This is a genomic window from Pseudomonas sp. I3-I5, assembly GCF_022699445.1.
GTDB lineage: Bacteria > Pseudomonadota > Gammaproteobacteria > Pseudomonadales > Pseudomonadaceae > Aquipseudomonas > Aquipseudomonas fulva.
The window spans coordinates 3,156,182-3,383,847 of record NZ_CP093940.1 but is presented as its reverse complement, the minus strand read 5'-3'; the positions used below and the strand labels follow the sequence as shown (position 1 = coordinate 3,383,847).

202 protein-coding genes, 5 tRNA genes, 2 pseudogenes and 1 riboswitch (2 of these 210 running past the window's edge) are annotated in these 227,666 nt (G+C 60.6%); of the genes and pseudogenes, 131 read left to right on the top strand and 78 right to left on the bottom strand.

Annotated elements, in window-relative coordinates; translation table 11 throughout:
- Positions 1-944, top strand: partial view of a GNAT family N-acetyltransferase gene (locus MOP87_RS15035; RefSeq protein WP_128611094.1) — the 3' portion only. The gene continues 193 nt to the left of window position 1, outside the view; only the last 944 of its 1,137 coding nucleotides appear in the window; the start codon falls outside the window, past its left edge; its stop codon occupies positions 942-944.
- Here MOP87_RS15035 and MOP87_RS15030 read toward each other — a convergent pair.
- The 5 genes and pseudogenes from MOP87_RS15030 to MOP87_RS15010 form a co-directional block, all read right to left on the bottom strand.
- Positions 943-1,395 (bottom strand): annotated as a pseudogene (locus MOP87_RS15030) (transposase); the annotation flags it as partial. The gene MOP87_RS15035 and the pseudogene MOP87_RS15030 overlap by 2 nt on opposite strands.
- Before the next feature lie 361 nt (positions 1,396-1,756).
- On the bottom strand, positions 1,757-2,704 hold the full coding sequence (locus MOP87_RS15025; RefSeq protein ID WP_242809756.1) for an IS110 family transposase: 948 nt from the start codon (positions 2,702-2,704) through the stop codon (positions 1,757-1,759).
- An 825-nt stretch (positions 2,705-3,529) separates the two neighbouring features.
- Positions 3,530-5,362: an ABC transporter ATP-binding protein gene (locus MOP87_RS15020; RefSeq protein WP_132579047.1), complete on the bottom strand. Its 1,833-nt coding sequence runs from the start codon at positions 5,360-5,362 to the stop codon at positions 3,530-3,532.
- A gap of 61 nt (positions 5,363-5,423) precedes the next feature.
- Positions 5,424-5,981: a peptidylprolyl isomerase gene (locus MOP87_RS15015; RefSeq protein WP_128610270.1), complete on the bottom strand. Its 558-nt coding sequence runs from the start codon at positions 5,979-5,981 to the stop codon at positions 5,424-5,426.
- A gap of 237 nt (positions 5,982-6,218) precedes the next feature.
- Positions 6,219-7,142: a LysR family transcriptional regulator gene (locus MOP87_RS15010; protein WP_027915807.1), complete on the bottom strand. Its 924-nt coding sequence runs from the start codon at positions 7,140-7,142 to the stop codon at positions 6,219-6,221.
- Positions 7,143-7,190: 48 nt separating this feature from the next.
- Between MOP87_RS15010 and MOP87_RS15005 the strand changes: the two genes are divergently transcribed.
- Complete coding sequence (locus tag MOP87_RS15005; RefSeq protein WP_027915808.1) at positions 7,191-7,505, top strand: hypothetical protein; 315 nt, start codon at positions 7,191-7,193, stop codon at positions 7,503-7,505.
- Between the two features lie 103 nt (positions 7,506-7,608).
- On the top strand, positions 7,609-8,208 hold the full coding sequence (locus MOP87_RS15000; RefSeq protein WP_027915809.1) for an FMN-dependent NADH-azoreductase: 600 nt from the start codon (positions 7,609-7,611) through the stop codon (positions 8,206-8,208).
- 74 nt (positions 8,209-8,282) lie between these two features.
- Here the strand turns inward: MOP87_RS15000 and MOP87_RS14995 are convergent, their stop codons facing one another.
- Both MOP87_RS14995 and moaA read right to left on the bottom strand, forming a co-directional pair.
- The gene (locus MOP87_RS14995) at positions 8,283-9,182 is read right to left on the bottom strand and encodes a bestrophin family protein (protein ID WP_027915810.1); all 900 of its coding nucleotides are present in this window, start codon (positions 9,180-9,182) and stop codon (positions 8,283-8,285) included.
- A 20-nt stretch (positions 9,183-9,202) separates the two neighbouring features.
- On the bottom strand, positions 9,203-10,207 hold the full coding sequence (gene moaA, locus MOP87_RS14990) for a GTP 3',8-cyclase MoaA (RefSeq protein ID WP_027915811.1): 1,005 nt from the start codon (positions 10,205-10,207) through the stop codon (positions 9,203-9,205).
- A gap of 227 nt (positions 10,208-10,434) precedes the next feature.
- Between moaA and MOP87_RS14985 the strand changes: the two genes are divergently transcribed.
- Positions 10,435-12,765, top strand: a complete 2,331-nt coding sequence (locus MOP87_RS14985) for an FdhF/YdeP family oxidoreductase (protein ID WP_110607556.1) — start codon at positions 10,435-10,437, stop codon at positions 12,763-12,765.
- Positions 12,766-12,803: 38 nt separating this feature from the next.
- Here MOP87_RS14985 and MOP87_RS14980 read toward each other — a convergent pair whose 3' ends face one another.
- The gene (locus MOP87_RS14980) at positions 12,804-13,265 is read right to left on the bottom strand and encodes an Lrp/AsnC family transcriptional regulator (protein ID WP_027915813.1); all 462 of its coding nucleotides are present in this window, start codon (positions 13,263-13,265) and stop codon (positions 12,804-12,806) included.
- 104 nt (positions 13,266-13,369) lie between these two features.
- On the opposite strand from MOP87_RS14980, the gene MOP87_RS14975 reads away from it, so the two are divergent.
- Positions 13,370-14,536 carry a PLP-dependent aspartate aminotransferase family protein gene (locus MOP87_RS14975; RefSeq protein WP_242809754.1) on the top strand — a complete coding sequence of 389 codons (1,167 nt, stop codon included), beginning with the start codon at positions 13,370-13,372 and terminating at the stop codon, positions 14,534-14,536.
- 86 nt (positions 14,537-14,622) lie between these two features.
- Here MOP87_RS14975 and MOP87_RS14970 read toward each other — a convergent pair whose 3' ends face one another.
- Positions 14,623-14,856, bottom strand: coding sequence for a YdcH family protein (locus tag MOP87_RS14970; RefSeq protein ID WP_027915815.1), 234 nt, complete (start codon positions 14,854-14,856; stop codon positions 14,623-14,625).
- Positions 14,857-15,106: 250 nt separating this feature from the next.
- Between MOP87_RS14970 and MOP87_RS14965 the strand changes: the two genes are divergently transcribed.
- The 6 genes from MOP87_RS14965 (at position 15,107) to MOP87_RS14940 (ending at position 21,189) form a co-directional block, all read left to right on the top strand.
- Positions 15,107-16,744, top strand: a complete 1,638-nt coding sequence (locus MOP87_RS14965) for a phosphoethanolamine--lipid A transferase (RefSeq protein WP_242809752.1) — start codon at positions 15,107-15,109, stop codon at positions 16,742-16,744.
- A 126-nt stretch (positions 16,745-16,870) separates the two neighbouring features.
- Positions 16,871-18,004, top strand: coding sequence for a ribonuclease D (gene rnd, locus MOP87_RS14960; protein WP_028686835.1), 1,134 nt, complete (start codon positions 16,871-16,873; stop codon positions 18,002-18,004).
- The gene (locus MOP87_RS14955; protein ID WP_023534892.1) at positions 18,001-18,294 is read left to right on the top strand and encodes a YcgL domain-containing protein; all 294 of its coding nucleotides are present in this window, start codon (positions 18,001-18,003) and stop codon (positions 18,292-18,294) included. Before rnd ends, MOP87_RS14955 begins: the two co-directional genes overlap by 4 nt.
- A gap of 2 nt (positions 18,295-18,296) precedes the next feature.
- Positions 18,297-19,229 (top strand): D-2-hydroxyacid dehydrogenase, encoded by a 933-nt coding sequence (locus MOP87_RS14950; RefSeq protein ID WP_128610271.1) that lies wholly within the window; start codon positions 18,297-18,299, stop codon positions 19,227-19,229.
- Between the two features lie 254 nt (positions 19,230-19,483).
- On the top strand, positions 19,484-19,933 hold the full coding sequence (locus MOP87_RS14945; RefSeq protein WP_023534903.1) for a YcgN family cysteine cluster protein: 450 nt from the start codon (positions 19,484-19,486) through the stop codon (positions 19,931-19,933).
- 38 nt (positions 19,934-19,971) lie between these two features.
- Positions 19,972-21,189, top strand: coding sequence for a hypothetical protein (locus MOP87_RS14940; protein ID WP_104926462.1), 1,218 nt, complete (start codon positions 19,972-19,974; stop codon positions 21,187-21,189).
- Positions 21,190-21,434: 245 nt separating this feature from the next.
- Here MOP87_RS14940 and MOP87_RS14935 read toward each other — a convergent pair whose 3' ends face one another.
- From MOP87_RS14935 to MOP87_RS14925, 3 genes are all read right to left on the bottom strand, one after another.
- On the bottom strand, positions 21,435-21,776 hold the full coding sequence (locus MOP87_RS14935) for a DUF2892 domain-containing protein (protein ID WP_111475265.1): 342 nt from the start codon (positions 21,774-21,776) through the stop codon (positions 21,435-21,437).
- A gap of 104 nt (positions 21,777-21,880) precedes the next feature.
- A complete protein-coding gene (locus MOP87_RS14930) occupies positions 21,881-22,351 on the bottom strand; it encodes an RNA methyltransferase (protein WP_028686833.1) in 471 nt (156 codons plus the stop codon).
- 66 nt (positions 22,352-22,417) lie between these two features.
- Positions 22,418-22,786, bottom strand: coding sequence for a YajD family HNH nuclease (locus MOP87_RS14925; protein ID WP_023534919.1), 369 nt, complete (start codon positions 22,784-22,786; stop codon positions 22,418-22,420).
- A gap of 132 nt (positions 22,787-22,918) precedes the next feature.
- Here MOP87_RS14925 and MOP87_RS14920 point away from each other — a divergent pair, with 132 nt between their 5' ends.
- Entirely contained in the window at positions 22,919-23,197 is a 279-nt protein-coding gene (locus MOP87_RS14920; RefSeq protein WP_082693192.1) for a hypothetical protein, read from the top strand.
- Positions 23,198-23,294: 97 nt separating this feature from the next.
- Here MOP87_RS14920 and MOP87_RS14915 read toward each other — a convergent pair whose 3' ends face one another.
- The gene (locus MOP87_RS14915) at positions 23,295-25,337 is read right to left on the bottom strand and encodes a S9 family peptidase (RefSeq protein WP_242809750.1); all 2,043 of its coding nucleotides are present in this window, start codon (positions 25,335-25,337) and stop codon (positions 23,295-23,297) included.
- A gap of 127 nt (positions 25,338-25,464) precedes the next feature.
- Between MOP87_RS14915 and MOP87_RS14910 the strand changes: the two genes are divergently transcribed.
- Genes MOP87_RS14910 through MOP87_RS14900 form a run of 3 tightly spaced genes read left to right on the top strand, consistent with a single transcriptional unit; the run spans position 25,465 to position 27,278 of the window.
- Complete coding sequence (locus MOP87_RS14910; protein WP_242809748.1) at positions 25,465-25,959, top strand: MFS transporter; 495 nt, start codon at positions 25,465-25,467, stop codon at positions 25,957-25,959.
- Between the two features lie 14 nt (positions 25,960-25,973).
- Positions 25,974-26,747 carry a class II glutamine amidotransferase gene (locus MOP87_RS14905; protein ID WP_242809746.1) on the top strand — a complete coding sequence of 258 codons (774 nt, stop codon included), beginning with the start codon at positions 25,974-25,976 and terminating at the stop codon, positions 26,745-26,747.
- Between the two features lie 9 nt (positions 26,748-26,756).
- On the top strand, positions 26,757-27,278 hold the full coding sequence (locus MOP87_RS14900) for a DUF2937 family protein (protein WP_027915825.1): 522 nt from the start codon (positions 26,757-26,759) through the stop codon (positions 27,276-27,278).
- A 64-nt stretch (positions 27,279-27,342) separates the two neighbouring features.
- Here the strand turns inward: MOP87_RS14900 and MOP87_RS14895 are convergent, their stop codons facing one another.
- A complete protein-coding gene (locus MOP87_RS14895) occupies positions 27,343-28,266 on the bottom strand; it encodes a LysR family transcriptional regulator (RefSeq protein ID WP_059183715.1) in 924 nt (307 codons plus the stop codon).
- Positions 28,267-28,396: 130 nt separating this feature from the next.
- On the opposite strand from MOP87_RS14895, the gene MOP87_RS14890 reads away from it, so the two are divergent.
- Genes MOP87_RS14890 through MOP87_RS14875 form a run of 4 tightly spaced genes read left to right on the top strand, consistent with a single transcriptional unit; the run spans position 28,397 to position 32,072 of the window.
- Positions 28,397-29,683, top strand: coding sequence for an MFS transporter (locus tag MOP87_RS14890; RefSeq protein ID WP_027915826.1), 1,287 nt, complete (start codon positions 28,397-28,399; stop codon positions 29,681-29,683).
- 9 nt (positions 29,684-29,692) lie between these two features.
- Positions 29,693-30,472 (top strand): 5-oxoprolinase subunit PxpA, encoded by a 780-nt coding sequence (locus MOP87_RS14885; RefSeq protein WP_059183716.1) that lies wholly within the window; start codon positions 29,693-29,695, stop codon positions 30,470-30,472.
- Positions 30,469-31,155: a 5-oxoprolinase subunit PxpB gene (gene pxpB / locus MOP87_RS14880; protein WP_088523807.1), complete on the top strand. Its 687-nt coding sequence runs from the start codon at positions 30,469-30,471 to the stop codon at positions 31,153-31,155. The genes MOP87_RS14885 and pxpB overlap by 4 nt, the downstream gene beginning before the upstream one ends.
- Complete coding sequence (locus MOP87_RS14875; RefSeq protein ID WP_028686828.1) at positions 31,152-32,072, top strand: biotin-dependent carboxyltransferase family protein; 921 nt, start codon at positions 31,152-31,154, stop codon at positions 32,070-32,072. The genes pxpB and MOP87_RS14875 overlap by 4 nt, the downstream gene beginning before the upstream one ends.
- A 22-nt stretch (positions 32,073-32,094) precedes the next feature.
- Here the strand turns inward: MOP87_RS14875 and MOP87_RS14870 are convergent, their stop codons facing one another.
- The 3 genes from MOP87_RS14870 to MOP87_RS14860 form a co-directional block, all read right to left on the bottom strand.
- Positions 32,095-33,273 carry a VWA domain-containing protein gene (locus MOP87_RS14870; protein ID WP_023534905.1) on the bottom strand — a complete coding sequence of 393 codons (1,179 nt, stop codon included), beginning with the start codon at positions 33,271-33,273 and terminating at the stop codon, positions 32,095-32,097.
- 13 nt (positions 33,274-33,286) lie between these two features.
- Positions 33,287-34,132, bottom strand: a complete 846-nt coding sequence (locus MOP87_RS14865; RefSeq protein ID WP_023534935.1) for a MoxR family ATPase — start codon at positions 34,130-34,132, stop codon at positions 33,287-33,289.
- A gap of 195 nt (positions 34,133-34,327) precedes the next feature.
- Entirely contained in the window at positions 34,328-35,401 is a 1,074-nt protein-coding gene (locus MOP87_RS14860; protein ID WP_242809744.1) for a DUF748 domain-containing protein, read from the bottom strand.
- Positions 35,402-35,533: 132 nt separating this feature from the next.
- Here MOP87_RS14860 and cysK point away from each other — a divergent pair, with 132 nt between their 5' ends.
- Both cysK and MOP87_RS14850 read left to right on the top strand, forming a co-directional pair.
- Positions 35,534-36,508 (top strand): cysteine synthase A, encoded by a 975-nt coding sequence (cysK, locus tag MOP87_RS14855; protein WP_242809742.1) that lies wholly within the window; start codon positions 35,534-35,536, stop codon positions 36,506-36,508.
- 172 nt (positions 36,509-36,680) lie between these two features.
- On the top strand, positions 36,681-37,616 hold the full coding sequence (locus tag MOP87_RS14850; protein ID WP_088523804.1) for an aspartyl/asparaginyl beta-hydroxylase domain-containing protein: 936 nt from the start codon (positions 36,681-36,683) through the stop codon (positions 37,614-37,616).
- A gap of 42 nt (positions 37,617-37,658) precedes the next feature.
- Here the strand turns inward: MOP87_RS14850 and MOP87_RS14845 are convergent, their stop codons facing one another.
- The 3 genes from MOP87_RS14845 to MOP87_RS14835 form a co-directional block, all read right to left on the bottom strand.
- Positions 37,659-38,123 carry a DUF4265 domain-containing protein gene (locus MOP87_RS14845; RefSeq protein WP_027915833.1) on the bottom strand — a complete coding sequence of 155 codons (465 nt, stop codon included), beginning with the start codon at positions 38,121-38,123 and terminating at the stop codon, positions 37,659-37,661.
- A complete protein-coding gene (locus tag MOP87_RS14840; protein ID WP_027915834.1) occupies positions 38,120-39,007 on the bottom strand; it encodes a DMT family transporter in 888 nt (295 codons plus the stop codon). The genes MOP87_RS14845 and MOP87_RS14840 overlap by 4 nt, the downstream gene beginning before the upstream one ends.
- A gap of 107 nt (positions 39,008-39,114) precedes the next feature.
- A complete protein-coding gene (locus MOP87_RS14835) occupies positions 39,115-39,978 on the bottom strand; it encodes a DUF6279 family lipoprotein (RefSeq protein WP_028686825.1) in 864 nt (287 codons plus the stop codon).
- A gap of 163 nt (positions 39,979-40,141) precedes the next feature.
- Between MOP87_RS14835 and MOP87_RS14830 the strand changes: the two genes are divergently transcribed.
- Positions 40,142-40,978 (top strand): S1-like domain-containing RNA-binding protein, encoded by an 837-nt coding sequence (locus tag MOP87_RS14830; protein WP_028686824.1) that lies wholly within the window; start codon positions 40,142-40,144, stop codon positions 40,976-40,978.
- Here MOP87_RS14830 and MOP87_RS14825 read toward each other — a convergent pair whose 3' ends face one another.
- The gene (locus tag MOP87_RS14825) at positions 40,979-41,359 is read right to left on the bottom strand and encodes a hypothetical protein (protein WP_023534906.1); all 381 of its coding nucleotides are present in this window, start codon (positions 41,357-41,359) and stop codon (positions 40,979-40,981) included. It lies immediately after the preceding gene.
- A 208-nt stretch (positions 41,360-41,567) separates the two neighbouring features.
- Here MOP87_RS14825 and MOP87_RS14820 point away from each other — a divergent pair, with 208 nt between their 5' ends.
- Entirely contained in the window at positions 41,568-41,753 is a 186-nt protein-coding gene (locus tag MOP87_RS14820) for a CsbD family protein (RefSeq protein ID WP_088523803.1), read from the top strand.
- 157 nt (positions 41,754-41,910) lie between these two features.
- On the top strand, positions 41,911-42,870 hold the full coding sequence (locus tag MOP87_RS14815; RefSeq protein WP_027915838.1) for a YihY/virulence factor BrkB family protein: 960 nt from the start codon (positions 41,911-41,913) through the stop codon (positions 42,868-42,870).
- On the opposite strand, the gene MOP87_RS14810 is transcribed toward MOP87_RS14815, so the two are convergent.
- Together MOP87_RS14810 and MOP87_RS14805 are read right to left on the bottom strand one after the other, a co-directional pair.
- Positions 42,857-43,246, bottom strand: coding sequence for a GNAT family N-acetyltransferase (locus MOP87_RS14810; protein WP_232097794.1), 390 nt, complete (start codon positions 43,244-43,246; stop codon positions 42,857-42,859). The two genes, MOP87_RS14815 and MOP87_RS14810, sit on opposite strands and share 14 nt — an antisense overlap.
- Before the next feature lie 62 nt (positions 43,247-43,308).
- Positions 43,309-43,779, bottom strand: coding sequence for a MaoC family dehydratase (locus MOP87_RS14805; protein ID WP_028686823.1), 471 nt, complete (start codon positions 43,777-43,779; stop codon positions 43,309-43,311).
- Positions 43,780-44,076: 297 nt separating this feature from the next.
- On the opposite strand from MOP87_RS14805, the gene fadD2 reads away from it, so the two are divergent.
- Both fadD2 and fadD1 read left to right on the top strand, forming a co-directional pair.
- Complete coding sequence (fadD2, locus tag MOP87_RS14800) at positions 44,077-45,765, top strand: long-chain-fatty-acid--CoA ligase FadD2 (RefSeq protein WP_027915841.1); 1,689 nt, start codon at positions 44,077-44,079, stop codon at positions 45,763-45,765.
- A gap of 292 nt (positions 45,766-46,057) precedes the next feature.
- A complete protein-coding gene (gene fadD1 / locus MOP87_RS14795) occupies positions 46,058-47,755 on the top strand; it encodes a long-chain-fatty-acid--CoA ligase FadD1 (RefSeq protein ID WP_027915842.1) in 1,698 nt (565 codons plus the stop codon).
- A 75-nt stretch (positions 47,756-47,830) separates the two neighbouring features.
- Here the strand turns inward: fadD1 and MOP87_RS14790 are convergent, their stop codons facing one another.
- Complete coding sequence (locus MOP87_RS14790; protein WP_027915843.1) at positions 47,831-49,138, bottom strand: FAD-binding oxidoreductase; 1,308 nt, start codon at positions 49,136-49,138, stop codon at positions 47,831-47,833.
- Between the two features lie 25 nt (positions 49,139-49,163).
- Positions 49,164-50,528 (bottom strand): glutamine synthetase family protein, encoded by a 1,365-nt coding sequence (locus MOP87_RS14785; protein ID WP_059183721.1) that lies wholly within the window; start codon positions 50,526-50,528, stop codon positions 49,164-49,166.
- A gap of 1,032 nt (positions 50,529-51,560) precedes the next feature.
- Between MOP87_RS14785 and MOP87_RS14780 the strand changes: the two genes are divergently transcribed.
- The 3 genes from MOP87_RS14780 (at position 51,561) to MOP87_RS14770 (ending at position 54,179) form a co-directional block, all read left to right on the top strand.
- A complete protein-coding gene (locus MOP87_RS14780) occupies positions 51,561-51,857 on the top strand; it encodes a hypothetical protein (protein WP_242809740.1) in 297 nt (98 codons plus the stop codon).
- 349 nt (positions 51,858-52,206) lie between these two features.
- Complete coding sequence (locus MOP87_RS14775; protein WP_023533810.1) at positions 52,207-52,518, top strand: DUF485 domain-containing protein; 312 nt, start codon at positions 52,207-52,209, stop codon at positions 52,516-52,518.
- A complete protein-coding gene (locus tag MOP87_RS14770; RefSeq protein WP_027915845.1) occupies positions 52,515-54,179 on the top strand; it encodes a cation acetate symporter in 1,665 nt (554 codons plus the stop codon). The genes MOP87_RS14775 and MOP87_RS14770 overlap by 4 nt, the downstream gene beginning before the upstream one ends.
- A gap of 48 nt (positions 54,180-54,227) precedes the next feature.
- On the opposite strand, the gene MOP87_RS14765 is transcribed toward MOP87_RS14770, so the two are convergent.
- Positions 54,228-54,380, bottom strand: a complete 153-nt coding sequence (locus MOP87_RS14765) for a DUF3309 family protein (RefSeq protein ID WP_012271016.1) — start codon at positions 54,378-54,380, stop codon at positions 54,228-54,230.
- A 223-nt stretch (positions 54,381-54,603) separates the two neighbouring features.
- On the opposite strand from MOP87_RS14765, the gene MOP87_RS14760 reads away from it, so the two are divergent.
- The gene (locus tag MOP87_RS14760; protein WP_104926452.1) at positions 54,604-55,413 is read left to right on the top strand and encodes an SDR family oxidoreductase; all 810 of its coding nucleotides are present in this window, start codon (positions 54,604-54,606) and stop codon (positions 55,411-55,413) included.
- 129 nt (positions 55,414-55,542) lie between these two features.
- Positions 55,543-55,743 carry a carbon storage regulator CsrA gene (csrA, locus tag MOP87_RS14755; RefSeq protein WP_059183723.1) on the top strand — a complete coding sequence of 67 codons (201 nt, stop codon included), beginning with the start codon at positions 55,543-55,545 and terminating at the stop codon, positions 55,741-55,743.
- 28 nt (positions 55,744-55,771) lie between these two features.
- Here the strand turns inward: csrA (MOP87_RS14755) and MOP87_RS14750 are convergent, their stop codons facing one another.
- From MOP87_RS14750 to MOP87_RS14730, 5 genes are all read right to left on the bottom strand, one after another.
- Entirely contained in the window at positions 55,772-55,999 is a 228-nt protein-coding gene (locus tag MOP87_RS14750; protein ID WP_027915848.1) for a YheU family protein, read from the bottom strand.
- An 85-nt stretch (positions 56,000-56,084) separates the two neighbouring features.
- Positions 56,085-57,269: an osmoprotectant NAGGN system M42 family peptidase gene (locus tag MOP87_RS14745; RefSeq protein WP_023533809.1), complete on the bottom strand. Its 1,185-nt coding sequence runs from the start codon at positions 57,267-57,269 to the stop codon at positions 56,085-56,087.
- A gap of 105 nt (positions 57,270-57,374) precedes the next feature.
- A complete protein-coding gene (ngg, locus tag MOP87_RS14740; RefSeq protein ID WP_027915849.1) occupies positions 57,375-59,120 on the bottom strand; it encodes an N-acetylglutaminylglutamine synthetase in 1,746 nt (581 codons plus the stop codon).
- A 4-nt stretch (positions 59,121-59,124) separates the two neighbouring features.
- Positions 59,125-60,912, bottom strand: coding sequence for an N-acetylglutaminylglutamine amidotransferase (locus MOP87_RS14735; protein ID WP_027915850.1), 1,788 nt, complete (start codon positions 60,910-60,912; stop codon positions 59,125-59,127).
- Positions 60,913-60,959: 47 nt separating this feature from the next.
- The gene (locus MOP87_RS14730; RefSeq protein ID WP_230395987.1) at positions 60,960-61,316 is read right to left on the bottom strand and encodes an integrase; all 357 of its coding nucleotides are present in this window, start codon (positions 61,314-61,316) and stop codon (positions 60,960-60,962) included.
- A gap of 270 nt (positions 61,317-61,586) precedes the next feature.
- A riboswitch (cobalamin riboswitch) is annotated at positions 61,587-61,795 on the top strand.
- Positions 61,796-61,975: 180 nt separating this feature from the next.
- On the opposite strand from MOP87_RS14730, the gene MOP87_RS14725 reads away from it, so the two are divergent.
- The 4 genes from MOP87_RS14725 to MOP87_RS14710 are packed head-to-tail and all read left to right on the top strand — an operon-like array spanning position 61,976 to position 66,854.
- Positions 61,976-64,042, top strand: coding sequence for a TonB-dependent receptor (locus MOP87_RS14725; protein WP_242810550.1), 2,067 nt, complete (start codon positions 61,976-61,978; stop codon positions 64,040-64,042).
- Between the two features lie 45 nt (positions 64,043-64,087).
- A complete protein-coding gene (locus MOP87_RS14720; protein WP_027915852.1) occupies positions 64,088-64,873 on the top strand; it encodes an ABC transporter ATP-binding protein in 786 nt (261 codons plus the stop codon).
- Positions 64,870-65,838, top strand: a complete 969-nt coding sequence (locus tag MOP87_RS14715) for an ABC transporter substrate-binding protein (protein ID WP_242809738.1) — start codon at positions 64,870-64,872, stop codon at positions 65,836-65,838. The genes MOP87_RS14720 and MOP87_RS14715 overlap by 4 nt, the downstream gene beginning before the upstream one ends.
- Positions 65,835-66,854 carry an iron ABC transporter permease gene (locus tag MOP87_RS14710; protein WP_242809736.1) on the top strand — a complete coding sequence of 340 codons (1,020 nt, stop codon included), beginning with the start codon at positions 65,835-65,837 and terminating at the stop codon, positions 66,852-66,854. The genes MOP87_RS14715 and MOP87_RS14710 overlap by 4 nt, the downstream gene beginning before the upstream one ends.
- A 41-nt stretch (positions 66,855-66,895) precedes the next feature.
- Here MOP87_RS14710 and MOP87_RS14705 read toward each other — a convergent pair whose 3' ends face one another.
- The 3 genes from MOP87_RS14705 to mnmC form a co-directional block, all read right to left on the bottom strand.
- The gene (locus MOP87_RS14705; RefSeq protein WP_242809734.1) at positions 66,896-68,947 is read right to left on the bottom strand and encodes a TonB-dependent receptor; all 2,052 of its coding nucleotides are present in this window, start codon (positions 68,945-68,947) and stop codon (positions 66,896-66,898) included.
- A 76-nt stretch (positions 68,948-69,023) separates the two neighbouring features.
- Entirely contained in the window at positions 69,024-69,431 is a 408-nt protein-coding gene (locus MOP87_RS14700; protein ID WP_023533821.1) for a DUF2946 family protein, read from the bottom strand.
- A gap of 108 nt (positions 69,432-69,539) precedes the next feature.
- Positions 69,540-71,510 (bottom strand): bifunctional tRNA (5-methylaminomethyl-2-thiouridine)(34)-methyltransferase MnmD/FAD-dependent 5-carboxymethylaminomethyl-2-thiouridine(34) oxidoreductase MnmC, encoded by a 1,971-nt coding sequence (mnmC, locus tag MOP87_RS14695; RefSeq protein ID WP_242809732.1) that lies wholly within the window; start codon positions 71,508-71,510, stop codon positions 69,540-69,542.
- Positions 71,511-71,640: 130 nt separating this feature from the next.
- Between mnmC and pap the strand changes: the two genes are divergently transcribed.
- The gene (gene pap / locus MOP87_RS14690) at positions 71,641-73,134 is read left to right on the top strand and encodes a polyphosphate:AMP phosphotransferase (protein ID WP_110607596.1); all 1,494 of its coding nucleotides are present in this window, start codon (positions 71,641-71,643) and stop codon (positions 73,132-73,134) included.
- 182 nt (positions 73,135-73,316) lie between these two features.
- A complete protein-coding gene (locus tag MOP87_RS14685) occupies positions 73,317-74,279 on the top strand; it encodes a DMT family transporter (protein WP_104926448.1) in 963 nt (320 codons plus the stop codon).
- 211 nt (positions 74,280-74,490) lie between these two features.
- Here the strand turns inward: MOP87_RS14685 and MOP87_RS14680 are convergent, their stop codons facing one another.
- Entirely contained in the window at positions 74,491-75,885 is a 1,395-nt protein-coding gene (locus tag MOP87_RS14680; RefSeq protein WP_027915860.1) for a class II fumarate hydratase, read from the bottom strand.
- A gap of 152 nt (positions 75,886-76,037) precedes the next feature.
- On the opposite strand from MOP87_RS14680, the gene MOP87_RS14675 reads away from it, so the two are divergent.
- The 5 genes from MOP87_RS14675 to MOP87_RS14655 all read left to right on the top strand — a co-directional run bounded on the left by MOP87_RS14675 (position 76,038) and on the right by MOP87_RS14655 (position 80,478).
- Complete coding sequence (locus tag MOP87_RS14675) at positions 76,038-76,562, top strand: DUF2059 domain-containing protein (protein ID WP_027915861.1); 525 nt, start codon at positions 76,038-76,040, stop codon at positions 76,560-76,562.
- Between the two features lie 8 nt (positions 76,563-76,570).
- Positions 76,571-76,867: a BolA family protein gene (locus MOP87_RS14670; RefSeq protein WP_027915862.1), complete on the top strand. Its 297-nt coding sequence runs from the start codon at positions 76,571-76,573 to the stop codon at positions 76,865-76,867.
- 217 nt (positions 76,868-77,084) lie between these two features.
- The gene (locus MOP87_RS14665) at positions 77,085-78,017 is read left to right on the top strand and encodes a rhodanese-related sulfurtransferase (protein ID WP_027915863.1); all 933 of its coding nucleotides are present in this window, start codon (positions 77,085-77,087) and stop codon (positions 78,015-78,017) included.
- A gap of 3 nt (positions 78,018-78,020) precedes the next feature.
- Positions 78,021-78,653 (top strand): DsbA family protein, encoded by a 633-nt coding sequence (locus tag MOP87_RS14660; RefSeq protein ID WP_027915864.1) that lies wholly within the window; start codon positions 78,021-78,023, stop codon positions 78,651-78,653.
- Entirely contained in the window at positions 78,646-80,478 is a 1,833-nt protein-coding gene (locus MOP87_RS14655) for an ABC transporter ATP-binding protein (RefSeq protein WP_027915865.1), read from the top strand. The genes MOP87_RS14660 and MOP87_RS14655 overlap by 8 nt, the downstream gene beginning before the upstream one ends.
- An 87-nt stretch (positions 80,479-80,565) precedes the next feature.
- On the opposite strand, the gene MOP87_RS14650 is transcribed toward MOP87_RS14655, so the two are convergent.
- The gene (locus tag MOP87_RS14650; protein ID WP_027915866.1) at positions 80,566-81,438 is read right to left on the bottom strand and encodes a LysR family transcriptional regulator; all 873 of its coding nucleotides are present in this window, start codon (positions 81,436-81,438) and stop codon (positions 80,566-80,568) included.
- Between the two features lie 129 nt (positions 81,439-81,567).
- Here MOP87_RS14650 and MOP87_RS14645 point away from each other — a divergent pair, with 129 nt between their 5' ends.
- The 5 genes from MOP87_RS14645 to MOP87_RS14625 all read left to right on the top strand — a co-directional run bounded on the left by MOP87_RS14645 (position 81,568) and on the right by MOP87_RS14625 (position 88,087).
- Positions 81,568-82,827 carry a citrate:proton symporter gene (locus tag MOP87_RS14645; RefSeq protein WP_242809730.1) on the top strand — a complete coding sequence of 420 codons (1,260 nt, stop codon included), beginning with the start codon at positions 81,568-81,570 and terminating at the stop codon, positions 82,825-82,827.
- Positions 82,828-84,192: an acyclic terpene utilization AtuA family protein gene (locus MOP87_RS14640; RefSeq protein WP_242809728.1), complete on the top strand. Its 1,365-nt coding sequence runs from the start codon at positions 82,828-82,830 to the stop codon at positions 84,190-84,192.
- On the top strand, positions 84,189-84,509 hold the full coding sequence (locus MOP87_RS14635) for a hypothetical protein (RefSeq protein WP_145280173.1): 321 nt from the start codon (positions 84,189-84,191) through the stop codon (positions 84,507-84,509). Before MOP87_RS14640 ends, MOP87_RS14635 begins: the two co-directional genes overlap by 4 nt.
- 305 nt (positions 84,510-84,814) lie before the next feature.
- A complete protein-coding gene (locus tag MOP87_RS14630; RefSeq protein WP_088523382.1) occupies positions 84,815-87,271 on the top strand; it encodes an EAL domain-containing protein in 2,457 nt (818 codons plus the stop codon).
- A 30-nt stretch (positions 87,272-87,301) separates the two neighbouring features.
- Positions 87,302-88,087 (top strand): iron-containing redox enzyme family protein, encoded by a 786-nt coding sequence (locus MOP87_RS14625; RefSeq protein ID WP_028688044.1) that lies wholly within the window; start codon positions 87,302-87,304, stop codon positions 88,085-88,087.
- A 103-nt stretch (positions 88,088-88,190) separates the two neighbouring features.
- On the opposite strand, the gene MOP87_RS14620 is transcribed toward MOP87_RS14625, so the two are convergent.
- The 3 genes from MOP87_RS14620 to ubiG are packed head-to-tail and all read right to left on the bottom strand — an operon-like array spanning position 88,191 to position 90,330.
- Positions 88,191-88,931, bottom strand: a complete 741-nt coding sequence (locus MOP87_RS14620) for a YciK family oxidoreductase (RefSeq protein ID WP_242809726.1) — start codon at positions 88,929-88,931, stop codon at positions 88,191-88,193.
- A gap of 26 nt (positions 88,932-88,957) precedes the next feature.
- Entirely contained in the window at positions 88,958-89,629 is a 672-nt protein-coding gene (mupP, locus tag MOP87_RS14615) for an N-acetylmuramic acid 6-phosphate phosphatase MupP (RefSeq protein ID WP_027915873.1), read from the bottom strand.
- 2 nt (positions 89,630-89,631) lie between these two features.
- On the bottom strand, positions 89,632-90,330 hold the full coding sequence (gene ubiG / locus MOP87_RS14610) for a bifunctional 2-polyprenyl-6-hydroxyphenol methylase/3-demethylubiquinol 3-O-methyltransferase UbiG (RefSeq protein WP_023533768.1): 699 nt from the start codon (positions 90,328-90,330) through the stop codon (positions 89,632-89,634).
- A gap of 360 nt (positions 90,331-90,690) precedes the next feature.
- Between ubiG and mtnA the strand changes: the two genes are divergently transcribed.
- From mtnA to MOP87_RS14565, 9 genes are all read left to right on the top strand, one after another.
- Complete coding sequence (gene mtnA / locus MOP87_RS14605; protein WP_028688041.1) at positions 90,691-91,767, top strand: S-methyl-5-thioribose-1-phosphate isomerase; 1,077 nt, start codon at positions 90,691-90,693, stop codon at positions 91,765-91,767.
- A gap of 387 nt (positions 91,768-92,154) precedes the next feature.
- Positions 92,155-94,920, top strand: a complete 2,766-nt coding sequence (gene gyrA, locus MOP87_RS14600) for a DNA gyrase subunit A (RefSeq protein ID WP_027915875.1) — start codon at positions 92,155-92,157, stop codon at positions 94,918-94,920.
- Between the two features lie 136 nt (positions 94,921-95,056).
- On the top strand, positions 95,057-96,142 hold the full coding sequence (gene serC, locus MOP87_RS14595; RefSeq protein WP_023533733.1) for a 3-phosphoserine/phosphohydroxythreonine transaminase: 1,086 nt from the start codon (positions 95,057-95,059) through the stop codon (positions 96,140-96,142).
- A complete protein-coding gene (gene pheA / locus MOP87_RS14590; RefSeq protein ID WP_023533762.1) occupies positions 96,142-97,236 on the top strand; it encodes a prephenate dehydratase in 1,095 nt (364 codons plus the stop codon). The genes serC and pheA overlap by 1 nt, the downstream gene beginning before the upstream one ends.
- A 110-nt stretch (positions 97,237-97,346) precedes the next feature.
- Complete coding sequence (locus MOP87_RS14585; RefSeq protein WP_242810549.1) at positions 97,347-99,554, top strand: bifunctional prephenate dehydrogenase/3-phosphoshikimate 1-carboxyvinyltransferase; 2,208 nt, start codon at positions 97,347-97,349, stop codon at positions 99,552-99,554.
- Positions 99,551-100,237, top strand: coding sequence for a (d)CMP kinase (gene cmk / locus MOP87_RS14580; protein WP_023533778.1), 687 nt, complete (start codon positions 99,551-99,553; stop codon positions 100,235-100,237). Before MOP87_RS14585 ends, cmk begins: the two co-directional genes overlap by 4 nt.
- A 124-nt stretch (positions 100,238-100,361) precedes the next feature.
- Complete coding sequence (rpsA, locus tag MOP87_RS14575) at positions 100,362-102,038, top strand: 30S ribosomal protein S1 (RefSeq protein WP_003252673.1); 1,677 nt, start codon at positions 100,362-100,364, stop codon at positions 102,036-102,038.
- A 154-nt stretch (positions 102,039-102,192) separates the two neighbouring features.
- Positions 102,193-103,068 (top strand): carboxylate/amino acid/amine transporter, encoded by an 876-nt coding sequence (locus tag MOP87_RS14570; protein WP_104926443.1) that lies wholly within the window; start codon positions 102,193-102,195, stop codon positions 103,066-103,068.
- Between the two features lies 1 nt (position 103,069).
- Complete coding sequence (locus MOP87_RS14565) at positions 103,070-104,005, top strand: AEC family transporter (RefSeq protein ID WP_027915878.1); 936 nt, start codon at positions 103,070-103,072, stop codon at positions 104,003-104,005.
- A gap of 123 nt (positions 104,006-104,128) precedes the next feature.
- On the opposite strand, the gene MOP87_RS14560 is transcribed toward MOP87_RS14565, so the two are convergent.
- Both MOP87_RS14560 and MOP87_RS14555 read right to left on the bottom strand, forming a co-directional pair.
- Positions 104,129-105,127, bottom strand: a complete 999-nt coding sequence (locus tag MOP87_RS14560; RefSeq protein WP_104926442.1) for a DUF2314 domain-containing protein — start codon at positions 105,125-105,127, stop codon at positions 104,129-104,131.
- Positions 105,128-105,238: 111 nt separating this feature from the next.
- Positions 105,239-106,546: a mechanosensitive ion channel family protein gene (locus MOP87_RS14555; protein ID WP_242809725.1), complete on the bottom strand. Its 1,308-nt coding sequence runs from the start codon at positions 106,544-106,546 to the stop codon at positions 105,239-105,241.
- A gap of 140 nt (positions 106,547-106,686) precedes the next feature.
- On the opposite strand from MOP87_RS14555, the gene MOP87_RS14550 reads away from it, so the two are divergent.
- Complete coding sequence (locus MOP87_RS14550; RefSeq protein WP_033695144.1) at positions 106,687-108,009, top strand: DEAD/DEAH box helicase; 1,323 nt, start codon at positions 106,687-106,689, stop codon at positions 108,007-108,009.
- Positions 108,010-108,066: 57 nt separating this feature from the next.
- On the opposite strand, the gene MOP87_RS14545 is transcribed toward MOP87_RS14550, so the two are convergent.
- Positions 108,067-108,339, bottom strand: coding sequence for a hypothetical protein (locus tag MOP87_RS14545; protein ID WP_023533746.1), 273 nt, complete (start codon positions 108,337-108,339; stop codon positions 108,067-108,069).
- A gap of 200 nt (positions 108,340-108,539) precedes the next feature.
- On the opposite strand from MOP87_RS14545, the gene MOP87_RS14540 reads away from it, so the two are divergent.
- The 5 genes from MOP87_RS14540 to MOP87_RS14525 all read left to right on the top strand — a co-directional run bounded on the left by MOP87_RS14540 (position 108,540) and on the right by MOP87_RS14525 (position 112,898).
- Positions 108,540-108,947, top strand: a complete 408-nt coding sequence (locus tag MOP87_RS14540) for a transcriptional regulator (protein ID WP_242809723.1) — start codon at positions 108,540-108,542, stop codon at positions 108,945-108,947.
- Between the two features lie 95 nt (positions 108,948-109,042).
- Complete coding sequence (locus MOP87_RS14535) at positions 109,043-109,969, top strand: DMT family transporter (RefSeq protein WP_027915885.1); 927 nt, start codon at positions 109,043-109,045, stop codon at positions 109,967-109,969.
- A gap of 186 nt (positions 109,970-110,155) precedes the next feature.
- The gene (locus tag MOP87_RS21795) at positions 110,156-110,284 is read left to right on the top strand and encodes a PA1414 family protein (RefSeq protein ID WP_023533827.1); all 129 of its coding nucleotides are present in this window, start codon (positions 110,156-110,158) and stop codon (positions 110,282-110,284) included.
- A gap of 346 nt (positions 110,285-110,630) precedes the next feature.
- Positions 110,631-112,196: a PAS domain-containing methyl-accepting chemotaxis protein gene (locus tag MOP87_RS14530; protein WP_028688036.1), complete on the top strand. Its 1,566-nt coding sequence runs from the start codon at positions 110,631-110,633 to the stop codon at positions 112,194-112,196.
- Positions 112,197-112,286: 90 nt separating this feature from the next.
- Positions 112,287-112,898 carry a DTW domain-containing protein gene (locus MOP87_RS14525; RefSeq protein WP_027915887.1) on the top strand — a complete coding sequence of 204 codons (612 nt, stop codon included), beginning with the start codon at positions 112,287-112,289 and terminating at the stop codon, positions 112,896-112,898.
- A 17-nt stretch (positions 112,899-112,915) separates the two neighbouring features.
- Here MOP87_RS14525 and MOP87_RS14520 read toward each other — a convergent pair whose 3' ends face one another.
- From MOP87_RS14520 to MOP87_RS14510, 3 genes are all read right to left on the bottom strand, one after another.
- Positions 112,916-114,274 (bottom strand): TolC family outer membrane protein, encoded by a 1,359-nt coding sequence (locus MOP87_RS14520; protein WP_023533803.1) that lies wholly within the window; start codon positions 114,272-114,274, stop codon positions 112,916-112,918.
- A gap of 310 nt (positions 114,275-114,584) precedes the next feature.
- Complete coding sequence (locus MOP87_RS14515; RefSeq protein WP_028688035.1) at positions 114,585-114,950, bottom strand: YbaN family protein; 366 nt, start codon at positions 114,948-114,950, stop codon at positions 114,585-114,587.
- Positions 114,951-114,956: 6 nt separating this feature from the next.
- Positions 114,957-115,544: a UPF0149 family protein gene (locus MOP87_RS14510; RefSeq protein ID WP_059183734.1), complete on the bottom strand. Its 588-nt coding sequence runs from the start codon at positions 115,542-115,544 to the stop codon at positions 114,957-114,959.
- 241 nt (positions 115,545-115,785) lie between these two features.
- Here MOP87_RS14510 and recQ point away from each other — a divergent pair, with 241 nt between their 5' ends.
- From recQ to MOP87_RS14495, 3 genes are all read left to right on the top strand, one after another.
- The gene (gene recQ / locus MOP87_RS14505; protein WP_027915891.1) at positions 115,786-117,933 is read left to right on the top strand and encodes a DNA helicase RecQ; all 2,148 of its coding nucleotides are present in this window, start codon (positions 115,786-115,788) and stop codon (positions 117,931-117,933) included.
- Positions 117,934-118,081: 148 nt separating this feature from the next.
- On the top strand, positions 118,082-118,519 hold the full coding sequence (locus MOP87_RS14500) for a MarR family transcriptional regulator (protein WP_023533772.1): 438 nt from the start codon (positions 118,082-118,084) through the stop codon (positions 118,517-118,519).
- 24 nt (positions 118,520-118,543) lie between these two features.
- A complete protein-coding gene (locus MOP87_RS14495; RefSeq protein ID WP_128610291.1) occupies positions 118,544-118,825 on the top strand; it encodes a SelT/SelW/SelH family protein in 282 nt (93 codons plus the stop codon).
- Positions 118,826-118,870: 45 nt separating this feature from the next.
- On the opposite strand, the gene MOP87_RS14490 is transcribed toward MOP87_RS14495, so the two are convergent.
- A complete protein-coding gene (locus MOP87_RS14490) occupies positions 118,871-119,182 on the bottom strand; it encodes a DUF962 domain-containing protein (RefSeq protein WP_028688034.1) in 312 nt (103 codons plus the stop codon).
- A gap of 153 nt (positions 119,183-119,335) precedes the next feature.
- On the opposite strand from MOP87_RS14490, the gene MOP87_RS14485 reads away from it, so the two are divergent.
- Entirely contained in the window at positions 119,336-120,397 is a 1,062-nt protein-coding gene (locus tag MOP87_RS14485) for an AraC family transcriptional regulator (protein ID WP_104926434.1), read from the top strand.
- Here MOP87_RS14485 and MOP87_RS14480 read toward each other — a convergent pair.
- A complete protein-coding gene (locus tag MOP87_RS14480; RefSeq protein WP_027915895.1) occupies positions 120,354-121,808 on the bottom strand; it encodes a TrkH family potassium uptake protein in 1,455 nt (484 codons plus the stop codon). The two genes, MOP87_RS14485 and MOP87_RS14480, sit on opposite strands and share 44 nt — an antisense overlap.
- Before the next feature lie 167 nt (positions 121,809-121,975).
- Between MOP87_RS14480 and MOP87_RS14475 the strand changes: the two genes are divergently transcribed.
- Entirely contained in the window at positions 121,976-122,536 is a 561-nt protein-coding gene (locus MOP87_RS14475; RefSeq protein ID WP_242809721.1) for a nitroreductase family protein, read from the top strand.
- A 61-nt stretch (positions 122,537-122,597) separates the two neighbouring features.
- Here MOP87_RS14475 and MOP87_RS14470 read toward each other — a convergent pair whose 3' ends face one another.
- From MOP87_RS14470 to MOP87_RS14450, 5 genes are all read right to left on the bottom strand, one after another.
- Positions 122,598-123,932 (bottom strand): sensor histidine kinase, encoded by a 1,335-nt coding sequence (locus MOP87_RS14470; protein WP_088523390.1) that lies wholly within the window; start codon positions 123,930-123,932, stop codon positions 122,598-122,600.
- 75 nt (positions 123,933-124,007) lie between these two features.
- Positions 124,008-124,424 (bottom strand): Spy/CpxP family protein refolding chaperone, encoded by a 417-nt coding sequence (locus MOP87_RS14465; protein ID WP_027915898.1) that lies wholly within the window; start codon positions 124,422-124,424, stop codon positions 124,008-124,010.
- 134 nt (positions 124,425-124,558) lie between these two features.
- Complete coding sequence (locus MOP87_RS14460; protein ID WP_027915899.1) at positions 124,559-125,236, bottom strand: response regulator transcription factor; 678 nt, start codon at positions 125,234-125,236, stop codon at positions 124,559-124,561.
- Between the two features lie 117 nt (positions 125,237-125,353).
- Positions 125,354-125,653 (bottom strand): YciI family protein, encoded by a 300-nt coding sequence (locus MOP87_RS14455; RefSeq protein ID WP_242809719.1) that lies wholly within the window; start codon positions 125,651-125,653, stop codon positions 125,354-125,356.
- A gap of 1 nt (position 125,654) precedes the next feature.
- Positions 125,655-126,248, bottom strand: a complete 594-nt coding sequence (locus MOP87_RS14450) for a septation protein A (protein WP_027915901.1) — start codon at positions 126,246-126,248, stop codon at positions 125,655-125,657.
- A gap of 67 nt (positions 126,249-126,315) precedes the next feature.
- Between MOP87_RS14450 and MOP87_RS14445 the strand changes: the two genes are divergently transcribed.
- From MOP87_RS14445 to MOP87_RS14420, 6 genes are all read left to right on the top strand, one after another.
- Positions 126,316-127,176 (top strand): PHP domain-containing protein, encoded by an 861-nt coding sequence (locus tag MOP87_RS14445; RefSeq protein ID WP_027915902.1) that lies wholly within the window; start codon positions 126,316-126,318, stop codon positions 127,174-127,176.
- Positions 127,177-127,189: 13 nt separating this feature from the next.
- Complete coding sequence (locus tag MOP87_RS14440; protein ID WP_023533818.1) at positions 127,190-127,819, top strand: L-threonylcarbamoyladenylate synthase; 630 nt, start codon at positions 127,190-127,192, stop codon at positions 127,817-127,819.
- Between the two features lie 125 nt (positions 127,820-127,944).
- A complete protein-coding gene (locus tag MOP87_RS14435; RefSeq protein ID WP_161780421.1) occupies positions 127,945-128,670 on the top strand; it encodes a ScpA family protein in 726 nt (241 codons plus the stop codon).
- On the top strand, positions 128,657-129,433 hold the full coding sequence (gene scpB, locus MOP87_RS14430; protein WP_027915905.1) for an SMC-Scp complex subunit ScpB: 777 nt from the start codon (positions 128,657-128,659) through the stop codon (positions 129,431-129,433). The genes MOP87_RS14435 and scpB overlap by 14 nt, the downstream gene beginning before the upstream one ends.
- Positions 129,434-129,626: 193 nt before the next feature.
- On the top strand, positions 129,627-130,694 hold the full coding sequence (rluB, locus tag MOP87_RS14425) for a 23S rRNA pseudouridine(2605) synthase RluB (RefSeq protein ID WP_196129510.1): 1,068 nt from the start codon (positions 129,627-129,629) through the stop codon (positions 130,692-130,694).
- 806 nt (positions 130,695-131,500) lie between these two features.
- Entirely contained in the window at positions 131,501-132,919 is a 1,419-nt protein-coding gene (locus tag MOP87_RS14420) for an amino acid permease (protein WP_027915907.1), read from the top strand.
- 62 nt (positions 132,920-132,981) lie between these two features.
- Here the strand turns inward: MOP87_RS14420 and MOP87_RS14415 are convergent, their stop codons facing one another.
- On the bottom strand, positions 132,982-133,866 hold the full coding sequence (locus MOP87_RS14415) for a LysR substrate-binding domain-containing protein (RefSeq protein WP_027915908.1): 885 nt from the start codon (positions 133,864-133,866) through the stop codon (positions 132,982-132,984).
- 150 nt (positions 133,867-134,016) lie between these two features.
- Between MOP87_RS14415 and MOP87_RS14410 the strand changes: the two genes are divergently transcribed.
- Complete coding sequence (locus MOP87_RS14410; RefSeq protein ID WP_242809717.1) at positions 134,017-137,037, top strand: FAD-binding and (Fe-S)-binding domain-containing protein; 3,021 nt, start codon at positions 134,017-134,019, stop codon at positions 137,035-137,037.
- An 87-nt stretch (positions 137,038-137,124) separates the two neighbouring features.
- On the opposite strand, the gene MOP87_RS21760 is transcribed toward MOP87_RS14410, so the two are convergent.
- The 3 genes from MOP87_RS21760 to phhA all read right to left on the bottom strand — a co-directional run bounded on the left by MOP87_RS21760 (position 137,125) and on the right by phhA (position 138,676).
- The gene (locus MOP87_RS21760) at positions 137,125-137,253 is read right to left on the bottom strand and encodes a hypothetical protein (protein WP_255212317.1); all 129 of its coding nucleotides are present in this window, start codon (positions 137,251-137,253) and stop codon (positions 137,125-137,127) included.
- Between the two features lie 237 nt (positions 137,254-137,490).
- Positions 137,491-137,847 (bottom strand): 4a-hydroxytetrahydrobiopterin dehydratase, encoded by a 357-nt coding sequence (locus tag MOP87_RS14405; protein ID WP_023533765.1) that lies wholly within the window; start codon positions 137,845-137,847, stop codon positions 137,491-137,493.
- Positions 137,848-137,887: 40 nt separating this feature from the next.
- Positions 137,888-138,676 carry a phenylalanine 4-monooxygenase gene (gene phhA / locus MOP87_RS14400; protein ID WP_027915910.1) on the bottom strand — a complete coding sequence of 263 codons (789 nt, stop codon included), beginning with the start codon at positions 138,674-138,676 and terminating at the stop codon, positions 137,888-137,890.
- Between the two features lie 250 nt (positions 138,677-138,926).
- Between phhA and MOP87_RS14395 the strand changes: the two genes are divergently transcribed.
- Positions 138,927-140,489 carry a sigma-54-dependent transcriptional regulator gene (locus MOP87_RS14395; protein ID WP_242809716.1) on the top strand — a complete coding sequence of 521 codons (1,563 nt, stop codon included), beginning with the start codon at positions 138,927-138,929 and terminating at the stop codon, positions 140,487-140,489.
- A 106-nt stretch (positions 140,490-140,595) separates the two neighbouring features.
- On the opposite strand, the gene MOP87_RS14390 is transcribed toward MOP87_RS14395, so the two are convergent.
- The gene (locus MOP87_RS14390) at positions 140,596-140,850 is read right to left on the bottom strand and encodes a DUF2790 domain-containing protein (protein WP_027915912.1); all 255 of its coding nucleotides are present in this window, start codon (positions 140,848-140,850) and stop codon (positions 140,596-140,598) included.
- Between the two features lie 385 nt (positions 140,851-141,235).
- On the opposite strand from MOP87_RS14390, the gene acs reads away from it, so the two are divergent.
- The 13 genes from acs to astE all read left to right on the top strand — a co-directional run bounded on the left by acs (position 141,236) and on the right by astE (position 155,742).
- Positions 141,236-143,197, top strand: a complete 1,962-nt coding sequence (gene acs / locus MOP87_RS14385; protein WP_023533744.1) for an acetate--CoA ligase — start codon at positions 141,236-141,238, stop codon at positions 143,195-143,197.
- A 557-nt stretch (positions 143,198-143,754) separates the two neighbouring features.
- A complete protein-coding gene (locus tag MOP87_RS14380; protein WP_027915913.1) occupies positions 143,755-144,540 on the top strand; it encodes an ABC transporter substrate-binding protein in 786 nt (261 codons plus the stop codon).
- An 88-nt stretch (positions 144,541-144,628) separates the two neighbouring features.
- A complete protein-coding gene (locus tag MOP87_RS14375) occupies positions 144,629-145,318 on the top strand; it encodes an ABC transporter permease (protein WP_023533806.1) in 690 nt (229 codons plus the stop codon).
- A complete protein-coding gene (locus MOP87_RS14370; RefSeq protein WP_023533799.1) occupies positions 145,315-146,013 on the top strand; it encodes an ABC transporter permease in 699 nt (232 codons plus the stop codon). Before MOP87_RS14375 ends, MOP87_RS14370 begins: the two co-directional genes overlap by 4 nt.
- A gap of 22 nt (positions 146,014-146,035) precedes the next feature.
- Positions 146,036-146,800: an ATP-binding cassette domain-containing protein gene (locus MOP87_RS14365; protein WP_197874272.1), complete on the top strand. Its 765-nt coding sequence runs from the start codon at positions 146,036-146,038 to the stop codon at positions 146,798-146,800.
- Between the two features lie 98 nt (positions 146,801-146,898).
- The gene (gene argR / locus MOP87_RS14360) at positions 146,899-147,879 is read left to right on the top strand and encodes a transcriptional regulator ArgR (protein ID WP_023533814.1); all 981 of its coding nucleotides are present in this window, start codon (positions 146,899-146,901) and stop codon (positions 147,877-147,879) included.
- A 238-nt stretch (positions 147,880-148,117) separates the two neighbouring features.
- Positions 148,118-149,338, top strand: coding sequence for an aspartate aminotransferase family protein (locus MOP87_RS14355; RefSeq protein WP_028688027.1), 1,221 nt, complete (start codon positions 148,118-148,120; stop codon positions 149,336-149,338).
- Positions 149,339-149,467: 129 nt separating this feature from the next.
- On the top strand, positions 149,468-150,487 hold the full coding sequence (gene aruF / locus MOP87_RS14350; RefSeq protein WP_027915916.1) for an arginine/ornithine succinyltransferase subunit alpha: 1,020 nt from the start codon (positions 149,468-149,470) through the stop codon (positions 150,485-150,487).
- 69 nt (positions 150,488-150,556) lie between these two features.
- Entirely contained in the window at positions 150,557-151,585 is a 1,029-nt protein-coding gene (astA, locus tag MOP87_RS14345; protein ID WP_023533743.1) for an arginine N-succinyltransferase, read from the top strand.
- Complete coding sequence (astD, locus tag MOP87_RS14340; RefSeq protein WP_027915917.1) at positions 151,586-153,049, top strand: succinylglutamate-semialdehyde dehydrogenase; 1,464 nt, start codon at positions 151,586-151,588, stop codon at positions 153,047-153,049.
- 20 nt (positions 153,050-153,069) lie between these two features.
- Entirely contained in the window at positions 153,070-154,419 is a 1,350-nt protein-coding gene (gene astB, locus MOP87_RS14335; protein WP_242809714.1) for an N-succinylarginine dihydrolase, read from the top strand.
- Positions 154,420-154,432: 13 nt separating this feature from the next.
- Positions 154,433-154,723 (top strand): type IIA topoisomerase (DNA gyrase/topo II, topoisomerase IV), A subunit, encoded by a 291-nt coding sequence (locus MOP87_RS14330; RefSeq protein ID WP_023533754.1) that lies wholly within the window; start codon positions 154,433-154,435, stop codon positions 154,721-154,723.
- 11 nt (positions 154,724-154,734) lie between these two features.
- Entirely contained in the window at positions 154,735-155,742 is a 1,008-nt protein-coding gene (gene astE / locus MOP87_RS14325) for a succinylglutamate desuccinylase (RefSeq protein ID WP_027915919.1), read from the top strand.
- A gap of 3 nt (positions 155,743-155,745) precedes the next feature.
- Here astE and MOP87_RS14320 read toward each other — a convergent pair whose 3' ends face one another.
- On the bottom strand, positions 155,746-156,579 hold the full coding sequence (locus MOP87_RS14320) for a hypothetical protein (protein ID WP_110607039.1): 834 nt from the start codon (positions 156,577-156,579) through the stop codon (positions 155,746-155,748).
- 395 nt (positions 156,580-156,974) lie between these two features.
- On the opposite strand from MOP87_RS14320, the gene alaS reads away from it, so the two are divergent.
- The 8 genes from alaS (at position 156,975) to mgtE (ending at position 163,792) form a co-directional block, all read left to right on the top strand.
- Positions 156,975-159,599: an alanine--tRNA ligase gene (gene alaS, locus MOP87_RS14315; RefSeq protein WP_028688023.1), complete on the top strand. Its 2,625-nt coding sequence runs from the start codon at positions 156,975-156,977 to the stop codon at positions 159,597-159,599.
- Positions 159,600-159,717: 118 nt separating this feature from the next.
- The gene (locus tag MOP87_RS14310) at positions 159,718-160,953 is read left to right on the top strand and encodes an aspartate kinase (RefSeq protein ID WP_023533761.1); all 1,236 of its coding nucleotides are present in this window, start codon (positions 159,718-159,720) and stop codon (positions 160,951-160,953) included.
- Positions 160,954-161,120: 167 nt separating this feature from the next.
- Entirely contained in the window at positions 161,121-161,309 is a 189-nt protein-coding gene (gene csrA, locus MOP87_RS14305; protein WP_023533771.1) for a carbon storage regulator CsrA, read from the top strand.
- 72 nt (positions 161,310-161,381) lie between these two features.
- Positions 161,382-161,472, top strand: a tRNA-Ser gene (locus tag MOP87_RS14300).
- Positions 161,473-161,578: 106 nt separating this feature from the next.
- A tRNA-Arg gene (locus MOP87_RS14295) sits at positions 161,579-161,655 on the top strand.
- Positions 161,656-161,725: 70 nt separating this feature from the next.
- Positions 161,726-161,802 (top strand) — tRNA-Arg (locus MOP87_RS14290).
- 69 nt (positions 161,803-161,871) lie between these two features.
- Positions 161,872-161,948, top strand: a tRNA-Arg gene (locus MOP87_RS14285).
- A gap of 401 nt (positions 161,949-162,349) precedes the next feature.
- Positions 162,350-163,792, top strand: a complete 1,443-nt coding sequence (gene mgtE / locus MOP87_RS14280; protein ID WP_023533822.1) for a magnesium transporter — start codon at positions 162,350-162,352, stop codon at positions 163,790-163,792.
- Between the two features lie 130 nt (positions 163,793-163,922).
- Here the strand turns inward: mgtE and MOP87_RS14275 are convergent, their stop codons facing one another.
- Positions 163,923-164,249, bottom strand: coding sequence for an Arc family DNA-binding protein (locus tag MOP87_RS14275; RefSeq protein ID WP_027915923.1), 327 nt, complete (start codon positions 164,247-164,249; stop codon positions 163,923-163,925).
- Between the two features lie 343 nt (positions 164,250-164,592).
- Here MOP87_RS14275 and phnN point away from each other — a divergent pair, with 343 nt between their 5' ends.
- From phnN to MOP87_RS14255, 4 genes are all read left to right on the top strand, one after another.
- Positions 164,593-165,186 (top strand): phosphonate metabolism protein/1,5-bisphosphokinase (PRPP-forming) PhnN, encoded by a 594-nt coding sequence (gene phnN / locus MOP87_RS14270; protein ID WP_110607041.1) that lies wholly within the window; start codon positions 164,593-164,595, stop codon positions 165,184-165,186.
- 258 nt (positions 165,187-165,444) lie between these two features.
- Positions 165,445-165,519 (top strand) — tRNA-Arg (locus tag MOP87_RS14265).
- A gap of 13 nt (positions 165,520-165,532) precedes the next feature.
- Positions 165,533-166,759 carry a hypothetical protein gene (locus MOP87_RS14260; protein ID WP_242809712.1) on the top strand — a complete coding sequence of 409 codons (1,227 nt, stop codon included), beginning with the start codon at positions 165,533-165,535 and terminating at the stop codon, positions 166,757-166,759.
- Between the two features lie 47 nt (positions 166,760-166,806).
- Positions 166,807-167,613, top strand: coding sequence for a DUF5677 domain-containing protein (locus MOP87_RS14255; protein ID WP_242809710.1), 807 nt, complete (start codon positions 166,807-166,809; stop codon positions 167,611-167,613).
- 42 nt (positions 167,614-167,655) lie between these two features.
- On the opposite strand, the gene MOP87_RS14250 is transcribed toward MOP87_RS14255, so the two are convergent.
- From MOP87_RS14250 to MOP87_RS14240, 3 genes are read right to left on the bottom strand one after another with little or no spacing between them, the layout of a single operon-like run.
- The gene (locus MOP87_RS14250; protein WP_242809708.1) at positions 167,656-168,234 is read right to left on the bottom strand and encodes a hypothetical protein; all 579 of its coding nucleotides are present in this window, start codon (positions 168,232-168,234) and stop codon (positions 167,656-167,658) included.
- 15 nt (positions 168,235-168,249) lie between these two features.
- The gene (locus tag MOP87_RS14245) at positions 168,250-168,609 is read right to left on the bottom strand and encodes a histone-like nucleoid-structuring protein, MvaT/MvaU family (protein WP_242809707.1); all 360 of its coding nucleotides are present in this window, start codon (positions 168,607-168,609) and stop codon (positions 168,250-168,252) included.
- 60 nt (positions 168,610-168,669) lie between these two features.
- Positions 168,670-169,605 (bottom strand): hypothetical protein, encoded by a 936-nt coding sequence (locus MOP87_RS14240; RefSeq protein ID WP_242809705.1) that lies wholly within the window; start codon positions 169,603-169,605, stop codon positions 168,670-168,672.
- A gap of 554 nt (positions 169,606-170,159) precedes the next feature.
- On the opposite strand from MOP87_RS14240, the gene MOP87_RS14235 reads away from it, so the two are divergent.
- The 4 genes from MOP87_RS14235 to MOP87_RS14220 all read left to right on the top strand — a co-directional run bounded on the left by MOP87_RS14235 (position 170,160) and on the right by MOP87_RS14220 (position 173,856).
- Positions 170,160-170,519, top strand: a complete 360-nt coding sequence (locus MOP87_RS14235) for a hypothetical protein (protein ID WP_242809703.1) — start codon at positions 170,160-170,162, stop codon at positions 170,517-170,519.
- Between the two features lie 14 nt (positions 170,520-170,533).
- Positions 170,534-171,958 carry a relaxase/mobilization nuclease domain-containing protein gene (locus MOP87_RS14230; RefSeq protein ID WP_242809701.1) on the top strand — a complete coding sequence of 475 codons (1,425 nt, stop codon included), beginning with the start codon at positions 170,534-170,536 and terminating at the stop codon, positions 171,956-171,958.
- 174 nt (positions 171,959-172,132) lie between these two features.
- Entirely contained in the window at positions 172,133-172,762 is a 630-nt protein-coding gene (locus MOP87_RS14225) for an HNH endonuclease signature motif containing protein (protein ID WP_242809699.1), read from the top strand.
- Positions 172,763-173,139: 377 nt separating this feature from the next.
- A complete protein-coding gene (locus MOP87_RS14220; RefSeq protein ID WP_242809698.1) occupies positions 173,140-173,856 on the top strand; it encodes a hypothetical protein in 717 nt (238 codons plus the stop codon).
- 653 nt (positions 173,857-174,509) lie between these two features.
- On the opposite strand, the gene MOP87_RS14215 is transcribed toward MOP87_RS14220, so the two are convergent.
- Positions 174,510-174,824: a helix-turn-helix transcriptional regulator gene (locus tag MOP87_RS14215; RefSeq protein ID WP_242809696.1), complete on the bottom strand. Its 315-nt coding sequence runs from the start codon at positions 174,822-174,824 to the stop codon at positions 174,510-174,512.
- Between the two features lie 93 nt (positions 174,825-174,917).
- On the opposite strand from MOP87_RS14215, the gene MOP87_RS14210 reads away from it, so the two are divergent.
- The 4 genes from MOP87_RS14210 (at position 174,918) to MOP87_RS14195 (ending at position 179,264) form a co-directional block, all read left to right on the top strand.
- Positions 174,918-175,334, top strand: coding sequence for a hypothetical protein (locus tag MOP87_RS14210; RefSeq protein WP_242809695.1), 417 nt, complete (start codon positions 174,918-174,920; stop codon positions 175,332-175,334).
- Entirely contained in the window at positions 175,327-175,917 is a 591-nt protein-coding gene (locus MOP87_RS14205) for an MbcA/ParS/Xre antitoxin family protein (RefSeq protein WP_242809693.1), read from the top strand. The genes MOP87_RS14210 and MOP87_RS14205 overlap by 8 nt, the downstream gene beginning before the upstream one ends.
- Positions 175,918-175,947: 30 nt before the next feature.
- Positions 175,948-176,415 (top strand): hypothetical protein, encoded by a 468-nt coding sequence (locus MOP87_RS14200; protein ID WP_242809692.1) that lies wholly within the window; start codon positions 175,948-175,950, stop codon positions 176,413-176,415.
- A 356-nt stretch (positions 176,416-176,771) separates the two neighbouring features.
- On the top strand, positions 176,772-179,264 hold the full coding sequence (locus MOP87_RS14195; protein WP_242809690.1) for an NERD domain-containing protein/DEAD/DEAH box helicase: 2,493 nt from the start codon (positions 176,772-176,774) through the stop codon (positions 179,262-179,264).
- Positions 179,265-179,348: 84 nt separating this feature from the next.
- Here the strand turns inward: MOP87_RS14195 and MOP87_RS14190 are convergent, their stop codons facing one another.
- Positions 179,349-180,224, bottom strand: a complete 876-nt coding sequence (locus MOP87_RS14190) for a hypothetical protein (protein WP_242809688.1) — start codon at positions 180,222-180,224, stop codon at positions 179,349-179,351.
- Between the two features lie 217 nt (positions 180,225-180,441).
- Here MOP87_RS14190 and MOP87_RS14185 point away from each other — a divergent pair, with 217 nt between their 5' ends.
- Positions 180,442-181,242, top strand: a complete 801-nt coding sequence (locus MOP87_RS14185) for a hypothetical protein (protein ID WP_242809687.1) — start codon at positions 180,442-180,444, stop codon at positions 181,240-181,242.
- 688 nt (positions 181,243-181,930) lie between these two features.
- The gene (locus MOP87_RS14180; protein ID WP_242809685.1) at positions 181,931-187,075 is read left to right on the top strand and encodes a hypothetical protein; all 5,145 of its coding nucleotides are present in this window, start codon (positions 181,931-181,933) and stop codon (positions 187,073-187,075) included.
- A gap of 230 nt (positions 187,076-187,305) precedes the next feature.
- On the opposite strand, the pseudogene MOP87_RS14175 reads toward MOP87_RS14180, so the two are convergent.
- The 3 genes and pseudogenes from MOP87_RS14175 to MOP87_RS14165 all read right to left on the bottom strand — a co-directional run.
- Positions 187,306-187,659 (bottom strand): annotated as a pseudogene (locus MOP87_RS14175) (class II aldolase/adducin family protein); the annotation flags it as partial.
- Positions 187,660-187,751: 92 nt separating this feature from the next.
- Positions 187,752-187,991, bottom strand: a complete 240-nt coding sequence (locus MOP87_RS14170; protein WP_242809683.1) for a DUF2188 domain-containing protein — start codon at positions 187,989-187,991, stop codon at positions 187,752-187,754.
- 101 nt (positions 187,992-188,092) lie between these two features.
- Positions 188,093-188,818 (bottom strand): DUF5677 domain-containing protein, encoded by a 726-nt coding sequence (locus MOP87_RS14165; protein ID WP_242809682.1) that lies wholly within the window; start codon positions 188,816-188,818, stop codon positions 188,093-188,095.
- A gap of 367 nt (positions 188,819-189,185) precedes the next feature.
- Here MOP87_RS14165 and MOP87_RS14160 point away from each other — a divergent pair, with 367 nt between their 5' ends.
- The gene (locus MOP87_RS14160; protein ID WP_242809680.1) at positions 189,186-190,049 is read left to right on the top strand and encodes a restriction endonuclease; all 864 of its coding nucleotides are present in this window, start codon (positions 189,186-189,188) and stop codon (positions 190,047-190,049) included.
- A 1,238-nt stretch (positions 190,050-191,287) separates the two neighbouring features.
- On the opposite strand, the gene MOP87_RS14155 is transcribed toward MOP87_RS14160, so the two are convergent.
- Positions 191,288-192,193 carry a hypothetical protein gene (locus MOP87_RS14155; RefSeq protein ID WP_242809679.1) on the bottom strand — a complete coding sequence of 302 codons (906 nt, stop codon included), beginning with the start codon at positions 192,191-192,193 and terminating at the stop codon, positions 191,288-191,290.
- A gap of 785 nt (positions 192,194-192,978) precedes the next feature.
- Between MOP87_RS14155 and MOP87_RS14150 the strand changes: the two genes are divergently transcribed.
- Positions 192,979-195,135, top strand: coding sequence for a hypothetical protein (locus MOP87_RS14150; RefSeq protein WP_242809677.1), 2,157 nt, complete (start codon positions 192,979-192,981; stop codon positions 195,133-195,135).
- Between the two features lie 695 nt (positions 195,136-195,830).
- Here MOP87_RS14150 and MOP87_RS14145 read toward each other — a convergent pair.
- Complete coding sequence (locus MOP87_RS14145) at positions 195,831-197,261, bottom strand: hypothetical protein (RefSeq protein ID WP_242809675.1); 1,431 nt, start codon at positions 197,259-197,261, stop codon at positions 195,831-195,833.
- Positions 197,262-197,693: 432 nt separating this feature from the next.
- Here MOP87_RS14145 and MOP87_RS14140 point away from each other — a divergent pair, with 432 nt between their 5' ends.
- Positions 197,694-198,692, top strand: a complete 999-nt coding sequence (locus MOP87_RS14140) for a diguanylate cyclase (protein WP_028688021.1) — start codon at positions 197,694-197,696, stop codon at positions 198,690-198,692.
- A gap of 27 nt (positions 198,693-198,719) precedes the next feature.
- Here the strand turns inward: MOP87_RS14140 and lpdA are convergent, their stop codons facing one another.
- The 4 genes from lpdA to MOP87_RS14120 are packed head-to-tail and all read right to left on the bottom strand — an operon-like array spanning position 198,720 to position 203,666.
- Positions 198,720-200,099 (bottom strand): dihydrolipoyl dehydrogenase, encoded by a 1,380-nt coding sequence (gene lpdA / locus MOP87_RS14135; protein WP_145280148.1) that lies wholly within the window; start codon positions 200,097-200,099, stop codon positions 198,720-198,722.
- A gap of 2 nt (positions 200,100-200,101) precedes the next feature.
- Positions 200,102-201,373, bottom strand: a complete 1,272-nt coding sequence (locus MOP87_RS14130; protein ID WP_145280146.1) for a dihydrolipoamide acetyltransferase family protein — start codon at positions 201,371-201,373, stop codon at positions 200,102-200,104.
- On the bottom strand, positions 201,374-202,432 hold the full coding sequence (locus MOP87_RS14125) for an alpha-ketoacid dehydrogenase subunit beta (protein ID WP_027915928.1): 1,059 nt from the start codon (positions 202,430-202,432) through the stop codon (positions 201,374-201,376).
- A gap of 1 nt (position 202,433) precedes the next feature.
- Positions 202,434-203,666, bottom strand: a complete 1,233-nt coding sequence (locus MOP87_RS14120) for a 3-methyl-2-oxobutanoate dehydrogenase (2-methylpropanoyl-transferring) subunit alpha (protein WP_027915929.1) — start codon at positions 203,664-203,666, stop codon at positions 202,434-202,436.
- Positions 203,667-203,864: 198 nt separating this feature from the next.
- On the opposite strand from MOP87_RS14120, the gene bkdR reads away from it, so the two are divergent.
- Both bkdR and MOP87_RS14110 read left to right on the top strand, forming a co-directional pair.
- On the top strand, positions 203,865-204,350 hold the full coding sequence (gene bkdR / locus MOP87_RS14115) for a Bkd operon transcriptional regulator BkdR (protein ID WP_023533792.1): 486 nt from the start codon (positions 203,865-203,867) through the stop codon (positions 204,348-204,350).
- A 165-nt stretch (positions 204,351-204,515) separates the two neighbouring features.
- Positions 204,516-205,853, top strand: a complete 1,338-nt coding sequence (locus MOP87_RS14110; protein WP_145280144.1) for an MFS transporter — start codon at positions 204,516-204,518, stop codon at positions 205,851-205,853.
- A 444-nt stretch (positions 205,854-206,297) separates the two neighbouring features.
- Here MOP87_RS14110 and MOP87_RS14105 read toward each other — a convergent pair whose 3' ends face one another.
- The 4 genes from MOP87_RS14105 to flgA all read right to left on the bottom strand — a co-directional run bounded on the left by MOP87_RS14105 (position 206,298) and on the right by flgA (position 208,867).
- Entirely contained in the window at positions 206,298-207,041 is a 744-nt protein-coding gene (locus tag MOP87_RS14105; RefSeq protein WP_145280142.1) for a flagellar brake protein, read from the bottom strand.
- A gap of 79 nt (positions 207,042-207,120) precedes the next feature.
- Positions 207,121-207,588, bottom strand: a complete 468-nt coding sequence (locus MOP87_RS14100; protein ID WP_027915932.1) for a flagellar protein FlgN — start codon at positions 207,586-207,588, stop codon at positions 207,121-207,123.
- A gap of 49 nt (positions 207,589-207,637) precedes the next feature.
- Positions 207,638-207,952, bottom strand: a complete 315-nt coding sequence (gene flgM, locus MOP87_RS14095; protein ID WP_023533930.1) for a flagellar biosynthesis anti-sigma factor FlgM — start codon at positions 207,950-207,952, stop codon at positions 207,638-207,640.
- 165 nt (positions 207,953-208,117) lie between these two features.
- Complete coding sequence (gene flgA / locus MOP87_RS14090; RefSeq protein ID WP_110607044.1) at positions 208,118-208,867, bottom strand: flagellar basal body P-ring formation chaperone FlgA; 750 nt, start codon at positions 208,865-208,867, stop codon at positions 208,118-208,120.
- A gap of 76 nt (positions 208,868-208,943) precedes the next feature.
- On the opposite strand from flgA, the gene MOP87_RS14085 reads away from it, so the two are divergent.
- The 14 genes from MOP87_RS14085 (at position 208,944) to MOP87_RS14020 (ending at position 223,928) form a co-directional block, all read left to right on the top strand.
- Positions 208,944-209,873, top strand: coding sequence for a chemotaxis protein CheV (locus tag MOP87_RS14085; protein WP_023533940.1), 930 nt, complete (start codon positions 208,944-208,946; stop codon positions 209,871-209,873).
- 50 nt (positions 209,874-209,923) lie between these two features.
- Positions 209,924-210,751: a protein-glutamate O-methyltransferase CheR gene (gene cheR, locus MOP87_RS14080; RefSeq protein ID WP_023533991.1), complete on the top strand. Its 828-nt coding sequence runs from the start codon at positions 209,924-209,926 to the stop codon at positions 210,749-210,751.
- Positions 210,752-211,025: 274 nt separating this feature from the next.
- On the top strand, positions 211,026-211,436 hold the full coding sequence (gene flgB, locus MOP87_RS14075; RefSeq protein ID WP_023533958.1) for a flagellar basal body rod protein FlgB: 411 nt from the start codon (positions 211,026-211,028) through the stop codon (positions 211,434-211,436).
- 2 nt (positions 211,437-211,438) lie between these two features.
- The gene (gene flgC, locus MOP87_RS14070) at positions 211,439-211,882 is read left to right on the top strand and encodes a flagellar basal body rod protein FlgC (protein ID WP_023533977.1); all 444 of its coding nucleotides are present in this window, start codon (positions 211,439-211,441) and stop codon (positions 211,880-211,882) included.
- Positions 211,883-211,894: 12 nt separating this feature from the next.
- A complete protein-coding gene (flgD, locus tag MOP87_RS14065; protein ID WP_242809673.1) occupies positions 211,895-212,596 on the top strand; it encodes a flagellar hook assembly protein FlgD in 702 nt (233 codons plus the stop codon).
- Positions 212,597-212,626: 30 nt separating this feature from the next.
- Positions 212,627-213,949 (top strand): flagellar hook protein FlgE, encoded by a 1,323-nt coding sequence (gene flgE / locus MOP87_RS14060; protein ID WP_049695617.1) that lies wholly within the window; start codon positions 212,627-212,629, stop codon positions 213,947-213,949.
- Positions 213,950-214,339: 390 nt separating this feature from the next.
- A complete protein-coding gene (locus tag MOP87_RS14055; RefSeq protein ID WP_023533964.1) occupies positions 214,340-215,080 on the top strand; it encodes a flagellar basal body rod protein FlgF in 741 nt (246 codons plus the stop codon).
- 47 nt (positions 215,081-215,127) lie between these two features.
- Positions 215,128-215,913, top strand: a complete 786-nt coding sequence (gene flgG / locus MOP87_RS14050) for a flagellar basal-body rod protein FlgG (protein WP_023533986.1) — start codon at positions 215,128-215,130, stop codon at positions 215,911-215,913.
- Between the two features lie 37 nt (positions 215,914-215,950).
- Positions 215,951-216,646 (top strand): flagellar basal body L-ring protein FlgH, encoded by a 696-nt coding sequence (gene flgH / locus MOP87_RS14045; protein ID WP_023533931.1) that lies wholly within the window; start codon positions 215,951-215,953, stop codon positions 216,644-216,646.
- Between the two features lie 11 nt (positions 216,647-216,657).
- Entirely contained in the window at positions 216,658-217,767 is a 1,110-nt protein-coding gene (locus MOP87_RS14040; RefSeq protein ID WP_197874287.1) for a flagellar basal body P-ring protein FlgI, read from the top strand.
- Between the two features lie 11 nt (positions 217,768-217,778).
- Complete coding sequence (flgJ, locus tag MOP87_RS14035; RefSeq protein ID WP_197874268.1) at positions 217,779-218,939, top strand: flagellar assembly peptidoglycan hydrolase FlgJ; 1,161 nt, start codon at positions 217,779-217,781, stop codon at positions 218,937-218,939.
- Positions 218,940-218,951: 12 nt separating this feature from the next.
- The gene (flgK, locus tag MOP87_RS14030; protein ID WP_242809672.1) at positions 218,952-220,994 is read left to right on the top strand and encodes a flagellar hook-associated protein FlgK; all 2,043 of its coding nucleotides are present in this window, start codon (positions 218,952-218,954) and stop codon (positions 220,992-220,994) included.
- An 11-nt stretch (positions 220,995-221,005) separates the two neighbouring features.
- Entirely contained in the window at positions 221,006-222,571 is a 1,566-nt protein-coding gene (locus MOP87_RS14025; RefSeq protein ID WP_059183749.1) for a flagellar hook-associated protein 3, read from the top strand.
- Between the two features lie 427 nt (positions 222,572-222,998).
- A complete protein-coding gene (locus MOP87_RS14020) occupies positions 222,999-223,928 on the top strand; it encodes a ketoacyl-ACP synthase III (RefSeq protein ID WP_023533948.1) in 930 nt (309 codons plus the stop codon).
- 386 nt (positions 223,929-224,314) lie between these two features.
- Here the strand turns inward: MOP87_RS14020 and MOP87_RS14015 are convergent, their stop codons facing one another.
- The gene (locus MOP87_RS14015; protein WP_059183221.1) at positions 224,315-225,262 is read right to left on the bottom strand and encodes an IS110 family transposase; all 948 of its coding nucleotides are present in this window, start codon (positions 225,260-225,262) and stop codon (positions 224,315-224,317) included.
- 578 nt (positions 225,263-225,840) lie between these two features.
- On the opposite strand from MOP87_RS14015, the gene MOP87_RS14010 reads away from it, so the two are divergent.
- Positions 225,841-227,550, top strand: coding sequence for a flagellin (locus MOP87_RS14010; RefSeq protein ID WP_027915941.1), 1,710 nt, complete (start codon positions 225,841-225,843; stop codon positions 227,548-227,550).
- Positions 227,551-227,627: 77 nt separating this feature from the next.
- Positions 227,628-227,666: the beginning of a flagellar protein FlaG gene (locus MOP87_RS14005; RefSeq protein WP_027915942.1), read on the top strand. Its footprint extends 312 nt past the window's final position; 39 of the gene's 351 nt are visible here — the first part of the coding sequence; its start codon is at positions 227,628-227,630; the stop codon falls past the right edge of the window.

The following is a 227,666-nucleotide window of genomic DNA, read 5'->3' as shown; positions in this document are numbered from 1 at the left end:
TGCTGCCGGGTTACCGCAAGTGGCATTCGTACGGTGAGTACGTGTTCGACCATGGTTGGGCGGACGCCTGCGAACGGGCGGGCATCGCGTACTATCCCAAATGGCTGGGGGCCGTGCCGTTCAGCCCGGTCAGTGGCCCGCGCTTGCTGACGGCCGATCCGGCAGCCGGGCACTTGTTACTGCAAGCCTTGCCCGAGTACCTGAGCAAAGCCGCCCTGTCCGGCGCCCACATCAACTTCACCGAGCCTGCGTTGGATGTACAGATGGCGCGTCTGCCGGGCTGGATGGAGCGCCTGGGTTGCCAGTTTCACTGGCAGAACCGCGGCTATCGCGATTTCCAGGATTTTCTCGACACCCTCAGTTCGCGCAAGCGCAAGCAGATGCGCAAGGAGCGTGAGCAGGTGGCGGGGCAGGGCATCGATTTTCGCTGGTATCAGGGTGACGAACTGGACGAAGCCCAATGGGATTTCGTCTACCTGTGCTACGCCAACACCTACGCCGTGCGCGGCCGGGCGCCTTACCTGACCCGCGAGTTCTTTAGCCTGCTGGCCGAGCGCATGCCCCACGCCCTGCGCGTGGTAATGGCCCGCCAGGCCGGGCGAGACGTGGCAATGGCACTGAGCCTGGTAGGTGGCGACAGCTTCTTTGGCCGTTACTGGGGCTGCCTGGCCGAATTCGATCGCCTGCATTTCGAGACGTGCTTCTACCAAGGTATGGACTTCGCCATTGCCCATGGGCTGCAACGTTTCGATGCTGGCGCCCAGGGTGAGCACAAGCTGATCCGCGGGTTCGAGCCGGTGATCACCCGGTCGTGGCATTACCTGCTGCATCCCGGGTTGCGCACGGCGGTGGCCGATTTTCTGCTCCAGGAGCGTGAAGGGGTGATGGCGTATGCTGCGCAGGCACGGGAGATGTTGCCTTATCGCCGGAATGAGGGGCATTGAGCCAGACACAGTCCCAGTGTGGGTAATCGCTCACTCGCGTTACCAGGCCGGCGCGGATCGGGTTGGCAATGATGTAGCGAGCGAGGCTGCGCATTTGTTCGTCACGGCGCAGGGCGCGGTCATGGAAGCCAGGCTGCCAGATCCGCTGGTGCTCGGCGCCTTGCCTGTAAAGCGCGCAACTGCTGCGTGATTTGAACTCACGCATCAGTTCGCCGAGGCTGCAGTGGCCGAGCGTGATTAGCCAGTGCAGGTGATCGGGCATCAGTACCCAGGCGAGGCTTTGACACTGACGGTGCGTAGCGGTGAGTCGCAATTGCTGGATCACGGCCCTGGCGTAGTACAAGTGTTTGAAGAGTGGGGTACGGTTTCGGGTGACGGTGGTCAGCAGGTATAAACGCCCAGGTTCGGAGAACCTGCCCAGACGTAAGCGATGAGAACCTCGGCCTATCATGGCTACCCCCTTGCGTAGTCATTTCAAGGGTAGCTGGCCATTGAAGTGGGCAGAGTGAGACAGTTTTACAGCTTATGACTTGGGGCCGCTTTGCGGCCCATCGCGGCGCAAGGCCGCTCCTACCCGGAAGTTCGCTAGCTTCTAAGTCGGCGCAGGCTGAAGAGTTGCTCAGCTATATGACACCCGAAGGCCAGCGCTATGAGGGGTGGGAGCAACTGTCTTGCCCGATTTATTCAAAATCTAGCCCGCCCCCCCAGGGGGCGCGCTTGTCGCGCGGCCACGGGCGAAGCCCGTGCCATCCAGCGCGGTATTGGATTGATGGGCAAGCCCGCTCCTGTATGAGTTACGTCGGCTTCCTGCTCTAGGTCCGCATAGGCTGTGGCAAGACCAGATCAAGCCAAGGCTTGCCCGTCCTTAGCATGGCATTGAGCCGTACGATCAATACCCGCATACAGGCTACGAGGGCGACCTTGGCAACTTTTCCGCGTCCGCGCAGCGCCTCATAACGAGCCTTGAGTGCTGGGTTGTACTTTATCGCCACAAGGCATGACATATACAACGATCGCCTGGCCTCAAACCGCCCGCCCGAGATAGAGCGTTTGCCCACGGATTTTCCGCTGTCGTGGTTAAAAGGCGCCACCCCGACCAACGAGGCTATTTCTTTGGACTCTACACGCCCCAGTTCTGGCAGAAGTGTTATCAGCTTGCCCGCCGTTACCAGCCCAATGCCTTTGACCTGGACCAGCTGAGTAACCCGTTCATCTTTCAGGGCTTCCGTTTGCTGGCTGATCGCTTGCTCAATCAGCTTGATCTGCGACTTGAAGTGCTGAAGGTTGGCTTTCAGAAAGTCGGACACCGCGCTGAACTGCGCCTGTTTCAGGCGCCTGCGGTCGTCATCACGCTGCTGAACCAGCCGATCACGTTGCTGCAGCAATTCTCGCAACAGCGCACGCTCCGGGCTGATCCGCAGGGTGGGCTGGTCTGGAATGACCTCAGCGTAGTGGGCCAGTACTTCGGCATCGATGGCGTCGGTCTTGGCTTTGACTCCGATGGATTCTGCGAACGCTCGGGCTCGCCTGGGATTGACGCGTATGACCTTGTAGCCCGCGTCCTGCAAGAACCTCAGGATATTACGCTCATAGTCACCTGTGGCCTCCAGCAGAACACGCTTTATGCTGAGACCGCAAAGGCCATCGAGCAACGCTTCGAATCCCGCCGGATCATTGCTTACATGAAGTCTGGTGCCCTGAGGCCGTACCGCAGCATCAAGCGAAAGACTAGAAACATCGATACCCAGGTAGGAAACCATCGCCTAAATCTCCTAAACTCAACACTGTGAGAGGACTTTGGCTTGGCCCACGCTTGTGATTCGAGATCAGAGCCGCGTCCAACTGTTCGGGCTCTCGCCAAAGTGGAACGGTGAATGGCAGCTTGTGCTCCCACTCGTGCTCAAGGCACCTGCGGCCTTCAGCTTGCCATTCACCGCTCTCACTCCAGATTCTAATCTCTAATCAAGACACAAGCGGCCTCGTGTCGCGATGGGCCGCGCAGCGGCCCCGGCTTTTGAGAGAGACAGTTTTACAGCCTTTGACTTGGGACGCTCCCACCCGGAAGTTCGCTAGCTTCTAAGTCGGCGCAGGCAGTTGCTCTTTGAAGAGTTGCTCAGCTACATGACACCTGAAGGCCAGCGCTATGAGGGGTGGGAGCGGCCTCGTGCCGCGATGGGCCGCGCAGCGGCCCCGGCTTTTGAGAGAGACAGTTTTACAGCCTTTGACTTGGGACGCTCCCACCCGGAAGTTCGCTAGCTTCTAAGTCGGCGCAGGCAGTTGCTCTTTGAAGAGTTGCTCAGCTACATGACACCTGAAGGCCAGCACTATCAGAGTGGGGCCGCTTTGCGGCCTATCGCGGCCGGTCCGGCGCCCCGGCAAGGCCGCTCCTACCCGGAAGTTTGCTAGCCTCCAAGTCGGCGCAAGCAGTTGCTCTTTGAAGAATTGCTCACCTTCATGACACCCGAAGGCCAGCGCTATCAGGGGTGGGACCGGCCGCGATGGGCCGCGCAGCGGCCCCGGGTTTTGAGCAGGCGCGAGGTTTCATCTCTCTCCTCAAGCCTGAAACCTCAAAGCCGAGGCCTCACCTAATCAACCCCCACAAACCCACCTGTCTGATGCTGCCAAAGCCGCGCATACAACCCCCGCTGCTCCAGCAACTGCGCATGGCTGCCCACTTCCACGATGCGACCTTTGTCCAGCACTACCAGCCGGTCCATGCGGGCAATGGTGGAAAGCCGGTGGGCGATGGCGATCACGGTCTTGCCCTGCATCAGCGTTTCCAGGCTCTCCTGAATCGCCGCTTCCACCTCCGAATCCAGCGCCGATGTGGCCTCATCCATGATCAGAATCGGCGCGTTCTTCAGCAGCACCCGGGCAATCGCGATGCGCTGGCGCTGGCCGCCGGACAATTTCACCCCACGCTCACCCACATGCGCATCTAGGCCGGTACGGCCCTGGGCGTCCGACAAGTGAGGGATGAACTCATCGGCGCGGGCGCGGCGCACCGCTTCCTGCAACTGGGCGTCAGTCGCATCCGGACGGCCGTACAGCAGGTTCTCGCGGATCGAACGGTGCAGCAACGATGTGTCCTGGGTAATCATGCCGATCTGCGCACGCAGGCTTGCCTGGCTCACCTGCGCAATGTCCTGGTCATCGATCAGAATCTGCCCACCCTGCACGTCGTACAGACGCAACAGCAAATTCACCAGGGTCGATTTCCCGGCCCCCGACGGCCCAATCAGCCCGATCTTTTCCCCGGGCCTGATCGCCAAGTTCAGCCCCTCGATCACATTCCTCGCCTCCCCATAATGAAAGCGCACGTTCTCGAACCGCACGGCGCCCTGGGTGACCTTCAAGGCCGGGGCAGCAGGGCGGTCGGTGACGGTGACGGGCTGGGCGATGGTCTGCAGGCCATCCTGCACCATGCCAATGTTCTCGAAAATGCCGTTGACCACCCACATGATCCACCCCGACATGTTCACGATGCGGATGACCAAACCCGTCGCCAAGGCAATGGCCCCCACGGTGATCAGCGACTGGCTCCACAGCCACAGGGCGAGCCCGGTAGTGCCGACGACCAGCAAGCCGTTCAACGTTGTGATGACCACGTCCATGCTGGTGATCACCCGCGAAGCCAACTGGGTTTTCTCGGTCTGCTCGCTGATGGCCTCGCGGGCGTACTGCTGTTCGTGATCGGTATGGGCGAAGAGCTTGAGCGTGGCAATGTTGGTATAGCCATCGACGATGCGGCCCATCAACTTGGAGCGGGCCTCGGACGACACCACCGAGCGCGCTTTGACGCGTGGCACGAAATACGCCAAGGCAGCAATGAAACACACGATCCAGATCACCAAGGGCAACATCAACCGCCAATCAGCCTCGGCAAACAACACCAGCGACGTGATGGCATAGATCAGCACATGCCATAACGCATCCACCGCCTGCACCGCGGAGTCGCGCAGCGAGTTGCCGGTCTGCATGATGCGCTGGGCGATGCGCCCGGCGAAGTCGCTCTGGAAGAAGTTCAGGCTCTGTTTGAGCACGTAGCTGTGGTTCTGCCAGCGGATCATGCTGGTCATGCCCGGGTTGATGGCCTGGTGTACCAGCAGGTCATGCAACCCGAAGAACAACGGACGCAGCAACAGCACCACCACCAGCATCCAGATCAACTCGCCGCTGTGCTCGCTGAAAATACGGGCGTTGGGCGCGCCCTGGGCCAGGTCGATGATGCGGCTCAGGAAGCTGAACATGGCCACTTCGATCAACGAAGCGATCAGCCCAACCACCAGCAAGGCCAGAAAGCTCGGCCATACCTGGCGCAGATAATAGATATAGAACGCCCATACGCCGCTGGGCGGCGCTTCACTGGGGGCCTCGCGGAAGATGTCGATCAGTTGCTCGAAACGACGGTACAGCATCAGCGTTGAAACTCCTGTTCAACCGACCGGTAATCGGGTCACGTCCCTGTGAGACCCGTGATCAATCGATGCGTTTAGCCGACTTGATGAACACCGGGTCGGCAGGCACGTCACGCATACCTTTCTTGACGGTGGTGGGCGAATTGACGATCTGGTCGACCACTTCCATGCCCTTGGTTACCTTGCCGAACACGGCATAACCTGCGTCCCGGCCTGGGTTGAGGAAATCGTTGTCGGCCACGTTGATGAAGAACTGGCTGGTGGCCGAGTTCGGGTTCGAGGTGCGGGCCATGGCCAGGGTGCCGCGGGTGTTTTGCAGGCCATTGCTGGCTTCGTTGGGGATCGGGTCCTTGGTGTCCTTTTGCACCATCTGTTCGGTGAAACCGCCGCCTTGCACCATGAAGCCCGGAATTACCCGGTGGAAGAGGGTGTTGTTGTAGAAGTCGCTGTCCACGTACTGCAGGAAGTTCTTGGTGCTGACAGGTGCCTTCTCGGCATTGAGCTCGATTTCCACCTGGCCGAAGCTGGTGTCCAGCACAACGTGCGGTGTCTTGTCGGAAGCCATGACGCTGGTGGCGAACGCGACGGAACAGGCGGTAAGCAGCAGTTTTTTCAGCATGGGCGCAAAGGTCCTTCAAAGTGGAGGCGGCGGCTTTCGAGGGCCGCCGGTACGGTGGATACATCGCAATGAACAAGGGCAATAGCGTGCCGTGAATCTTCGACGTCTGCCAGTGCTGGTTGCGGGCCGAGCACAGGCGCAGCGTTTGAACGTGTGTCAGGGCTGATCGCGAGGTGTTGCACCCCGCTCAGACAGCCAGCCGGTGCCGGCGTTCGCAGCCGGCCCTGGCCATCACCCTCACGCCTGGGCCGGGGCTGCGAAGGGCACATCCAACGGCGCCGTGTCAAAGTTGCGCAGCAGGTCGATCAGGATCTGCGTGGCCGGGCCCAAGGACTTCTCCTTGCTCGCGTAAAGATAGAACAGCGGATGGCGGCTACCGCCCTGGTCCAGCGGCAGGGGTTTGAGCACACCGTCACGCAGCTCGCGCTCGATCATATGCCGCGGCAACCACGCAAAGCCCAGCCCGCTGCTGACGAAGGTGGCAGCCGTACCCAGGCTGCCGACCGTCCAGCGTTGTTCGGCGCCAAGCCAGCCCACATCGCGTGGCTGAGCGCGGCCCGAATCTCGAATCACCACCTGCAACTGGCTTTCAAGGTCCTGGAACGTCAACTCGCGTCCCAGCCGGTGCAGGCTGTGGTCTGGATGAGCCACGGCCACGAACTCCACCGCGCTCAACTCCGCGCCCAGGTAGCCGCCAATGCTGTAGCTGCTGATGGCAAGGTCGGCGATGCCTTCGAGCATCACCTCCTCGACCCCGGACAGCACCTCCTCGCGCAGGCGCACGCGACAGCCGCGGCTTTGCGGCATGAAGGCGGCCAGGGCACGTACCAGGCGCGCGCTGGGGTAGGCCGCATCGACTACAAGGCGCACCTCGGCTTCCCAACCCTGTTCCATGTGGTGCGCCAGGTCTTCCAATTGGCTGGCCTGCTTGACCAGATGCCGCGAGCGGCGCAGCAGCACACTGCCTGCCTCGGTCAGCACCGCCTTGCGGCCGTCGATGCGCAGCAACGGCACACCCAGCTGTTCCTGCATGCGCGCCACGGTATAACTGACCGATGACTGCGATCGGTGCAGCACCTCGGCAGCTTGGGCAAAGCCGCCGTGATCGACTACAGCTTGCAAGGTCCGCCATTGATCCAGCGTCACGCGCGGCGCTTTCATGTCCTGCTCCTGTTGGCCTAAGCTGCGCTCTACACAAGGAGAACGCCCATGAAGAACTATTGTGCGGCATTGTTGCTATGCCTGCCGGTGACCGCTTTTGCCTATCCCATCGACATGGAAAAACACATGGACGGGGTAAAGGTCGACGCCACTGCCTACGACACGGCCTATGACCTGGGCGCCATTACCTTGGAGAACTACGGCCAGGTGCCCGCTGCCTGCAAGGTGACCTTTCGCAACGGTCCTGAAGCCCCACGGGTGCGCCGGATAAATGTGCCGGCCGGCAAACGCGCCGACGTCACCGCCAAGTTCACCCGTCAGATCATCAAGCTGCGCGTCACCGTGAACTGCGCGGCTGAATAAACTAATTAATCGATAAATCGTACCGACTATTTACGCTTTTTCATCGATAGGTCAAGCGCTAACCTTCCTCCATCGCATTTATCCCAGCCCAATGGAGGCCGTCATGTCCCACGTTCTGATCGTCGAAAGCAGTGCACGCCAGCAGGATTCGATTTCCCGCCAATTGACCCGGGACTTCACCGCCCAGTGGCGTGCCGCTCACCCGACCGACCAGATTACCGTGCGTGACGTGGCGGCCAACCCGGTGCCGCACCTGGACGCCGACCTGCTCGGCGGCTGGATGAACCCGCAAGACCAGCGCAGTGCAACACAGCTCCAAGCCCTGGAGCGCTCCAACCAGCTGACCGACGAATTGCTGGCAGCCGATGTGCTGGTGCTGGCGGCGCCCATGTATAACTTCACCATACCCAGCACCCTCAAGGCCTGGCTGGACCATGTGCTGCGCGCCGGGATCACCTTCAAGTACACGCCCACCGGCCCTCAGGGCCTGTTGAATGGCAAGCGCGCCATCGTACTGACAGCGCGCGGCGGCATCCATGCAGGGGCTGGCAGCGACCACCAGGAGCCTTACCTGCGGCAGGTGCTGGGCTTCATTGGCATTCACGACGTGACATTCATTCATGCCGAGGGCCTGAACATGAGCGGGGATTTCCATGAAAAGGGCCTGAACCAGGCCAGGGCAAGCCTGGCTTCGGTAGCCTGACTGCAGCGAATCTCACCCCGGGCACCTGTATCAGCGCTTGTGGGTGACCGCTTCATTCGAGCTTCGCAGCGCGTTCAACTCAATACGTACCCCACCGGCAACAGCGCTGGCGGCAGCGGCGTCTGCCCCAGTGCGGCCAATACATCACGCTCCACCGTTCGCACCATGGCATCGGTAGGCAGGTCGTTCTCGTCGCGGCCGAACGGGTCTTCCAACTCGTTGCCAATGGCATCGAGCCCAAAGAAGGTGTACCCCACGATGGTCGTGAACAGCGGTGCCAGCCAGCCTAGCGGTTCGGCCAGGGCGAACGGCAGCAACAGGCAGAAGATGTAGATGGTGCGGTGCAGCAGCAAGGTATAGGGGAAGGGCAACGGCGTGCCCTTGATCCGCTCGCAGGTGGCCTGAACCTCCCCAAGGCCCGCCAACCGCTGCGCCAGGAGGTTGTAGCGCCACTCGGACAAGCCCTGCTGCTCGGTCAGCCGCGAACACTGCTCGCCCAGTTGCAGGAGGATGCCGTTACACACGTTGTGAGGGCTGACCGCCTCGGCATTCCCCAGCCAGGGCCGCGCGGCAGCCAGGTCGTCTTCGTCTCGCAGCCTGGCATTGAGCGCCTGTGCGAACCCGCACAGGCTGCGCAGCATCTCGGCGCGTAGCGCGGCATCGGCGATCACCACGCTTTCGCGAGTGAACGACCGAATCTCGACGATCAACTTGCCCCAGGCCTTGCGGCCCTCCCACCAACGGTCGTAACACGCGTTGTTGCGAAAGCTCATGAAAATCGACAGCGACAAGCCGAGCAAGGTGAACGGCGTAGCGCTGACCGGATAGAAGAACGCTGGGTAATGCCGTTCGACCAGGACGATGACCGCCGCCAGCAGTGTGACCATCAGGCAGCGCAGGGCGATCTGTTTGATGATCGACCCTTTGAGGGTGAACAGCACTCGCAGCACACCCTGGGTGGGATGAACGATCATGGCAATCCAGAGACGGCGGGTCAGCCGCCGGTCATGTTCATGAAGCGCAGGATTTGAACGTCGCCGCCCACCTCGAAGTGATGGCGATACGGCTTGAGGTGCAACGAGTCACGAATGGCTTTTTCCAGCCGTTCAGCGTTGCCGGGGTGGGCACGCAGCACGTGCTTGAGGTCGACCGAGTGCTCATTGCCCAGGCACAACAACAAGCGCCCCTCTACGGTGAGACGTACGCGGTTGCAGGTGGCGCAGAAATTGTGGCTGTGGGGCGAAATGAACCCCACCCGGGTTTGCGGGGCATCGGCCAGGCGCCAGTACCGCGCGGGGCCCTGCGAAGATTCGGTCGACTCCACCAGGCTGAACTGCTCGGCCAGCGTCGCGCGTACCTCATCGCTTGAGAAAAACGACTCTTCACGGGCGTGCTCGCTGATCTGTCCCAGCGGCATCTCCTCGATGAAGGTGATGTCCAGTTCGCGATCGATCGCAAAGCGCACCAGGTCGACGAGTTCGTCGTCATTGCGCCCTTTGAGTACCACGCAGTTGAGTTTGGTCCGGCGAAAGCCGGCTTTACGTGCAGCATCGATGCCGGCGATCACCTGGTGCAGGTCGCCGGTGCGGGTCAGTTGCTTGAACCGGTCGGCATCCAGGCTGTCGAGGCTGATGTTCAGCCGCGTCACCCCCGCATCGAAGAGCGGTTGCGCCAGGCGCCCCAGCTGCGAGCCGTTGCTGGTCAGGCACAGCTCGCGCAGCCCCGGCAGGGCAGCGATGCGCCCGCACAGGTCGACGATGCCTTGGCGTACCAGCGGCTCGCCCCCGGTCAGACGAATCTTGCGGGTGCCCAGCGCCACGAAACGCTCGGCTACCTGGAACAGTTCTTCAAGGCTCAGGATCTGCTGGCGGGGCAGAAACTGCATGTCCTCGGCCATGCAGTACACGCAACGGAAGTCGCAGCGGTCTGTGACCGACATCCGCAGGTAGTCGATTTTCCGGTTGAAGCCGTCGATCAGTGCCCGGCTGCTCTGTTCCACGTACGCGCTCGAATCAGGGAGGTTGGCCTCCAAGCTAGCGCCTGGTGGGGCGGGCCGTCAAATGGCTTTGGCCGACCGACCGATAAATGCTCTCTATCACAGTTCAGCCCCCGCGTTTACGGGGGTCATCGAAGGCGCTTATCACCTCGTAGGATCTTTCGATTGGACGGCTCTACGCCAGGCTTCATAGGCTGGACAAAAGCCATAGCAGGGCGAGGACTTCACCCATGAGCCAGGATCCACACATCCGCGACTACAAAGGCGCCGCTGCCGGCTGGGGCGCGCTCAAGAGCGTGACCAAAAGCTGGCTGGGCAGTGACAACGCCTTCAAGAATTTGCGAGCCATGCTCAAGACCAACCAGAATGGCGGCTTCGACTGCCCTGGTTGCGCCTGGGGCGAGTCGCCGGAAAACGACACGGTAAAGTTTTGCGAGAACGGTGCCAAGGCCGTGAACTGGGAGGCCACTGGGCGCTCGGTCGATCCGGCCTTCTTTGCCCGCTACAGCGTCAGCGCCCTGGCCGATCAGACCGATTACTGGCTGGAGTACCAGGGTCGCCTGACCCATCCCATGCGCTACGATGCAGCCACCGACCACTATGTCGAAACGAGCTGGGCAGAGGCCTTCGCGCTGATCGCCAAGCACCTGCACGCCCTGGAATCACCCGATCAGGCCGAGTTCTATACCTCGGGCCGGGCCAGCAACGAAGCAGCCTTTCTTTATCAGTTGTTCGTGCGCGCCTACGGGACCAACAACTTCCCGGATTGCTCGAACATGTGCCACGAGGCCAGCGGCGTCGGCATGGCGCAGACCTTGGGCGTGGGCAAGGGCACCGTGGTCTTTCACGACCTGGAACTGGCAGACGCCATCTTCGTCATTGGCCAGAACCCTGGCACCAACCACCCGCGCATGCTCGAACCGCTGCGCGAAGCCGTGAAGCGCGGTGCCCAGGTGGTGTGCTTCAACCCGCTCAAGGAGCGGGGTCTGGAGCGCTTCCAGCACCCGCAGCACCCGCTGGAAATGCTCAGCAATGGCTCCGAGCCTACCAATACCGCCTACTTCCGCCCGGCACTGGGCGGAGACATGGCGGTGATGCGCGGCATTGCCAAGTACCTGCTGCAATGGGAGCGCGAAGCCAAGGCCAAGGGTGAACCGGCGGTGTTCGACCATGCTTTCATTGCCGAGCACACCAGCGGCATCGAGGCCTACCTGCAGACCTTGGATGCTACACCCTGGCCTGCCCTCGTGGCGCAGTCCGGGCTGACCCAGGCCGAGATCGAGCAGGCCGCGCGCATGTACCGCAAGGCCGAACGCGTGATCATGTGCTGGGCCATGGGCGTTACCCAGCATCGTCATTCGGTGGCCATCGTGCAGGAAATCGTCAACCTGCAATTGCTGCGTGGCAATGTCGGCAAACCCGGCGCAGGGCTTTCGCCAGTGCGCGGCCACAGCAACGTGCAGGGTGATCGGACCATGGGCATCGACGAGAAGCCCAAGGCCGCCTTGCTCGATGCCTTGCAAGCTCGTTTTGAGTTTCAGGTGCCGCGCACCCACGGGCACAATGCCGTACTGGCGATCAAGGCCATGGAAGAAGGCCGGGCGAAGGTGTTCATCGGCCTTGGGGGTAATTTTGCCCAGGCCACCCCTGACACCGCGCGCACCCATGCCGCCCTGCGCAACTGCGCGCTGACCGTGCAGATTTCCACCAAGCTCAACCGCTCGCATCTGGTGACCGGTGGCGATGCGTTGATCCTGCCCTGCCTGGGCCGCACCGAAATCGACCTGCAGGCCAGCGGCCCGCAAGGCGTGACGGTCGAAGACACCTTCAGCATGGTGCACATCTCCCACGGCCAGTTGCGGCCACGTTCGCCCCACATGCGCTCCGAGCCCTGGATCATTGCCGGCATGGCCCAGGCCACCTTGGGCAAGCACCCCATCGACTGGGAACACGCAGTCGCCGATTACGCCCATATCCGTAGCCTGATTGCCGATGTGATTCCAGGCTTCGAAAACTTCAACGAACGCCTGCAGCAACCTGGGGGCTTTCACCTGGGCAACCACGCCGCCGACCGTATCTGGCGCACCGCCACCGGCAAGGCACAATTCAGCCCCAATGCGCTCCCCGCAGAACTGGTCAACGCCCAGGTGCTGGCGCGTGGCGACAAGCCAGACTTGATCTTGCAGACCTTGCGCTCCCACGACCAGTACAACACCACCCTCTACGGTCTGGATGACCGTTACCGTGGTGTGTTCGGGCTGCGCGAAGTGGTGTTCGTCAACGAGGCCGACATTCGGCGCATGGGGTTCGAGCCGGGTGAGCGCGTCGATCTGGTGTCGTTGTGGGACGACGGCGTCGAGCGTCGGGTGTCGGGTTTTCGTCTGGTGGCCTATGACGTACCGCCGGGGCAGGCTGCCGCCTATTACCCGGAAACCAACCCCCTGGTGCCGCTGGAGAGTTATGGTGAAGGGACCTATACCCCGACCTCCAAGTTCGTGGCGATCAAGGTCGAGAAGGCCAAGGCGGATAATCGCATTGCAGCGGCACTGGCGACCGACTGAGTCTGATCAGGCGACAGGGTCACCTCTGCAACCCCGCGTCAACCGCGATTCACTGGAAAAGCCGTGGTGTATTTCATCTGCTCCATGGCAAAGCTCGAGGTAATGTTCGACAACCCATCAGTGCTAGTGATCAGCTTCTTGTAGAACCGGTCATACGCTGCGATATCACCCACTACCACCCGTAGCATGTAGTCCCAGTCGCCGGACATGCGGTAGCACTCCATCACCTCCTCGAACGCCGTGACCGTGGCGGCGAATTGCTCCAGCCATGCACTGTCATGACGCTGGGTCTTGACCTGCACGAACACGGTCAGGCCCAGCCCCAGCAGGTCAGGATCCAGCAGGGCCACACGACCGACGATGTAGCCTTCGTCTTCCAGGCGCTTGACCCGCTTCCAGCACGGGGTGGTGGACAGGTTGACGGCCTCGGCCAAGGCCTTGAGCGAGAGCGCGGCATCGCGCTGCAACAGGGTCAGGATGTGTCGGTCGAAGCTGTCCATAGGGGGCATGGGCCGTGGCGAAGAAGTTTTCACAGGGTACTCCAAGGTCAGGGCTTTTGCGTTGTGCGATAGTGGCAACCTTACCTCTGCCAACGAGCCCGACCATGTCCGACAAGCCGCGCCATTTCGCCACCCGAACCATTCATGCCGGCGAGCAGTTCGAAGTCGCCGACAATGCCATTTTCCCGGCCATCGTCACGGCCAGTTCGTTCATCAAGCGCGGCCTGGACGACACGCCGGACTACTCCTACAGCCGCGTAGGCAACCCCACCCGCCACGCCTACGAGACCTGTGTTGCAGCCCTGGAAGAAGGCGTCGGGGCGGTGGCCTGTGCGTCAGGCGTGAATGCCACCGCCACCGTGCTGGAACTGCTGCCCAAGGATGCCCACGTGGTGGTGATGAACGGCGTATACGGCGGCACCTTCCGTATCATGGAGGACTACCGCAGCCGTACTTCCGGCCTGACCACCACGTACGTCGATCTCAATGACCTGGAAGCCGTGGCTGCTGCGATCAAGCCCGAAACCCGGCTGATCTGGATTGAGTCACCGACCAACCCATTGTTGCACCTGGTCGATATCAAGGCCGTGTGCGACCTTGCCCGTACCCGGGGCATCCTGACCTGCATCGACAACACCTTCTGCTCACCGTGGAACCAGCGCCCGATCACCCTGGGCGTGGACCTGGTCATGCACTCGGCCAGCAAGTACATCGGTGGCCATTCCGACCTCACCGGTGGCGTGGTGGTGGCGGCCAGCGAAGACCTGCACCGGCAACTGCGCCGCATCAGCATGGCCATCGGCGCGGTGCAAGGGCCGTTCGATTGCTACCTGGCGTTGCGCGGCCTCAAGACCCTGGACGTGCGCATGGAACGCCAGTGTGCCAACGCGCTGGAAGTGGCCCGCAGGCTCGAAGGCCACCCGCAGGTCGAGCAGGTGTACTACCCAGGGCTGCAAAGCCACCCGCAGCATGACCTGTGCAAGCGCCAGATGCGCAGCGGCGGGGCCGTGGTCGCCATCAAGGTCAAGAGCGATCGGGCAGCGCTAAACCGTCTGGTCGAAGCGCTGCAGATTTTCGTACTGGCCGATTCGCTGGGCGGGGTCGAAAGCATGATCAACCATTCCTGGACCATGTCCCACTGCTCCATGAGCCCCGAGCAGAAAGGGGCGATGGGCATCAGCGAAAACCTGTTGCGCCTGTCAGTGGGCATCGAGGCGGTTGCCGACCTGATCGATGACCTGGAAACGGCGCTGGGCGCTTTGGCCGGATAACAAGGGCAAGGCTGTGCTGGCGAGGGGTTCAGCGCCAACCCGTCATGCGACCGATGATGGGCTGGCGCCAGCAAAGAGGCCGGTGATTACTTGGGCGGGTGGATGATGCGCTCGATCTTGTCCTTGATCAGCAGCCGCTCGCGGCGCAAGCGCGTGACGGCGTCGTCGTTGGTGCCGTTTTTCTCGGCGGCGACCACTTCCTTGTCCTTGGCGTTGTACTCCTTGTGCAAGCCATGCAGCGTCTGGTCCTTGTCAATGAGCGCCTGGAATGCGTCAGCGGTAACGTGCAAGTCAGCGAGCAGATCGTGCGGAACAGGCATTTCTTCACCTCTGTCAGGGGGATTGGTTAAGGTCCTGACCTCTGAGGATAGCCGCGTTTGCCTCGACGGGGGAGGCCGCGAATCCTGAACCCCTGCTGAACGACTGACAGGTCCTCATCGAAATCAGCGCTTTCACTAAATTGTTACGTTATTTTTCACAGAAAATTGATGGCCCGGTTTCTAGAGTTCGCCCTGCTTGCTCCCAGTGCCATCCGGCGCTGGTGGTCACTTCTCTTGGTTGCGAACCTGAATGCTCAACATCAAACCCCTGCGCACCGAATGGGTCACGCTGCTGGCCAGCCTGTACCTGTTGATAGGCATGAATGTTTTCCTGTGGCAGCACCTGGAGCAAGTCGTGCCCCCCGGCTTGCCCGGCCTGTGGCTGACCCTCGCGTTTGCGGTGCTGATGTTGTTCGCCTTCAACCTCATTCTTACCCTCATTGCCTTCCGCTATGTGCTCAAGCCCTTGCTTGTGCTGCTGTTCGTCAGTGGCGCGGCGGTGGCGTACTTCATGAATCGCTACGGCGTGCTGATCGACGCGGGCATGTTCGCCAACATCGCCGAAACCAACGTGGCAGAAGTGCGCGACCTGCTGTCGCTGAAGTTCGCCTTGTACATCCTTGTCCTTGGGGTGTTGCCCTCGGTGCTGCTGTGGCGAGCACCGGTGGTGTACCGGCCGTGGCAGCGCGAGCTGTTCGGCAAGCTGGTGGTCACGGCGGCCTGCGTGGTAGGCCTGGGCTCGGTGGGGTTGGCCAATTATCAGGGCCTGTCGTCGCTGTTTCGCAATCATCATGAACTGCGCCTGATGCTGACCCCCAGCAATATCGTCGGTGCCTCCATGGCGTACGTGAGCGAGCGCGTGGTCACCAGTGCACGCCCCTTTGCGCACTATGGCGAAGATGCCGCCCGCACCCCGGACTGGCAGCGTCACCAGCGCAAATCCCTGACGGTGCTGGTCGTGGGTGAAAGCGCGCGCGCCGATCACTTCGGCGTGCTGGGCTACAACCGCGATACCACCCCCAGGCTTGCCGCCGAGCAGGGGTTGCTGGCGTTCTCGGACGTTCATTCCTGCGGCACTGAAACGGCTGTGTCGGTACCCTGCATGTTCTCCGGCATGCCCCGCAAAGCCTACGATGCCCGCGTTGCCAAGAACCGTGAAGGGTTGCTCGATATCCTCGAACGGGCAGGCCTGGACGTGCAGTGGCGCGACAACCAGTCCGGGTGCAAGGGCACCTGCGACCGCGTGCAGTTCATCAACATGAGCAAGCTCAAGGACCCGCAGTTCTGCGCCGAAGGCGAGTGCCACGACGAAATCCTGCTGCAGGGCCTGGGCGAGCTGATCGACCATTTGGACAAGGACACCGTGCTGGTGCTGCACCAGATGGGCAGCCACGGGCCCGACTACTTCAAACGCTACCCCAAGGCCGAGCAGCGCTTTGCCCCGGTGTGCCAGAGCAACGCCTTGGACCAGTGCAGCCAAGCGCAGATCATCAATGGCTACGACAACACCCTGGCCTACACCGACCGGGTCCTGGCCAGCCTGATCGACACCCTGCGCAGCCGGCAGGACAAGGTCGATACGGCCATGATCTACCTGTCAGACCATGGCGAATCGCTGGGCGAGTACAACCTGTTCCTGCACGGGACACCGTACGCCATCGCTCCGGAACAGCAAAAGCATGTACCGCTGCTGGCCTGGTTCTCCGACAGCTATCAACAGGACTTCGGTGTCGATACCGATTGCCTGGCCAAGTTGAACGACGCGCCCTTGTCCCAGGACAACCTGTTCCACTCGATGCTGGGGTTGCTGCAAGTTCACACCCAGGTGTACGAGCGTTCCCTGGACCTGTTCGCCAGCTGCCGGCCCTGGCTCACCGCCAAGCGTTGAGCAGGCCGCCGGCCGGGTTGCACAGTCCATGAAATTGCACCATTGATCGACATCAAGGATGGCCCGGGTTTCACCAGCAGTGCCCGCGCCGTATATACTGCGCGCCAATGTTAGTGGGAGAGCCTTGTGGCCATCGAAATTCACTGGATCCGTGACGACCTGAGCCTGGCCGAACACTGCCGCGACTGGCGCCAATTGCCCTTTGTCGCGGTCGATACCGAATTCATGCGCGTCGACACCTTCTACCCCAAGGCAGGGCTGATCCAGATTGGCGATGGCAAGTGCGCGTTCCTGATCGACCCGCTGTTGATCGGCAACTGGCAGCCGCTGGCCGAGCTGATCGAAGACCGTAACGTGGTCAAGGTGCTGCATGCCTGCAGCGAGGACCTGGAGGTGTTGCTGCGCCTGACCGGCAAGCTGCCCCAGCCGCTGTTCGACACCCAGCTGGCCGCCGGCTACCTCAACCTGGGCTTCTCCATGGGCTATTCGCGGTTGGTGCAGGAGGTGCTGGGCATCGACCTGCCCAAAGGCGAGACCCGCTCCGACTGGCTGCAACGCCCGCTGTCCGAGACCCAGGTCAGCTATGCCGCCGAGGACGCCGTGCACCTGGCCGAGCTGTTCAGCGCCTTGCGTGCGCGCCTGTCCGACGACAAGTATGCCTGGGTGTTGGAAGACGGTGCTGAACTGGTGGCCCAGTTGCGCCGCGAGGTACAGCCCGACAGCCTGTACCGCGAGGTCAAGCTGGCGTGGAAACTGTCGCCCCAGCAATTGGCGGTGCTGCGCGCCCTGTGCGCCTGGCGCGAGCGCGAGGCCCGCCTGCGTGATGTTCCGCGCAACCGCATCCTCAAGGAGCATGCGCTGTGGCCCATTGCCAAGAGCCAGCCGACCAACCTGGCGGCCTTGGCCCGCATCGACGACATGCACCCGCGCACCTTGCGCCAGGATGGCGAAACCTTGCTGCAACTGATCAAGCACGCCGCCAGCCTGCCGGCCGAACAATGGCCCGAGCCACTGCCTGAGCCGCTGCCGATCGAAGCCTCGGGCATTCTCAAGCAACTGCGCGCCGTCGGCCAGGCCGAAGGGCAGCGGCTGGGCATCGCGCCCGAGCTGATGCTGCGCAAGAAAACCCTCGAGGCCCTGCTTAAAAGCGGTTACCCCGACGGCCCTTACACCTTGCCCGATTCGCTGCGCGGCTGGCGCCGTGAGCGGATGGGCCAGGCACTGCTGGACAGCCTGGCCGGTGCCGGAGACCCTCAATGAAACGCATCTGCTCGATCTACAAGAGCCCCCGCAAGAACGAAATGTACCTGTACGTGCTCAAGGCCGATGGCCTGCAACGCGTACCCGAAGGCTTGCTGCCGTTCTTCGGCACGCCCCAGCACGCCTTCGACCTGGTGCTCAGCCCCGAACGCAAGCTGGCCCGCGAAGACATCACCAAGGTGCTGGAAAACCTCGACAACCAGGGGTATCACCTGCAGATGCCGCCGCCGGATGACGAGTACATCGAGCACCTGCCCGACGAGTTGCTGCACCGTAACGATCCCGCCTGATCATGCGCGTACTGATTGCCGAGCATGACCACGTCCGCTACGCCGACCTGTTGCACCAGGCGGCACCGCACCTTGACGTCCTGACCAGCGACGACTCCGCGCAACTGGCCCGGCTGGCGCCGCAGTGCCCGGTGTGGCTCGGTCAGCCCGACCTGCTGGCGAGCCTGTTGCGCCAGGGGCATCGGCCTCACTGGATGCAGTCGACCTGGGCCGGCGTGACGCCGCTGCTGGCGGCGGGACTGCCCCGCGAGTATCGCCTGACCCGCGCCGTGGGCATTTTCGGCCAGGTCATGGCCGAATACATGCTCACCTACATGCTGGGCCATGAACGGCACGTCCTGTCGCGCCTGGTCAGCCAGGTGGAGCGGCGCTGGGACGACCGCCCCGGTTGGTCGCTGCAGGGCCGCAAGGTGTTGATCGTTGGCACCGGCGACATCGGTCAGGCGGTGGCCGAGTTCCTGCGTCCGTTCGGGGTGGTGCTGTACGGTGTGGCCAGTGAGGCCCGTGAACAGCCGCCATTCGTCGAGGTAGCCGCCCTGGACGATCTCGCGCGCCTGGTGGGCCAGGTCGATTATGTGCTGAACCTGCTGCCCGACACGCCGGCCACGCACGATATCTTTGACGCGGCGATGTTCCGGCGTTTTCAGCCGACTGCTTTGTTCATCAATGCCGGACGCGGTGTGGCAGTCGTCGACGCGGACCTGGTGGATGCGCTGAAGGAGGGTCACCTGGCCGGGGCGGTGATCGATGTATGCCGCCAGGAACCGCTGCCCAGGCAGCATCCGTTCTGGACCGCCTGGGGCCTGTTGCTCACCGGACACAGCGCCGCGCCCACCACGCCTGCGGCCATGGTGCGGTTGTTTCTCGACAACCTGCAGGCGTTCGAAGCCGACCAGGCGCTGCGCGGCGAAGTGGACTTCGACCGCGGGTATTGATCGTTCGGCCTGGGCCAGAGCGCGTTGCCTGCGGGTAGCGCCTCATGGCGGCCCTTCACGCGTACCGATCTACCACGCGCCTGTGCGCGAGCATGGCTGACAAGCGGTCTGGTATTGCTGCATGCCAGGCCCTAGACTGGCGCCGCCACGGCCAGCAGCTCCATGCTGCACGCCTTAACGAACCGTTTCAAGCGCGGTCTGCTTCGGGCCCGATGCCGGACACGCGCTGCTGATCCCTTGCAGGAATTCGCGTCATGATCGCTGACAACGCCCCCTTCTGGCGGCGCAAAACCCTCGAGCAACTCAACCCGCAGGAATGGGAATCGCTGTGCGACGGTTGCGGGCTGTGCTGCCTGCAAAAGCTCGAGGACGAGGACGACAACAGTGTTTATTACACCCGCATCGCCTGCACGTTGCTCGACCTCGACACCTGCCAGTGCAGCGACTACCCCAATCGCTTTGCCCAAGTGCCCGACTGCATTCAGCTCACCCCGGGCAAGGCTGACCAGTTTCGGTGGTTGCCAGCGACCTGCGGTTACCGTCTGGTCAGCGAAGGCAAGGACCTGCCGGCCTGGCACCACCTGGTATGCGGTGACCGCCAGCAAGTGCATGAACAGCGCATATCCCAGGCCGGGCGCATGCTCAGCGAGCGTGACGTGCACGAGGACGACTGGGAAGACCACCTGATCTTTCGCGCCAGCTAACCAGGCGCTTTACCCACTGGTGAACAAGGAGTGTCGGTATGCGTTGCCGTTTGAGTGTGCTGGTGGCCATGTTGGGATTGCTGGCGGTGGCACCGGCCTGGGCGAAAAAAGTCGATCTTGACTATCAGGTCCGGTTGTTGCCCGCGACCGGGCAAGCCGAAGTGCGCCTCACGCTTGCCGATGGCAGCGCCGTGCGCAGCCTGGACTTCGACCTGGGCAAGGCGGGTGCCTACAGCGGCTTCCAGGCAGATGGCCACTGGCAGCTTCGCGGCCAGCGCGGGGTATGGCAGCCAGCGGCTGGCAAGACCAGCCTGAGCTATCGCGTGCAGTTGAACCAGCTCCACGGTCCTGGGGTGTACAACACCCGTATGACGGCGCACTGGGCACTGTTCCTAGGCGACCAACTGGTCCCACCCGGTCGGCTGGACCAGCAGGACGGCACGGAGTTGGTCGCCCGCCTGGCATTCGATTTGCCCGAAGGCTGGAAAAGCGTCGAGACCGCCTGGCCACGTATTGGCAAGGACAAGTTCCGCATCGACAACGTCTCGCGGCTGTTTGATCGACCCACCGGCTGGATCCTGGCTGGCAACCTGGGTAGCCGCCGTGCGCGCCTGGGCGAAACCGACGTGACGGTGGCAGCGCCGGTCGGGGAAGGGATGCGCCGCCTGGACAACCTGACCTTGCTGACCTACATCTGGCCGCAACTGCAGGCCACCTTCCCAAGAAACCCGCCCAAACTGCTGGTGGTGGGCGCACGCGATCACATGTGGCGCGGGGCGATGGCAGCTCACGGCTCGCTCTACCTGCACAGTGGCCAGGCCATGGTCAGCGAGAGCGGTAGCAGCCCACTGCTGCGCGAAGTGGTCCAGTTGTTCACGCAGCTGCGTGGGCGTGAGGGCAATGACTGGTTGATCGAGAGCTTGACCGACTATTACGCCACCGAGCTCCTGCGCCGATCAGGCGGCCTGAGTGATGACCGTTACCAGGCCTGGCAGGCGCGCCTGAGCAAGCAGGGCGCAAGTGTCAAGCACCTCAAGGGGCAGCAGGCAACGCCTGCCCAAGTGGCGCGAGGGGTGATGCTGTTGCAGGCGCTGGACAAGGAGATCCGTATTCACACCCAGGCCCGGCAATCGCTCGACGACGTGGCGCGAGGGCTGATGCGGCTACCGAGCGTCAGCCTCGAGGACTTCGTTCAGATCAGTGAAAACGTACTTGGGCGTCGGTCGGAGGCGTTGCAGAGCAAAGTGCTGCGTTGACGCGCTACGCAATGCCCGATGGGAGCCACGCGTTGCACAACCTTTGAAGGCCATCGGGTCCGTAAAGCGGTTCCAGCAGTACGGAATCTGAGATTCCGGAGCTGCTGCGCAGCCCGTCGCGGCCGGTCCGGCGCCCCGGCCGCCCTCAAGTCGAACGTGTGACGACTACCAATCAAACCGCAAGACGTCATGGTTAAGCCTTGCCGCAGCGCCGCCACGGCAAGGCCAAAACACTGGCCAGGGCATCACACTCCAGCGACAGGGTCCTTGCCAGTCACCGTCACGCCTTCGGTGGCCGCTTTAGCACTGTCCTTCAGTGCAGTGAGCTCGTCCCCAGTACGCTTGAGGTCCGATTTCAGCTGATCGTACTGATCGCGGTGGTGCTGCAACCACGCCTTGGTAGCGCAATGCCCGGTAAAGCCGCGCACCAGCGCCAGGCCACCGATGGCCACTTTGAACAGCCCTACGATACCGCCCTGGCTAAGCCCTTTGCCCACCAGCAAAGCACCACCGGCCAACGACGTGGCGCGTTCGATGCCATGGACGTTCTTTTCCTGCAACGGTGCATCAGCGTGATTATCAAGCATTGGTAAGCCCTCTTCGTGATGTGTAAGCAGCTGACCTGCCGGCGGCGGGCGGCGTTCACTCCATGTGCCAGGCGAGCCTCCTGGCGGTCATGACAGCGCACGCATCACTTGAATTTCGGGCCTGAGCGGGTGTTCAGGCCCTTGGCCAGGCGGTCGTACAGCACCACGTTCACCGTCGCTGCCAGGTTCATGCAACCGGTAGTGGGGATGTAGATGGTTTCCTCGCACCAGGCCCTGACGTCGGGGCTAAGGCTGCCGTCTTCGGGGCCGAAGATGTAGATGGCCCGGTCCGGGTGGGTATAGTCGGGCAGGGGGCGGGCGCCTTCGACCAGCTCCACCGCCACCGGGGTGCAGCCCAGCGGGATGATGCGTTGCAGGTCATCGATGCCGATCAGCGGAATGTCGTAGTGCACGCGCTTGGTGTCGGTCACGAAGTCCCGCGCGCGTTCGTACCGCTTGCCGGTATAGAACACCGAGTTTACCCCGTAGCAGCCGGCCGCACGCATCACCGAGCCTACGTTTTCGGCCGACTTGGGGTTGAACAGGCCGATGCAACTGTATCGTTTGTTAGCCACGAACCGGGGCCCTTCGCAAAAAAGACGCGATTATACGGGTTGCCCGGTCATAGCGGGGGCTACCGGTCAGTCCTTCTTCAGCATGCCTGCCAGCGCCGCGAACGGATTGTGGGTGGCCTTGGCAATGCTAGGGGTGCTGGTAGAGCCTTCGCTGAAGTATTGCTGATCGGTGTAGCGCGAGTGTTCGTTGTCGTGGCAGTAGAGGCACAGCAGCTCCCAGTTGGAGCCGTCCTGCGGGTTGTTGTCGTGGTTGTGGTCGCGGTGATGCACGGTCAGCTCGCTCAGGCGCTTGCCGGCGAACTCGCGTGCGCAGCGCCCGCATACATGCGGGTACATCCTCAGGGCCTTGTCGCGGTAGCCCATTTCCTTGTCGCGCTTGGCATCGGCGAGAATGCGGTCCAGGCGCGCAGTGGCGGCGGAAGTAGAGGAGGTCATGGTGTTTCCTTCGTTCTGATCAGGCAAATGACGGTTATGCCGTCGAGTCTAGCGCGGCTGCATGATCGGCGCCCAGGCGAAAAATGTCATATGGGCGTAGCCTGTAGGAAGGTTCTGAACAGGAGGTTGCCGATGCTTGCTGCGATTCTCGCCGTTGTCCTGGCGGCAGGCGTGCCTGCGGCTCACGCTGCCAGCACGCCACCCCGGTTGACCACACCTGTACCCGGCGCGCCGGGCACGCCTACACCCACGCCGTATCCGCAGATCACCCCAAGCAGCCCGCCCAAGGCCACCGGCACCTCCCAAGGGGCACCTTTGCTACCGCCAATGCCAGTGCCTGGCCCGCCAAAGGACCAGCCTTTACCAGGGTTGCGGCAGGATGCAGAGAAACCGGTGCGGGACACGGAGTGAGCGAAGGCGGCTGTCCTAGCGTTGCCGATAGCGCCACAACCGAACACGAACGCCAAGGCCGCTGGGGCCGCCTCACACACACAAACAGCTCGAAACCTCAGGCAACCCCCAGCTCACCCAGCACAAACCCGTACTCCAGGGCTACATCCTTCAACCCCTGGTAACGCCCGCTCATACCCCCGTGTCCGGCACCCATTTCGGTCTTGAGCAGCAGCAAGTTGTCATCGGTCTTGCGCGTACGCAGGCGGGCGACCCACTTGGCCGCTTCCCAGTACTGCACCCGGCTGTCGTTGTAGCCGGCCACCACCAACATCGCCGGGTAAGGCTGGGCTTTCACGTTCTCATACGGCGCATAGGCCTTGATGCGCTCATACACCTCAGGTACCTCGGGATTGCCCCATTCGTCATACTCGGTCACCGTCAACGGCAGCTCAGGGTCGAGCATGGTGTTGAGGACATCCACGAACGGCACCTCGGCGATGGCACAGCGAAACAGCTCGGGACGCAGGTTCAACACGGCGCCGATCAGCAGCCCGCCAGCGCTGCCCCCGCTGATGGCCAGGGTAGCGGGGGACGTCACGCCCTCGTTGATCAGGTGTTCGGCGCATGCGATGAAGTCGCTGAAGGTATTGCACTTGTGCTCCTGCTTGCCGGCACGGTACCAGGCCTCGCCCAGCTCGCCGCCGCCGCGCACATGGGCAATGGCAAACGCCACGCCACGTTCCAGCAGGCTCAGCCGCGCATGGGAGAACCACGGATCCAGGCTCTCGCCATAAGCGCCGTATCCGTACAGGTAGAGCGGTGTCGTGCGGCCCCCATCCTGACGCCGTCGCACCAGGCTGATCGGTACCTGGGTGCCATCTGCGGCGGTGGCCCACAGGCGTTCGCTGACATAGGCGTCGGCATCGAAGGGCCCCAGCACCGGCGTCTGCTTGAGCACTTCCTGCGCGCCAGTGGCCAGCGCCAGCTGCCGCACCTGGGCCGGCCGGTTCAGCGCCTCGTAGCGCAAGCGTATCCGAGGACTGTCGAATTCCAGGCTGTCCTGCACGTGCAGGCTATAGGCGGCGTCGGGTAAAGCCACCCGGTAGGGCGCCAGCCCCTGTGGGCGCACTTCGATGATCGGCAGCCCGCCGTCACGCAGACTCAGGGTCAACGCGCTGGCATTGAGGCTCAGCCCTTCGAGCATGATGTCATCGCGATGGCCTACCAACAGCTGCCACTGGGCGCGGCTAGGCACGGGGTCGACTGGGGCGTGATACAAGGCGAAGTTGATGCCGTCCTGGTTGGTGCGGATGAACCATCGCCACTGCCCATCGAGCAGGCCATGATCGGGGAAGTATTCATGGCTTTCCACGCGCGGTGCCAGGCAGGTGAACGGCGCTTGCGGCGTGGCCGCGTCCAGCACCCAGGCTTCGCTAGTGGTCTTGCTGTTGAGCAGCAGCACCAATTGGCGTTCGGAACTGGTGCGGTAACAGTGCAGGAAGAACCGGCCATCGGGCTCCTCGAACACCCGCTGGGCACCGTCCTGACCCAACGTATGCCGGTACAGCCGCCAAGGGCGATGGGTATCGTCGAGTTCGGCGAAGAACAGCGTGCGGCTGTCATTGGCCCAGGTCAGGCTGCCATCGCAGCCGTCGAAGGGCAGGGTGGTTACATCGCCTGTGGCCAGATCCTTGACGTACAAGGTGTAGATTTCGTCCCCGCTGGTGTCCAGGCTATAGGCCAACAGGCGATGGTCGGGACTAACGTTGAACGCCCCCAGCGAAAGAAAGCCGCCGCCTGCCAGGGCGTTGGGGTCCAGCAACAGTTGCTCCTGGCCTTCATCGACCGTGTTGGAATCATCGCCAGGGCGTGGGCAGCGGTAATGGCGGGGGTATTCATCGCCAGCGGTGGTACGGGTGTAGTACACGTAGGGCCCCCATGGCGAAGGCAGGGACAGATCGGTTTCCTGGATGCGGCCCTTGATCTCCTCGAACAACTGCTCGCGCAACGGGGCCTGATGAGCCAGACAGGCTTGCTGGTAGGCGTTTTCCGCTTCGAGGTAGGCCAGTACCTGGGGCTCGTCACGCTGTTGCAGCCACGCATAGGGGTCGGTCGCGTCGTCGGCTCTGGCCAGGGGCGGCAAGTGGGTGCTTGGCATCGAATTTCTCTCGGTTCTTGAAGGGCGCTGCCGGCAGCTTCGTTGGCGTGCCGGTACAGGCAAACACTGTTTGCGCCAGGAAATGTGTTTATCATAGGCACCTCTTTGCCTGGCTTGCACGATTACCATGATCGAGAACGACTACACCCTGGCCTGGGGCCTCTACGCCGTGGCCGCCCTAGGCTGCCTTCTGGTGGGCTTCAAGTTCACCGGCTGGATGTGGCGCTGGCTGCGCGAACCACTGCGCGTCGTGCTGGCGGTGCTGCTGCTTACGCCGACCGTGGTCGACCCAGTCAAGGACAGCTTCGCTCCGGCCATTGCCATCACGGTGCTGGACGTCGCCTTCAAAGTGGGCAACAACGCCTGGCGCGCAGTATCGGACTTTGCCATGTACGGCATGATCGCCTTCGTGCTGTATTTCCTGTTCGTGCTGGTGCGCTGGCCGCTGGAGAAACGCGCCCGCGAGCGCCGCCTGCGTGCCCAAGCCGCCGCCCAGCGCGAGGCCGCCGAAGCGCAGGCGCTTGCGCCTGGGGAGGCCTTGGCCGCGGAACGCAGCGATCGTTACCGTGACGACCCGCCTGCGCTGCCTGCCGGCGCTGGCCGGGTCGAGCCCCGCCTGTAAACGGAGACACCGCCATGTGCGAACTGCTGGGCATGAGTGCTAACGTCCCCACCGACATCGTCTTCAGCTTCACCGGCCTGATCCAACGCGGCGGGCGCACCGGCCCGCACCGTGACGGCTGGGGCATCGGCTTTTACGAAGGGCGCGGCCTGCGCCTGTTCCAGGACCCTGCCGCCAGCAGCGAGTCCGAAGTGGCCAACCTGGTAAGACGCTACCCGATCAAGAGCGAAGTGGTGATCGGGCACATCCGCCAGGCCAATGTCGGCAAGGTCTGCCTGGCCAACACCCACCCCTTCATGCGCGAGATGTGGGGGCGCAACTGGTGCTTTGCCCACAACGGCCAACTGGGTGATTTCACCGGTTCCACAAGCTTTTACCAGCCCATTGGCGATACCGACAGCGAGGCGGCGTTTTGTGACCTGCTCAATCGCATCCGCGGCGCTTTCCCGGAGCCGGTGCCGGTGGAACAGCTACTGCCGGTGCTGGTCGAAGCCTGTGCCGGTTATCGCGCCCGCGGCGTGTTCAACTGCATGCTCAGCGATGGCGGCTGGCTGTTCTGCTTCTGTTCGACGAAACTGGTCCACATTACCCGCCGCGCGCCGTTTGGCGCGGCACGGCTGAAGGATGTAGACCTGATCGTCGATTTCCATACCCAAACCACCCCCAACGACGTGGTCACGGTGATCGCCACCGAGGCCTTGACCGAGAACGAAACCTGGAACCGCTACGCGCCAGGTCAGTGGGCCCTGTGGCGGCACGGCGAGTGCACCGCGCACGGACAAAGCTAAGGATGCTGCATGTTCAGAAGTTACCTGCGGTTGCTGCTGTTCACCCTCGGGCTGTTGGCCGGCATCCAGGTCCCGGGGCTGGTCAAGGACTATAGCCAGCGCGTGGAGGCCCACCTATTCGAATCTCGCGAGGCGCTGGACGGTTTTCGCCAGACGGCTGAGCGTTTTTTCAACGGCGACCTGCAAGCCTTGTTGCGACACTACCGCAGCAGTGACGACCCCGTTTTTCTCAGTGATGCCAACAGCATCGAAAGCCTGATGATTCGCAACCAGATGCTCGAAGACGAGTGGCAGGCGCTGCAAGGTTCATGGGCGCAGCGTACCTGGCATGTCCTGACGCAAGCCGACCCGCGGCTGCGAGAAGAAACGCTCAACGGCTACAGCTACCAGGTCTTGCTGGTTCCGCAGGCCATCGGCTGGGGCGTCGGCGCCGGGTTCGTGCTGGCATTCGTGGTAGAAAGCCTGTTGCTGGGGATAGGTCGGTTGATACTGGGTGGGCGACGTGGTGCGGTTAAGGAGAGTTGGCGTTAGGCTGGGCGCTGACACGTTGGCCTAGCCATTTGCGCGGTTGCCCCAAATCGAGCCAAAACCCTTACTACATCCCCCCCGGCACCAGCACGATCCGTTGCCCGCCCACGTCCTGCGCATAGCGCTCCAGCACCTGCCGACAGACACCAACCACTTCATCCACCAACGCCACCCCGGTCTGCCAGGCCACCACCAGCTCCAGGCTTGGCGGAGGCTGAAGCCCAGCCAGCAGCACCAGGTCACCCTGGTTCAGTTCGGCCTCCACTAGGGCAGGTGGCAAGGCCCCGATGCCGAAACCGTCGCGCAACAAGCGGGTAATGGCCGCTACCGAATTGACGCAGTTCAGCCGCGGCGTTTGCACCCCGGCCCCTTGCAGCAACGCCAGTACTTCCTGGTGGGGCCGGGAATTCTTCGAGAAAGTAATGATGCGCTCGCGCCCCAGCTCGGCCAGTGACGCGTAGTCCCTGTGCAGGTGCGACCCGGCAGCGACCACCCAGCCCATCGGATAGCGCGCCAGATCCAGGCTGCGGATCGAAGGCTCGCGCAGCAAGTCTGTTTGCACGATCACGTCCAGAAAGCCTTTGTGCAGTTGCTCGCGCAAATTCAGCGCCGTGTCGGCGACCAGTTCGATCTCTACCTGCCGATAACGCTCGGTCAATTCGGCCACCAGCGCGCTCATCCAGGTATGAATGACCGTGTCCATTACCCCGAGACGAATACGCCCGACCTTGGCCCGGTCGCTGTCCAGCGACTGTTTGAGCGCCTTGGCGGTTTCCAGCATGCGCTCGGCATGTTCCAGCACCTTGCTGCCTTCCGGGGTCAGGCTGACCCCGCGCGAGTCGCGCAACAGCAGCTTAACGCCCAGGTCGGCTTCGAGCGCCGCGATACGGCTGGACACCGACGCCTGGGTAGTGAACAGCTTCTGCGCGGTCAGGCGGAAGCTCTTGAGGCGAGCGACCCAGACGAACGTTTCGAGAAAGCGAAGGTTCATGATCAGTTTTTCTTGTTCCAGACCCGGGGTTTTTCTCGTTGGACGCCAGCGCCGCGTGCTCTGAACATGAAGCCCAGGCCGCGACCTTTGCTGTCGCCCCATAAAACAATACCAACAAGCCGAGGCATCCATGAACCCCACCGGCACGCAGCAGCAGATCAGTTCCCCATCCTCCTCCGGGCCTTTTGCCTGGTACCGCGACATCGATCAACAACAGCGACGTACCTTCTGGAGTTGCAAGATCGGCTATGGCCTGGACGGCATGGACACGCAGATGCTCAGCTTCGTCATCCCCACGTTGATCATGTTGTGGGGCATCACCACCACCGAGGCTGGGCTGATCCACACCAGTACCCTGGTCGCTTCGGCCATCGGTGGCTGGGTGGCCGGCATTCTCTCAGACCGCATCGGCCGGGTCCGCACCCTGCAACTGACAGTGCTGTGGTTCGCCTTCTTCACCTTCCTCTGCGGCTTTGCCCAGAACTACGAGCAACTGCTGGTCGCCAGGACCCTGATGGGTTTTGGCTTCGGTGGTGAGTGGACGGCAGGCGCGGTGCTCATCGGCGAGGTCATTCGTGCCCAGGACCGCGGCAAGGCGGTGGGCATGGTGCAGTCGGGCTGGGCCATCGGCTGGGGGCTGACGGCCATCCTGTACGCGCTGCTGTTCACCTGGTTGCCGCCGGAGCAGGCCTGGCGGGCGCTGTTCTTGCTCGGGCTGGTGCCGGCCGTGTTCGTGATCTTCGTTCGGCGGCTGGTCAAGGATCCGGAGGTCTACCGCCAGGCCAAGGCAACCGAAGCCACTGCGGCGCCCTCGCATTTCTATGAAATTTTTGCCCCCGGCATGCTCTGGACCACCGTGCGTGCCTCGCTGCTGACCACCGGCGCCCTGGGCGGCTACTACGCAATCACCGCCTGGCTGCCCACGTTTCTGAAGAACGAGCGTGGGCTGAGCGTGCTGGGTACCGGCGGCTACCTGGCAATGGTGATCGTAGGCTCCTATGTGGGCTATGTGATCAGCGCCTACCTGTCCGACCTGCTTGGGCGCAAGAAAAATTTCATCCTGTTCGCCGTAGGCTCGTTCGTCATCGTGCTGCTGTACACGCAAATGCCCGTCAGTGATGGGGTGATGCTGTGGTTGGGTTTCCCGCTGGGTTTTTTCGCCTCGGGCATCTTCAGCGGCATGGGGGCCTTTCTGACCGAGCTGTTTCCCACGCGCGTTCGCGGCTCGGGGCAAGGTTTTTGCTACAACGTCGGCAAGATCGTCGCGGCGCTGTTCCCGCTGCTGATCGGCATGCTGGGGCAGCAGGTGCCGCTGGGCCTGGGCATTGGCCTGTTCTCGGCGGTGTCTTATGGCGTGGTGATCGTAGCAGCGCTGAGCCTGCCAGAAACACGCGGCAAACAATTGCAGGCGCGCTAAGGTAGGCACATGGATAACGACAAGGGGTACACCGTGGTGCAACGCCTGCTACTCAATTGCGACATGGGCGAAAGCTTCGGCAGCTGGCGCATGGGCCTGGATGCCGAGGTCATGCCTTACATCGACTGTGCCAATATCGCCTGTGGCTATCATGCCGGCGACCCCGGCATCATGCGCCGCACCGTGACGTTGGCCCTGGCTCACGACGTCACCGTGGGCGCGCACCCGGCCTACCCGGATTTGGTCGGCTTCGGCCGGCGCAGCCTGGCGTGCAGTGCCGAAGAAATCCGCGACTTGCTGCACTACCAGATCGGCGCGCTCGATGGCATCTGCAAGGCGCTGGGCACACGCGTCGCCTACGTGAAACCCCACGGTGCGTTGTACAACGACATGATGGCCGACCCGCTGATCCTGCGCACGGTGCTGGAGGCCGTGGCGGCCTATGACAGTGGCCTGCCGCTGATGCTCATGGCCACGGCCGACGATGCGGCCGCCCAGGCGCTGGGCGCTGAAATCGGCGTACCGCTCTGGTTCGAGGCGTTCGCCGATCGGGCCTACACCGCCAGCGGCCACCTGGTGTCGCGACGCCTGCCGGGCGCCGTGCACCACGACCCGGCCCAGGTGGTGGAGCAAGCCGTGAAGCTGGCCCACGGTCACGCATTGCTGGCCAGCGATGGCACTGCGTTGCTGCTCAAGGCCCATACGCTCTGCGTGCATGGGGACAACGACAGCTCGGTGGCGGCAGTTCGGCAGATTCGCCAGGCGCTTGATGGGATCGTATCAGCATGACCCCGCGCATCGAAGTGGTCGGTATCGATTGTCTGATGGTGCGCCTGTTCGAGCGCATCGAGGAAGCCAACATGCCCTGGGTGCTTGCCGCCAGCCAGCGCTTGCAAGCAGCGTTCGGTGCGCACTTGCGCGACCTGGTGCCGTCCTACACCACCCTGATGGTGCATTTCGACCTGGCGCCGGCCGATGCACGCTGCCTGATCAGGCAAGCCCTTGAAGGGCTACAGCCTGGCACTGACAGCAGCGGCTGTCGGCACGAGATACCGGTGTGGTACCACGCCAGCGTCGGTCCGGAGTTGCCCGTGCTAGCGCGTCAGGCAGGCCTGAGCGAAGCTGAGGTCGTGCGCTTGCACAGCGAACGTGACTACCCGGTGTTCGCCCTAGGGTTCGCGCCAGGTTTCGCGTTCATGGGGCTGGTGGACGAACGGCTGGCCACCCCGAGGCTAAGCACCCCGCGCAAGCAGGTGGCAGCGGGCAGTGTCGGGATTGCCGAGCGCCAGACCGCCGCCTACCCGGCCGTTTCACCCGGTGGTTGGAACCTGATCGGACGGACGCCGGTACGGTTGTTCGACCGTGAGCGCGACGGCTACAGCCTGCTGCAACCGGGTGACCGCGTCCGTTTCGTAGCGGTGACGCGGCAGGAATTTCTGGCGTTGGGCGGTGATGAAGAGGCACAGGCATGAAGCACTTGCGAGTCGAGGCCAGCACACCGCTGTGTGCATTACAGGATGCGGGTCGCTTTGGCGTGAGGCACCTTGGGGTCACCCAGGGCGGTGCTCTGGATTGGGTCGCGATGCACTGGGCCAACTGGTTGCTGGGCAATGCCCTGCAGGCTCCCGTCGTAGAGGTTGCCTTGGGTGGGTTCAGCGTGGTGGCGCAGCATGATTGCGTGCTGGCGCTGGCCGGGGCCGACTTGGACGCGCACATCGACGATCAATACCTGGCCCCTTGGCGCAGCTTCACCCTGACCAAGGGGCAGCGCCTTACTCTCCGGCAACCCCGGCGGGGCGTACGCGCTTACCTGGCTGCACCGGGCGGTTTCGATGCCGAGCCTGTGATGGGCAGTTGTGCCACGGTCGTGCGTGAGGGGCTGGGCGGAGTCGATGGCCAGGGGAGTGTGTTGCGTGAAGGTCAATGCTTGAGTTTTGCCGGTGCAGCGAAACCGATCGGCGAAGTGCCTGATCGGGCGCGCCCTGAATATGTTGCCAAGCCCACCTTGGACCTGGTGATCGGCGCGCAGATCGGCGACTTTGCCGGCCTCAGCCTGTTCGATGCCTTCAACCGCGACTGGACACTGGATACCCGTGCCGACCGCATGGGTATACGCCTGCTTGGCCCACCTCTGGTTTACCAAGGCCCGGCCATGATCTCCGAGGGCATTCCCCTTGGCGCCGTCCAGGTCCCGCCCGACGGGCAGCCGATCGTGTTGCTCAATGACCGCCAGACCATCGGCGGTTATCCCCGCCTGGGGGCGCTGACGCCGCTGGCACTGGCACAACTGGCACAGTGCATGCCAGGCGCGACGGTGCGGTTCCGACCGGTAGTGCAGGAGCAGGCATGGCGGGAGCAGCAGGGGTACTTGGAACGCTGGCGAGCATAGAAGGGCGCTTATCCTGGCTGCCTCACTTCGACAAATACCGCATCCCATCCTCCAACCCCTGCAAGGTCAGCGGATACATCCGGTCCTCGATCAGTTCACGCACCAGATGGGTTGAGGCGGTGTAGTCCCAGGCCTGGCGGGGGTATGGGTTGATCCAGATGACCTTGCGGAACTTGGCCATGATGCGCTGCATCCAGACATACCCGGCTTCCTCGTTCCAGTGCTCCACGCTGCCGCCCGGCTGGGTGATTTCGTAAGGGGCCATGGCAGCGTCCCCGACGAACACCACCTTGTAGTCGTCGCCGTACTTGTGCAGCAGGTCGAAGGTGGAATAACGCTCCGACGTGCGGCGCAAGTTGTTCTTCCACACCGTCTCATACACACAGTTGTGAAAGTAGTAGTACTCCAGGTGCTTGAATTCGGTCCTGCATGCCGAGAACAGCTCCTCGCAGACCCTGACATGGGCATCCATCGAGCCACCGATGTCGAACAGCAGCAGCAATTTCACCGTGTTGCGCCGCTCCGGGCGCATCTGGATGTTCAGCAGCCCCGCATCGCGCGCGGTATGGTCGATGGTGCCATCGATGTCCAGCTCTTCGGCAGCGCCTTGGCGAGCGAACTTGCGCAGACGCCGCAGGGCCAGCTTGATGTTGCGTGTACCCAGCTCCACCTGATCGTCCAGGTTCTTGTACTCGCGCTGGTCCCAGACCTTCACCGCCTTGCCCTGGCGCTCGCCAGCGTCGCCCACGCGGATCCCTTCGGGGTTGAACCCACCCGAGCCGAACGGGCTGGTGCCTCCGGTGCCAATCCACTTGTTGCCGCCTGCGTGGCGCTCCTTTTGCTCCTGCAGGCGCTGCTTGAACGCCTCGATCAGCTTGTCCAGCCCGCCCAGGGACTGGATCTGCGCGCGCTCCTCGGCGGTCAGAGAGCGCTCGAATTCCTTGCGCAGCCAGTCCTCGGGGATCAACGCCTCGATGTGACGATCCAGGTTCTCCAGGCCCTTGAAGTAAGCGGCGAAGGCTCGGTCGAACTTGTCGAAATGGCGTTCGTCCTTCACCAGGATGGCGCGGGCCAGGTAATAGAATTCGTCCATGTCGGCGAACACCACATGCCGTTGCAAGGCATGGTGCAAGTCGAGCAGTTCGCGCACCGACACCGGCACCTTCGCCGCGCGCATTTCGTTGAACAGGTTGAGCAACATGGCCCAGGCTCCCTCAGCGGTTGCCGCGCCGGCTCATGAAGGCCAGGCGCTCGAGCAGTTGCACATCCTGCTCATTTTTCACCAGCGCCCCGGCCAGCGGAGGGATGGCCTTGGTTGGGTCGCGCTCGCGCAGTACCGCTTCGCCAATGTTGTCGGCCATCAACAGCTTCAACCAGTCGACCAGTTCGGACGTCGAAGGCTTTTTCTTCAGGCCCGGTACCTTGCGCACGTCGAAGAACACATCCAGCGCCTCGCTGACCAGCGACTGGCTGATGTTGGGGTAGTGCACGTCCACGATGCGCTGCAGCGTGGCCCGGTCGGGGAAGGCGATGTAGTGGAAGAAGCAGCGGCGCAGGAAAGCGTCCGGCAGCTCCTTTTCGTTGTTGGACGTGATGATGATGATCGGGCGCTGCCTGGCCTTGATGGTCTCGTCGATTTCGTAGACGTAGAACTCCATCTTGTCGAGTTCCTGCAACAGGTCGTTGGGGAATTCGATATCGGCCTTGTCGATCTCGTCGATCAGCAGGATCACCCGTTCCTGGGCCTCGAAGGCTTCCCACAGCTTGCCTTTCTTGAGGTAGTTGCGTACGTCGTGCACCTTGTCCACACCCAGTTGGGAGTCGCGCAGGCGGCTCACGGCATCGTATTCGTACAAGCCCTGGTGAGCCTTGGTGGTGGACTTGATGTGCCAGGTAATCAGGCGCGCCCCGAACGAAGCTGCCAGCTGCTCGGCCAGCATGGTCTTGCCAGTACCGGGCTCACCTTTGACCAACAGCGGGCGCTCAAGGGTGATGGCCGCATTGACGGCCAGTTTCAGGTCGTCCGTGGCGACATAGTCACCCGTGCCTTCGAACTTCATTGGGTCTTTCCTCTGCTTGGGCTTGCGGGCCACGCGCAGCCGGCCTGCCAGGCCAGACCTTGGTGGGGTGGGCGACAGGCTGGTGCTCAAGTGGCCAACACAGGGTGTGTGATGGTGGCCCGACTATAACGCGGGGGTACGACGACTGAAAACGCAGACCGAGTATTCAGTCCCCGAATGCCTCGTCACCGCGCCTTAGTCGGAATCCGGCGCGCTGCGCTCGTAGCGCGCACTGAACGCCTGCACGAAACCATTGCGCAGGATCTGCAGGAATGCCTCGAATGCGCTGATGTTCTGCCTGCGCACGCTGCCACTGAGCTCAACGCGCGTGGCGAACTGGTTTTTCGGCTGGTTCTTGAGCACGGTTTCGGTGGCACCCACCAGCGCCTCCCACACCGAGCGGAACAGGCCCTTGTCCTTGTCCTCCACGTCCTGTTGCCAGTCGAACACCTCGACGTCGCGCAGCAGGGGCTTGATATAGCCGTTCAGACGGCCGTTGGTCGCCTCGGCCTCGATGACCACATCGCCATGACCCGCCTTGAAGTCGAACTTGCCATAGGCGCTGGCAAAGTCGTTGAGTCGGCGCAGCTCGATACCGGTGGCACGCAGGCGGAACTCGAAGTCGTCGAAGTCGCTGAACGGATCGAAGGTGGCACGGCTCTCGACCTTGGCATCGCCTGCGACCAGGGCACGGGCTTCGAAGCTGGCGTCGCGCCGGCCGGCTTCGTCACGGATGTTTGTGAGGTTGCGAACGCTGGCCTGCAACTGCGTCGCCTTGAGCGTGACCGGGGGCTTGGAGTTGAAGTTGTGGAAGGTCAGCACCCCGTCGTCGATTACCACTTCGTTGAGCGTGATGGGCAGCAGCTTGTCCAGTTGCTGACGCCAGTCAGTGCCCTGGCCGGTCTGGGAGTTCTGCTTGTCGCCGCCATCGACGAAGTTCAGCTCCGGGCGCATGAACGCCACTTCGGCCACCACGGCGCGGTCGTACCACAGCGAATGCCAGCTGACCGAGATGTCGATCACCGGGGCGTCGAGGAAGGGCACTGGCACCTTGCCTGTGGTCTTGACGATCTTCAGCCCGTTGACGGTATAGGCGCCGCGCCACCAGGCCAGGTCCACATCGCTGACCTGCCCACGGTAGTCGCCCATGTCGGCCAGCTTTTCATTGAGGTAGTCGCGCACCAGGTAGGGCAGGGCAAGCTGCAAGGCCACCAGCAGCACGATGAGGCTGCCCAGGGCGATCAGCGGCCAGCGATAGCGGGCTCTCATGGCAGTTCTCCAAGGCAAGGTGTGTGGTTGACCGCAGGGGCTGCGCCGGAGTTCGAACAGGCTTTACGGGCCTTGGGGCCGGGGCTTACCCTTGGGCCTTTCCGAGTTCTTCATCATGCCAAGGACCCTGCCATGAGCCGTATATACGCAGACAATGCCCACTCCATCGGCAACACGCCCCTGGTGCAGATCAACCGCCTCGCGCCGCGCGGCGTGACCATCCTGGCCAAGATCGAAGGGCGCAACCCAGGGTATTCGGTCAAATGCCGCATCGGCGCGAACATGGTCTGGGACGCCGAGAGCAGCGGCAAGCTCAAGCCCGGCATGACCATCGTCGAACCCACCTCGGGCAACACCGGCATCGGCCTTGCCTTCGTCGCTGCCGCCCGGGGTTACAAGCTCATGCTGACCATGCCGGCCTCCATGAGCCTGGAGCGGCGCAAGGTGCTCAAGGCCCTTGGCGCCGAACTGGTGCTCACCGAACCTGCCAAGGGCATGAAGGGCGCCATCGAGAAAGCCAACGAAATCGTCGCCTCCAACCCCGAGCAGTACTTCATGCCCGGGCAGTTCGAAAACCCTGCCAACCCGGCCATCCATGAAAAGACCACGGGCCCTGAGATCTGGAACGATACCGATGGCGCCGTGGATGTGATCGTTGCTGGTGTCGGCACCGGCGGCACCATCACCGGTATCTCGCGCTACATCAAGCACACCCAGGGCAAGGCGATCACCTCGGTGGCGGTCGAGCCCATCGGCTCGCCGCTGATCACCCAGACCCTGGCAGGCGAGGCGCTCACGCCCACGCCGCACAAGATCCAGGGCATCGGCGCGGGCTTCGTGCCGAAGAACCTCGACCTGTCGATCGTCGATCAGGTCATGACGGTGGGCGATGACGAAGCCAAGTCCATGGCGATCCGCCTGATGCAGGAAGAAGGCATCCTGTGTGGTATTTCCTGCGGTGCCGCCATGGCCGCTGCCGTGCGCCTTGCAGAAAAGCCGGAAATGCAGGGCAAGACCCTCGTGGTGATTCTGCCCGACTCAGGCGAGCGGTACCTGTCCAGCATGCTGTTCAGCGACCTGTTCAGCGAGCAGGAAATCCAGCAATAACCTGCCTTGGCGGTGACCCGAAGCAATACCTGGCGGCGGGGTTCATTGCACAATCTTCATCCGTCTCGTTGCGCCCAGGTGGTTTGTGCCTGGGCGCGATAGGTTTATGATGCCCGGATGATTTTCCCCGGATCAGGCAGCGCTGGCCTGTGTCCCGCCCTAGGAGTGTTGCATGACCGTTTCCTTCCTCGCCAAGGCAGGTGTGCTGCTGGTGTTCTTCGGCAGCGTGCTGTTCGTCCACCTGCGCGGCAAGGCCCGCCTGCCCGTGTTGCGCCAGTTCGTCAACCATTCGGCGCTGTTCGCCCCCTACAATGCGTTGATGTACCTGTTCTCGGGCGTGCCGTCCAAGCCGTACCTGGACCGCCAACGCTTCCCGGAGCTGGACGTGCTCAAGGACAACTGGCAGGAAATTCGCGAGGAGGCCCTGCGCCTGTTCGACGAGGGTTATATCCGGGCAGCCGAAAAGGACAACGATGCCGGTTTCGGTTCGTTCTTCAAGAAAGGCTGGAAGCGCTTCTACCTGAAGTGGTACGACAAACCCCTGCCGTCTGCCGAAGCGCTGTGCCCGCGAACCGTCGAGCTGGTCAGCAGCATCCCCAACGTCAAGGGCGCGATGTTCGCCCTGTTGCCCGGCGGCAGCCACCTGAACCCGCACCGTGATCCGTTTGCAGGTTCCCTGCGTTATCACCTGGGCCTCTCGACCCCCAACTCCGATGCCTGCCGCATTTATGTGGACGGCCAGCCCTATGCCTGGCGCGATGGCCAGGACGTGATGTTCGACGAAACCTACGTGCACTGGGTCAAGAATGAGACCGAGGTCACCCGTGTGATCCTGTTCTGCGACGTGGAGCGTCCTTTGAACAGCCCAATCATGACCCGCCTCAACCGCAAGGTCAGCGCATTTCTGGGCCGCGCCACCGCGCCACAGAATACCGACGATGAACGCGTGGGCGGGATCAACCAGGCTTATGCCTGGAGCAAGCGGTTCAGCAACAAGCTGAGCACGCGCGTCAAGCAGTTCAAGCGTGCCAACCCCAAGGCATACCGCGTGTTGCGACCGATTCTGGCCGTCGTCGTAGCCTATCTGCTGTACCGCTGGTTGTTCTGACGACGCCCTCGACCGGGAGGGGCGCCTGCAAGGCAGTCGCCTTTATCCCTGGCGAAACTCGTGGGCAACGCAGTGGCGCAGTACGCCTTCCTCGAAGTCCAGAAAACCCGCTTCACGCTGGGTGATCAGGTAATACAGCAGGGTGTCGAGCGTTCGTGCCGGTGGGATGGCGATCGCCAGCATCTTCACCGCAGGTTCGCTTTCACAGGTGCACCCGAATTCCACCAAGGCTTCGCTGACCTGCTCCAGTGTCTCGGGCGGCTTGACCCGAACCCGGAACACCGAGCTGCCACTGCTGCGCAGCAAACGGGCGAACCAGTGCTGGCCAGCCTCTTCATGGGTGCAGATCACGTCACCTGGGGCGATGCCGTAGACATGAAACGGGATGTTGTCGATCACGTAACCGTCTTCGACGGCCTTGGCCCATAGCCCTTCCACCGATGCCGGCGGATAGCCATTGGCGTCCTGCTGCAGCGGGAACAGCACTTTTTTGTAGACGCTGTTCATGCAGCGCCCCGGCGCCGTGCCGGGCGCAGGACCAGCCACAAAGCCACGCCGATCAGCAGGCCGCCGTACAGGTGGGCCATCGACAACGGCTCATTCAGCAGCCAGGCTCCCCACAGCACGCCGAACACGGGGATCATGAAGGTCACGGTACTGGCTTTGACCGGGCCGATTTCGGCCAGTAGGCGGAAGTACAGGATGTAGGCGAACGCCGTGCACAACAGGCCAAGCCCCACCAGCGAGCCCCAGACCGGCCAGCCGCCCCAGCTGGCCGGTGGCTGGGTAAGCACGCTCCAGGCGAACAACGGGGTAAGCAGCAGGGTCGCACCGAGCATGCTGCCCAGGGCCGACAGGCGGCTGTCCAGGCCGCTGACCCAGCGGCGGGCCAGGTAGCCGGCAAACCCATAGCAGGTCGTGGCCGCCAGGCACGCCAGGGCGCCTTGCAAGAGGGCTGCATCCAGGGCAACAGGCCCCGCGCCGCTCAGGATACCCACGCCGAACAGGCCCAGGAAAATGCCGCTCAACTTGGCCAACGTCATGGGTTCCTTGAAGAACAACACGCCGATCAGCACGCCCATCAAAGGGGTCGTGGCATTGAAGATGGCCGAATAACCGGCCGGCAGCACCTGGGCTGCCACCGAGTAGAAGGTGGCCGGAATGCCCGAGTTGATCATGCCCAGCACCAGGCAGGCGCCTAACTTACCCTGGAAATCCCAGCGTACGCGCGCTGCGCCCAGCAGCGCGATCAAGCCCAGGCAGGCGATGGAGACACGGAAGAAGGCCGTTGGCACGGTGCCCAGTACAGGGGCGATGATGCGCATGAACAGAAAGCTCGCGCCCCATACGGCAGCAAGGGTCAGCAGGCGGGCTAGGGCGGTGGGGCTCACGACGGTCTCCGGGGGCTTGGCAGGGGCGCGAGTGTACGTCAGCAGGCCGGCGGATTCTTGCGCTTTCTTGCCCAGCGAAGTTCAGTCAGTGTCCTGCCATAGCCTGTTCAAGCCCCGCGCAGGCACTTCAAGGCGCTGAAGTCGCTGCGCACCTTGGTCAGCCGATCCAGCAGCACCTGGCGCTGGGCGGGAGTGCTCTGCTGCATCAGGTCCACCACCAGGCTGCGTGCTTGCTGCTCGGTGTTCTGGAAGGCCCGGCGATAGTCGGCCGTCCATAGGCTTTCCTTGTTCTGCAGCAAGGTCGCGACCCGTGCCGGGAAGCCTGACTCGTGCCGTTGTTCCACCGCCAACAGCAGTTGCTGCTGCCAATGGGCCCGGTTGCGTATCCACTCGCTGTTCTGGTCACCCAACGCGCGGGACCAGGCGCCAACCCGTTGCCGCTGTGTCTCGGTCAGCTCGCCGAACCAAGGCTTGAGGCGTTTTTCCATGCGCTCGGCGCGCTCGCTGATCTGGCGGGGCAGGGGCGTATCGACATATTCTTTGCGCCGCTCGGCAATATCGTCACGAAACGCATCGCGCATCTCCGCCACCTGCGCATCGCTCATGCCTTGCAGCAACTCGGTGGCCGACGGCGTGATTTCGGCCGCGACCCGGCCAATCGCCTCGCGGGCCTCCTCGGTGCGCTGCTGCAGCGCCTGGTCGGTGACTTGGTTATCGGCCACCATGGTGCGCAGGCGGTCCAGCCAGTCGAGGTAGCCGGGCAGTTGCGTCTGGCAGTGCCACGCCAGGTGCTGCCTGAGGCGATCATCGAGCAGGGTTTTCTGCTCGCGGTTCATGTCCAGGTAGTCGCCCAGCGACCAGGGCACCAGGCGATCGAGGTTGCGATAGGCCAGGTCGATGCGGCTGCAGGCGCCCAGCATCAGGGCGAAACCCAGGCAGATCGACAGGACTTTGAGCAGGCGTGCAGGCATGTGCGGGTCCTTGCAGTGGCAGCCAAGGGGTAGACGCAGCACGAGACCTGCGGTTCCACCGGATGGCACGTGGAAGCGTGAGCGGCGATGAACCGACCGCAGGCTTTGACACCAGGGCGGGTCTATCCGGAAAATAGCCGCCTTGACTTGAGGATGTTCGAAAATGGCTCTGCTTGGGCGTTACAACAGTTTGCAAATTGTTAAGCACGTGGACTTCGGCCTATACCTGGACGGCGGTGCCGACGGGGAAATCCTGCTGCCGTCCCGTTACATTCCCAAGGGTGCCGAGACCGAAGTCGATGACTGGCTGAACGTGTTCATCTACCTCGATAGCGAAGACCAGCTGATTGCCACCACCGAGAAGCCCAAGGTGCAGGTGGGCGAGTTCGCCAGCCTCAAGGTCAAGGACATCAACGGTGCGGGTATCTTCCTGGACTGGGGCCTGTCCAAGGACCTGCTGATGCCCTATTCCGAAGAAGCACGGCCGCTGAAGATCGGTGACTATTGCGTGGTGCACGTGTACCTGGACAAGCGCACCCGCCGCATCACCGCCACCTCGCGCCTGGACCGTTACCTCGACACCACGCCTGCAGACTACAAACCTGGTCAGCCGGTTGAGCTGCTGGTGGCCGGCGAAACGCCGATGGGGTTCAAGGCCATCATCAACAACCGTCACTGGGGCTTGATTCACAAGAACGAGGTGTTCAAGTTCCTGCGCTCAGGCATGCACGAGCAGGGTTACATCAAGGAAGTGCGGGCCGACGGCAAGGTTTCGCTCAGCTTGCAGCCGGTGGGCGCTGCGCTGTCCGACAGCTTGCAGGAGCAGATCATGGCGCGCCTTGACGCCGAGGGTGGGGTGTTGCCTGTTTCGGACAAGAGCGACCCTGCCTTGATCAGCAAGCTGTTCAATGTCAGCAAGGGCAATTTCAAGAAGGCCATTGGCGGGCTGTTCAAGCAGGGCCGCATCGTCATCCATGACGACCGGATCGAGAAAGCCTGATCAGCCCTGCACGAAGGTGTTGAAGTCCAGCTGATCGCCACCGGGGCGCGTGTCGCGCAGCAACGAGTCGCGGTCAGCGCTCAGGGCCAGGCTGATGGTGGAGCGACGCTTGCCAGGGTTGCGCACTTCCATCTGCTCTTGGTGGGCCCGCAGGAAGTTGATCGGCACCTTCAGGTGCTGAAGTTCATCGGTCAGCGGGGTATGCAGCAGCAGGTTGACCCAGTCGGGCTGGCCTTTGCGAAGCAAGGCCACCGGGACCTCGAACCACCACAGGTTGCGCTTGGGGTCGAGAATGGCGAACAGCGTATTGGCACTGGTCAGCACCGGGCGCGCCAGTGCGCTGTTGCGTCGGGCGATGGCAGCGGGTTTGTCGAGTTTCATGCAGGTTCCTGCGGGTCGAAGCCTTCAAAGGCCGCATTGTGAGGGGTGGCACCTTGGCGGGCAAGGTTTCAGGCCCTGATCCCCGCATTTACGCCTACGCCTTTCAACCGTTTGGCTTGTTGACGCAAATTTCTTGAAACTCCTGTGCAAGCGGCTGGGTCAACCTTCTGTCGGCACGATACGCGTGCTACATCACAGGAGTTTTGCCATGAGCGGTACTGGAGACAAAATTAAAGGTATGGCCAACGAGGCAATGGGCAACATCAAGCAAGGTGTTGGCAACCTCACGGACAACGAAAAACTCAAAGGCGAAGGCAAGGCCCAGGAAATCAAGGGCGAAGGCCAGCAGGTCAAAGGCGACGTGAAAAACAAGGCCGAAGACCTGACCAAGTAATGATTCACGCCTGCCGAGCCGTCCTCTGCGCTTCGAAACAGGGGACGGTGACCGGCAGAAGTATTCAAAGCCGTTGCATGACGACCGGGAGCAGCACCCCAAGCGCAGGGTCTATTAGACTGAACGTCAGATCGATCAAGCGGCGAAAGGAGACGCTATGATTTTTTCCGCCTTGCAGGGCTTACCCTTGCACCGCGTACTGGTGCGCACCGTCAACGAATTCCTCGATGACGAGATGTCCACTTATGCTTCGGCATTGGCCTACCAGGCTCTTTTCTCGTTGTTCCCCTTCCTATTGTTTCTCATTGCCCTGATCGGTTTCCTGCACCTGCCAGACTTCTTTTCCTGGCTGCGCTTGCAGTCAGAACTGGTCTTGCCGCCCCAGGCCCTTGAGCAGGTCAACCCGGTCATCGACCAATTGCAGCAGTCCAAGGGTGGTTTGCTGTCGGTGGGTATCGTCATTGCCCTGTGGACGGCCTCGGCCGGCGTGCGCCTGATGATGAGCGCCATGAACGCGGCCTATGATGTACCAGAAGGGCGCCCGGTCTGGAAACGCATCCCGCTGTCGGTGCTGTACACCATCGGGTTGGCAGGCATGCTGCTGGCGGCCGCTGCGCTGATGGTGCTGGGACCGCAGGTCATGGAGTGGATCGCGGCGCAGATTGGCATGGAAGAGTTCATCGTCACCCTGTGGACCATTCTTCGCTGGCCGGTGATCGTGATTCTGCTGATGGTCGCGGTCGCGGTGATCTACTACGTCATGCCCGATGTGGAGCAGAAATTTCGCTTCATCACCCCGGGCTCGGTGCTGGCGGTCGTGGTGTGGATCATCGCGTCGCTAGGCTTTGCCTACTACGTGAAGACGTTCGCAGACTACAACGCCATGTACGGCAGCATCGGGGCGATCATCGTACTGCTGCTGTACTTCTACATCTCGGCTGCTGTGCTGTTGCTGGGCGCAGAGATGAACGCGGTGATCGAGCACATGTCGGCCGAGGGCAAGGACCCAGGCGAAAAAGACTTCGATGGCACCCGCGACGACGAGAAGCCCAAGGTATTGGGCAAGGAACGCCCCGGTGCTGATGAAGCGGCGGGCGTTGAACCTACCCCGCGCTGACCTGCCCCGGTTGGGCGGTGCGCTCCAGCGCTATCAAGGCCTTGCTGCGTTGATAGCGCTGGAACTTGTCATGCAGCGACCGGGGTAGCGCTCCAGCCGGCGCGAACCCCTGGCGTCCGTAATAGAGGGCGAGCGATGGATGGCAAAACAACCATGTGCTGGCGCAGGCGTTCTCCAGGGCCGCTGCGACCAATTGCTCACCCACGCCTTCCGAGCGCCGATCAGGCGCCACGAACAGCCCCGTCAGCCACTGACCACCGTCCACCTCGCTGAGGGACAACCCAGCAATGATGCCCGGCGACCTGGCCACCCAAAACGTGCCCTGCGCAGGGGCGCGCATGCGCGAGCCCTGTTGGCGATAGAAGTGGTCGAGCAGCCGCCGTTCCGGGGCTGAAAGCCGGGTGCAGTGCACTGGCGGCCATGACTGCACGACGGTGCTCAGCTGGCCACGAAGTTCGGCGGGGAAACCAGTTCGACGATTTGCTGCTTGCGCGGTGCCAGGATCTCGGCTTCACCCTCGACGACCAGTTCGTTGTGCTGGTTGTACACGTTGGTGGCGATACGCACTTTGAACTTGGGCAGTTTTTCCAGGATTTCCAGGCGCACCGTCAGGGTGTCGCCGATCTTGACCGGCTTCTGGAAGCTCATCTGCTGGCCCAGGTAGATGGTACCAGGGCCTGGTAACGTGCAGGCCACCGCCGCACTGATCAACGCGCCGCTGAACATGCCATGGGCAATGCGCTCGCGGAACATGCTCTTGGCCGCGAACTCGGCATCCAGGTGCACCGGGTTGTGATCGCCGGACATGGCGGCGAACAGCTGGATGTCGCGCTCCTCGACCAACTTCGTGTATTCGGCTTTCTGGCCGACTTCAAGGGCTTCGTAGGGCGTGTTGCTGAGCTGGGACATCAGGGCTTCCTTAAGCAGTACAGGTCGGATGCCGGTCGCACGCAGGGCGTCGGCCAGACGGGTGAGACGCTTGCCGGGGTCGCCCGGATCACATTTTGCGCCCACGTCAGTGTACCCACAGTCGAGCAAATTGCAGGAAGGGCACAAATAAGATTCACAATGTTAATGGCAGGCGCTGACGGCTGGGCCGTGCCTGGCTTACCTGCTAACGTCGAATCAACGCCTGTGCATCGCCTGCGCGCAGGCACTCGGACTAATCAGGACGCAGTGCAGGTCCCGGCAGAGGAACAACAATAAATGCAAGCCGACTTCTGGAATGACAAGCGCCCGGCGGGCGTGCCTTCCACCTTGGACATGCAAGCCTACGCGTCTGTGGTCGAGGTGTTCGAACGCTCCTGCAAGCGCTTTGCCGATCGCCCGGCCTTCAGCAACCTGGGCGTGACCTTGACCTACGCCGACCTTGATCGCCTGTCGGCTGCCTTCGCCAGCTGGCTGCAGCAACATACCGACCTCAAGCCGGGCGACCGCATCGCGGTGCAGATGCCCAACGTGCTCCAGTACCCCATCGCGGTGTTCGGCGCCATGCGCGCAGGGCTGATCGTGGTCAACACCAATCCGCTGTACACCGAGCGCGAAATGCGGCACCAGTTCAAGGACAGTGGTACCCGGGCCCTGGTGTACATGAACCTGTTCGGCAAGCGTGTGCAGACGGTCCTGCCCGATACCGGTATTGAGTACCTGATCGAAGCGAAGATGGGCGACATGCTGCCCACGCTCAAGGGCTGGCTGGTCAACACCGTGGTCGACAAGGTCAAGAAGATGGTGCCGGCCTATGCGCTGCCCCAGGCTGTGTCGTTCAAGCAGGTGCTGCGCCAGGGCCGCGGTGGCGTGCCCCAGCCTGTGCCCTTGGGCCTGGGTGACATCGCCGTGCTGCAGTACACCGGCGGCACGACGGGGCTGGCCAAGGGCGCAATGCTCACCCACGGCAACCTGGTGGCGAACATGCTGCAGGTGCTGGCGTGCTTCTCCCAACATGGGCCGGACGGGCAGAAGCTGCTCAAGGACGGCGAAGAGGTGATGATCGCGCCGTTACCGCTCTACCACATCTATGCTTTCACTGCGAACTGCATGTGCATGATGGTCACCGGCAACCACAACGTATTGATCACCAACCCGCGGGACATACCTGGCTTCATCAAGGAGCTGGGCAAGTGGCGGTTTTCTGCGTTGCTGGGCCTCAACACCCTGTTCGTCGCGCTGATGGACCACCCCGGCTTCCGCCAGCTCGATTTCTCCGCACTCAAGGTCACCAATTCCGGCGGCACCGCCCTGGTCAAGGCCACGGCAGAGCGCTGGGAACAGCTGACAGGCTGCCGCATCGTCGAAGGGTACGGCCTGACCGAAACGTCCCCCGTGGCCAGCACCAACCCCTATGGCACGCTGGCGCGGCTGGGTACGGTGGGCATCCCGGTGGTGGGCACGGCCTTCAAGGTGATCGACGCCGACGGTAACGAGCTGGCGCTGGGGGAACCCGGCGAGCTGTGCATCAAAGGCCCGCAGGTCATGAAGGGCTACTGGCAGCAACCCGAGGCCACGGCCGAGGCACTGGACGCCGAAGGCTGGTTCAAGACCGGTGACATTGCCGTGATCGACCCGGACGGCTTTACCCGCATCGTCGACCGCAAGAAGGACATGATCATCGTGTCTGGCTTCAACGTATACCCCAACGAAGTCGAAGAGGTGGTGATGGGCCATCCCAAGGTGGCCAACTGTGCCGCCATCGGCGTGCCGGACGAACGTTCCGGCGAAGCGGTGAAGCTGTTCGTGGTGCCGCGCGAGGGTGGTGTGGATGTCGAGGAGCTCAAGGCCTACTGCAAGGCCAACCTCACCGGCTACAAGGTGCCCAAGCACATCGTGCTGCGCGAGGCGCTGCCGATGACGCCCGTGGGCAAGATCCTGCGGCGCGAACTGCGCGACGCCAGCTAGATCGGTAGCCTGCGGTGAGAACGTGGTGCCGTGCGCCAGGGCCTCTGGCACGGCACATCCTGCTGGACGCCCAGGCTAATTAAGTCAAATACTCTAAACGTGACCCGAAGCATTCTTTGAGTCACTTTTGTGACTGTCAAGCCCGCTTTGGGCTCTAGTAGACCCTCGGCAAAGCTGCTACTCTCGGCCCGCTTTCAGATGATCTGGTTTGCATCAGGCCGTCATCTCATATCAATAATAAACGCCTCGACGCGTGAAACGAACTTCGCTGTTGCTGAAGGAGTGGGCTTGCATGATCGACCATTTTTGGAAGGACAAGTATCCGGCCGGTATCGCGGCGCAGATCGATCCCGACGAATTCCCCAACATCCAGGCGGTACTCAAGCAATCCTGCCAGCGCTTCGCCGACAAACCGGCCTTCAGCAACCTGGGCAAGACCCTCACTTACGGTGAGTTGTATACCCTGTCCGGTGCCTTTGCCGCCTGGTTGCAGCAGCATACCGACCTAAAGCCCGGTGACCGTATCGCGGTGCAGTTGCCTAATGTGCTGCAGTACCCAGTGGCGGTGTTCGGTGCCATGCGCGCCGGCTTGATCGTCGTGAACACCAACCCGCTGTACACCGCCCGGGAAATGGAGCACCAGTTCAAGGACTCCGGCGCCAAGGCGTTGGTGTGTCTGGCGAACATGGCGCACCTGGCCGAGAAGGTGGTGCCCAAGACCCAGGTCAAGCACATCATCGTCACCGAGGTGGCAGACCTGCTGCCCCCGCTCAAGCGGCTGCTGATCAACAGCGTGATCAAGTACGTCAAGAAGATGGTGCCGGCCTATCACCTGCCCAGCGCCGTGCGTTTCAACGATGCCCTGGCCCTGGGCAAGGGCCAGCCGGTGACCGAGGCCAACCCGCAGGCCGATGACGTGGCCGTGTTGCAATACACCGGCGGTACCACCGGTGTGGCCAAAGGCGCCATGCTGACTCACCGCAACCTGGTGGCCAACATGCTGCAGTGCCGGGCGCTGATGGGCTCGAACCTGCAGGAAGGGTGCGAGATCCTCATCACCCCGCTGCCGCTATACCACATCTACGCCTTCACCTTCCATTGCATGGCCATGATGCTGATCGGCAACCACAACGTGCTGATCAGCAACCCCCGCGACCTGTCCGCCATGGTCAAGGAGCTGGGCAAGTGGAAGTTCACGGGCTTCGTGGGCCTCAATACGCTGTTCGTGGCGCTGTGCAACAGCGATGCGTTCCGCGCCCTGGACTTCTCGGCCTTGAAGATCACCCTGTCCGGCGGCATGGCGCTGCAACTGAGCGTTGCCGAGCGTTGGCGTACGGTGACCGGTTGCGCCATCTGCGAAGGATACGGCATGACCGAAACCAGCCCGGTGGCCGCCGTGAACCCGGCGCAGGCCAACCAGGTGGGCACCATTGGCATTCCGGTGCCGTCCACGCTGTGCAAGATCGTCGACGACGCCGGCAACGAGCTGCCCTTGGGCGAAGTGGGCGAACTCTGCGTCAAGGGCCCTCAGGTGATGAAAGGCTACTGGCAGCGCGAGGAGGCCACCGCCGAGATTCTCGACAGCGACGGCTGGCTCAAGACCGGCGACATCGCTCTGATCCAGCCCGACGGCTACATGCGTATCGTCGACCGCAAGAAGGACATGATTCTGGTGTCCGGCTTCAACGTCTACCCCAATGAACTCGAAGACGTGCTGGCGGCGGTGCCCGGCGTGTCGCAGTGTGCGGCCATCGGCATTCCGGATGAGAAATCCGGCGAGCTCATCAAGGTCTTCGTCGTGGTCAAACCCGGTATGACCGTGACCAAGGAGCAGGTGATGGAGCACATGCGTGCCAACCTCACCGGTTACAAGGTGCCGCGTCAGGTCGAGTTTCGCGACACCTTGCCGACCACCAATGTCGGCAAGATCCTGCGCCGCGAACTGCGTGACGAAGAGCTCAAGAAGCTCAACCTCAAGAAAAGCGCCTGACCTGGCGTGCACCGCCCGCAATCGCCTTGCAGCCCTTTTGATGAGGCCGCGCAGGGCGATTGACGGGCCTGGGCTTCAGCGCAGTTTTTCCAGCATCTGGTAGTACCACATGCCCGCCGCCAAGAGCGGGTTGCCCAACACGTCCCCCATCGGCACACGCACATGCTTGCACTGGGCGAAGGTGTCGAATTTCTCCAGCGTGCCCGTCAGGGCTTGCGCCATGATTTCGCCCATGATGTGACTGGTGGCGATGCCGTGCCCGGAATACCCTTGGCAGTACCAGACATGGTCCGAAAGCTTGCCCACTTGGGGAATCCGGTTGACCACGATGCCCATGGCGCAGCTCCACTGGAACGCGATGGGCACGCCCTTCAAGGCTGGGAAGGTGCGCTCGATGCAGGGGCGCAGTTCAGCCTCGATATCCCGCGAGTCGCGCCCTGAGTAGTTGGCGCCGCCGCCGAACAGCAGGCGCTTGTCGGCCGTCAGGCGGTAGTAGTCCAGCACGAACCGGCAATCGTAGACGGCCAGGTCATGCGGGTTGATCTGCGCTGCCAGCTCGCCCAGTGGCGCCGTGGTGACGATGCCGCCCATGGCCGGGAATATCTTGCCCTTGAGCTGGCGCTTTTCCAGCTTGTGGTAGACATCGCCCGCCAGCATGACTTGGCGCGCGTCTACACGCCCATGGGCCGTCACCACGGCAGGGCGGGCGCCGTGGATGATTTCCAGCACTTCGGTCTGCTCGAAGATCAGCGCGCCCAGGCCGTGGGCGGCGCGGGCTTCGCCCAGGCACAGGTTCAGCGGGTGCAGGTGCAGGTTGCGACGGTTCTTGAGGGCGCCCAGATACAGGGGGCTTTGCAGGTGCTCGGCCATCGCCTGGCGGTCGAGCAGTTCGACCTGATCCCCCATGCCATAGCGCTGTGCCTGGGCCTCGAAAGCCCGTAGCTCGTCCAGGTGCGAGGGCTTCATGGCCGCGTGCAGGTGACCGTGCTTGAGGTCGCAGTCGATGCCATAGCGGGCCACCCGTTGCTCGATGATCTGGTGGCCCCGCCAGCGCAGGTGCCAGATGAAATCGTCCACGTCGCTGCCCAGCCGCTTGCGCATCTGTGCACGCATGGCCTCGTCCCCCGACAGGCTGCCGGTCACTTGCCCGCCATTGCGCCCGCTGGCGCCCCAGCCCACCCGGTTGGCCTCGACCACCGCGACCTTCAGGCCGCGTTCGGCCAGCTCCACAGCCGTTGCCAAGCCGGTGAAGCCCGCGCCGATGATTGCCACGTCCACCTGTACGGTGCCCTTGAGCTGGGGGTAGGTGGTGGGGTCGTTGAGGGTGGCGGTGTAGTAGGACGGTGCACGTTGCGCCGGGTCTTTGTTGACTGCTGCGTTCATGGGTAATCCTTGTTCTGTATGGGGCTCAGGCCTGGTGCAGGTACCAGCGCCAGTCCTGTTCGCTGACTTCGGCCATGAATTGACGGTACTCGGCGCGCTTGACCTTCAGGTACACGCCAAGAAACGCATCGCCCAATGCATCGCGGGCCCAAGTGGACTGCTCCAGGGCCTGCAGCGCGGTGAGCCAGTCAGTTGGCAGGTGTTCGGTCGCCTGGGCATAACCGTTGCCCTGAATCGGCGCGCCTGGGTCGAGCTGATCACGTATGCCGGTGTGACTGGCGGCCAAAATGGCGGCGGCAGCCAGATACGGGTTGGCGTCGGCCCCGCAGATACGGTGCTCTACATGCCGGCTGTTGGCCGGTCCGCCCGGCACCCGCAGGCTGACTGTGCGGTTGTCCACGCCCCAGGTGGGCGACAGGGGCGCGTAGCTGTTGGCCTGGAAGCGGCGGAAGGAGTTGGCGTTGGGGCAAAACAGCAGCAGCGACTCGTGCAGGTGCTGCAACATGCCGGCCACTGCCTGGCGCAGCAGCGGTGTGCCGGCCGGGTCTTTGCTGGCGAACAGGTTACGGCCGGCGCTGTCGGCCAGGCTCAGGTGCATGTGCATGCCAGTGCCGGCCAGGTGGCCGAACGGCTTGGCCATGAAGCAGGCCTGCATGCCGTGGGCGTGGGCGACGCCTTTGACCAAGCGCTTGTAGCGTACCGCCTGATCCATCGCCTGCAGCGCATCACCGTGTTCGAGGGTGATTTCCACCTGGCCTGGGGCGTATTCCGAAATGGCCGTGCGCGCGGGTATGCCTTGCGCCTTGCAGGCTGCGTACAGGTCTGCCAGGAACGGCTCGATCTGCTCCAGCTCCCGCAGCCCATACACCTGAGTGCTGCGAGGGCGTCCGCCGTCCCGGTCGAGCGCCGGCTGTGGATGGCCGTGCGCATCGCGCTGCTGGTCGAGCAGGTAGAACTCCAGTTCGCAGGCCATCACGGGGTGATAACCATCGGCCTTCAGGGCGTCGACGGTGCGCAACAGTACATGACGAGGGTCGGCCACGCTGGCAGGCAGGCCTTGGCGCGGGTGCATGCTCACTTGCAGCGCTGCGGTCGGCACCCGGCGCCAGGGCAGGCGAACCAGGCTGCCATCGAGTGGGTAGGCGCGGCAATCGATGTCGCCGACATCCCAGACCAGGCCCGAATCTTCCACGTCGTCGCCGTTTACGGTAAGGCCGAGAATGGTGCTGGGTAATGGCCGACCGGTCTGGTATACGGCCAGCAGTTCATCACGGTGCAGCAGCTTGCCGCGTGGCACGCCGTTGGCGTCGAGGATGAACAGTTCGAACAGATCGATATCGGGGTTGGCGGCCAGGAACTGGCTGGCCTGATCCACAGGTGCAAAGTGCATAATCATTCGCTCGCGAACGCTCAGGCCTCTGCCTGTGCAGGCGGCCTGGCTGGGTCAAACGGCCCTAAACAGGCCGGGTGAGGTCATGCAGGCATGAGCGAGGTGTCGGGCGGGCGGGCGTGACGGCAGTGCCACAATGCCCAGAAGGCGAGGATGACATGCACCAGCGGATTCTCGCCGCACAGCGTCTGGGGCTTCGACGGCGAAGGGCGTTTGGACGATGGTGGGCTGGGCAGGGCGGGAATCATGCATTCGATACTCACATGTCGGTTGTGGAGAATTAAAGTAGTGAATGGCAACCTTTGCATCGGGATTGGCTAAACATTTGCCTGGGGCGCAAATGGTTAGGGTCCAGTGCTCAGTGGTCGAGCTCGCTATCTGCGCACCCACGAACCTTGCCGTATCATTGCCGTTGTCGTTGCCGTTGCCGTTGTCGTTGCTTTGGTTTTTGCTTTTGCTTCTAAGCGCGCGGTAGTCCAGGCAACACAGATCGCGACTTCAGGAGGCCGAGCGCAGGGCTTGCGGAGGGAGGTGACGGGCATGGATGCCCGTCAAGCGCTGGGCCCCAGGATGGGGCCTGCAGCGCGGTCCTCCCGGGAGCAAGCCCGGAGCGAGGGAACCCCGGAGCGTAGCGTAGGGGCCGGATGATAGGAGCAGGCGGTTTTTGCTTACTTTTTGACAAGACAAAAAGTGAGCCGCCGTAAGGGCGGAAAGGTGACTGTGCGCCACCCGCGCCAATGAATACCAACTTGCTGTATGCGCCCACGCTTTGAAGTTTGAAGTTTGAAGTTTGATTGCATTGGTGTGGGTGTTGATATTGAGCATAGTCCATTTGCGATGGGGACGCTTAATCACCTTTTCGCCCTTACGGCGAGTTACTTTTTGTCAAACGCCACAAAAAGTAACCAAAAAAGGCTGCGCTCCATTCATACGGCCCCTACGCTGCGCTTCGGGGTTCCCTCACTCCGGTCTTGCTCCCGGGAGGACCGCGCTGTAGGCCCCATCCTGGGGCCCAGCGCTTGACAGGCATCCATGCCTGTCACCTCCCTCCGCAAGACCTGCGTTCGGCCTTCTGAAGTCGCGAAGATCAAGATCAAGATCAAGATCAACAGCAACAGCAACAGCAACAGCAACAGCAACAGCAACAGCAACAGCAACAGCAACAGCAACAGCAACAGCAACAGCAACAGCAACAGCAACAGCAACAGCAACAGCAACAGCAACAGCAACAGCAACAGCAACAGCAACAGCAGAGTAGGGCGGAGTGAGTGGCTTGGCAAGATCTCTGGAAGTTACCAAGGTTGCCAGGTTGCACTCATTCAATATTGAAAATGATTGATTGAAACACTGGGCGCAGTATTAAACCCTGTAGCAGATTACTGGAAATCCACCGATGCCCACACCCGTCGCACGCGTACAACCCCCGGGTATATGTAGTCTGAAGTCCGATTCACCGATTGCTCGGTACGCGATGTGCTGAGCTCTGAGGGAGGGCCACCTCTGTCTGCACACGATCAGGCAGAAACTCCCCTCGAACCCCACCTCCGTCATCCGCTTTGTTGCGCAATCGGTAAAACACCGTTGCATCTAAGACTAAGGTCGTCTGGTTGCCGTCCAACAGCCGCATAAAGTAAGGACGTGGGTTACATTCCCTCTCTGTGCTGCTAGGACAAAAACAATGAACGACAGCATTTACCTCTCGATACAAAACAGCCCCCGTTTCAAGGAGCTGGTCAGCAAGCGCGAACGGTTCGCCTGGATACTCTCGGCGATCATGCTCGGCCTGTACTGCGCTTTCATCCTTCTGATCGCCTACGGTCCCCAGATACTGGGCGCCAAGATCAGCCCTGAGTCATCGATCACCTGGGGCATTCCCCTGGGCGTCGGGCTGATCATCTCGGCATTTGTCCTGACCGCCATCTACGTGCGCCGAGCCAACGGCGAATTCGATGAGCTGAACAAGGCCATCCTGAAGGAGGCGCAACAATGATTCGTCATGCCAAGACACTGGCCGTTCTGGCCTGCGGCGTCTTCGCACCCGCCGTGTGGGCTGCCGATGCCCTGACCGGCGAGGTGCAGAAACAACCGCTGAACGTTTCTGCCATCGCCATGTTCGTGGCGTTCGTGGCTTTCACCCTGGGCATCACCTACTGGGCCTCCAAGCGCAACAAATCCGCCTCGGACTACTACGCTGCCGGTGGTCGCATCACCGGGTTCCAGAACGGCTTGGCCATCGCCGGGGACTACATGTCGGCAGCCTCGTTCCTGGGTATTTCCGCACTGGTGTTCACCTCCGGCTACGATGGCCTCATCTACTCCATCGGCTTCCTGGTAGGCTGGCCGATCATCCTCTTCCTGATCGCCGAACGCCTGCGCAACCTGGGCAAGTACACCTTCGCCGATGTGGCCTCCTATCGCCTGGGGCAAAAGCAGATCCGCACCCTGTCGGCCTCAGGCTCGCTGGTGGTGGTGGCCTTCTACCTGATTGCGCAGATGGTCGGTGCAGGCAAGTTGATCGAACTGCTGTTCGGCCTGGACTACCACGTGGCCGTGATCCTGGTCGGTATCCTGATGTGCCTGTACGTGCTGTTCGGCGGCATGCTGGCCACCACCTGGGTACAGATCATCAAGGCGGTGCTGTTGCTGTCGGGTGCAAGCTTCATGGCGCTGATGGTGATGAAGCACGTGGGCTTTGACTTCAACACCCTGTTCTCCGAAGCCATCAAGGTGCATGCCAAGGGCGAGGCCATCATGAGCCCCGGCGGTCTGGTCAAAGACCCCATCTCGGCCTTCTCGCTGGGCCTGGCCTTGATGTTCGGTACGGCTGGCCTGCCACACATCCTGATGCGCTTCTTCACCGTCAGCGATGCCAAGGAAGCCCGCAAGAGCGTGCTCTATGCCACAGGTTTCATCGGTTACTTCTACATCCTGACCTTCATCATCGGCTTCGGCGCCATCCTGTTGGTCAGCACCAACCCGGACTTCAAGGACGCCGCCGGCGCCTTGCTGGGCGGTAACAACATGGCCGCCGTGCACCTGGCCAATGCGGTTGGCGGAAGTGTGTTCCTGGGCTTCATCTCGGCCGTGGCCTTCGCCACCATCCTGGCGGTTGTGGCAGGCTTGACCCTGGCGGGTGCCTCGGCGGTGTCCCATGACCTGTACGCCAGCGTGTGGCGCAAGGGCAAGGCCAATGACAAGGACGAAATCCGCGTCTCGAAGATCACCACCGTAGCACTGGGCGTCCTGGCCATTGGCCTGGGCATCCTGTTCGAGAAACAGAACATCGCCTTCATGGTGGGCCTGGCCTTCTCCATTGCGGCCAGCTGCAACTTCCCCGTACTGCTGCTCTCGATGTACTGGAAGAAGTTGACCACCCGTGGCGCCATGATTGGCGGCTGGCTTGGCCTGATCAGCGCGGTGACGCTGATGGTGCTCGGCCCGACCATCTGGGTGCAGATCCTTGGTCACGAGAAAGCGATCTACCCTTACGAGTACCCGGCCTTGTTCTCGATGCTGATTGCCTTCGTGGGTATCTGGTTCTTCTCGATCACCGACAAGTCCACGGCTGCCGAAAACGAGCGGGCGCTGTTCTTCCCGCAGTTCGTACGCTCGCAGACTGGCCTGGGCGCTTCAGGGGCGGTATCGCACTGATTCGCAGGCATGAAAAAACCGCGCCTCGGCGCGGTTTTTTTTGCTGCACTAAATCATGCCGAGTAACAGCAACACCAACAAGATCACCAGCACCACACCGACGATGCCGGACGGGCCATAACCCCAGCTGCGCGAGTGCGGGAACACTGGCAAGCCGCCAATCAACAGGAGGATCAGGATGATGATGAGAATCGTGGTCATGGAGGAGTCCTTGCGTGGTTGAGGGTCAAGGGCCCAGGTTGCCGGCCTCTTGTAACTAATGACCGGCGCCGCTTGTGAAAGATTCCATCGGCGTGTTGGTCATCGCCCCGTCTTTGTGCGCAGCGGGCGGTTCATGGCCGCTCATTCACTTGCCTGATAAGCACCCGCTCTGGGCATAGGCTTGATTAGACTGGGGCCACAACCTCTGAAAAAGGCAGTCGCCATGCACAAGCGCATCATGATCACGGGCGCAGGCTCCGGGCTGGGCCGCGAAATTGCCCTGCGTTGGGCTCGCGAAGGCTGGCGCCTGGCGTTGGCCGACATCAGTGAGGCTGGGCTGCGTCAGACACTGGAAATGGTGCGTGCCGCAGGCAGCGACGGGTTCGTACAACGGTGCGATGTACGTGACTACAGCCAGCTCACCGCGCTGGCCCAGGCCTGCGAGGAGCACTTCGGCGGCATCGATATCATCGTCAATAACGCCGGCGTGGCATCAGGCGGGTTCTTCGCCGAGTTGTCGCTCGAAGACTGGGACTGGCAGATTTCGGTAAACCTCATGGGCGTGGTCAAAGGCTGCAAGGCTTTTCTGCCGCTGCTTGAGCGTAGCAAAGGGCGCATCGTCAACATCGCCTCCATGGCAGCGCTCATGCAGGGCCCCGGCATGAGCAACTACAACGTCGCCAAGGCGGGGGTGCTGGCGCTCTCGGAAAGCCTGCTGGTGGAGCTGCGCCAACTGGGGGTGGGTGTGCACGTGGTCTGCCCGTCATTTTTCCAGACCAATCTGCTGGACTCCTTCCGTGGGCCGGACCCGGCCATGAAAGCGCAGGTCGGCAAGCTGCTGGAAGGCTCGCCCATCAGTGCCAGCGATATCGCCGACTGCATCTACCGCCAGGTGGCTGACGGGCAGTTCCTGATCCTGCCCCACGAAGCGGGCCGTCAGGCCTGGGCGTTGAAATGCCAGGCACCTGAGCGGCTGTACGATGAAATGGCCGACATGGCAGTGAAGATGCGTGCGAAGGCCCGAGCCCGTTAAGGCGTAGGGCGGATCCGTAAGAAAGGTTACCTAGGCGTGTCGGGTCTTTCTGAATGAGGGTGGAAGTATTGAGTAGCCAAATGGCTACGCTGCACGCTCCGGTTTTCCCTTTCGCTGGAGGACCGGAACATGTTGGTAATAGGACGCGAAGTGGGCGAGGTCATCATGATCGGCGATGACATCCGAATCATGGTGGTAGAAACCCGGGACGGGGTGGTGCGCTTCGGTGTCGATGCACCCAGGGAAGTGCCGGTGCACCGCGCCGAGGTCTACAGGCGCATCAAGGAAACGCAATGTGCCAGGGCGCGCAGGGCGAACAAGGCTTCATGAGGCCGACTGGCGTCGACGCGCACGGGCATCATTCCAGCAGTTCGCGGGGCACGTCGTGCTTGGCCAGCAGCTGGCACTGCTGGCTTTCCGGATCGAACAGGATGAACGCCTGCCCCTTGGATAGCGCTTGGCGAACCCTCAGCACACGGGTTTCCAGCGGTGTGTCATCGCCATTGTCGGTGCCGTCGCGGGTGACGAAGTCCTCGATCAGGCGGGTGAGGGTGTCGGCTTGCAGGTGTTCGTAGGGTATCAGCATGGGTAACGTGTCTGAATGAGTTGTAGGCATCCTACGCGATTTCGATGGAGCAGGGACCGCCCGCCAGGCGGTCCCGCGCGTTCCGTCAGGTCTTCTGACCGACCAGGCTGTCCACCGCCGGCACGCGAGTGTCGCTCTCCATCTGCGCATCGTGCTCGAGTTGGTGACTGAAGCGCTCCAGGGACGCATTGGCCGGCTGCGAGTCGCTGGCGAACACGGGCGGGCTCAACAGGTAAGCCGACAACAGCTGGCTCAACGCGGCCAGGCTGTCGATGTGCGTGCGCTCATAGCCATGGGTGGCATCGCAGCCGAAGGCGACCAGCGCCGTGCGGATGTCGTGGCCTGCGGTCACCGCAGAGTGGGCATCGCTGAAGTAGTAGCGGAACAGGTCGCGGCGTACCGGCAATTCCTGTTCGCCTGCAAGTTTGAGCAAGTGCCGGGACAAGTGGTAGTCGTACGGCCCGGACGAATCCTGCATGGCCACGCTGACGGCGTGCTCACTGGAGGCCTGGCCGGGGGCGACCGGGGCGATATCGATCCCGACGAACTCGCTGACATCCCAGGGCAGGGCGCCGGCGGCACCCGAGCCGGTTTCTTCGGTGATGGTGAACAGCGGGTGGCAATCGATCAGCGGCTGACGGCCGCTTTCCACCACGGCTTTCAAGGCCGCCAGCAAGGCGGCGACCCCGGCCTTGTCATCCAGATGACGGGCGCTGATGTGACCGCTGTCGGTGAACTCGGGCAGCGGATCGAAAGCCACGAAGTCGCCAATCCCCACGCCCAACGCCTCGCAATCGGCACGGGTGGCGCAGTAAGCGTCCAGGCGCACTTCCACATGGTCCCAACTGATGGGCATCTGGTCGATGGCGGTATTGAAGGCATGCCCACTGGCCATCAGCGGCAGTACGCTGCCACGAAATACGCCCGTATCGGTGAACACGCTGACGCGGCTGCCTTCGGCGAAGCGGCTGGACCAGCAGCCCACCGGCGCCAGGGCCAGGCGACCGTTGTCCTGCACCTGGCGCACGCTGGCGCCAATGGTGTCCAAGTGCGCGGAGACGGCGCGGTCCGGGGAGCTTTGACGCCCTTTGAGGGTGGCGCGAATAGTGCCGCGTCGAGTCAGCTCGTAGGGAATGCCCAGCTCGTCCAGGCGCTCGGCCACGTAGCGCACGATGGTGTCGGTGAAGCCTGTAGGGCTGGGGATGGCGAGCATCTCCAGCAAGACACGCTTGAGGTACTCGAGATCGGGTTCGGGATGTCGTTCGGACATGTCCAGGCCTCCGGTCGGTTGAAAAATCGTTGGATGATCCGGTCGTAACAGTCGAGCGGGAGCGGCGCTGGCGCCGGGCTCCCGTCGAAGCGGAGCATGGGTGTATCAGGCCAGCGGCCTGCTATGGGGGAACAACAAGTCGATGAAGCGCTCTGCCGTGGGTTGTGGCTCGTGATTGGCCAGGCCTGCGCGCTCGTTGGCTTCGATGATGACGTAGTCGGGTTCGCTGGCATCCTTGACCATGAAATCAAGGCCCACCACGGGTATCTCCAGTGCCCGCGCTGCACGAATGGCCGCATCGGCGAGTGTAGGGTGAAGGCGTGCCGTGACATCCTCGAGCGTGCCGCCGGTGTGCAGGTTGGCGGTGCGCCGCACGGCCAGCTGGCGACCTGCGGGCAACACATCCTCGAACCCAAAGCCGGCCGCGGCCAGCGTGCGCTCGGTTTCATCGTCCACCGGGATCTTGCTTTCGCCCCCGGTGGCCGCTTGGCGGCGCCGGCTTTGTGCGTCGATCAGTTCGCGGATGCTGTGCGTACCATCGCCCATCACCTGCGCCGGGTGGCGAATCGCGGCCGCGACCACTTCATAGCCGATGACCACGATGCGCAAGTCATGCCCGGCATGGAAGCTTTCCAACAGCACGCGGCTGTCGAACTGACGAGCGTGTTCGACTGCACGCGTGACGTCTTCGAGGGTAGTGAGGTTGACCGCTACGCCCTGGCCCTGTTCGCCATCCACGGGTTTGACCACGACCGCGCCGTGGTCCTCGAGGAACGCCAGGTTGTCATCGGCGTTACCGGCCAATTGCTGCGCCGGCACAAGCAGACCTGCGGTGTGCAGGGCGTGCTGGGTCAGGCGCTTGTCCTGGCACAAGGTCATGGTCACGGCGCTGGTCAGGTCGCTGAGCGACTCCCGGCAGCGTACACGGCGACCGCCCAGGCTCAGGGTGAAGAGCCCGGCAGCCGCGTCGCACACTTGCACCTCGATACCCCGGCGCAGGGCCTCATCGACGATGATCCGCGCATAGGGGTTGAGGTCAGCCTGCGGCCCAGGGCCCAGGAACAGGCGTTCGTTGATGACGTTCTTGCGCTTGACGGCGAACGTGGGCAGGTTGCGAAAGCCCAGTTTTTCGTACAGGCGCTTGGCCTGGCGGTTGTCATGCAACACCGACAGGTCCAGATAGGCAAGGCCGCGGCTCATGAAGTGCTCGATCAGATGACGCACCAGTACTTCACCCACCCCGGGGCGGGTGCAGTGCGGATCGACGGCCAGGCACCACAGGCTGCTACCGTGTTCCGGGTCGTCGAAGGCCTTGGCGTGGTTCAAGCCCATGACACTGCCGATGATCGCGCCACTGTCTTCGTCCTCGGCCAGCCAGTACACCGGCCCACCCAGGTGGCGCGGGGTGAGCAGCTCCGGGTCGACGGGCAGCATGCCGCGTGCCTGGTAGAGCGTGTTGATGGCTTGCCAGTCACTGGGGTTTTGCGCACGGCGCACGCGAAACCCGCGAAATACCCGTTGCGCCGGGCGATAGTCGGTGAACCACAGGCGCAGGGTGTCCGAGGGGTCCAGGAACAGTTGCTGCGGCGCGTGTGCCAGCACCTGCTGGGGCGCTGCCACGTACAGGGCGATGTCGCGTTCGCCGCGGCATTCGCCCAACAGGTCTTCGGCTAGCTTGGCCGGGTCGGCATAGGTATGCCCGATCAGTAGTCGTCCCCAGCCACAGTGCAGGGCACGTGGCTGATCGTGAGGCTCGCTGCCATCGCCCGCAAGGCGTGCCTGCAGGCGCTCGTAAGAGGGCGCCTGGCCGCGCAGCAGGCGCTGGCCATAGGCCGTTTCGTGGGCTTTCATGGGTTCAGAGTCCTTGTTCGGTCAGCCACAGGTTCAGCGCCGCCAACTGCCACAGTTTGGAACCGCGCAGGGGGGTGAGCTGGCCGTGCGGGTTGCTTAGCAGACGGTCGATCATGGCCGGATTGAACAGGCCGCGGTCCTGGCTGGGGTCGGTCAGCAGGTCGCGGACCCAACCCAGGGTGGCGCCTTCGAGGTGCTTGAGGCCAGGCACCGGGAAGTAACCCTTCTTGCGGTCGATGACCTCGTGCGGAATCACTCGGCGCGCCGCCTCCTTGAGCACCTGCTTGCCGCCGTCGGGCAGCTTGAAGCGTGCCGGAATGCGGGCCGACAGTTCTGCCAGGCGGTAGTCCAGGAACGGCGTACGGGCTTCCAGCCCCCAGGCCATGGTCATGTTGTCCACGCGCTTGACCGGGTCGTCCACCAGCATCACCGTGCTGTCCAGGCGCAGGGCCTTGTCCACGGCGGCGTCGGCGCCAGGGCGGGCGAAGTGTTCACGGACGAAGTCGCCGGCGGCATCGTTCTCCAGCTGCCAGGCCGGCTGCACGGTGTCACGGTATTCGGCATGGCTGCGGTCGAAGAACGCTTCGCGGTACGCCGCGAATGCATCGTTGGCGCCATCGACCTGCGGGTACCAGTGGTAGCCGGCAAACAGCTCGTCGGCTCCCTGGCCGCTCTGCACGCCCTTGCAGTGCTTGGCCACTTCCCGCGACAGCAGGTAGAAGGCGATGCAGTCGTGGCTGACCATCGGCTCGCTCATGGCGCGGAACGCCGCGGGCAGCTGGTCGATGATCTCGTGCTCGGCAATGCGCAGTTGGTGGTGGCGGGTACCGTAGTGCTTGGCGATCAGGTCCGAGTACTGGAATTCGTCTCCGCGCTCGCCGCCTGCATCCTCGAAACCGATGGAGAAGGTCGACAGGTCATCCACACCCACTTCGCGCAGCAGGCCGACCAGCAGGCTGGAATCGACACCGCCGGAGAGCAGCACGCCCACGTCGACGGCGGCGCGCTGGCGGATGGCAACCGCATCGCGGGTTGCGTCCAGTACGCGTGTGGTCCAATCCTCGAGGGTCAGGTCACGCTCATCCGGGTTGGGGCCGTACTGGAGTTGCCACCAGGTGCTGCGCTCGACTTCGCCGTGGCGGTCGATGCGCATCCAGGTCCCGGGTTCGAGCTTCTGCACGTTGGCCAACAGCGTGCGCGGTGCCGGGACCACGGCATGGAAATTCAGGTAATGGTTCAGCGCCACCGGGTCGAGCATCGGGTCGATGTCGCCCCCTTTGAGCAGCGCCGGCAAGGTGGAGGCAAAGCGCAGGCGCTCGCCGTTGCGCGAGAGGTACAGGGGCTTTACGCCCAGGCGGTCGCGGGCCAGGAACAGGCGCTGACTGTCGCGCTCCCAGATAGCCAGGGCGAACATGCCGTTGAGCTTGGGCAGCAACGCCTCGCCCCAGGCGTGGTACCCCTTGAGCAGCACTTCCGTGTCACCGTCGGACCAGAAGGTATAGCCCAGGTCCAGCAGTTCCTGGCGCAGTTCAGGGAAGTTGTAGATGGCGCCGTTGAAGGCCAGTGACAGGCCTAACGTGCTGTCCTGCATGGGCTGGGCGGAGCCGTCGGACAGGTCCATGATTTTCAGGCGACGGTGGCCGAGGGCGATCGGCCCCTGGCTGTGAAAGCCCCACGCATCCGGGCCACGTGGCGCCAGGTGATGAGTGATTCGCTCAACGGCAGCCAGGTCGGCTGGGCGAGGGGCTTGACCGAGGGGGGTGAAACGCAATTCTCCAGCTAGTCCGCACATGTAACGTAAACCCTTTGAGTTTCGGCACTCATGGCGTCACTGGCTTTTCACTCGTACCCCATTTGTACCGCCTCCAAACGCCAGGGCTGATCAAGCCCCGCCCAATCGTGAGGGGGGTGATCCACCTGGCGCATGCAGAGCAGCACCTGCACGCTGTGCCCGAGTTGCGCGGCGATGAATGCCGGGTTCATGCCGGCCACCAGGCACATGGTCGCGTACGTGTGGCGCGTGTCGTACAGCCTGCGGTGCCTGATACCAAGCGTACGCAAAGCTGCCAGCCAGTAACGTTGTTGACTCGCTTCGGGGCGTATGAACAGCGCCGAACGGTCGTCTGTCCCACTGGGCGCGAACACGTCATCTGAACGCGCCTCGGTGAGCGGTCTGGGTTTTTCGAGGGCGTGCAAGGCCCGATCGTTCAATAAAACTTTACGTGGGCGCCTGGTTTTGGTGCGAATTTCGGTGATTCCTCGTGGCTGAAGTCCGCCTCTGTGGGTCGACGTCCAGCATCGATCCATCGCGTTCAAACCCAGTGCTACGCCTACCTGAGCGCGCCTTCGCACGCTCGGATGAAGCCCGCCAGGCGGGAGGCGTTAGTCTTCGCAATGCCGTTCGTCGACGCTTGGCGGCGGCTAATCCTCCACACGGGATGTTGACCCAGGACGATTTTGGTGGTCATCTGCGCGCCTGTTTCAGGTGCCCCCTGCCGCCGTGCATGGGGTGAAACGGGAAGCCGGTTCGTCGCCCCAGGGTGATCAGTCCGGCGCTGCCCCCGCAACGGTATGCGAGCGATGCTTTCGACAGACCACTGTGCCACAGGCATGGGAAGGTGACGGCATCATGACCCTCGCGAGCCCGGAGACCGGCCTGAAGCCTTGTTTGGCAAACCCGCGGTGGGCGGGCGCAGGCCGGTTTCCGTGGGCGCGTGCGCCTGCGCGTTCCCCATGCGTTGTTCCCTCCGGGATTCTTTCATTCCTGCTGCAAAAGGAAAGATATGTCCCGCTTTAGTGTTTTTCATACCCCTCAAGGGGCGTTGCTGGGTGCGAGCCTGGTGCCCTGTGTGTGCATGGCCGTACCGATTCAGGCAGCCGAAGACGGCCTTGCACTGGCATTGCCCGCCACGGCCATCACCGGCACTGCCGAGCAGAACCCTCCCATGGACTTGCACACCCCTGGCACCAGCGGTTCGCGCCTGCACCTCACGCCCTTGGAAACGCCAGCCAGCGTCACCAGCATCAGCGCCGAGCACATCAGTGGACGCAACAACGCCACGGTGCAGGAAGCAGTGACCCGCACCCCCGGCATCACCTTCATCGGCACGCCTGGCAACGGTGGCACTGCGCTTTCGGCCCGTGGCTTCACCGGGCACAGTTCGACCATGCAGCTGTATGACGGCACCCGCCTGTACGTGGGTGCTGGCACCGTCACGTTTCCCGTGGACACCTGGGCCGTGGACCGCATCGACGTACTGCGCGGCCCGGCTTCGGTGTTGTACGGGGAGGGCGCCACCGGTGCGGTGATCAACGTGGTGCCCAAGAAGCCCTTCGACGGCGAGGTTCGCAACCTTGTCCGCCTGGGCTACGGTTCCCATGATCGCCGGCAGTTGGCGTTGGACAGCGGCGGTTCGCTGACCGATACCCTGAGCTATCGCTTGAACCTCAACAAACTGGACAGCAATGGCTGGGTCGACCGTGGTGAGTCAGCCAGCGTTGCTGTCAGCGGTTCATTGCGCTGGCAGCCGAACGACGATTTCAGCATCACCCTCAGCCATGACTACGGTGACCAGGACCCGCAGCAGTATTTCGGTACGCCGCTGGTCAATGGGCATTACCGTGAGTCGCTGCGTGACCACAACTACAACGTGGCCAATGCCGAGGTGCATTACAACGATCAGTCCACTCGCCTGGTCACGGACTGGGTGATCACCGACAACCTCACCGCCAGCAATCAGCTGTATTTCCTCAAGGCCCAGCGCCGGTGGCGAAATGCCGAAAGCTACACCTGGCTGCCTGGCGACCAAGTGCAGCGCAGCAGTTTCATCAGTATCAAGCAGACCCAGGAGCAGATCGGGGATCGCCAGTCGTTCACCCTGCAGCACGCGCTGTTCGGCCTGGACAGCCAGACCGTTGTTGGCGCCGACTACAATGCGATCCGCTTCGTGCGCAAACATGATTTTGGCAATACCTTTACCGACACCGTGCCACTGTCGGGCTCGGGCGGCGGAGACTACATCAGCACCGACCCCTATCGCTCGCGCGAAGCCAACCAGGCACGGCAATTCTCGCTGTTCGCCGAAAACCGCACGCAACTCACCGAGCGCCTGTCGCTGATCACCGGTGTGCGGCGTGATCAGGTGCATCTGAACCGTGACGATCTGGACACCGATACCCGCTCGGACCGCAGCCTGAGTGGCGACAACTGGCGGGCGGGCCTGGTGTTCGCGCTGACCGAGGACCTCTCGGTCTATGGTCAGTACGCCACCAGCACCGAGGGCGTGAGCAACCTGCTGACGCTCAGTACAGCGCAACAAAGCTGGGACCTGAGTACCGCCAAACAGACCGAAGTCGGTGTCAAACAGATGCTCCCCGATGGCCGTGGCGAGTGGACGCTTGCGGCCTACCACATCGTCAAGAAAAAGCTCTTGAGCACCGACCCGCTCAACCCTGTCCTTCAGCAACAGGTCGGCCAGCAATCCTCGGACGGCATCGAGGCCACCTTGGCGTTGCGCCTGCCCTACGATGTGCAGCTTTCGGCCAACGCCGCCTGGGTGCGCGCGGAGTACGACGAGTTTGCCAGTGGCACCAGCAACTACAGCGGCAATCGGCCGGTCAATGTGCCCCGGCGATCGGCCAACCTGTGGTTGAGCAAGGACTTTGGTCGGTTGCTCAGTGCCGGGGCGGGTGCGCGGTATGTCGACAGCCGCTATGGGGACAATGCCAACACCGTGCAGGTGCCGAGCTACACCGTGGTCGACGCCAACGTTGACTGGCACGTGCAGCCGGACCTGACCTTGGGCTTGCAGCTCAACAACCTGTTCGATCGCCAGTACGCGACCACCACCGGCAACAATGGGCGCCAGTGGTACCTGGGCGAGCCAAGGTCATTTTTCGTCACGGCGGATTACCGCTTCTGACCTGTTGCACCGGCCTTCGGGCCGGTGCTTGCTGGAGTGAATCCGATGACTCGACTGAGTATCGAGGGCCTGCACTGGGCAGTGCCCGAGGCGGGGCGCAGGGTGCGCCAGATCCTGCAAGGCGTGGACCTGCATGTGGACGACGGTGAGTGCGTAGGGCTTATCGGCCCTAACGGCAGTGGCAAGACCAGCCTGCTACGTTGCGCCTACCGCGCCACGCCACCCACCGCAGGCAGCGTCAGCTTGAGCGGTGCCGATATCTGGCAACGCAGCCCGCGCTGGTGTGCGCAGCGTATCGCGGTGGTGCTTCAGGAGTTTCCTGGCGAGTTTGGATTGAGTGTTGCCGAAGTGGTGGCCATGGGGCGAACGCCGCACAAGGCCCTGTTTGACGGCGACTCGCCCGAGGACCGGCAAAGGGTTGCTCACACGCTCGTGCTGGTTGGGCTGGCAGGTTATGACGGGCGCACGTTCGCTTCGCTATCCGGGGGCGAGAAGCAGCGCGTGCTACTGGCCCGGGCACTGGTCCAGGCCCCTGAACTGCTGATTCTCGACGAGCCAACCAACCACCTCGACCCGCGTTACCAGCTTGGGCTTTTGCGGCATTTGCGCAGCCTGGGGCTGAGCACCCTGGCCAGCTTCCACGACCTCAACCTGGCGGCGGCATTCTGCGACCGCCTGTACGTCATCGACGCTGGCCGAATCCGTGTCAGTGGCACGCCCCAGCAGGTGCTGACCGGCGAACTGATCCAGGAGGTGTTTGGTGTCCAGGCGCTGGTCGATCTTCATCCGCTGCACCCTTACCCCCGCATTACCTGGATAACCCGACCATGAACGCTCGCTTTCTGATCGCCCTGATAACGCTCTTGTTTGCGCTGCCTGCCGTGGCCAGCGAGTACCCGCTGAACGTGCGCAGTTGTGAGCGCCTGGTGACGTTCAGCAAGGCTCCCCAGCGGGTGGTGGTGCACGATGTGAACATGACCGCCATGCTGCTGCACCTGGGGCTGCGAGACAGCATCATCGGCTACACAGGGTTCACCCGAAGTAAACACCGTGACCCATGGATTGACGCTGCGCTAGAGGGCATACCGCAGCTGGCCAGTCGGTATCCTTCCATTGAAACGCTGCTGGCAGTCGATACCGACCTGTTTTTCGCCGGCTGGAACTATGGCATGCACGTAGGAGGGCCGGTCACCCCCGCGACGCTGGCACCCTTTGGCGTCCCGGTCTACGAGTTGAGCGAGTCCTGCTCTTGGGTCATGTCTGGCCAACGTGCGAGTTTCGATGACGTTTACCGCGACTTGGACAACCTGGGGCGCGTATTCGATCACCCGCGTCAGGCCCAAGCGCTGATCCACCAGATGCGCCAGCGAATCGCCACGGTGCAAGCGCGGGTAGGGCAGGCGCAACACCGACCACGGGTCTTTTTGTACGACAGCGGCGAAGATCGTCCGATGACATCGGGGCGTCTGGGCATGCCGCAGGCACTGATCGACGCAGCCGGTGGCGTGAACGTGATGGACGAGGTGGCCGCCAGTTGGACCCAGGTCAATTGGGAAAGCGTGGTAGAGCGCGACCCTGATGTGATCCTGATCGTCGACTATGGCCCAAGGACCTGGCAGCAGAAACGTGATTTTCTGATGCAGCAGCCTGCGTTGAAAGAGGTACGGGCCATTCGCGAGCAGCGCTTCTTACCCCTGACCTACCTGCAGGTCACCCCCTCGGTGGAGAACGTCGAGGCGGTGGAGAACATTGCCCGCGCCCTGCACCCCGAGCTGTTCGCAGCGGGGGCACCGTGACCTTGGCGCGCAGCCCGGTGCGTTATGGTTGGCTGATCGTGATGCTGGTCATCCTGCTGGTGTCGTCATCGGTCGTGTCGCTGGCATTTGGCCCGGCATCGGTGCCCTTGACCCACGTCATCGGGATCGTCGCGCAGCAATTGGGCATCGACTGGGGGCCTGCGCTCAGCAAGAGCCAGGTGCACATCGTCTGGCTCATCCGTGCCCCGCGTGTGCTGTTGGGCGCACTGGTCGGGGCAGGGCTTGCCTTGGTGGGCACAGCCCTGCAGTCCGTCACCCGAAACCCCCTGGCAGATCCGCATTTGCTGGGCGTCAGCGCCGGCGCGGCGTTGGGCGCGGTGCTGGTAATGCTCTATGTCGGGGACTTCGTCGGTGTACTCAGCCTGCCGCTGGCTGCGTTCGCGGGGGCAATAGGGAGCATGCTGCTGGTGATCGGCGTGGCGCGTCGCAGTGGGCGCCTGGAAAGCGATCGCCTGCTGCTGGCGGGGGTCGCGGTGTCCTTCGTACTCATGGCCGTGGTCAACGTGCTGCTCTATACCGGTGACCAGCACGCTGCGGCGTCGGTGGTGTTCTGGATGCTGGGTGGGCTGGGGGCTGCCCGATGGGAGGTCATCTGGCTGCCGGCACTGTGCGTGCTGCTTGGGCTGTGTGCCCTACAGGTGATGGGGCGCGGCCTGAATGCACTGATGAGTGGGGAGCAGACCGCGATCAGCCTGGGCGTCTGCGGCCGGCGCCTGCGCCTTCAGGTGTTCATCTGCACGTCCTTGTTGACCGGGGTGCTGGTCTCGCTGTCGGGCGCCATTGGTTTCGTTGGCCTGATGGTGCCCCACGTAGCGCGCCTGCTGGTGGGGGCGGACAATCGGCGGCTAATGCCGGTCAGTGCGCTACTGGGTGGGGTGTTTCTGGTGTGGGTGGATGTGGCTGCCCGTACCCTGATCGCACCGCAGGACCTGCCGATCGGCATTGCGACCGCAGCACTGGGCGGGGTGTTCTTCATGCTGTTGCTCAAGCGGTGACGCCACGGCAAGCCACGCTGGAGGGCTTGCCGTGGCCTGCATCAGAAGTCCAGGGTGAGCCCTGCATACAGCGCACGGCCGTCGCCCGGGGAGTGCAGTGACGCATCTGCCCCATCCGGGTCGTACCAGACGTACTCGAAGTAGCGGTTGGTCAGGTTCTTCAACTGCAAGTCCACGCTCATGGTTTCGCTGAGCTTGTAGGTTGCACCGAGGTTCATCAGTACGTAGCCGCCATACGTACCTTGGGTGTTCTCCCGCTCCAGGTAGTAGTGGGTCTGCCCGTTCGCCCAGGCAGTCAGCTGCAGTGCGGGCGTGGCCTGGTAGCTGATGCCGGTGTTCCACAGATGGTGGGGCACGTGATCGATTTCCTGGCCTTTGCTGCCTGGTAACGCGCTGCTGGGCTCAAGGATCTTGGAGTACTGCCACGAGTACGACATCCATACCTCGGTGCGCTCGTCCGGGTGCAGGTTGACCTGCAGGTCGTAGCCCCAACGGCGTGTCTCACCGACATTGTCTGACTCCCCGCTGGGGTCGTTCAGGCGCCGGCTCACTTCGCCAGAGGCATCCTGACGCCAGTAGGCCACGCGGCCATCGACCCAGCTGGCCGGGGTGAACTTGATGCCGGTTTCCCAGCCTTCGTTGATCGAAGGGGCCAGGTCCTCGTTGCGCGGCGGCACCTTGTACGCTGCGGCGCCGGTCCCGACCTGGAAGGTGCGGCCCCAGTTGGCATAAACGCTGGCGAACTTCCATGGCGAATAGACAATGCTGAGCTTGGGCTGTTTGATCAGCCCGTAGTCGTTGATGTCGTAGCCCTGCCCGGTCATCTTGTTGGTGAAGTCACCACTGATCTTGTCCACCCGGTAGGCCGGCACGATCTTCAACGATTCGAACGGCTCGATCTGCGCCTGCACGTAGGCACCGACCGTGTTGAAGTCGAAGTCCTGGTCGCGTGTCTGCGCCTGGCGTACACGCTCCACGGTGCGGTAGCGCTCGCTGCGGTTCTGTTGCTTCTGCACATCGCTGCCACCTTCCAGCGCAAAGGCGTGCAGCCAGTCCACCTGGGGTCGCCAGGTCAGCGAGGTGATGGCGCCGTACTGGTCCTCGTAGGTGTCGCGCTCCTGCTGTGAACTCGTGCGCCAGTACTGGGTCCAGCGACGGTCGTCATAGGTATTGAGGTAGGTCTTGGCCGACCAGGACAGGGTCTCGGCCAGGTCGGCGTCCAGGTGCACACTGACCTGGTTCATCCGTCGCGTGCCTTTGTCCGTGGCGTTGTAGTCATTACTCATGCGCGGATGATGGCGGGCGTCATCCTCGGTCAGGTAGCCGGCCTCCTGAGCTTCTGACTCGTAGTGGCGGGCGATCAGGCCAAGGCGATAGCTGCCATCGTCAGGGGTATAGAACCACTTGCCGCCAAAACTGTAGCGTTCGGTGTCGGCATGATCGCGGTAACCGTCGACCTGCTGGCGGGCGAAGAAGTAGTTCTGCGTCCAGTTGCTGGTCTCGATGCCTTTGGCCAGTTGCACCTCGCGGGTGTTGAAACTGCCGTAGCGCAGGCGCGCCTTGTTGTAGTTGCCGCCAGTGCGGGTGTTGATGTTGACGTTTCCGGCGATGTTGTTCAGGCCATAGCGCGGGTCGCTGGTGCCGCGCACCACGTCGATGCTGTCGATGTCCATGGGGAACACCGCGTCGATGAAGGGCATGTTGCCGTCATTGGTGTTGCTGGGGATCCCATCGATCAGCAACTTGACCGCATTCACTTCGCCTTCGCCATTGAAGCCGCGAAACGACAGCTTGCCCGAGGTAGTGCCTTGGTTGAACTCGGTGAGCATCACCCCCGGTGCCCGGCGCAACAGCTCCCAGCTGTAGGCCACTGGCATTTTTTCGAGGATGTCACCGCCTAGAATATCCACCGAACTGAGCACGCTGCGGGTGGCCAGCGGGCCGCTTTCGGTACTGGTCACGCTGACCACACCGAGGGTCATTATCGAGTTCTCGGCAGAGCGTGTTTCGGCAACGGCCGATGACAAGGGGCTAAGGCTGTAAACAGCGAGCACGGGCAGGACGGCGCGTGCGGTATGACGAAACGCAGACATGAAGTGTTTCCTGGAGACAGTCGAGCAGCGCTGCGCGCCGCATGGTGCGGGGCAGCATTGGGTAAGCGGCGACGGGTCAGGCCAGGGGGGAGGCGCGGGGGTTGAGTTTGGGCCACTGCTCACGCGGCAACGGCAGCTTGTGGCTGTCGCCGATCAGCAGTGCGTCGGGCCAGTAGCGGGGGAACAGGTGGCGATAGTAATTGCTGGCCATCAAGGCATGCCCGGCATGGCCACAGCAGCAGTCACCGACCTGGTGTTTCATTTCCGGCTGATCGTCAAGCTGCGGCAGTTCGGCCTTGAGCTGGGCCAGCAGTGACTTGGGCAGGCTTTGCGCACCGTGCAGGCTGCAGAAGCTGCCCAGGATCAGCGATTGGCTGTCGATGCTGGGGGATTGCAAGGCGCGGTCGAGCGGCATCGCCAGCAGGTTGAACAGCACGGCAATGGCTGCAAGCAAACACACAAGTGAGCGTGCACGTACGGTCATCCGACCCCCAGGCGAACAAGGCCCGTATTAAGCCTTATTCGCGCTCGGGGATGAAAGGTCGCAGCTGCGCCCTATTGTCGCAGGGCGCCTGCCTGGACGAGGCACCTGCTATCTGCCCCGAACCAGCCGGCGCAGTGCAAAGCGGTTGGGGTGGCAGGCTTCGGCGACCGTTCGCGGTACCGGCAGCGGCTCGCCGCTGACCCAGGCCGCCACCAGCTCACCGCTGAGCGGCGCGGTGATCAAACCCCGTGAGCCGTGGCCGCTGTTGACGTACAGGCCCTCGAGCCAAGGGCATGCCACCTGCGGCACTTGTCGTGCGTCCCGGGCAAGGGCTGCATAGGCCTGGGCGAAGGCAGGGTCGTCGGCCAACGGCCCAACAATAGGCAGGTAGTCCGGGCTGGTGCACCGGAAAGCGGCGCGGCCTTCAAGCGCCTGCACATTGAACCCCGTTGCGCCAAGGCGGCGGGACAGGTCAGGAGAAATCTCGTCCAGCAGCGCCAGGTTGCCCTCATGCTCGGCCGCCGTGGGGGTCAGGTCAGTGCTGTGGAAATCGAAGCTGGCGCCCAGGGTGTGTTCGCCGCATCGCGCAGGCGCTACATAGCCTTGCGCGCAGACAACGGTGCCCAGCCCTTGGCTCTGGGGTGTTGCGGGTAGCCGGGTGATCTGTCCACGGATGCGCTTGAGCGGCAAGCCGGCACAAGGCTCGAGCCGTTTGACCTCGGCAGCACTGGCCAGGACCATCACTGGCGCGTCGGCCAGCAACTGATCACCGGCCCAGGCCTGCCACCGCCCAGCGACCTTGTGCAGCGACAGAACCTCTTGGTGCGGGATCAGGCGGATGTTCGGATGCTCAAGCTGTTGGCGGCACAGTGCCGGTGGATGCACCCAGCCGCCTTCGGGATAGAACAGCCCACCTGCCGGTAGGGTGATGCCGGCAACGGCCTGGGCCTGGTCCTTGGTCAATGCGTGTACTAGCCCGGGCTCGAAGGCCTGCACCAGCTTGTCCTGGCGCGCCGCCTCCTTGTCGTCGAAGGCCAGTTGCAGGACGCCACAGGCGTCCCAGTCCTCGCCGCGCTGAAGGTGCTCGAGCTGACGGCGGGTGTAGCCGAAACCGGCGAGAATCATTCGGGACAAGGCCGTGCCGTGCGCCGATAGCTTGAGGTACAGCACCCCCTGCGGGTTGCCGGACGCTTCCTGCGCCGCTGCCGCATGCCGCTCCAGTACCGTGACCTGCCAGCCTCGACGGGCCAGGCTTGCCGCCGTGCAGCTGCCGGCCAGCCCTGCACCCACCACCACGGCCTGACGCGGCCCATCACCTGAAGGCGGTCGGGCGTACCAAGGTGCTGTCGGGGCAGGGGGTGGGCCCACATACGCCCCGCTCATTACTTCCCACTTCTTGCCGATGCCAGGCACCTTCTTCATGGCAAAACCCGCCTCCACGAGGCTGCGGCGTACCCAGCCGGTGGTGGTGAACGTACCCAGCACGGTACCGGGGTGGGACAGCCGCGCCAGTTGCGCGAACAGTGCCGGGGTCCACATGTCGGGGTTCTTGGCAGGGGCAAAGCCATCGAGGAACCAGACATCGACCTGGGCGTCGAGCTCTGGCAATTGCTCGAGCACATCACCAATCAGCAGGGTGAGGGTGACGCGCCCACCTTCGAAGGTGAATTGCTGATACCCCGGGTGCACTGCCACGTATTGCGCCAGCAAAGGCTGGCTGTAAGCGGCAAGCTCTGGCCACAGGCTGATGGCACGGGCCAGGTCATCGCGGTCCAGGGGGAATTTCTCGACGCTGACGAAATGAAGCCGGGCGTCTGCGTGGGCATGTTGCGCGAACAGTTGCCAGGCGCAGTAGAAATTCATGCCGGTGCCAAAGCCCGTCTCGCCGATGACCACGCAGGCATGGGGCGCCATTGCAGTGAAACGTTCCGCCAGGCGGGTCTGTCCGAGAAACACATGGCGGGTTTCATCGATGCCTTCGTTGACGGCGAAGTACACGTCATCGTAATGCCGCGAATGAGGGCGGCCCTGTTCGTCCCAGTCGATCTGGGCGTGCTGGAGAGGGGGAGATACGGTCATGGCGGGTGCGCAGCGACAAGCGACTGAAGAAGTGGCGATAGTCGCATGGCTGGGGCTTTCTTGCAGCCCAAACCCCCGCCCCAGCTGTGCTTTTGCGCTAGTCTTGTTTATCCATTGAAGGAGCCCGTGCATGTTCGAATCTGCCGAGATTGGTCACAGCATCGACAAGCAAACCTACGACACCGAGGTTCCAGCCCTGCGTCAAGCACTGCTCGAGGCCCAGTATGAGCTCAAGCAGCAAGCGCGTTTTCCGGTCATCGTGCTGATCAATGGCGTGGAGGGGGCCGGCAAGGGCGAGACGGTCAAGCTGCTCAACGAGTGGATGGACCCGCGCATGATCGATGTGCTCACCTTCGATCAGCAGACCGACGAGGAACTGGCGCGGCCACCGGCCTGGCGTTACTGGCGCGCCTTGCCGCCCAAGGGGCGCATGGGGGTGTTTTTTGGCAACTGGTACAGCCAGATGCTGCAAGGGCGCGTGCATGGAGTGTTGAAGGATGCGGTGCTGGACCAGGCCATCAACGGCGCCGAACGCCTGGAGCAGATGCTGTGCGATGAAGGCGCGTTGATCATCAAGTTCTGGTTTCATCTTTCCAAGAAGCAGATGAAGGCGCGGCTCAAATCCCTCAAGGACGACCCCTTGCACAGCTGGAAGATCAGCCCGCTGGATTGGCAGCAGTCGCACACCTACGACCGCTTCGTGCGCTTCGGGGAACGTGTGCTGCGCCGCACCAGCCGCGATTACGCGCCCTGGCATATCGTCGAGGGGGTTGATCCCAATTACCGCAGCCTGGCCGTCGGGCGTATCCTGCTCGACAGCTTGCAGGCGGCCCTGGCCAACAATCCCAAGGGCAAGCACGTGGGCAATGTCGCGCCGCTCGGGCGCAGCATTGATCAGCGCAGCCTGCTCGGTGCCTTGGACCTGACAGTGCGTCTGGACAAGGCCGACTATCAAGAGCAACTGGTCACCGAGCAGGCGCGCCTGGCCGGTTTGCTGCGTCACAAGCACATGCGCCGTCATGCCCTGGTAGCGGCCTTCGAAGGCAATGATGCGGCGGGCAAAGGCGGTGCGATCCGGCGCGTGGCCGCTGCCCTGGACCCCCGTCAGTACCGGATCGTGCCCATTGCCGCGCCGACCGAAGAAGAACGCGCGCAGCCTTACCTGTGGCGTTTTTGGCGGCACATTCCCGCGCGTGGCAAGTTCACCATCTTCGACCGCTCCTGGTATGGCCGGGTGCTGGTGGAGCGGGTCGAGGGGTTCTGCAGCCCTGCCGACTGGATGCGCGCCTATGGCGAAATCAACGACTTCGAAGAGCAACTGGTGAACGCGGGCGTGGTAGTGGTCAAGTTCTGGCTGGCCATCGACCAGCAGACCCAGCTCGAACGCTTCGAGGAGCGTGAGCAAACCCCATTCAAGCGCTACAAGATCACCGAGGACGACTGGCGCAACCGCGACAAGTGGGACGACTACAGCCAGGCCGTAGGCGATATGGTCGACCGCACCAGCAGCGAGATCGCGCCCTGGACGTTGGTCGAAGCCAACGACAAGCGCTGGGCGCGGGTCAAGGTCCTGCGCACTATCAACGAGGCGCTGGAAGCGGCGTTCGCCAAGCACAAGAAATAGACGGGGCGCGTACCCCTGACAGGCAGGTGGGCATGTGCAACGCGGCTGCGCTCCGGTGTGTTGCCCGCATCATGCCCCCATAGAATGACGTGATGAATTCTTTTCCCGGCATGCCTGCGCTGGTTACCTGCGCAACCCCGTAGAATTCAGCCACCCCCACCACGGATCTGATCGAGGACACCATGCATACCACCTCCGGCCGTTGGGTTCACGGCCTGCTGCTTGCCCTGTTGACTGCATTGCTATGGGGCATCCTGCCGATCAAGCTCAAGCAGGTGTTGCAGGTGATGGACCCGTTGACGGTGACCTGGTATCGCCTGCTGGTGTCCGGTGGGCTGCTGTGCGCCTGGCTGACGGCCAACCGTCGCCTGCCGTCTTTGGGCAGGCTCACGCGCAAGGGCAGGGGTCTGGTGGGGGTGGCGGTGCTGGGGCTGATGGGCAATTACGTGCTGTACCTGATCGGCTTGAAGCTGCTCAGCCCTGGTACGGCGCAGCTGGTGGTGCAGCTGGGGCCGGTGCTGTTGCTGGTGGCCAGCGTATTCGTGTTTCGCGAGCGATTCAGCGTAGGGCAGGGGGTGGGGCTGTTGATCCTGCTGGCAGGTTTCGGGCTGTTCTTCAACCAGCGCCTGGAAGAACTGTTGACTTCGCTTGGCGCCTATACCACGGGTGTGCTCACCATTGTGCTGGCCACCAGTATCTGGGTGTTCTACGCCTTGAGCCAGAAGCAGTTGCTGACGGTGTGGAACTCGCAGCAGGTGATGATGGTGATCTACCTGTGCTGCGCGGCGCTGCTGACGCCTTGGGTGCAGCCGCTGGAAGTCTTGCAACTGAGCCCCGTACAGGGCTGGCTGCTGCTGGCGTGCTGCCTGAACACGCTGGTGGCCTATGGCGCCTTTGCCGAAGCCCTGGCGCATTGGGAGGCTTCCCGGGTCAGTGCGACGTTGGCATTGACCCCCTTGGTGACGTTCGTGGCGGTGGCACTGGCTGCGCTGGTGTGGCCTGAGTATGTGCAGGCGGAGCAGATCAACCTGCTCGGGTATGTAGGGGCTGTGGTCGTGGTGGCAGGCTCGGCGCTGGTTGCGCTCGGGCCTTCACTGGTGGCGGGATGGCGGGCACGTCGCGCGCGGCTTGCGCAGGTGTCCTAGGTGTTGGGGGAGTGTGGCGCCTCTGATCAGACGCCGGTTGGGCAGCAGGAGCAGCAGGAATGGTTGCGGCCGCTCGGCTGCCTATCCCTGCCGCTCACACGGGGACTCGCTGGCCCGGATGCGGTGCAAGGCAGTTGCTCCCACACCCAATGCGCGAGCCCTCTTGGCGTTGCCGAATAAAAGGGGGCAACGCAAGCCGCCCCCACAGACTTCAACCCTTGCCACCCGGCGCCAGCATGTTCTCCGGCCTTACCCACTCATCGAACTGCTCGTTGGTGAGGTAGTCCAGCTCAAGCGCTGCCTCACGCAGGGTCTTGCCCTCGCCATAGGCTTTCTTGGCAATCTCGGCAGCCTTGTCGTAACCGATATGCGGGTTGAGTGCCGTTACCAGCATCAGCCCTCGCTCCAGGTGTGCGGCCATCTGCTCGGTATCTGGCTCGATGCCCGCTACGCAATGCTGCTGAAAGTTGCGGCAACCGTCTGCCAACAGCTCGATGGACTGCAGCAGGTTGTGGATGATCACCGGCTTGAACACGTTCAACTGCAGATGCCCCTGGCTGGCGGCAAAACCGATGGTGGTATCGTTGCCAAGCACCTGGCAGGCCAGCATCGACAGCGCCTCGCACTGTGTCGGGTTGACCTTGCCCGGCATGATCGAACTGCCGGGCTCGTTGGCGGGCAAGCGCACCTCGGCCAACCCCGCACGGGGCCCTGATCCGAGCAGGCGCAGGTCGTTGGCGATCTTCATCAAGGCCACCGCCAAGGTTTTCAGCCCCCCAGCCAGGCTGGTCAGCGGCTCGTGCCCGGCCAGCGCTGCAAACTTGTTGGGTGCGGTCACGAAGGGCAGCCCGGACAGAGCGGCCAGCTCGGCAGCAATGGCTTCGGCGAACCCCTGGGGCGCATTGAGGCCCGTGCCCACCGCCGTGCCGCCCTGGGCCAGCTCATAGACCGCCGGCAGGCTGGCGCGGATGGCGCGCTGGGCATAATCGAGTTGCGCCACGAACGCCGAGACTTCCTGGCCGAAGGTAATCGGCGTGGCATCCATCATGTGGGTGCGTCCGGTTTTGACCAGGCGATGGTGCCGTGCCGACAGCTCGGCCAGGCCCGAGGACAGCTCGGCGATGGCCGGCAGCAGTTGCGCGTGCACGGCCTGGGCGGCTGCGATGTGCATGGCGGTGGGGAAGCAGTCGTTGGAGCTCTGGGAGCGGTTGACGTGATCGTTGGGGTGCACCGGCGACTTGCCGCCGCGCACCTGGCCGGCCAGTTCGTTGGCGCGACCTGCGATCACCTCGTTGACATTCATGTTGCTCTGCGTGCCACTGCCGGTCTGCCAGACCACCAGCGGGAACTGATCGTCGTGCTTGCCGTCCAGGACCTCATCGGCGGCCTGCTCAATCAGCCGGGCAATGTCGGCGGGCAGTGCACCGTTGCGGTCGTTGACGCGGGCAGCGGCCTTCTTGATCAGCGCCAGGGCATGCAGGACGGCGAGCGGCATGCGTTGCTGGCCGATGGCGAAGTTGATCAACGAGCGCTGAGTCTGCGCGCCCCAGTAGGCGTGCTCAGGAACTTCAACCGGCCCAAGGCTGTCTGTTTCGATACGGCTCATGCTGCATTCACTCCCTGTCAGTCAGAATCAGCAGTTTAGGCCCTCATGCGACCTGGCGGTTCAATCGCCTGTCGTGCCACTTGAGCAGCTCGCCCTGGCGGGCGCAGAATGCTCGCTCTGAGGTACCGCCTCCCCCTCCTGAAGGAAATGCAATGACCCGTCTTCGTGTCCTCTGTGCTGCTGTCGCCCTGGCTTGCGCCAGTGGCCAGGTCCTGGCCGCCACCCCCAGCCACAACGCCGCTGCCGAGAAATTCCTGACCTTGGCCAATGCCGACAAACTGGGCACGCCGGTGTACATGCAAGTGCAGCAGATGTTCGCCCAGCGCTTTGCCCAGACCAAGGCACCTGCCTCCAAGCAGCCTGTGCTGGAAAGCTACCAGGCCAAGGCCAACGCCGCGCTGGACAACGCCATCGGCTGGAAGAAGCTCAAGCCCAAGATGGTCGACCTCTACACCCAGACCTTTACCGAGCAAGAGCTCAAGGACCTGGTCAAGTTCTACGAGTCGCCCCTTGGCCGCAAGGTGCTGCGCGAGATGCCCAAGGTCACCCAGCAATCGGCTCAGCTGACCCAGCAGACCCTCGAACCGGCGGTGCCGGTGGTCAACAAGCTGCTTGAAGACATGACCAAGGAGCTGGACCCCAACTACGGCAAGGCAGCCGCGCCAGCCAAGAAGTGAGCACGGCCATGAACATGCAACAGCGTATCGAACAGCAACTGGCGAGCCTGGCGCCTCAGCACCTGCAGGTGCTCGATGAAAGCCACATGCACAGCCGTGGTCAGCAGACCCACTACAAGGCCGTGATCGTGAGCGAGGTGTTCGAAGGCTTGAACAGCGTCAAGCGGCACCAGAAGGTGTATGCGACCATGGGCGAGCTGATGGGCCAGATTCATGCGCTGGCGATTCACACCTATACCGGCGATGAATGGGCACAGGTCGGCAGTGCGCCGGCATCGCCTGTCTGCGCCGGCGGCGGGCACTGAAAGCTTGCTGTTGTTCTGGTAGAATCCGCTTCATCCCAAAAAGGGGCTGCTGCACAGCCCATCGCTGGTACGCCAGCTGCTTCAGGTAACCCCACTGCGTTGACGCACCGGGCACCTGAAGCGGCAGGTGTGCCTGCGATGGGCGTGCGGCGGCCCTTTGTTCATTGTGTAACCCGGTCCGCCCCTTACGAGGGCAGCCACCTGGAGAACCTGATTCATGTCACACCCCATCGTCGTCGCGGCGCTGTACAAGTTCGTCACCTTGCAAGACTACGTCGAGCTACGCGAGCCGCTGCTCAAGGCCATGCTCGACAACCATGTCAAAGGCACCTTGCTGTTGGCCCATGAGGGCATCAACGGCACCGTGTCGGCCACCCGCGAAGGCATCGACGGCCTGCTGGCCTGGCTGCGCAGCGACCCGCGCCTGGTGGACATCGACCACAAGGAGTCGTACTGCGACGAGCAGCCCTTCTACCGTACCAAGGTCAAGCTCAAGAAAGAGATCGTCACCCTGGGCGTGCCTGGGGTCGACCCCAATCAGGCGGTGGGCACCTACGTCGAGCCCAAGGATTGGAACGCGCTGATCAGCGACCCCGAGGTGCTGCTGGTCGACACGCGCAACGACTACGAAGTGGCCATCGGCACGTTCAAGGGTGCCATCGACCCCAAGACCGAAACGTTCCGCGAATTTCCCGACTACATCAAGGCCAACTTCGACCCGGCCCGCCACAAGAAGGTCGCCATGTTCTGCACTGGCGGCATCCGTTGCGAAAAAGCGTCCAGCTATATGCTCGGTGAAGGCTTCGAGGAGGTCTATCATCTGAAAGGTGGCATCCTGAAGTACTTCGAGGAAGTGCCACAGGAACAAAGCCTGTGGGAGGGCGACTGCTTCGTGTTCGATAACCGCGTCACGGTTCGCCATGACCTGAGCGAGGGCGAATATGACCAGTGCCACGCCTGCCGTCACCCGATCAATGCCCAGGAGCGTGCCTCGGAGCACTACTCGCCAGGTGTAAGCTGCCCGCACTGCTGGGATTCGCTGAGCGAAAAGACCCGCCGCAGCGCCATCGACCGGCAGAAGCAGATCGAGCTGGCCAAGGCCCGCAACCTGCCACACCCGATTGGCCACAACTACAAAGCCGAGGCCTGATTGATGTCTGCGCGCCTGATCTACGTGATGGACCCGATGTGTTCCTGGTGCTGGGGCTTCGCACCGGTGGCCAGTGCGCTGATCGATCAGGCCAGTCAGGCGGGCGTGCCTACCCATCTGGTGGTCGGCGGGCTGCGCAGCGGCAGTGCCGCGCTGGACGGCGCCACCCGCAAGTACATTCTCGAGCATTGGCAGGCCGTGGCCCAGACAACGGGGCAGCCTTTCAATTTCGAGGGCGCCATGCCCGACGGCTTTGTCTACGACACCGAACCGGCCTGCCGAGCACTGGTTGCTGCCCGCGAGTTGGATGGCGAGCGCCTCTGGCCTCTGCTGGCAGCCATACAGTCTGCGTTCTATGAAGGGGCTCATGACGTGACCACCGCCCCGCACCTGGTGGAGCTGGCCGAGCAGGCGGGTTTTGAGCGCGGGCCGTTCGCCGAGGCGTTCACCCGCGCCGAAACCCGCGCTGCCACCGCCGCGGATTTCGCCTGGGCGCAAGGCTTGGGCATCGCGGGCTTCCCGACCTTGCTCGCTGAGCGCAACGGTCAACTGGCCTTGCTGACCAACGGTTATCAGCCGCTTGAGCGTCTGCAACCGTTGCTTGGCCGCTGGCTGCAGCAGGCTGCCAATGCTTGATGTGCCCGGGTCGCCCGACCCGGCGCCGTCCAAGCCGGCGGGCTCGGCCGACCGGCTGAGCTGGTCGGAAATCCGCCGGCTTGCCCTGCACCACAAAAAGCAGCTGTGGACGGCGAACCTGATTGCCGTGCTGGCAGCCTGCTGCAGTGTCCCGATCCCATTATTGCTGCCGCTACTGGTGGATGAAGTGCTGCTCGGGCACGGCGATGCCGCGCTCAAGTGGATGAACCAGCTGCTGCCGTCTGGCTGGCAGGTCGCAGCAGGCTATATCGGCCTGATGTTGTGCCTGACCTTGTGCCTGCGCCTGGCGGCACTGGCGTTCAACGTCATCCAGGCCAGGCTGTTCGCCGGATTGGCCAAGGACATCGTCTACCGGCTACGCATTCGCCTGATCGAACGGCTCAAGCGTATTTCCCTGAAAGAGTACGAGAACCTGGGCAGCGGCACGGTCACCACGCACCTGGTCACGGACCTGGACACCCTCGACAAGTTCGTGGGCGAGACCCTCAGCCGCTTTCTGGTCGCCATGCTCACCCTCACCGGCACGGCCGCCATCCTGCTGTGGATGCACTGGCAACTGGCGCTGCTGATCCTGCTGTTCAACCCGCTGGTCATCTACTTCACGGTGCAGTTGGGCAAGCGGGTCAAGCACCTGAAAAAGCTCGAGAACGACAGCACGGCCCGCTTCACCCAAGCGTTAGCCGAAACGCTCGATGCCATCCAGGAGGTCCGCGCCAGTAACCGCCAGGGCTATTTCCTCGGTCGATTGGGCGTCAAGGCGCGCGAGGTGCGCGACTACGCCGTGGAGTCGCAGTGGAAGAGCGACGCCAGCGGCCGCGCCAGCGGGCTGTTGTTCCAGTTCGGCATCGACATTTTCCGCGCAGCGGCCATGTTGACGGTGTTGTTCTCGGACTTGTCGATCGGCCAGATGCTTGCCGTCTTCAGCTACCTCTGGTTCATGATCGGCCCGGTCGAGCAGTTGCTGAACCTGCAATATGCCTACTATGCCGCTGGTGGTGCGCTCAACCGCCTCAATGAGCTGCTGGCACGCGCCGACGAGCCCCAGTACCCGGCAGCCAGTGACCCTTTCGCCGGGCACGCCACGGTGGGCATCGAGGTACGGGACCTGTCCTTTGCCTACGCCGACGAGCCGGTGCTGGATAACCTGAACCTGGCCATCGCACCCGGTGAGAAGGTGGCCATTGTCGGCGCCAGCGGGGGTGGCAAGAGCACGCTCGTGCAGCTGCTGCTCGGGCTGTACAGCGCGGATGCAGGCACCATTCGCTTCGGCGGTGCCACCCTGCAGGAAATCGGCCTGGAAACCCTGCGTGAGCAGGTGGCCGTGGTCTTGCAGCACCCGTCGCTGTTCAACGACAGTGTGCGGGCCAACCTGACCATGGGCCGGGACTGCACCGATGATGCCTGCTGGCAGGCACTGCGGATCGCTCAGCTCGACGGCACCATCGCCGCGCTGCCTCACGGCCTGGACAGCGTGGTCGGGCGTTCGGGTGTTCGCTTGTCCGGCGGTCAGCGTCAACGGTTGGCCATTGCACGCATGGTACTGGCCGAACCCAAGGTGGTCATTCTGGACGAAGCCACCTCGGCGCTGGACGCTGCCACCGAATACAACCTGCATCAGGCGCTGGCGCGTTTTCTCAAGGGCCGCACCACGCTGATCATTGCCCACCGCTTGTCGGCGGTGAAACAGGCGGACCGGGTGCTGGTGTTCGACGGCGGTCATGTGGCCGAGGACGGCGACCATCAGCAGTTGATTGCCGAGGGCGGGTTGTACGCCAAACTGTACGGGCACCTGCAGCAGCTCTGAGCGCTGTGTGAAGTGCCTTGGGGCGACGGTCAGACGGGGCTGCTTGCAACACAGTCTCACCGAGTATTCGAGCGTTTCACACCCAGGCTAGGGCCTGAGCAATCGCAGGAATTCGACACCGGCCGGCGCCATCACCTGTTCAGCCCGCGTGATCACGCCGATCTCGCGTACCACTCCCGGATGATCCACCGCCACCTTGCTCACTTCGTGACGGCCCTCGTCGGCCGACTCGGGCAACAACGCCACGCCCTGGCCCTGACGCACCAGTGCCAGCACCGTCGACATGTAGTTAGCTTCAAGCCCTGCCGCCAGGGGCAGGCGCGCGTCGGCGAACAGCCGCTCGACCAGGTTGCGCACGCTGCTGTCCCGTCCGGTCAGCAGCATGGGGTATGCCGCCGCTTCGGCCAGCGTCACCGCCGTATGCCTGGCCAAGGGGTGGTCGTGCGGTACGTACAGGCACAGGCGATCTTCGAGCACGGCCTTGAACGCCAGCCCTTGGGTGGGCCGGGCCTGCACACCCAGGCCGAAATCCACTTCCTGCTCCAGCACTAGCGTATCGATGCGCTGGGCTACCACGTCACGCAGCCTGACCTCGATGCCGGGGAAGCGTTCGCGAAAGCGCTGCACCACGCCTGGCAGCAACCCCGAGCACAGCGAGGGCAGGGCCGCGATGGTCAGTACACCACGGCGGGAGGTGGCATGGTCACGGGCCGCCTCGACGATGTTGTCCAGATCGAGCAGCAACTTTTCCATCGGTAGCAACGCATGCTGACCGGCAGCAGTGAGGCCTACGTGACGCGGGCTGCGTTCGAGCAAGGTCACCCCAAGCCAGTCTTCGAGTTGGCGAATCTGCACGGTGAGCGCCGAGGGCGACAGGTTCAGGGTCAGGGCGGCCTTGGAAAAGTTACCGGTTCGCGCCACCGCCAGGAACGCACGGATGAGCTGGATCGCATTCTTCATTTTGTTTTTCCGAACGTGGCCTGCCGAATATTTCAATTCACAGAGCCTATCGCCGTTGTTATTACTCTTGCAAAACAACAACAGGGCCTTCTCTCGCAACCGCGGACCTGAGCCCGAAGAGGAAACCCCATGCTCGCCACCCTCGGTGTCGCTACTGTCCTGTGCATGCTCGTGAGCATCATGAGCAAACGCATCTCCCCCCTGGTCGCCCTGATCGCCCTGCCCATCATCGCGGCGTTGCTCGGTGGCTTCGGCCTGCAAACCAGCGGCTTCATCATCACCGGCATCAAGAACGTCGCCCCGGTCGTGGGCATGTTCGTTTTTGCCATCCTGTTCTTCGGCATCATGACCGACGCCGGCATGCTCGACCCGATCATCGACCGCATCGTCATGGGCACGGCCCTGCTGGCCCTGCTGGTGCACCTGGACGGTTCGGGCGCAGTGACCTTCCTGGTGACCATCCCCGCGATGCTGCCGCTGTACACCCGCCTGGGCATGGACAAGCGCATCCTGGCCTGCGTCACGGCCATGGCGGCCGGGGTCAACTTCCTGCCCTGGACCGGCCCGGTGCTGCGGTCATCGGCAGCGCTGCACGTGCCGGTGGCTGACCTGTTTCAGCCGCTGATTCCGGTGCAGATCGTCGGGCTGATCTTCGTCTTCGCCTGTGCCTACTGGCTTGGGCGACGCGAAGAACGGCGCCTGGGTCTGGGCCGGGACGCGCTCGACGTCACCCCTCACCAGCGTGTGCTCACCGACGCCGAACGCGAGCTGCGCAAGCCGCGCCTGTTCTGGCCGAATCTGCTGCTGACCCTGGTGGTGATGGGCGTAATGATCGCAGGGGTGGTGGACCCGGTGGTGATGTTCATGGTCGGTACCGTGCTCGCCTTGTGCCTGAACTACCCCAACGTGGACGCGCAGCGGGCGCGCATCGACGCCCATGCCAAGACCGCGCTGACCATGGCCAGCATTCTTCTGGCTGCGGGCGTCTTCACCGGCATCATGCAAGGCACCGGCATGCTCAAAGCGATGGCCGAGGTGGCGGTGGGGCAGATTCCTGCAGGGCATGGCCAACTGATTCCTGCGGTAGTCGGTTTTCTTTCCATGCCCCTGAGCCTGCTGTTCGACCCGGATTCGTTCTACTTCGGCATCATGCCGGTGGTCGCCGAGGTTGGCAGAGCCCTGGGCGTGGACCCGATGCAAGTAGCCCAGGCTTCGCTTCTGGGCGTGCACACCACGGGTTTTCCGGTCAGTCCACTGACCCCCGCGACCTTCCTGCTGGTTGGCCTGTGCAAGATCGAACTGGCCGATCACCAGCGTTTCACCATCCCTTTCCTGTTCGCGGCCTCGGTTCTGATGACCTTGACCGCCCTGGTCATTGGAGTTTTCTAGATGAAGACCATACGCATCGGCGCTGGCGCCGGTTATTCGGGCGACCGCATCGAGCCGGCCATCGAGTTGGCGCAACAGGGTGAACTGGACTACTTGGTGTTCGAATGCCTGGCCGAGCGCACCATCGCCCTGGCGCAGCAAGCGCGGTTGCTGGACCCGCACGGTGGTTTCGACCCCTTGCTGGGCGAGCGCATGCGCCGCGTGCTGCCTTACGTAGGTCCAGGGGCCGACGGCACGCGGCGGCGCCTGCGCATCATCACCAACATGGGTGCGGCCAACCCACTGGGCGCGGCCTCTGAAATCCGCCGCATCGCGGCTGAGCTGGGCTTGCCTGGTATCAAAGTGGCGGCGCTGACCGGCGACGATGTGCTCGCCACCTTGCAGCAATGGCCCGAGCAGACCCTCGACAACGGTGCCACCCTCTCTGAACTGGGCGATCGATTGATTTCAGCCAACGCTTATGTGGGCGCAGAGGGTATCGTGCAGGCCTTGCAGGCCGATGCAGATATCGTGGTCACCGGCCGTGTGGCCGATCCGTCGCTGTTTCTCGCACCGCAGCTGTTCGAGTTCGGCTGGCGCGTCGACGACTGGACGCTACTGGGGCGCGGCACCCTGGTCGGGCACCTGCTCGAATGCGCAGGGCAAATCAGCGGCGGCTACTTCGCCGACCCCGGGGTGAAGGAAGTGCCCGAACTCGACCGCCTCGGCTTCCCGCTGGCCGAAATCGATGCCATGGGCCATGCGGTGATCAGCAAGGTGGCCGGTACCGGCGGGCGCATCGATACCGCTACCTGCACCGAGCAACTGTTGTACGAAGTGCATGATCCGGCCGCTTACCTTACGCCCGATGTGACGGCTGATTTCAGTCAGGTGACGTTTCAGGCCCTGGATCAAGATGAGGTCCAGGTGCGAGGCGCCAGTGGGCGCGCGCGCCCGGAGGCGTTGAAGGTGTCGGTGGGTTTTCTCGACGGTTGGATCGGCGAAGGGCAGATGTCCTATGGCGGCCCTGGTGCGGTGGCCCGCGGGCGCCTGGCCGAAGCGATCGTACGCAAGCGCCTGCAACTGACCGGTGTGGCCTGCGACGATATACGCAGCGAGCTGATAGGCGTCAGCGCCTTGCACGGTGACGACCTGGCCCAGCGCGCCCAGGGCGAGCCCTGGGAGGTGCGGCTGCGTGTGGCGGCGCGCTGCGCCACCAAAAATGATGCGGTGCGCATCGGCAACGAGGTGGAAACCCTCTACACCAACGGCCCCTATGGCGGCGGTGGAGCGAGCAAGTCGGTGCGTCAGGTGGTGGCGGTGGCTTCGCTGTTGCTGCCCAGGGACGCGGTCGCCTTGCAGGTGCATCTGGAGGAGGTGGCATGAGTACCCACACGAAATTGCGCGATATAGCCCACAGCCGTACTGGCGACAAGGGCGACACGTCGAACATCTCGGTAATCGCCTTTGATTCGGCTGACTACCCGCGCCTGGCCCAGTGGCTGACGGTAGAGCGCGTCACGGCCCACTTTGCCGAGTTGCTGGACCCGGCAGGCCCCCCCGTTCTCCGGTACGAGCTGGCGCAGCTCGGGGCGTTGAACTTCGTGCTGCCCGGCATCCTGCGTGGCGGTGTGACCCGATCGCTGGCCTTGGATGCCCATGGCAAGACGCTGGGGGCGGCGCTGCTGGATCTCGAACTCTGACAAGCGGTCGGCCCGCGCCGTGCGCACGGGTCAAGCCCGGCCCCTGCGGTGCGCACTTGAGTGGGCCAAAAACCAGGCTGGCATGACGTGATTGACGGGGTCCGTGCGGTGTCTGCGACAATGGGTCCAGCGCCGCGCCACGCTCAAACCGGCGAGCCAGACGCTGCGCCCTGCAGGCAGCAGGCGCGGCGGCTATCATTGACTGAAATCGGGCCCCTAAATTTTCATCGCGTTAATGGCAGATGGCCTACGCTGTGCTTTGTCTGGGTTGATTCGCGCCTTATCTGCTCTGTGACAGGGACTCCATGAAGGGACATCGCACTCAAGAAGCGCCCAAGCTCCTCGGGCTCACCTGGCCATTCATCGCCGTGGTGGTTTTCCAGGTCGCCCTTGGCAGTCTCAGCCTCTACACGCTTTCTGCCGTGCGTGCCTACGTGGCGGGCGAAAGCTTGTGGTCAAAGGCGCAAAAAGACGCCATCTACTACCTCAATCTGTACGCCACCACGCGCGACGAAGCCACCTATGGCCGCTACCAGCAGGCCATCGTGGTGCCCCAGGGCGATCACCGCGCGCGCAAGCTCATGGATCAGTCGAATCTGGACCTGGAGGCGGTGCGCCAGGCCGTCCTGCAAGGTGGCAACCACCCCGACGACGTGGAACGCATCATCTGGTTCTACCGCCACTTTCGTACTGTCAGCTACCTGCAGACAGCCATCAATTACTGGGACATCGGCGACGATTACCTGGCCAAGCTGAACGTGCTGGCAGGCGAGATGCACCAGCGCTTCGCCAGCGGGCCGGTCGATGAGCAGGTGATTCGTGCCTGGAAAAGTCGCATTGCCACCATCAACGAGGGGGTGACGCCGGCTGCCAAGGCGTTCAGCGATGCCCTGGGCGAGGGGTCGCGCGTCCTGCTGCGGGTGCTGCTGATCACCAACCTGCTGACTGCGATGATCCTGATCACCATCGCCTGGCGGCGCTCCAGCAAACTGCTGGCCCAGCGCCAGGCGTTTGCCAACGCGCTGCAGGAAGAAAAGGAGCGTGCGCAGATCACTTTGCAGGCTATCGGTGATGCGGTAATCACCACGGATGTGGAGGGCTTGATCGGCTACATGAACCCGGCGGCCGAGCAGCTGACCCACTGGAAGGCCGCCCAGGCCCTGGGCCTGCCTTTGTCGGCCCTGTTCACCCTGGTGGATGAGCACGACGTGGACGAGGGCCGCAGCCTGGTGGAGCAGGTGCTCAGTGGCAGTTTGAAAGGGGGCGCCGAACATGCCCGGCTGATTCAGCGCCTGGACGGCAGCACGGTGTCGATCAACCTGGTGGGCTCGTCCATTGTCAATGACGGACAGGTCAATGGCATCGTGCTGGTGCTGCACGACATGACCCAGGAGCGCCAGTACATCGCCAACCTCTCCTGGCAGGCCACGCACGATGCGCTGACAGGCCTGGCCAACCGTCGCGAGTTCGAATACCGGCTGGAGCAGGCGCTCAATGCGCTGGCGCGCCAGCCTGGGCGGCATTCACTGATGTTCCTGGACCTGGATCAGTTCAAGCTGGTCAATGATACGTGCGGGCATGCCGCCGGGGATGAGCTGCTTCGGCACATTTGCGCCGTGCTGCAATCGGGCCTGCGAGAAGGTGACACGCTGGCGCGGCTGGGGGGCGATGAGTTTGGCGTGTTGCTGGAGAATTGCCCGTCCGAGCAGGCCGAGCGGATTGCCGAGCAGTTACGCCAGACCGTCCAGAGCCTGCACTTCGTGTGGAAAGGCCGGCCGTTCGTGACCACGGTCAGCATCGGGCTGGTGCATATCGCTCAGGCCCCCGGCACCCTCGAGGCATCACTGCGGGCTGCTGACATGGCCTGCTACATGGCCAAGGAAAAGGGGCGCAACCGGGTTCAGGTGTACCACGCCGATGACAGCGAGCTGTCCATTCGGTTTGGCGAGATGGCCTGGATTCAGCGCTTGCACGTGGCCTTGGAAGAGAACCGGTTCTGCCTGTACGCCCAGGAGATCGCGCCGTTGAAGGCTTTCGAGGGGCCCGGCCACATCGAAATCCTGTTGCGCCTACACGATGAAAGCGGGCGCACCATACTCCCCAACAGCTTCATCCCGGCTGCCGAACGCTACGGGCTGATTACCGCGCTCGATCGCTGGGTAGTGCGCAACGTCTTCATCATCATCCGCCAATGCCTGGATGCAGGCCACCAGGGGCCGCTGTCGACCTGCGCCATCAACCTGTCCGGTGCCAGCATCGGCGATGACAAGTTCCTCGAATACCTGCAGCGCCTGTTCGCCGAATATGCCATTCCTCCGCGCATGATCTGCTTCGAAATCACCGAAACCAGCGCCATTGCCAACCTGGGCAGCGCCATTCGCTTCATCAACGAGCTAAAAGGCCTGGGTTGTCGTTTTTCACTGGATGATTTCTGTGCAGGCATGTCATCGTTCGCCTACCTCAAGCATCTGCCCGTCGACTTCCTCAAGATCGACGGCAGCTTCGTCAAGGACATGCTGGACGATCCGGTCAATCGGGCCATGGTGGAGGTCATCAACCATATTGGCCATGTCATGGGCAAGCGCACCATTGCAGAATTCGTGGAAACACCCATGATCGAACAAGCGCTACAGGAAATTGGTGTCGATTACGCCCAGGGCTATCTGATCGAGCGGCCCCAGGTATTCACATGTGACAGTCTGCATCGCCAACGGATTGCCGCCCGGCCTCTGTTGCAGCGGGCGCCTGGCACCTTTCGTTAGCTGGAAATCACAAGGAACAAGGAGTAGACAGTGATTGATGCATTCGTTCGTATCGGGCCATTGATGGACCCGGCCAGTTACCCCAAATGGGCCCAGCAACTGCTTGCCGATTGCCATGAGAGCAAGCAGCGAGTGGTTGACCATGAGGTGTATCGACGTCTGCGTGACGGCAAATTGAAGCAAGCGACCATTCGCCAGTACCTGATCGGCGGCTGGCCGGTGGTCGAGCAGTTCTCGTTGTACATGGCCCATAACCTCACCAAGACCCGTTATGGCCGGCACCCAGGCGAGGACATGGCGCGGCGCTGGTTGATGCGCAATATCCGCGTGGAGCTTAACCATGCCGATTACTGGGTGAACTGGGCCCACGCCCACGGCATTCACCTGCACGACCTGCAGGCTCAGGATGTGCCGCCTGAGCTCAATGGCCTCAACGATTGGTGCTGGCGTGTGTGTGCCACGGAAAACCTGGCCATTGCCATGGCCGCCACCAACTATGCCATCGAAGGAGCCACCGGGGAGTGGTCGGCGGTGGTGTGTTCCACCGACACCTACGCGATGGGCTTCCCGGAAGAGCAGCGCAAGCGGGCCATGAAGTGGCTCAAGATGCACGCGCAGTATGACGACACCCACCCGTGGGAGGCGCTGGAGATCATCTGTACGCTGGTAGGCGAGAACCCGAGCACGGCCTTGCGCACCGAATTGCGCCGGGCGATCTGCAAGAGCTATGACTGCATGTACCTGTTCCTGGAGCGGTGCATGCAACTTGAAGCCACCCAGCACGAGCGGGCGAGCCCGGCGTTGGCGGCGGGGTGATTGCGCGCCTGTCGTGACGCAGGCTCAGCCCATCGCCGATACGCCGGCGATGGGCTGCGAAACGGCCGAGAACGCGCAAGGCGGCCTCAGGTAGACGAGCCGTTCACTGGGCGTTGAATGCCTGCCCGTTCACATCCTTGCTGTCAGGCCCCATCAGGTAGAGGTAGACCGGCATGATTTGCTCGGGCAGCGGGTTGTCCTGGGGGTTCTCGCTCGGGTAGGCCTGCGCGCGCATGGCCGTACGCGTCGCGCCCGGGTTGATGCTGTTGGAGCGCACCGGCGCCACCCCTTCGAGTTCGTCGGCCAGGGTCTGCATCATGCCTTCGGTGGCGAACTTGGAGATGCCGTAGGCGCCCCAATAGGCGCGGCCCTTGCGCCCGACACTGCTGCTGGTGAACACCACCGAAGCGTCTTCGGACTGCTTGAGCAGCGGCAGCAGGGTGCTGGTGAGCATGAAGGTGGCATTGACGTTGATGTGCATGACGCGCATGAAGTTGTCGCCCGACAACTGTTCCATGGGCGTGCGTGGACCGATGATCGAGGCGTTGTTGAGCAACCCGTCCAGGCGCCCGAACTGTTCCTCGATCATGACCGCCAGCTCGTCGTACTGATGGGCCAGGGCGGTTTCCAGGTTGAACGGGATCACCACAGGCTGGGGATGCCCGGCCGCTTCGATCTCGTCATAGAGCGCATTGAGGTTCGCTTCGGTCCTGCCGAGCAACAGCACCGTGGCGCCCAGGGCGGCGTAGGCTTTGGCCGCGGCAGCACCGATGCCGCGCCCGGCACCGGTGACCAAGATGACCCGGCCTTTGAGCAGGTCGGGGCGGGCAGTGTATTCGAACATGTCAGATCCTTTGGCGTTAGCGGTGATCAGCAACCACACAGGGCGCTGTCGATGACTTTACGCAGGTCCTGCGGGCTGTCCACCACCACGTCGGCACCCCAGTTGTTGGGGTTGTCCTCGGGATGGATGTAGCCGAAGCGTACCGCGGCGGTGCGGGTGCCAGCATCTCGGCCGGATTCGATATCGCGCAGGTCGTCACCGACGAACAGCACACTGGCAGGGTCCAGCGCCAGGGTCTTGCAGGCCAGGATGAGCGGCTCCGGGTCGGGTTTGCTGTTCTTTACATGATCCGGGCAGATCAGCAAGGCCGAACGCTCGGCCAGGCCCAGGCGCTGCATGATCGGCTCGGCGAAGCGCACCGGCTTGTTGGTGACCACGCCCCACAGCAGCTTGCCTCGCTCGATGTCCTCCAGCAGCTCGCTCATGCCATCGAACAGGCGGGTATGCACGGCGCAGTCGCGCTGGTAGCGCTCCAGGAACTCCAGGCGCAGGGCTTCGAAACCCTCGGCCTGCGGGTCCATGGCGAAGGTGGCGGCCACCATGGCGCGAGCACCACCGGAGATCACACCCCGGATCAGCTCGTCGTCGACGGCCGGCAGGCCTCGATCGGCGAGCATGGCCTGGCAGATGGCGATGAAATCGGGCGCCGTGTCCAGCAAGGTGCCGTCCATGTCGAAGAGTACCGCTCGCAGGCGCATGCTCATTCCTCGCGCAGGGTCTGGATCATGTAGTTGACATCCACGTCGCTGCTGAGCTTGTAGTGCTTGGTCAGCGGGTTGTAGGTCAGGCCGATGATATCCTTGACCTCAAGGCCGGCGACGCGGCTCCAGGCACCCAGCTCGGAAGGGCGGATGAACTTCTTGAAGTCATGGGTCCCGCGCGGCAGCATCTTGAGGATGTACTCGGCGCCGACGATGGCCAGCAGGTAGGCCTTGGGGTTGCGGTTGATGGTGGAGAAGAACACCTGGCCGCCTGGCTTGACCATGCGGTAGCAAGCGCGGATTACCGATGACGGGTCAGGTACGTGCTCGAGCATCTCAAGGCAGGTGACCACGTCGAAGGCACCGGGCATTTCTTCGGCCAGGGCCTCGGCCGTGACCTGACGGTATTCGACCTCCACGCCCGACTCCAGTTGATGCAGGCGGGCGACGGCCAGGGGCGCCTCGCCCATGTCGATGCCGGTCACCGAGGCGCCGCGCAGGGCCATGGCTTCGCTGAGGATGCCGCCGCCGCAACCCACGTCCAGCACTTTCTTGCCAGCCAGATGGGCGCGCTCGTCGATCCAGTTGACGCGCAGCGGGTTGATATCGTGCAGCGGCTTGAACTCGCTCTCGCGGTCCCACCAGCGGTGGGCCAGCGCTTCGAATTTGGCGATTTCAGCGCGGTCGACGTTGCTCATTGAACAGTCCTCAGAAACGTGGGAATCAGCTTCACGTGGCAAGCTGCAAGGTACATGACATACAGACGGTGGCGTTGGCCCAAGCGTTCGCACGGCGTTCAGGCCGGGCTCGTGCACACCCCGTGGGCCTTTTGCCTGTCGGGCAGTGCGGCGGCTTTCTGTGCGTGGCCGTAAAGGCCCATGCCAGAGGGCGGGCGGCGATGGCGCCTCGGCCAGCGACGCTGTGCCCAACCTTGCTTGTGCTGCCGGATGTCTGCGGCGCGCAGCTTGCGCTGGAAAAGGCCGAAGTATACCCGAGCGCTCGGGGCGCCGGGTCGCTATAATCGCCGGCTTTTGATACGCGAACGACGGGGAGAGGTGATGCGCGAGCAACTTTTGGCGGCCGAGAAGGTGACCGGAATCCGCTGGCAGGGCGGCGTTCTGCATCTGCTCGACCAGCGCCTGCTGCCGTCCCAGGAGCACTGGTTGGCCTGCGACACTGTCGCCCAGGTGGCCACCGCCATTCGCGACATGGCCGTGCGCGGCGCATCGGCCATCGGTATCGTGGCCGCGTATGGGCTGGTACTGGCCGCCGAGGAGCGTCTGGCCGAAGGTGGCGACTGGGAGATGGACCTCGAAGAGGATTTCATGCTCCTGGCCGAGGCGCGCCCTACCGCAGCCAACCTGTTCTGGGCCTTGAACCGGATGCGCGAGCGCCTGCAACGCCTGCGTCCCGACGAGAACGTGCTGGGCGCACTGGAAGCCGAGGCGCTGGCCATTCACGAAAGCGATCGCGAGGCCAACCTGACCATGGCCCAGCACGGCACCGAACTGATCCGCCGACACCAGGGCAATGCCCAGACGCTGCTGACCTACGGCAATGCCGGCGCCTTGGCCAGCGGCGGTTTCGGAACCGCGCTGGGGGTGATTCGCGCAGGCTTTCTGGAAGGCATGGTGGAGCGGGTGTACGCCGGGGAAACTCGCCCGTGGCTCCAGGGATCGCGGCTCACGGCCTGGGAGCTGGCCAACGAAGGCCTGCCGGTCACCCTGTGCGCCGATTCGGCCCTGGCGCACTTGATGAAGACCAAGGGCATCACCTGGGTCGTGGTCGGCGCTGATTGCATCGCTGCCAATGGGGATGTGGCCAGCAAGATCGGTACTTATCAACTGGCGGTCAGCGCCATGCACCATGGTGTGCGCTTCATGGTGGTGGCCCCGAGCAGCAGTATCGACCTGAACCTGGAGACGGGGGACGACATCCCGCTTGAAGAGCGCGAGCCGGATGAACTGCTCGACTATGCCGGCACGCGGGTGGCACCGGAGGTGGAGGTATTCAATCCGGTCTTCGACGTGACCCCGGCGGACCTGATTGATGTGATCGTGACCGAGCGCGGCATTATCGAACGCCCGGATACCGCCAAGCTGGCGCAGATGATGTGCCGCAAGCGCCTTCACTGAAGGGCGGCGCAGCAGACCCTTCGTGCGCCATAGCCCGCTGCCGACCTAGCAGGTGTTCACGCGCGCCCGGGCGCACCTGCCCGGCGCGCTGTCGAGCGCGGGCCTGTGGGGCTCGCGGCTACCGTTCACCCCGGCGTGCACCGCTCGGCCAGGGCATGAATTCGCGGCCCGGCTGGCCACTTGCCGCATCTCCCACTACCCCTGCCGTTGTGGTAATATCCGGCAGTTTCCAAGACCCCGCTGTGCGGCGGTCTTCATTGCGCAGATCCATGGCACAACTCATTGATTTGTCGTAAGTCGTCGCAGGCGAGTGCACTGCGGCGGCGAGCTTCGTTCGGCCCTTGATGGCGCTGCGAAGTTTCACCAGAAAAAGGAATCAGGCTTCTCATGGGCGAACTGGCCAAAGAAATCCTCCCGGTCAATATCGAAGACGAACTGAGACAGTCTTACCTCGACTACGCGATGAGCGTGATTGTCGGGCGAGCGCTGCCCGATGCGCGTGACGGCTTGAAGCCCGTGCATCGCCGCGTTCTCTTTGCGATGAGCGAACTGGGCAACGACTGGAACAAGCCGTACAAGAAATCCGCCCGTGTGGTCGGTGACGTGATCGGTAAGTACCACCCGCACGGCGACACTGCGGTCTACGACACCATCGTGCGTATGGCCCAGCCTTTCTCGCTGCGCTACCTGCTGGTCGACGGCCAGGGCAACTTCGGTTCGGTGGACGGCGACAACGCCGCGGCCATGCGATACACCGAAGTGCGCATGGCCAAGCTGGCTCATGAGCTGCTGGCCGACCTGCACAAGGAAACCGTCGACTGGGTGCCCAACTACGACGGCACCGAGCAGATCCCGGCGGTCATGCCGACGCGTATTCCCAACCTGCTGGTCAACGGTTCCAGCGGCATCGCCGTGGGCATGGCCACCAACATTCCGCCGCACAACCTGGGCGAAGTGATCGATGGCTGCCTGGCGCTGATCGACAACCCGGACGTCACCATCGATGAGCTGATGCAGCACATCCCCGGTCCCGATTTCCCTACCGCAGGCCTGATCAACGGCCGCCAGGGCATCATCGAGGCCTACCGCACCGGCCGTGGCCGCATCTACATGCGGGCCCGCTCCCAGATCGAAGACATCGACAAGGTGGGCGGTCGTCAGCAGATCGTGGTGACCGAGCTGCCGTACCAGTTGAACAAGGCGCGCCTGATCGAGAAGATCGCCGAGCTGGTCAAAGAGAAGAAGATCGAGGGCATCACCGAGCTGCGCGACGAGTCCGACAAGGACGGCATGCGCATCGTCATCGAGCTGCGTCGCGGCGAGGTGCCGGAGGTGGTGCTCAACAACCTGTACTCGCAGACCCAGCTGCAAAGCGTGTTCGGCATCAACGTCGTGGCCCTGGTCGATGGCCGTCCGCGCCTGCTCAACCTCAAGGACTTGCTCGAAGCCTTCGTGCGCCACCGCCGCGAAGTGGTCACCCGGCGCACCGTGTTCGAACTGCGCAAGGCGCGTGAGCGCGGCCACATCCTTGAAGGCCAGGCGGTTGCGCTGTCCAACATCGACCCGGTCATCGCGATGATCAAGGCCTCGCCCACCCCGTCGGAGGCCAAGGAAGCCCTGGTGTCCACCGCCTGGGAATCGAGTGCCGTGCAGGTCATGGTCGAACGTGCCGGTGCCGATTCGTGCCGCCCGGCCGACCTGCCTGAACAATACGGCCTGCGCGACGGCAAGTACTACCTGTCGCCGGAACAGGCCCAGGCGATCCTTGATCTGCGCCTGCACCGCCTGACTGGCCTGGAGCACGAGAAGCTGCTGGCCGAGTACCAGGAAATCCTGGAGCAGATCGGTGAGCTGATCCGCATTCTCAACAGCGCCGAGCGCCTGATGGAAGTGATCCGCGAAGAGCTCGAGGCGATTCGCGCCGAGTACGGCGATGCCCGCCGCACCGAGATCCTCAATGCCAGCCACGACCTCAACTACGGCGACATGATCCCCGAAGAAGAGCGCGTGGTGACCATTTCCCATGGTGGGTATGCCAAGACCCAACCATTGTCCGCCTACCAGGCCCAGCGCCGTGGCGGCAAGGGCAAGTCGGCCACCGGCGTGAAGGACGAGGACTACATCGAGCACCTGTTGGTCGCCAACAGTCACGCCACCCTGCTGCTGTTTTCCAGCAAGGGCAAGGTGTACTGGAAAAAGACCTACGAAATCCCCGAGGCATCTCGCGCTGCCCGTGGTCGCCCGCTGGTCAACCTGCTGCCGCTGGAAGAGGGTGAGCGCATCACCGCCATGCTGCAGGTCGATCTTGAGGCCTTGCAGCAGAACGCCGACCTTGAAGAAGAACTCGAAGACGCCGATGACGCCGTGCTCGAAGGCGAGCTGGTCGAAGTCGAGGAAGTGGACGAGGAAGAAGGCGACACCCCCGAGTGGGCGGCAGAGCCTACTGGCGCCTACATCTTCATGGCCACCGCTTCCGGCACTGTCAAGAAGACGCCGTTGGTCCAGTTTGCCCGTCCTCGCTCCAACGGCCTGATCGCCCTGAAGCTCAAGGAAGGTGACACCCTGATCGCTGCGGCCATCACCGATGGTGCCAAGGAAGTGATGATGTTCTCCGACGCCGGCAAAGTCATCCGCTTTGCCGAAAGCGTGGTGCGCGAAATGGGCCGTACCGCCCGCGGCGTGCGCGGCATGAAGCTGGGCAAGGGGCAGCAGATCATCTCGATGCTGATCCCGGAGTCCGGTGCGCAGATCCTCACCGCGTCCGAGCGTGGCTATGGCAAGCGTACCCCGCTGTCCAAGTTCCCTCGTCGCGGCCGTGGCGGCCAGGGCGTGATCGCCATGGGTACCAAGGGGCGCAATGGGTTGCTGATCGGCGCCATCCAGGTGCAGGAAGGTGAGGAAATCATGCTGATTTCCGATCAGGGCACACTGGTACGTACCCGGGTCGGCGAGGTGTCCAGCCTGAGCCGTAACACCCAGGGCGTGACGCTGATCAAGCTGGCCTCCGACGAGACGCTGGTGGGCCTTGAGCGCATCCAGGAGCCTTCCGAGGAAGAGCTCGATGCGCTCATCGAGCTTGACGAGGAGGGCGTGGAGGCCCAGGCCCCTGACGAGCAAGATGCAGCGGGCGCCGAAGAAGCCCCGCAAGAGTAAGTGCGCTGAACCCGAACGGGGCGACCAAGGTCGCCCCGTTTGACTGATTAAGCCAGGCATTTGGCCTGCAAGGGCCCCAGGCAGGCCTGGGCCACCGAATTACGATGTTGTTCTATTTGGCAGAGCGAGAGTGGATGTGAGCAAACGAGCCTTTAACTTCTGCGCAGGCCCTGCCGCGCTTCCTGATGCCGTGCTGCAGCGCGCCCAGGCCGAGATGCTGGACTGGCACGGCAAGGGCCTGTCGGTCATGGAGATGAGCCATCGCAGCGACGACTACGTGGCCATCGCCGAGAAGGCCGAGCAGGACCTGCGTGACCTGCTGTCCATCCCCTCCAATTACAAGGTGCTGTTCCTGCAGGGCGGCGCCAGCCAGCAATTTGCTGAAATCCCGCTCAACCTGTTGCCTGAAGACGGCACCGCCGACTACATCGAGACCGGTATCTGGTCGAAGAAAGCCATCGAGGAAGCGCGCCGCTTCGGCAACGTCAACGTGGCTGCCAGCGCCAAGCCCTACGACTACCTGGCCATCCCTGGCCAGAACGAATGGAACCTGACCGCCAACGCAGCCTACGTGCACTATGCCTCCAACGAGACCATCGGTGGCCTGCAGTTCGACTGGGTGCCACAGACCGGCGATGTGCCGCTGGTGGTCGACATGTCCTCCGACATTCTCTCGCGCCCCATCGACGTGTCGCAGTTCGGCCTGATCTACGCAGGTGCCCAGAAGAACATCGGCCCCAGCGGGCTGGTGGTGGTCATCGTGCGTGAAGACCTGCTGGGCCATGCCCGCAGCAGCTGCCCGACCATGCTCGACTACAAGGTTTCGGCAGACAATGGCTCGATGTACAACACGCCTGCGACTTATGCCTGGTACCTCTCGGGCCTGGTCTTCGAGTGGTTGAAGGAGCAGGGCGGCGTGGACGCCATGGAGCAGCGCAACCGTGCCAAGAAAGACCTGCTGTACGGGTTCATCGATGCCAGCGCCTTCTACAGCAACCCGATCAGCGTCAATGCCCGGTCGTGGATGAACGTGCCGTTCCGCCTGGCCGACGAGCGTCTGGACAAGGCCTTCCTGGCCGGTGCCGACGCCCGTGGCCTGCTCAACCTCAAGGGACACCGGTCAGTCGGAGGCATGCGTGCATCCATCTACAATGCCTTGGGTCTGGATGCGGTCGAAGCCCTGGTGGCCTACATGGCTGAATTCGAGAAGGAGCACGGTTGATGTCCGAGCATGAACTGCAGGCGCTGCGTGTGCGCATCGACAGCCTCGACGAAAAGATTCTCGAGCTGATCAGCGAGCGTGCCCGCTGCGCCCAGGAAGTGGCCAAGGTCAAGACGGCGTCGTTGGCCGAGGGCGAGGCGCCGGTGTTCTATCGTCCCGAGCGCGAGGCTGCCGTGCTCAAGCGCGTGATGGAGCGCAACAAGGGCCCGCTGGACAACGAGGAGATGGCGCGGCTGTTCCGCGAGATCATGTCCTCGTGCCTGGCATTGGAAGAGCCGCTCAAGATCGCCTACCTGGGCCCTGAAGGCACCTTTACCCAGGCCGCCGCCATGAAGCATTTCGGTCATGCGGTAGTCAGCCGCCCGATGGCGGCCATCGACGAGGTGTTCCGCGAAGTGGCGGCCGGGGCCGTGAACTTCGGCGTGGTGCCGGTGGAAAACTCCACCGAAGGCGCAGTGAGCCACACCCTGGACAGCTTCCTCGAGCACGACATGGTGATCTGTGGCGAAGTGGAGCTGCGTATTCACCACCATCTGCTGGTGGGCGAGAACACCAAGACCGACAGTATCAGCCGCATCTACTCCCATGCCCAGTCATTGGCCCAGTGCCGTAAGTGGCTCGATGCCCACTACCCCAATGTCGAGCGGGTAGCGGTGTCGAGCAACGCCGAGGCTGCCAAGCGGGTCAAGGGTGAGTGGAACTCGGCGGCCATCGCCGGCGACATGGCGGCCAACCTGTACGGGCTGACCCGCCTTGCCGAGAAAATCGAGGACCGCCCGGACAACGCCACGCGGTTCCTGATGATTGGCAGCCAGGAAGTGCCGCCCACTGGGGACGACAAGACCTCGATCATCGTCTCGATGAGCAACAAGCCCGGTGCCCTGCACGAGCTGTTGGTGCCGTTCCACCAGAACGGCATCGACCTGACCCGCATCGAGACCCGGCCTTCGCGCAGTGGCAAGTGGACGTATGTCTTCTTCATCGACTTCGTCGGTCATCACCGCGATCCGTTGATCAAGGCAGTGCTCGAACAGATCAGCCAGGAGGCGGTGGCGCTGAAAGTGCTGGGGTCTTATCCGAAGGCGGTGCTTTGAAGCGCAACCTTCCGGGCCGATGCATGGCCCCGTAAGTCCTCAAGGACTGCCTCGATTTTCGTACAGGGTTCATACCAGTGGTAAAAGCAGCAAAAACCAAACCCGCCCCGATCATCGACCGCCTGGTGGTGGTCGGTCTCGGTCTGATCGGTGGCTCGTTCGCCAAAGGCCTGCGTGAAAGTGGCCTGTGCCGCGAAGTGGTCGGCGTCGACCTCGATGCGCCTTCGCGCAAGCAGGCCGTTGCCCTGGGCGTGGTCGATCGCTGCGAAGAGGACCTGGCCACGGCCTGCCTTGGCGCCGACGTGATCCAGCTGGCCGTGCCGATCCTGGCCATGGAGAAAGTCCTGGCGCGCCTGGCCCGGCTCGATCTGGGTGAGGCCGTGATCACTGACGTCGGCAGCGCCAAGGGTAACGTCGTGCGCGAAGCGCGTTCGGTCCTTGGCGAGCGCTTGTCGCGCTTCGTGCCTGGCCACCCCATCGCCGGCTCCGAGCAGAGCGGGGTGGAGGCGTCCAACGCCAGCCTGTTCCGTCGGCATAAGGTCATCCTCACGCCGCTGGCCGAAACCGACCCTGCTGCGTTGGCCCTGGTCGATCGCCTGTGGCGTACGCTGGAGGCTGACGTTGAGCATATGCCCGTCGAGCGCCACGACGAAGTGCTGGCTGCGACCAGCCACTTGCCACACCTGCTGGCCTTCGGGCTGGTCGATTCGCTGGCCAAGCGCAATGAAAACCTGGACATCTTCCGGTACGCTGCGGGAGGCTTTCGCGATTTCACAAGAATCGCCGGTAGCGACCCGACCATGTGGCATGACATCTTTCTCGCCAACCGCGACGCTGTCCTGCGCACACTCGATACATATCGCAGTGATCTCGACGCCTTGCGCGACGCGATCGCTGAAGGGGACGGGCACCAGCTGCTGGGTGTTTTCACCCGCGCTCGGTTTGCCCGCGAGCATTTCAGTAAAATCCTGGCCCGCCGGGCCTATGTGGACGCTATGAACGCCAACGATCTGATTTTCCTGGCCCAACCCGGTGGCCGCCTGAACGGGCGAATCCGCGTACCGGGCGACAAGTCGATTTCCCATCGCTCGATCATGCTCGGCTCGCTGGCCGATGGCACCACCGAGGTCGAGGGTTTCCTCGAAGGTGAAGATGCCCTGGCGACCTTGCAGGCATTTCGCGACATGGGCGTCGTCATCGAAGGCCCCCATCAGGGCCGCGTGACCATCCATGGTGTCGGCCTGCACGGCCTGAAGCCGCCGCCGGGTCCACTGTACGTGGGTAACTCCGGCACCTCGATGCGCCTGCTGTCGGGCCTGCTGGCCGGCCAGTCGTTCGACGTCACCATGACCGGCGACGCCTCGCTTTCCAAGCGCCCGATGAACCGGGTGGCCAACCCGCTGCGCGAAATGGGCGCCGTGGTCGAGACCGGCCCCGAAGGCCGTCCGCCGCTGACCATTCGCGGCGGCAAGCCGCTCAAGGGCCTGACCTACACGCTGCCGATGGCCAGCGCCCAGGTCAAATCCTGCCTGCTGCTGGCCGGCCTGTACGCCGAGGGGCGCACCACCGTCACCGAGCCGGCGCCAACGCGCGACCACACTGAGCGCATGCTGCGCGGTTTCGGATACCACGTGCAGTCCGATGGCCCGGTCGCCTCGTTGCAGTCCGGCGGCAAACTCACCGCCACCCGCATCGAGGTGCCGGCCGATATCTCGTCTGCAGCGTTCTTCCTGGTGGCGGCATCCATTGCCGAGGGGTCGGAACTGGTGCTCGAACATGTCGGCATCAACCCGACCCGCACCGGCGTCATCGACATCCTGCGCCTGATGGGCGGCGACATCACCCTGGAGAACCAGCGTGAGGTGGGCGGTGAGCCGGTGGCGGACCTGCGTGTGCGCGGTGCCAAGCTCAAGGGTATCGAGATCCCGGAGGCGCTCGTGCCACTGGCCATCGACGAATTCCCCGTGCTGTTCGTCGCCGCTGCCTGCGCCGAAGGGCGTACCGTGCTGCGCGGTGCCGAAGAACTGCGCGTGAAAGAGTCCGACCGCATCCAGGTGATGGCCGATGGCCTGCTCACTTTGGGCATCCAGTGTGAGCCCACCCCCGATGGCATCATCATCGACGGTGGGCAACTGGGCGGCGGTGAGGTGCACGGGCACGGTGACCACCGCATCGCGATGGCCTTCAGCGTCGCATCGCTGCGCGCCAGCGCGCCGATTCGTATCCATGACTGCGCCAACGTCGCCACTTCGTTCCCCAACTTCCTGTCGCTGTGCGCTGAGGTTGGCATCCGCGTGGCCGAAGAGGGCAAGTCGTGAGCGCCTTGACGCCAGTCATTACTATCGACGGGCCCAGTGGTTCCGGCAAGGGGACCGTGGCCGGTCTGATGGCGCGCGAGCTGGGCTGGCGGCTGCTGGATTCGGGCGCGCTGTACCGTCTGCTGGCCTTCAATGCCAGCAACCATGGCGTGGACCTGACCAACGAGGAGTTGCTGACTCAGCTTGCCGCCCATCTGGATGTGCAATTCATTGCCGCCGAGCCCGGTAAACTGCAGCAGATCATTCTCGAGGGTGAGGATGTCAGCAACGTGATTCGCACCGAGACCGTCGGTGCCGGTGCTTCCATGGTTGCTTCGCTGCCTGCGGTGCGCGATGCGCTGCTGGTGCGCCAGCGCGCCTTTCGCGAGGCCCCAGGCCTGATTGCCGATGGCCGTGACATGGGCACGGTGGTGTTTCCGGACGCGCCGCTGAAGGTATTTCTGACCGCCAGTGCCGAGGAACGTGCCCGCCGCCGTTACCTTCAGTTGAAGGGCAAGGGTGAAGATGTTAGTCTGTCGAGTCTGCTGGATGAGATTCGTGCGCGTGACGAGCGCGACACCCAACGTGCAGTGGCCCCGCTCAAACCAGCGGCCGATGCCATTCAGTTGGACTCAACCGAGTTGTCCATCGAGCAGGTGTTGCAACGTATCAGGAGCGAGCTCGCCTTGCGCGATCTCCTCTGATAACCAGGAAGGCAGGCAGGGGCACCAGTCAACGTCCTGCCCGCTTTCCTTTATCTAAACGAAACCCACATTGTCTGGAATGTGGCGATGGGCGTCTGTTTCGCCCGAATCTACAGGAATTAAAATGAGCGAAAGCTTTGCAGAACTCTTTGAAGAAAGCCTGAAAACCCTCAATCTTCAGCCGGGTGCGATCATCACCGGTATCGTTGTCGACATCGACGGCGACTGGGTTACCGTACACGCTGGCCTGAAGTCCGAGGGCGTCATCCCGCTCGAGCAGTTCTACAACGAAGCTGGCGAGCTGACCATCAAGGTCGGTGACGAAGTGCACGTTGCGCTGGACGCGGTCGAAGACGGCTTTGGCGAAACCAAGCTGTCCCGTGAAAAAGCCAAGCGCGCCGAGTGCTGGATTGTTCTGGAAGCAGCTTTCGCCGCCGAAGAAGTGGTCAAGGGCGTTATCAACGGTAAGGTTAAGGGCGGCTTCACTGTCGACGTTAACGGCATCCGTGCGTTCCTGCCGGGCTCCCTGGTTGATGTCCGCCCAGTGCGCGACACCACCCACCTGGAAGGCAAAGAGCTGGAATTCAAGGTCATCAAGCTCGACCAGAAGCGCAACAACGTTGTCGTTTCCCGTCGCAGCGTGCTGGAAGCCGAGAACTCCGCCGAGCGCGAAGCCCTGCTGGAAACCCTGCAGGAAGGCCAGCAAGTCAAAGGTATCGTCAAGAACCTCACCGACTACGGCGCATTCGTGGACCTGGGCGGTATCGACGGCCTGCTGCACATCACCGACATGGCTTGGAAGCGTATCAAGCACCCATCGGAAATCGTTAACGTTGGCGACGAAGTCGACGTACGCGTTCTGAAGTTCGACCGCGAGCGCAACCGCGTTTCGCTGGGTCTGAAGCAGATGGGCGAAGATCCGTGGGTAGCTATCACTGCCCGTTACCCAGAAGGTACTCGCGTACAGGCTCGCGTAACCAACCTGACCGACTACGGCTGCTTCGCTGAGCTGGAAGAAGGCGTTGAAGGTCTGGTACACGTTTCCGAAATGGACTGGACCAACAAGAACATCCACCCGTCGAAAGTCGTTCAGGTTGGCGACGAAGTGGAAGTCATGGTTCTGGACATCGACGAAGAGCGTCGTCGTATCTCCCTGGGCATCAAGCAGTGCAAGTCCAACCCATGGGAAGACTTCTCCGGCCAGTTCAACAAGGGTGACAAGATCACCGGTACCATCAAGTCGATCACCGACTTCGGTATCTTCATTGGTCTGGACGGCGGCATCGACGGCCTGGTTCACCTGTCCGACATCTCCTGGAACGAAACCGGCGAAGAAGCCGTACGTCGTTTCAAGAAGGGCGACGAGCTGGAAACCGTCATCCTGTCGGTCGATCCAGAGCGCGAGCGCATCTCCCTGGGCATCAAGCAGCTGGAAGACGATCCGTTCTCCAACTTCGTTGCTGTCAATGACAAGGGCGCTATCGTCAAGGGCATCGTGAAAGAAGTTGACGCCAAAGGTGCCATCGTCACCCTGGCCGACGACATCGAAGCCACTCTGAAAGCTTCCGAAATCAGCCGTGACCGCGTTGAAGACGCGCGTAACGTTCTGAAGGAAGGCGAAGAGATCGAAGCCAAGATCATCAGCGTTGACCGCAAATCGCGTGTCATCAGCCTGTCGATCAAGTCCAAAGACGACGCTGAAGAGCGTGAAGCCATCCAGAGCCTGAAAAACGCTCCGGAAGCGGCTGCCGATACCACCATGGCTGCGCTGCTGCGCGAAGCAATGGCCAAGCAGAACTGAGTTCTGTTTGATCGGTAAAAAGGGCGACCCTCGGGTCGCCCTTTTTTATGGGCGTCATCTTCGCCTCGTTTAGGGCGTGTCCCTACGTTTTTCGTGGTTGAACTCGCTTGCCTCAACCCGCTAAGGTCCCGACCTTGATTTTCGAGAGACAACCATGGGCTATCTGATCATCGTTGCGCTTATCCAGGCGTTCTCTTTCAGCTTGATAGGCGAGTACCTGGCCGGTCACGTCGACAGCTATTTTGCCGTGCTTGCACGCGTGGTGCTGGCGGGCCTGGTCTTTCTGCCGTTGACCCGCTGGCGGCAGGTAGAACCGCGCTTTGTCCGCTCGATGCTGCTGATAGGTGCCTTGCAGTACGGCATCACCTACGTGTGCCTTTACTTGAGCTTTCGCGTGCTCAGCGTGCCTGAGGTATTGCTGTTCACCATTCTTACGCCGTTGCACGTGACCCTGATCGAAGATGCCATGAACCGGCGGTTCAACCCATGGGCGCTGCTGGCAGCGCTGGTGGCCGTAGCCGGCGCGGCGGTGATTCGCTTCGACAGCATCAGTGGCGAATTCTTCATGGGCTTCCTGTTGCTACAGCTGGCCAACTTCACGTATGCCGCGGGCCAAGTGTTGTATCGGCATCTGGTTGCCCGTTTTCCCAGTGACCTGCCGCACTATGCGCGGTTCGGCTATTTCTACCTGGGGGCACTGATGGTGGTCCTACCTGCGTTTGTGTTGTTCGGCAACAGCGCACACCTGCCCAGCACGTCGGTGCAGTGGGGCGTGTTGGTGTTTCTGGGGCTGTGCCCCACGGCGCTGGGCCTGTACTGGTGGAACAAGGGTGCTTGCCTGGTATCGGGTGGCACACTCGCCGTGATGAACAACCTGCACGTGCCGGTGGGGCTGCTGCTCAACCTGCTGATCTGGAACCAGCATGAACCGCTTGGGCGGCTTCTGGCAGGCGGAGCCATCATTCTGGGATCAGTATGGTTGAGTCGTTTCAGTGCACGGGCACAGGCCCCAATGCCCGGCAAAGCCTGACATGCATACCGTTTTCGTGATTGTCGCACCGATCTTTGCGTTGATCATCGTCGGCTACCTGTGCCGCCGTACCCATAAACTGGGCGACAAGGCAGCGGCCGAAATCAACAAGATGGTGGTCTGGCTGTGCCTGCCGGCCTTGCTGTTCAAGGTCACCGCCACGGCCACCTGGGCTGAAATCTGGCACCCTGGGTTCATCGCCGCATTTGGCGCCGGGGCCCTGGCGATGTTTGCGATTACCCTGCTATGGCGGCTGCGCGGCGGCCATGGATTAGTGGCGTCGAGCATCGATGGGCTGAGTGCCGGCTACGCCAACACCGGCTACATCGGCATTCCCTTGTGCTTGCTGCTGTTCGGTCAGCCTGGCTTGCAACCAGCGCTGATTTCATCGTTGATTGTGGTCTGCCTGGTATTTGCCCTGTCGCTGATGCTGATCGAAATCGGCTTGCAGGATGAGCCCGAAGTGGGCCGCGCCGTGGGTCTGGTGCTCAAGGCGTTGGCCAAAAACCCGCTGGTCGTCGCGCCGCTGGCAGGTGCAGCGTGGGCCATGACCGGGCTGGGGCTGGCCGAACCGGTGATGCACTTGCTCGACATGCTCGCATTGGCCACCACGCCCTGTGCACTGGTGTCGCTCGGAGCCTTTCTGGCAGAGAAACAGCCGCGCGCACAGGCCAGCCCCTGGCCGCTGGTGGCGTTGAAATTGATCGGCCAGCCGGCGCTGACCTGGGTGCTGGCGTACAAGGTGTTTCACCTGCCCGACATGTGGGCCGCCTCGGCCGTGCTGCTGGCTGCACTGCCCACCGGTACTGGGCCGTTCATGCTGGCGGAGTACTACAACCGGGATGCGGGCTTGATCTCCAGGACCATTCTCTGGTCAACGGTGGTCTCACTGCTGACCTTGACGGCGCTGCTTTACCTTTTGGGGTATGCGCAGTGAATGAGCGGTTCGAACGCTCAGAGATTCCGATCAGCGACATGCTGGCCGGGACCTGAACACTGAGGGTGAGGCGCTAGTCCAGAACGCCTCACCGACACGGCTGCTTGACCGCCGGGTAGGTCGCTAGCGCACCAGCAGCCAGATCAAGGCCACCACGAATACCACGCCAGCCACGATCATCCAGTGCGGCCGGCTGTTTTGCTGTGGCTGCGCCTGGGCGTGGGGCCGGGTGTGCGTCTGCTCCTCGTCAGGTTCAGCGGGTCGCGCCTGCGGGGCAGGGGCGTGCGGCGCTGCAAGCGGCACCTCCTCCCCGCGCAACAATCGCACCAGTCGCGGCCAGCCTGCCTGCTCGGCCAGTTGCAACGGCGTTTGACCCAGCGGGTTGAGCGCCGAGGTGTCGGCCCCGTGCTCAAGCAGAGCGCTCACCACCGGGTAGTTGCCCGCCAGCGTTTCGCGGTGCAGCAGCAACCAACCGCCCTCATCGGGATCGGTCACCATGGCAGGATGTTGCACCAGTGCATCGTGCACCTGCGCCACCATGTTCACGGCCATGGGATGGTCAGCCTCTTCCAGCCGCTTGAGCGCTTCGGCGTCAGCGGGAGTATCCAGGGCCCGCGAGAGCAATACCTGAGGTTGCCCTTTGGGTGCCGGTACGAGCGCCACGAACCCGGGCTCACCAAATTCCAGGCCCCACGCCGCATCGTGTTCAGCACGTTCGGTTGCGGGCATCTCGCTGCGCATTGCATCGATGGTGAAGCCTCCATAGACCTCACCGGCAGACACGTACATCCAGTCAGTGAGCGCCGAAAACGGCAGCGTCACACGCTGCGCTGCATCGAAGCCCGTAGCCCATTCCGGTTCGTTGAGCAGTACGCCGCTGATCGAGACGCCGTCGAACGCCACTTCGCTGAGCCACATGTTCTCGACGGTTGGCAGTTCCGGGTCGTCGCCCTGGACCGGGAAAGCCATCTTCACGGCGGCCATTTCCAGGCCCTTGATGATCCGGCGCGCCTCCCAGGAGAGCTCGCGCCAGAAGAACTTGAACGTGGCCTGTGCATTGGCGATGGCGGCTTGAAGGGCAGGGCTGTTGTCGTCGGCCGGGTAGATGATTTGCTCGGTCATGGGGTACATCCGTGTGAGTGCGCGTTGATGACGAGGAGTATCAAGGTCATCTGACCGAAGAGCAGGGAGCTGGTTCGAGAGGCTGGCGAGCCTTGAACACAGCCGCCTGGCTTAAGCCTCGCTCATTTCCTCCAGATGCCGCGGCATCGGCTCCTGCACGGGCGCATTGTGCCCGGCCAGGCCTACGCGCATGTCATTGCCACTGGGCTGCTGATACAAGCTCAACCCGAACTCCGGCAGCACCGCCAACAGGTAATCGAAGATGTCCCCTTGGATGCGCTCGTACTCGGCCCACACCGTGGTGGTGGTGAAGCAGTAGATTTCCAGCGGCACGCCTTCTGCCGTGGTCTGCATCTGGCGGACCATGCAGGTCATGTTCGCGTGCACGTCGGGATGGTTTCTCAGGTAGGCCAGAGCGAAGGCGCGGAAGGTGCCGATGTTGGTCAGCTTGCGGCGGTTGGCCGAGAGTTCCGCCACCGGCCCCAAGGCTTCGTTCCAGCTTTGCAGCTCCTGACGCTTGCCGGCCAGGTAGTCACCCAGCAGGCGCACCTGGCCCAGGCGCTGTTCCTCTTCTCGGGTCAGAAAACGGACCCCGGCGGCATCGATGAACAGGCTGCGCTTGATGCGCCGGCCGCCTGACTGCTGCATGCCACGGTAGTTGCGGAACGATTCGCTCATCAGGCGCCAGGTGGGGATGGAAACGATGGTCTTGTCGAAGTTCTGTACCTTGACCGTGTGCAGGGTAATGTCCACCACATCGCCATCGGCGCCGACCTGCGGCATTTCGATCCAGTCGCCGACGTGCAACATGTCGTTGCTGGTCAGCTGCACGCTGGCCACGAACGACAAGAGCGTGTCCTTGTACACCAACAGCAGCACGGCCGACATCGCGCCCAGGCCAGACAGCAGCAGCAACGGCGAACGGTCGATCAGGGTAGCGACGATGACGATGGCCGCGAAGATCCACAGCATCATCTTGGCCAGTTGCACATACCCCTTGATGGAGCGAGTGCGGGCGTGCTCGGTGCGGGCATAGATGTCGAGCAGGGCATCGAGCAGGCACGACACGGCCATGGTCATGAACAGCAACGTGAAGGCCAACGCCAGGTTGCCCAGAAAGTGCTGGGCGGTGTCGGACAGCTCCGGCACCAGCTTGAGCCCGAACTGCAGCACCAGCGACGGTGTGGTCTGCGCCAGGCGGTGGAAGACCTTGTTGTGACGCAAGTCGTCGAGCCATTTCAGGGCTGGCTGGCGTGCCAGCAGGCGGGCGCCGTGCAGCACCAGAAAGCGCCCCAGGCGCCCTAGAATCAGCGATATCACCAGCAATACGGCCAGGCCGATGGCGGCGTGCAGCATGGGGTGTTGGTCGAGTGTGCCCCACAGGTCGAGGGAGTCGCGCCAGAAGCGTTGGATGTCCATGGGCTTGCTTACAGTCTTGTTGCCAAACGAAGCGTTATTAGAACGCGGATGGGCAGGCCCATGCCAAAAGAAATTCGGCTAAATCGCCAGAAAACGTTACCCTATGCAGCTGATTTCCGTACTTGCCTGAGGTTACCTCCGTGTTCTCCCAATTCGCCTTGCACGAACGCCTGCTCAAAGCCGTGGCCGAGCTTAAATTCGTCGAGCCTACCCCGGTGCAGGCCGCCGCCATTCCCCTGGCGCTGCAAGGGCGGGACCTGCGTGTCACCGCGCAGACCGGCAGTGGCAAGACGGCAGCGTTCGTTCTGCCGCTGCTCAATCGTCTGGTCGATCTGCGCGAGCGTCGTGTGGAGATTCGCGCGCTGATCCTGCTGCCTACCCGTGAGCTGGCACAGCAGACCCTCAAGCAGGTGCAGCTGTTCTCGCAGTTCACCTACATCAAGTCGGGCCTGGTGACAGGGGGCGAAGACTTCAAGGAACAGGCCGCCATGCTGCGCAAGGTGCCGGACGTGCTGATCGGCACACCGGGCCGTTTGCTTGAGCAGCTCAACGCCGGCAACCTCGACCTGTCCCACGTCCAGGTGCTGATCCTGGACGAAGCCGACCGCATGCTCGACATGGGCTTCGCCGAGGACATGGAGCGCCTGTGCAAGGAATGCGAAAACCGCGAGCAGACCCTGCTGTTCTCGGCCACTACCGGCGGCGCGGCCTTGCGCGACATGATCGGCAAGGTCCTGAAGGACCCTGAGCACCTGATGCTCAACAGCGTGTCACAATTGGCCGAGGGCACTCGCCAACAGATCATCACCGCCGACCATGACCAGCACAAAGAGCAGATCGTGCAATGGCTGCTGGCCAACGAAACCTTCGACAAGGCGATCATCTTCTCCAATACCCGCGCCATGGCCGACCGTATCTACGGTCACCTGGTCGCCAAGGACGTCAAGGCGTTCGTGCTGCATGGCGAGAAGGACCAGAAAGACCGCAAGCTGGCCATCGAGCGCTTCAAGCAGGGCAGCTCCAAGGTGTTGGTCGCCACCGACGTGGCCGCGCGGGGCCTGGACATCGATGGGCTGGACCTGGTCATCAACTTCGACATGCCACGCAGCGGCGATGAATACGTGCACCGGGTGGGCCGTACCGGGCGCGCCGGCGGCGAAGGCCTGGCGATCTCGCTGATCACCCATAACGACTGGAACCTGATGTCCAGCATCGAGCGCTACCTCAAGCAGCAGTTCGAGCGCCGGGTCATCAAGGAAGTCAAGGGCACCTATAGCGGGCCCAAGAAGGTCAAGGCGTCTGGCAAGGCTGCCAGTACCAAAAAGAAGAAGACGGACAAGAAAGGTGGTGACAAGAAGGCCACTGCCAAGCGCAAGCCTACGGCCAAGCCCAAGGCCAACGCACCGTTGACCAGCTCCGATGGGCTCGCACCGTTGAAGAAGCGCAAGCCCTCAGCCGAGTAATACCAGGGGTCTGGGCCAGGGCAGCGCTCAGCGCTGCTCTGGCCTAACGTCCCTGTATCATCCTGCCTTTTTCTCGGCCGCTTTCAATTCCTTGATACGCGTGTCGATCAACTGACACTTGTCCGGCAAGTCCTTGCTGGCGGTTCCCAGCTGCATGCCTTGCAGTTCCTCGTTGATTTCCTTGGCCTTCGCCGGGTTCTGTTCGGTCAGTTGAGCCACCAGCCCAGCCAGTTCCTCGCGTTTTTGCGTCGCTTCTTCCGGCGTGCATGCCCAGGCGGGCACCGCGCTGCACAAGGTAACCAGGCAAGTAATACGCAGCAGTGGTTTCATCCTTTAGCCCTCCGGCGTTGTTGATGGACGGTTGAGGTGCAGCGAACCGATTGGTTCACAGCCTTGGATGAATGGGCAGAAGCTGGCGTGGTTTCTTGCAGCTAATGCACGCGACCTTCAGGCCATTTGCGTGGAACGTGCGAAGATTCGGAAGGTCCCAAGCCTGTGTACATCCTCGACGCACACCAGGAGGTAATCGCATGCGTACTGTCTATAACTGGGACCTGATCGAACGCTTGTTGCATGAAGTACAAAACGGTAGCGGGCAAAACTTCACGCCCCGCCCTTATGCCGAAGCGCATGCCGCTGACCTGGCGGCCAAGGGTGAGCCGGTCGGTGACCTGGATCGCCTCAAAACCCAGGCCTGCGACTATGAGAAGCTGCTTCTGGAGCGAGGCTATATTCAAAGCCGCCCGGAAGAGGAGGGTGGTAACGGCGAGAACTTCGTACTGACCGAGCGAGGGTCGCGCCTGATGAGCCTGATCGACAGCAGCATTCCAGGCTTTGAACACCCGCGGCAAGTGCTGGACGATCAAGAAGATGCGTTGCATGAAAGCACCTTCGAGCACGTCTCGTCCAAGGCGCAGATTGCCGGTGGTGCCATTTAAGGCTGGCCAGTGAGGCATGCGTGAATCGATAATCTCCTGTCCCTCTCTTCAGGTGAATCACTGCGCATGCCTTTGTACCGTCTCGAGGTCCGCCGATGAGCGTGGCCCGCAAAAACCCCGATGCCTTCGCGTTCCAGGTCATGGTGGTGCTCTGCCTGATCTGGGGCAGCCAGCAGGTGCTGATAAAAACGGCCGCCGTGGACATTGCCCCGGTGATGCAGGCAACCCTGCGCAATTGCATCGCTGCGGTGCTGGTCGGGTTGATGGTGCTTTGGCGCGGCGACTGGAAGCAGATGGGGGTGACCTGGCGCGCGGGTGTACTGGCGGGTGGGTTGTTCGGGCTTGAGTTTCTGTTCATTGCCGAAGGGCTCAAGCTGACCACGGCCGCGCACATGTCAGTATTCCTGTACACAGCGCCAATCTTCACTGCCCTTGGCCTGCATTTCATGCTGCCCAGCGAACGGCTGAGGTTGTTGCAGTGGCTGGGTATACTGCTGGCGTTCGTGGGCATTGCAATGGCCTTTGCGGGTGGGACGTCATGGGCCAACATGGACGGGCGCACCTTGCTGGGAGATGCCTTCGGGGTACTGGCCGGCTTGGCGTGGGGCGCGACCACGGTCGTGGTCAGGGGGTCGCGGCTTTCCGAGGCGCCGGCAACCCTTACCCTGTTCTATCAGCTAGCCGTAGGTTTCGTCGGTTTACTGCTCATTGGGCTGATCACGGGGCAGGCCGGCGATGTGGTCATGACGCCGCTGGCGGTTGGGAGCGTGTTGTTTCAGGGCGTAATCGTCTCGTTCATCAGCTACCTGACCTGGTTCTGGCTGTTGCGCAAATACCTGGCATCGAACCTGGCTGTGTTTTCATTCATCACGCCCCTGTTCGGCGTCACCTTCGGGGTGTTGATCCTGGGCGAGCCGCTGACCGTGAATTTCGTGCTTGGCGCTGTGCTGGTGCTCTTGGGGGTGGTTCTGGTAAGTGCCGAGCCCTGGGTACGGCAGCAATTGCGCAAATGGGTCGGATGAGGGGGCAAGCAGTAACATAGGGAAACGATTGGCGGTGCCAGGAAATCCCCCAAACGGCTTGATCGGCGTCACAATCACCCCCATCTGTAAGATCAGATATAGGCGTCAGCCGATACATGCGGCTATGATCTGTGTAAGGCAGCGCCGAACTGATTCGCCGTTAGGCTTACCCGTAAAGGGGGCATTATGAATAAAGCACTGTACAACTGGCTCCACGACCTTGGGGTTGCCTTGGGTTTGATTCCGCCGCCCTTGCAGCCGGTTCCCATACCGACTGACGAAAAGCAGCGCCCTCGCCAGCCACGACGCCGCTGAGCGAGCGAAGCCCGTTCTCCCGTTTTGGGTAGAGCGGCTTTTTTGTTCCGATCAGCGTTTCTGCTCCCGGCACGTCCGCTGCCAGGTTCCGTCTGTTCAGGCGGCTTAATGCCGCCTGATGCAACCCCGCTCCGCCCCCCTGTCATGCCTCCCGCTTCATGCGCTCATCCCCGTTCATTGCGACCTGTTTCAGCCAGCTGCGACATTGGGTTAAACATTGCGTTGATGTATTTCGTCAGGATGCAATAATTTCCTGCGGCTACGGCCTCCTATTTGAAAGCGCTCTGCTACATATCAACCTTGCGCCTATTTTTCTCACATTTTCATCCTGCAAGGATCGCCGAAGATGCGCACGAACCTGCCCGTCACCGAGCACGAAAGAACCTTCCCCGGCGATCAGCGCCTGATCTCGACCACCGATCTGGATAGCCGAATCACCTACTGCAACGAAGCGTTCGTGGCCATCAGTGGCTTCACCTATGACGAGTTGGTGGGTCAGCCCCACAATTTGGTACGTCACCCGGATATGCCCGCCGCGGTGTTTGGCCATATGTGGGACACCATCAAGCAGGGCAAGCCCTGGATGGGAATCGTCAAAAACCGGGCAAAGAACGGTGACTATTACTGGGTCAGTGCCTATGTCACGCCCATCTACGAACAAGGCCGCGTCAGTGGTTACGAGTCAGTGCGTTCAGTGCCCAGCCGCGCGCAGATCGCACGTGCCGAGCGCCTGTACGCACGCCTGCGCAGTGACCGCGCCGCGTTGCCTTGGGTGGCACGTGTGCGTCAGCGCCTGGGGACTGGCTGGCCGCTTGCCGCCGCCGGGGTGATATCGGCGTTCGCCTATGCCAGCCTGCCGGCCTACGCTGCGCTGGCGGTACTGATGACCAGTCTGCTGCTGGCCTGGTACGTCATCGAACGCCAGCACAGCCAAGCCATCCAGCGCACGCTGGCCGCACACCCCAAGGCTTTCACCAGCCCGCTGGTGGCGCTGACCTATAGCGCCAGCCCCGGGCTGCATGGGCAAATGGACCTGGCCATCCTGAGTGAAGAAGCACGCCTGCAAACGGCCCTGACCCGGCTTGAGGATGCAGGCGTGGGGGTCAAGGACCGGGCGTCACAATCCTCGAAATTGTCAGACACCCAGGCCGCGATGCTTGACCGTCAGCGCAGTGAGACGGATCAATCGGCCACTGCCATCGCCGAGATGGCAGCCACCATCCAGCAGGTCACGCAGAACGTTCAGAACACGGCCCATGCTGCCGGTGACGCCGATCAGCTCGCTCAGCGCGGCAGCGAGCTGGCCCAGCAGAGCCTGCACGCCATGGACAGCATGAGCGAGGCGGTCAGTGACATTGGCCAGGCCGTCAATGCGCTCGCTCAGCAGACCCAGTCCATCGGCAGCGTGGTCGATGTGATCACTGCCATTGCCGAGCAGACCAACCTGCTGGCACTCAACGCTGCTATCGAAGCAGCCCGTGCGGGAGAGCAAGGGCGGGGGTTTGCCGTGGTGGCCGACGAGGTCCGTTCGCTGGCCCAGCGTACCCGCACCTCGACCGAGGAAATTCACCAGATCATCGCCACCCTGCGCGCCGGTGCCGAGCGGGCGGTGAGTTCCGCCGGCCACGGTGAACGCATCGCGCGCGACAGCAGGCAAAGCGTCGAGGCCGTGCAGAACGCGCTGGTCGGCATCGCCCAGGCGGTCAGCAGGATCACAGGCATGAGCCAGCAGATGGCTGCCGCTTCCGAACAGCAAAGCCATGTGGCCGAGGACATCAACCAGCAGATCACGCGCATTGCCCAGTTGTGCGATCAAAGCGCCGGGCAGGCACGGCAAGGCGCGCAAATCAGCCAGGACCTCGAACGCATGGCCGACTACCTCTATGGCTTGGCCGAGCGCTTCAATCGCTGATCGCCAATGCCTGCGTTGGGCGCGCTTTGGCCTGAAGGCGTGCCAGTTGATCTGCGATTGTGTGGCACACTGCGCGGCCAAGGAGATCCCATGTCCAGACCCCGCTGCGAGCGCTGCCTGCGCCCCCTCGACCATTGCCTCTGCGCCTTGATACCTGCGATCAGCAGCAGGACCCGCGTGTTGCTGCTGCAGCACCCAAGCGAGGCGTCTCATGCGCTGAACACGGCTCGCCTGGCAGCGCTTGGCCTGGTCAATGCCCAGTTGCACGTAGGTGAGGTATTCAAGGACCTGGATCAATGGCTGGCAATGCCAGGTTATCGGCCAGTGGTGTTGTTCCCGGGCGCGGACTCACAAGCGCTCGGGCCTTACACGCAGACCGACGGCATGCCGTTGTTGCTGGTCGTGCCGGACGGCACCTGGCGCAAGGCGCGCAAGTTGATGTACCTCAACCCGCTGCTGGCGGCTCTGCCGAAAGTAACCCTAGGGAATGTGACGCCGTCACGCTACCGACTGCGCAAGGCCCCGGAGGCAGGCGCGCTATCGACCATCGAGGCGGTGGTGCAGGCCTTGAACGTGCTCGAGCAACCGGTCAGCTTCGACGCCGTGCTGGCGCCGTTCGAAGGCCTGATCGAAGGGCAGATCCAAGCCATGGGGGCAGGCACCTACCAGCGTAATCATCGCAAGGACACAGGGGCGCCCTGAGCGGCGCCCCGGTGCAATCAGCGCATCTCGGGCAGATGGGCTTCGGTGCGCACCTCGGTGGCAGCATAGGCGTCAGGCGGCAGCGAGATGCGCTGCTTGCTCAACAGCTCGCCCATGGTGGCCAGTACCCGGTAGCGGGAATAGGCCTCGGTGTAACGTACCTCGGTGTAACGACGGTCGGCGTTGTACAGCTCGTTCTCACTGTCGAGCACGTCAAGCAGGGTGCGCTGGCCAAGGCCAAACTGGTCCTGGTAGGCAGCACGTACCCGTTTGGTGGTGTCGGCGTATTCGCGCGCGGTAGGCAACTGCTTGCTGGCGTTGTTCAAGGCGTTCCAGGCCAGGCTCAGGTTTTCGGTCAGCTCGCGCAGTGCATTGTTGCGAATGTCCATAGCCTGGTTGATCTTGTGCGCATCGGAGTTCAGGCGTGCCTTGTCGCTGCCACCGCGGAACAGGTTGTAGTTCATCTCTACGCCTGCCTGCCAGTCGTTGTTGCTGTGGCCTTTTTCACCGCCGGTGTTGTTGTTGGCACCGGTGGCCAGAATGGCATCAAAGCGCGGGTAGAAGGTCGACTTGGCAACCTTGTACTGCTCTTCGGCAGCGTTCACGTCTGCCTGTGCCGACTTGATGTAGGGGTTGTTCTGGCGCATGCCTTCGCGTGCTTCTTCCAGCGTTGCAGGCATCTGCACGGCAACCGCTTGCGGGTCTTCCAGCTCATCCGGCACACGGCCTACGACGCTGAAGAAGTTGGCCTCGGCATCGGCCAGGTCGACCTCTGCGGTATCCAGGTTGTTTTCCGCCAGGGCGCGACGGGCACGGGACTGGTCTAGGTCAGCCGTGCTGCCTACGCCCCGTTCGTTGCGCAGGCCGATCTGGTCGTTCACTCGCAGGTGGGCTTGCAGGTTGTTCTTGGCAAGGCTCACCAGTTCGCGGCGCTTGAGCACTTCCAGGTAGACCTCGATGGCGCGCAAGGCAACGTCCTGAGCCACCGCCTGGGTGTAGTACGCACGGGAAGTGGAGACCGCTTGGGTGCGGCCCACCTCGCTGGAGGTGTTGAACCCATCGAAGATCATCTGCCGCAGGCGCAGGTCGGCCTGGGAGTAGTTGAGGGTTTCTTTGTTATGACGACCTTCTGCGCGCGTATTGGCGTTGTCAGAGCGCTGACGGCCGTAGCCCGCCACCAAGTCGACGGAGGGGTAGTAGCCGCCACGGGCGAACTTCACATCTTCATCAGCAGACAACTTGCTGTTGCGGTTCGAGCTGACCTGGGGGTGGTAGTCCACGGCGCTTTGGACAGCTTCGGTGATCGACATCGCCTGCACGTGGGCACTTGCCAGAGCCAACAGCAACGCGCTGGTGATGGGGTTCAAAAGACGCATGGGTACCTCTCCCTGATCCTGGTTTTTCCTGCAGATCGCCAAAAAAATGACTATATTTTGATGCCGTATAGTGTTGCAGGTTTTTAAGCCCACAGCTAAGTACATTCACTGGAATGAGTAAGAAGATTTATTCATATCAACGTGCCATGTTCGACATTAATTGTCTAACGATTAGTAGGGTTGCTGCTGAGTCAGGCGCCACTCGGCGCCGTCCAGATGGCGCTGGACATGGGCTACAGGCAGTTCCAGAACGGATTTAGATAAAAAACCAGCACGGAAGGCCAAATTGATATTTGGCGACAAATTATTGTCACTTACGCGGTGTATAGGTTTTTTGTCGAAGAATGTAGACAGTGACGCCCACCGCACTGGCCAGCATGAACAGCCGTGCCCAAGGAAACGCAACCAGGTAGCAGGAAACGGCGATACTCAACCACATCAGGCCTAGGGCGTAAGCCTTGGCTTTGAGCGGCATCCCCTCGCCCCCGAGATAGCCCCTGATCCAGGGCCCCAGGCGAGGGTGGTTGACCAACCAGTTGTGAAAGCGCGGCGAGCTGCGGGCAAAACACGCCGCTGCCAGCAGGAGAAACGGCGTGGTCGGCAGTACCGGCAGGAAGATGCCGACCACGCCCAGCGCCACGCTCAGCCAGCCGATGGCCAGCAACAGGTAGCGCATGCCGGCTTAGTGGTGACGGGGCTTGAGCAGTGCCGGTTTCTCTTCCGGAGCATGCAGCAGCAGGAACAGCGCGGTCAGGGCCTCGGGAATCTGCACGATCATGTCGTCCTGGAGGCTGGCATTACTGGCGATGTCGGCAAATTCAGGCTGCTCGTCGAACAGGCCAGAACCGACCATGATCGGTAGCAGCATCTCGCTCACTTCTTCCTCGGCGTTCTCGAACCAGGCTTCCTCACGCAGGAAAACCCCTTCCATGAAGCCGATGCACCAGCCGCGCAGGTCGGAGTCGTCTGGGTCATCGCCCAGATCCAGGTCGCACGGCAGTTCGAACTCGTCATCGCTGGCCAACTGGCGCGCGATATGGCCTTTGAGGGCAACCAGGGTGACTTCGATCTCCTCGCGCTGGGCCTCGCTGGCGTAGTGCGGTTCTTCGGCGAACAAGGCGTCGATCCATTCGCGCTCGGGCACCTCCTCGGCGTTGATCGACAAGGCAGTGAGGTAGCCGTGGGCGGCGACATAGTCCAGCGCTTCTTCGTGCAGCTCATCGGCGTCGAGGAAGGCTTGCAGGCGGGTCAGTTGCTCGGCGAAGGACATTACGGGGCTACCTTGGGAATAAACGATACCGAATTCTAGCACCTTGCAGCGTCAGCGGGGCAAAGACACGCCCATCGCAACGGTGCCAGTGCAGGGGGTGGGTGCGGTATACTTGGCGGTTTCCAGCCAAAGGCCCACCGTTGTCGGGCCCTTGGCAAAAACCGCTTACGCATTCGGCGTGTGCGGCGCGGGTTTTTCGTCCAGCCTGTAGCGGGGTGGTACGGCGTTTTTGGAGTTGCACATGCTCGAACAGGCTCAGCGCGTTCTCAAGGACATCTTCGGCTACGACAGCTTCCGAGGGCGCCAGGCAGCGATCATCGAATGCGTAGCCAATGGTGGCGATGCCCTGGTGCTGATGCCCACAGGTGGCGGCAAGTCGCTGTGTTTCCAGGTGCCGGGGTTGCTGCGCCCAGGCTTGACCGTGGTGGTGTCGCCGTTGATCGCACTGATGGACGACCAGGTCGCCACGCTCGATGAACTGGGGGTGTCGGCCGCTGCGCTGAACTCCACGCTCAACGCCGAGCAGCAACGTGAGCTGGCCGGGCGCCTGCGCCGCGGCGAGGTGAAGATGCTCTACCTGGCGCCAGAGCGCCTGGTGCAACCGCGCATGCTCGATTTTCTGCGCGACCTGGACATTTCGCTGTTCGCCATCGACGAAGCCCACTGCGTATCCCAGTGGGGCCACGATTTTCGTCCCGAATACTTGCAACTGGGCCAACTGGCCGAGCTGTTCCCCCATGTACCCCGCATCGCGCTCACCGCCACAGCGGACATGCGTACCCGGGAAGAAATCGTCCAGCGCCTGCACCTGCAGGGGGCCGAGCGCTTTCTCTCGAGCTTCGACCGGCCGAACATCTTCTACCGCATCGTCCCCAAGGAAGCGCCCCGCAAGCAGCTCATGGCGTTTCTCGGCGAACGCCGTGGAAACGCAGGTATCGTCTATTGCCTGTCGCGCAAGAAAGTCGACGAAACCGCTGCCTTTCTCTGCGACCAAGGCTTCCCGGCGCTGCCATACCACGCCGGTCTGCCGGCTGAAACGCGCTCGGCCAACCAGCATCGGTTCCTCAACGAAGAAGGGCTGATCATGGTCGCGACCATCGCCTTTGGCATGGGCATCGACAAGCCCAACGTGCGTTTCGTCGCGCACTTGGACCTGCCAAAGTCGCTGGAAGCCTACTATCAGGAAACCGGTCGCGCCGGTCGTGACGGCCTGCCTTCGGACGCCTGGATGGCGTACGGCCTGCAGGACATGGTCATGCTAAAGCAGATGCTGCAGAACTCCGAAGGTGACGAGCGCCACAAGCGCATCGAGCAGCACAAGCTCGACGCGATGCTTGCCTTGTGTGAGGAGACACGTTGCCGACGCCAGACCTTGCTGGCGTACTTCGATGAGACGCTGGAACAGCCCTGCGGGCACTGCGACAACTGTGTCGACAATGTGCAGACGTGGGATGCCACCGAGCCTGCCCGTCAGGCGTTGTCAGCGGTATTTCGTACTGGCCAGCGTTATGGCGTGGGGCATTTGGTGGACGTGCTGCTGGGCAAGCAGACCGAGAAAGTGACCAATTTCGGACATGACAAACTGTCGGTGTTCGGCGTCGGCAAGGCGCTGGCCGAGGCCGATTGGCGCTCCCTGTTCCGCCAACTGGTGGCCCGTGGCCTGGTGGATATCGACCTGGAAGGCTACGGCGGCCTGCGCCTATCGGACAGCTGCCGGCCGCTGTTGCGGGGCGAGGTCACGTTGCAACTGCGCCGTGACCTGAAGCCGCAGACCGTGGCCAAGGCATCGTCTTCTGGCGGCGGCAGCCCGGCCAGCCAGTTGGTGCGCGCAGAAGAACGCGAATTGTGGGAAGCGCTGCGCACCTTGCGCCGCAAGCTTGCCGAAGAGCACCGCGTCCCGCCTTACGTCATCTTCCCGGACTCCACCTTGCTCGAGATGCTGCGCAGCCAGCCGGTGACCCTGAGCGACATGGCGCAGGTCAGCGGTGTTGGCGCCCGCAAGCTGGAACGCTACGGGCAGGCTTTCCTGGAAGTGCTCAATGGCAGTGGCGGTACCCCTGAGGCGCCGAAGGTGGTACTGGACTTGCGTCATGAGTTGGTCAGCCTGGCCCGCGCCGGCATGACGCCGGCGCAGATCGCCGGCCAGCTCGACTGCACGGAAAAGAATGTCTACAGCCTGCTGGCCGAGGCGTTGGGGCGTCAGGAGCTTAACCTCGAACAGGCGCTGGACCTGCCGGAAGATCTTCTGTCGGAGATCCAGGATGCCTTCCTCGACGGCGAAGGCGAATTGCCACCCGTTTCCACCATTGCGCCGTTGTTCGGATCACGTGTGCCAGACGGCGTCTTGCACTGCGTGCGTGCCGCCTTGGCGGCAGAGTTCGAGCTGTAACGATGCACGCTGCCTTGCCCCAAGCGGTTTGCTGATCCGTGTCATGCCAGCGCATGTTTCCCCTGCAGCAGCGCGACCGGACGGCTTGCCTCGTCGCGCCGCGCATGATTAGCTGCCTAACAATTAGAACTGTTCAACGAGTCGCTTTATGCCCCTGACCGACAATCAACACCGCTTCGGCATGCAGCTTGCCCAGATGTCCCGTGGTTGGCGTGCCGAGCTTGATCGCCGCCTGGCCGGCCTCAATCTGTCGCAGGCGCGGTGGCTGGTGCTGCTGCACCTGGCGCGGTTCGAGGAGGCGCCCACCCAGCGCGAACTGGCCCAGAGCGTCGGCGTCGAGGGCCCGACCCTGGCGCGGTTGCTCGACAGCCTCGAAGGGCAGGGGCTGGTGCGCCGCCAGGCCGTTGTCGAAGACCGGCGGGCCAAGAAGATTGTGCTGTGCCCCCCGGCCAAGCCCCTGATCGAGCAGATCGAGACCATCGCCAATCAGCTACGCATCGAGCTTTTCACAGGTGTCGACGAAGCAGACCTTGAGGTCTGCATGCGGGTCCATGCCAAGATTCTGGGCAACCTCGAAAAGCCCTGATCCATCGATTGCGAGGGGTATCACATGACCGAGCCAAAGCCTGAAATCGTCATCACCTATTGCACCCAGTGCCAGTGGCTGTTGCGTGCCGGCTGGCTGGCCCAGGAGCTACTCAGTACGTTTGGCCAGGACCTGGGGCAGGTGGCCTTGCAGCCGGGCAGCGGCGGCGTCTTTCGCATCACGTGCGATGGCGTGCAGGTGTGGGAGCGCAAGGCCGATGGCGGCTTCCCCGAAGCGAAGGTGCTCAAGCAGCGCATACGCGATCAGATCGATCCACAGCGCGACCTGGGTCACAACGATCGCTGACCGCCCTGGCCGTGTCGATACCGCAGGCAGTCTGGCCCTTTGGCGTCAGAGGCGCACCTTGCCCAGTAGCACGTCCCTGAACATCGCAAAATCCCCCAGCAGGCTGTAGAAGGGATAGGTAAAGGTCGCTGGCCGATTCTTCTCGAAAAAGAAATGACCTACCCAGGCCAGGCCGTAGCCGACCACGGGCACGGCGAGCAGCAGCATCCACTTGCCGCTACCAATGGCATAGGCCAGCAGGGCAATGACCAGGCTGGTGCCCACGAAGTGCAGACGGCGGCACGTGGGATTGCTGTGCTCACTGAGGTAGTAGGGATAGAACTCGGCGAAGGTTCGGAATTGCGCTGTGCGGTCCATGACACTGCTCCGGAAGGTTGACTGGCGAATGATAGACACGGCGTGGAGCCTGATTCGAGTCTAGAGTCACTGACGAGGCGTACCAGTGACAATAGGCGCCAATTGAGTATCCTTGGGGTTCACCGCAGGAGCGGTCAGCATAAGAAGCGTGCCATGAGCGAAAGAACCACCTCCGCCAGCTGGGCATCTGGGATCGTCAAGGCGCTGGAGCTCGAAGGGCTCGATTGCCAGGCCATGTTCAAGCAGCTGGGGCTGGACTTCGCTGCTCTCGATGATCCGGATGCGCGCTTCCCGCAGGACGCCATGACCCGGCTCTGGCAACTGGCGGTGGAGCTGTCGGGCAATGAAGCAATCGGCCTGAACATGGCGCGCGTGGTCAGGCCTGCATCCTTTCATGTGGTGGGCTACGCGCTGATGTCCAGCCGTACCCTGGCCGAAGGCTTCGCACGGCTGGTGCGCTATCAGCGCATCATTGCCGAAAGTTCTGACTTGAGCTTCATCCTCACCCCTGAAGGCTATTCGCTGATCCTGACCGTGCACGGCGACCACTTGCCGCCCACCCGGCACAGTGCCGAGGCGTCGCTGGCCTGTGCGCTGTCCTTGTGCAAATGGCTTAGCGGCCGGCCAGTGCAGCCGCGGCGGGTACTGATACAGGGGCCACCGCCCAAGCACCTGGAACCCTACAAGGTAGCCTTTCATTCCCCGTTGATCTTCAATGCCCCCCACGATGCTCTGGTGTTCGAGCGGGCTGACATGGAGGCACCCCTGCCCACGGCCAACGAAGCCATGGCCGTGTTGCACGATCGGTTCGCCGGTGAGTACCTGGCACGTTTCTCGGAGAGCCGGGTGACCCATCGGGTGCGTCAGGTGCTGTGCCGCATCCTGCCCCAGGGCGAGCCCAAGCGTGAAACCCTGGCACAGGCACTGCACCTGTCCCAGCGCACCTTGCAGCGCCGGCTGCAAGACGAGGGCACCAGCTTCCAGGCGTTACTTGACGATACCCGGCGCGAATTGGCCGAACAGTACCTGGCCCAGCCCAACATGACCTTGCTGGAAACCGCCTACCTGCTTGGCTTCGCCGACCCTAGCAACTTCTATCGGGCCTTTCGCCGTTGGTTTGGCGTCACGCCCAGCGAGTACCGGGCACGCCTGGGCACCGATCTCGACGCCGTCAGTGACGCCAGAAAGCCGGCATGCACAACACCAGCACGGTGATGATTTCCAGCCGGCCCAGCAGCATGCCGCCGGCCAGGATCCACTTTGCAGCGTCGGGCAGTTTGGCGTAGTTGCCGGACGGCCCGATCACTTCGCCAAGGCCGGGGCCCACACCGGACACCGTCCCGGCCGCGCCGGTCAGGGCGGTCATCCAGTCGACCCCCAGCAATGACAGCAGCAATGCCATCACGCAGATGGTGATGGCGAAGAAGAAGGAAAACGTGAGGATGGAGCGTACGATTTCTTCGTCGAGGCGATGCCCGTTGTACTTCTGCTTGATCACCGCCCGGGGGTGTATCAACTGGTTGAGGTTAGCCTTGAGCAGGATGTAGGCCACCTGGAACCGGAATATCTTGATGCCGCCGGCCGTCGAGCCGGAGCACCCGCCCACGAATCCCAGGTAGAAGAACAGCATCAACGAAAAATTGCCCCACAGGCTGTAGTCACCCAACGCAAACCCTGTGGTGGTCACGACCGAGGTCACGTTCAGTGCGACGTGACGCAAGGCATCGAGCCAGTGCAGGTTGGTGGTGTACCAGTACCAGGTGCCCAGTATCACCCAGGTCGCGACCAGCATGCCCAGCAAGCCTTGCACCTGTTGATCACGTATCAGGGCCCCGCGGTTGCCGCGCAACGTGGCCACGTACAAGGTGAACGGCAGGCTGCCGAGGATCATCACCACCACGGCCACCCAGTGCACGGCGGGCATGTCCCATTTGGCCAGGGACTGGTCGGACGTTGAAAAACCGCCGGTGGAGATCGCCGACATGGCGTGGTTGATCGCATCGAACGGGCTCATGCCGGCCCACCAGAACGCCAGGGCACCGAAAATGGAAAACCCGACATAGACCCCGACGATGGACTTGGCGACCATGTGCGAGCGCGGCATCACCTTCTCGGAGCGGTCCGAGGATTCGGTCTGGAACAGCCTCATGCCGCCGATGCGCAACAGGGGAAGAATGGCCACCGCCATGGCGATGAAGCCGATGCCGCCCAGCCAGTGCAGCATCGAGCGCCACATCAGGATGCCGGGCGACATGCTGTCCAGGCCGCTGAGTACGGTAGCGCCAGTGGCGGTGATGCCCGACATGCTTTCGAAAAACGCATCGGTGTAGCTGATGTGCTGCGTAAGCAGAAAGGGCAGGGCAGCGAATACGCACACCACCACCCAGGAACACACCGTCAGCAGGTACATGTCACGCGGACGCAAATGCACGTGCTCCGGCCTGCCGGGCACTACCAGCAGCAGGCCCGCCACGAAGGTGATCAGGCTCGACCAGAGAAAGGACGGCAGGTCGCTGGTGCGTTCGAAAATCACCAAGGTAGCCATGGGGACAGCCATGCCCACGGCGAGGGTGATGAGGAAGATGCCGATGATGAAACCAATGATCCTTAAGGTCGGCAACGCCATGTGTTCTGCTCGGGCTCGAAACGGAAGGGCGCCATTCTACCTGTGGGGCGCAAAGGCTCAAGGCCAAGCTGCATCTTCATGCTGCAGGTCTCGGACGAGGTCGGGCTTGCAGCCTGGGGCCGGGCCCTTGAGAATGGCCGCACATTCATGTTCCAGGAGGGTAGCCGATGGAGGCTCTCGACGCATTGCTCAACCGGGTTTCGGTCCCGCGCCTGACCGACCCTGCGCCCAACGATGCCCAGCGTGAGGCCTTGTTTCAGGCTGCGCTGCGGGCCCCGGACCACGGTCAGCTACGCCCGTGGCGCTTTCTGACCATCGAAGGCCAAGCACGCGAGCGGTTGGGTGAACTGTTCGCCAGCGCGGTTCAGAAGCGCGGTGATGCCAGTGAGGCGGCATTGAGCAAGGCCCGCGCCATGCCGCTACGCGCGCCCTTACTGATCGTGGTCATTGCCCATTTGCACAAGCAGCACCCCAAGGTCCCAGTGCTCGAGCAGCAACTGGCAGCAGGGTGCGCCGCCCACGGCATACTGATTGCCGCGCACGCCCAGGGCGTGGGTGCCGTATGGCGTACCGGAGACCTGGCCTTCGATGCCCATGTTCATGAGGGCCTGGGCTTGGAAGAAAACGAGGAGCTGCTTGGCTTCCTGTATGTGGGTACGCCCATGACCGAGGCTCGCACGGCGCCTGTGCTCGCCACTGCCGACTTCGTCAGCGCCTGGGGCGACTGACCGCCCAGCCCGCCGCGTTTGACCCAAGCCGCTGGCCTTGGCGCAGACCTGCGTGGTGGCGCTAGCTGCCAGGTGCTTCTGCCACCGGCAGCTCCAGGGTTGCGACAAAACCGCCTTGTGGATGGTTGGCCAGTATCAGTCGACCGCCGTGGCGCTCTGCCGCCTTGCGTGCAATCGCCAGCCCAAGGCCGTGTCCAGGGGCTTTTTGCCCCGGCGCCCGGAAAAACGGCTCGCCCAGCTGGGCCAGGTGCTCAGCTGCCACGCCGGGGCCTCGGTCACGTACGCAGACCCTGAGCACGTCGTCCTCGCGCCAGGCGCTCAGCTCCACGGGTTGACCCGCGGGGGTAAAGCGCAGTGCATTGCGCAGCAGGTTGTCCACCGCACGCTCGATCAGGGTCGGCCAACCTTGCAAGGTCAACCCGGGTTGCGCTTCGAGGCGCACGTCATGCTCGGGTGCCGTCAGTTGCGCGTCCTTGCGCACGCTGCCCAGTAGCGCGTTGAGATCGACCGTTTCGGCATGGGCCTGGTCGGCATCCACGCGCGCCAGGGTCAAAATCTCACTGATCAGGTCTTCCAGCCGGTCGCATTCGCGGGTCAGGCGCGGCCACAAGGCCTGGCGTTGCTGCGGCTCGGCACGTTCGGCCAGGGCCAGGGCGATGCGCAGACGGGCCAGCGGAGAGCGCAGCTCGTGGGACACATCGCGCAGCAACTGGCGCTGGCTGGCGATGGTGCTCTGCAAGCGAGCACCCATCTTGTTGAAATCCTTGGCCAGGACGCCGAATTCGTCGCGCCTGCCGGCCAGTTGCGCCAGGCTGTTCTGCTGGTAGGTACTCTGCCCCAGGTCGTGCACCGCGCCACGCAAGCGGCTCAGGGGGCGGGTAATGGACAGTGTGACGAACAGGCTGAACAGGGTCAGCACCACCAGGGCGATGCCCAGTGCGCTCAGCGGCCAGAGCAGGCTCTCGCGGTGCCAGGCATCGAGGGCAGGGTGGGGGATGCGGTAGATCAGCAGGTAGGACGCCTTGCTCTCGGGGCTGGTGTATTCCTCGGTCAGGCGGCGCCACGGCAGGCGCCGCTCATCGTTATGCTGCCTGGCTTCGAGTGCAGCCGCGCGCCGGGGAAAGGTGCCTGGCACCACAGCGTCGCCGCTGTCGTCCAGTACTTGCACGTCGATCTTGTAGCGCGCCTTGCGCCTTTCGAGAAAATGCTGCGCTGCGTCCGGGCCTTCCTGTTCGTAGTGCCTGGCCCATTGGCTGGCCAACGTGTTCAGCCCCGGGTGACGGCTTAGAATCCAGGCGTCCTGGTTGAGCGTGTGCGCCAGCAATATCGACAGCCCAGCTACCAGGGCGATGGCGAGCCAGAAGCTGGCCAGGATGCGCCAGAACAGTGAACGCACGTAGACCTCCCCAAACGATGAAAGCCCGCCGTGCACCAGGCGAACCTGGCGCACAGCGGGCGCTGACAGTGGAGCTTACTGGGACTTGCCGGCTTTTTCAGCTTTCCAGGCCTGGAACTCCTGCCACTCCGCTTTCTTGGCGGCGCGTTCCTTTTGCAGTTCGTCGAACTTCTTCTGCTGGTCTGGCTTGAGCAGGTTGCGTACCGCAGCGTCGGTCTTGTCGCGGCTGGCCTGCATCTCTTCTTTCATGGCTTTCTGATCGGCCGCCGGCAGCTTGCCAAGGTAACGCTCGGTGATGTCGTGGCGCTGTTTCATCTGATCGCCCATCAGCTTGCCGATCTGGTCGCGCTGTTCGCGGCTCAGGTCCAGTTCGTGGAAGGCCGGGCCGCCGCGATGATGCGGGCCATCATGGCGCGGGCCGCCGTCGGGCATGGCCATGGCAACGGTGGGCAGTGCGGCGGCGAACAGCAGGGCGGTAAGGGTCTTGCGCATGGTGTCTCTCCTCTCATGGGCCGGCGATCACCGGATGAGCACAGTCTAGGGAGATGATCGTCAAGCGCGGTCAGGGCACGGTAAAGGGAACGTAAAGGCCAGTTCCCTTTCCTGGCATCAGACTGACGCAAGTACTACAGGCAGTAGTAGTAGCCGCGGCTGCGCAAGGCGATGATGCGGGGGCGGCCGTCGGCGTGCGGGCCGATCTTCTTGCGCAGGTTGCTCACGTGCATGTCCAGGCTGCGGTCGTAGAGCGTCAGCCGGCGACCAAGGCCGATCTGCGCCAGCGCCTGTTTGTCCAGAGGCTCGCCCGGTTGGCGCAGCAATGCTTCAAGAATGCGGCTCTCGGACAGGGTCAGGGTCAGCTCGCGACCGTCGATGCTGGCCACCCCGCGGGCAGGGCTGTAGACCAGGTCGCCCAATTCCAGCTGGCTGGTGGCCGGGGCTGGATGGCTGCGGCGCAACACGGCGCGCAGCCGCGCAGTCAGCTCGCGTGGGTCGCACGGCTTTGCCAGGTAGTCGTCGGCGCCCAGTTCAAGGCCCAGGATGCGGTCCAGCGGCTCGCCGCGGGCCGACAGCATCACCACGGGCAGGTCGGCATGCTCGCTGCGCAGGCGCTTGAGCAGTTCAAGACCGCTACCGTCGGGCAGCATCACATCCAGTACCACGGCCGCTGGCGCACGTTCGGCCAACGCCTGGCGTGCAGCCTGGCCATCGTGGCAGGCCCGCACAGTGAACCCTTCCTGGGTCAGCCAGCTGCTGAGCAGCTCGCACAGCTCCTGGTCGTCATCAATCAGTAACAGCTCGCTCATGACTCACTCAATTCAACCATTGACGGCGACGCGTTGGTCCGCCAGCCGGAAAGATACCCCAGTCTTGAGGTCAGCTGCCAACTGGCGATGCCAAGCACGCCTTCTAGGCGAGGTGTTTCAAGGCAGCACTTGCTTGAAGGGCTTGACCACGACCTGGTCGTAGACGCCGGCAGCGATGTAGGGATCGGCATCGGCCCAGGCTTGGGCGGCGGTCAGGGAATCGAACTCGGCCACGATCAGGCTGCCGCTGAAGCCTGCCTCGCCTGGGTCGTTGCTGTCGATGGCCGGGTGCGGGCCGGCCAGTACCACCCGGCCTTCTGCCTTGAGCTGCTGAAGGCGCTCGATGTGGGCCGGGCGCGCAGCCGAGCGTTTTTCCAGGGAGTTAGCGACGTCGCTGGCAATGATGGCGTAGAGCATGTCAGTCCTTGGGTTTGGAGGCAGAGGAGGTATCTTGCAGGTGGCGCGACAGGTACAGCCCTTGTGCCACCAGGAACAGCACGGTCATGCCCAGGCTGCCGAACACCTTGAAGTCGACCCAGAACGCTGGGAAGGTGAAGGCGACGAACAGGTTGGCGGCGCCGCAGAACAGAAAGAACGCGATCCAGGCGAGGTTCAGGCGGGCCCAGATGGCATCGGGCAAGGTCAGCGCATGGCCCATGATGCGCTTGATCAGTACCCGGTCGCCAATGAAGTGGCTACCGGCGAAGGCCAGGGCGAACAGCCAGTTCACCACCGGCGCCTTCCACTTGAGGAAGGTTTCGCTGTGAAAGGCCAGGGTCAGGCCGCCAAACACCAGGCAGGCGACCAGCGTCAGCCACTGGCCTTTCTCGAGCTTGCGCTGGCGCAGGAACAACGCGCCGTACACCACCAGCGAGCTGATGATCAGCATGGCAGTGGCACTGTAGATACCACCGAATTCGAAGCTGTGCCCGGCCAGCTCGACGGGCCGTGGGTCCAGTTTGTAGACGATGAAGAACAGCAGCAGCGGGATGAAATCGATGAATTGTTTCACAATGGCAGCCAGAACCGGGATGTGACGGCATAATAACAAACATCGAATCCAGCGAAAGCGCTACTCCATGAATGTTGATCTGCACTGTCACAGCACGGCCTCCGACGGCGCCCTGTCGCCTTCGGCCCTGGTCGCCCGGGCCTTCGAGCATGGGGTGCGTACGCTGGCGCTCACCGACCACGATACCCTAGAAGGCCTGGCCGAAGCCCGCCAGGCCTGCCGCGAGCACGGCATGCAATGGGTCAGCGGCGTCGAGCTGTCCTGTACCTGGGGCGGCGCAACCATCCACATACTCGGTTACAACTTCCCCGTAGATGCACCGCCCTTGCTGGCGGCGATCGAGGCCCTGCACCGTGGCCGCTGGTTGCGTGCCGAGGAAATCGACAAGCGCCTGGCAGCCAAGGGCATGCCAGGAACGCTGGCAGGTGCCCGGCAAATCCAGCAGGCGCTCGGTGACAGTGGCAATGCCCCGGCCCGGCCACATTTTGCCGACTACCTGGTGCATGCCGGCCACGTCAAAGACCGGGGCGAGGCCTTCCGCAAATGGCTCGGTGCCGGCAAGCTCGGTGACGTCAAGCAACATTGGCCATCGTTGGAGGAAACCGTTGCCACCCTGCGCCAGTCAAACGCATGGGTGAGCCTGGCGCATCCCATGCATTACGAGCTGACGCGCAGCAAGCGCAGGCGGCTGATTGCCGACTATATTCAGGCAGGCGGGCAGGCGCTTGAAGTGGTCAATGGGATGATGCCGGCCGAACAGGTGGGCACCCTGTCCATCCTCACCCGTGAGTTCGGGCTGCTGGCAAGTGCTGGCAGTGACTTCCACGGCCCCGGCACCTGGGGCGAAATCGGTGCCTATCGGCCTTTGCCCGAGGACCTGCCACCTGTGTGGCACCGTTTCAGCCATGAACAGCCATTGCCGGTTTGAACAGGACGACGACGTGAGCCAATTTTTCCAGATTCACCCGGAAAACCCACAGCCGCGACTGATACGCCAGGCGGTCGAGATCATCCGCAAGGGTGGGGTAGTGGTCTACCCCACCGACTCGGCCTATGCGCTGGGTTGCCAGATCGGTGACAAGTCGGCCATCGAGCGGGTGCGCCGTTTGCGCGGGCTGGACAAGACCCACAATTTCACCCTGATGTGCTGCGACATGTCCCAGTTGGGCTTGTACGCCAAGGTCGATACGGGCACCTTCCGCCTGCTCAAGGCCCATGTGCCGGGGCCCTACACCTTCATTCTCAACGGCACGCGCGAAGTGCCGCGCCTGTTGTTGCATGAAAAACGCCGCACCATCGGCCTGCGCGTGCCGGACCATGCCATTACCCTGGCACTGCTTGCCGAGCTGGGTGAGCCCTTGATGAGCGTGAGCCTGATCCTGCCCGGCGACGCCGAACCCATGACCGACCCCTACGAAATTCGCCAGCGTCTGGAGCACCATGTCGACCTGGTCATCGATGGCGGCTACGGTGACCTCAAGGCGTCGACCATCATCGACCTGTCAGGCGATGAACCCGAACTGATTCGCGAAGGCTGCGGCGACCCTACTCCGTTCATGGTCAACGCGTGACCGCCGAGCCGTTCGCCCAGGCAGCGGCCGAGCCGGCCGAGCTGCCAGGCCAGTTGCAGCTCGCGCTGGTCTACGGCGAGGCCGTGACCGAGCTGCCGCTGGACTTGTACATACCCCCCGATGCCCTGGAGGTCATTCTCGAAGCGTTCGAAGGGCCTTTGGACCTGCTGCTGTACCTGATTCGCAAGCAGAACATCGATATCCTCGATATCCCGGTGGCAGAAATCACTCGCCAGTACATGGGCTACGTCGAGTTGATGAAAACCGTGCGCCTTGAGCTGGCTGCCGAATACTTGGTGATGGCCGCCATGCTGGCCGAAATCAAGTCGCGCATGTTGCTGCCGCGCAGCGTCACGGTCGAGGAGGAGGAGGGCGACCCACGCGCCGAGCTGATCCGACGTCTGCAGGAGTATGAACGCTTCAAGGCGGCCGCCGAAGGCCTGGACGGGTTGCCCAGGGTCGGTCGTGACCTGGTCGTGCCGTGCCTGGAGGCGCCCCAGGCAAAGGTACGCAAGCTGTTGCCGCAGGTCAGCCTGCCGGAGCTGCTGGCGTCCATGGCCGAAGTGATGCGCCGCAACGACCTGTTCGAAAGCCACCAGATCAGCCGAGAGACCCTGTCGACCCGGGAACGCATGGGGCAGGTGCTGGAACGCTTGAAAGACGGTGGTTTCGTGCCCTTCATCGATCTGTTCGCGCCCGATGAAGGCAAGCTGGGGGTGGTGGTCACGTTCATGGCTGTGTTGGAGCTGGTGAAGGAAACCCTCGTCGAACTGGTGCAAAATGAAGCCTTTGCCGCCATCCATGTGCGGTTACGCCCTGCTCCTGCCGAAGACGCCCATGAACCTGAATGACCCCCGCGACCTGGCCCCGTTGATCGAAGCCTTCCTGCTGGCCTCTGGCAAGCCTCAATCGCTTGAGCGCTTGTACGAGCTGTTCGAGGAGCCCGAGCGGCCCGAGCCGAAGACGTTCAAGCGAGCACTCGAAGTGCTAGGCAAATCGTGCGCCGGTCGGGCGTTCGAGCTCAAGGAGGTGGCCAACGGTTATCGGCTGCAGATTCGCGAGGATTACGCGCCTTGGGTCGGCCGGCTGTGGGAAGAGCGCCCGCAGCGCTATTCTCGGGCGCTGCTCGAGACCCTGGCGCTGATTGCCTACCGCCAGCCCATCACCCGTGGCGAAATCGAGGACGTGCGTGGCGTCGCGGTCAATAGCAACATCGTCAAGACGTTGGTCGAGCGCGAGTGGATCCGTGTAGTGGGCCACCGGGAAGTGCCCGGACGGCCGGCTCTGTTTGCCACGACCAAGGCATTCCTGGACCATTTCAACCTTCGCAGCCTGGATGAGCTGCCAGCGCTCGCCGAATTGCGCGAGATGGAGCCCGAGCCCTTGCTCGACCCGGACGATGCCCCGGTACCGGCGCACCTGCAGGCCCTGGCCGACGCCAGCCTGGGCGAGGACGAGGAGGCTGAGCCGGTCAAGGACGAGACCAGCTTTCGCAGCCTGCTCGTGGAGCTCGACGCCATGGAGCAGGGCCTCAAGACCGATTTCGACGATGTGCTCCAGCACGACCCTGATGCCGAAACGCCGTTGGAGGGGGAGCCGAGCGAGCAGGCCTGATCGCCTCAACTCGATCTGCTGTGGCCATGGGCCAGGCCGTCGAGCAGGGCCCGCCTGGCAGAAAGTCGTGGCAGAGGGTGGAAAAGCTTCTACCCTCCCATGCATTCAGGCGGCGAACCACGTATGATGCGCGGCCTTTTGGCGCGTTCGTTGCCAGAAACCTGTTTTCATTCCTACACCGGGAGGTGCCCAGATGAGTGAGCAAGACCTGCAAGATACCCAGATCACCCCACCTGTTGGCGAGAAGCTGCAGAAAGTCCTCGCGCGTATTGGCGTGGGCTCGCGCCGTGACGTCGAGGCCTGGATCAGCCAGGGCCGCATCAAGGTCAACGGCGTTGCAGCCACCCTTGGCCAGCGAGTCGACCTGCATGACGCCATTGCCGTCGACGGCAAGCTGATCAAGCGTGAAGAAGCGGCCGAGGCGACGCGCCGGGTGATCATGTACAACAAGCCCGATGGCGAGATCTGCACCCGCGATGACCCGGAAGGTCGCCCGACCGTGTTCGATCGCCTGCCGCGTCCCAAGGAAGGTCGCTGGATCAACATCGGCCGTCTGGACATCAACACCACCGGTTTGCTGCTGTTCACCACCGACGGTGAGCTGGCCAACCGCCTGATGCACCCGTCCTACGAAATGGACCGCGAATATGCCGTGCGCGTACGTGGGGAAGTGGATGACGAGATGCTCGAGCGCCTGAAGGCGGGTGTCATGCTCGAAGACGGCCCCGCCAAGTTTACCGACATCCAGAAGGCACCAGGCGGCGAAGGCTTCAACCACTGGTACCACTGCGTGGTGATGGAAGGCCGCAACCGTGAGGTGCGTCGCCTGTGGGAGTCGCAGGGCATGGTGGTCAGCCGCCTGAAGCGTGTGCGCTTTGGCCCGGTGTTCCTCAACTCGGATTTGCCCATGGGCCGCTGGCGGGAAATGACCCAGGGTGAAATCGACATCCTGGCGGCCGAGGTGGGCTTGCAGCCCGTGGCGTTGCCGGCCTTGAAGCTCAAGGCCAAGGACAAGATGGAGCGTCTGCAGCGCAAATCGTCCCGCCCCCTGGGTCGTGGTGAGCGCGTGCGCAGCCTGCGCCCGGCCCAGGACGGCGCAGCGGCCGGCGAGCGTCCAGCACGCCCGGCGCGCGAAGAATCGCCGCGCAAAGGCAACCGTGGCAGCGCAGTGGCCGAGCGCCCGAGCGAAATGCGCAAGCGCCCGGCCAAGCCCGAGGGTGACAAGCCTGCAGGCCGTGGTCGCGGCAAGCCACGCGGCTGAGGCATTCGGAGCCATTGTTGGCCCTTGCTTAATTACCGACGCTGAACACATTGGGGCTGCTACGCAGCCCATTGCCCGCAAGCCGTCTTCTGCAAAAGGCGAATATCTCGCGCTGAGCAGGAGCCAGTGGCCAACGATGGGGCGCGAAGCGGCCCCAATGTGCAGCCCGCTAAATGATGCATGCCTTGCCAGATGCACCCTGCCAGAGGGTGCGAGTGTGCTGATCTGACTCAACTCATGGTCGGCCGTAACCCATTGGGCGCAAAGCCATTTCGTTAGTCTGGCAACTTATATTTCCAGTTTGTAAGGTTTTGTTTACAAGCCTTGGCTGATTCTCGCAGCAAATCAGAAAAAGTCCCCGTCCGTAAAGAAAGCTTGCCGAAGCCCCTCTCTCCGGTTGCCTCCTCGGCCCTTCACCTCCCTTGCCTAAACCCCCGCTCCACGGTGTTATAGCCCTCATTGCCCCGTGCAACAGCCCGCCGCAGAGCCGGTTGATAAAACAACAAATGGAGGCGCCATGTACGCCGATCAACTCGCCCACAAAGGCCATTACCTCAGGAACGCTGCGTTTTTTCCGCCGGAAACCACGCAACGCGTTGACGCCTGCGCGCTTGCAGGGTTATACAGTGCGCCGCGTTTTACCTGTGACCCCCTTGCGTACCGCGCACTCCTGACCCCGCCCGGTTGACTCGACCGCGCAGCTGTACCTTCAGGAAACAAGGTGACCACCTTGCCCATTCCGCTGCGCCACGAGCGCGGTGGGTCCGATTCCGTCACAGATAAAAACAATGCAGGTGACTTCGTTCATGAGTGGACACGACAAGCATTCAGGCGAGCTCAAGCGGGGCCTGAAGAACCGCCATATTCAGTTGATCGCCCTGGGAGGCGCCATCGGTACCGGCCTGTTCCTGGGTTCGGCGGGCGTGATGAAATCCGCCGGCCCGTCGATGATCCTGGGCTACGCGATCTGTGGTTTCATCGCTTTCATGATCATGCGCCAGCTCGGCGAAATGATCGTCGAGGAGCCCGTGGCCGGCTCGTTCAGCCACTTCGCCCATACCTACTGGGGTGGCTTCCCCGGCTTCCTGTCGGGCTGGAACTGCTGGGTGCTGTACATCCTGGTGGGCATGTCCGAATTGTCCGCCGTGGGCAAGTACGTGCACTACTGGTGGCCGGAAATCCCTACCTGGGTAACAGCCGCTGCGTTCTTCGTGCTGATCAACGCCATCAACCTGATGAACGTGAAGTTCTTCGGCGAAGCTGAGTTCTGGTTTGCCATCATCAAGGTGGTGGCCATTGTCAGCATGATTGGCCTGGGTGCCTACCTGCTGACCAGCGGCAGTGGCGGGCCTGACGCGACCGTGGCCAACCTGTGGTCGCACGGTGGCTTCTTCCCCCATGGGGTCAGTGGCCTGGTGATGGCCCTGGCGTTCATCATGTTCTCGTTCGGGGGGCTGGAGATGCTCGGCTTTACGGCCGCAGAGGCCGACAAGCCCAAGACCGTGATCCCCAAGGCCATCAACCAGGTCATCTACCGCATCCTGATCTTCTACGTCGGTGCCTTGGTGATCCTGCTGTCGCTCACGCCGTGGGACACCTTGGTCGCCAGCATCGATGCCTCCGGCGGCAGCTACGGCAGCAGCCCGTTCGTGCAGGTGTTCTCGTTGCTGGGCAGCGATGTGGCCGCCAACCTGCTGAACTTCGTGGTCCTGACCGCGGCCTTGTCGGTGTACAACAGCGGTACCTATTGCAATGCCCGCATGCTGCTGGGCATGGCCGAGCAGGGCGATGCGCCGGCTGCCTTGGCCAAGGTCGACAAGCGTGGCGTACCGGTGCGTTCGATTCTGGTGTCCGCGGCCGTGACCCTGATCGCCGTGCTGCTCAACTACCTGATGCCTTCCAGCGCGCTGGAGCTGCTGATGTCGCTGGTCGTGGCTACCCTGGTGATCAACTGGGCCATGATCAGCTACTCGCACCTCAAGTTCCGTCAGCACCTCAACCGCACGGGTCAGAAACCCCTGTTCAAGGCGCTGTGGTACCCCTACGGCAACTACGTGGTGCTGGCCTTCGTGGTCTTGATCCTGGGCATCATGCTGCAGATTCCGGGTATCCAGGTGTCCGTCTACGCCATCCCGGTCTGGTTGCTCTGCATGTTCGTAGCTTATGTCATCAAGTCACGGCGTAAGGGCGTCATCACTGAAGCCGTTGGCAGCGCCGCCAAATAAGCGTCGTACAGTCGCCTGTAAAACCCGAAGCGTCGACCGCTTCGGGTTTTCTTTTCTGCGCGTCAGATCTGTTCCAGCAGCCACGCCCTGAATGCCCGTAGCGAAGGTAGCGCTTCGTTGCGCGGCGGATAGATCAGGTAATAGCTGCGTTGACTGGCGAATGCCAGGCCTGGGCTGTACAGCGCCCCTTTGGCCAGCTCGTCTTCCACGAGCACGCGGGGCACCAGGCCCACACCAATCCCCGCCTGCACGGCCTGAATCAAGTGCGAGGTCAACTCGAAGCTTGGCCCCAGGCGCATGCTTCGGTGGGGCAGGCCATGGTGCGAGAACCATTCACCCCAGGCATGGGGGTTGTTGGCCACGTTCAACAGTAACTGCTCGCTGATGCGGGTGGGGCTCCAGTGCGGTTGTTCGTTTGCGGCCTGGGCCGGAAGGATCACCAGCAGTTCCTCGGCATGCAGGCGGTGGCTGATCAGCCCTGGCAGGTCACCGCTGGCCACGCCAATGGCTGCATCGATCTCGCTGGTGTCGAAGTCGATGGCTTCGATACGCGAATGCAAGTGCACAAGCATGCCAGGGTGCGCCTTGTAGAAGTCGTTCAGGCGCGGCAACAGCCATTTGGAGCCAAAGGTGGGCAAGGTGGCCAGGCGCAAAGTGCCGACCCCGGACTGATAGGCCAGCGCCTGTAGGGTCGCGCCCCGAATGCGGCCCAGTGCTTCGCTGAGCTCGCGTTGGTACAGGCGGCCGACGTCCGTCAACCGTACCTGGCGACCCTCGCGGCGAAACAGGGTCAGACCCAACTGCTGTTCCAGCGCCTGAACTTGCCGGCTGACCGCGCTCTGGGTCAGCGACAGTTCAGTGGCCGCGCGGGTGTAGCTCTGGTGCCGGGCGGCCGCCTCGAAGGCCAGCAGCAGAGACATGGACGGGGTTAGGTGGCGGTAATTCATTCATGAAAGTCATCGATAACGGCAGGATTATCCGTTTGCCCCTGGCGCAAAACTACAGGAACATTGCCACATTCGTCACTGTTGCCGGCGCCACCCATGCCGCCACGACATCTTTTCCGTGAACCAGCCCTATTCCGAGGCCGTCCTTCGATGATCGCCCAGCTGCCTACCGTTGCACCTGACGCCGACTACCCGGCATTCCTCAAAGCCCTGCATGACAGTGGCTTTCGTGGCCAGATCAGCGCCGACTACGGTACCCGAACCGTCCTGGCCACCGACAATTCCATCTATCAGCGTCTGCCGCAGGCTGCGGTGTTTCCACTGGACGCCGATGATGTGGCGCGCGTCGCCACGCTGATGGGCGAGTCGCGCTTCCAGGCGATCAAGCTGACCCCGCGCGGTGGCGGCACAGGCACCAATGGCCAGTCGTTGACCGATGGCGTGGTCGTGGATTTGTCGCGGCACATGAACGGCATCCTCGAAATCAATGCCGAGCAGCGTTGGGTGCGGGTGCAGGCCGGTGTGGTCAAGGATCAGCTCAACGCCGCCCTCAAGCCCCATGGCTTGTTCTTCGCGCCTGAACTGTCCACTTCGAACCGCGCGACCGTGGGTGGCATGATCAACACCGACGCCAGCGGGCAGGGCAGTTGCACCTATGGCAAAACGCGCGACCATGTGCTTGAGCTGCACAGCATCCTGCTCGGGGGTGAGCGCCTGCACAGCCTGCCGCTTGACGAAGACGCGTTGCAGGCAGCGTGTACGGCGCCCGGTCGCGTGGGTCAGGTGTACCGCACGGCCCTGGATATCTGGGACACCCAGGCTGAACTCATCCGCACCACCTTTCCCCCGCTCAATCGCTGCCTGACCGGCTACGACCTGGCGCACCTGCGAGACGAGCAAGGCCGCTTCAACCTCAACAGCGTACTGTGCGGCGCCGAAGGGTCGCTGGGGTATGTGGTCGAGGCCAAGCTCAACGTGCTGCCGATTCCCAAGTATGCTGCCCTGGTGAACGTACGGTACGCCAGCTTCATGGATGCGCTGCGCGATGCCAATGCCTTGATGGCGCAGCGGCCATTGTCCATCGAGACCGTCGATTCCAAAGTGCTTGGGCTGGCGATGAAGGACATTGTCTGGCACAGCGTCGCCGAGTATTTCCCGGCCGACCCCGAGCGCCCCACGCTGGGCATCAACCTGGTCGAGTTCTGCGGTGATGACCCCGTCGAGGTCAACGCAAAGGTCCAGGCCTTCATCGATCACCTGCGTGTCGACACCAGCGTCGAGCGCCTTGGCCATACGCTGGCCGAGGGGGCTGAGGCGGTGACCCGCGTCTACGCCATGCGCAAGCGCTCGGTTGGCCTGCTGGGCAACGTCGAAGGCGAAGTGCGGCCGCAGCCGTTCGTCGAGGACACGGCGGTGCCACCGGAAAAACTTGCCGACTACATCGCCGAGTTCCGTGCCTTGCTCGACGGCTACGGGTTGGCGTACGGCATGTTCGGGCACGTCGATGCCGGGGTTCTGCATGTGCGCCCTGCGCTGGACATGAAGGACCCGGCCCAGGCGGCCTTGGTCAAGCCTGTCTCCGATGCAGTAGCTGCCTTGACCCGTCGCTACGGCGGTCTGTTGTGGGGCGAGCACGGCAAGGGCCTGCGCTCGGAGTACGTGCCCGAGTACTTTGGCGAGCTGTACCCGGCACTGCAGCGCCTCAAAGGCGCGTTCGATCCGCACAACCAGCTCAACCCCGGCAAGATCTGCACGCCGCTCGGGGCCAGCGAGGGCCTGACCAAGGTCGATGGCGTGACCTTGCGCGGCGAGCTGGATCGCACCATCGATGAGCGGGTCTGGCAGGCCTATGGCAGCGCCGTGCATTGCAACGGCAACGGTGCCTGCTACAACTACGACCCGAACGACGCCATGTGCCCGTCGTGGAAGGCGACCCGTGAACGTCGGCACTCGCCCAAGGGGCGGGCTTCGCTCATGCGCGAATGGTTGCGTCTGCAAGGCGAGGCGGGGGTCGATGTACTGGAGGTGGCGCGCAAGCCGGTGTCCTGGGTCAAAGGGCTGCCAGCGCGGTTGCGCAACGAGCGGGCGCGGCGCCAGGGGCAGGAAGATTTTTCCCATGAAGTCTATGACGCCATGGCTGGCTGCCTGGCGTGCAAATCCTGCGCAGGACAATGCCCGATCAAAGTCAACGTACCTGACTTCCGCTCGCGCTTTCTCGAGCTGTACCACACCCGTTACCAGCGCCCCTTGCGCGACTACCTGATCGGGTCGTTGGAATTCACCATCCCGTACCTGGCCCATGCGCCTGGTCTGTACAACGCGGTGATGGGCTCGAAATGGGTCAGCCGTCTGCTGGCCGAGCAGGTGGGCATGGTCGATAGCCCGTTGATCAGCCGGTTCAACTTCCAGGCGACCCTGACGCGCTGTGGCGTGGGCGTGGCCACTGTGCCGGCGCTACGCGAACTGACGCCCACCCAGCGCGAGCGCAGCATCGTGCTGGTGCAGGATGCATTCACCCGCTACTTTGAGACGCCGTTGCTGTCGGCATTCATCGACCTGGCGCATCGCCTGGGCCACAAGGTTTTCCTGGCACCGTACAGTGCCAATGGCAAGCCGCTGCATGTTCAGGGCTTTCTGGGTGCCTTCGCCAAGGCCGCCGTGCGCAACGCCACCCAGCTCAAGGCGCTGGCCGACTGCGGGGTGCCGTTGGTCGGGCTGGATCCGGCCATGACCCTCGTCTATCGCCAGGAATACCCGAAAGTGCCCGGGCTCGAAGGGTGCCCCACCGTGCTGTTGCCTCAGGAGTGGCTGCTGAGCGCGTTGCCCGAGCAAGCGGCAGGGAGCACGTCCACCTTCCGCCTGTTGGCCCATTGCACCGAGAAGACCAACGCCCCTGCCAGCACCCGGCAGTGGGAGCAGGTGTTCGAACGCATGGGGCTCAAGCTGATCACCGAGGCCACCGGGTGCTGCGGCATGTCGGGTACCTATGGGCACGAGGCGCGCAATCAGCAGACCTCGAAGGACATCTTCGAGCAGTCGTGGGCGCTGAAACTGGATAAGGAAGGGGAGCCTTTGGCGACCGGCTATTCCTGCCGCAGTCAGGTCAAGCGCATGGCCGGGCGGCCGATGCGTCATCCATTGGAAGTGGTGTTGCAGTTCGCCAGGCGCTGAAGGGAGAATTGCTCGACCGAGCGGTGTGAAAACGTGCTGAAGCGTCAGGTGTCGATCAGCCGTTTTCACACAGCCAGTGCGCGCGGTCTAGTCCTGATCGGCGCTGGTCTGATCGTCACCTTCCTGCTCGCGGGCAGGTGCCGAGTCGGCATGGGCGGTAACGGTGGGCTCTTCTGGGTTCAGGCTTGGGAAGGGAAGATTCGGGATCTCGTGCATCTCGTCGTTCCTCGCAAGTGTGAGTGAAAAGGCTGCGCCAGGCGCGTGTGAAGCTTCAAGAAGCTGGGGCAGGATACACAAGTCTGGATGACAGTTTGGCTTTTTCCTACGCCCGGCCCCCGCAGCGGGTCGATCAAGGCGCCTCATGCCGCAGGCTCAAGGCTGCTCTGGCGGCATAAAAAAGGCGTGACCGGCGGCCACGCCCGTGTGAGCCCCGAGACTGAAGCCTTGGGCAGTTTACTTGCGCCCTTCGGCCGTCTCGGCCACTTTGTCGGTGCGTGCGCACATGATGAAGTCGTTACGGTGCAGGCCTTTGATCGAGTGGCTCCACCAGGTAACGGTCACCTTGCCCCACTCGGTCAGCAGCCCTGGGTGATGGCCTTCGGCCTCGGCAATTTCCCCGACGGCATTGGTGAACGCCAGGGCATGCTTGAAATTCTTGAACAAAAATACGCGCTCAAGCTCCATGTGCCCGTCACGCACTTCGATGTTCCAGTCCGGTATTTCGCGAATCAGCTCGGCAAGCTCCTGCTCGCTGACTTTCGGTGCATCGGCGCGGCAGGCTTCGCAGTGGGCTTGGTTCAAGGCATTCATACGTTCTTATCCATGTGGCGTTGTGAGTGGCAAGCAGCGGTCAAGCGGCAACCTTGGGTGGAAACTTCGGCGCGTGCAACCCCAGCTGTTGGGCTTGCGCGACCATGCCCATGATGTCTTCATGAGCCAGGTCGAACAGGCGCTTGAGCTCTGGCAGTATGAAGTACACCGGCTGCAGGATGTCGATCCGGTAAGGGGTGCGCATGGCCTCGATGGGGTCGAAGGCCTGGTGCTCCGGTTCGCCGGACAGGCTGTAGACCGTCTCTTTGGGCGAGGACAAAATGCCGCCGCCGTAGATCTTGCGGCCGTTGGGTGTGTCCATCAGGCCGAATTCGATGGTCATCCAGTACAGGCGCGCCAGGTAAACACGCTGTTCTTTCGTGGCGGCCAAGCCCAGCTTGCCGTAGGTATGAGTGAATTCGGCGAACCAGGGGTTGGTCAGCAGCGGGCAGTGGCCGAAGATTTCGTGGAAGATGTCTGGTTCCTGGAGGTAGTCCAGTTCTTCGGGTGTGCGAATGAATGTCGCCACCGGGAAGCGCTTGCTGGCGAGCAGCTCGAAGAACGTCTGGAACGGAATCAATGCCGGAACCCGAGCGACCTGCCAGCCGGTGGTTGCCCCTAGCACCTTGTTGATCTCGCCCAGCTGCGGAATGCGGTCATGAGGGAGCTTCAACTGCTCGATACCGTCGAGGTATTCCTGACAGGCACGCCCTTCGATCACCTTCAGTTGGCGGGTGATCAACGTGTTCCACACGCCATGCTCCTGCTGCGGGTAATCGATGAAGCCCTGGGCATCCGGCTCGCGGGCCACGTACTGGGTGTGCTTCATGAAGGTCTCCTGGTCGGCTCTTGTCGTTATGTACAGGTAGGCATCAGAAATAACCCTTTATTGCTCGGTGCACACCTACTTATGCAAGGGCTAGAGCGCAGGCAAACACGCTATCTTGTAAGGATAATTTTACAAATCCGCTATTTTGTCCCAACATCAAGCGCCTGCGATGATCGTTAGCGGTCATTTCGTCAGCATTTCTTTACAAGTTTTCCGCTCAGACGGGAAGTTTTTGCCAGGCGTACCCTCTATGCGTATCAAAGTGCACTGCCAGAACCGTATCGGTATTCTGCGCGACATCCTCAACCTGCTGGTCGAATACGGCATCAACGTATTGCGGGGCGAAGTGGGTGGGGACCATGGCAACGCCATCTACCTGCACTGCCCGAACCTCATCAACCTTCAGTTCCAGGCCCTGCGCCCCAAGTTCGAGGCCATTACGGGCGTGTTCGGCGTCAAACGCGTGGGGCTGATGCCTAGCGAGCGCCGGCACATGGAGCTCAATGCCCTGTTAGGGGCGCTGGAGTTTCCCGTGCTCTCGATCGACATGGGTGGCAGCATTGTGGCGGCGAACCGATCGGCGGCCCAATTGCTGGGGGTGCGAGTCGACGAAGTGCCCGGCCTGCCTCTGGCTCGCTACGTGGACGACTTCGACCTGCCGGAACTGGTGCGTAGCAACAAGTCGCGTATCAACGGCCTGCGGGTACAGGTCAGGGGCCATGTGTTCCTGGCCGACATCGCGCCGCTGCAATCGGAGCATGACGACAGCGAAGCGTTGGGTGGCGCCGTGCTCACCTTGCACCGTGCCGATCGCATCGGTGAGCGTATCTACAATGTGCGCAAGCAGGAGTTGCGGGGGTTCGACAGCATTTTCCAGAGTTCACGTCTGATGGCTGCCGTTGTCCGTGAAGCCAGGCGAATGGCGCCGCTGGATGCACCGCTGTTGATCGAGGGGGAGACCGGCACCGGCAAGGAGCTTCTGGCCAGGGCGTGCCACCTGGCCAGCCCGCGTGGACAATCACCGCTGATGGCGCTCAACTGCGCCGGCTTGCCTGAGTCGATGGCCGAGACAGAGCTGTTCGGCTACGGGCCGGGCGCCTTCGAGGGCGCCCGCGCCGAAGGCAAGCTGGGGCTGCTGGAGCTGACGGCCGGCGGCACGCTGTTTCTCGATGGCGTGGCTGAAATGAGCCCGCGGCTTCAGGTGAAGTTGCTGCGGTTCTTGCAAGACGGATGTTTTCGGCGTGTGGGCAGCGACGAGGAGGTCTATCTGGATGTGCGGGTGATCTGCGCCACGCAGGTGGACCTGTCCGAGCTTTGTGCCCGGGGCGAGTTCCGGCAGGACCTGTACCACCGGCTCAATGTGCTGTCATTGCACATTCCGCCCTTGCGCGAGTGCATGGATGGGCTTGATGGGCTGGTGCAGTATTTTCTCGATCAGGCCAGTCGGCAGATCGGATGCGCCATGCCTCGCCTGGCGCCGGGGGCGATGCAAAAGTTGGCCAGCTATGAGTGGCCGGGTAACGTTCGACAGTTGGAAAACGTGGTGTTCCAGGCTGTGTCGTTATGTGAAAACGGTGTGGTCAAGACTGAACATGTGCGATTGCCCGATTATGGCGTGCGACAGCCCTTAGGTGATTTTTCACTGGACGGTGGATTGTCCGATATTGTCGGGCGTTTTGAAAAAGCCGTATTGGAAAGTTTGCTCAAGGAGTTTCCAAGCAGCCGAGCATTGGGCAAGCGCTTGGGTGTATCGCACACGACCATTGCCAATAAGTTGAAAGATTATTCACTGGGCAAATCGGCAGGGCACTGAGTGGGCGGTGCTAAGTGTAGGGGGCCTGTTGCTTCTAACTTTTGAGTGTTACTTGTGTGCAGACGGCCGCGAAGGGGGTCATTCGGCCCCCTTGGTCGCCGCGCTGTCAGCCGTTTGAGCAGCCATTGCCCATCACGCGGTATTCCAGCACGTGGGTATGGCCTTGCGAGTCGGCGTAGGTCATGCGAGCAGGCACTACGCCGCAGACATTGGGGATTTCACTCATGGAAATGACGTGGTCGATGTCCAGGTGTTGCGAGTAACTGTACTGTTCAACCGGTGCCTGTTCGGCGGCCTGGGCTTCGTCGGCCATGGCCGTCCCGCACAGACTGCCCAGCAGTACTACCATTAAAGCTTTCATGTTTAATCTGCCTGTTTAAAGTCGTCAGGGTGCGCGCAGTGCGTCAGGCACTACGACAACCGTCAAGGTATTGATCACGTTTGCAGAAAATTGACAGTTGCCTTCGTGGGGGCGGTTACAGGTTGTCAATCTTCTTGCCGTTGCTGGCGAGATCAATTCTAGAACTGTGGCCCAGGCTGAAACAGTGGGGCTTTTGATAAAGTCTGTTGGTGAAATTGGTAACAATCTGCGAGGCCTTTAACCTGGCAGGCAGCAAAATGCCCGCGCCTGAGCGGTTGCGACCTGATCGACTGGCAAATTACTACCAACGTCGAATGGCGGTTATCGCTCTGGTACAGTTACATCGGTCCCATACAAAAACAACTATTACACCGAGGTAAACACGATGAGTGCGGCTCCACTGTATCCCGTTCGTCCCGAGATCGCGGCCACTACCCTGACAGACGAGGCCACCTACAAGGCCATGTACCAGCAGTCGGTGATCAACCCGGACGGCTTCTGGCGTGAGCAGGCCCAGCGCATTGACTGGATCAAGCCCTTCACCAAGGTCAAGCAGACCTCCTTCGATGACCACCATGTGGACATCAAATGGTTTGCCGACGGCACTCTGAACGTTTCCTCCAACTGCCTGGACCGCCATCTGGAAGAGCGTGGCGATCAACTGGCCATCATTTGGGAAGGCGACGACCCCTCCGAACACCGCAACATCACCTACCGCGAACTGCATGAGCAGGTGTGCAAGTTCGCCAACGCCTTGCGTGGGCAGGACGTGCACCGCGGCGATGTGGTCACCATCTACATGCCGATGATCCCAGAGGCTGTGGTCGCCATGCTGGCCTGCGCCCGTATCGGTGCAATCCATTCAGTCGTATTCGGTGGGTTCTCGCCCGAGGCCCTGGCAGGGCGCATCATCGATTGCAAGTCCAAGGTGGTGATCACGGCGGACGAAGGCGTGCGCGGCGGTCGCCGTACACCGCTCAAGGCCAACGTCGACCTGGCGCTGACCAACCCTGAAACCAGCAGCGTGCAGAAGATCATCGTCTGCAAGCGCACCGGCGGCGACATCGCCTGGCACCAGCACCGCGACATCTGGTACGAAGACCTGATGAAAGTGGCCTCCAGCCATTGCGCGCCGAAGGAAATGGGGGCTGAGGAAGCCCTGTTCATCCTCTATACCTCCGGCTCGACCGGCAAGCCCAAGGGCGTGCTGCACACCACCGGTGGCTACCTGGTGTACGCGGCGCTGACCCATGAGCGCGTGTTCGACTACCGCCCGGGCGAGGTGTACTGGTGCACCGCCGACGTCGGTTGGGTCACGGGCCACAGCTACATCGTCTACGGCCCGCTCGCCAACGGTGCCACCACCGTGTTGTTCGAAGGTGTGCCGAACTACCCGGACATCACCCGCGTGTCCAAGATCGTCGACAAGCACAAAGTCAACATCCTCTACACCGCACCCACCGCCATCCGCGCCATGATGGCCGAAGGGCAGGCGGCGGTGGACGGTGCCGACGGTTCCAGCCTGCGCCTGCTGGGCTCTGTGGGCGAGCCGATCAACCCCGAAGCCTGGAACTGGTACTACAAGACCGTGGGCAAGGAGCGTTGCCCGGTCGTCGACACCTGGTGGCAGACCGAAACCGGCGGCATCCTCATCAGCCCGTTGCCAGGGGCGACGGCGCTCAAGCCAGGCTCGGCCACGCGCCCGTTCTTTGGCGTGGTGCCGGCCCTGGTGGACAACCTGGGCAACCTGATCGAAGGCGCGACCGAGGGCAACCTGGTGATCCTCGATTCATGGCCAGGCCAGTCGCGCTCGCTGTACGGTGACCACGACCGGTTCGTCGATACCTACTTCAAGACCTTCCGGGGCATGTACTTCACCGGTGACGGCGCGCGCCGCGACGAGGACGGCTACTACTGGATCACCGGTCGCGTGGATGACGTGCTGAACGTCTCGGGCCACCGCATGGGCACCGCCGAGATCGAAAGTGCCATGGTGGCGCATGCGAAGGTGGCCGAGGCCGCGGTGGTGGGCGTGCCGCACGACATCAAGGGCCAGGGTATCTACGTCTACGTCACCCTCAATGCCGGCGTCGAGCCAAGCGAGCAACTGCGCCTTGAACTGAAGAACTGGGTGCGCAAGGAAATCGGCCCGATCGCTTCGCCGGATGTGATCCAGTGGGCGCCAGGGTTGCCAAAGACCCGTTCGGGCAAGATCATGCGCCGCATCCTGCGCAAGATCGCAACCGCCGAGTATGACGCACTGGGGGATATCTCGACCTTGGCAGACCCAGGTGTCGTGCAGCACCTGATCGACACGCACAAGGCCATGAGCTTGGCCACGGCTTGACGGCACCGCGCGCGGCCCGAGATCCAAGCTTGATGGCCAGGTAATTTGGGTCGCGCCGGCAGTACGCCAGCGTCCAACATCGGCCCCGCCGGGTGAACCGGCGGGGTTTTTGCTTTAATAGACGGCTGAATCTGCTACCCGACAGTGATCGGTTACTTTTCTGTCACCGGCAATGCGCTATAGCGGGGCGCCTGGAAACACTTCGCGCTGTTTGAGGGCATTTGGGCTGTCATGTGTGCCGGTCTATCACGCTACACTTGCCGTCCCACAAGGGTTTGCCAATAATAGGCCCAGGATTTGCTAGATTCATGGGTTCAATTTCTTGCGCTTTTGCATATTCTGCATTGGCTGTCAACATCGCCCGTAGCGGTTTCAAGCGCTTCTGTAAGTAGTTGTCGCTTTGAAGAAATTTCGACTACCGGGCTGTCGTTAAAATGCCATTCACTCGCTCGTGGTCTGCGACCTTGGTCGAACCCTGCGCGGCTCGCGTTGTAACCATTCGCATATCGGGCAGCTGTTACCTGCCTTGTATTGCCCCGTACCGATGGAGTTACCTGATGAAGAAGCTCGCACTGCTTGGCGCCCTGGCGCTGTCCGTGTTTTCCCTGGTATCGCAGGCCGATGAAAAACCGCTGAAAATCGGTATCGAAGCGGCTTACCCTCCCTTCGCTTTCAAGCAGCCCGATGGCAGCATCGCCGGCTTCGACTACGACATCGGCAATGCCCTGTGCGAAGAGATGAAAGCCAAGTGCACCTGGGTCGAGCAGGAGTTCGACGGCCTGATTCCTGCGCTCAAGGTGCGCAAGATCGACGCCATCCTGTCTTCGATGTCCATCACCGAGGACCGCAAGAAGTCGGTGGACTTCACCAAGCGTTACTACCTCACCCCGGCGCGTCTGGTCATGAAGGAGGGTACCGCGGTTACCGACAGCCTCGATGAGCTCAAGGGCAAGAAGATTGGCGTGCAGCGTGGCTCGATCCACGATCGCTTCGCCAAGGAAGTGCTCGCGCCCAAAGGGGCCACCGTGGTGCCCTACGGCACCCAGAACGAAATCTACCTCGACGTGGCGGCTGGCCGCCTGGACGGCACCGTGGCCGATGCCACCCTTTTGGAAGATGGCTTCCTCAAGACCGATGCCGGCAAGGGCTTCGCGTTTGTCGGTCCGGCCTTCACCGACGTGAAGTACTTCGGTGACGGCGTCGGCATTGCCGTGCGCAAGGGTGACAAGGCCAACGTCGATCGTATCAATGCGGCCATCGATGCCATCCGTGCCAACGGCAAGTACAAAGAGATCGAGAAGAAATACTTCAACTTCGACATCTACGGCCCAGACGCGAACTGAGTCAGCCGTCAACCGCTGTGCAATGGTGCAAACAGCAGGAGCGCTGAGGTTTGCACCATTTTTCATTCTCTAGGTCGAGGACCTCAACATGTTGAAAGGCTACGGGGCAGTCATCCTCGATGGGGCGTGGCTGACGCTACAGCTCGCCCTTTCGTCGATGGCCCTGGCCATCGTGCTCGGCCTGATCGGCGTGGCACTGCGCTTGTCGCCGGTGCGCTGGCTGGCCTGGCTGGGCGACCTGTATTCCACGGTCATTCGCGGCATACCGGATCTGGTACTGATCCTGCTGATCTTCTATGGCGGGCAGGACATCATCAATCGCGTGGCGCCGCTGGTGGGCTACGACGACTACATCGACCTGAACCCGCTGCTGGCAGGTATCGGGACGTTGGGCTTCATTTTCGGCGCCTACCTCTCGGAAACGTTCCGGGGTGCATTCCTGGGCATTCCAAAAGGCCAGGCCGAGGCGGGTGTCGCCTACGGCATGAATGCCCGGCAGGTGTTCTTCCGCATCCAGGTGCCGCAAATGATTCGCCTGGCGATTCCAGGCTTTACCAACAACTGGCTGGTGCTGACCAAGGCCACGGCGTTGATTTCGGTGGTCGGCCTGCAGGACATGATGTTCAAGGCCAAGCAGGCGGCCGATGCCACCCGTGAACCCTTCACCTTCTTCCTGGCAGTGGCCGCCTTGTACCTGGTGCTGACCAGTGTCTCGCTGCTGGCGCTGAAGTATCTGGAGCGCCGCTACTCGGTGGGTGTCAAGGTGACCGAACTATGATCTTCGACTACAACGTGGTCTGGGAAGCGTTGCCGATGTATTTCGACGGCCTGCTCACCACCCTCAAGCTGCTGGCGGTCTCGTTGTTCTTCGGCTTGCTGGCGGCCATTCCGCTAGGCTTGATGCGCGTGTCGAAGCGCCCGTGGGTCAACCTGCCGGCCTGGCTGTACACCTACGTCATTCGTGGCACGCCCATGCTGGTGCAGCTGTTCCTGATCTACTACGGCCTGGCCCAGTTCGAAGCCGTGCGGGCCAGCGTGTTCTGGCCCTTGCTGTCCAGCGCGACCTTCTGCGCGTGCCTGGCCTTCGCCATCAACACCAGTGCCTACACCGCCGAGATCGTTGCCGGCAGCCTCAAGGCCACGCCCCACGGCGAGATCGAGGCGGCCAAGGCCATGGGCATGTCGCGCATGAAGATGTACCGACGCATCCTGCTGCCGTCTGCGCTGCGCCGTGCGCTGCCGCAATACAGCAATGAAGTGATCATGATGCTGCAAACCACCAGCCTGGCATCGATCGTGACCCTGATCGACATCACAGGTGCCGCGCGCACGGTCAATGCTCAGTACTACCTGCCTTTCGAGGCCTACATCACGGCGGGCGTGTTCTACCTGTGCCTGACCTTCATCCTGGTGCGCCTGTTCAAGATGGCCGAACGCCGCTGGCTCGGCTACCTGGCGCCGCGCAAGCACTGACCGCTCTGTGAGAATCGACAGCATGTACAAACTCCAAGTCCAAGACCTGCACAAGCGCTACGGCAGCCACGAGGTCCTCAAGGGTGTTTCTCTGGCGGCCAAGGCAGGCGATGTCATCAGCATCATCGGCTCCAGTGGCTCGGGCAAGTCCACCTTCCTGCGCTGCATCAATCTGCTGGAGCAGCCCCATGCGGGCAAGATACTGCTCAATAACGAAGAGCTGAAACTGACCCCCGGCAAGGATGGCGCACTCAAGGCAGCCGATGCGCGCCAGCTGCAAAGCATGCGCTCGCGCCTGGCGATGGTGTTCCAGCATTTCAACCTGTGGTCGCACATGACGGCGCTGGAGAACATCATCGAGGCGCCAGTGCACGTGCTGGGGGTCAGCCGCAAGGAGGCGCTTGAGAAGGCCGAGCACTACCTTGAGAAGGTCGGGGTCGCTCACCGCAAGGATGCCTTCCCAGGCCACATGTCCGGTGGCGAACAGCAGCGGGTGGCCATTGCACGGGCGCTGGCCGTTGAACCTGAGGTCATGCTGTTCGACGAACCGACCTCGGCCCTGGACCCTGAGCTGGTCGGCGATGTGCTCAAGGTGATGCAGGCATTGGCCCAGGAAGGCCGGACCATGGTGGTGGTAACCCACGAAATGGGCTTTGCCCGCGAGGTGTCGAACCAGTTGGTGTTCCTGCACAAGGGCCTGGTCGAGGAGACCGGCTGCCCACGCGAGGTGCTGGCCAACCCGCGTTCGGAACGCCTGAAGCAGTTCCTGTCCGGCAGCCTGAAGTAAAAGCTGCTTTTTTGCACCACGATAGGGCATGCTGCGTGTCACGCGCAGCCTGACCCGGCGCATCGAATCGAACGATCTCAGGTTTCGGACCTTACCCTATGACCACCCAGCGAATCGGTTTTCTCATCTGGCCCAGCACCCGGCCACTGACCCTGGCGCTGGCCGAAGAAGTCCTGCAGGTGGCGCAGCGGGTCCATCCCGATGTGGTGTACGAAACACTGTTCCTGCAGGCCGAAGCCCCGGTCGAAGGCAGCTGGCGCATGCCGGGCGAGCCCTGGAACGGGCGCCTGGAAGGGTGCCACAAGCTGTTTCTGATGGCCGATGAAGCGCCGGGCAACATCGGGGCTGGCCTGTCGACAGCGCTCAAGCAATTGGCCCGAAGCGGCTGCATGATTGGCGGGTTGTCTGCCGGGGTCTATCCACTGGCCATGCTCGGCCTGCTCGATGGCTATCGCGCGGCCGTGCATTGGCGCTGGCAGGACGATTTTGCCGAACGGTTCCCCAAGGTCATCGCCACCAGCCACCTGTTCGATTGGGACCGCGATCGCCTGACGGCCTGCGGCGGCATGGCGGTAACCGACCTGTTGCTGGCAGTGCTGGCCCGGGACCATGGCGCTGAGCTGGCAGGCGCGGTGTCCGAGGAACTGGTGGTCGAGCGTATTCGCGAGGGCGGTGAGCGCCAGCGCATTCCGCTGCAAAACCGGCTGGGCTCGAGCCACCCCAAGCTCACTCAGGCGGTGCTGTTGATGGAAGCCAACATCGAGGAGCCGCTGACCACCGATGAAATTGCCCAGCATGTCTGCGTGTCACGGCGACAGCTCGAGCGCATCTTCAAACAGTACCTGAGCCGGGTGCCGAGCCAGTATTACCTGGAGCTGCGCCTGAACAAGGCACGGCAGATGCTGATGCAGACCAGTAAGTCCATCATCCAGATAGGCCTGTCGTGCGGCTTCTCCTCCGGCCCGCATTTCTCTAGCGCCTACCGCAACTTCTTTGGCGCCACGCCCCGTGAAGACCGCAATCAGCGACGCAACAGCAGCCCGTTCGAACTGAGCTCCGCGCCGGCTGAAAAAGGCTAGTCGACGTGTCAGCGCGGCCGGGCTGCACAACTAGGTGAACACCCGTTCACCCAGCTTCTTCTCTGCCGTACACTGCGCGATTGCGACAGTGTTTGTCGCATTGCCGAAAGCCCGCCCGAATGCCGGTTTTGCGCTGTAACAAGTTGTCGCTTGGCCGCAAGGCCACGCGGTCTTCGTTCCTTACAATCCCCCCATCGCTCGCCACTTTCAGGTCAGCGATCCTCTTCAGGAGACTCAGATGTCCGTTGAGCAAGCCCCGGTGCTACGTGCCGATTTCGATCAGGTCATGGTCCCCAACTATTCCCCGGCGGCCTTCATTCCTGTGCGAGGCGAGGGCTCCCGTGTCTGGGACCAGACTGGCCGCGAATTGATCGACTTTGCCGGTGGCATCGCCGTCAATGCACTGGGTCATTGCCATCCGGCCTTGGTCAAGGCACTGACCGATCAGGCCAATACCCTGTGGCATGTATCCAACGTCTTCACCAACGAGCCGGCCCTGCGCCTGGCTCACAAACTGGTAGAGGCCACGTTTGCCGATCGCGCGTTCTTCTGCAATTCCGGCGCCGAATCCAACGAGGCGGCGTTCAAGTTGGCCCGCCGCGTAGCCCATGATCGCTTCGGCCCTGAAAAGCACGAGATCATCGCAACGCTCAACAGCTTCCACGGCCGCACGTTGTTTACCGTGAGCGTGGGTGGTCAGCCAAAATATTCCGATGGTTTCGGGCCCAAAATCACCGGGATCAGCCACGTGCCCTACAACGACCTGGAAGCGTTGAAAGCGCAGATTTCCGACAAGACCTGCGCTGTCGTGATCGAGCCGATCCAGGGTGAAAGCGGTGTGGTCCCGGCTGACAAGGCCTATCTGGAAGGCGCGCGCGCCTTGTGCGACCAGCACAATGCCTTGCTGATATTCGATGAAGTACAGACCGGTGTCGGTCGTACCGGGTCGCTGTACGCCTACCAGCACTACGGCGTGACGCCCGACATCCTGACCAGCGCCAAGAGCCTGGGCGGCGGCTTCCCGATTGGCGCCATGCTCACTACCAATGACCTGGCCAAGCACCTGGCTGTCGGCACCCACGGTACGACTTACGGGGGCAACCCGCTGGGCTGCGCGGTGGCCTGCGCCGTGCTGGATGTGATCAACACCCCGCAGACCCTGGCGGGCATCAAGGCCAAGCACGAGCGATTCAAGGCCCGTCTGGAGCAGATCGGTCGTGACAATGGGCTGTTCAGTCATGTCCGCGGCGTGGGCCTGCTGATCGGTTGTGTGCTTTCCGAGGCCTGGCAGGGCAAGGCCAAGGACGTGCTCAATGCCGCCGAGAAAGAAGGCGTCATGGTGTTGCAGGCAGGGCCTGACGTGGTGCGTTTTGCCCCTAGCCTGGTTGTCGAAGATGCCGACATCGACGAAGGCCTGCAGCGCTTCGAACGTGCCGTGGTCACCTTGACCCAAGGCTGAGCCGGCTCGCAGGGTTGGCGCCGCGCCGGTTGCAACACCGGCCGGTGAGCCCGGATTCCAACGCAGGCGCCTGGCGCCTGCCTTTTTCACGCGCCGCCATTGGCAGCGCGTTTTCCAAGGAGTGACACCATGCTGGTGATGCGCCCGGCGCAAATGGCTGATCTGAACGAAGTGCAGCGAATGGCTGCGGACAGCCCCATTGGTGTCACCTCGTTGCCGGACGACAGCGCTCGGCTGGGCGACAAGATCGCCGCCTCCGAAACTTCCTTCGCCGCCGAGGTGAGCTTCAACGGCGAGGAACGCTACTTCTTCGTACTCGAAGACAGTGAGACCGGCAAGCTGGCTGGCTGCTCGGCCATCGTTGCCTCGGCAGGCTATTCCGAGCCTTTCTACAGTTTTCGTAACGAAACCTTCGTTCACGCCTCGCGGGAACTGAAGATCCACAACAAGATTCACGTCCTGTCGCTGTGTCACGACTTGACCGGCAACAGTTTGCTGACCAGCTTCTACGTGCTGCCCGAGCTTGTGGGCAGTGGGTGGGCCGAACTCAATTCCCGGGGTCGCCTGCTGTTCATGGCATCGCACCCCGAGCGGTTCGCCGAGTCGGTTGTGACGGAAATCGTAGGCTTCAGCGACGAGCAGGGCGAGTCGCCTTTCTGGGACGCCATCGGGCGCAACTTCTTCGACTTGAGCTACGCCGATGCCGAGCGCCTGTGCGGCCTCAAAAGCCGCACGTTCCTGGCTGAACTGATGCCCCATTACCCTATCTACGTGCCGTTGCTGCCTGACGCTGCGCAGGAAGCCATGGGCCAGGTGCACCCGCGGGCGCAGATCACATTCGACATCCTCATGCGCGAAGGCTTCGAAACCGAGCACTACATCGACATCTTCGATGGCGGCCCGACCCTGCATGCCCGTACCTCCGGTATTCGTTCGATTGCACAAAGCCGCGTGGCGCCCGTGAAAGTCGAGCCGGTGGCGGCCCGCGGCACGCGGCCGTACCTGGTCTGCAATGGCCAGCTGCAAGATTACCGTGCCGTGCTGGTGGAATTGGACTGGGTACCTGGCAAGCCCGTCAGCCTGAGCCAGGAGGTGGCCGACGCCCTGGGCGTGGGCGAGGGTGCCAGTGTGCGGCTGGTCGCGGCCTGAGCGCCGACCGCCATCTTGCAGGATTAGCAGAGTTTCGCGCCGGTTGATGCCGCCGCACAAGGAGATAGCATGATCGTTCGTCCTGTACGCAGCAGCGACCTGCCTGCGTTGATCGAATTGGCACGCAGCACCGGCACCACGGGGCTGACCACGCTGCCTGCCAACGAGGAACGCCTGGAGCATCGCGTAGGGTGGGCGGAAAAGAGCTTTCGCGGTGAAGCCGAGCGCGGTGATACCGACTACCTCTTCGTGCTGGAAAACGACGAAGGGCTGGTCGTGGGCATCAGTGCAATCGCTGGCGCCGTAGGCTTGCGCGAGCCTTGGTACAACTACCGCGTCGGGCTCACCGTCAGTGCGTCCCAGGAATTAAAGATCTACCGCGAGATACCCACGCTGTTCCTGGCCAACGACCTGACCGGCAATTCCGAGCTGTGCTCGCTGTTCCTGCGCCATGACTACCGCTCAGGGCTCAATGGTCGGCTGTTGTCCCGGGCGCGCATGTTGTTCATCGCCGAGTTTCCCGAGCTGTTCGGTCAGAAGATCATGGCGGAGATGCGTGGCATGTCCGATGCCCAGGGGCGCTCGCCGTTCTGGGAGAGCCTGGGCCGCCACTTCTTCAAGATGGAGTTCAGCCAGGCCGACTACCTGACGGGTGTGGGCAACAAGTCATTCATCGCCGAGCTGATGCCCAGGTTCCCGCTTTACACCTGCTTCCTGTCCGAAGCGGCGCGCAGCGTGATCGGCCGGGTGCATGCCGACACCGAGCCAGCATTGGCCATGCTCAAGCAGGAAGGCTTCACCTATCAGGGGTACGTGGACATTTTCGACGCAGGGCCTGCCATCGAATGCGACACGGCCCGCATCCGCGCGGTACGCGACAGCCAGACACTGGTACTGGCCATCGGTACGCCTGGTGAGGATGCCACGCCCTTCATCATCCACAACCGTAAGCGCGACGACTGCCGGATCACGGCTGCCCCGGCTCGGCTGGCGGCGGGCACCTTGGTGGTCGACCCGCTGACGGCCAAGCGCCTGCGCATGGGTGCAGGCGACAACGTGCGGGCCGTGCCCCTGTCGGCCGCCCGGGAGGGCCAGTAAATGACCACGCATTACATCGGCGGTAACTGGGTAGCAGGGCGCGGCGAGCACCTGGCATCGCTCAACCCGGTGAGCCAGGCGACCGTCTGGCAAGGTCAAGGGGCTGATGCAGGCCAGGTGCGGACTGCCGTACAGGCCGCGCGCCAGGCGTTCCCCGCCTGGGCGCACATGAGCCTGCAGGGGCGCATCGAGGTGCTGGAACAGTTTGCCGCGCAGCTAAAACAGCATGCCGACGCGCTGGCCTATTGCATTGGTGAGGAAACCGGCAAGCCCTTGTGGGAATCGGCTACCGAAGTCACCAGCATGATCAACAAGGTGGCGATCTCGGTGCAGAGCTACCGTGAACGCACCGGCGAGAAGAGCGGCCCACTGGCTGACGCCACTGCAGTGCTGCGGCACAAGCCACATGGCGTGGTGGCGGTATTCGGACCTTACAACTTCCCCGGTCATTTGCCGAACGGGCATATCGTCCCGGCGCTGCTGGCTGGCAACTGCGTAGTGTTCAAGCCCAGTGAGCTGACGCCCAAGGTGGCCGAGCTGACCGTCAATTGCTGGATTGCCGCCGGCCTGCCTACCGGGGTGTTGAACCTGGTGCAAGGGGGGCGTGACACGGGTGTGGCCTTGGCCGCCGACCCTGGCATCGATGGCTTGTTCTTCACGGGCTCCAGTGGTACTGGCCATCTGCTGCACCAGCAGTTCGCCGGCCGCCCCGACAAGATTCTGGCCCTGGAGATGGGCGGGAACAATGCGCTGGTGGTGGACGAGGTCCAGGACCTCGACGCTGCGGTCTACACCATCGTTCAGTCGGCGTTCATTTCGGCCGGCCAGCGCTGCACCTGCGCGCGCCGACTGCTGGTGCCGCAGGGCCCATGGGGCGATCAGTTGCTGGCGCGGCTGGTTCAGGTGAGCCGCACCCTGGCCGTGGGCGCTTTCGATCAGCAACCAGCCCCATTCATGGGCTCGGTGATTTCTCTGCAGGCGGCGCACGCGCTGCTGGCCGCCCAGGCCGAGCTGATCGCCGGGGGCGGCGTCAGCTTGCTGGAGATGACGCAGCCGCAGCATGACGCCGCCTTGCTGACCCCGGGTATCGTCGATGTCACGGACGTGGCACCGCGCAAGGACGAGGAGTTTTTCGGGCCGCTGTTGCAGGTGCTGCGCTACCCCGATTTCGAGGCGGCCATTGCCGAAGCCAACAACACCCGCTATGGCCTGGCTGCCGGGTTGCTCAGCGACTCCCAGGCCCGCTACGAGCATTTCTGGCTCCACAGCCGCGCAGGCATCGTCAACTGGAACCGCCAGCTTACCGGCGCTGCCAGCAGCGCGCCGTTCGGTGGGGTGGGCGCCAGTGGCAATCACCGGGCAAGCGCCTACTACGCAGCCGACTACTGCGCCTACCCCGTCGCGTCGCTGGAGGCCACCGGCCTGACCTTGCCGGCAACCCTGGCGCCGGGCGTCACACTATAACGATGGTCGGAGCCTTGCCGATGAAAGCATACGAAGTGAATTTTGACGGCCTGGTGGGGCCCACCCACAACTACGGTGGCCTGTCCTACGGCAACGTGGCCTCTCAAAGTAACAGCCACCAGGGGTCCAACCCGCGCGAAGCGGCGCGCCAGGGGCTGGCGAAGATGAAGGCGCTGGCCGACCTTGGCTTCCAGCAAGGGGTGCTGGCGCCTCAGGAGCGCCCCGATGTGGCCGCACTGCGCCAGCTTGGCTTCGCCGGCACCGATGCCCAGGTGATCCAGCGCGCCGCACGGGAGGCCATGCCGTTGCTGGTGGCCAGTTGCTCAGCGTCGAGCATGTGGGTGGCCAACGCCGCGACAGTCAGCCCCAGCGCCGACACGGCCGATGGACGGGTGCACTTCACTGCCGCCAACCTCAACTGCAAATACCATCGCAGTATCGAGCACCCCACCACCAGCCGCGTGCTGGCAGCGATGTTCAGGGACGAGGCGCATTTCAGCCACCATCCCGCCTTGCCGGGCGTCGCCCAATTCGGCGATGAGGGCGCCGCGAACCACACGCGGTTCTGCCACGATTATGGGCAGGCTGGGGTCGAATTTTTCGTCTATGGCCGCAGTGCCTTCGACAACCGTTACCCCGCTCCGCAGAAGTACCCAGCCCGCCAGACCCTCGAGGCGTCCCAGGCCGTGGCCCGCCTGCACGGGCTCAGCGCCGACGCGGTGGTCTATGCTCAGCAGAACCCCGCTGTGATCGATCAAGGTGTGTTTCACAACGATGTGATCGCGGTCGGTAATGGGGAGGTGCTGTTCTACCATGAGGATGCGTTTCTCGACACCGAGGCCGTGCTCACCGAGCTTCGCATCAAGCTGGCCGCCAAGGGCGGTGAGTTGCAGGCCATTTGCGTGCCGCGTGCCACCGTATCGGTAGAAGATGCCGTGCGCTCCTACCTGTTCAATAGCCAGTTGCTCAGCCGCGACGATGGGTCGATGCTGCTGGTGGTGCCGGAAGAGTGCCGCAACAATGAGCGGGTCTGGGCGTATCTGCAGCAGCTTACCCGCCTGAACACGGCGGTGCGGGAGGTGCAGGTGTTCGACCTCAAGCAGAGCATGCAAAACGGCGGCGGGCCGGCTTGCCTGCGCCTTCGCGTGGCCTTGAACGAAACGGAACTGGCGGCGGTGAACCAAGGCGTTATCATGAGCGCCCCGTTGTACGAGACACTGCTGCAGTGGGTCGATCGGCACTACCGCGACCGTCTGGTCGACGCTGACCTGGCCGATCCTCTGTTGTTGCAGGAGTGCCGTACGGCACTGGACGAATTGACCCAGATACTCAAGTTGGGCTCGGTATACCCGTTCCAACGCCAACCTTGAAGAGAGAATTGCAATGACCGACGCCCTGCGCCTGATCCTGGAAGATGAAGACGGCACTCAGCTGGAAACTTCGTGCACGCGCTTTGCCGTGATGTGGCAAGGCAAGGAAGTATGGATCCAGCAGGACGGCCGTGGCCAACTGCTGATCGGGGTGGATGTGGAGGAGGGCGATGCCGAGTATGCCAACCTGCTGCTGCGCCCCCTGGCGACCAACCTGGTCAGCCTGCAACTGGAAATGGAGCCGGCCGACGTGGGCGAAGACGACGACCACGTTCACGGCCCGGACTGCGGCCACCATCACTGAGGACGCCCGCCATGCTCGCCCTTGGCAAACTGCTTGAGCTGACCCTCACCGGCCATGAACCGGCCGAGAAGACCCAAGTGACGTCCAGGGGCGTGCGCCTTCGCTGGCTGGGGCAGGGTGCCCTGGAAGTGAGCCCCAGCGCCGCTGACGACTGCGGCCTGGACCTGTTGCTGTCTGCAGGTATCCACGGCAACGAGACGGCCCCGATCGAGTTGCTCGAACGTTTGCTGCATGGCGTTGCGCGCGGGGATATCGTGCCCAGGGCGCGCGTGCTGTTCCTGTTCGGCAACCCGGCGGCCATCATCAAGGGTGAGCGGTTCATCGAACAGGACATCAACCGCCTGTTCAATGGCCGCCACGAGCAGTCCAGCGGGCCGGAGGCGTTGCGCGCTGCGGAGCTCGAACAGTTCGCACGGGTCTTCTTCAGCAAGCCTGGGCGTAGTCGCCTGCACTACGACCTGCACACGGCCATTCGAGGCTCCAGGATCGAGCAGTTCGCGCTGTATCCCTTCAAGCAAGGACGTGCGCATTCCCGGCGCGAACTGGCCCGCCTGGCAGCAGCGGGCATGGAGGCGGTACTGCTGCAGTGCAAGCCTTCAATCACGTTCAGTGCGTTTACCTACGAGCAGCTCGACGCCGAGGCCTTTACCCTTGAGCTGGGCAAGGCCCGCCCCTTTGGCCAGAACGACGCGGTGAATCTCGACAAGCTCGAAGCCCGGCTAGTGCGCATCCTTCAAGCCACCGAGCCCGATGACGACGTGTCGCTTGAGGGGTTGCAGTTGTTCAGCGTGGCGCGTGAGGTCATCAAGCACAGCGATGGTTTCCGCTTGCACCTGCCAGCAGACATCCAGAATTTCTCCCCGCTGAACAAGGGCTACCTGCTGGCCGATGACCTTGCCGGCGTGCGCTGGGTGATCGAAGAGGAGGGCGCACGGATCATCTTCCCCAACCCCAAGGTTCGCAATGGCCTCAGGGCGGGCATCATCGTGGTACCTGATGACGGTGAAAACCTGGCCTGAGCCCTAGATGTCGATATCCAGAGCCGGTACCAGTACGCTTGGGGTCAAGGCTTCGTATGCGTCCTGCAGCAGCCTGGCAAGTGCAGTCAGGCCGTCCAGGCCCTTGGCTTGGTAAGGGTCGTACAGTACAGCGGTGTAGGCACCGGGTAGCAAATGGGCGTATCTGGCTGGGATGACGCGGCTCAGGTCGAAGCCTGGTCCCTGCTGCGCCGGGCCTGCATGGCATTGCATGAGCACGATGTCGGGCACATCGGCATAGCCCTGGCGGGCAGCATCCAATGCCCTCTTCAACTCTGGGTAACCCGACAGCAGTGCGAGCTGCTCATACACCCGGTTCTGGAATTGCGGTGTGCCGTAGATGAACAGGTGGTCGATGGCAGTGGTTTCGAACCGCGCATCAGCGCTGGCATTGGCATCCACGCGCAGTGTGCCGTCGGCATTATCGGCCAGCCCCGCTGGAATCTCCTGGCCACTGAACAGCAGATGCACACGCTGATCGGGTGTGGACCTGTTCAGTCTCAGCGGCGCGCCGTCTATTTCCAGATCCAGGCCGCATTCCTGGTTCAGGCTAACATTCACCGTATCGAGCCAGACCTGGATTTCATCGACGGTGCCTACCTTCACGTTGTCGTCGAATGCCTCGATCACCCTTCGTTGGATGTTGAGCTGGCCAGCCGAATAGAGTTTGTACAGCTCGTAATCAAAATAGACGCGAGACCCCAGACGTTCTTCGCCGTCTGTGGTGTCGTAGGCTAACGCTTCGTCCAGTTCCCCGAAGCTCAAGCGCTCACTATTGTCGCCGCCGTCGATATTGACGGTTTGGGTTACTGCAGTCATGGGCATGATCTCCTGTTCAAGAGCATTCACGCTAAGGCTGCCGGGCTTGCTGGGTGCGGTAGTTATTTAGGCTTGGCCGACGCTGTATTCAATGAGCCGGTGATACGCAGGGGTGCGTGGCTAATTCTGCCAGGACGCTGATTCCCGGGGCTCAGGCCGCCTGTCGGGGATACCGGTTGCAGGCAACGGTTTCAGGAGTTGCCAGTTGGGAAGCCGGGGATTTAGCATCAGGCGTGATGAATGATTGATGCGTTTGACGCTGCCAATAGCCGATTCGGCCATTTCAATAGCACAAACTCACTGCACCAAGCCTGCAGGCCCGATATAATGCGGCCCTTTGCCGTCGTTTCGTCGACGCTTTGCCCTGATGGGCCGCCGTTTCCGTGGAAGATCCTATGAAAAGCGCAGAAATCCGTGAAGCCTTCCTTCGCTTCTTCGAAGAACAGGGGCATACCCGAGTCGCGTCCAGTTCGCTGATTCCGAACAACGACCCGACCCTGTTGTTCACCAATGCCGGCATGAACCAGTTCAAGGACTGTTTCCTCGGAGCGGAGAAGCGCGCCTATACCCGTGCTGTCAGCAGCCAGAAGTGCGTGCGCGCCGGTGGCAAGCACAATGACCTGGAAAACGTCGGTTACACCGCACGTCACCATACCTTCTTCGAAATGCTGGGCAACTTCAGCTTCGGTGATTATTTCAAGCGCGACGCCATCACCTTCGCCTGGACCTTTCTGACGTCGGAGAAGTGGCTGAACCTGCCCAAGGACAAGCTCTGGGTCACGGTCTATGCCACCGACGACGAAGCCTACGATATCTGGACCAAGGAAGTGGGCGTGCCGGCTGAGCGCATGGTCCGCATCGGCGACAACAAGGGCGCACCCTACGCGTCGGACAACTTCTGGACCATGGGCGACACAGGCCCATGCGGGCCGTGCACCGAGATCTTCTATGACCACGGCGCAGACATCTGGGGTGGCCCGCCCGGGTCGCCCGAAGAAGACGGCGACCGTTACATCGAGATCTGGAACAACGTGTTCATGCAGTTCAACCGTACCGCCGACGGCGTGCTGCACCCGCTGCCGGCGCCGTCGGTCGATACCGGCATGGGCCTGGAGCGCATCAGCGCCGTGCTGCAGCACGTGCATTCGAACTACGAGATCGACCTGTTCCAGAACCTGCTGTCAGCGGCGGCCACGGCCATCGGTTGTACCAACGAGGGGCAGGCCTCGCTGAAAGTGGTGGCCGACCACATCCGCTCCTGCGGCTTCCTGATTGCCGACGGCGTGTTGCCTTCGAACGAAGGCCGTGGCTATGTGCTGCGCCGCATCATTCGTCGTGCTTGCCGTCACGGCAACAAGCTGGGCGCCAAGGGCAGCTTCTTCTACCAGATCGTCGCCGCGCTGGTCGCCGAGATGGGTGAAGCGTTCCCTGAGCTGGGTAGCCAGCAGGCGCACATCGAACGTGTGCTCAAGGCCGAAGAAGAACAGTTCGCCAAGACACTTGAGCAGGGTCTGCGGATCCTCGAGCAGGACCTGGCCCAGTTGCAGGGCAGCGTGGTGCCGGGCGATGTGGTGTTCAAGCTCTATGACACCTACGGCTTCCCCATGGACCTCACTGCCGACATCGCCCGTGAGCGCGAGCTCACCATCGACGAGGCCGGTTTCGAGCGTGAAATGGAAGCCCAGCGCGAACGTGCACGCTCTGCCAGCGCGTTCGGCATGGACTACAACAGCCTGGTCAAGGTCGACAGTGCGACCGAGTTCCTGGGTTATGAGGCCACCGAAGCCTCGGCCAGGATCATCGCGCTGTACCACGATGGCCAGCCTGTGGACCAACTGGGCGAGGGCCAGGAAGGTGTGATCGTGCTCGATCGCACCCCGTTCTACGCCGAGTCCGGTGGCCAGGTGGGCGACTCCGGTTACATCCAGGCAGGTTCGGCGCGCTTTGACGTGCGGGACACCACCAAGACCGGTGGCGCCTTCCTGCATCACGGTGTGGTCGCCACCGGTGCGCTGGTCGTAGGCTCTCCGGTACAGACCAAGGTCGATGCCGACGTGCAGCACGCCACCGCCCTGAATCACTCGGCGACCCACCTGCTGCATGAAGCCTTGCGCCAGGTGCTGGGCGAGCATGTGCAGCAGAAAGGCTCGCTGGTGGACAGCCAACGCCTGCGCTTCGACTTCAGCCACTTCGAAGCGGTGAAGCCTGAGCAACTGAAGGCGCTGGAAGACATCGTCAACCGCGAAGTGCGCCGCAACACGCCTGTGCAAACCGAGTTGACCGACATCGAGACGGCCAAAGCCAAGGGTGCCATGGCCCTGTTCGGCGAGAAATACGGCGATACGGTGCGCGTGCTGACCATGGGTGGCGACTTTTCGGTGGAGCTGTGCGGGGGCATTCATGCCAAGCGCACAGGCGACATCAGCGTCTTCAAGATCATCAGCGAAGGCGGCGTGGCGTCGGGCGTGCGTCGTATCGAGGCCGTGACCGGTGCCGCTGCGCTGGCATATTTGAACGCTGCCGAGGAGCAGGTCAAGGAAGCTGCGCAACTGGTCAAAGGTAATCGCGACAACCTGATCGACAAGCTGTCGGCTGTGCTCGAGCGCAACCGCCAGCTGGAGAAGCAGCTCGAGCAGCTGCAGGCCAAGGCCGCCAGTGCCGCCGGGGATGATCTCTCCAACGCGGCTGTGGCGGTCAAGGGTGCCAAGGTGCTTGCCGCCCGTGTAGACGGGCAGGATGGCAAGGCCTTGCTCGCCCTGGTCGATCAGCTTAAGAACAAGCTCGGCCATGCAGTGATCCTGCTGGGCAGCGAGCATGAGGGCAAGGTCGTGCTGGTGGCCGGCGTGACCAAAGACCTCTCCAGCCAACTCAAGGCTGGCGATCTGATGAAGCAAGCCGCTGCGGCAGTGGGTGGCAAGGGCGGCGGGCGTCCGGACATGGCGCAGGGGGGCGGCGTCGACGTCGCGGCCCTGGATCAGGCCCTGGCGCTTGCCGTGCCGTTCGCAGAGCAGGGACTTTGAGATGAAGGGCAGGGTGGCTTGAGCGCGATTGGCGTTCATGGCCCTGCTGGGGTGAGTTTTCCTGCCCTTCAGGTTGGATTGTTTTTTGGGGCCCTGTATGGGCTGAGGCACCATTGAAATGGCGTTGATCGTACAGAAATTTGGCGGCACCTCTGTCGGTTCCATCGAGCGGATCGAGCAGGTAGCCGACAAGGTCAAGAAGCACCGTGAGGCAGGCGACGACCTGGTGGTCGTGCTGTCTGCCATGAGCGGCGAAACCAATAGACTGATCGACCTGGCCAAGCAGATCAGCGAGCATCCGGTTCCGCGCGAACTGGATGTGATCGTGTCCACGGGCGAGCAGGTCACCATCGCGCTGTTGGCCATGGCATTGACCAAGCGCGGTGTACCTGCCGTGTCGTACACCGGCAACCAGGTGCGCATCCTGACCGACAGTGCGCACAACAAGGCGCGCATCCTGCAAATTGATGACCAGAAAATCCGCGCTGACCTCAAGGCCGGGCGCGTGGTAGTGGTGGCGGGCTTTCAGGGTGTGGATGAGCACGGCAATATCACCACCCTTGGCCGAGGTGGCTCCGACACTACGGGTGTTGCCCTGGCCGCTGCGCTCAAGGCGCAGGAATGCCAGATCTACACCGATGTCGATGGCGTCTATACCACTGACCCTCGCGTCGTGCCGCTGGCACGACGCCTGGAGAAGATCACCTTCGAAGAGATGCTGGAAATGGCCAGCCTCGGTTCCAAGGTGCTGCAGATCCGCTCGGTGGAATTCGCCGGCAAGTACAACGTCCCGCTGCGCGTGCTGCACAGCTTCAAGGAGGGTCCGGGTACCCTCATTACCATCGATGAAGAGGAATCCATGGAACAGCCGATCATTTCCGGTATCGCCTTCAACCGTGATGAAGCCAAGCTGACCATCCGCGGCGTACCGGACAATCCGGGCGTGGCGTTCAAGATTCTCGGCCCGATCAGTGCATCGAACATCGAAGTGGACATGATCGTGCAGAACGTGGCGCACGATAACACCACCGATTTCACCTTCACCGTACAGCACAACGAATACGAGAAGGCCCAGAGCGTGCTGCAGAACACCGCGCGCGAGATCGGTGCCCGCGAAGTGATCGGTGATACCAAGATCGCCAAGGTTTCCATCGTCGGTGTGGGCATGCGTTCGCACGCCGGCGTTGCAAGCCGCATGTTCGAAGCGCTGGCCAAAGAGAGCATCAACATCCAGATGATCTCCACCTCCGAGATCAAGGTATCGGTCGTGATCGAGGAGAAGTACCTGGAACTGGCGGTGCGCGCCCTGCACACCGCCTTCGAGCTCGACGCCCCGGCTCGACAGAGCGAGTAAGGCCCTGCCTGGGAGGGCGCGGCTTGCCGCGCCCTTCGCGTTTCTGCTCGTTGCGCAGGCTCCGTCCAGGCCTGTGTATTAAGCATTACAGCCCGTGTCGGCGTCCACGACTGGGCTGAAACCCCAAAAGACTGTTACCCCTGAATGTTTTGCGTAAGGAGAAAGCTATGTTGATTCTGACTCGTCGCTGTGCGGAGAGCCTGATCATTGGCGATGGCGAGATCACCGTGACGGTGCTCGGCGTCAAAGGAAACCAGGTACGTATCGGCGTCAGCGCGCCAAAAGAAGTGGCTGTTCACCGCGAGGAAATCTACCTGCGGATCAAGAACGAGAAGGACGAGGAGCCAAGCCTTTAATTCTTTTGAAGTTTTTTTCAAAAAAAGGGTTGCAGACGAGGAAGAACCTGTTTAATATTCGCCTCGTGTTGCGGTGAGGTGGCCGAGTGGCCGAAGGCGCTCCCCTGCTAAGGGAGTATACCTCATAAGGGTATCGGGGGTTCGAATCCCCCCTTCACCGCCATTATTCGCTTAGGTTGCTGTAAGTTGTAAGAACGCTAAGTAGTTGATTTTAAACGAAAAAGTTCTTGCAAAAATGTTTCAGCAACCTATAATGCGCGGCAAGACACGGACTCATAGCTCAGCTGGATAGAGTACTCGGCTACGAACCGAGCGGTCGCAGGTTCGAATCCTGCTGAGTCCGCCACTTTTGAAGTGGCTTTGTTATCAAGGCTGTTTCAAGAAACCAGTGGTAACCTGGTCTAAAACTACCAAACGGACTCATAGCTCAGCTGGATAGAGTACTCGGCTACGAACCGAGCGGTCGCAGGTTCGAATCCTGCTGAGTCCGCCACTTTCGAAGTGGTTTTGTTATCAAGGCTGCTTCAAAAACCAGTGGTAATCTGGTCTAAAACTACCAAACGGACTCATAGCTCAGCTGGATAGAGTACTCGGCTACGAACCGAGCGGTCGCAGGTTCGAATCCTGCTGAGTCCGCCATACCCAAACAGGAAGCCCGCTCATTGAGCGGGCTTTTTGTTTTTCCAGGGTTTGTACTCCCAATCGCTTATACGCCCTACGCCCTATGTTTTACATACGGCTAAGGCGCTCCGTGCCTGCATGCCAAGCCCTTGGCAGCGCGTACACCCAGCTCGCGCAATGCCATTGCACCGATGGTTTCATGCGTTGTCAGAGCAATGACGCGCAAACGATTGTTATAGCCAAAAATTTAAGCGATCTGTCAGCTTGAGCAGTGTATGATTGCGCCCGTCAGCCCCGCCGGGGCTTGTGGATTACCACCATGGACTTACCCAGTAGTTACTCCCCAAACCGTTTCGTACAGATAGATCTAATCGATTGATTCCCCCGGCGTGCTCCGCGGCTGGGAGTGGAGTTCGCCTATGACTGAAGTAGAAGTAAAGAAAGCGCAAGAAAGCCTTCAGGACCGCCTGTCCCAGGTCGTTGACCTGCTTCAGCGCCAGCGCCTGGTCGAAGATGTCACCCACCGCCAGGAGGGTGCGCACAACGACCTGGTAGAAAACCTCGTCCACCGGCAGAATCTCGTCGAGTTGCAGCGCAAGCTCGATGACCTGCACCCCGCCGATATCGCCTACATCCTCGAAGCCTTGCCCCTCGAAGACCGCCTGACGGTCTGGCAGCTGGTGCGCTCGGATCGTGACGGCGACATTCTGCTTGAAGTGTCAGACGCCGTGCGCCAGTCGTTGATCGCCGACATGGACGATCACGAGCTGCTGGCTGCCGCCAAGGAAATGGACGCCGACGAGCTGGCGGACCTGGCACCTGAGTTGCCACGGGATGTGGTCCACGAGCTGATGGAAACCCTCGATGCCCAGCAACGCGAGCGCGTACGCTCTGCGCTGAGCTATGACGAGGAACAAGTCGGCGCGCTGATGGACTTCGAGATGGTGACCATCCGTGAAGACGTCAGCTTGGAAGTGGTATTGCGTTACCTGCGCCGTCTCAAGGAATTGCCCAACCACACCGACAAGCTGTTCGTGGTCGATCACGATGGCATTCTCAAGGGTGTGTTGCCGATCAAGCGCCTGCTGGTCAACGACCCGGACAAGCAAGTAGCCGACGTGATGGCCACCGATCCTGTGTCCTTCCACCCCGATGAAGACGCCTACGACGCAGCCCAGGCCTTCGAGCGCTATGACCTCGTATCGGCACCGGTCGTGGACAAGAGCGATCGGCTCATCGGTCGTTTGACCATCGACGAAATGGTCGACCTGATTCGCGAAGAGAGTGAGAGCGAAGTGCTGAACATGGCCGGTCTGCGCGAAGAAGAGGACATCTTCGCGTCGGTTTGGCGTTCGCTGCGCAACCGTTGGGCGTGGCTGGCCGTGAACCTGATCACCGCTTTCGTCGCATCCCGGGTGATCGGCTTGTTCGAAGGGTCCATCGAGAAGCTGGTTGCCCTGGCTGCGCTGATGCCGATCGTGGCGGGCATCGGTGGCAACTCCGGCAACCAGACCATCACCATGATTGTGCGCGCCATGGCCCTTGACCAGGTATCTCCCGGTAATACCTCGCGCCTGATGCGCAAAGAGCTGGCGGTGTCCTTGATCAACGGATTGATATGGGGTGGCGTCATCGGTGCCGTGGCCTTCTGGCTCTATGGCAGCTGGTCGCTGGGCCTGGTAATGACAGCCGCGATGACCTTGAACCTGCTGCTCGCGGCTCTGATGGGCGTGTTGATACCGATGACCTTGACGCGGCTGGGGCGCGACCCGGCAATGGGGTCGAGCGTGATGATCACCGCAGTCACCGACAGCGGCGGCTTCTTTATCTTCCTGGGGCTCGCCACGGTGTTCCTGCTCTAACGGCTCGGGGCGTTACGCCTTGCGTAACGCCTGGCCTGCCTGGGTGATAGATGGCAGGTAGGCGGCTACCCCTTAAAACAAAAAAGCCAGCATCAGCTGGCTTTTTTGTGGGTGACAGCAAAGGTTTGCGTCAGGAAGCGTCGGCGGCCATTTCCACGTCATGGGCAATCAGGGCAACCAGCGCATTCTGCTGGCGATGGGAGAGCTGGCGGAAGCGTTGCAGCAGTTCGCGTTCGTGCAACGACAGTTCAGGGCTGTCCAGGCGCATGCTCAATTCCTCACCCAGGGCACCTTCCTGGATAAGGCTCTGCTCCAGGCGTGCAATGATCTCCGAGTTCATGCTGCGGTGGTGGTTGCGTGCTACCTCGGCGATGCGCTCACGCATCCCGTCTGGCAGGCGAACGACGAACTTGTCAGCAGTGCGGCTCGAATAAATAGCCTGTTTCATTGGGCGCATATAAATTGACCAGATTTTGGTTCAGGGGAAGCGGTTCTCAAATTGGCCGCGCGGGGTGGAAATACGACCGCCTTATCGCCAAAATGTTCAACCGGTTGTGCAGATGGACGCTCATCTTGCCTCAATGCTGCCGTTTCCTTGGCGTCAATTCTGTGACAAATAGTGATCTTCATAAAGGCTTTATGCCAGTACCAATTATCAGAAATGAGCACTGGTTAAAATTTTCCCATGTCCAATAGCGGCCTCACGTCAGACGTATCCCCGCGAATCCTGCAAAAAACCTGAAACCTGCGCCGAAAGTAGCGTCAAACGCACAGGTTCTTAACCTGAGAGCATAGTGGCAATGCACCATGATGCAAGCTGCGTTTCGCCGCCTAGAGGCAAGCTGATTCTGTTGATCGGACCGTCTGGCGCGGGCAAAGACTCATTGATCGACGCTGCCCGACCTCAGCTGGCGGCAGCGCGTGTCGAAATCGCCCGTCGAGTCATCACACGCTCGCCTGAGGCCAAAGGGGAGGCCGCAGTAGGCGTCGATGCCGAGCAGTTCGAACGGATGAAGCTGCAAGGCGCATTCGCCATGCATTGGCAGGCCAATGGGTTGCAGTACGGTATCCCCCGGCAGATAGACGAGTGGCTAGCGCAGGGCAGGTCGGTGCTGGTAAACGGCTCGCGCGGCCACCTGGCTCAGGCGCGTATCCGCTACCCTGACTTGCTGGCCATCCGTGTGGACGTCAGTCTCGATATCCTGCGTCAACGCCTGCAGGCCCGCGGCCGGGAGACTCAAGCCGAGATCGACCAGCGCCTGGCTCGGCATGTCAGCTTGAGTGATGCGGCCGACGATGGCGTACGAACGGTGGACAACTCGACTACGCTGTCCACGGCAGTGGAGGCCTTGCTGGGCGTGTTGCGAGAAGAGGGCGTTATCCAGGCTCACTAGGGCTGCGGAAAAGGATTACGCTCAAATGGCACTCCAACACATGACAAACGGCGACACGCTGGTTAACATGCACGCCGTCCCGCTGAGCAGCGCCTGCTGCCAGTTGTTGTGTCTCAGTAGCTCAATTGGATAGAGCATCCCCCTCCTAAGGGCTGGATGTCACTAGTCAAGGGTGCATGGGTTGCGGGGAGTAGTGGGATGTTTCCACTATTTGCTTTTTCCTTGAAAGCCCCGTAGATTAAGGGTTTCAAGCTATCCGTCCCTGTAGTTTAATGGATAGAACGGGGCCCTCCTAAGGCCTTGATGTGGGTTCGACTCCCGCCGGGGACGCCATCTAGTAACTACTTTGGTTACTACTTCTTTGGTTGCTCAAAACGGCCTTACCACCATGGTGATTGTGTCGCTCAATGGAATGAGCCTCGTAGACTCAATCGCACAAGACCTGGCTGCTCCAGGGATGACTCCTGTCCTAGCTATCGAGCGAGCCCTTGAAGCTCACCTGCACGAGCAATTCAAAGCAGCATTTGCGCACGTCCTCGTGAAGCCACCGAAGGTCAAGTTCCACTCGATGTACTTCAAGCAGCGGTACGCTTCGCTGCCCGCGTTGCTTGGTAGTGGATACGAGACTTGGTATCCAGAAATCACTTTGTCCACCACCCTTGCTGACGCTTTCGATGAGGTCAAGGTTGCGGCTGAGTCTCTCGATTTGCTCCCCATTGTGTACGGTGGAGGTGTGTCCAGAGTCCATCAGCTGAAGCGGAAAGATCTGAAGCGGCAGTCGAATCATGTCGTCCGCATCAATCACATCAAGCTTGGCTCAGATGTGATTCACGCAGTCTTGACCCGCGTTGAGCAATCTCCGCCATCTCAGCCGCTCATTTCCAACCTTGACCCCTTGTCCAGCTCTTGGGGCCTAAGAATCGTATCGTTTGATCACATGCTGACTGCTGAGCGTTTCGTATGTGATTGCGCCAAAGCCTTCCATGAGAGCGTTTTGGCAGTCCATGAGGCTGACGGATACCACATGTCAGAGCTTCGTCAGTATCTGCCCACCTGCGCCTACAAAGCGTGTCTCTGTCACCTGTGCATCGCTAAGCAAAATCCTGGAGATGATCGGTACGGGTCCAGCATCGAGACGAGGTATGAAAGCTACCTGGATCAGGTAATGTTCGATCTGCGCGTTGATCAGAGAACTGCGCGAGCAGAAGTGATGCATGTGTTGGGCTTGAGCAAATGGCGGCGTGAGTCGACTCTGTACGGGCTAGTAAGAGAACTTTTCCCTGATCACCAGGTGCTTCGTGAAGCATCCCCAAAATGGCTGGGCAGGATGCGCCTGGACATCTACCTTCCTGAGCTAAAGCTTGCAATCGAGCATCAGGGAGAGCAGCACTATCGACCCCTTGCCGTTTTCGGGGGTGAAGAGGCGCACAAGAAGGTGATCGAGCGAGACGCCTTGAAGCGAAGCCTCTGCGCTCAGAACGGCATTGAGGTGGTGGACTTTCGATTCGACGCGCCGCTCACCAGTCGCTCAATCAGGCAAAGGCTTTCAAGGTTCCTGAGTGTTAAAGAATGACAAATTTTAGGGATTTGGACAGTGACTTCAGTGCCCTGATTGAGCTTATGTCGGCGATGATCGATGCTCGCGCCGGCAGCTCTATCGCTCAGGGGATGGGGTGGCTCAACGACATTCAAACTCTTTCGATCAAGCTTTTCAAGCAGCTCTGCTCTACGAAAAGCCTTGCCGATGGCTGTGTATTCAAGAGCACCACAGGCAAAAGCATTGAGTTCATAGACCAGGGTTCAGTGTCGATTCTCGCCCGTGCATCAGTCGAGACGTTCTTGGCTCTGCATTGGATTTTCGGTTGCCCTACTGATCGTTCTCAGTTTAGACATGCCCTGTGGCAATACGCGGGTCTTGCAGATCGCGTGAATCTGAACACCTCAACAGAGGAAGGGCGTACCAAACAGGCTGATGCAAAGCTTCAGCAAGCTGAATTACTCCAGTTCATTGAGGGCTCACCTCTGCTCTCGGAATATTCTCCTAAAGAGATCAAAGAGCTTAAAAAAGGTAATTGGAGGGTAGGATGGTCGTGGGGCAGCGAGGCTGTACGTGCCGGGTTTCACAAGCTGTACTTCGATAACGTCTACAGCCACTTATGTGGGTACTCACACAGCAACTACATCAGCGCTATGCAGATCGGGCAGGCACAAAGCATCGCTGATCAGTCCAGGCTCGCCTCAGCCGGCATTCAGATCAGCATCCATATTCTTGCGCATTTCATCCATCTGTATGCCTCTACCTTCTCACAAGCTGCCGATCTACTGGTAGCTTCGCCTGCTAAGCCCATAGCTGACTTGTGGCACTTCAAGGCGGAAGACATGAACTTCGTTTTTGAGCGAGAAAAAAGCGCCGATCACGATGAGTAGTGAGCGACGCTCTGCCGGCATTCAAGCTCGCCTGGGGCGGTCTTAGGCTGCTGGGTTGACCTGCTCTCGCGCTTCCCGCTTGAGCTTTGTGATAGCCTGGGCGAGCTTACCGACAAGCTTTGCATCCGGCTTGCAGGAGAATGTTTTCTCCGTTGACGTAGTGACTACGAAACGCAGTGATCTCAGCCAGGGTTCGCCTTCACGAAGCAGCAAAGTACCAAATCGCTCATACCAACCTTCGTCAAGCTCTGCTGGTACGTACCAATGCCCCTGGCCGCCATGATGCAGTTGAAGCGGGAGCGGATCGCTGTCCTGGTTACTGAACATCTGTGCGAAATGCGTTTTTGTCCGGAAACCGACCGTCCAGCCGAGACTGGTGACAGTGAATGGCCTGTCACCGAAATTCACGACTTTGAGCTGTACGACCTCTTCATGCAGCCTGTCACGGCCTGTGCTAACGACTATGCGCGATCCAGCTGAGCATTTCGCTTTTACTCGATTTGCATCGCTCGCAAGCTTTAATGAGAGACAGACTGCTGAGATCGTTCCCAAGGCCGCAAGCCAGTTCGCGAACCCGTTGATGATCTCCCAGTGGTCCTTGCTCAGTCCCAAGAATTCCATTTCAATCAAACCTCGTTACTGGAGCCAGGCCTCAACTGTGTCAGCACCGTACTGCGCCTTCCATTCCTTCAGCAGCTTGTGATTGCCGCCTTTTGTTTCGATGATCTCGCCGCTGTGCGGGTTCTTGTACTGCTTCACCTGGCGCTCCTTACGCTGTTTCTGAGCTACAGGTGCAGCACGCTCAGCTTTAGCATGCGGATCAAGGATCAGCTTGACTTCACGCAGCGAGAAGCCGTATTCGGCCAGCAGGTTACGCAGCTTGCTTTCAAACTCGATCTCGCGCTTCAGGCCGTCATCGTTTTTCAGCGCGTCGAGCTGTTTCAGCTGCTCTGCGAGTTGGGCTTCAAGTGCTTTGAATTCTGCGAGCTTAGACATGTAGCGGCTTCCTCAATGTGTTTGTAAGGCTGAGAGTGTAAGTGGTGATGCTGGTTAGAGTCAGGCTTGCAGAGCCCTGATCTGGGCAACGATTGCTTCGTTGAATTCTTTCGCTAGTGCTACGTCTTGCTTGTACTTCTCAAGCGTTTCCGGGCTTAGCTCGGTAGGCAGCGAGGGAACAATCAGCTGTGACTCTAGCTGCGCGATGACAGACCGAATACCAGGGCTGAATTCTTTGCCTAGTGGACGGAGGACACCGACCGCGGTTCCGGGGGCACCGATGTGTACCGATCCTGTAGCTGACTGGCGTTCGTCATCGAGTTGCTTCTCCAGGGTCAGGATCTCTGCGCCCAGTTGATCGTGAAGGCTGCTGAGGGCTATCACGTTCTCTTCAGATTCGCCGCGCTCTGCTTTCTTCAATCGCATCCCTGTGTCACGCCGGTCGATGCGAGCGTTATCGAGCATGATTTTGATGCGCTCGATTGCCGGCATTTCGGACATGGCTTGTTCGATAGCGCGTTTCACCTCGTGGATCTCGCGCTCGTAATAGGCAATACGTTCCCGAGACGACATGGCTGGTCTACCTATGCCGTCATAAACCGGATTGGCCGCGTGGTCGATTGCAGTCATAGCATCCTCAAGCGTCTTGAGCTTGCGGCGTAGGTGCCGGAATTTGCGTCCGATTTCGCTAATAGCGGGGCGGCCTGGTCCCTTTTGGCGAAGCTTTTCGCCTTTAGCGATAATCTCGTCTTCGGGAGTAGGCTCACGGCCTTCAGCAAGCTCCGCGTCACGCAGCTCCGCGATCTGAAATTCGTACGCGTCTTTAGCACGCTGACGCAACACTGGCAGCGAGACAGGCGGGCGGCCCATCTTCTTGTTGCCTTGTCGCTCAGCTTCTTGGTCGTCTTCGTCCTTTTCCAGCAACTCCTGCCATTTCCAATAGAGCGTTCCTGCTCTGTCGATCAGCTTCTGGATCGCGTCTTTTTTTGGTCTCACTGCTTTTCTCCTGCCTGCTGTCCATCCAGGAGAGCCGGCTTCTGGCCTGTGAATCCACGCCACATCTTTAGCAATGTGTTGTGCGTTTGCGGCTGTGTACGTGACGTGTGGCTGATTGCTGCATGTGTATTCATCGCTCTACCTCACTTTGGTGCATGCCGACGCTGATTCGTTGGGGACGTACTGCGTGTCGGGAGCTGTGAATGCATGCGGAGAAATCAAGCACTCCACACCCGCTGGCCACGTTCAGCGTTAGCTGGTCAAAAACCGAACATCTGACCGTTGAAGTGGCACTATGAGTGGCTACCCAGCAAAGGTAGGAGTCGAATGATAGATGTCAATAAAATAATCAAATAAATTTATTATAACGTCAAGAATTAGATTATTTTAGCGGTATAATATTTTTATTGACGTGTAATGCAAGCTATGTTTGACCCCCGCACCAAACCTCGTTCCTCGGTTTGATGCAGTGTTCAAACGGCATGTGCTCAAACCCTTCGGGTTCTGCGCGAGTTGTCAAAAACGCCAAATAAAAATAATAAGAAAGGTGAGTTATGGAAATGATAAAGAGCAAGGGCGGTCGCCCAAGAAAAGAAAACCCGAGGACTGTAGTGTCAGAGGTATATATGACCCCAGACGAGGCGGATGAGCTTAGAGCTGCTGGAAAAGCATATGGATTCGCATACTTTTCACAGTTCCTTCGTGTCGCTGCATTTGCCCTTATAAAGCAGAAAAGCATCGGCTTAGACTCAAGATCATCAATCCTGGCATCACATCTTGGTGCAATCATGTCAGACATAAATTCCCTGCATGAAATTTCAAGCCGTCCTGGTATGCCTGAAGCCGCATTCCTCATCTCTGGTTCAGTGCAAGAGAAAATTAGAAATTTGAACAACCTAATACAAAAACAATAATAAAAAGGTGATTTGTGATTATCAAAATTAAAGTGTTCTCAAAGTCGTTCCGTGAGCGAATAATTTACGAATTTGCAGCTCGTCAATGTGATCGCGAGAAAATCAAGCATGTCGAATTTATCGGTGGGAATCTTGTCTCAGCGAACCCGTACTACGAGTTCGTTGAAGCAGGTGAGCGCAAGGTCTTTGTAGACCCCGAGCAAATCATTGAAGAGTTTGAAAGCCATACAGCGATGTACAAGGGTGACAGCGACAAGCTGTGTGCCCACTACATCCTTTCCCTCGCCCCTGGCGAGAAGCTGACCAGCGCGGAGTGGCTGGTGGCCGTCAACGACTTCATGCGAGGGCTAGGCTACGACAGCTCTACTAAATATGTAGCTGTGGTGCATAGAGACACTGATAAAGAGCACGTTCACATCGTCGCTTCTCGTGTGCGTCTCGTGGATCGCGACCCCGGCAGTCAGCGTGCTGTCCTGGGAGCGAATTTCCAGCTCGTTTCTGACAGCAATGACAGACATAAAGGAATGGGTGCTGCTCGTGAAATTGAGCACAAATACGAACTCTCTACACCAAAAACTGACGGCTGGAGCAAAGAACTACCTGGCCATTCAGATCCAGCTAAAGATCATGCTCATATCATCCGTGGGATCTCGAAAGATGTATTCAAAGCTTCGAACAGACCTCGTACTATGTCACAGCTTGTTGATCGCCTAGCAGAGCGAGGCGTCCAAATCCGCGTTTCTGAAAAAAATGGTGTAGTACAGGGTATTAGCTACCGACTGGATAGACTGGATGGTCGATGGATTTCTGGGTCTACAGTAATGGCAACAAAGCTCACCTGGATCGCATTACAGCGAAACGGCGTAAGCTACTCGCCTTTCCGCGACAACGCAAAGCTTGGCGTAGGTATTGGTATCGCCCAGCCAGCAACACAATCTCTGAACAACGATGGTGCGTTATTTCGCGTGTACGTAAAGCTTCCCAAGCAAACAAAAGAGCTGAAAGAATATGTGCGTAAGCGCTCAATCCGCATGAATTTTTATAGCGCAGATGATCGTATTTCCACATATCTTGGCTTTAATGTTGGAATAAATTACTCTTTCAGGAAGCTTAAGAAAGCTGAGGTTGAACTGGAGAAAGAGCGCAAAAGGCTTGAAGATCTGCTTGGCCAAACAATGAAAATGGTTGAAACCATGCTCAAAAATCTCTTTAGTCTTTTTGAGGTAGACGTTGATTACGATGCTGATACTTCTGATATCACCAGGCCTGCCTTGAAACTGAGTGTCGGAGTTGAGGATAACGTCCTAGTACAGGATGCGGAGCAGTCGATCCACGAACAGAGCTTGGCTCAGCTACAGCGTTTAGCAGCGTGCTGTGCTGCTGAGCCTGCCATCTGTGAGCTTGCCTTTGAGCACCGCTGCGGTGACCCAGTTAGGTGAATCGGGTTGAGGTTGAGGCTGGCGATCTGATGTCAAAAATGTATTATGAGGCCTTACTGTTCAGTTATTCAGGATCGATAAATGTCTAGCGGGCCTATCTACAACGCATCGAGACCACACGTACCCGAGCGGATCAGGGAAGACCTTTTGGTCGAATCTGGCAGCAGATGCAGTGTGCGTCGTTGCACTGAGAATTTTACCTACTACGATATTCATCATATTAATTTCAATCGTGAAGACAATCGCCCAGAAAATCTAATTGTACTTTGTCTAGTCCATCATCGAATGGCACATGATAAAAAGATGAAGCGCTCAGTTCTTCAGCGCCACAAACTTGAGCTTAAGCGTGATCTGACCTCAATTGCATTTGTCCGCTCGACTGAGAGCGATAGAGCATACAATTTTAAAGAAATTGTACTTGATGCTTTCAGATACCAGGACTGTGAGGGATATAGGCAAATTCTTACTGGGGCTGGTTTTGATTTTCCAATGGAAATCTACTTTAAGCTTAAAGGTATTATTGAGGCTGAAGCTGATTATGAGCAAAGGCTAAGGTCTCATGATCCAGATCTACGTTCAAATCAAGATGAAGTAATGGATTTGATCGAGCAGCTTGTGAATATAATTGATGATTCGAATTATCGGGTTTTGGCTGATGATTTCCGATTTGTACCAGACGCTGCATTAGATACACAGGAATATTGGAATCAGGTTGAAAGGCAGGACGAGAGAGTCGATTCATTAGTCTTTAAGATTCTTCGAATTATGCAATCGATTGCTCAGTATGCGTCTGCTCGCTTTTGAAAAATAAATCCCATCTGCGATTTCTTAATCGGCTTGGGGCTTAGCGCTCAAATATGCTCCAGCAATGGATTGCCTCCATAGTCGAGATTTAAGTGCTCAAATTAAGTAGAAGGGAGAGCACGGCCGCCGAACTTTTTTCGGCAGTCAGAATCATGATTTTTTGGTCGTGCGGCCTCTCTTCTTTATTTATTATAAGTGTACGCTTCGCTTTGCGCAAAGATAGTTAATGGCATGCGCTACCTTATCTATTTTGCTTGGGGTTAAAATTGCCTGCTGCGTGATAATAAATTGTTTACTTGTTGAGGTGTTATGTGTTTTTTAAATATAATTGTGTTATTATTTTAATAAATAACAATTAAAAATAGTGGTGGTGATAGATGTATATTCGTATGAGTCAGTATTGCGATAAAGTTGTTGTGCTAAAGTCTGTTTCTATGTCAGTGGAAGCCTTTGACTCTAGCGGACATCCTCTCAAAGGTGTCCGTAAAAATACTACTGTGCAGGTGGCCTCATTTGGACTGGATGATCCCATTCGCCACCCTGAAATCTCGGACGATAAGGTCGCAGAGTTCGAAGCGTGGAGGGAGACTCAGAAGCAACGTATTGAGGATGCGTTCATCGACAGTGCAGTCGATGGCAAGCTAGGTGGCGTTCCGTTGCTGAAGACGAGGAGCAGCATGGGAAATCCGGCCTTCAAGGTCGGTGAGTTCAGTGGCTTGATCAGCAGCGTAGTCGCGTTGGAGCCAGGTGTAATGAAAGCCGTTTTGGTCGGCGGGGAGGGTGCGACGGAGCAACAGGATACCAGCTTGGTTTTGCTCGATGATGTGGTTACCAAAGAAGCGATATGCTCGCGTATCAGAGAGATCACCCAGGACATAATGCGATATCTGCACATTACGAATCGAAAGGGCACAGAAATTTTTCCGCTTGCAGATACGCTCGATATGCGTGCTGCATGGACCGCATTAGGCTGTGCCCTTGACAGCAGAGGTATCGGTCATAAGAAGGTGACCGGCCCCATAGCTGGCCGCAATGCTGCAAAAGAGGGTGCAGATATCTTCAATGAGATCAAGAAGCATGTTCAGGAGGTATGATCGGGAGCAAGGTCATCCACCAGTATGTAAGAATTTTATTCTCGAAAATGGCCTAAATTTAGGGCTTTCTTGCTCCTCGGTTAGAGCTTTTGTCACGTATGCCTCTACAGCGAGTACGCCTGCGTCTGGTATCGCTTCAATTACGTCCAAGGCAAAGCCGATGCTTATTGGGTGTCCTGCTTTTTCACATGCGTTTTCTAGTATCACTCTGACGGTAAAGTTTAAGTAGTGGTTAAGCAGCTTAAGCGTGTTAAGGGTGAGTTTGTATCTTGCTTCAATAAGGTTTATTAGCGGTTCCCAATTGTGTTTATTATTCTGTTGTTGACTCCAGAAAAATATTAGTCAATAGTTTTTTTAAATGTACAGAGGTTTCAGTACGGAAATCTTTGTCCGATGATAGATATTAAATGTAAGTAGCTAAAGTCGAATTAAGGCTTGGTGGTGGCTGGAGTGAAAATGTAAGCTGGCACTGTAAAGTGGCTGAATACGCCTGACCGTACCAATTGGTTCTGTCTATATCGAGCTGTAGTACGCAACGTGTTACGCCTGGCTTTCAGAGATGAGGGGAGGGTGAAGTCAGTCCGAACAGGGCGACATTCCTCAGACACGACGCCTGCACTGGCCGTAGGCCGTGGGCTGGTCGACGAAATGTCTCATTCGGCTTTGGTCACCTTCTCAGACTGCTCAATCAGGTCTCGCTGTAGCTGCATCTTCACTTCGCCCAACAGTTCGTCGAGGCTTCGACTTGGCTCGCGCCGGAGGTAGCACTGGATCACGAGTGTGAGGGGCGCGATGCTCATCACCTTCGCAAGTGAGTCGATGGTCTCAAGAGTGGGGGAGCGCAGACCCCGCTCAAGCAGGCTTACATACTCCCGGCTGACCTCAGGAGGAAAGTCGTTCTGCGCCAGATCGGCGCGCATCCGCAGCTCTCTCAGCGCTAACGCGAAAGCTTCTTTCAGATCGCTCACGAGCGCTCTCCGGAAAAAGAGAGCATATAGCCACATTGCGCCTTGAGTTTCAGCGTACTATAGTACGCAGAGTGACCGACTGAGGTAGATAATATGTTCGAAACCAACGACATGGGTCGCTTGGAAGACAGCCTTTTTTTCCCTCCTCAGCCTGGGGCGCATAGGTGGGCGTACGTCGCCCTTGCATCAAATCAAGAGTGGTTTTTCGTCACGTACGAAGCCGTTCAAGATGAAACCGCGCACAGGCAGCAACTGCTGATTCCAGGCCCGCAGTACCTGCTGGGGCTAGCTTCGAGAGGCGGCGAAGGGGAGAAGGTCATAGAGGTACAGTTGGTATCTCCTCCGTGGCTGAACGAAAGCGGAGGCTGGAAGATGCAGCCGCTGAGAAGAGTTCGCATCGTTGGGCGGCGTTTTTGCTATGAGCTTGATGATGGCAACTGCTATCCCTTCGAGCTTGCAGGTCAGCCGTCAAAAGTGATGTGGTCTAGCGAGGGGGTGAGCGTTGGATAGTAAAAATGAAATGATTCTCTGGGACCGCCATCGGGCGTTGCTTTCTGGTTTCGCCGAGCCGGATGTCTTGTTTGGCTTCGAATGCCTTGATGGTTGGCTCTCTCTCATTGGTGGAATGCTATGTTTGATCGAGAAATACAGTGATGAGTCTGCGTTGGAGGTACGTGTTGAGCAGGTCAAGGAAAAGTTCGGTCTGCTTCGTACGTACGTTCGGGGAGGTGATATTGTCGTCGATCGAATCCTGGATGTGGCTGAAATGGTATCCAGTTGCACTTGCGAGATCTGCGGTGAACCTGGTAAGCACTTTGAACTCAATGGTTGGCTTCAAGTCCGCTGCCTAAATCATAGACTACCAAATGACTCTGGTGCAGTTGTGTGTAGTTATAATGAGGCTTACGCCGTAAATTTTGCTAAGACGGTTTCATTGATGCTGCGGCTCTTCAACGACAAGTATGCATCCTGGCTGAATCAGGAATGTTTAGGGCTGGGTCGAGTTAGCCCTGTTGAAGCGCTGACTACTGTTCAAGGATGCCAAGCGGTATACGACCTATTGAAAAAAATGGAGCACGGAGTGCTTGTGTAAGTGAGAAGTTTAGCGGGTTTCAGGTTGGTCATGGTTGATGAGCCGGAATTGGAGGCTTTGCTTAGGCGTATTTTAGAGTCGAAGTTTGCGAAAGGTGCGGTTGATTTAACTGCTGTGCGAGATGTTGTTTCCTCGCCGCGATTGATGTCGTTTGGAGTGAAGGCGTTTAATCATCCAGGGTTGGCCCTCGCTGGGGATTCCTTTTTAGATACTTGCACTATGCTGGCGGATGGAGTGCACAAAACTTACGCCATATCGATTTATGATTGGAGGCAGATCGAAGCAAGTGTGGAGTACGTCGAACAATGTGACTTTCGTGATGCCTCTGTGATGAAGATACAGGTCTGGTCTGTTGATCCACTTAAGCTTAGTGCGTTTGCTAGAGGGGTGGCAGTAGCTTTGAGCTACAAACGTTCGGAGCTACTTGCTGAATCGAGAATATCTTCTGCATTGCATGAGCTGATGTCGCCGTGGGGCTTTTACAGTGACGAGTTTTAGCCTCTCTGTCTGATACAGTGTTTTCGAAGGAACGGTGGGACCTACCGGCCCTCTAGGGGTATCTCTTGATCAGCGATAACCTGTAGCATGAACGGTGGAAAGGTCTGGCCGTGGCTTGATAGGTGGATTATAGAAACTTTTTTTTGGGGGCGGCTGGCCTAGGCTCTCGACGCCGCTTCGACTTAGGCTTGTGCAGGTGTAAGGCGCACCGTGGGCGAGGTATTGCTGGTAAGCCCTCTGTGGTCCGGTAAACTGCGGTACCACTGGCGTTTCCTCTGGAGCGAGCGCGCTCCAATCTCAGAATGCTATCATTACAGTGTCCAGTGTCTGAGATTAAGTGGAGGCGAGCGTTTTAGATGGCAAGGATGATTCCGGAGCATGGCCCACGCAACACTGACAGCTTTGGTGAGCGGGACCTCTATTCAATCTTCAAATCTCAGTTATCTAACGACTACACTGTAATCCACAGCTTACCCTGGCTTTGCTCTGCTGTGAGCAAGCTAGATAAAGGATCTCGGCCTACAGGAGAAATAGACTTCCTCATCATCCATCCTGAGGATGGTATTCTAGCTTTGGAGGTCAAAAGTGGTAGGTATAAGTTTGAGAATTCGTACTTCGTTCATGTTCGCGATGGCTATCAAATTGACCCCCTTGAGCAGACTAAGCGAAATGTGCACGGATTTGCTTCGTGGCTTGGTGCCACGCCGTCCTTCCGATTTAGAGTTGGATATGGATTTGTTTTTCCTAACTCGGACTTCCAACGGACTCATCTGCCGGGGATGTTCGATACTAGCGCAAGTCCGCCACAACCCCTTTACATCGATTACGAGGCGTATCCAGATGTAGCGCAGAAAGTCGTCGAGCTTATGAGGTACTGGAAAGGTACGCATAGCCAACCTGATTTGGGCCTATCCAGGGCTCAAGATCTAATCGACTATCTCTCACCAACGGTTGACGGACAACCTAAGTGGTCTAGCCGCATTCAGTACGACAACAAAGTTTGGCTCCAGTTGACTAGCGAGCAAAGCTTGGTAGTAAAGTCTATTTTAAATAGTCAGAACTCACTCATCACAGGGTGGCCCGGTACTGGGAAAACTCTTATAGCTATTGAGGCCGCTCGAAAGCTTTCTACGGAGGGTCGGAGAGTTCTTGTACTTTCCTTCAACGCAAGGCTGACCGAGCATATTCGCACCCAGCTTACGGATTATAGGCTGTGTACAGTGATGACTTGGCACGGCATCTGCCGCCAGGCAGCGAATACCCTGTGCCACCCTTCTACGGGGGAGGAATGGTATAAGTCAAATTGTGTCGAAGACCTTAAGCTTGCAATAAACAAAGGACTTTTAGGTGTATACGATGCTCTGATTGTGGATGAGTCGCAAGCATTGGCGGAAGCTTGGTGTGAGACTCTAATATGCTGGTTTGACGGTAAGCCTAAAACGTTTTTCTGCGATGAAACCCAGGTTTTCAAGTTCGAGCGGAATGGTGTGACTTTGAATGGATTGAGCAAAATTCTCAGTGTTGAAGCGTTTGCGCTAACCATCATTCTCCGAATGCCTAAGGCAGTTACAGAAATTCTTTATGAGGTTATTCCTCCCAGGATTCAATTATCGTCACCGCGTAACTCCGAACCCGACACAGCACTCGAAGTCATCACTCTGTCGCCTGGTGAAGAGCTGAAGCGTATCAAGTCTGAGCTAGTTGAGAGTGGTGTTGCTTCAGGTGATATAGTTATATTAACGGGTGCGATAATAAGTAGGCAGTACTACGATTTTCTCAAAAGTGAGAAAATTGCGACTGAAAATATCGCTAGGTTTCGAGGTTTGGAAGCACCAGTTGTCATAGTCTTCGGTGCCGAAGCCTTGGACACGGCAGAGCTTTTCAGTGCTTACTCTCGTGCTACGACCAAGTTTGTGGCTATTTACAATGCCCATAATCGACAGTGGCGAGGTAATTTGGATTTCCAGGCTCGGTTGCAGGCCAATCCTGTGAGTGCGGAAATTCTTGCAAAAGCTCAGGTTCCCCTGCGAATAAAGAATTTGGTTGCTCGCTCGACTTCTGTTCAGTCGCTGGGGATGAAGAGCTTGGATGTTATGTGGGCTAAGGACTGGGGAGCGTTATTAGTTGAGTTTCAGGCCCATGAAACACAGCTTCTACTATGGGTGAATTATCTATCTCGAACTATCACTCACCCTATGTTCATATGGTATGGAGAAACGCTTACAAAATTTTATATGATTGTGCCCGAACTGGATGATGGAGTTGAATTCTGCAATCACTACACGTTGACTGTTGACGAGTGCAAGGCATGCGGTTGCCTAACACCGCACAGTGACACCACAAAAATTGGGTGTGCACTCTGTTACACGACGGAAAGCCGTCTTCTTCCGCCTGACCAAGAAGTCATGGACCGAATCGCATTGTATGATGCGGTGATCACCTCGCGGTTGCCAAAGGATCAGACTCTTGAGCTACGTCCCCATCTCCCGATAGAAGTGGCAGCAGTGGCGGCGTTGATGCGCGCAGAGAAGAACAAGGTCCGCAGCAAAGTCCTTATGGTCCAGTTGCCTTCGGGACGAAATTTTTATGTAACCGCCTTCGTTTTCACTCAGTCTAGGATTGCTGCATGTCTCACAGGCTCGATCATGTTAGTCGATGCGATCGCCGACGAAATTTACTACCGCTACAAAGAACTGGAACAGATCACCGTCGCTGAATGGCGTTCGATTGTCGCGAGCGCCTTTGCCACATTCAAGCAAAAGGGTTACGTGGAGTGGATAGCAAAAAAGACTTATCGGCCAGTGGAAGACTCCGAAGCTCCAATTCCCAAACGGTATAACGTCGACTGATATAGATCGTAGGAGGGGCTCCGTAATTCTCATGCTCAAGCGGACGCCTCTCAGCCTTTCCAGTAGAGGGGGCGGTAAATATCATCAAAACTGTGCAACGATCTTTGAAATGGTTATGTTTTTGGGGAAGTCGAAAAGATACCTTTTTGAACCGGACGTAACTATGTAACGACGTCTTGCGAAATCAATTTTTAGTCTTTGATCCGCTAGGTAGCCATGTTTGTTGGAAAGTTTATTCTCCAACTCAACCAGGTGGCGAACTTCGTTATCGAAAGCAATCCACAATTCTAGGGAGACGTTTCTGATTTCGGCATCCCCATCAAGCAGAGTTATGAGGTGGGAGCGTTGATGGCCTGCCATTGTACCAGCAGGTTGAAGTATGTTCATATGATGTTCGGGATCATTAACCATGCGTTTGTCGAAGTAGCTTTCATTGCTCTCTACTTCCGCTTTCCTAAATAGCTGTCCAGGCCAACTGGCTTCAGCTTTCATGTAAAGCTCTTTTATTTGGTAAATAGTGTGATGATCTCCAAAATTAATGGCATAAAATTTTTCATCTGTGAAAACTCCGAAGACTAGCTCTTTGTTGGTACCAACACCCCGTCTCGAAGTCAGATGCATATGAAAAATGTTGCTACAAGATAGGAGGAAATCGACTTTTTGCCAAATGATGTGGTCTTTGCTAAGGTAGGGTGAAAGGTCTTCGCCGCGGTGTATTTTTTCGCGAATCAAATTCCAATTGGGCTCGTGCTCCTTAGGAACGATAAAGTCTTTCCCATATTCGATTAGTCGAGGGCGAGGCGATATTTTCTTGCTAAGTATAGTGGAGTACACTATTGGAGCCATTCCTTTGACTGAACCTTGGATCTCGTCGAGATCTAAGCCAAACTCAATTCCTAGTTTTTCTTCATAGAAGCGATTATACCCTTCTACCAAAAGTAGTTTGTTGTAAACAATCATGCTTGACCTTAAGTAGAAATTATGAGGTGTGCGATCTTAGAAGTGATGCGTGAGGTCAAAACCTACTACACGCTGGTACTGCGCCGCAAGAGGTACAGAAAATCATATGTGAAAATACAGCAGAGGCCAAAAACCAAAAAAATTAGGATTGCATTGGCTGGTAACGCAGGTGAGCCATGCTAGAATACTTGACCACTTCACTTGCTTAGACTCAGCCATGCCAATGTTAGAAGAATTTAAAAAATTATCTCTCGAATTTATCAGAAAAATTTTGCTGCCTGATTTCTCTAATAAGCTCACCTGGCTGGTAGTGGGTGCTGGAACAACGATTTTGTTAACCCCGGACACTGCGAGCGTTATCATAGCCAACTGGCTGATTGATACTTTCAATTTGAATTTCGTCTCAAAATTCTCCTTGGCTGAGCTGCAAAATAGCGATAAAGATAAATTTTATGGAGCGCTACTCATTCTGGTTGGCCTTGCGCACAACCTACTAGCGAATTGGGTTACAAAATATCTTACTCACAAGGCAAATATAGCAGAATCGAAAAGACTCGCTAAACAGCATGAAGAGTCTGTTAAACGAGCTGAAAGACAGCGAGTGGTTGACCAAGAACTGCTAAGAAAATTTTTGAGCGATCTTCCATCCAACGGTCGCTCACTAACCTTTCTCAGAGACCATGATCTGGGCAGTTCATTTAATCAGACGTATGTAGATGAAATCGAATTATTTGTACTTAATTGGAACTGTGCAGAGAAGAAGTTCCTGAATGAAGAGCTTGAAGGAAAACGCCAGGCATTATGGGAGGTCCTTAATCGATTTAATACCAAGCTGGCGATGAGTGCATATGATCTAAACGGTGGCCCTATGTACTCATGTATTCCTGATCAGTTCAGAGGTCGAGACTGGCCACCATATGTTGACAGCAAGATTAAAGAACTTAATGCGCTCAGTGCACAGTGCTATCATCTTTACAATGAATTTGTAATGCTAGCAAGACGTTCCCTCCAAGCTTGATATTATCTATATTTCACCGAAGCCCTTTAATAGGAATGGGCTTCTGTGTCCACCGTAAGTATTAGCTTAGTTGGGGTAGTCGCTATTTATTTTAATTTAACCGTCGCGCTGTAAGCCGATTGTTGGCACGCCCTTACGGCTCGGCCGCTTAGGCCTTGCTACCGAATCAATGGAGCCATATCGGTCAATCGCGGGCGCCCGTTCTGTTCAGCAATTGATCCAAGAGTTTGCTGCCAGTGTGCGTCGGCAAATAGACGAGAATGCGCTACAGGCTTTCTTGATCAAGAGCACGCATTCGCTGGCTAGGCGGGCTAGACTCGATGGTCTTGCGCCGCTTGCCCGTAACGTCTAAGTGAGTAACGTAGCTTGTCGCTAGGACACATCACGGCCAACGCGCCACAGGTAAAGATCGACGAAGCGCCACGGAAGCATGTGCGCTCAGAAAAACGAAACCAGCCCGGCCGCCTAGCCAAAACGCTGAGCGAGGCTGAGCTGCAAATTAGGCAAAAGTATGGCAAAACGTCCTCAACGCTCCCGCTCTTCAAAACTCACTGGCGGTGAAGGCTTCACCTATGAAGACCTCGTCGTGGCTTACTACCTCACAGCGCTACTGCGCGAAGAGTCTGCGATGGCAACACGCGGAGTGGTGGTGCGCGTTGCCGTTCAACAACATCGTCAGGGCGAGCCCATGGACGACCTCGTTGTCGACTCTGAAGCGGCTGGTCAACAAACGAGGACCAGCCTCCAAGTCAAAAGCAAGGTCGTCATCAGCAAGAATGATTCGGACTTCAAGGCGATCATGGCTGAGGCAGCCGCAACGCGAAAAAAGCCAGACTTTAGAGTTGGTTCTGATCGGTACGGCTTTGTAGCTGAAACCGTGGCAATCGGCCGTTTCGACGCTCTGAGCAACATCATTTCGCGTGCTGTAGCAAGCACGAATGGAGCGGACTTCGCATCTCGCTTTGTGAAGGGCGGCGAGTCGAGCGTTGAGGACATCAGCCTCCGAGAGGAGCTACTACCTCTCACTCAAGCTGGCAACTCGCAAGAAGAGTGGGAATTTTATCGCCACTTCGTAGGCCACCGATTCGACAACCTTGCTTCGGGTGGTGACCGGTACGCCGACCTCACCAATCGTCTGGGTGAGATTTCGATTTCTGGGGGTGAAAATTTTGCGGAGGTCTTGGCGCGCCATGTCCGCGCCGGCGAAGGTTCTGCGCGAGTCTGGAAAAGGAACGAGTTGATTCACGAAATGCGCACCCTGGTAAAACTGCGCATTGCTCCCGTCTATGAGCCGGATATTGCCATCCTTACCGACCTAGCGAAGGACGCAGTCGCGGACATTCGAGACGATATTGCTGGATTTACTGTAGATCGGCCCGCGCTTCTCACCTTATCGGAGGAAGCGGTAGCGCGCCATGTGTTGACCAACATCAGTGGGCTTCCCGGCTGTGGAAAATCGGTGGTGCTCCGCCGATATGTCGAGCGAGCCATGAAGAATGGACCGGTGCTTTTCTTAAAATCCGACCGCTTGGAAGGGGCGAACTGGAGAAGCTTTGCGAGACACCATGGGCTCATTCACCACACAGCTGCGGCACTTCTCGGCGAGATCGGAGGCTCGGGCACACCCATTCTCTTCATTGATGGGGTCGATCGCATCAATCAAGAGAATAGAGGCATCATCACCGACTTGTTACATGCAATCGAACGAGAGACAGAACTCGCTCATTGGCGTGTTTTGGTAACCTCTCGCGACCAGGGACTTGAGGTACTGAGGTCATGGATATCCAGATCGCTTTACGCTACCGGTGGCATCGGGAACGTGACTGTCGGCGTGCTGGACGATGAAGAGGCTACTGTCCTTGCAAAGCAGCATACTGCGCTCCAGCCTCTTCTGTTCGGCCTACCTGCGGTTAGAGAAATCGCACGCCGTCCTTTCTTTGCTGCCGTACTCGCGGATCAAGCTTCTAGTCTCGGATTCGATCAAGGTGCTCCTCAGACCGAGAGTGAATTGATTGAGGCCTGGTGGCGCGCTGGAGGCCACAATGTTGAACCTGAGGCCGCGGATGCTCGCCAACGAGCCATCCTTGACTTTGCCGAGATGGGGGCCTCTTCGCTCGGCAAAGACATTCACGGGCGTGCAGTAAAACCAGAGAGCATTGCTCAACTCCAAGGACTGAGGCGCGATAAAATCATCGACGCTGTCGAGGCCGGGACAGCCTACAAATTCACACATGACATCTTCTTCGAGTGGGCATTCTACCGCCTCCTGATCGACAAGCGTGGAGACTGGCCTGACGCACTAGTTGCAGCTGGTGAGCCTCCACTGCTTGCGCGCATCGTTGGCCTACTTTCGCAGCGCGATTACGAGCGAGGCCATAGTTGGGGCAGTACATTTGCTGAACTGACTCAACGCCATCTGCGCCCTCAGTGGCGACGAGACTGGCTGCTGGGACCCTCTGCAAGTGGCAGGTTTCTGGAGCACGTCGCGGCATTTGATGCGCTCACATCGGCTGGCCAACATGCCCTTCTCCACAAGTTTTTAGTATGGTTTCAAGCCGAGCGGACGATCCCTAGTCCGGTCGTTCTGCAAAGTCTGAATCTAGGTTTCGAAAGCTCAATGCTCGTCCGAGCTGCCGACATGTTGGGGTGGCCCTCGGATGTGCCAACTTGGCGACGCGTACTGGAATGGGTGTTTGCCAGGCACATCGACTTCCCAGCGCAAGCTATTCCTCATGTGGTTGACCTGTTCGGCGTATGGCAAAACATGTGTTCCGACGTCCCGAACGTGCCTTCGGCCAGACTCATCGCAATCTGCGAGGAATGGCTCATAGATCTTGAGACGAAAAAATCAGAGCGCTGGGCAGGTCTCAGGAGCGACACACTCGACAACCTGGCTGGAGACTTGCGCAAGCTCATCCTGCGCGCTGCGCGTAGCTATCCAGAACCCGCTGGGCGTGCACTGGATCGAATAACGGCTTGGGAACGCAGAGAAAACACGGTACTGAAAACGGTTTTCGCGCTCTCTGGAGTGCTAGCACAATCCTTCCCCGAGAAACTTGCACAGCTTGTGCGGACCGAAGTTCTGGGCGAGCTTCCGAAGGACGAGCGCGACCGCAAGAGACGCCAGGACGAAGAATATTTTGCGAACCTGAAGGCGGTGAGAGATAAGCCCGAGCAGGATCGTAGCGAAGCCGAAAAGCGTATGCTCAATCACTCTCACATGTTCCACTCCATCGGCACTGATCGTTACAGCCTCGATCACATCGGCGTGGACCGGGGCGACAATCTCTTCTATCCACAGTCTCCGGCGCATGAGCCTTTTGACGGCCTTTTTCAGAGCGCTCCGCATGTCGCACGTGCACTGGTCCGCGACATTGCCAATCACGCTACAACCGGCTTTCGCCAAATTTACGAGATTAACCGCCAAGAACTTGGAACTCTGATCCCGATTCAAATCAGCTTTCCGTGGGGGCAGCAAACCTTCTGGGGTAACCAGCGGAGCTATTCGTGGTACTTCGGTGAAGGGGGGCCTCTCCCAGTCGAGGCGGCCTATCTAGCACTCACGCACTGGGCACACAAAAGGCTCGACGACGGCGCGGACCTGGCCGAACTGATCCAGCAAGTCACCGAGGGCCATGAAGGTATCGCAGCGCTCGGGCTTGCCGCGTCTCTTGTAATCGAACGAAATGAAAGGTCACCCGCTCTTCGCGCACTGCTGGTCTCTCAGCGTTTGTGGAGCCACGATCATATTCGACACGTCCAAGAAGGCAGTCGGGATATCAATCTGTTTGGGCTGGACCCCAGGGCGCGCATGAACCCCAAACAGCGAGAGGGAGATGCCTATCTCAAAGGACGCAGTTACCGCAAGTCCTCTCTGAAGGATCTGGCTTACCTCTATGCGCTTAGTGAAGATGAAGGTGAGCGAACCTCTTTCATGACTGATATCGGTCAGTTTCCGACCAATCTTCCTTACGAAATCGAGGAGGAAGTTGGCAATGAAGTTTTGGAGACAGAGATGCGCGAGCGGGCGCAGGGATGGGCACAATTTGCGAACAAGGACAATTATCGCCTAGTGAAAATGTGCGAAAATGAGAACGTTGCGCAGGTTATCTATCGCAATCCAACAGAAATTAGCGAATCTCGTAAAGAAAAATTAGAAGAAAACGCAAAAACGCTGCATGACTTTAACATCGTTGCATGGGCTGCTGATTCTCTCAGCAAGGGAATAATCAATGTCCAAGCTACAATTGAAACTGCTGTGGCATTCGCAAGGACACGGGAGGATTCGAGCCTTCTGCTCAGGATCGAAGAAGCCGGTGCGGGAATAGCAATCAGACAAACAGCTGTCGTGGCGTGCGCCGCAGCGGTCATTCGATTTGATAGCACAGCAGAAAATCTTGAATGGGCTTGGTCGATCATGGATCGTATGGCCGAGATCAAAGAGCCAAACGGCCTGTTCGGCTACAGCAAATATGCCGATGACCCTCGAAATTATTACATGGCCGCGATCAAGCGCGACCTGGAGAGCAACTCGCCGAGGCCTACGTCGGCGTCCCGCCTTCTCACCTTGGCAGCTGACCCCAATCCGAATATTTCTCAGACAGCTTTCACCGGCCTCTTTGACGCACGGGTGATGCCTGAATCGCTCGTCTGGAATGCCGGTATTCTCGCATCTGAACTATTCGCCACCCATTTTTCTAGTCGTTCCTTTGAAAATAACGGACAAGACAAGGAGGCTAGCGCTCATCGTGAGGCTGCGTTGAGGCGAGCGATTGAGCGCTTAGACGCACCTGAGAGCAAATCGACATTCATTGCACCTCCGCAACCTTGGGTCCGCAGTCCTGAGCGGCTTTACAGAGGAAAACGCTACGACGACGACTCCCAAGAGTGGACATATCCTGAATTCGACATCGATCCGCAGTATGCAGCAGGCGTGATGAAACTGTTCCCCATTGAAGCCTGGGGAGAAAGTGATGCGTATCGCCCTCAGATACTCGCGTTCACCGGAGAACTGATTTCGTGGACAGCAGGGCGGATGTTCCCCTCATTCGGTGATGAAAAGGATGATCCCTCAACGCAGCTTTACGAATGGCTCGATGCATTAGCAGGTCTGGTGGCACGCGTCATCGTCCACACGTCTACCGATGCCATAGCACATGCGTTCGTTGAGCCTTTGATAAAGCACAAACACAGAGACGTGCTTCAGTTCATCGACGTGTTGACAGATCACCTGACATGTCGCTTCATCTACGATGCGCCTGTGCTGTCCAAACGGGTTCTTGGCGTTCTAAAAGTGCTGATGAGCCGAATGCTAGACGAGGGCGACTTCTCGCCGGACAGTTATCGCTCCGGAGAAATTCGAGATCGGCACCTCAACTCGATGATTCGCTCCTTCATGTTGACGTCCGCGAAGGAGTGTCCAGGTGCAGCACGCTTTGCAAATGGCAAGTGGGACGACCTTCCAATGCTTTTTGGTCAGATCGATCTACTGATGACGGCAGCGGGTTGGGTAGACTCGGTAATGGATCAGTTTCTAATCCTCAGCGAGCGGGCAGGTAGCTTAATGCCTATCCAGGACTTCGAGCGCTTAGTGTCGGTAAGCATGGACGCCGAGGGATTCCGCCTAGAACGCTGGAAGGCAGCGGACATTCCGGCATCTATTTCAGGGGTCATCCAAAGCCTCGCACATGCCAACTACCCACTGACGCACACGCAAGCCCGCGGCCTGCTAGTCATTCTCGACCGCCTTGTAGACAGTGGCGACCGACGTGCAGCAGCACTCCAACAGTCGGAACACTTCCGGGGAATTCAAGTAAAAGGGATGGTGAAATAATGCTCGTTCCTGCATCCAAACGGTACTACCGGAGCGGAATTGTTGAAGACTATCTTTAGGACTAACCTAGCGAACCTCATATAACAGACAAGATCGGTAGGGTGATTGTGTCCGCTCTTAGAAATGCGGACACGATTTCCACTGAACAGCCTTGTCTTTCGCGAGCGATGCTCCCGCAAGAGGAGCAGAAAATGCGAGAGCGTAAGACGACGGCTGTCGGTCCAAGCAGCTTAGTCACGATAGTCAGGCGCGATCCTATCGAGCATTCGAAGCAACGCATCCCAAGCCAATCGCATGGCATCTGGATCAGTAAGCTCACCAGCTTTCAATGCTCTAGAAGGCTGGTTGAATTGCCGCTCAGTGTAAGCGGATATCTCGTCACTAGGCAGGATCAGCTTTCCTGCTTGCTGGGCTGCCAGCTGTATTTCGCAGGCTTTTTCTAGATAGAACATTCGCAAGAAGGCCTCAGCGACGGTGCGGGCAGTGCTCAGCAATCCATGATCGCGTAAGATCATCACCGAGTTATCGTCTAGGTCTTCTACCAGTCGCTTCTGCTCGTCCAGATCCAGCGCGATACCCTCATAGCCGGGTCACTGGAGGGCTCAGTTGTCAGGTTTTTAAGAGACGGCGCTTCGTATGCGAAGCGCCATAGGAACCAGCGAGGAGGGCTAGTCCCTCAGCCTTTGATGTTACGAGGATCATTGCCTGGCTTGATGGTGTCTTTAGCCCGGAATTGGCCGTCGCGCCCCTTGGTCGTCATTTCACCGCCACCTTGGTTTTGCTGCATTTCTCGTGCGGCCTGCTGAGCCTCGGCCTGTGTGTCGTGGACGCTGGAAGCTCGGTCAGAATTGTTTCGCTTGTTCTCCCACTTTCCATCTGAGCGCTGGGAAATGGTGCGGTCTTGAGGTTTACTCATGATGAAGCTCTTGTGATGGGGTCTCCATTTATAGACCAGGAAATGGCCTTTTGCCTTCTCGGATTGTGCGCATCTGCTCATATAAGGTTTTACCAGCATGCTTACTGCCGCCCTGTACTCCTGGAGTCGGCAGATTTCTGAGGTTTACTGTTCAGGCCTAACACATCACGTAACGACTCGTTGTCTGGCCAAGACCTATGCATCAGCCACCAAACGCACGCCTGGCCGATACCTCGACTGATTGCCCCGATGCCTTGAAGATGGATGAGGCACAAAGCGCTGATTTTAGATTTTTCAGCCGGGGTCTCACTGTGACCATGCGTTTCGAGTGATAACAATCGATAGAACACGGTATACAGATCTTGTACGTCGGCTTCCCTAGCCTGATCTTCTACGTTTTTGCGTCGACGTGTTTGTTTTGCATGCTCGCTCTCCAGAAATTTCGCGGTAACGTCTTCCCCCGTATCACGATCAAAGATCCTGGCGGTACCTGCTTTCAGGTTCATTTTGAGGGCCTTCGCCAGTTCAGCAGACCCCGCGCCCATCTGGGATTCAGCATTCTCGATGGACCTGATGCCCCATAAGGATGTGATCAATTGCTCAAGCAAGCTTCGGCTCAAAATTCCCAAACAGGCTGAGTTTTCAATCGCGCCCAAAGCTGCTGCACCCTTGACCAGCTCCGATGCACGCCTCAGTTGCTGCCGAGTAAACTCATCGCGTTCATCAGGTGAGTCCCCAGCTTCTATTTGCGAAGCCTGAAATAGCGTTTCAGCTTGCACCTTCAGCGACTCAACTAGCTCATTCGTACTCGGTGATGGGTCACTCATGCGATTCCGGCGCCTTTTCAACAATGTTGGTGTGGACAATATTGACTTAAGGCGAATTTTTCTACCCATCCGAACCGTTCGGAGCTGAGGCTCGCCCCGCCGGTAGAGTCATCACCTTCCGCTACAGCTAGCTGGTTTCGCACCAGGCATCTGCTAGCATCTTTCGGCTATGTTGATCTGATCTACTCAACCACGCCGCGTCAATGCTGCAAGTCAGCTCTCTGCGCTTCGGGTGCGGCTAGCCCCTTTCTTGCTGCAAGCATTCTGAGAGCTACTGCATAGCGTAATGTAATTCATCTAAGATACAAACCAGCGTTCCGACGTAGTCAAGTCAGGCTCCAATCACATTCAGGTTAATTTTTCTATCATGTATAAGACAACTCCTCGGTCGATGCTCGGCCTAATAGAAATTCTCGAACAACAACGTGAAGAACCGTCTAGTGAATTAAATTGGAAGGATTTTGAAGATCACGTTCAGTATGTCTATCAGACGCTTTTGAGCCTTGGTGGCCACAACGTCGTCGTAGCTAAAGATGCTTGTTTGATAGGTAGAGATGGGGCTGAGTATCAGATTGATGTTTATTATGAGTTTGAAGTGGTTGGGATACGGCATCGAGTTGCTATTGAGTGTAAAAATACAAAAAGGCGTACAGAGCGCAACGACGTTTTGGCGTTCAAAGCAAAGATTGATGAGTTTTCAGACGTGATAGGCGTCATCGTTTCTGCCAGCGGATTCCAATCCGGGGCAAAAGATTTCGCAGAGCGGAATCGAATTTCAGCTCTGAGCATTGAAGAAATACCCTCAATTGGAAAGCTTTTGGGAATGCGGCTCCGTCATAATGTAATCCCAACCGAGCTTAGTGTAGGAGCCCCTTTTTGGACACTGTTTGACCTAGAGACAGGAGCACCTTACGGGACGAGTCATGAGAAAGGCACTCACGCATTGCTGTTTTGGTCAAAAAACCAAGCTGCTAAATACAAAGTTCGGAATCGAGTTTCGGAGAATTGGCAGGTTCGAGGATTAGAATCGCGCCATCTTTTTTCCTACATTCTGATTGTTGATGCAATGAACGGCAGGTTTGTGACAGCCCCACCTCCAAATCACACACTCGCCGGCGATAGCAACATGTTCAGTAATATGCCGAGACAGATTCTTATCGAAGAATACTGCGAGCAGTACAAGGAGCAGCTCCGTGACCGCCGCGTAATGCCAGGTCTAGGAGGCAAATGAGTGCGTAATGACATAGAAAAATTTAAAGCGTATCGAAGTAGCTGACGGCTAGCGTCCGATACTTCCTGAATCACAGGGTATTCTGTAGTATAAACAGACTCCTAATGGGTCTGCTTACTATCAATATCGGGATTAGCGAAGCTGGAGTAGATTGGAGATGAAGGTTTTTAGTCGCTGTCGTGCCTGGTTTTAGCAAGCCGCGATTTTTGAATCAAGATGAGTTAAAGTCTGGCTATAGCTTTAAGGTCGTGCTTGGCGAAGTGAAACTTGCCGTCCAGGGAGTTGCCGAGTTGAATCTTGATCTCGGTCAACTCCTGATTGGGTAGCTCTTTCTACGTAATGGGCGGTACATCCAAGGTATCGATTGCCGCTATTTTAATTAGATGCACTCTGTCGCCACCGTCATTCCACACAGAGGAGTTTAGGCCCCAATAGAATTCATGAGCGCGTTTGCCGCCGTTCGTCTCGTTTTTACCATTCGTACCGGGGCAAGTGTTCAGCCATACCACCTCTCCCTGTTTTACCTCACACGATGGAAAGAAATACACATGGCGGTGCTTATTGCTTGGAGTGCCATCAGAATTGAAAGTCTTATCGCAGATCATGAAATTCTTCAGGTTGCAGTCCTTGAGTACACTAATTACAACGTATTCACTAGACGATGATCCTCGTCCATTTACTTTAGATATTTTCAATTCCATGTGAACAGTTCCGTATCTAGTTTTGGTGGCCATAAGCTACCACGATCGATCGGGTCATCCAAGAGCCTAAGTACAGCCAGGTCAGTATATTTAAACATCAATAAGGCCCCCGAAGGTGACCATACCTCAATAGGTGATATTTGGCCAATCGGTGTAACCCTTGGCACCGCCGCGGTTTCTCTGGGTTCTGCACCACGGCACAGGTTGCAGTTCGACGCTTGAGAAGCTCCCAACATGCTACAGTCGCAGCACGATCTTGCCGCCTTCGGCATGCACAACGTCAGTGGCTTGCTTCCAGCCATCGGTTTGCTCTTTAAGTGGCAGCGTAGCCACGGCCCTAGGTGCTTAGTCTCGGCATTCTCAATACAGATGCTGACTGCCTTCTGGTGCCAATATGAGTAGCAGGCTTCAAAGTCGGGTTCTCAGGGGCCTTGGTAGATTGTTGAAGGGCAGTTGGTAGCCGCTCATGCTGGGTTACGAACGAGTTTCAACCCAAGGTCAGGATCTGGGGCAGCACTTCGGACTGGGCCAATTTGCTTAGTCCGCAGGTTCAGAGTCAGTCATATTTACATAGCCCCATTCGTCCTCCCGCTGTCCCCAAGCTTTCGTGTTCACCATAATGGAATCTTCTTCCACTTCTAGTGAATGACCTGTAGGGTCCTCGACAGAGCATGTGAGGTTGCACCGAAATTCAAACGAATCATTTTGCAAGTGACCATCACCGCGCCGCACATCCGAATTAGAACCCCATTGAAGTTGAACGTCTATAAACCCGGCTGCGAACAAATGAACAGTGTCGTGGGTGATCCGCTCAACCCCGCTGATATTGACGCTGACGTGTTCCAGCGAGTAGTGATGGGCTACGCTATCTAGTGCTTCGAGAGAGTCAGAAACGACCTCGTCAATCGCTTGGGCCTCGATTGCTTCAAAAAGACTATGAGCTATAAGGCTGCGACAGTTAACCATCGCCACTCCCAGCCCTCTTAGGACATCAAGTGACTTTTCAACAAGTATTTCGACCTGCTGAGTCGGAAGGTTGAAGGTTGCCTCGCTTACATGCGTGTAATTGCTCAACTCTCTCAGCGAGTCTCGGATTGCCTTACGCTCCGGCGATAGATCAAGATTTAACTCATTTTCCACGTATTCGTCTGACAATCCGCCCTGAACCACATACCGAGCATGCTGAATTTTCGTGACCCCATCCTCAATGTTATCAACCTCATTTTTGTACCACGAACATCTCAAGACATCTTCCTTGGGAGCCCGTTGCTTAAGAATAGAGCTGGTCAGCTCCCGCAAGGCATAGGCAAAGTTGTTAAATCGGAGCTTATTGTCTAGGTCTTCCAAATTTCGAAGCGCTGCGGCATATAGAGCGTGATGGAATTCATCCGCCCCCAGCAGCCACTCTACTGGATCTTCAATGGTGATCTTTTCTTCAGTCATGCGTCCGCAGTCCTCTCGGTAATCATCGACGCTGGTGTTGGCCCGGCGTTAATGCCTGTCACCCATCGAAGATGTGACGAATATTATAGGCAATGCTCCGAGAATACACCGAACCCTGAATCGCCACTTGATTCGTAGATATCTCCAAGTGGTCGCATTTGGTCGGATACGTCTTTGATACCCAAGGGTTTGATGAAATGAGTTCGGGACTCTGTCGATAGCGCATGCATCTCGGCGTGCAAGTGCCCATTCTTACACTCACACCTATTCGCCGACCAGGGGCTTGCTATCGTGACTATGGGCCTCTGGTCACACTGCGTACGGTGACAGGGACTGGACCTACCGCGTTGCCCGATGGCGTCGACGATTTGCAGACGACTCATGGACCGCCCTCCGGCTTCAGATCGGGTCGTGTCGCCTTGGCGGTTCACAACCCTCAGGAGCCGGTAATTTGGAATCCAAAATTGGGCCATGAAAGTCTGCTGTAGCCCTTGAACCACGAGGCTTTGAGGGTACCGAAACCATCTATCTTTCTCATTAGAAATAGATTGTTTTTTTCGATGCCCACGCCCGCTTGCAGCGGAATCTATCCAGCGGTTGAGTCAGCTGGATACCTGTAGCTGATGCAGCGTGGATGTTACCGCTGGTTCCTTTCGGGCCTAGCCCGGGCGGAGGAGACCATAGAGAAACTTTACCTAAAAATATCTAAATTACAATACATTGCTTGAAAATAACATAATGCTTTGCTATACTGAGGATGCCAAACTGAAAAATAAGGATAACCTATGGCTGCCGCGCAACCGGAGTGCGTCCTCTCGACCTGCATTCACCCCAATCTGCCTAAATCCAAAATTGCATCAATCCAAGCCATCATTGAGAGCGCTACCACTGTGGAGGAGGCTTGCATCCTGGCCCAGCGAGTAGCTGCGCAGATCGATCGCATGGGGCATCAATTAGGCTTTGATACATTACAGGATATTATATATTCGTCTAGAAATTCGACTTTAATAAAAAAGATATTTTCCGTCAAGTTCAAAGAATACACCGCATGGCAGATTGCCAGGATCAGCTCGATGTTGAAGCCTTTGCAGACTGTAAAAGTCAATTACAGTGCTCTTCATCTGGAAGGCTCTCTTGCTCTTGTGGGAAAAATGGGGGAGGGTAAAAATGCTTTTTGTATGGAACCCTGGTTCGAGCAAGCCAAAGAGACCGGTCAGCATCCTATTTTTGTCGCTCCATTGCGATCTCTTCTTGCGAAATTCGCTGGGGCAGAGGAGCACTACGAATCCTTGCAAGACCCTTACTACTCGCGCGCTGGCTTGAGAACAACTGCTCATTCTTTTGTCAAAGAAGCTAATGAAAAAATTAGGTCCACGGCTTCTGTCCTGATGATCGACGAACTGATCAGAACTACGGAGATTATTAACAGTAAAATCTGGGGTTGTGGCAACATGGCCTCCCGCTTGAATGGTTGGAAAGAAATCATCAACGTCGCCAAGCGTGCTGAGAGCGTTGTACTGTCCGATGCGCACCTTGGCCAGGCTTACCTGGATATTTTTCAACGTCTGATAGGAAAAGCCTTTCCCGCTTATGAGCCCCAAGTAAGTTCGTACGCTACCATCAATGTGGCATACGGTTTTACGCATGATGCTCTGTTGAAAAAAACGATGGATATCGTTTCGGCAGGTGGAAAAGTTTCTTATTTTTTTGATGGAAAGATTGATGATGGTAAGGCCATTGAGGCTTTGTTGAAAGAGCAGGGGGTGCGCGCTATTTTTCTGCACTCAACTGAAAAATCAGATACTGGCAGCAAGATGCTTGAGGTGTGCGCTGATACCAGTGCGCTCGATAATTACGACGTCGTGATTTGTAGTCCTGCTATCGGGCCGGGCTGGTCTTGTGTGCTTCCTGCTTTCACCGAGATCATGATCGAGTGTCTCGGTACAATTTCCCCAGCGAGCGTTTTGCAGTGTGTTAAACGATTCAGAGCTGTAAAGAATGTAAGCATTGCTTTCAGCTTGAATACAAGCAGAAGTTCCGCAAAGCGAAATCTTCCGGAAAGTGCCTCCAATGTAGCGTTTTACGAATCCTCTGAAGAGTTTATCGATGAAGCTGTTGACTATGATGCGGCTTACAAGCTAAGCAGAGAATATCTTGCGGATCCGATTGGCTATGCGATTTGCGAGATGAAGGCTCTCGAAAATTGGTCTAGAAATAGATACGAGAGCTTTGTTGTGCGCGGCCTTGAAACGCTTGGGTTTGATGTGAGATTTGAGGCTGTAAATCAGAGCCAGGAAATGAGGGCGCTGAAGGATAAGCATGTAGCTAAGATCGCTGAAGAGAAAAAAGCTTTCTTTGCAAATGACCAGTTCCTAAGTCATATGACGCTCGTTGGCAAAAAGCCTAAGGAGACAGCAAGCCGGCAGTCTCAGTGGCTTATCGAGAAGTCTGTCGCGGCAGCAGCTATGGGGCTATCGAGAAAATTCAATAATGACGAAATAGATTTTTTGATTGATAGGTCAGGCATTCAGATATTAAATCGCTGTCACCTGGTTTCAGGTAATGGCAAGACCACCATGTCTAACGCTGTCAGAGTCGAGCTTTTCAATGACCTTCTGGGCTTTGCACGTACGAAGAAGGTGGTGTACACAAGTGACTTGGAAGCATTTGTGGAGAAGCTTAAAGGTGAGAAACTTCGCTGGAATGGTGTGAGAATTACCAAGTATACGCTGCTCACTAAGACTCTTTTTGAAGTGAAAGGCACAAGCAAACTATTTTCGGCGGTGAAGGGTATCTTGGCACTCTTGGGTTTTAAGCTCTATTCCAGTCCCTGTCGAACCGCAGGAAAATATATTATAGACAGCTCTCTCTATGATTTTGCAGTCAACTACATTGAGAGTTCAGTGAAGGGTTCTGGAAAGCTGGAGCCAGACTCGGCTTGAAGAACCAGATTTCCTTTCTGAAGAAATTTACTGGCTAAAACATTCTACGGGAAGATTGTGGCGATAATTATCTGATTGAGCTTTACGCTATTGGCACTGAATTCTGACTTTCCATGGAGGTCGTTTGAAAAATAATAAGCTATCAAGTTATTTTGCGGGTTGGCGAGTGATGGTTAGACCTAAGTTAAAATAAAAGGGCTCTCATTGAGAGCCCTTTTGTGGTCGCCAAACCAACAAGCATAACTTACACCTTAAATTATGGCTTTCATAATTTTGATTGTCAAATTTTATCGCTAGTTAAATGTATTTCCGGGTTTATTTGTAGTGTTACGGGAGGGCATTTTTTTGATAGATATCAAAAAGGCACCTAATGAGGTGCCTTTCATAAGTCGGTGGTCATAAGACCTCCTGCTCAGTACTGCTTTATGTTTCGCTGATGAAAGTTTTAAACTTGCTTGACCACCAACCAACTGTCTTGTGACTCAGTCTCGTTTTGGCTGGAAGCGCACCGCTCTTTTCCATCCTCTCGACTGTTCGCTTGGAGACCCCCAAGATCTTTGCCACTTCATCCGCATTCATAAACCGATCAGAAATCACTGCACTCATTTTGCCTCCTATGGCTTTACTAAGCGATATAATAACTATCGAGTAGATTAAGTTCAAGCGATTTCTGATTTGTCAAACGTTGGGACCTGTTACCTCTGGCTAACGCTTGGGAGGCGGCCTCGCAACTCACTCAGATTTGCGATTCTGATGTCGCTTCGGAAGATGCCCTTCTTCAGGTTGTCGAGAAACTGGCACCAGTCCTCCAACGCTTTTTCCTTTTCCCTTAGGTACAGGTTCCTGTCGTAATGCTTGTCTTGCACATTCTCGCGTCCATGGGACAGCAGATGCGCCCTGGTCTCTTTCGTAGTCCCTAGCCCGGCAAGGACTGATTCTGCTGTCGCTCGAACCTCTTTCCAAGAAAACCTACGAGTTTTCCCTGACTTAGAAAGGTGTGCACCGGCTTCACTATAGAATTTGCTTGCATATGAGATGTTCACAAGCTTGTCAGACAGCGCAAAAGGACCGAACTCGCTCAATCGCTGATCGAGCAACGGTGCCATGATCTCTGTGATTCGGGGTGTCAGAGGGAGGAAGTGGGGATAGGGTTCAGACCGATTTCCCTTATAGTCGAAAATGACCATTCCTTGCTCGTCTAGGTTCTCCCAGCGCAGGTCGAGCACCATTTTCAGTCGTTGCCCGCCAAGGTAGAGGGGGATGAGTGCGATGGCTCGATTACGCTCTGGGAGCGTGTCTAGGTACAGCAAAAGCTCTTGAAGCTCATGCTGTTGGAGAGATTCGGTATCACCGCTATAGACGTTCTCAAGCGCGCCAACAGATTCTGCGGGGTTGTGAGTCAGCGCAAAGTTTTTGACATCTACATCCGGTCGCTCAAGGCTACGAACCGTTTTCTTAGCTCGATTGAAAGCTGCGCTAAGATAGGTATGCAGCGTATCAGTGGTCGAGCGCATGGTGGTGGCCGGTGCTGGTGTCGTATTCCCTTTCCCGCGTTTGCTAGGTTTTGCAGATTTCAGCCGATTCAATATTTCGAAGATGTCGTCTGCGGTGATGTCGCAAGCAGGCTTCTGGACAAGCTCGGGAAAAGGCTCAATAACGTGCATTTCGAAATTGCGAGCGACTTGCTTTGCTTTGACTTTGCCTCTCGCGAGCAGGTCGTCTGCATAGTGCTTGAGCAGATCCTGAAACGTGCCCAGCTTTGCTGAGTCATCAGCAGCCTTTGCTTTGGCCTCGGCTAAAGACCGAGCTTCAGCGACCTGTCGGGCGAAGTAGTCTTTCGGGCTGCCGTGAGTGAGCAGAACGTCTACCAGTTCCCGGGCCTTCTCTCTGATCTCCGCCAGTGTCAGTCCAGTGGATGCCGGTGTGGACTTATAAGCCCCAATGCTCAGCTGACCTGGTTTCCTGTCGAGGTTCCACCGGTAGTAAGCCGTCGTGATAGAGCCGACCTTTTTGAACAGGATGCTTCCAGTTCCCCGGCCTGCCATGCTCTCAGTAAGCGTTGCGCCGTCCTGAAGCCCGCGAAGTCGCTGATCATTCACTCGCTTGTCTTGCGTATTGCCTGCCATTCTCCGCCCCTGAAGTGGTCACTACTGGTTACTACTATAGAAACTACTTCTTGTGGCGTTCAACGTCCATAGGTGTCTTCATTTGTCGCTCATTTTATTAAAAAACCTTATAAAACATGAATTTACTGGATGGTATGGCGTCCTCTGACGGTGACTTTCGCTAACTGTCGTTTGTTATTAAGCCCCTCCTAAGGGGAAGGTTGCAGGTTCAATTCCTGCCTGGGACGCCATTTCTCCCCAGTGCCTCCAGCACTCCGTTCTCCTGCGCCAATCGCTCGTTACAAATCTACGCCTTAAGACGTATTTCAGCCCTACGCCCGTACCCCTATGCTTGCCCCGTCAAAGGCCACCCTCACTGGGCGCGCGCCGTCTCTGTCCACCTTCAGCAGCCCTTGGACTGGGGGCGCAGTTGCTGGTTATCCAGGAGTTTGCATGAACCAGCACGTCACCCCCGTGCCCACGGGCTTTACCCAGGAGCAGCTGCACACGCTCTATGACCTGATCAGCGACGGTATTTGGGACTGGGATGCCAACACGGGTTATGTCTATCGCAATCCTGGCTGGTACCTCATGCTTGGCTATGGGCCTCACTCGCAGGAAAACTCGGTATTGACCTGGGAGCGGTTGATCCACCCCGACGATTTCCAGCGTGTCATGGCTCACTTCGATGCCTACATCCATCAGCGCAACGAGCGTTACCTGGTCGAGTACCGGTGCCGCTGCGCCGACGGCAGCTACCTGTGGGTCGAGGACAGTGGGTACGTCATTGCACGCAATCCGGACGGCTCGGTGGCACGCATGCTGGGTGCCCATCGCAACATCGACAGCGGCAAGCGGCAACTGGCGCAGCTTGAGCGGCGCAACCAATCGCTGGAATGTCTGGTCGCCGAGCGCACGCGCGAATTGTCCTGGGTGAACGAGCAGCTCCAGCGCCAACTGGACGAAAACCGCGAGCTTGCCGAGCGTGATTCCCTGACGCGCATCGCCAACCGCTATCGGTTGGAGAATGTGCTCAAGCAGGAGTGCGAGCGGGCTCAGCGCTTTCGCCAGCCGCTGTCGATCATCGCCATGGACATGGATGACTTCAAGCCTATCAACGACCAATACGGCCATGCGCAGGGGGACGCCGCCTTGGTTCGCGTAGCCGAGGCATTGCGCTCACGCCAGCGCACTACCGACTTGCTGGCGCGTTGGGGGGGTGATGAATTTGTCCTGGTCCTGGCCCAGACGAGCCTGGAGCAAGCCTGCGCCTGCGCCGAACAACTGCGCGAGGTGGTAGCGCAGTTGGAGCCCATTGGCGAGTGTCGATTGACCTTGAGCTACGGCGTGGTGCAGTGGCGCGAAGACGACGACCCGCACAGTCTGCTGGCGCGCGCCGATCAGGCGCTTTACCGGGCAAAGGGCGCAGGCAAGAACGCCGTCGCCCAATGACCTGGCTGACCCAGGCTGCGGCAAGGGTCAGATGTGCAGTGCGTGGCCCAGCGCGCGCAGGGCGGCCTCCTGGACCGCCTCGCCCAGGGTTGGGTGGGCATGAATCGTGCCTGCCACATCTTCCAGCCGCGCGCCCATTTCCAGTGACTGGGCAAAGGCAGTGGACAGTTCGGAGACAGCCACGCCTACCGCTTGCCAACCCAGCACGAGGTGGTTGTCGCGGCGTGCCACCACCCGCACAAACCCCGTCTTGGACTCCAGGCTCATGGCCCGCCCGTTGGCGGCAAAGGGGAATTGCGCCACGATGCAGTCCAGCCCTTGCGCCACCGCCTGATCAGGGGTCAGGCCAGCGACGACCACTTCCGGGTCGGTGAAGCACACCGCAGCGATCGCAGCCGGCTCGAAGCGACGTGGCTTGCCAGCGATGCGTTCGGCGACCATTTCGCCTTGGGCCATCGCCCGGTGCGCCAGCATCGGCTCGCCCGCCACGTCACCAATGGCCCACACGTTGCGCATGCTGGTCTGGCACTGCGCGTCGATGGCAATCGCCGCGCCATTCATGCGCAGGTCCAGGCATTCGAGGTTAAAACCTTGGGTGCGCGGGCGCCTGCCGGCCGCTACCAGTACCCTGTCGGCATCAAGGCGCAGGGGCGAGCCTTCGCTATTGCGGGCCACCAGCGTGCCTTGCTCATAGCCTTCCACCTTGTGGTCGAGGTAAACGGCGATGCCGAGCTTTTTCAGCGACTCGGCCACGGGGGCGGTGAGCTCGGCGTCGTAGGTGGGCAACACCCGTTCGCGGGCCTCCACCACACTCACCTGCGCACCCAGCTTGCGGTACGCAGTGCCCAGTTCCAAACCGATGTATCCGCCACCGACCACCACCAAATGGCGCGGCACCGTAGTGGGCGTCAGTGCCTCGGTCGATGAAATGACGGCGTCCCCCAGCGGCAGCATGGGCAGCTCAATGCTGCTCGAGCCCGTGGCCAGCAACAGGTGCTCGCAGCGGATGCGCTGGTCGTCGACCTCCACGTGCTTGCCGTCGAGCAACTTCGCCCAGCCCTGGATGACCTTGACCCCGTGCTTTTTCAGCAGGGCGGCTACACCGGTGGTCAGCCGGTCGACGATACCGTCTTTCCATGCAACGCTCTGATGAATGTCCAGCTCGGGGGAGGCTACGCGGATGCCAAGTTGGGAGCCCTCGGCAAACCGGGTGGCTTGATGGAACTGCTCGGCTACATGAATCAAGGCTTTTGACGGAATGCAGCCGATGTTCAGGCACGTTCCGCCCAGCGCTTGCCCTTCGACCAGCACCGTAGGTATGCCCAGCTGGCCGGCGCGGATGGCGGCCACATAGCCGCCGGGGCCGCCGCCGATGATCAACAGCGTGGTTTCGATGATCGGTTGCATGCTCACTCCACAAACAGGCAGGCGGGTTGTTCCAGCAGGCTTCGCACGGCCTGGATGAACAGCGCGGCGTCCATGCCATCGACAACACGATGGTCGAACGAGCTGGACAGGTTCATCATCTTGCGCACCACGATCTGGCCGTCGATGACCACGGGCCGCTCGACCATGCGGTTGACGCCCACGATGGCCACTTCCGGGGTGTTGACCACTGGCGTGCTGACGATGCCGCCCAGTGCGCCGAGGCTGGTCAGGGTGATGGTCGAACCCGACAGTTCTTCGCGGCTGGCCTTGTTGGTGCGAGCGGCATTGGCCACACGGGCGATTTCCGCTGCATTGGCCCACAGGTTGCCTGCCTCGGCATGGCGCAGCACCGGCACCATCAGGCCGTTGTCCCCTTGGGTCGCGATGCCGACGTGCACCGCGCCATGGCGGGTGATGACCTGTGCTTCGTCATCGTACGTAGCGTTGATCTGTGGAAAATCACGCAGTGCCACGACCAGCGCACGGACCAGGAACGGCAGCAGGGTGAGCTTGCCGCGGTCTTGGCCGTGCTTGCTGTTGAGCTGCTGGCGCAGCGCTTCGAGAGCAGTGACGTCGATTTCTTCGACGTAGCTGAAGTGGGCCACGCGCCGTTTGGCGTCCTGCATGCGCTGGGCGATCTTGCGCCGCAAGCCGATTACCGGGACTTGCTCGCTGTCGATGCGCTTGCCGTAGCCGCTTGGCGCTTGCTCACCGGTGCGTTGGGGCTGGCTGAGGAAGGCATCGAGGTCTTCATGCAGGATGCGCCCGGCAGGGCCGCTCCCATGCACATAACGCAGCTCGATGCCGGCATCCAGCGCGCGTTTGCGTACCGCGGGCGAGGCGAGGGGTTTGTCGCTGGCCTGGCGGGGCGCCAGCGGTGCGGCCGGGCGGTTGGCCGGGGGCGTCAGCGTGGCCTGCGCGGGTTGTTCCTGTGCAGCCTGCTTGGGGGCTTCGCTGGCAGGTGGTGTTTCGGCGGCCTTGGCCTGCGGGGCGTCCACATGGTTGCCGTTGCCCTCGACCTCGATGCGGATCAGCTCGCTGCCAACCGACATCACTTCACCAGGCTGGCCGCCCAGGGCCATGACCTTGCCACTGACCGGGGAGGGGATCTCCACCGTGGCCTTGTCGGTCATGACATCGGCCACGACCTGATCCTCGGCGATTAGGTCGCCCACCTTGACGAACCACTCGACCAACTCAACCTGCGCGATGCCTTCGCCAATGTCCGGCATCTTGATGACATGCGTGCCCATTCAGACCTCCATGACCTTTTTCAATGCCGCACCCACCCGCGATGGCCCTGGGAAATACGCCCACTCCTGTGCATGGGGGTAGGGCGTGTCCCAACCGGTTACGCGCTCGATGGGCGCCTCCAGGTGATGGAAGCAGTGCTCTTGTACTAGCGCGACCAGTTCGGCGCCGAACCCGCAGGTTCGCGTGGCCTCATGTACCACCACGCAGCGGCCGGTCTTCTGCACCGAGGCGACGATGGTTTCCAGGTCCAGCGGCCACAGGCTGCGCAGGTCGATCACCTCGGCATCGACGCCTGTCTCTTCGGCCGCGACCTGGGCGACATAGACCGTCGTGCCATAGGTGAGGACCGTGACGTCGTTGCCGGGCCGGGTTACCACTGCCTTGTCCAGGGGCACGGTGTAGTAACCGTCGGGCACGGCGCTTTGGGGATGCTTGGACCATGGCGTCACAGGACGGTCGTGGTGGCCATCGAAGGGGCCGTTGTACAGGCGCTTGGGCTCAAGGAAGATGACCGGGTCATCGCACTCGATCGAGGCAATGAGCAGCCCCTTGGCGTCATAGGGGTTGGACGGCATGACGGTGCGCAGCCCGCACACCTGGGTGAACATCGCTTCCGGGCTCTGGCTGTGGGTCTGGCCACCATAAATGCCCCCGCCACATGGCATGCGCAGGGTCAGCGGCGAGATGAACTCGCCAGCAGAGCGGTAACGCAGCCGCGCCATTTCCGACACGATCTGGTCCGAGGCTGGATAGAAATAATCGGCGAACTGAATCTCCACCACCGGCCGCAAGCCGTAGGCACCCATGCCCACCGCCGTGCCGACGATCCCGCTTTCGGAAATCGGGGCATCGAACACCCGCGATTTGCCGTACTTGTTTTGCAGGCCCTCGGTGCATCGGAAGACGCCGCCGAAGTAACCGACGTCCTGGCCATACACGACCACGTTATCGTCGCGCTCGAGCATGATGTCCATGGCCGAGCGCAGGGCCTGGATCATGGTCATGGTGGTGGTGGCCATGGCGGTTTCCGGGTTGATGCTGTTGTTGTGATCGTTCATTTCAGACCCCCAGTTCCTGACGTTGGCGACGCAGGTGGTCCGGCATTTCCTTGTACACGTCCTCGAACATCGAAGCGGCACTGGGGATGTGTCCGTTGGCAAGGGTGCCGTACTGCTCGGCTTCCTTCTGCGCGGCGATCACGGCAGCCTCGAATTCGGCCGTGGTGGCCTGGTGTTCTTCTTCGGACCAGTGGCCGATCTTGACCAGGTGCTGCTTCAGGCGAGCGATCGGATCGCCCAGCGGGAAGTGGCTCCAATCGTCCGCAGGGCGGTACTTGGACGGATCATCGGACGTGGAATGCGGGCCAGCACGGTAGGTGACCCACTCGATCAGGCTGGGGCCGAGGCCGCGGCGTGCGCGTTCGGCTGCCCAGCGCGAGGCCGCGTAGACGGCCACGAAGTCGTTGCCGTCCACGCGCAACGAGGCGATGCCACAGCCCACGCCGCGGCCGGCGAAGGTGGTGGACTCGCCGCCAGCGATGGCCTGGAACGTGGAAATCGCCCACTGGTTGTTGACCACGTTGAGGATGACTGGGGCGCGGTAGACGTGGGCGAAGGTAAGGGCGGTGTGGAAGTCCGATTCGGCGGTGGCACCATCGCCGATCCAGGCCGAGGCGATCTTGGTATCGCCCTTGATGGCCGAGGCCATGGCCCAGCCCACCGCTTGCACGAATTGGGTCGCCAGGTTGCCGCTGATGGTGAAAAAGCCAGCCTCGCGTACCGAATACATGATTGGCAACTGGCGGCCCTTGAGCGGATCACGCTCGTTGGAGAGCAGTTGGCAGATCATGTCCACCAGCGAAACGTCACGGGCGATCAGGATGCTTTGCTGGCGATAGGTCGGAAAGCACATGTCGGTGCGGTTCAGCGCCAGTGCCTGGGCACTGCCGATGGCTTCTTCGCCCAGGCTCTGCATGTAGAAGGACATCTTCTTCTGGCGCTGGGCGACGACCATGCGGCTGTCGAAGATCCGGGTCTTGAGCATGGCGCGCATGCCCTGACGCAGTACCTGCGGATCAATGTCCTCGGCCCAGGGGCCTTGGGCATTGCCCTGTTCATCCAGCACGCGCACCAGGCTGCCGGACAAGTCGGCGGTATCGGCGGCTTCTACGTCGATGGGCGGTTTACGGACCTGGCCGGCGTCATTCAGGCGCAGGTAGGAAAAATCGGTCTGGCAGCCTGGCCGGCCGGTAGGCTCGGGCACATGCAGGCGCAGGGGGGCGTACTCGTTCATGCTGTTTACGCTCGCTCGGGTATTTGTTTTTGTGAGCTTTGAAGCGGTCGCTGCTGAGTGCCGGCTCGTGACCAGCAGGTCAGCGTCAACTACATGTTAGTTGCCTCGGCGCAGAATATTTCTCTCTAGTTGATTGCCTTTGGCGAGCAGGCCAGATAAACATTTCGCATAAACACAAAAAACCGGTGATTTTGTCTCATGCGCAAACTCGATCGTACCGATATCGGCATTCTCAACAGCCTTCAGGAAAACGCCCGCATTACCAACGCCGAGCTGGCACGTTCGGTCAACCTGTCGCCTACGCCCTGTTTCAATCGGGTGCGGGCCATGGAGGAGCTGGGCGTCATTCGCCAGCAGGTCACGCTGTTGTCGCCCGAGGTGCTGGGGCTGGATGTGAATGTATTCATTCATGTGAGCCTGGAAAAACAGATAGAGCAGGCATTGCACCGCTTCGAGGAAGAGATCGCCGAACGGCCCGAGGTCATGGAGTGCTACCTGATGACTGGCGACCCGGACTACCTGCTGCGTGTGCTACTGCCCAGCATTCAGGCGCTGGAGCGGTTTCTGGATTACCTGACCCGCCTGCCGGGCGTTGCCAACATTCGTTCCAGCTTCGCCCTCAAGCAGGTGCGCTACAAGACAGCCCTGCCGTTACCGGCAAACGGTATGACCTTGCGCGAATGACTGCTGTCCAAGTTCGTCGGTGCCCTGTGGCGTGGCCTGACCCGTCTATCACCTGGCCACGGACGAGGGACTATTCGATTTTGCAGCACGGGGCCTGCAACGCCTGTCGTAAGCCTTTATTCTGCACGTACCACTGCCAGCTCAACCCGGGAGCCGAAGGGATTTATGCGCACTATCTGGAAGCCGTTTCAGTCGTTGTATTTCGCTGCATTGATGATGTTGATCGGCTCGGGCCTGCTCAGTACCTACCTGGCGCTGCGCCTGGCTGCCGACAACGTCGATAGCCTGTGGGTCGGTGCCTTGATGGCGGCCAACTACTTCGGCCTTGCCGTGGGCGGCAAGGTCGGCCACCGGCTCATCGGCCGAGTAGGGCATATACGCGCCTATGCCACCTGCGCCGGGATCGTCGGCGCCGCCGTGCTTGGGCATGGCCTGACCAACTGGCTGCCGGCCTGGGTCGGGCTGCGGATGATCGTGGGCCTGGGCATGATGTGTCAGTACATGGTCATCGAAAGCTGGCTCAACGAGCAGGCGGACGTGAAGTACCGGGGCGCGGTATTCAGTGGGTACATGATCGCGTCCTACCTGGGCCTGGTGTTGGGTCAGCTGATACTGGTGGTGCACCCTGAGCTGGGGCTTGAGCTGCTGATGCTGGTCGCGATGTGCTTCGCCCTGTGCCTGGTACCGGTGGCCATGACCCGCCGCATCCACCCTGCGCCGCTGCGTCCGGCACCCATGGAGCCGAAGTTCTTCATCAAGCGCGTACCGCAGTCGCTCAGTACCGTACTGGGTTCGGGTTTGATCGTCGGCTCGTTCTACGGCCTTGCTCCGCTGTATGCCGCCAGCCAGGGCCTGAGCACCGAGCAGATCGGTCTGTTCATGGGCTGCTGCATCTTCGCAGGGCTGGTGGTTCAGTGGCCGCTGGGCTGGTTGTCGGACCGTTACGACCGTGCGGTACTGATTCGCAGTGTCGCAGTGGGGCTGGCTGTGACCGCCGCGCCGCTGGCGATCCTGCCCGACGTGCCGCTGGAGTTGCTGTTCGCCATGGGCTTTGTGGTGTCGCTGTTGCAGTTCAGCCTGTACCCGCTGGCCGTGGCTTTTTCCAACGACCACGTGGAGAGCGAGCGCCGCGTTTCGCTGACTGCCATGCTGCTGGTGACTTATGGCGTAGGGGCGTGCATCGGCCCACTGGCTGCCGGCGTGCTGATGAAAGTGCTGGGGGTGCAGATGTTGTACGCCTTCTTCGTATTCTTTGCCCTGGTGCTGGTCTGGCGCATCCGTCCAAAAGCCGTCACTGGCCTGCACCAGGTCCAGGATGCCCCCTTGGGCCACGTCGCCATGCCCGCCGCCGGCTCGCCCCTGTCGGCAGCGCTGGACCCCCGTGTGGATGAGCAGACCGTGCAGGATGTGATGCAGACACCGGTAGCGGCCGAGGATACGGAGGAGGCCGAGAAAGACAGCGAGTCGCCGCAGGAGGAGGTGCAAGGCGATAAGCCGGTTTGAATGTGGGGGAAGTTTGGGCAGCTGCTCGAGCATGAAATCAGAGACATGCGCTGTTTTGCTGTTGCTGTTGCTGCTTCTAAGCGCGCGGTAGTCCAGGCGCCGCAGATCGCGACTTCAGGAGGCCGAGCGAAGGGCTTGCGCAGGGAGGTGACAGGCATGGATGCCTGTCAAGCGCTGGGCCCCAGGATGGGGCCTGCAGCGCGGTCCTCCCGGAGCGAGGGAACCCCGGAGCGCAGCGCAGGGGCCGTATGATAGGAGCAGGCGATTTTTGCTTACTTTTTGACAAGACAAAAAGTGAGCCGCCGTAAGGGCGGAAGGGTGACTGCGCGCCACCCTCGCCAATGAATACCTACACTGTTTTAAACGCCCATACCCACGCTTTAAAACTCAGTGATAGCACCCAAACTGCTGAAAGGCCGCAGGGGCCCAACCGCCAACTGCAAATCAATAATCGTCCTTATCAAACCGCCGCGCCTCACGCTGCAGCTGATAGACAAAACTCTCCACCTTGCGCTGGGCAGGCCCACTGAGGTTATGAAAACGAACCCCAGCAAACGTGGTATTGATGCGCTCTTCATAATGCAGATGGCGCAGCTCGACCATGGTATCCACCAACCCAAGCGGTGCGCCGGCCTTGAAGCGTTCATAGACCTGACCCAGCTGCAGGCGATCCTCGACATTACCGTCAAAGCGCAGCTTGCACCCGGTAGCCGACACATCCAGCAACTTGCCACGCAAGGCACCATTGCCCTTGAGGTGCGCGCCATCAAGCATGATGTCCACCAGCTGCGACAGCTTCAGCGCGGCACGAAACGCGTTGCGGCGCTGGTGATAGGTCATCTCCAGCGGCAGGCCACCGCGGTAGCAGCGATGGCCGTCCACTTCGCTGATGCGCAAGCCGTGGGTGCATTCCCAGGCGATGCGCACACCATCATGAAAGCCTTCCACCCGGAAATGCTCGCCGTTTTCGATGAATTTCTCACCGTCGCGGGGGATCAGCTCGTCAAGCGCCAGCACATTGTTTTCCCGATCGACGTCCACCACGTAACTCTGGAAGCGATGGCCTCGGTCATGGAAGGTGATGATCAGGGGGTCGTGACTTTCCTGGAGCTGCCGTAAATTGGCCGCAATTTCCAAGGGTGTGCTCAGCACCTTGGGCGGTTGCGGGGCATCGGATTCATTGAACACGGCTTGACGTTCTCCAGGCAAAAGCGACACAGGCAATTAACAGCATTTTGCCAGTATGTGCCGTGCCTTGATAGGGAAATCACACTTGGCTGAGGGCGCGCGGCTTGGTCAGGGGCGAGGTGCTGCCGCGGCTGTTGTAGAGCGAGGGTGAGTCACCGCCCATGAGAATGCGTACCTGGTTGTTGGTGACCTGTTGCTGAACCTGAATGATACGGCCATTGGTCAAGTTGACCTGCTGACATTCATCCATCAGCTGCGCCAGCGTATCGAGTCGCTCCAGCATCACGTCACCGTGCGGCGATTGCGCCGCCACCGCCTGTACGCCGGCGCGGTCTGCGCTCAGGCCCAGGTCGGTCAGCAACTGGCCACGGCGCTGGCCGTGTTGTTCGAGCAGGATGATCAGTGACTGTTTGCGCGCCAGGATCTGCTCGAGCAACTGCATGTCGCGACCGTGCAGCGCGACGGCCTCGTTCTGCAGCAGCTCGAGCAGCTCCTGCATGGGGGCAATGTCTTGTTCGATCAGTTGCAGCAGCGTGGTGTCATGCATGGCTAACTCCCGGTTTTCAAGCGTCCATTGAAGTCAGCGCACCCGACGGTCAACGCTGTGCTTCGAAATCAAGCAGCTTGCTGGCGACCCGGCCGGCATCAACCTGGTAGCTGCCGTCGGCAATGGCCTGTTTGAGCTGGGCTACCTTGGCGCTGTTGACGACGGGTTCATCGCGCAGCTTGTCGCTGATCTTTTGCAACTGCTGGGCCTCTGGGCTCAGGTGTACGGCTTCTCCGCTTGCACCCGCGCCCTTTACTGTTTCCTGGCTGGCGGCCGGCTTTTCAGTGCTGCCAGGGGCATTGCTGCCGCGTACGCCGCCGGTGACGGCCGGGGAATTATTCAAACGACTGAAGTCGATGACCATGATCAGAAAACCTCTGGGTTTATGGACGCTTGCCTTGTTTTCGGCCAACTCACGATAAACTTTAGGCACAAATGCGTGGCTGTCTTGAGCGACAGCCTGTTACCCGTTTTCTGACACAGTCTAAAAAAAGCGGTTCCCGTGCGCCAGCGGCTTTCGCCCACTGGCTTACATGCTCACCTCGACCTGGCCCGGGCCTGTCACCATGGCCTTGACCACGCGTTTGGAATTGAGGTTGCGCACCCGAATCTGCTCGCTGATGCCGCCTTTGCTCAGCGCCTCGCCAGGCATGCGTACGCTCAACGTGCCGCTGCGGGCAACGATCACCACATGATCGCCTTTGCGCACCACCTCCGCCTGCTCCAGGTGCTGAGGCGTCAGCACCTGATCCATCACCGTCGGGCGCAGCATCTTCATGCCGACCGCCTGGCCCATATCGGTCAGAAACCCTTGGCCCAGCGTGCCGACGTCCCGTTCGCGCAGGGCCACATCACCTTCGCTCACCACGTTGTCCCGTCGCAGCGGGCGGGTGACCACGACCACCTCGCGGAACAAGCGAACAGTGGCGGGCACGAACACGGTCCAAGGCGCCGCGCCGTCGCAGCGCACACGCACCGTCACCCGCCCCAGCGGCACGCTCGGGCTTTCCAACGAGGCGTCGAGCGCCTGGCTGCACAGGGGCATGCGCAACCGTGGGTCCAACGGGTTGACCTGAATCTCGTAGCGGCCGGCCGTTTGGGTCGTGGCGAGATAATCTTCGACGGTGAACTCAAGAAACCCCTGGGTGACACCGATAAGCTGTTCAGGCATGGTGAACGCGTCCGCCCAGGTGCGAACCGGTACCAGCAGGCACAGTGCGGCCAGCAAGCCAGCCAGCAGGCGCGTCAATCGTCGGGAAACTGTCGTTTTCATGTACATGGCGCTCAAAAAAGCAAAGCCCGTGCCGACTTCTTGAGTGAGTGGCAACGAATGGCTGACAGGTAAGGAGTTCGGCATGGCGGGGGTTATGGATTCGGTCAACCAGCGCACACAGCTGGTAGGGCAGAATCGCCTGGAACTGCTGCTGTTCCGCCTCAACGGCGAACAGCTTTATGGCATCAACGTTTTCAAGGTCAGGGAAGTGCTGCAATGCCCTGCGCTGACCATTCTGCCCAAGGCGCACCCGGTAGTGCGCGGCGTCGCCAACATTCGCGGCGCGACGATCCCGATCCTTGACCTGTCGATGGCCACCGGCCTGCGCCCGTTGCAGGAGGACACGCGCAGCAGTTTCGTGATCATTACCGAGTACAACACCAAGACCCAGGGCTTCCTGGTGCACTCGGTCGAGCGCATCGTCAACATGAACTGGGAAGAAATCCATCCGCCACCCAAGGGGACCGGCCGCGATCACTACCTGACGGCAGTCACTCGGGTGGACAACCGCATGGTCGAGATCATCGACGTGGAGAAGGTGCTGGCCGAGGTCGCGCCGTCTTCGGAGTCGGTGTCGGCGGGTGTGGTGGACGCCGAGGTGCAGGACAAGGCCGTGATGCTGCGGGTGTTGACCGTCGACGATTCGTCGGTGGCACGCAAGCAGGTCAGCCGCTGCCTGCAGACCGTCGGCGTCGAGGTGGTGGCGCTCAATGACGGTCGCCAGGCCTTGAACTACCTGCGCCAGTTGGTGGACGAAGGCAAGAAGCCAGAAGAAGAGTTTCTGATGATGATTTCCGACATTGAGATGCCGGAAATGGACGGCTATACCCTGACAGCGGAAATTCGCAGCGACCCGCGCATGCAAAAACTGCACATCTGCCTGCATACTTCCCTGTCCGGGGTGTTCAACCAGGCGATGGTCAAGAAAGTGGGCGCCGATGACTTCCTGGCCAAGTTCCGGCCGGATGATCTGGCCCAGCGCGTGGTTGACCGGATCAAGGCAGCGCATTGAAAGGCGCCGGGGTTCGCCCCGGCCACAGTGATTGAAAAGAGGCGGCAGCAGTGTCTACGGGTAATTTGGATTTCGAACAGTTCCGGGTATTTCTGGAAAAAGCCTGTGGCATCTTGCTGGGCGAGAATAAGCAGTACCTGGTGTCCAGCCGCCTCAACAAGTTGATGGAGCAGCAGGGCATCAAGAGCCTGGGCGAGCTGGTGCAGCGCATTCAGGCGCAGCCGCGTGGCGGCCTGCGCGAGCAGGTGGTCGACGCTATGACCACCAACGAAACCCTGTGGTTTCGCGATACCTACCCGTTCGAGGTGCTCAAGAACAAGGTCATCCCCGAGTTCATCCGCAACAACCCCGGCCAGCGCCTGCGCATGTGGTCGGCGGCGTGCTCGTCGGGCCAGGAGCCGTACTCCATCTCCATGGCCATCGACGAGTTCGAACGCAGCAACCTGGGCCAGCTGAAAATGGGCGCGCAGATCGTTGCGACCGACCTGTCGGGCACCATGCTCAACAACTGCAAGACTGGCGAATACGACAGCCTGGCGATAGCCCGCGGCTTGTCGGCCGAGCGCCTGCAGCGCTACTTCGACCCCAAGGGGCCGGGGCGCTGGGCCATCAAGCCGGCGATTCGCAACCGGGTGGAGTTCCGCTCGTTCAACCTGCTCGACAGCTATGCAAGCCTGGGCAAATTCGACATCGTGTTCTGCCGCAACGTGTTGATCTACTTCTCGGCCCAGGTCAAGAAAGACATCCTGCTGCGCATCCACAGCACGCTCAAGCCGGGCGGGTATCTGTTCCTGGGCGCATCCGAAGCCCTCAACGGCCTGCCGGATCATTACCAGATGGTGCAATGCAGCCCGGGGATCATCTACCAGGCCAAGTAGGCCTGAGTCGTATATGGCGCTGACAAGACGTCTTGTCAGCGGCCTTCACTGAGTCGGCCCTGCCGCTGACGTCAAATTTTTGTTTTGCCGCTCAAGTGCGCTTCTTTTTGCCGCTTGTGGCCATTCGGCCACGTGCGGTTTGCCGCTTTTCTGGCATCGCGCCCCTGCGAGCAGGGCTGCAAGGCCTTGAATCCGGGCTTTGCAGATGTTGGCACAAGCCTTGCTAAAACCTTCGGCAACGACACTCTGGTCAACCGCTGAAGGTTTCCCCGACATGAGCATCAGCTTCGACAAGGCGCTTGGTATCCATGAAAAGGCCCTGGGCTTTCGTGCGCAACGCGCCGAAGTGCTGGCCAACAACATCGCCAACGCCGACACCCCCAACTACAAGGCCCGTGACCTGGACTTCGCCTCTGTGCTGGCCGCCGAAAGCGACAAGCAGCAGAACGGCGGCCGCTTCGGTCTGGAGCGCACCAACAGCCGGCACATCGAGGCCGACGGCGTGGCGCTGAGCGACGAAGCCCTCAAGTACCGCACGCCGATGCAGCCCTCGATCGACCAGAACACCGTGGACGCGCAGATCGAGCAGTCCAACTACACCGAAAATGCCATCGGCTTCCAGGCCAGCTTCACGTTGCTCAACAGTAAATTCAAAGGGCTGGTGTCAGCCCTGCGGGGAGAATGACCATGTCCCTTTCCAGTGTCTTCAACATTGCCGGTTCCGGCATGAGCGCGCAGAACACGCGCCTGAACACCGTCGCCTCCAACATCGCCAACGCCGAGACGGTCTCGTCGAGCATCGACCAGACCTACCGCGCTCGTCATCCCGTGTTCGCCACCACGTTCCAGAACACCCAGGCCGGCACCAGCCAGTCGCTGTTCGAGGACCAGGGCGAGGCAGGGCAGGGCGTGCAGGTAACTGGCATCGTCGAGGACCAGAGCAACCTCGAGGCTCGCTACGAGCCCAGCCACCCGGCGGCGAACAAGGACGGCTACGTGTATTACCCCAACGTCAACGTGGTCGAGGAGATGGCTGACATGATCTCGGCCAGCCGCGCGTTCCAGACCAATGCCGAGTTGATGAACACGGCCAAGAGCATGATGCAGAAGGTACTGACCCTGGGTCAGTGATAGGACGCCGACATGACCACCACCAATGCCACAGGCGACGTCGGTAGTAGCTACCTGAACTCGCTGCAACGCAAAGAAAGCAAGAACGACGATAAGACCGGCGCCGCCGGCAGTGCGCTGGGCAAAGATGCCTTCCTGCAGCTGCTGGTCACCCAGATGAAGAACCAGAACCCCCTCGACCCGCAGCAGAACGGCGAGTTCGTGGCGCAGTTGGCGCAGTTCAGCAGCTTGGAAGGTATCCAGACCCTGAACAGCTCGGTCAATTACATCGCCGGTGCGTTTCAGTCTTCCCAGGCCTTGCAGGCATCGTCGCTGGTCGGGCGCAACGTGATCGTGCAGACCGACAAGGCCATGGTCGACACCAGCAAGGACATGAAGGGCTCGGTGAACCTGACCGGCTCGAGTACCGCCACCTCGGTGGGGGTGTGCGACAAGGACGGCAAGCTGGTGCGCACCCTCGATCTGGGTTCCCAGGCTGGCGGCAAGGTGGACTTCACCTGGGATGGCAAGGATGACGCCGGTGAGGCCCTGCCGGCCGGCACCTACAGCTTCAAGGCCACCGCCTCGATCAACGGCACGGCCACGGCCATGACCACCAACCTGCCGGCCACCGTCACCAGCGTGACCATGGGCACCAACGGCGGCGAAATGTCGCTGAACCTGGCAGGGCTGGGCAGCGTTCCACTTTCCACCATTCAAAGCATCGGCATCTAGGGCCTAGGGCACATCTTCAGGAGTTAGCGTATGTCTTACAACATTGGCTTAAGTGGCCTCAATGCAGCCAACAAGGCCCTGAACGTAACCGGCAACAACATTGCCAACGTCGCCACCACCGGCTTCAAGGCCTCGCGCGCCGAATTCGCCGACCAGTACTCAAGCTCCATTCGCGGCACCAGCGCCGGCCGCACCACCATTGGTACCGGTGTAAGAACCGCCGCCATTTCCCAGCAGTTCAGCTCCGGTAACATCAACGGCACCGGCCAGGCACTGGACATGGCCATCGACGGCAACGGCTTCTTCGCGCTCAACGACAACGGCTCGAAGATCTATACCCGGGCCGGGGCCTTCTACAGTGACAAGCAGGGCTTCGTCGTCAATGCCGGCGGCGCCAACCTGCAAGGTTATGGCGTCGATGAGAATGGCCAGGTGGTCCAGGGTGTCTTGACCAACCTTCAGATCGACACGGCCAACCTCACCCCCAAGGCCACGTCCAAGATCGATCAGACGGTCAACCTTAAATCCAGCGATGGCGCGCCGACGGTCACCCCGTTCGACCCAGCCGACGTCAAGAGCTACAACTTCACGTTCTCAAGCGACGTGTACGACAGCCAGGGCAATGCGCACCAGTTGAACCAGTACTTCATCAAGGATGACACGTCCAATTCCTGGAAGATGTACAGCACCATCGATGGTCGCAACCCACAGGACCCGACCTCCACGCAGCCGCTGATCAATGACCTGCCGTTCAAGTCCGACGGCACGCTCAACGCCGATGCCCTCACGGCTGGTCCGGTGGCCGGTGGCCTGTCCATCAATGCCAACAAGACCTTCAACCTGGACAACTGGATCCCCGCGCAGAAGAACGCGGCCGGCCAGTGGTCGGCCAACGGCGCCAATGCCAACCCCGGCGGCGTCAGCCTCGACATGCTGGGCATGACCCAGTACAACGCCGCTTCTGCCGTGACCGCCAAGGATCAGGACGGGTTCGCTACCGGTGAACTGTCCAGCCTGTCGGTAGACAAGGGCGGTTTCCTATTCGCCAACTTCACCAATGGCAAGAACAAGGTCATCGGCCAGGTCGCCATCGCCAGCTTCGCCAACATGCAGGGCCTGACGCCGATTGGCGGCACCAACTGGCAGGAGTCGTTTTCGTCGGGTGTCCCGGTGATCGGCGCGCCGGACACCGGCACCCTGGGCCAGATTGCAGGTTCCTCGCTGGAAGATTCCAACGTCGACCTGACCGGCGAGCTGGTGAATCTGATCAAGGCGCAGAGTAACTACCAGGCCAACGCCAAGACCATTTCCACCGAAAGCACCATCATGCAGACCATCATTCAGATGAGCTGATGACGTGCTCAGGCGTGATACGTGGGGTTCAAGGGCAAGGTCGGTGAAGCATGCCGGTTTGTTGTCCTTGCTCCTGGTGATAGGGGGCGGCAGTGCCCAATGGGCAGAGGCCGCCCCGAGGCCTTTCTTCCTGTGGCAAAGCCTGGTCACCGGGCGATACATCTGCGTCCAAGGCAACCCGGGTTCAGGCTGGACCCGGTTTGCCGGCCCCTATAAAAACGGCGCCTGCCGCGATCACTGATCCAGGCGTGCTGATCCGATGCCAACAAACTGACACCGACGCTAAAGCCGTCGCGCTGAAGTGCCTGATTCCCCGGGGTGCAAAGCTGGTTCGATTATTGCTTGACCCTGCCCGATGACAGCGCGGTACTGGCGCGCGGAGGAGATGCTGTGGACAAATTGCTTTACGTGGCCATGACCGGCGCCAGCCAGAACGCGCTGGCCCAGAAGGCCCACGCCAACAATCTGGCGAACGTTTCCACCAACGGCTTCCAGCGTGACCTGGAGCAGGCCCGCTCGATGCCGGTCTTTGGCGACAGCTTCCCGGCGCGGGCCTTTGCCCTGACCGAGCGCCCGGCCACCGACTTCAGCGAAGGGCCGATGATCGAAACCGGTCGCGACCTGGACGTGGCGGTGAGCGGCCATGGCTTTATTGCCGTGCAGGCGCCCGACGGCAGCGAAGCCTACGTGCGCACCGGCAGCCTGAACATCGACGCCCTGGGCGTGTTGCGTGCCGGCAACGGCATGCCGGTGATCGGCAACGGCGGCCCGATTGCCATTCCACCTGAACAGAAGGTGGAAGTGGGTGCCGACGGCACCATCAGCATTCGTTCCATGGGCGAAGACCCACGGGTGATGGCCGAGGTCGACCGCATCAAGCTGGTCAACCCGGACACCAAGGGCCTGAACAAGGGCGCAGACGGCCTGATCCACACGGCCAGCGGCCAGCCGGCCGATGCCGACGTCAATGTTCGCGTGGTGTCGGGCTTTCTTGAAGGCAGCAACGTCAACGCAGTCGAGGAGATGACCTCAGTGCTGGCGTTGTCCCGCCAGTTCGAGCTGCACGTGAAGATGATGAGCGCGGCCAAGGAAGGCGATGAAGCCATGGCGCGGGTTTTGCAAATCGGCTAATGACATTTGAACGGGTGCCGTAAAACAGGCGCGCGAGGAGAACTTACATGCTTCCAGCTCTATGGGTCGCCAAAACCGGCCTGTCCGCCCAGGACACCAACCTGACGGTGATTTCCAACAACCTGGCCAACGTGTCGACCACCGGCTTCAAACGTGATCGCGCCGAGTTCCAGGACTTGCTGTACCAGATCCGTCGCCAGCCAGGCGCCCAGTCCACCCAGGACAGCCAGCTGCCCTCTGGCTTGCAGGTGGGTACTGGCGTGCGCATCGTCGGCACCCAGAAAAGCTTCGTGGCTGGCAGCCTGCAGACCACCGAGAACCCGCTGGACATGGCGGTCAATGGTCGCGGTTTCTTCCAGATCCTGCAGCCAGATGGCACGGTTTCGTACACCCGTGACGGCACCTTCCACCTCAACTCCGACGGCCAGATCGTCACCGCCAACGGCTACGCCCTGGAGCCTGCCATCGTCGTGCCCAACGACGCGCAGACCTTCACCGTTGGCCAGGACGGTACCGTGTCCATCACCACCGCCGGTAACCCGGCCGCCCAGGTGATCGGCAACATCCAGACCGCCGACTTCATCAACCCGGCGGGCTTGCAGGCCATTGGTGGCAACCTGTTCCTGGAAACAGCCGCCAGCGGCGCCCCCCAGGTCGGCACCCCGGGCCTGAACGGCTTCGGTACCACCTTGCAGCAAACCCTGGAGAACTCCAACGTCAGCACCGTGGAAGAGCTGGTGAACATGATCACCACCCAGCGCGCCTACGAGATGAACTCCAAGGTCATATCTGCCGCCAACTCGATGCTGCAGACCGTTACCCAGCAGCTGTGATCCCAGCAACTTCCGTAGCACCCGCGAGGTATGCATCATGAATCGTCTGTTGTCCGTTTTCGCCCTGGGCGGTGCGGTGTTGCTTGCAGGCTGCGTCGCCCCGGCGGCCAAGCCCAACGACCCGTACTATGCGCCGGTGCTCCCGCGCACCCCTCTGCCGGCAGCGGCCAACAACGGTTCGATTTACCAGGCCGGTTTCGAGCAGAACCTGTACGGCGACCGCAAGGCGTTCCGTGTGGGTGACATCATCACCATCACGCTGAACGAGCGCACGTCGGCCAGCAAGAACGCAGGCTCCCAGATTCAGAAGAACAGCAAGGCCAGCCTTGGCCTGTCGTCGCTGTTCGGGGCCAAGCCGAACACCAACAACCCGTTCGGCGGCGGCGACCTGTCGCTCGATGCCGGCTACAGCGGGGATCGCACCACCAAGGGCGACAGCAAGGCCACCCAGGGCAACACCCTGACCGGCTCGGTGACCGTCACCGTGGCCGAAGTGCTGCCCAATGGCATCATCGCCGTGCGCGGCGAGAAGTGGCTGACCCTGAATACCGGTGAAGAACTGGTGCGCATCGCCGGGCTCATTCGCGCCGACGACATCGCCACCGACAACACCGTGCCGTCCACGCGGGTGGCCGATGCGCGCATTACCTATTCCGGTACCGGCTCGTTTGCCGATGCCAGCCAGCCCGGGTGGCTGGACCGCTTCTTCATGAGCCCGCTTTGGCCCTTCTGAGTACCCTGACCATGCTCAACCTGAGGCAACTGCTCACCGCCACCTTGATGCTGACCTGCGCCTGCGCGGCGCAAGCCGAGCGCCTGAAGGACATCGCCAGCATCTCGGGCGTACGCTCCAACCAGTTGATCGGCTACGGCCTGGTCGTCGGCCTCAACGGTACCGGCGACCAGACCACGCAAACGCCTTTCACCCTGCAGACGTTCAACAACATGCTCTCGCAGTTCGGCATCAAGGTGCCGCCTGGGTCGGGCAACGTGCAGTTGAAGAACGTCGCCGCGGTGTCGGTGCATGCCGACTTGCCGGCTTTCGCCAAGCCAGGGCAGGTGGTGGACATCACCGTGTCGTCGATCGGTAACTCCAAGAGCCTGCGTGGGGGCAGCCTGTTGATGACCCCGCTCAAGGGCATCGACGGTAACGTCTACGCCATCGCCCAAGGCAACCTGGTGGTGGGCGGCTTCGATGCCGAAGGCCGCGACGGCTCGCGGATCACCGTCAACGTACCGTCTGCCGGCCGTATCCCGGGCGGCGCCAGCGTTGAGCGGGCAGTGCCAAGCGGTTTCAACCAGGGCAACACCCTGACCCTGAACCTCAACCGCCCCGACTTCACCACCGCCAAGCACATCGTCGACAAAGTCAATGACCTGCTCGGCCCTGGCGTGGCCCAGGCCGTGGACGGTGGTTCGGTGCGCGTGAGCGCGCCGATGGACCCCAGCCAGCGGGTGGACTACCTGTCGATCCTGGAAAACCTGGAAATCGACCCAGGCCAGGCAGTGGCCAAGGTGATCATCAACTCGCGTACCGGCACCATCGTCATCGGCCAGAACGTCAAGGTGTCGCCAGCGGCGGTGACCCACGGCAGCTTGACCGTGACCATCACCGAAGACCCCATCGTCAGCCAGCCGGGCCCGCTTTCCAACGGCCAGACCGCCGTGGTCCCGCGCTCGCGGGTCAATGCCGAGCAGGAAGCCAAGCCGATGTTCAAGTTCGGCCCGGGTACCACGCTGGATGAAATCGTCCGGGCGGTGAACCAGGTGGGCGCCGCGCCCGGTGACCTGATGGCCATTCTCGAAGCCCTGAAACAGGCCGGCGCCTTGCAGGCCGACCTGATCGTGATCTGAGGACGGCGTCGATGAACAGCAAGAGCCTGGTTTCCGGCAGTGTCGACAGCGGTGCCTTCACCGACCTCAACCGCCTCAATGCCCTCAAGCACGGTGACCGCGACAGCGAAGCCAACGTGCGCAAGGTGGCCCAGGAGTTCGAGTCGATGTTCATCAGCGAGATGCTCAAGGCCTCGCGCAAGGCCAGCGATGTCCTGGCCGACGACAACCCGATGAACACCGAGACGGTCAAGCAGTACCGGGACATGTACGACCAACAGTTGTCGGTGAGCATGTCCCGCGAGGGTGGCGGTATCGGCCTGCAGGATGTGCTGGTACGTCAGCTGACCAAAAGCCGCAGTGCCGCCGCCAATACCAGCCCGTTCCCGCGAGGGCAGGCCGGCCCGGTGCTGTGGGGCAGCAAGGTCGCAGACCCGATTCACGCCACGCAAGCGGCCAGCACCCGCAACGACGTCGCCGCGCTCAATGCGCGGCGCCTGGCGCTGCCCAGCCGTCTTACCGACCGCCTGCTGGCGGGCATCGTGCCTACTGCGGCCACCGCGCCTGTCGGCGCGGCCCCCGCTGCCCCCGTGCGCGACGGCCAGCAACCGGCCAAGGTTTTTGCTGTGCCCGAGAACGGGCTGCGCATCACCGGCCGCGCCATCGCCCAGCCGCCGCTGGCGCCGAAAAAGGCGTTCACCGATAGCGATTCGTTCATCGCCACCATGCTGCCGATGGCCGAACAGGCTGCCAAGCGCATCGGCATCGACCCGCGCTACCTGGTCGCCCAGGCTGCGCTGGAAACCGGTTGGGGCAAGTCGGTCATGCGCAACAGCGACGGCAGCAGCAGCCACAACCTGTTCGGCATCAAGGCCACCGGCAACTGGCAGGGCGAACAGGCCAGGGCTATCACCAGCGAATTCCGCGACGGCCAGTTCGTCAAGGAAACCGCCCAGTTCCGCAGCTACGACTCCTACCAGGACAGCTTCCACGACCTGGTGAGCCTGTTGCAGAACAATTCGCGCTATCAAGAAGCGGTCAAGTCGGCCGATAACCCTGAGCAGTTTGCACGCGAGTTGCAAAAGGCCGGTTACGCGACCGACCCGGGCTATGCGAAGAAAATCATCAGCATCGCCCAGCAAATGCAGAAGACACCGCAATACGCCATGGCTGGCAGCACCACGAACCTTTAAAAGGACTACATCATGTCGAGCCTGATTTCGATCGGCCTGAGTGGCTTGAGTGCCAGCCAGGCGCACCTGTCGGTCACCAGTAACAACATCGCCAATGCGGCCACCAGCGGCTATTCGCGCCAGCAGGCCATGCAAGTGGCCGGCGCTTCGCAGTACATGGGCGCAGGTTTTCTGGGCAGTGGGACCACACTGGCGGACGTGCGCCGTATCTACAGTGCCTACCTCGACAATCAGTTGCAGACGGCGACCTCCCTGCAAGCCGATTCCACGGCATTCCAGGACCAGATCACCGGCATCGACAAATTGCTGGCTGACCGGGACACCGGCATCAGCTCGGTGCTCACGGCCTTCTTCTCGGCCCTGCAGACGGCGGCAGCCAAACCGGGCGATGTGGCTTCGCGGCAATTGCTGTTGACCCAGGCGCAGACCCTGAGCAACCGTTTCAACGCCGTCAGCACCCAACTGACACAACAGAACGATGTGATCAACTCCCAGCTCGATACATTGGCGGGGCAGGTCAACAAGCTCACCACCAGCATCGCCGAATATAACAAGCAGATCGTGGCCGCCAGCGGCACCGGCAGCACGCCCAACAACCTGCTCGACGCCCGCAGCGAGGCCGTTCGCCAGTTGAACGAACTGGTGGGCGTGACCGTTCAGGAGCGTGAAGGCAACTACGATGTGATCCTGGGTAGCGGCCAGTCGCTGGTGACCGGGAGCAGGGCCAACCCGCTGTCGGTTCAGCCGGGGGTGGCTGACAAGAGCCAGGCGACCTTGCGCATCAACTACGAGTCGTTCAGCTCGGACGTAACCTCGGTGGCCACCGGCGGCACCATCGGTGGCCTGTTGCGCTACCGTCAGGACGTGTTGACGCCGTCGATGAACGAGCTGGGCCGCGTGGCGCTGGTCGTCGCCGACAGCATCAACAGCCAGCTGGGCCAGGGCCTGGACGCCAATGGCCAGTTCGGCAGCTCGCTGTTCTCCAGCATCAACAGCGCCAGTGCCATCGCCCAGCGCAGCCTGGCCTCGTCGAACAACAGCGCAGGTTCGGGCAACCTCGATGTCACCATTGCCAACAGCGGCGCCCTGAGCACCTACGACTACGAAGTGAAGTTCACCAGCGGCAATCAGTACAGTGTGCGCCGTTCCGACGGCACCGACATGGGCTCGTTCGACCTCAATGCCGACCCTGCGCCGGTCATCGATGGCTTCAGCCTGTCCCTCAAGGGCGGTGCGCTGGCCGCCGGCGACAGCTTCAAGGTGATTCCCACCCGTTCAGCCGCCACCGGTATTGCCACGGTGCTCACCGATGCCAACAAGCTGGCGTTCGCCGGCCCTGTTAGCGCTGCTGTTGGCAGCGGCAACAGCGGCACCGGCACCATCACCCAACCCAACCTTGGGCAAGCGCTGGATATCTACGGCGGTGCCGACACAGCCCTGACGCAGCAGGCGATCAAGGACGCCATGCCGGTGCGCGTGGTGTTCGACGCAGCCAGCGGTGGGTCCCAGGGCTACAAGCTGTTCGATGCCAAGGGCGCACAGATCGGCACCGGGACCGTGGTGCCGGGCCAGGACAACAAGCTCTCGCTGTCCATACCGATGCGTGATGCATCGGGCAACCCGATTCTCGACCCCAGCGGCAATCCGCGCACCTTTGCGCTGGAGACCACTGTGGGTGGCAGCCCGGCAGCCAATGACAGCTTCACCTTGTCGTTCAATGTCGATGGCAAGGCGGATAACCGCAATGCCAATGCCCTGTTGAGCCTGCAGACCAAATCGACCGTGGGGACCAATTCCGGTGGCGGCACCAGTTTCACTTCCGCCTATGCCGCCTTGGTAGAGCGGGTGGGTGCCAAGGCCAGTCAAGCGTCCATCGATACTACTGCAACGGCCGCGGTACTCAAGTCGGCAAGTGAAAGCCGCAGCGCCGTCTCTGGGGTGAACCTCGACGACGAAGCCGCCAACCTGGTCAAGTTCCAGCATTACTACACTGCGTCGTCCCAGATCATCAAGGCGGCGCAAGAAACGTTCTCGACGTTGATCAACGCGCTATAAGGAGGCTGATCGTGCGAATTTCAACTGCCCAGTTTTACGAAACCAGCTCCAACACCTATTCCAAGAATTACTCGGATTTGGCCAAGATCACGGCCCAGGTGACCTCCAAATCGCGCATTCAGACCGCAGGCGATGATCCGGTGGGCGCTGCGCGCTTGCTGTTGTTGCAACAGCAGAGCGCGTTGCTCGATCAGTACAGTGGCAACATGACCACCGTCAAGAACACCCTGCTGCAGCAAGAAAGCGTGTTGTCTACCATCAACGATGCGCTGCAGCGGGCAAGCGAGCTGTCGATTCAGGCGGGTAACGGTGGTCTGAGCGACGCCGATCGCACCTCCATCGCCAGCGAAATCAAGGAAATCGAGGCCAACGTGTTCGGCCTGCTCAATTCCCGTGACGCCAACGGGGACTACATGTTTGGAGGGTCCAAGAATGCGACCCCGCCCTATGTTCGCAATGCCGACGGCTCCTACAGCTATCAGGGCGACCAGACCCAGATGAGTCTGCAGGTGTCCGACACCTTGCACCTGGCCATCAACGACAGTGGCTTCAGCGTCTTTGACCAAGCCACCAACAACAGTCGCACGCAATCGACCTTGCAGGCGCCGACGCCCAACGATGGCAAGGTGCTGCTTTCGGGTGGGTTGTTGACATCGGCCAATACCTACAGCGACAAGTTCGCCGCGGGCCAGCCTTATACGGTTACCTTTACCAGCGCCACTGAATACAGCATCAAGGACGCCGCCGGTAACGACATCACCAACGAAACCGCTGGCAAGGGCAAGTTCGATGTCAATACCGAAGGCGGCAAGATGATCTCGTTGCGGGGTGTGGATTTCGAGGTCAACCTGAACCTTGCCGAGGGTGACGATCCTGATGCCGTGGTGGCAGGGCATGTCTTCACCCTTGAAGCCAAACCAGACACCCTGACCGCTACCCGCAGTGCAGGCAACCCATCGACCTCTCAGGTCGTGGGCTCAAGTGTTACGGACCCCGATGCCTACCGCAGTACCTTCCCCAGCAACGGTGCAGTGCTCAGGTTCACCAGCGACACCGAGTATCAGCTGTTTGCACAGCCCTACGATGCCCAGAGCAAACCGATAGCGTCGGGCACCGTGGGGGCGGGTAATGCCGTGACGGTAGCGGGTGTGACCTATCAGTTCGACGGGGCGCCGGCTCAAGGCGATCAGTTCTCCATCAATGCCAATACCCACCGCACGCAGAACCCTCTGGACACCCTGGGGCAGTTGCGAAGCGTGTTGGAAAAACCCCTTGATACCCCTGAAGCGCAGGCTGCTCTGAAAGCTGCAACGGACTCGGCGATTTCCAACCTGGCCAGTGCGCGTGATCGCATCGACATTACCCGAGGCTCGATCGGTGCCCGGGCCAATTCCCTTGAGATCCAGGCTCAGGAAAACGAAAGCCTTGGTCTGGCCAACAAGAGCACGCAAAGCGCTATTGGCGACACCGACATGGCGACCGCCACGATCCAGCTGACCCTGCAACAGGCGATGCTCGAAGCCTCGCAGCTGGCATTTGCACGCATATCGCAGTTGAGCTTGTTCGATAAGCTCTAAGTGGATCAGGGGGGCGCGGAGCCAGGCTTTGCGCTCTGCTTCGCCGCAATCGATCAGGGCTGTGATTGTGTGACTTCGTTGCGTAAGCGCGCTCAACTGAGAGCGCCCGCAGCGAAGGACGCGTCAAAGGCGAGCTCGACTGAAACCTGCGGCCTTGCCCTTCAATGACGGGACATCCCCGGCGCACGACTCGTGCACAATTCCACGTGGCATGACCCCTGATACCTGCCTTTCGTTGCATTTCAATGTGACCAATGAGTCAAAACGGTCATCTTCCCTGTATTCTATGCAGCAGCTGTTGCAGCATTTTGTTACCGGTGCGCAGGCAGGCGCTGCTTTATCCCCTCCCCAGGCGGTGACGCTCCGGTTTTTGGCGCCCTCAATTGATCGAGTGGTGGTCTTTGGCTGTTTTCATTGGGAAGCCAGAATGATTGGCATCAAGAGTATCGCGAGTTACGTGCCCACCGCTGGCCTGGACAACTACGTCCAGGGTGCGAAGTTCGGCAAGGACGAAGAGTTCATGTTCGGCAAGATCGGTGCGTCCTTCCTGCCACGCAAGGCCCCGGAGCAGGAAACCTCCGACCTGTGCGTGGAGGCCGCCCGGGCACTGTTCGCCAACAATCCCGACCTCGATCCGCAGTCGATCGACGCGTTGATCGTGGTGACCCAGAACGGCGATGAAGAGGGCCTGCCGCACACCGCCGCCATCGTCCAGAGCAAGCTCGGGTTGTCTACCCGCGTGGCAGCGTTCGATATCTCCTTGGGCTGCTCGGGGTATGTGTATGGGCTGTACGCGATCAAGGGCTTCATGGAGGCGGCGGGCCTGAAGAACGGGCTGCTGATCACCGCCGACCCGTACTCGAAGATCGTCGATCCGGAAGATCGCAATACCACCATGCTGTTCGGCGACGCGGCCACCGCCACCTGGATGGCCGATGGCGCCATCTGGAAGCTGGGCGAGGCGCGTTTTGGCACCGACGGTTCGGGCGCCGAGCACCTGAAGGTGTCCGATGGCACGTTCTTCATGAATGGCCGGCAGGTCTTCAACTTCGCCTTGGTCAAGGTACCGGCTCACTTGCACGAACTGCTCGATGCCAGTGGGTTGCAGTCGTCGGACATCGACGCGTTCTGCATCCACCAGGGCAGTGCGGCGATTGTCGATGCGGTAGCTCGCCGGTTCGAAGAACATCATCCGGAGAAATTCGTGAAAGACATGCTGGAGACGGGCAATACCGTGTCGTCCAGCGTGCCGTTGCTGCTGCAGAAGCACATGCTCGACGGTAGCTGGAAGCGGGTGGCGGTGAGTGGGTTCGGGGTAGGGCTGTCCTGGGCTTCGGCGATTCTTTATCGCGATTGATGTGTTCGCGGTGGGGGAGGGGCGTTCTGCCTTTGTTCGGGCTGGTCCCTGTGCTTAATCGGTTGAGCCCAACTTCCAGGACTGCTTAAAGGCCCATCGCGGACGGTGCCAAGATCAGCTGCTAAGCGCAAACCTGGGGCCGCTGCGCAGCCCATCGCGGCCGGTCCGGCGCCCCGGCGAGGCCGCTCCCACCCCAACCGCGTGACGCCTGAATTCGCGGGTTCGCACTTTGTGGGAGCAACTGTCTTGCCCGATTTATTTAAAATCTAGCCCGCCCCCCAGGGGGCGCGCTTGTCGCGCGGCCACGGGCGAAGCCCGTGCCATCCAGCGCGGTATTGGATTGATGGGCAAGCCCGCTCCTGTATGAGTTACGTCGGCTTCCTGCTCTAGGTCCGCATAGGCTGTGGCAAGACCAGATCAAGCCAAGGCTTGCCCGTCCTTAGCATGGCATTGAGCCGTACGATCAATACCCGCATACAGGCTACGAGGGCGACCTTGGCAACTTTTCCGCGTCCGCGCAGCGCCTCATAACGAGCCTTGAGTGCTGGGTTGTACTTTATCGCCACAAGGCATGACATATACAACGATCGCCTGGCCTCAAACCGCCCGCCCGAGATAGAGCGTTTGCCCACGGATTTTCCGCTGTCGTGGTTAAAAGGCGCCACCCCGACCAACGAGGCTATTTCTTTGGACTCTACACGCCCCAGTTCTGGCAGAAGTGTTATCAGCTTGCCCGCCGTTACCAGCCCAATGCCTTTGACCTGGACCAGCTGAGTAACCCGTTCATCTTTCAGGGCTTCCGTTTGCTGGCTGATCGCTTGCTCAATCAGCTTGATCTGCGACTTGAAGTGCTGAAGGTTGGCTTTCAGAAAGTCGGACACCGCGCTGAACTGCGCCTGTTTCAGGCGCCTGCGGTCGTCATCACGCTGCTGAACCAGCCGATCACGTTGCTGCAGCAATTCTCGCAACAGCGCACGCTCCGGGCTGATCCGCAGGGTGGGCTGGTCTGGAATGACCTCAGCGTAGTGGGCCAGTACTTCGGCATCGATGGCGTCGGTCTTGGCTTTGACTCCGATGGATTCTGCGAACGCTCGGGCTCGCCTGGGATTGACGCGTATGACCTTGTAGCCCGCGTCCTGCAAGAACCTCAGGATATTACGCTCATAGCCACCTGTGGCCTCCAGCAGAACACGCTTTATGCTGAGACCGCAAAGGCCATCGAGCAACGCTTCGAATCCCGCCGGATCATTGCTTACATGAAGTCTGGTGCCCTGAGGCCGTACCGCAGCATCAAGCGAAAGACTAGAAACATCGATACCCAGGTAGGAAACCATCGCCTAAATCTCCTAAACTCAACACTGTGAGAGGACTTTGGCTTGGCCCACGCTTGTGATTCGAGATCAGAGCCGCGTCCAACTGTTCGGGCTCTCGCCAAAGTGGAACGGTGAATGGCAGCTTGTGCTCCCACTCGTGCTCAAGGCACCTGCGGCCTTCAGCTTGCCATTCACCGCTCTCACTCCAGATTCTAATCTCTAATCAAGACACAAGCGGCCTCGCCGGAGCGCCGGACCGGCCGCGATGGGCCGCGCAGCGGCCCCGACATTTCCTGACGCAAAGCTGCATACCTTGAACCTTCGCCACCTCCTCTTCAGCCCCCAGTTCGCCAGGCCATCCCTCGACTCGCTCCAGACGCCGTCATCCCCCTCATACCTACCCACCCCGCTTTTTGACGCCAAAATTCCGCGCTTAACCCCTTGATTTTCCAGGGCTGGCCGCATGCCAGCATTTTTTTTTGCAAAAACCCCTCAAGCAACCGGGCCATCCGACGATAACCATTACGAAGGTTCTCTAGGCCATACCCGGCTGTCGCCAGGGCCGGAAGCCGCAGTATCCATACCACGAGGAATTCGTCATGGCTTTGACCGTCAACACCAACATCACCTCCTTGGGCGTTCAGAAGAACCTGAACCGCGCTTCCGAAGCGCTGGGTACTTCGATGTCCCGCCTGTCCTCTGGCCTGAAAATCAACAGCGCCAAAGACGACGCCGCTGGCCTGCAGATCGCCAACCGTCTGACCAGCCAGATCAAAGGTCTGAGCGTGGCAATGAAGAACGCCAACGACGGTATCTCGATCGCCCAGACCGCTGAAGGCGCCATGCAGGAATCGACCAGCATCCTGCAGCGTATGCGCGAACTGTCCCTGCAGTCTGCCAACGGCTCGAACAGCGATGACGACCGTACTTCCCTGCAGCAAGAATTCACCGCACTGACCGGCGAACTGACCCGTATCGCCAACACTACTACCTTCGGTGGTCGTAACATTCTGGACGGCTCGTTCCAGAACGTCGGCTTCCAGATCGGCTCCAGCGCCAACGAAACCATTTCGTTCGGCATGACCGATATCAGCGCGACTGGCCTGAAAGGTTCGTTCAGCGAAGCCAAGACTGATGGCGCGGCTACCGATTTGTCGGCGGTCGTTACCGGTGCGGTGGCGCCAGCAGGTGCAACTACTTACTCCGCAGCGGCTGTTACCTTCACGCCGCCAGCTGCTGGTGAAACTGTTGACCTCACTTTGAACGGCGCAGCTACGCCGATCTCAATCACCGAAACTGATGACACCGATTCGGTAGTAGCGAAAATCAACGCAGCCAATACCGGCGCGAATGCTACTGGTGTTAGCGCTACGAAAGATGCCGCTGGCGCCATCGTAATGTCGTCCTCGGCAACCTTCACCGCCACTGCATCGAACGCCACTACCCCTGCAAACCTGTCTGGCTTCGCAGCCACTGCGACCGTGACGCCGACCACTGGCTTCACCAGCGATATCTCCTTCAACATCAACGGCACCACCGTCGGCGCTACTGCTGGCCAAGATATGGATGATGTCCTCGCCGCCATCAACGCCGAAACCACCAACACCGGCGTTGCAGCCACCCTCAAGGATGGTCGTCTGACTCTGACTTCCACCGACGGCAAAGCCATCAACCTCACCAACGGCACAGGTGCTGCCGGTCAAGGTGCTCTGGCCAAAGTTGGTCTGTCCGCAGGCACTACCGAAGCCAAACTGGTCGCTGATACCTCGATCTCGCTGAACGGCACCGAAGTCAAGTTCAAGAAAGGCGACACCCTGGACTCGATCATCACGTCCATCAACACCGCCAGCACCGGCGTGACTGCCAGCAAAAACGCTGACAACACCCTGAACCTGTTCTCGGCCAAGAACATCACCATCGCCGACGGCAGCCAAGGGACCGGCTTGGCTGCGCTGGGCCTGACCGCAGGTAGCACCACTGCCATCACCCAGGAAGCCACCGTTTCGAGCCTGAGCATCACCACCGCTGCCGATTCGCAAAAGTCGATCCAGGCCCTGGACGCTGCCATCGCTCAGATCGACAGCCAGCGCGCTCAGCTCGGTGCCGTGCAAAACCGTTTCGACAGCACCGTTGCCAACCTGAACAGCATCTCGGAAAACTCCACCGCTGCCCGCAGCCGTGTACAGGACGCCGACTTCGCTTCGGAAACCGCCGAACTGACCAAGCAGCAAACCCTGCAGCAGGCATCCACCGCGATCCTGTCCCAGGCCAACCAGCTGCCGTCTTCGGTACTGAAACTGCTGGGCTAATTGCCAAAGCAGGCTAAGTTTGACGAAGGGTACGTTCACGTACCCTTTCGTCTTTTCGTCACTTGAGGGTGTAAGTCGTGGATATAAGCATGAAGCTGGGCCTGTCCCATCCCGCT

What these genes read in the sequence shown, in the direction of transcription:
- flgM (WP_023533930.1), bottom strand. Translation starts at nt 207,952, where the DNA reads ATGGTCATCGACTTCAGTCGTTTGAATAATTCCCCGGCCGTCACCGGC.
- phnN (WP_110607041.1), top strand. Translation starts at nt 164,593, where the DNA reads ATGCACCATGATGCAAGCTGCGTTTCGCCGCCTAGAGGCAAGCTGATT.
- MOP87_RS14330 (WP_023533754.1), top strand. Translation starts at nt 154,433, where the DNA reads ATGACCGACGCCCTGCGCCTGATCCTGGAAGATGAAGACGGCACTCAG.
- MOP87_RS15015 (WP_128610270.1), bottom strand. Translation starts at nt 5,981, where the DNA reads ATGCTGAAAAAACTGCTGCTTACCGCCTGTTCCGTCGCGTTCGCCACC.
- flgA (WP_110607044.1), bottom strand. Translation starts at nt 208,867, where the DNA reads ATGTACATGAAAACGACAGTTTCCCGACGATTGACGCGCCTGCTGGCT.
- MOP87_RS14490 (WP_028688034.1), bottom strand. Translation starts at nt 119,182, where the DNA reads ATGGACCGCACAGCGCAATTCCGAACCTTCGCCGAGTTCTATCCCTAC.
- flgK (WP_242809672.1), top strand. Translation starts at nt 218,952, where the DNA reads ATGTCGAGCCTGATTTCGATCGGCCTGAGTGGCTTGAGTGCCAGCCAG.
- MOP87_RS14100 (WP_027915932.1), bottom strand. Translation starts at nt 207,588, where the DNA reads ATGCATGACACCACGCTGCTGCAACTGATCGAACAAGACATTGCCCCC.
- MOP87_RS14860 (WP_242809744.1), bottom strand. Translation starts at nt 35,401, where the DNA reads ATGAGAGCCCGCTATCGCTGGCCGCTGATCGCCCTGGGCAGCCTCATC.
- MOP87_RS14920 (WP_082693192.1), top strand. Translation starts at nt 22,919, where the DNA reads ATGCTTGCTGCGATTCTCGCCGTTGTCCTGGCGGCAGGCGTGCCTGCG.
- MOP87_RS14525 (WP_027915887.1), top strand. Translation starts at nt 112,287, where the DNA reads ATGTCCAGACCCCGCTGCGAGCGCTGCCTGCGCCCCCTCGACCATTGC.
- MOP87_RS14715 (WP_242809738.1), top strand. Translation starts at nt 64,870, where the DNA reads ATGAACGCTCGCTTTCTGATCGCCCTGATAACGCTCTTGTTTGCGCTG.
- argR (WP_023533814.1), top strand. Translation starts at nt 146,899, where the DNA reads ATGACCACCCAGCGAATCGGTTTTCTCATCTGGCCCAGCACCCGGCCA.
- MOP87_RS14320 (WP_110607039.1), bottom strand. Translation starts at nt 156,579, where the DNA reads ATGACTGCAGTAACCCAAACCGTCAATATCGACGGCGGCGACAATAGT.
- MOP87_RS14725 (WP_242810550.1), top strand. Translation starts at nt 61,976, where the DNA reads ATGGCCGTACCGATTCAGGCAGCCGAAGACGGCCTTGCACTGGCATTG.
- MOP87_RS14770 (WP_027915845.1), top strand. Translation starts at nt 52,515, where the DNA reads ATGATTCGTCATGCCAAGACACTGGCCGTTCTGGCCTGCGGCGTCTTC.
- MOP87_RS14495 (WP_128610291.1), top strand. Translation starts at nt 118,544, where the DNA reads ATGACCGAGCCAAAGCCTGAAATCGTCATCACCTATTGCACCCAGTGC.
- fadD2 (WP_027915841.1), top strand. Translation starts at nt 44,077, where the DNA reads ATGCAAGCCGACTTCTGGAATGACAAGCGCCCGGCGGGCGTGCCTTCC.
- aruF (WP_027915916.1), top strand. Translation starts at nt 149,468, where the DNA reads ATGCTGGTGATGCGCCCGGCGCAAATGGCTGATCTGAACGAAGTGCAG.
- MOP87_RS14375 (WP_023533806.1), top strand. Translation starts at nt 144,629, where the DNA reads ATGTTGAAAGGCTACGGGGCAGTCATCCTCGATGGGGCGTGGCTGACG.
- phhA (WP_027915910.1), bottom strand. Translation starts at nt 138,676, where the DNA reads ATGAAGCACACCCAGTACGTGGCCCGCGAGCCGGATGCCCAGGGCTTC.
- MOP87_RS14825 (WP_023534906.1), bottom strand. Translation starts at nt 41,359, where the DNA reads ATGAAACTCGACAAACCCGCTGCCATCGCCCGACGCAACAGCGCACTG.
- MOP87_RS14545 (WP_023533746.1), bottom strand. Translation starts at nt 108,339, where the DNA reads ATGAAACCACTGCTGCGTATTACTTGCCTGGTTACCTTGTGCAGCGCG.
- MOP87_RS14180 (WP_242809685.1), top strand. Translation starts at nt 181,931, where the DNA reads ATGGACGACCTCGTTGTCGACTCTGAAGCGGCTGGTCAACAAACGAGG.
- MOP87_RS14195 (WP_242809690.1), top strand. Translation starts at nt 176,772, where the DNA reads ATGGCAAGGATGATTCCGGAGCATGGCCCACGCAACACTGACAGCTTT.
- MOP87_RS14145 (WP_242809675.1), bottom strand. Translation starts at nt 197,261, where the DNA reads ATGGCAGGCAATACGCAAGACAAGCGAGTGAATGATCAGCGACTTCGC.
- MOP87_RS14835 (WP_028686825.1), bottom strand. Translation starts at nt 39,978, where the DNA reads ATGCCTGCACGCCTGCTCAAAGTCCTGTCGATCTGCCTGGGTTTCGCC.
- fadD1 (WP_027915842.1), top strand. Translation starts at nt 46,058, where the DNA reads ATGATCGACCATTTTTGGAAGGACAAGTATCCGGCCGGTATCGCGGCG.
- MOP87_RS14620 (WP_242809726.1), bottom strand. Translation starts at nt 88,931, where the DNA reads ATGTTCGAATACACTGCCCGCCCCGACCTGCTCAAAGGCCGGGTCATC.
- MOP87_RS14885 (WP_059183716.1), top strand. Translation starts at nt 29,693, where the DNA reads ATGGATAACGACAAGGGGTACACCGTGGTGCAACGCCTGCTACTCAAT.
- MOP87_RS14415 (WP_027915908.1), bottom strand. Translation starts at nt 133,866, where the DNA reads ATGAATTACCGCCACCTAACCCCGTCCATGTCTCTGCTGCTGGCCTTC.
- MOP87_RS14875 (WP_028686828.1), top strand. Translation starts at nt 31,152, where the DNA reads ATGAAGCACTTGCGAGTCGAGGCCAGCACACCGCTGTGTGCATTACAG.
- MOP87_RS15020 (WP_132579047.1), bottom strand. Translation starts at nt 5,362, where the DNA reads ATGCTGTACCGTCGTTTCGAGCAACTGATCGACATCTTCCGCGAGGCC.
- astD (WP_027915917.1), top strand. Translation starts at nt 151,586, where the DNA reads ATGACCACGCATTACATCGGCGGTAACTGGGTAGCAGGGCGCGGCGAG.
- MOP87_RS14390 (WP_027915912.1), bottom strand. Translation starts at nt 140,850, where the DNA reads ATGAAAGCTTTAATGGTAGTACTGCTGGGCAGTCTGTGCGGGACGGCC.
- flgC (WP_023533977.1), top strand. Translation starts at nt 211,439, where the DNA reads ATGTCCCTTTCCAGTGTCTTCAACATTGCCGGTTCCGGCATGAGCGCG.
- MOP87_RS14355 (WP_028688027.1), top strand. Translation starts at nt 148,118, where the DNA reads ATGTCCGTTGAGCAAGCCCCGGTGCTACGTGCCGATTTCGATCAGGTC.
- MOP87_RS14790 (WP_027915843.1), bottom strand. Translation starts at nt 49,138, where the DNA reads ATGAACGCAGCAGTCAACAAAGACCCGGCGCAACGTGCACCGTCCTAC.
- MOP87_RS14410 (WP_242809717.1), top strand. Translation starts at nt 134,017, where the DNA reads ATGATCGCCCAGCTGCCTACCGTTGCACCTGACGCCGACTACCCGGCA.
- MOP87_RS14255 (WP_242809710.1), top strand. Translation starts at nt 166,807, where the DNA reads ATGTCGGCGATGATCGATGCTCGCGCCGGCAGCTCTATCGCTCAGGGG.
- MOP87_RS14905 (WP_242809746.1), top strand. Translation starts at nt 25,974, where the DNA reads ATGTGCGAACTGCTGGGCATGAGTGCTAACGTCCCCACCGACATCGTC.
- MOP87_RS14445 (WP_027915902.1), top strand. Translation starts at nt 126,316, where the DNA reads ATGAATGTTGATCTGCACTGTCACAGCACGGCCTCCGACGGCGCCCTG.
- MOP87_RS14865 (WP_023534935.1), bottom strand. Translation starts at nt 34,132, where the DNA reads ATGAAGTTCGAAGGCACGGGTGACTATGTCGCCACGGACGACCTGAAA.
- MOP87_RS14020 (WP_023533948.1), top strand. Translation starts at nt 222,999, where the DNA reads ATGATTGGCATCAAGAGTATCGCGAGTTACGTGCCCACCGCTGGCCTG.
- MOP87_RS14210 (WP_242809695.1), top strand. Translation starts at nt 174,918, where the DNA reads ATGTTCGAAACCAACGACATGGGTCGCTTGGAAGACAGCCTTTTTTTC.
- MOP87_RS14480 (WP_027915895.1), bottom strand. Translation starts at nt 121,808, where the DNA reads ATGGCGTTGCCGACCTTAAGGATCATTGGTTTCATCATCGGCATCTTC.
- MOP87_RS14420 (WP_027915907.1), top strand. Translation starts at nt 131,501, where the DNA reads ATGAGTGGACACGACAAGCATTCAGGCGAGCTCAAGCGGGGCCTGAAG.
- MOP87_RS14110 (WP_145280144.1), top strand. Translation starts at nt 204,516, where the DNA reads ATGCGCACTATCTGGAAGCCGTTTCAGTCGTTGTATTTCGCTGCATTG.
- MOP87_RS14645 (WP_242809730.1), top strand. Translation starts at nt 81,568, where the DNA reads ATGCTCGCCACCCTCGGTGTCGCTACTGTCCTGTGCATGCTCGTGAGC.
- recQ (WP_027915891.1), top strand. Translation starts at nt 115,786, where the DNA reads ATGCTCGAACAGGCTCAGCGCGTTCTCAAGGACATCTTCGGCTACGAC.
- MOP87_RS14520 (WP_023533803.1), bottom strand. Translation starts at nt 114,274, where the DNA reads ATGCGTCTTTTGAACCCCATCACCAGCGCGTTGCTGTTGGCTCTGGCA.
- MOP87_RS14570 (WP_104926443.1), top strand. Translation starts at nt 102,193, where the DNA reads ATGGGCTATCTGATCATCGTTGCGCTTATCCAGGCGTTCTCTTTCAGC.
- MOP87_RS14365 (WP_197874272.1), top strand. Translation starts at nt 146,036, where the DNA reads ATGTACAAACTCCAAGTCCAAGACCTGCACAAGCGCTACGGCAGCCAC.
- MOP87_RS14760 (WP_104926452.1), top strand. Translation starts at nt 54,604, where the DNA reads ATGCACAAGCGCATCATGATCACGGGCGCAGGCTCCGGGCTGGGCCGC.
- MOP87_RS14190 (WP_242809688.1), bottom strand. Translation starts at nt 180,224, where the DNA reads ATGATTGTTTACAACAAACTACTTTTGGTAGAAGGGTATAATCGCTTC.
- MOP87_RS14125 (WP_027915928.1), bottom strand. Translation starts at nt 202,432, where the DNA reads ATGAACGATCACAACAACAGCATCAACCCGGAAACCGCCATGGCCACC.
- MOP87_RS14120 (WP_027915929.1), bottom strand. Translation starts at nt 203,666, where the DNA reads ATGAACGAGTACGCCCCCCTGCGCCTGCATGTGCCCGAGCCTACCGGC.
- lpdA (WP_145280148.1), bottom strand. Translation starts at nt 200,099, where the DNA reads ATGCAACCGATCATCGAAACCACGCTGTTGATCATCGGCGGCGGCCCC.
- MOP87_RS14015 (WP_059183221.1), bottom strand. Translation starts at nt 225,262, where the DNA reads ATGGTTTCCTACCTGGGTATCGATGTTTCTAGTCTTTCGCTTGATGCT.
- MOP87_RS14900 (WP_027915825.1), top strand. Translation starts at nt 26,757, where the DNA reads ATGTTCAGAAGTTACCTGCGGTTGCTGCTGTTCACCCTCGGGCTGTTG.
- MOP87_RS14870 (WP_023534905.1), bottom strand. Translation starts at nt 33,273, where the DNA reads ATGTTGCTCAACCTGTTCAACGAAATGCGCGCGGCGAAGGTGCCGGTG.
- MOP87_RS14975 (WP_242809754.1), top strand. Translation starts at nt 13,370, where the DNA reads ATGTCCGACAAGCCGCGCCATTTCGCCACCCGAACCATTCATGCCGGC.
- MOP87_RS14640 (WP_242809728.1), top strand. Translation starts at nt 82,828, where the DNA reads ATGAAGACCATACGCATCGGCGCTGGCGCCGGTTATTCGGGCGACCGC.
- flgE (WP_049695617.1), top strand. Translation starts at nt 212,627, where the DNA reads ATGTCTTACAACATTGGCTTAAGTGGCCTCAATGCAGCCAACAAGGCC.
- MOP87_RS14775 (WP_023533810.1), top strand. Translation starts at nt 52,207, where the DNA reads ATGAACGACAGCATTTACCTCTCGATACAAAACAGCCCCCGTTTCAAG.
- mupP (WP_027915873.1), bottom strand. Translation starts at nt 89,629, where the DNA reads ATGCGCCTGCGAGCGGTACTCTTCGACATGGACGGCACCTTGCTGGAC.
- astA (WP_023533743.1), top strand. Translation starts at nt 150,557, where the DNA reads ATGATCGTTCGTCCTGTACGCAGCAGCGACCTGCCTGCGTTGATCGAA.
- MOP87_RS14995 (WP_027915810.1), bottom strand. Translation starts at nt 9,182, where the DNA reads ATGATCGTTCATCCCACCCAGGGTGTGCTGCGAGTGCTGTTCACCCTC.
- MOP87_RS14950 (WP_128610271.1), top strand. Translation starts at nt 18,297, where the DNA reads ATGCGCGTACTGATTGCCGAGCATGACCACGTCCGCTACGCCGACCTG.
- MOP87_RS14200 (WP_242809692.1), top strand. Translation starts at nt 175,948, where the DNA reads ATGGTTGATGAGCCGGAATTGGAGGCTTTGCTTAGGCGTATTTTAGAG.
- MOP87_RS14380 (WP_027915913.1), top strand. Translation starts at nt 143,755, where the DNA reads ATGAAGAAGCTCGCACTGCTTGGCGCCCTGGCGCTGTCCGTGTTTTCC.
- MOP87_RS14985 (WP_110607556.1), top strand. Translation starts at nt 10,435, where the DNA reads ATGAGCCAGGATCCACACATCCGCGACTACAAAGGCGCCGCTGCCGGC.
- MOP87_RS14160 (WP_242809680.1), top strand. Translation starts at nt 189,186, where the DNA reads ATGTATAAGACAACTCCTCGGTCGATGCTCGGCCTAATAGAAATTCTC.
- MOP87_RS14965 (WP_242809752.1), top strand. Translation starts at nt 15,107, where the DNA reads ATGCTCAACATCAAACCCCTGCGCACCGAATGGGTCACGCTGCTGGCC.
- mgtE (WP_023533822.1), top strand. Translation starts at nt 162,350, where the DNA reads ATGACTGAAGTAGAAGTAAAGAAAGCGCAAGAAAGCCTTCAGGACCGC.
- bkdR (WP_023533792.1), top strand. Translation starts at nt 203,865, where the DNA reads ATGCGCAAACTCGATCGTACCGATATCGGCATTCTCAACAGCCTTCAG.
- MOP87_RS14665 (WP_027915863.1), top strand. Translation starts at nt 77,085, where the DNA reads ATGTCACACCCCATCGTCGTCGCGGCGCTGTACAAGTTCGTCACCTTG.
- flgG (WP_023533986.1), top strand. Translation starts at nt 215,128, where the DNA reads ATGCTTCCAGCTCTATGGGTCGCCAAAACCGGCCTGTCCGCCCAGGAC.
- gyrA (WP_027915875.1), top strand. Translation starts at nt 92,155, where the DNA reads ATGGGCGAACTGGCCAAAGAAATCCTCCCGGTCAATATCGAAGACGAA.
- MOP87_RS21795 (WP_023533827.1), top strand. Translation starts at nt 110,156, where the DNA reads ATGAATAAAGCACTGTACAACTGGCTCCACGACCTTGGGGTTGCCTTG.
- MOP87_RS14735 (WP_027915850.1), bottom strand. Translation starts at nt 60,912, where the DNA reads ATGTGCGGACTAGCTGGAGAATTGCGTTTCACCCCCCTCGGTCAAGCC.
- MOP87_RS14945 (WP_023534903.1), top strand. Translation starts at nt 19,484, where the DNA reads ATGATCGCTGACAACGCCCCCTTCTGGCGGCGCAAAACCCTCGAGCAA.
- MOP87_RS14475 (WP_242809721.1), top strand. Translation starts at nt 121,976, where the DNA reads ATGGAGGCTCTCGACGCATTGCTCAACCGGGTTTCGGTCCCGCGCCTG.
- MOP87_RS14185 (WP_242809687.1), top strand. Translation starts at nt 180,442, where the DNA reads ATGCCAATGTTAGAAGAATTTAAAAAATTATCTCTCGAATTTATCAGA.
- MOP87_RS14405 (WP_023533765.1), bottom strand. Translation starts at nt 137,847, where the DNA reads ATGAATGCCTTGAACCAAGCCCACTGCGAAGCCTGCCGCGCCGATGCA.
- MOP87_RS14555 (WP_242809725.1), bottom strand. Translation starts at nt 106,546, where the DNA reads ATGGACATCCAACGCTTCTGGCGCGACTCCCTCGACCTGTGGGGCACA.
- MOP87_RS14890 (WP_027915826.1), top strand. Translation starts at nt 28,397, where the DNA reads ATGAACCCCACCGGCACGCAGCAGCAGATCAGTTCCCCATCCTCCTCC.
- MOP87_RS14850 (WP_088523804.1), top strand. Translation starts at nt 36,681, where the DNA reads ATGACCGTTTCCTTCCTCGCCAAGGCAGGTGTGCTGCTGGTGTTCTTC.
- MOP87_RS14220 (WP_242809698.1), top strand. Translation starts at nt 173,140, where the DNA reads ATGTATATTCGTATGAGTCAGTATTGCGATAAAGTTGTTGTGCTAAAG.
- MOP87_RS14955 (WP_023534892.1), top strand. Translation starts at nt 18,001, where the DNA reads ATGAAACGCATCTGCTCGATCTACAAGAGCCCCCGCAAGAACGAAATG.
- MOP87_RS14630 (WP_088523382.1), top strand. Translation starts at nt 84,815, where the DNA reads ATGAAGGGACATCGCACTCAAGAAGCGCCCAAGCTCCTCGGGCTCACC.
- flgH (WP_023533931.1), top strand. Translation starts at nt 215,951, where the DNA reads ATGAATCGTCTGTTGTCCGTTTTCGCCCTGGGCGGTGCGGTGTTGCTT.
- MOP87_RS14830 (WP_028686824.1), top strand. Translation starts at nt 40,142, where the DNA reads ATGGCTCTGCTTGGGCGTTACAACAGTTTGCAAATTGTTAAGCACGTG.
- cysK (WP_242809742.1), top strand. Translation starts at nt 35,534, where the DNA reads ATGAGCCGTATATACGCAGACAATGCCCACTCCATCGGCAACACGCCC.
- MOP87_RS14165 (WP_242809682.1), bottom strand. Translation starts at nt 188,818, where the DNA reads ATGAGTGACCCATCACCGAGTACGAATGAGCTAGTTGAGTCGCTGAAG.
- MOP87_RS14235 (WP_242809703.1), top strand. Translation starts at nt 170,160, where the DNA reads ATGGAAATGATAAAGAGCAAGGGCGGTCGCCCAAGAAAAGAAAACCCG.
- MOP87_RS14785 (WP_059183721.1), bottom strand. Translation starts at nt 50,528, where the DNA reads ATGCACTTTGCACCTGTGGATCAGGCCAGCCAGTTCCTGGCCGCCAAC.
- MOP87_RS14395 (WP_242809716.1), top strand. Translation starts at nt 138,927, where the DNA reads ATGCGTATCAAAGTGCACTGCCAGAACCGTATCGGTATTCTGCGCGAC.
- flgD (WP_242809673.1), top strand. Translation starts at nt 211,895, where the DNA reads ATGACCACCACCAATGCCACAGGCGACGTCGGTAGTAGCTACCTGAAC.
- alaS (WP_028688023.1), top strand. Translation starts at nt 156,975, where the DNA reads ATGAAAAGCGCAGAAATCCGTGAAGCCTTCCTTCGCTTCTTCGAAGAA.
- pxpB (WP_088523807.1), top strand. Translation starts at nt 30,469, where the DNA reads ATGACCCCGCGCATCGAAGTGGTCGGTATCGATTGTCTGATGGTGCGC.
- MOP87_RS14170 (WP_242809683.1), bottom strand. Translation starts at nt 187,991, where the DNA reads ATGAGTAAACCTCAAGACCGCACCATTTCCCAGCGCTCAGATGGAAAG.
- MOP87_RS14675 (WP_027915861.1), top strand. Translation starts at nt 76,038, where the DNA reads ATGACCCGTCTTCGTGTCCTCTGTGCTGCTGTCGCCCTGGCTTGCGCC.
- MOP87_RS14040 (WP_197874287.1), top strand. Translation starts at nt 216,658, where the DNA reads ATGCTCAACCTGAGGCAACTGCTCACCGCCACCTTGATGCTGACCTGC.
- MOP87_RS14745 (WP_023533809.1), bottom strand. Translation starts at nt 57,269, where the DNA reads ATGTCCGAACGACATCCCGAACCCGATCTCGAGTACCTCAAGCGTGTC.
- MOP87_RS14510 (WP_059183734.1), bottom strand. Translation starts at nt 115,544, where the DNA reads ATGTCCTTCGCCGAGCAACTGACCCGCCTGCAAGCCTTCCTCGACGCC.
- MOP87_RS14155 (WP_242809679.1), bottom strand. Translation starts at nt 192,193, where the DNA reads ATGACTGAAGAAAAGATCACCATTGAAGATCCAGTAGAGTGGCTGCTG.
- MOP87_RS15000 (WP_027915809.1), top strand. Translation starts at nt 7,609, where the DNA reads ATGTCCCACGTTCTGATCGTCGAAAGCAGTGCACGCCAGCAGGATTCG.
- MOP87_RS14465 (WP_027915898.1), bottom strand. Translation starts at nt 124,424, where the DNA reads ATGCGCAAGACCCTTACCGCCCTGCTGTTCGCCGCCGCACTGCCCACC.
- MOP87_RS14250 (WP_242809708.1), bottom strand. Translation starts at nt 168,234, where the DNA reads ATGGAATTCTTGGGACTGAGCAAGGACCACTGGGAGATCATCAACGGG.
- MOP87_RS14140 (WP_028688021.1), top strand. Translation starts at nt 197,694, where the DNA reads ATGAACCAGCACGTCACCCCCGTGCCCACGGGCTTTACCCAGGAGCAG.
- MOP87_RS14150 (WP_242809677.1), top strand. Translation starts at nt 192,979, where the DNA reads ATGGCTGCCGCGCAACCGGAGTGCGTCCTCTCGACCTGCATTCACCCC.
- MOP87_RS21760 (WP_255212317.1), bottom strand. Translation starts at nt 137,253, where the DNA reads ATGCACGAGATCCCGAATCTTCCCTTCCCAAGCCTGAACCCAGAAGAG.
- MOP87_RS14820 (WP_088523803.1), top strand. Translation starts at nt 41,568, where the DNA reads ATGAGCGGTACTGGAGACAAAATTAAAGGTATGGCCAACGAGGCAATG.
- astE (WP_027915919.1), top strand. Translation starts at nt 154,735, where the DNA reads ATGCTCGCCCTTGGCAAACTGCTTGAGCTGACCCTCACCGGCCATGAA.
- MOP87_RS14560 (WP_104926442.1), bottom strand. Translation starts at nt 105,127, where the DNA reads ATGACCGAGCAAATCATCTACCCGGCCGACGACAACAGCCCTGCCCTT.
- flgJ (WP_197874268.1), top strand. Translation starts at nt 217,779, where the DNA reads ATGAACAGCAAGAGCCTGGTTTCCGGCAGTGTCGACAGCGGTGCCTTC.
- MOP87_RS14765 (WP_012271016.1), bottom strand. Translation starts at nt 54,380, where the DNA reads ATGACCACGATTCTCATCATCATCCTGATCCTCCTGTTGATTGGCGGC.
- MOP87_RS15025 (WP_242809756.1), bottom strand. Translation starts at nt 2,704, where the DNA reads ATGGTTTCCTACCTGGGTATCGATGTTTCTAGTCTTTCGCTTGATGCT.
- pheA (WP_023533762.1), top strand. Translation starts at nt 96,142, where the DNA reads ATGTCCGAGCATGAACTGCAGGCGCTGCGTGTGCGCATCGACAGCCTC.
- MOP87_RS15010 (WP_027915807.1), bottom strand. Translation starts at nt 7,142, where the DNA reads ATGAAAGCGCCGCGCGTGACGCTGGATCAATGGCGGACCTTGCAAGCT.
- flgB (WP_023533958.1), top strand. Translation starts at nt 211,026, where the DNA reads ATGAGCATCAGCTTCGACAAGGCGCTTGGTATCCATGAAAAGGCCCTG.
- ngg (WP_027915849.1), bottom strand. Translation starts at nt 59,120, where the DNA reads ATGAAAGCCCACGAAACGGCCTATGGCCAGCGCCTGCTGCGCGGCCAG.
- astB (WP_242809714.1), top strand. Translation starts at nt 153,070, where the DNA reads ATGAAAGCATACGAAGTGAATTTTGACGGCCTGGTGGGGCCCACCCAC.
- csrA (WP_059183723.1), top strand. Translation starts at nt 55,543, where the DNA reads ATGTTGGTAATAGGACGCGAAGTGGGCGAGGTCATCATGATCGGCGAT.
- MOP87_RS14245 (WP_242809707.1), bottom strand. Translation starts at nt 168,609, where the DNA reads ATGTCTAAGCTCGCAGAATTCAAAGCACTTGAAGCCCAACTCGCAGAG.
- rpsA (WP_003252673.1), top strand. Translation starts at nt 100,362, where the DNA reads ATGAGCGAAAGCTTTGCAGAACTCTTTGAAGAAAGCCTGAAAACCCTC.
- MOP87_RS14970 (WP_027915815.1), bottom strand. Translation starts at nt 14,856, where the DNA reads ATGCCTGTTCCGCACGATCTGCTCGCTGACTTGCACGTTACCGCTGAC.
- MOP87_RS14010 (WP_027915941.1), top strand. Translation starts at nt 225,841, where the DNA reads ATGGCTTTGACCGTCAACACCAACATCACCTCCTTGGGCGTTCAGAAG.
- MOP87_RS14805 (WP_028686823.1), bottom strand. Translation starts at nt 43,779, where the DNA reads ATGTCCCAGCTCAGCAACACGCCCTACGAAGCCCTTGAAGTCGGCCAG.
- MOP87_RS14130 (WP_145280146.1), bottom strand. Translation starts at nt 201,373, where the DNA reads ATGGGCACGCATGTCATCAAGATGCCGGACATTGGCGAAGGCATCGCG.
- MOP87_RS15005 (WP_027915808.1), top strand. Translation starts at nt 7,191, where the DNA reads ATGAAGAACTATTGTGCGGCATTGTTGCTATGCCTGCCGGTGACCGCT.
- MOP87_RS14530 (WP_028688036.1), top strand. Translation starts at nt 110,631, where the DNA reads ATGCGCACGAACCTGCCCGTCACCGAGCACGAAAGAACCTTCCCCGGC.
- MOP87_RS14485 (WP_104926434.1), top strand. Translation starts at nt 119,336, where the DNA reads ATGAGCGAAAGAACCACCTCCGCCAGCTGGGCATCTGGGATCGTCAAG.
- rluB (WP_196129510.1), top strand. Translation starts at nt 129,627, where the DNA reads ATGAGTGAGCAAGACCTGCAAGATACCCAGATCACCCCACCTGTTGGC.
- MOP87_RS14700 (WP_023533821.1), bottom strand. Translation starts at nt 69,431, where the DNA reads ATGACCGTACGTGCACGCTCACTTGTGTGTTTGCTTGCAGCCATTGCC.
- MOP87_RS14980 (WP_027915813.1), bottom strand. Translation starts at nt 13,265, where the DNA reads ATGGACAGCTTCGACCGACACATCCTGACCCTGTTGCAGCGCGATGCC.
- MOP87_RS14815 (WP_027915838.1), top strand. Translation starts at nt 41,911, where the DNA reads ATGATTTTTTCCGCCTTGCAGGGCTTACCCTTGCACCGCGTACTGGTG.
- MOP87_RS14635 (WP_145280173.1), top strand. Translation starts at nt 84,189, where the DNA reads ATGAGTACCCACACGAAATTGCGCGATATAGCCCACAGCCGTACTGGC.
- MOP87_RS14915 (WP_242809750.1), bottom strand. Translation starts at nt 25,337, where the DNA reads ATGCCAAGCACCCACTTGCCGCCCCTGGCCAGAGCCGACGACGCGACC.
- MOP87_RS14925 (WP_023534919.1), bottom strand. Translation starts at nt 22,786, where the DNA reads ATGACCTCCTCTACTTCCGCCGCCACTGCGCGCCTGGACCGCATTCTC.
- pap (WP_110607596.1), top strand. Translation starts at nt 71,641, where the DNA reads ATGTTCGAATCTGCCGAGATTGGTCACAGCATCGACAAGCAAACCTAC.
- ubiG (WP_023533768.1), bottom strand. Translation starts at nt 90,330, where the DNA reads ATGAGCAACGTCGACCGCGCTGAAATCGCCAAATTCGAAGCGCTGGCC.
- scpB (WP_027915905.1), top strand. Translation starts at nt 128,657, where the DNA reads ATGAACCTGAATGACCCCCGCGACCTGGCCCCGTTGATCGAAGCCTTC.
- MOP87_RS14370 (WP_023533799.1), top strand. Translation starts at nt 145,315, where the DNA reads ATGATCTTCGACTACAACGTGGTCTGGGAAGCGTTGCCGATGTATTTC.
- MOP87_RS14460 (WP_027915899.1), bottom strand. Translation starts at nt 125,236, where the DNA reads ATGAGCGAGCTGTTACTGATTGATGACGACCAGGAGCTGTGCGAGCTG.
- MOP87_RS14500 (WP_023533772.1), top strand. Translation starts at nt 118,082, where the DNA reads ATGCCCCTGACCGACAATCAACACCGCTTCGGCATGCAGCTTGCCCAG.
- acs (WP_023533744.1), top strand. Translation starts at nt 141,236, where the DNA reads ATGAGTGCGGCTCCACTGTATCCCGTTCGTCCCGAGATCGCGGCCACT.
- MOP87_RS14680 (WP_027915860.1), bottom strand. Translation starts at nt 75,885, where the DNA reads ATGAGCCGTATCGAAACAGACAGCCTTGGGCCGGTTGAAGTTCCTGAG.
- MOP87_RS14940 (WP_104926462.1), top strand. Translation starts at nt 19,972, where the DNA reads ATGCGTTGCCGTTTGAGTGTGCTGGTGGCCATGTTGGGATTGCTGGCG.
- MOP87_RS14705 (WP_242809734.1), bottom strand. Translation starts at nt 68,947, where the DNA reads ATGTCTGCGTTTCGTCATACCGCACGCGCCGTCCTGCCCGTGCTCGCT.
- MOP87_RS14655 (WP_027915865.1), top strand. Translation starts at nt 78,646, where the DNA reads ATGCTTGATGTGCCCGGGTCGCCCGACCCGGCGCCGTCCAAGCCGGCG.
- MOP87_RS14540 (WP_242809723.1), top strand. Translation starts at nt 108,540, where the DNA reads ATGCGTACTGTCTATAACTGGGACCTGATCGAACGCTTGTTGCATGAA.
- MOP87_RS14720 (WP_027915852.1), top strand. Translation starts at nt 64,088, where the DNA reads ATGACTCGACTGAGTATCGAGGGCCTGCACTGGGCAGTGCCCGAGGCG.
- MOP87_RS14515 (WP_028688035.1), bottom strand. Translation starts at nt 114,950, where the DNA reads ATGCGCTACCTGTTGCTGGCCATCGGCTGGCTGAGCGTGGCGCTGGGC.
- MOP87_RS14750 (WP_027915848.1), bottom strand. Translation starts at nt 55,999, where the DNA reads ATGCTGATACCCTACGAACACCTGCAAGCCGACACCCTCACCCGCCTG.
- MOP87_RS14085 (WP_023533940.1), top strand. Translation starts at nt 208,944, where the DNA reads ATGGCGGGGGTTATGGATTCGGTCAACCAGCGCACACAGCTGGTAGGG.
- MOP87_RS14275 (WP_027915923.1), bottom strand. Translation starts at nt 164,249, where the DNA reads ATGCGCCCAATGAAACAGGCTATTTATTCGAGCCGCACTGCTGACAAG.
- MOP87_RS14780 (WP_242809740.1), top strand. Translation starts at nt 51,561, where the DNA reads ATGCCTGTCACCTCCCTCCGCAAGACCTGCGTTCGGCCTTCTGAAGTC.
- MOP87_RS14535 (WP_027915885.1), top strand. Translation starts at nt 109,043, where the DNA reads ATGAGCGTGGCCCGCAAAAACCCCGATGCCTTCGCGTTCCAGGTCATG.
- MOP87_RS14910 (WP_242809748.1), top strand. Translation starts at nt 25,465, where the DNA reads ATGATCGAGAACGACTACACCCTGGCCTGGGGCCTCTACGCCGTGGCC.
- MOP87_RS14895 (WP_059183715.1), bottom strand. Translation starts at nt 28,266, where the DNA reads ATGAACCTTCGCTTTCTCGAAACGTTCGTCTGGGTCGCTCGCCTCAAG.
- MOP87_RS14455 (WP_242809719.1), bottom strand. Translation starts at nt 125,653, where the DNA reads ATGCTCTACGCCATCATTGCCAGCGACGTCGCTAACTCCCTGGAAAAA.
- MOP87_RS14650 (WP_027915866.1), bottom strand. Translation starts at nt 81,438, where the DNA reads ATGAAGAATGCGATCCAGCTCATCCGTGCGTTCCTGGCGGTGGCGCGA.
- MOP87_RS14845 (WP_027915833.1), bottom strand. Translation starts at nt 38,123, where the DNA reads ATGAACAGCGTCTACAAAAAAGTGCTGTTCCCGCTGCAGCAGGACGCC.
- MOP87_RS14310 (WP_023533761.1), top strand. Translation starts at nt 159,718, where the DNA reads ATGGCGTTGATCGTACAGAAATTTGGCGGCACCTCTGTCGGTTCCATC.
- csrA (WP_023533771.1), top strand. Translation starts at nt 161,121, where the DNA reads ATGTTGATTCTGACTCGTCGCTGTGCGGAGAGCCTGATCATTGGCGAT.
- MOP87_RS14660 (WP_027915864.1), top strand. Translation starts at nt 78,021, where the DNA reads ATGTCTGCGCGCCTGATCTACGTGATGGACCCGATGTGTTCCTGGTGC.
- mnmC (WP_242809732.1), bottom strand. Translation starts at nt 71,510, where the DNA reads ATGACCGTATCTCCCCCTCTCCAGCACGCCCAGATCGACTGGGACGAA.
- MOP87_RS14685 (WP_104926448.1), top strand. Translation starts at nt 73,317, where the DNA reads ATGCATACCACCTCCGGCCGTTGGGTTCACGGCCTGCTGCTTGCCCTG.
- mtnA (WP_028688041.1), top strand. Translation starts at nt 90,691, where the DNA reads ATGCGCGAGCAACTTTTGGCGGCCGAGAAGGTGACCGGAATCCGCTGG.
- MOP87_RS14565 (WP_027915878.1), top strand. Translation starts at nt 103,070, where the DNA reads ATGCATACCGTTTTCGTGATTGTCGCACCGATCTTTGCGTTGATCATC.
- MOP87_RS14670 (WP_027915862.1), top strand. Translation starts at nt 76,571, where the DNA reads ATGAACATGCAACAGCGTATCGAACAGCAACTGGCGAGCCTGGCGCCT.
- MOP87_RS14935 (WP_111475265.1), bottom strand. Translation starts at nt 21,776, where the DNA reads ATGCTTGATAATCACGCTGATGCACCGTTGCAGGAAAAGAACGTCCAT.